This window comes from Vibrio sp. T13N, from assembly GCF_032970445.1.
Classification (GTDB): domain Bacteria; phylum Pseudomonadota; class Gammaproteobacteria; order Enterobacterales; family Vibrionaceae; genus Vibrio; species Vibrio diabolicus.
Genome location: NZ_JAWJYE010000009.1, coordinates 1 through 193,212, shown reverse-complemented (window position 1 = coordinate 193,212; position 193,212 = coordinate 1). Strand labels below are relative to the sequence as shown.

The 193,212-nt window shown below is 44.4% G+C and carries 176 protein-coding genes and 4 pseudogenes; 67 read left to right on the top strand and 113 right to left on the bottom strand.

Features of this window, described 5'->3' with window-relative positions; translation table 11 throughout:
• The 5 genes and pseudogenes from R2S67_RS16270 to ttcA form a co-directional block, all read left to right on the top strand.
• Nucleotides 1–115, top strand: a pseudogene (locus tag R2S67_RS16270) (cupin domain-containing protein); the annotation flags it as partial.
• Entirely contained in the window at nt 75–866 is a 792-nt protein-coding gene (locus R2S67_RS16265; RefSeq protein ID WP_317345724.1) for a hypothetical protein, read from the top strand. The pseudogene R2S67_RS16270 and the gene R2S67_RS16265, both read left to right, overlap by 41 nt.
• Nucleotides 859–1,695 carry a glucosaminidase domain-containing protein gene (locus tag R2S67_RS16260; RefSeq protein ID WP_317345723.1) on the top strand — a complete coding sequence of 279 codons (837 nt, stop codon included), beginning with the start codon at nt 859–861 and terminating at the stop codon, nt 1,693–1,695. Before R2S67_RS16265 ends, R2S67_RS16260 begins: the two co-directional genes overlap by 8 nt.
• Nucleotides 1,696–1,708: 13 nt before the next feature.
• Entirely contained in the window at nt 1,709–2,371 is a 663-nt protein-coding gene (locus tag R2S67_RS16255; protein WP_053807421.1) for a DUF2987 domain-containing protein, read from the top strand.
• 199 nt (nt 2,372–2,570) lie between these two features.
• Complete coding sequence (gene ttcA / locus R2S67_RS16250) at nt 2,571–3,464, top strand: tRNA 2-thiocytidine(32) synthetase TtcA (RefSeq protein WP_005377502.1); 894 nt, start codon at nt 2,571–2,573, stop codon at nt 3,462–3,464.
• 138 nt (nt 3,465–3,602) lie between these two features.
• On the opposite strand, the gene uspE is transcribed toward ttcA, so the two are convergent.
• From uspE to ccoN, 10 genes are all read right to left on the bottom strand, one after another.
• Nucleotides 3,603–4,550, bottom strand: a complete 948-nt coding sequence (gene uspE, locus R2S67_RS16245) for a universal stress protein UspE (RefSeq protein WP_053807422.1) — start codon at nt 4,548–4,550, stop codon at nt 3,603–3,605.
• Between the two features lie 180 nt (nt 4,551–4,730).
• Nucleotides 4,731–5,477 (bottom strand): FNR family transcription factor, encoded by a 747-nt coding sequence (locus R2S67_RS16240; protein ID WP_005377497.1) that lies wholly within the window; start codon nt 5,475–5,477, stop codon nt 4,731–4,733.
• A gap of 90 nt (nt 5,478–5,567) precedes the next feature.
• Nucleotides 5,568–6,245, bottom strand: a complete 678-nt coding sequence (locus R2S67_RS16235) for a sulfite exporter TauE/SafE family protein (RefSeq protein ID WP_317345721.1) — start codon at nt 6,243–6,245, stop codon at nt 5,568–5,570.
• A gap of 8 nt (nt 6,246–6,253) precedes the next feature.
• A complete protein-coding gene (gene ccoS, locus R2S67_RS16230; RefSeq protein ID WP_012841826.1) occupies nt 6,254–6,418 on the bottom strand; it encodes a cbb3-type cytochrome oxidase assembly protein CcoS in 165 nt (54 codons plus the stop codon).
• 15 nt (nt 6,419–6,433) lie between these two features.
• The gene (locus R2S67_RS16225) at nt 6,434–8,797 is read right to left on the bottom strand and encodes a heavy metal translocating P-type ATPase (protein WP_074190131.1); all 2,364 of its coding nucleotides are present in this window, start codon (nt 8,795–8,797) and stop codon (nt 6,434–6,436) included.
• 4 nt (nt 8,798–8,801) lie between these two features.
• Nucleotides 8,802–9,278, bottom strand: a complete 477-nt coding sequence (locus tag R2S67_RS16220; RefSeq protein WP_048626394.1) for a FixH family protein — start codon at nt 9,276–9,278, stop codon at nt 8,802–8,804.
• Between the two features lie 105 nt (nt 9,279–9,383).
• Nucleotides 9,384–10,358: a cytochrome-c oxidase, cbb3-type subunit III gene (gene ccoP, locus R2S67_RS16215; RefSeq protein WP_005396485.1), complete on the bottom strand. Its 975-nt coding sequence runs from the start codon at nt 10,356–10,358 to the stop codon at nt 9,384–9,386.
• A complete protein-coding gene (locus R2S67_RS16210) occupies nt 10,358–10,531 on the bottom strand; it encodes a cbb3-type cytochrome oxidase subunit 3 (RefSeq protein ID WP_005396487.1) in 174 nt (57 codons plus the stop codon). The genes ccoP and R2S67_RS16210 overlap by 1 nt, the downstream gene beginning before the upstream one ends.
• Before the next feature lie 9 nt (nt 10,532–10,540).
• Nucleotides 10,541–11,161: a cytochrome-c oxidase, cbb3-type subunit II gene (gene ccoO / locus R2S67_RS16205; RefSeq protein ID WP_005377475.1), complete on the bottom strand. Its 621-nt coding sequence runs from the start codon at nt 11,159–11,161 to the stop codon at nt 10,541–10,543.
• Between the two features lie 12 nt (nt 11,162–11,173).
• A complete protein-coding gene (gene ccoN, locus R2S67_RS16200) occupies nt 11,174–12,601 on the bottom strand; it encodes a cytochrome-c oxidase, cbb3-type subunit I (RefSeq protein ID WP_005396488.1) in 1,428 nt (475 codons plus the stop codon).
• Nucleotides 12,602–12,858: 257 nt separating this feature from the next.
• Here ccoN and R2S67_RS16195 point away from each other — a divergent pair, with 257 nt between their 5' ends.
• The 4 genes from R2S67_RS16195 to R2S67_RS16180 all read left to right on the top strand — a co-directional run bounded on the left by R2S67_RS16195 (nt 12,859) and on the right by R2S67_RS16180 (nt 17,097).
• On the top strand, nt 12,859–13,215 hold the full coding sequence (locus tag R2S67_RS16195) for a hypothetical protein (protein WP_203347223.1): 357 nt from the start codon (nt 12,859–12,861) through the stop codon (nt 13,213–13,215).
• 113 nt (nt 13,216–13,328) lie between these two features.
• Entirely contained in the window at nt 13,329–14,510 is a 1,182-nt protein-coding gene (locus R2S67_RS16190) for an FIST signal transduction protein (RefSeq protein WP_269043999.1), read from the top strand.
• Entirely contained in the window at nt 14,500–16,221 is a 1,722-nt protein-coding gene (locus R2S67_RS16185; protein ID WP_317345708.1) for an ATP-binding protein, read from the top strand. The genes R2S67_RS16190 and R2S67_RS16185 overlap by 11 nt, the downstream gene beginning before the upstream one ends.
• Before the next feature lie 447 nt (nt 16,222–16,668).
• Nucleotides 16,669–17,097 carry a phage protein gene (locus R2S67_RS16180; protein WP_140345341.1) on the top strand — a complete coding sequence of 143 codons (429 nt, stop codon included), beginning with the start codon at nt 16,669–16,671 and terminating at the stop codon, nt 17,095–17,097.
• Between the two features lie 5 nt (nt 17,098–17,102).
• On the opposite strand, the gene R2S67_RS16175 is transcribed toward R2S67_RS16180, so the two are convergent.
• The 21 genes from R2S67_RS16175 to R2S67_RS16075 all read right to left on the bottom strand — a co-directional run bounded on the left by R2S67_RS16175 (nt 17,103) and on the right by R2S67_RS16075 (nt 28,605).
• Entirely contained in the window at nt 17,103–18,575 is a 1,473-nt protein-coding gene (locus R2S67_RS16175) for a DUF4062 domain-containing protein (RefSeq protein WP_317345706.1), read from the bottom strand.
• Nucleotides 18,576–18,683: 108 nt separating this feature from the next.
• Nucleotides 18,684–18,869 (bottom strand): hypothetical protein, encoded by a 186-nt coding sequence (locus R2S67_RS16170; RefSeq protein ID WP_029823315.1) that lies wholly within the window; start codon nt 18,867–18,869, stop codon nt 18,684–18,686.
• On the bottom strand, nt 18,854–19,078 hold the full coding sequence (locus R2S67_RS16165) for a hypothetical protein (protein WP_062852322.1): 225 nt from the start codon (nt 19,076–19,078) through the stop codon (nt 18,854–18,856). The genes R2S67_RS16170 and R2S67_RS16165 overlap by 16 nt, the downstream gene beginning before the upstream one ends.
• A 13-nt stretch (nt 19,079–19,091) precedes the next feature.
• On the bottom strand, nt 19,092–19,562 hold the full coding sequence (locus R2S67_RS16160; RefSeq protein WP_140316135.1) for a structural protein: 471 nt from the start codon (nt 19,560–19,562) through the stop codon (nt 19,092–19,094).
• A 2-nt stretch (nt 19,563–19,564) separates the two neighbouring features.
• Entirely contained in the window at nt 19,565–20,689 is a 1,125-nt protein-coding gene (locus R2S67_RS16155) for a TasA family protein (protein ID WP_317345703.1), read from the bottom strand.
• A 3-nt stretch (nt 20,690–20,692) separates the two neighbouring features.
• Entirely contained in the window at nt 20,693–21,433 is a 741-nt protein-coding gene (locus R2S67_RS16150; protein ID WP_317345702.1) for a hypothetical protein, read from the bottom strand.
• The gene (locus R2S67_RS16145) at nt 21,430–21,945 is read right to left on the bottom strand and encodes a hypothetical protein (RefSeq protein ID WP_005457437.1); all 516 of its coding nucleotides are present in this window, start codon (nt 21,943–21,945) and stop codon (nt 21,430–21,432) included. Before R2S67_RS16145 ends, R2S67_RS16150 begins: the two co-directional genes overlap by 4 nt.
• Complete coding sequence (locus R2S67_RS16140; protein ID WP_317345699.1) at nt 21,946–22,332, bottom strand: DNAase; 387 nt, start codon at nt 22,330–22,332, stop codon at nt 21,946–21,948.
• Nucleotides 22,317–22,514 (bottom strand): hypothetical protein, encoded by a 198-nt coding sequence (locus R2S67_RS16135; RefSeq protein ID WP_005457419.1) that lies wholly within the window; start codon nt 22,512–22,514, stop codon nt 22,317–22,319. Before R2S67_RS16135 ends, R2S67_RS16140 begins: the two co-directional genes overlap by 16 nt.
• Nucleotides 22,511–22,654, bottom strand: a complete 144-nt coding sequence (locus tag R2S67_RS16130; RefSeq protein ID WP_017636141.1) for a hypothetical protein — start codon at nt 22,652–22,654, stop codon at nt 22,511–22,513. Before R2S67_RS16130 ends, R2S67_RS16135 begins: the two co-directional genes overlap by 4 nt.
• The gene (locus R2S67_RS16125; protein ID WP_005457431.1) at nt 22,654–22,962 is read right to left on the bottom strand and encodes a hypothetical protein; all 309 of its coding nucleotides are present in this window, start codon (nt 22,960–22,962) and stop codon (nt 22,654–22,656) included. The genes R2S67_RS16130 and R2S67_RS16125 overlap by 1 nt, the downstream gene beginning before the upstream one ends.
• 9 nt (nt 22,963–22,971) lie before the next feature.
• Nucleotides 22,972–23,799, bottom strand: coding sequence for a major capsid protein P2 (locus R2S67_RS16120; protein WP_152815293.1), 828 nt, complete (start codon nt 23,797–23,799; stop codon nt 22,972–22,974).
• On the bottom strand, nt 23,799–23,927 hold the full coding sequence (locus tag R2S67_RS16115; RefSeq protein WP_005457441.1) for a hypothetical protein: 129 nt from the start codon (nt 23,925–23,927) through the stop codon (nt 23,799–23,801). Before R2S67_RS16115 ends, R2S67_RS16120 begins: the two co-directional genes overlap by 1 nt.
• Before the next feature lie 123 nt (nt 23,928–24,050).
• A complete protein-coding gene (locus R2S67_RS16110; protein WP_317345693.1) occupies nt 24,051–24,809 on the bottom strand; it encodes a hypothetical protein in 759 nt (252 codons plus the stop codon).
• Nucleotides 24,781–25,236, bottom strand: a complete 456-nt coding sequence (locus R2S67_RS16105) for a hypothetical protein (protein ID WP_005457424.1) — start codon at nt 25,234–25,236, stop codon at nt 24,781–24,783. The genes R2S67_RS16110 and R2S67_RS16105 overlap by 29 nt, the downstream gene beginning before the upstream one ends.
• Nucleotides 25,226–25,771: a hypothetical protein gene (locus R2S67_RS16100; protein WP_317345691.1), complete on the bottom strand. Its 546-nt coding sequence runs from the start codon at nt 25,769–25,771 to the stop codon at nt 25,226–25,228. Before R2S67_RS16100 ends, R2S67_RS16105 begins: the two co-directional genes overlap by 11 nt.
• Complete coding sequence (locus tag R2S67_RS16095) at nt 25,764–26,075, bottom strand: hypothetical protein (RefSeq protein ID WP_017635787.1); 312 nt, start codon at nt 26,073–26,075, stop codon at nt 25,764–25,766. The genes R2S67_RS16100 and R2S67_RS16095 overlap by 8 nt, the downstream gene beginning before the upstream one ends.
• A 3-nt stretch (nt 26,076–26,078) precedes the next feature.
• Entirely contained in the window at nt 26,079–26,234 is a 156-nt protein-coding gene (locus R2S67_RS16090) for a hypothetical protein (RefSeq protein ID WP_171822206.1), read from the bottom strand.
• A gap of 56 nt (nt 26,235–26,290) precedes the next feature.
• Entirely contained in the window at nt 26,291–28,108 is a 1,818-nt protein-coding gene (locus tag R2S67_RS16085) for a replication endonuclease (RefSeq protein WP_317345689.1), read from the bottom strand.
• A gap of 12 nt (nt 28,109–28,120) precedes the next feature.
• Nucleotides 28,121–28,417: a hypothetical protein gene (locus tag R2S67_RS16080; RefSeq protein ID WP_017634764.1), complete on the bottom strand. Its 297-nt coding sequence runs from the start codon at nt 28,415–28,417 to the stop codon at nt 28,121–28,123.
• Entirely contained in the window at nt 28,414–28,605 is a 192-nt protein-coding gene (locus R2S67_RS16075) for a hypothetical protein (RefSeq protein ID WP_005455288.1), read from the bottom strand. The genes R2S67_RS16080 and R2S67_RS16075 overlap by 4 nt, the downstream gene beginning before the upstream one ends.
• 147 nt (nt 28,606–28,752) lie before the next feature.
• Here R2S67_RS16075 and R2S67_RS16070 point away from each other — a divergent pair, with 147 nt between their 5' ends.
• Nucleotides 28,753–29,016: a helix-turn-helix domain-containing protein gene (locus R2S67_RS16070; RefSeq protein WP_005390085.1), complete on the top strand. Its 264-nt coding sequence runs from the start codon at nt 28,753–28,755 to the stop codon at nt 29,014–29,016.
• Nucleotide 29,017: 1 nt separating this feature from the next.
• On the opposite strand, the pseudogene R2S67_RS16065 reads toward R2S67_RS16070, so the two are convergent.
• The 4 genes and pseudogenes from R2S67_RS16065 to matP form a co-directional block, all read right to left on the bottom strand.
• A pseudogene (locus tag R2S67_RS16065) lies at nt 29,018–29,191 on the bottom strand (DUF3693 domain-containing protein); the annotation flags it as partial.
• Nucleotides 29,192–29,319: 128 nt separating this feature from the next.
• On the bottom strand, nt 29,320–29,643 hold the full coding sequence (locus R2S67_RS16060) for a hypothetical protein (RefSeq protein WP_046876223.1): 324 nt from the start codon (nt 29,641–29,643) through the stop codon (nt 29,320–29,322).
• 114 nt (nt 29,644–29,757) lie between these two features.
• A complete protein-coding gene (locus tag R2S67_RS16055) occupies nt 29,758–30,069 on the bottom strand; it encodes a DUF3634 family protein (RefSeq protein ID WP_005396496.1) in 312 nt (103 codons plus the stop codon).
• A 15-nt stretch (nt 30,070–30,084) separates the two neighbouring features.
• Nucleotides 30,085–30,534 (bottom strand): macrodomain Ter protein MatP, encoded by a 450-nt coding sequence (matP, locus tag R2S67_RS16050; RefSeq protein ID WP_053807434.1) that lies wholly within the window; start codon nt 30,532–30,534, stop codon nt 30,085–30,087.
• A gap of 210 nt (nt 30,535–30,744) precedes the next feature.
• Here matP and R2S67_RS16045 point away from each other — a divergent pair, with 210 nt between their 5' ends.
• A complete protein-coding gene (locus R2S67_RS16045; RefSeq protein ID WP_012841810.1) occupies nt 30,745–32,385 on the top strand; it encodes a Lon protease family protein in 1,641 nt (546 codons plus the stop codon).
• 70 nt (nt 32,386–32,455) lie between these two features.
• Nucleotides 32,456–32,974 carry a bifunctional 3-hydroxydecanoyl-ACP dehydratase/trans-2-decenoyl-ACP isomerase gene (gene fabA / locus R2S67_RS16040; RefSeq protein WP_005396499.1) on the top strand — a complete coding sequence of 173 codons (519 nt, stop codon included), beginning with the start codon at nt 32,456–32,458 and terminating at the stop codon, nt 32,972–32,974.
• Between the two features lie 120 nt (nt 32,975–33,094).
• On the opposite strand, the gene rmf is transcribed toward fabA, so the two are convergent.
• From rmf to R2S67_RS15970, 14 genes are all read right to left on the bottom strand, one after another.
• Nucleotides 33,095–33,268 (bottom strand): ribosome modulation factor, encoded by a 174-nt coding sequence (gene rmf / locus R2S67_RS16035; RefSeq protein ID WP_005377453.1) that lies wholly within the window; start codon nt 33,266–33,268, stop codon nt 33,095–33,097.
• Between the two features lie 181 nt (nt 33,269–33,449).
• On the bottom strand, nt 33,450–35,183 hold the full coding sequence (locus R2S67_RS16030) for a DUF3466 family protein (protein ID WP_145532065.1): 1,734 nt from the start codon (nt 35,181–35,183) through the stop codon (nt 33,450–33,452).
• A 7-nt stretch (nt 35,184–35,190) separates the two neighbouring features.
• Nucleotides 35,191–37,110 (bottom strand): ABC transporter ATP-binding protein, encoded by a 1,920-nt coding sequence (locus R2S67_RS16025; RefSeq protein WP_317345676.1) that lies wholly within the window; start codon nt 37,108–37,110, stop codon nt 35,191–35,193.
• Nucleotides 37,088–37,330, bottom strand: a complete 243-nt coding sequence (locus R2S67_RS16020; RefSeq protein WP_074190119.1) for a glutaredoxin family protein — start codon at nt 37,328–37,330, stop codon at nt 37,088–37,090. Before R2S67_RS16020 ends, R2S67_RS16025 begins: the two co-directional genes overlap by 23 nt.
• A 21-nt stretch (nt 37,331–37,351) precedes the next feature.
• Nucleotides 37,352–39,472: a bifunctional 23S rRNA (guanine(2069)-N(7))-methyltransferase RlmK/23S rRNA (guanine(2445)-N(2))-methyltransferase RlmL gene (rlmKL, locus tag R2S67_RS16015; protein WP_048626409.1), complete on the bottom strand. Its 2,121-nt coding sequence runs from the start codon at nt 39,470–39,472 to the stop codon at nt 37,352–37,354.
• A 488-nt stretch (nt 39,473–39,960) separates the two neighbouring features.
• The gene (locus R2S67_RS16010) at nt 39,961–40,503 is read right to left on the bottom strand and encodes a cell division protein ZapC (protein ID WP_048626410.1); all 543 of its coding nucleotides are present in this window, start codon (nt 40,501–40,503) and stop codon (nt 39,961–39,963) included.
• A 168-nt stretch (nt 40,504–40,671) separates the two neighbouring features.
• A complete protein-coding gene (pyrD, locus tag R2S67_RS16005; protein WP_317345672.1) occupies nt 40,672–41,682 on the bottom strand; it encodes a quinone-dependent dihydroorotate dehydrogenase in 1,011 nt (336 codons plus the stop codon).
• Nucleotides 41,683–41,996: 314 nt separating this feature from the next.
• A complete protein-coding gene (locus tag R2S67_RS16000) occupies nt 41,997–46,838 on the bottom strand; it encodes an NAD-glutamate dehydrogenase (protein ID WP_065646471.1) in 4,842 nt (1,613 codons plus the stop codon).
• A gap of 201 nt (nt 46,839–47,039) precedes the next feature.
• Nucleotides 47,040–47,258 (bottom strand): DUF2835 domain-containing protein, encoded by a 219-nt coding sequence (locus R2S67_RS15995; protein ID WP_046876238.1) that lies wholly within the window; start codon nt 47,256–47,258, stop codon nt 47,040–47,042.
• Nucleotides 47,259–47,322: 64 nt separating this feature from the next.
• On the bottom strand, nt 47,323–49,929 hold the full coding sequence (gene pepN, locus R2S67_RS15990) for an aminopeptidase N (protein WP_317345670.1): 2,607 nt from the start codon (nt 49,927–49,929) through the stop codon (nt 47,323–47,325).
• Nucleotides 49,930–50,157: 228 nt separating this feature from the next.
• The gene (locus R2S67_RS15985) at nt 50,158–50,823 is read right to left on the bottom strand and encodes a hypothetical protein (RefSeq protein ID WP_005396553.1); all 666 of its coding nucleotides are present in this window, start codon (nt 50,821–50,823) and stop codon (nt 50,158–50,160) included.
• A gap of 195 nt (nt 50,824–51,018) precedes the next feature.
• Complete coding sequence (gene prc / locus R2S67_RS15980; RefSeq protein ID WP_317345668.1) at nt 51,019–53,025, bottom strand: carboxy terminal-processing peptidase; 2,007 nt, start codon at nt 53,023–53,025, stop codon at nt 51,019–51,021.
• Between the two features lie 17 nt (nt 53,026–53,042).
• On the bottom strand, nt 53,043–53,669 hold the full coding sequence (gene proQ, locus R2S67_RS15975) for an RNA chaperone ProQ (RefSeq protein ID WP_046876216.1): 627 nt from the start codon (nt 53,667–53,669) through the stop codon (nt 53,043–53,045).
• A 97-nt stretch (nt 53,670–53,766) separates the two neighbouring features.
• The gene (locus R2S67_RS15970; RefSeq protein WP_046876215.1) at nt 53,767–54,240 is read right to left on the bottom strand and encodes a GAF domain-containing protein; all 474 of its coding nucleotides are present in this window, start codon (nt 54,238–54,240) and stop codon (nt 53,767–53,769) included.
• 92 nt (nt 54,241–54,332) lie between these two features.
• Between R2S67_RS15970 and R2S67_RS15965 the strand changes: the two genes are divergently transcribed.
• The 4 genes from R2S67_RS15965 to rsmF all read left to right on the top strand — a co-directional run bounded on the left by R2S67_RS15965 (nt 54,333) and on the right by rsmF (nt 61,632).
• Complete coding sequence (locus R2S67_RS15965; RefSeq protein ID WP_006743267.1) at nt 54,333–56,129, top strand: ABC transporter ATP-binding protein; 1,797 nt, start codon at nt 54,333–54,335, stop codon at nt 56,127–56,129.
• A gap of 24 nt (nt 56,130–56,153) precedes the next feature.
• The gene (locus tag R2S67_RS15960) at nt 56,154–57,404 is read left to right on the top strand and encodes a paraquat-inducible protein A (protein WP_006743266.1); all 1,251 of its coding nucleotides are present in this window, start codon (nt 56,154–56,156) and stop codon (nt 57,402–57,404) included.
• Complete coding sequence (locus tag R2S67_RS15955; RefSeq protein ID WP_258615463.1) at nt 57,397–60,045, top strand: PqiB family protein; 2,649 nt, start codon at nt 57,397–57,399, stop codon at nt 60,043–60,045. The genes R2S67_RS15960 and R2S67_RS15955 overlap by 8 nt, the downstream gene beginning before the upstream one ends.
• Before the next feature lie 150 nt (nt 60,046–60,195).
• Complete coding sequence (gene rsmF, locus R2S67_RS15950; RefSeq protein ID WP_046876211.1) at nt 60,196–61,632, top strand: 16S rRNA (cytosine(1407)-C(5))-methyltransferase RsmF; 1,437 nt, start codon at nt 60,196–60,198, stop codon at nt 61,630–61,632.
• Nucleotides 61,633–61,913: 281 nt separating this feature from the next.
• Here the strand turns inward: rsmF and R2S67_RS15945 are convergent, their stop codons facing one another.
• Nucleotides 61,914–62,747, bottom strand: coding sequence for a S1 RNA-binding domain-containing protein (locus R2S67_RS15945; RefSeq protein WP_317345664.1), 834 nt, complete (start codon nt 62,745–62,747; stop codon nt 61,914–61,916).
• A gap of 192 nt (nt 62,748–62,939) precedes the next feature.
• Here R2S67_RS15945 and R2S67_RS15940 point away from each other — a divergent pair, with 192 nt between their 5' ends.
• Nucleotides 62,940–64,292 carry a hypothetical protein gene (locus R2S67_RS15940; RefSeq protein WP_006743263.1) on the top strand — a complete coding sequence of 451 codons (1,353 nt, stop codon included), beginning with the start codon at nt 62,940–62,942 and terminating at the stop codon, nt 64,290–64,292.
• A gap of 28 nt (nt 64,293–64,320) precedes the next feature.
• Here R2S67_RS15940 and R2S67_RS15935 read toward each other — a convergent pair whose 3' ends face one another.
• The gene (locus R2S67_RS15935; RefSeq protein WP_317345663.1) at nt 64,321–64,818 is read right to left on the bottom strand and encodes a DUF4442 domain-containing protein; all 498 of its coding nucleotides are present in this window, start codon (nt 64,816–64,818) and stop codon (nt 64,321–64,323) included.
• Nucleotides 64,819–65,192: 374 nt separating this feature from the next.
• Between R2S67_RS15935 and R2S67_RS15930 the strand changes: the two genes are divergently transcribed.
• Nucleotides 65,193–66,251: a 3-deoxy-7-phosphoheptulonate synthase gene (locus R2S67_RS15930; protein WP_006743262.1), complete on the top strand. Its 1,059-nt coding sequence runs from the start codon at nt 65,193–65,195 to the stop codon at nt 66,249–66,251.
• A 21-nt stretch (nt 66,252–66,272) separates the two neighbouring features.
• Nucleotides 66,273–66,755: a YajQ family cyclic di-GMP-binding protein gene (locus tag R2S67_RS15925; RefSeq protein WP_317345661.1), complete on the top strand. Its 483-nt coding sequence runs from the start codon at nt 66,273–66,275 to the stop codon at nt 66,753–66,755.
• A 103-nt stretch (nt 66,756–66,858) separates the two neighbouring features.
• Here R2S67_RS15925 and R2S67_RS15920 read toward each other — a convergent pair whose 3' ends face one another.
• Entirely contained in the window at nt 66,859–67,779 is a 921-nt protein-coding gene (locus R2S67_RS15920; protein WP_006743261.1) for a bifunctional precorrin-2 dehydrogenase/sirohydrochlorin ferrochelatase, read from the bottom strand.
• 460 nt (nt 67,780–68,239) lie between these two features.
• Here R2S67_RS15920 and R2S67_RS15915 point away from each other — a divergent pair, with 460 nt between their 5' ends.
• From R2S67_RS15915 to R2S67_RS15895, 5 genes are all read left to right on the top strand, one after another.
• Nucleotides 68,240–69,268, top strand: coding sequence for an amino acid ABC transporter substrate-binding protein (locus R2S67_RS15915; RefSeq protein ID WP_005396567.1), 1,029 nt, complete (start codon nt 68,240–68,242; stop codon nt 69,266–69,268).
• A gap of 218 nt (nt 69,269–69,486) precedes the next feature.
• Complete coding sequence (locus tag R2S67_RS15910; protein WP_006743259.1) at nt 69,487–70,692, top strand: amino acid ABC transporter permease; 1,206 nt, start codon at nt 69,487–69,489, stop codon at nt 70,690–70,692.
• Between the two features lies 1 nt (nt 70,693).
• Entirely contained in the window at nt 70,694–71,791 is a 1,098-nt protein-coding gene (locus tag R2S67_RS15905; RefSeq protein ID WP_012841798.1) for an amino acid ABC transporter permease, read from the top strand.
• A 23-nt stretch (nt 71,792–71,814) separates the two neighbouring features.
• Entirely contained in the window at nt 71,815–72,564 is a 750-nt protein-coding gene (locus tag R2S67_RS15900) for an amino acid ABC transporter ATP-binding protein (protein ID WP_005377400.1), read from the top strand.
• A gap of 250 nt (nt 72,565–72,814) precedes the next feature.
• The gene (locus R2S67_RS15895; protein WP_317345657.1) at nt 72,815–73,477 is read left to right on the top strand and encodes a Bax inhibitor-1/YccA family protein; all 663 of its coding nucleotides are present in this window, start codon (nt 72,815–72,817) and stop codon (nt 73,475–73,477) included.
• Between the two features lie 76 nt (nt 73,478–73,553).
• On the opposite strand, the gene R2S67_RS15890 is transcribed toward R2S67_RS15895, so the two are convergent.
• Nucleotides 73,554–73,928, bottom strand: coding sequence for a chromosome partitioning protein ParB (locus R2S67_RS15890; RefSeq protein ID WP_317345656.1), 375 nt, complete (start codon nt 73,926–73,928; stop codon nt 73,554–73,556).
• Between the two features lie 408 nt (nt 73,929–74,336).
• On the opposite strand from R2S67_RS15890, the gene R2S67_RS15885 reads away from it, so the two are divergent.
• Nucleotides 74,337–74,666, top strand: coding sequence for a TusE/DsrC/DsvC family sulfur relay protein (locus R2S67_RS15885; protein ID WP_005377396.1), 330 nt, complete (start codon nt 74,337–74,339; stop codon nt 74,664–74,666).
• A gap of 3 nt (nt 74,667–74,669) precedes the next feature.
• Here R2S67_RS15885 and yccX read toward each other — a convergent pair whose 3' ends face one another.
• Nucleotides 74,670–74,942, bottom strand: coding sequence for an acylphosphatase (gene yccX / locus R2S67_RS15880; RefSeq protein WP_005396574.1), 273 nt, complete (start codon nt 74,940–74,942; stop codon nt 74,670–74,672).
• 90 nt (nt 74,943–75,032) lie between these two features.
• On the opposite strand from yccX, the gene R2S67_RS15875 reads away from it, so the two are divergent.
• Entirely contained in the window at nt 75,033–76,436 is a 1,404-nt protein-coding gene (locus tag R2S67_RS15875) for a methyl-accepting chemotaxis protein (protein ID WP_104971746.1), read from the top strand.
• 162 nt (nt 76,437–76,598) lie between these two features.
• Entirely contained in the window at nt 76,599–77,792 is a 1,194-nt protein-coding gene (locus R2S67_RS15870) for a class I SAM-dependent methyltransferase (protein WP_167713295.1), read from the top strand.
• A 75-nt stretch (nt 77,793–77,867) separates the two neighbouring features.
• Here the strand turns inward: R2S67_RS15870 and R2S67_RS15865 are convergent, their stop codons facing one another.
• On the bottom strand, nt 77,868–84,023 hold the full coding sequence (locus R2S67_RS15865) for a Calx-beta domain-containing protein (protein ID WP_317345644.1): 6,156 nt from the start codon (nt 84,021–84,023) through the stop codon (nt 77,868–77,870).
• Nucleotides 84,024–84,424: 401 nt separating this feature from the next.
• Here R2S67_RS15865 and R2S67_RS15860 point away from each other — a divergent pair, with 401 nt between their 5' ends.
• Together R2S67_RS15860 and R2S67_RS15855 are read left to right on the top strand one after the other, a co-directional pair.
• A complete protein-coding gene (locus R2S67_RS15860) occupies nt 84,425–85,741 on the top strand; it encodes a TolC family outer membrane protein (RefSeq protein WP_048626423.1) in 1,317 nt (438 codons plus the stop codon).
• A 2-nt stretch (nt 85,742–85,743) separates the two neighbouring features.
• Complete coding sequence (locus R2S67_RS15855; protein ID WP_164666046.1) at nt 85,744–86,358, top strand: OmpA family protein; 615 nt, start codon at nt 85,744–85,746, stop codon at nt 86,356–86,358.
• An 87-nt stretch (nt 86,359–86,445) separates the two neighbouring features.
• Here the strand turns inward: R2S67_RS15855 and R2S67_RS22905 are convergent, their stop codons facing one another.
• The 3 genes and pseudogenes from R2S67_RS22905 to R2S67_RS22895 all read right to left on the bottom strand — a co-directional run.
• Nucleotides 86,446–88,749: a VWA domain-containing protein gene (locus R2S67_RS22905; protein ID WP_411057640.1), complete on the bottom strand. Its 2,304-nt coding sequence runs from the start codon at nt 88,747–88,749 to the stop codon at nt 86,446–86,448.
• 198 nt (nt 88,750–88,947) lie between these two features.
• Nucleotides 88,948–91,551 (bottom strand): annotated as a pseudogene (locus R2S67_RS22900) (Calx-beta domain-containing protein); the annotation flags it as partial.
• 390 nt (nt 91,552–91,941) lie between these two features.
• Nucleotides 91,942–99,213: pseudogene (locus tag R2S67_RS22895) on the bottom strand (tandem-95 repeat protein); the annotation flags it as partial.
• A 511-nt stretch (nt 99,214–99,724) separates the two neighbouring features.
• On the opposite strand from R2S67_RS22895, the gene R2S67_RS15845 reads away from it, so the two are divergent.
• From R2S67_RS15845 to R2S67_RS15830, 4 genes are all read left to right on the top strand, one after another.
• Nucleotides 99,725–101,035: a TolC family outer membrane protein gene (locus tag R2S67_RS15845; protein WP_005395046.1), complete on the top strand. Its 1,311-nt coding sequence runs from the start codon at nt 99,725–99,727 to the stop codon at nt 101,033–101,035.
• Nucleotides 101,036–101,037: 2 nt separating this feature from the next.
• Nucleotides 101,038–101,652 (top strand): OmpA family protein, encoded by a 615-nt coding sequence (locus tag R2S67_RS15840; RefSeq protein WP_046874949.1) that lies wholly within the window; start codon nt 101,038–101,040, stop codon nt 101,650–101,652.
• 167 nt (nt 101,653–101,819) lie between these two features.
• On the top strand, nt 101,820–102,173 hold the full coding sequence (locus tag R2S67_RS15835; RefSeq protein WP_005395049.1) for a DUF2750 domain-containing protein: 354 nt from the start codon (nt 101,820–101,822) through the stop codon (nt 102,171–102,173).
• A 187-nt stretch (nt 102,174–102,360) separates the two neighbouring features.
• On the top strand, nt 102,361–104,334 hold the full coding sequence (locus R2S67_RS15830; protein ID WP_317345638.1) for a tetratricopeptide repeat-containing diguanylate cyclase: 1,974 nt from the start codon (nt 102,361–102,363) through the stop codon (nt 104,332–104,334).
• A gap of 12 nt (nt 104,335–104,346) precedes the next feature.
• Here R2S67_RS15830 and queC read toward each other — a convergent pair whose 3' ends face one another.
• Together queC and queE are read right to left on the bottom strand one after the other, a co-directional pair.
• Nucleotides 104,347–105,042: a 7-cyano-7-deazaguanine synthase QueC gene (gene queC / locus R2S67_RS15825; RefSeq protein ID WP_048626429.1), complete on the bottom strand. Its 696-nt coding sequence runs from the start codon at nt 105,040–105,042 to the stop codon at nt 104,347–104,349.
• A 14-nt stretch (nt 105,043–105,056) separates the two neighbouring features.
• Entirely contained in the window at nt 105,057–105,707 is a 651-nt protein-coding gene (gene queE, locus R2S67_RS15820; protein ID WP_041852955.1) for a 7-carboxy-7-deazaguanine synthase QueE, read from the bottom strand.
• A 216-nt stretch (nt 105,708–105,923) separates the two neighbouring features.
• On the opposite strand from queE, the gene R2S67_RS15815 reads away from it, so the two are divergent.
• Nucleotides 105,924–106,733, top strand: coding sequence for a Cof-type HAD-IIB family hydrolase (locus R2S67_RS15815; RefSeq protein WP_317345728.1), 810 nt, complete (start codon nt 105,924–105,926; stop codon nt 106,731–106,733).
• A 130-nt stretch (nt 106,734–106,863) separates the two neighbouring features.
• Here the strand turns inward: R2S67_RS15815 and R2S67_RS15810 are convergent, their stop codons facing one another.
• From R2S67_RS15810 to R2S67_RS15765, 10 genes are all read right to left on the bottom strand, one after another.
• Nucleotides 106,864–108,309, bottom strand: coding sequence for a bifunctional NUDIX hydrolase/phosphatase PAP2 family protein (locus R2S67_RS15810; RefSeq protein WP_317345634.1), 1,446 nt, complete (start codon nt 108,307–108,309; stop codon nt 106,864–106,866).
• 388 nt (nt 108,310–108,697) lie between these two features.
• The gene (locus R2S67_RS15805) at nt 108,698–110,029 is read right to left on the bottom strand and encodes a trypsin-like serine protease (RefSeq protein ID WP_317345632.1); all 1,332 of its coding nucleotides are present in this window, start codon (nt 110,027–110,029) and stop codon (nt 108,698–108,700) included.
• Between the two features lie 194 nt (nt 110,030–110,223).
• Nucleotides 110,224–110,700: a GNAT family N-acetyltransferase gene (locus R2S67_RS15800; RefSeq protein ID WP_046874942.1), complete on the bottom strand. Its 477-nt coding sequence runs from the start codon at nt 110,698–110,700 to the stop codon at nt 110,224–110,226.
• Nucleotides 110,701–110,890: 190 nt separating this feature from the next.
• Nucleotides 110,891–112,768: a propionyl-CoA synthetase gene (locus R2S67_RS15795; RefSeq protein WP_317345630.1), complete on the bottom strand. Its 1,878-nt coding sequence runs from the start codon at nt 112,766–112,768 to the stop codon at nt 110,891–110,893.
• 57 nt (nt 112,769–112,825) lie between these two features.
• Nucleotides 112,826–114,022 carry a 2-methylaconitate cis-trans isomerase PrpF gene (gene prpF / locus R2S67_RS15790; RefSeq protein WP_317345628.1) on the bottom strand — a complete coding sequence of 399 codons (1,197 nt, stop codon included), beginning with the start codon at nt 114,020–114,022 and terminating at the stop codon, nt 112,826–112,828.
• 9 nt (nt 114,023–114,031) lie between these two features.
• A complete protein-coding gene (acnD, locus tag R2S67_RS15785; RefSeq protein WP_317345626.1) occupies nt 114,032–116,635 on the bottom strand; it encodes a Fe/S-dependent 2-methylisocitrate dehydratase AcnD in 2,604 nt (867 codons plus the stop codon).
• Between the two features lie 156 nt (nt 116,636–116,791).
• Nucleotides 116,792–117,934, bottom strand: a complete 1,143-nt coding sequence (gene prpC / locus R2S67_RS15780) for a 2-methylcitrate synthase (protein ID WP_012841784.1) — start codon at nt 117,932–117,934, stop codon at nt 116,792–116,794.
• A gap of 130 nt (nt 117,935–118,064) precedes the next feature.
• Nucleotides 118,065–118,961: a methylisocitrate lyase gene (gene prpB / locus R2S67_RS15775; RefSeq protein WP_005395068.1), complete on the bottom strand. Its 897-nt coding sequence runs from the start codon at nt 118,959–118,961 to the stop codon at nt 118,065–118,067.
• 12 nt (nt 118,962–118,973) lie between these two features.
• Nucleotides 118,974–119,687 (bottom strand): GntR family transcriptional regulator, encoded by a 714-nt coding sequence (locus R2S67_RS15770; RefSeq protein WP_005395069.1) that lies wholly within the window; start codon nt 119,685–119,687, stop codon nt 118,974–118,976.
• 265 nt (nt 119,688–119,952) lie between these two features.
• Nucleotides 119,953–120,351 carry a GFA family protein gene (locus tag R2S67_RS15765; protein WP_182035096.1) on the bottom strand — a complete coding sequence of 133 codons (399 nt, stop codon included), beginning with the start codon at nt 120,349–120,351 and terminating at the stop codon, nt 119,953–119,955.
• A gap of 260 nt (nt 120,352–120,611) precedes the next feature.
• Between R2S67_RS15765 and R2S67_RS15760 the strand changes: the two genes are divergently transcribed.
• The 5 genes from R2S67_RS15760 (at nt 120,612) to R2S67_RS15740 (ending at nt 125,504) form a co-directional block, all read left to right on the top strand.
• Entirely contained in the window at nt 120,612–121,583 is a 972-nt protein-coding gene (locus R2S67_RS15760; protein ID WP_005395072.1) for a tripartite tricarboxylate transporter substrate binding protein, read from the top strand.
• Nucleotides 121,584–121,822: 239 nt separating this feature from the next.
• The gene (locus tag R2S67_RS15755) at nt 121,823–122,317 is read left to right on the top strand and encodes a tripartite tricarboxylate transporter TctB family protein (protein WP_258687612.1); all 495 of its coding nucleotides are present in this window, start codon (nt 121,823–121,825) and stop codon (nt 122,315–122,317) included.
• 19 nt (nt 122,318–122,336) lie between these two features.
• On the top strand, nt 122,337–123,863 hold the full coding sequence (locus R2S67_RS15750) for a tripartite tricarboxylate transporter permease (protein WP_048626439.1): 1,527 nt from the start codon (nt 122,337–122,339) through the stop codon (nt 123,861–123,863).
• Between the two features lie 273 nt (nt 123,864–124,136).
• Entirely contained in the window at nt 124,137–124,652 is a 516-nt protein-coding gene (locus R2S67_RS15745; protein ID WP_182019351.1) for an adenylate kinase, read from the top strand.
• A gap of 81 nt (nt 124,653–124,733) precedes the next feature.
• Nucleotides 124,734–125,504 (top strand): sulfite exporter TauE/SafE family protein, encoded by a 771-nt coding sequence (locus R2S67_RS15740; protein WP_005395076.1) that lies wholly within the window; start codon nt 124,734–124,736, stop codon nt 125,502–125,504.
• A 306-nt stretch (nt 125,505–125,810) separates the two neighbouring features.
• Here the strand turns inward: R2S67_RS15740 and R2S67_RS15735 are convergent, their stop codons facing one another.
• The 13 genes from R2S67_RS15735 to sctW all read right to left on the bottom strand — a co-directional run bounded on the left by R2S67_RS15735 (nt 125,811) and on the right by sctW (nt 136,658).
• On the bottom strand, nt 125,811–126,782 hold the full coding sequence (locus R2S67_RS15735) for a TAXI family TRAP transporter solute-binding subunit (RefSeq protein ID WP_317345615.1): 972 nt from the start codon (nt 126,780–126,782) through the stop codon (nt 125,811–125,813).
• A gap of 205 nt (nt 126,783–126,987) precedes the next feature.
• Nucleotides 126,988–127,992 carry a type III secretion system translocon subunit VopD gene (vopD, locus tag R2S67_RS15730; protein ID WP_317345613.1) on the bottom strand — a complete coding sequence of 335 codons (1,005 nt, stop codon included), beginning with the start codon at nt 127,990–127,992 and terminating at the stop codon, nt 126,988–126,990.
• 10 nt (nt 127,993–128,002) lie between these two features.
• On the bottom strand, nt 128,003–129,202 hold the full coding sequence (gene vopB / locus R2S67_RS15725; RefSeq protein WP_046874932.1) for a type III secretion system translocon subunit VopB: 1,200 nt from the start codon (nt 129,200–129,202) through the stop codon (nt 128,003–128,005).
• Between the two features lie 7 nt (nt 129,203–129,209).
• Nucleotides 129,210–129,695: a SycD/LcrH family type III secretion system chaperone VcrH gene (gene vcrH / locus R2S67_RS15720; protein ID WP_005395089.1), complete on the bottom strand. Its 486-nt coding sequence runs from the start codon at nt 129,693–129,695 to the stop codon at nt 129,210–129,212.
• Nucleotides 129,696–129,706: 11 nt separating this feature from the next.
• Complete coding sequence (locus R2S67_RS15715; protein WP_317345610.1) at nt 129,707–131,530, bottom strand: virulence-associated V antigen; 1,824 nt, start codon at nt 131,528–131,530, stop codon at nt 129,707–129,709.
• Nucleotides 131,531–131,540: 10 nt separating this feature from the next.
• Complete coding sequence (locus tag R2S67_RS15710) at nt 131,541–131,825, bottom strand: LcrG family type III secretion system chaperone (RefSeq protein WP_005395092.1); 285 nt, start codon at nt 131,823–131,825, stop codon at nt 131,541–131,543.
• 60 nt (nt 131,826–131,885) lie between these two features.
• Nucleotides 131,886–132,308, bottom strand: a complete 423-nt coding sequence (locus tag R2S67_RS15705; RefSeq protein ID WP_317345609.1) for an LcrR family type III secretion system chaperone — start codon at nt 132,306–132,308, stop codon at nt 131,886–131,888.
• Entirely contained in the window at nt 132,308–134,434 is a 2,127-nt protein-coding gene (gene vcrD / locus R2S67_RS15700) for a SctV family type III secretion system export apparatus subunit VcrD (RefSeq protein WP_104969413.1), read from the bottom strand. The genes R2S67_RS15705 and vcrD overlap by 1 nt, the downstream gene beginning before the upstream one ends.
• The gene (gene vscY, locus R2S67_RS15695) at nt 134,418–134,759 is read right to left on the bottom strand and encodes a type III secretion system chaperone VscY (protein WP_005395110.1); all 342 of its coding nucleotides are present in this window, start codon (nt 134,757–134,759) and stop codon (nt 134,418–134,420) included. The genes vcrD and vscY overlap by 17 nt, the downstream gene beginning before the upstream one ends.
• A 5-nt stretch (nt 134,760–134,764) precedes the next feature.
• Nucleotides 134,765–135,142, bottom strand: a complete 378-nt coding sequence (gene vscX, locus R2S67_RS15690) for a type III secretion system protein VscX (RefSeq protein WP_005377246.1) — start codon at nt 135,140–135,142, stop codon at nt 134,765–134,767.
• Entirely contained in the window at nt 135,139–135,513 is a 375-nt protein-coding gene (gene sycN / locus R2S67_RS15685; protein WP_012841776.1) for a type III secretion chaperone SycN, read from the bottom strand. Before sycN ends, vscX begins: the two co-directional genes overlap by 4 nt.
• On the bottom strand, nt 135,500–135,784 hold the full coding sequence (locus tag R2S67_RS15680) for a TyeA family type III secretion system gatekeeper subunit (protein ID WP_012841775.1): 285 nt from the start codon (nt 135,782–135,784) through the stop codon (nt 135,500–135,502). The genes sycN and R2S67_RS15680 overlap by 14 nt, the downstream gene beginning before the upstream one ends.
• Nucleotides 135,765–136,658: a type III secretion system gatekeeper subunit SctW gene (gene sctW / locus R2S67_RS15675; RefSeq protein ID WP_006741538.1), complete on the bottom strand. Its 894-nt coding sequence runs from the start codon at nt 136,656–136,658 to the stop codon at nt 135,765–135,767. The genes R2S67_RS15680 and sctW overlap by 20 nt, the downstream gene beginning before the upstream one ends.
• A 185-nt stretch (nt 136,659–136,843) precedes the next feature.
• On the opposite strand from sctW, the gene vscN reads away from it, so the two are divergent.
• The 9 genes from vscN to R2S67_RS15630 all read left to right on the top strand — a co-directional run bounded on the left by vscN (nt 136,844) and on the right by R2S67_RS15630 (nt 144,413).
• Nucleotides 136,844–138,166 carry a SctN family type III secretion system ATPase VscN gene (vscN, locus tag R2S67_RS15670; protein ID WP_005395117.1) on the top strand — a complete coding sequence of 441 codons (1,323 nt, stop codon included), beginning with the start codon at nt 136,844–136,846 and terminating at the stop codon, nt 138,164–138,166.
• A complete protein-coding gene (locus R2S67_RS15665) occupies nt 138,163–138,624 on the top strand; it encodes a type III secretion protein (protein WP_048626446.1) in 462 nt (153 codons plus the stop codon). The genes vscN and R2S67_RS15665 overlap by 4 nt, the downstream gene beginning before the upstream one ends.
• A 9-nt stretch (nt 138,625–138,633) precedes the next feature.
• Nucleotides 138,634–139,782 (top strand): type III secretion system needle length determinant, encoded by a 1,149-nt coding sequence (locus R2S67_RS15660; RefSeq protein WP_317345606.1) that lies wholly within the window; start codon nt 138,634–138,636, stop codon nt 139,780–139,782.
• Nucleotides 139,779–140,747, top strand: a complete 969-nt coding sequence (gene sctQ, locus R2S67_RS15655; protein ID WP_317345605.1) for a type III secretion system cytoplasmic ring protein SctQ — start codon at nt 139,779–139,781, stop codon at nt 140,745–140,747. Before R2S67_RS15660 ends, sctQ begins: the two co-directional genes overlap by 4 nt.
• Nucleotides 140,744–141,394, top strand: a complete 651-nt coding sequence (gene vscR / locus R2S67_RS15650; protein WP_005377232.1) for a SctR family type III secretion system export apparatus subunit VscR — start codon at nt 140,744–140,746, stop codon at nt 141,392–141,394. Before sctQ ends, vscR begins: the two co-directional genes overlap by 4 nt.
• Before the next feature lie 13 nt (nt 141,395–141,407).
• The gene (gene vscS, locus R2S67_RS15645; RefSeq protein WP_005377227.1) at nt 141,408–141,674 is read left to right on the top strand and encodes a SctS family type III secretion system export apparatus subunit VscS; all 267 of its coding nucleotides are present in this window, start codon (nt 141,408–141,410) and stop codon (nt 141,672–141,674) included.
• Complete coding sequence (sctT, locus tag R2S67_RS15640; RefSeq protein WP_317345565.1) at nt 141,671–142,456, top strand: type III secretion system export apparatus subunit SctT; 786 nt, start codon at nt 141,671–141,673, stop codon at nt 142,454–142,456. Before vscS ends, sctT begins: the two co-directional genes overlap by 4 nt.
• 15 nt (nt 142,457–142,471) lie before the next feature.
• Nucleotides 142,472–143,527 (top strand): SctU family type III secretion system export apparatus subunit VscU, encoded by a 1,056-nt coding sequence (vscU, locus tag R2S67_RS15635; RefSeq protein ID WP_048626449.1) that lies wholly within the window; start codon nt 142,472–142,474, stop codon nt 143,525–143,527.
• Nucleotides 143,528–143,810: 283 nt separating this feature from the next.
• Nucleotides 143,811–144,413: a TetR/AcrR family transcriptional regulator gene (locus R2S67_RS15630; protein WP_041852950.1), complete on the top strand. Its 603-nt coding sequence runs from the start codon at nt 143,811–143,813 to the stop codon at nt 144,411–144,413.
• Between the two features lie 51 nt (nt 144,414–144,464).
• Here the strand turns inward: R2S67_RS15630 and R2S67_RS15625 are convergent, their stop codons facing one another.
• Complete coding sequence (locus R2S67_RS15625; RefSeq protein WP_317345563.1) at nt 144,465–145,997, bottom strand: MFS transporter; 1,533 nt, start codon at nt 145,995–145,997, stop codon at nt 144,465–144,467.
• Nucleotides 145,998–146,002: 5 nt separating this feature from the next.
• Nucleotides 146,003–147,016 (bottom strand): HlyD family secretion protein, encoded by a 1,014-nt coding sequence (locus R2S67_RS15620; RefSeq protein WP_317345561.1) that lies wholly within the window; start codon nt 147,014–147,016, stop codon nt 146,003–146,005.
• 446 nt (nt 147,017–147,462) lie between these two features.
• Between R2S67_RS15620 and R2S67_RS15615 the strand changes: the two genes are divergently transcribed.
• The 3 genes from R2S67_RS15615 (at nt 147,463) to R2S67_RS15605 (ending at nt 149,523) form a co-directional block, all read left to right on the top strand.
• Nucleotides 147,463–147,915: a MarR family winged helix-turn-helix transcriptional regulator gene (locus R2S67_RS15615; RefSeq protein WP_005395130.1), complete on the top strand. Its 453-nt coding sequence runs from the start codon at nt 147,463–147,465 to the stop codon at nt 147,913–147,915.
• 63 nt (nt 147,916–147,978) lie between these two features.
• Nucleotides 147,979–148,722 (top strand): SDR family NAD(P)-dependent oxidoreductase, encoded by a 744-nt coding sequence (locus R2S67_RS15610; RefSeq protein WP_048626454.1) that lies wholly within the window; start codon nt 147,979–147,981, stop codon nt 148,720–148,722.
• A 597-nt stretch (nt 148,723–149,319) separates the two neighbouring features.
• A complete protein-coding gene (locus R2S67_RS15605) occupies nt 149,320–149,523 on the top strand; it encodes a hypothetical protein (protein ID WP_005395134.1) in 204 nt (67 codons plus the stop codon).
• A gap of 75 nt (nt 149,524–149,598) precedes the next feature.
• On the opposite strand, the gene R2S67_RS15600 is transcribed toward R2S67_RS15605, so the two are convergent.
• The 20 genes from R2S67_RS15600 to R2S67_RS15505 all read right to left on the bottom strand — a co-directional run bounded on the left by R2S67_RS15600 (nt 149,599) and on the right by R2S67_RS15505 (nt 165,713).
• Nucleotides 149,599–151,077: a hypothetical protein gene (locus tag R2S67_RS15600; RefSeq protein ID WP_048626456.1), complete on the bottom strand. Its 1,479-nt coding sequence runs from the start codon at nt 151,075–151,077 to the stop codon at nt 149,599–149,601.
• Nucleotides 151,078–151,086: 9 nt separating this feature from the next.
• Nucleotides 151,087–151,545: a CesT family type III secretion system chaperone gene (locus R2S67_RS15595; protein WP_005395137.1), complete on the bottom strand. Its 459-nt coding sequence runs from the start codon at nt 151,543–151,545 to the stop codon at nt 151,087–151,089.
• Between the two features lie 230 nt (nt 151,546–151,775).
• Nucleotides 151,776–152,750: a type III secretion system effector VopR gene (gene vopR / locus R2S67_RS15590; protein ID WP_005395139.1), complete on the bottom strand. Its 975-nt coding sequence runs from the start codon at nt 152,748–152,750 to the stop codon at nt 151,776–151,778.
• Between the two features lie 10 nt (nt 152,751–152,760).
• Nucleotides 152,761–153,207, bottom strand: a complete 447-nt coding sequence (locus R2S67_RS15585; RefSeq protein ID WP_031780449.1) for a type III secretion system chaperone — start codon at nt 153,205–153,207, stop codon at nt 152,761–152,763.
• 264 nt (nt 153,208–153,471) lie between these two features.
• Complete coding sequence (locus R2S67_RS15580) at nt 153,472–154,635, bottom strand: VopS family T3SS effector adenosine monophosphate-protein transferase (RefSeq protein WP_053807485.1); 1,164 nt, start codon at nt 154,633–154,635, stop codon at nt 153,472–153,474.
• A gap of 3 nt (nt 154,636–154,638) precedes the next feature.
• On the bottom strand, nt 154,639–155,124 hold the full coding sequence (locus R2S67_RS15575; RefSeq protein WP_317345558.1) for a CesT family type III secretion system chaperone: 486 nt from the start codon (nt 155,122–155,124) through the stop codon (nt 154,639–154,641).
• A gap of 132 nt (nt 155,125–155,256) precedes the next feature.
• Nucleotides 155,257–155,895, bottom strand: coding sequence for an HrpE/YscL family type III secretion apparatus protein (locus R2S67_RS15570; RefSeq protein WP_006741524.1), 639 nt, complete (start codon nt 155,893–155,895; stop codon nt 155,257–155,259).
• Nucleotides 155,874–156,539, bottom strand: a complete 666-nt coding sequence (gene vscK / locus R2S67_RS15565; RefSeq protein WP_301612317.1) for a SctK family type III secretion system sorting platform protein VscK — start codon at nt 156,537–156,539, stop codon at nt 155,874–155,876. The genes R2S67_RS15570 and vscK overlap by 22 nt, the downstream gene beginning before the upstream one ends.
• Nucleotides 156,532–157,278 (bottom strand): type III secretion system inner membrane ring lipoprotein SctJ, encoded by a 747-nt coding sequence (gene sctJ, locus R2S67_RS15560; protein WP_086012989.1) that lies wholly within the window; start codon nt 157,276–157,278, stop codon nt 156,532–156,534. The genes vscK and sctJ overlap by 8 nt, the downstream gene beginning before the upstream one ends.
• Complete coding sequence (vscI, locus tag R2S67_RS15555) at nt 157,278–157,622, bottom strand: SctI family type III secretion system inner rod subunit VscI (protein ID WP_005377202.1); 345 nt, start codon at nt 157,620–157,622, stop codon at nt 157,278–157,280. Before vscI ends, sctJ begins: the two co-directional genes overlap by 1 nt.
• A gap of 8 nt (nt 157,623–157,630) precedes the next feature.
• Complete coding sequence (locus tag R2S67_RS15550; RefSeq protein WP_317345555.1) at nt 157,631–158,266, bottom strand: YopR family T3SS polymerization control protein; 636 nt, start codon at nt 158,264–158,266, stop codon at nt 157,631–157,633.
• The gene (locus R2S67_RS15545) at nt 158,263–158,622 is read right to left on the bottom strand and encodes a YscG family type III secretion system chaperone (protein ID WP_005395153.1); all 360 of its coding nucleotides are present in this window, start codon (nt 158,620–158,622) and stop codon (nt 158,263–158,265) included. The genes R2S67_RS15550 and R2S67_RS15545 overlap by 4 nt, the downstream gene beginning before the upstream one ends.
• 3 nt (nt 158,623–158,625) lie before the next feature.
• Nucleotides 158,626–158,874, bottom strand: a complete 249-nt coding sequence (gene sctF, locus R2S67_RS15540) for a type III secretion system needle filament subunit SctF (protein ID WP_047009831.1) — start codon at nt 158,872–158,874, stop codon at nt 158,626–158,628.
• A 17-nt stretch (nt 158,875–158,891) separates the two neighbouring features.
• Complete coding sequence (locus R2S67_RS15535) at nt 158,892–159,095, bottom strand: EscE/YscE/SsaE family type III secretion system needle protein co-chaperone (RefSeq protein WP_012841766.1); 204 nt, start codon at nt 159,093–159,095, stop codon at nt 158,892–158,894.
• The gene (sctD, locus tag R2S67_RS15530) at nt 159,082–160,383 is read right to left on the bottom strand and encodes a type III secretion system inner membrane ring subunit SctD (protein ID WP_012841765.1); all 1,302 of its coding nucleotides are present in this window, start codon (nt 160,381–160,383) and stop codon (nt 159,082–159,084) included. The genes R2S67_RS15535 and sctD overlap by 14 nt, the downstream gene beginning before the upstream one ends.
• A gap of 5 nt (nt 160,384–160,388) precedes the next feature.
• The gene (sctC, locus tag R2S67_RS15525) at nt 160,389–162,263 is read right to left on the bottom strand and encodes a type III secretion system outer membrane ring subunit SctC (RefSeq protein ID WP_074191270.1); all 1,875 of its coding nucleotides are present in this window, start codon (nt 162,261–162,263) and stop codon (nt 160,389–160,391) included.
• Complete coding sequence (locus tag R2S67_RS15520) at nt 162,260–162,688, bottom strand: YscB family type III secretion system chaperone (protein WP_074191269.1); 429 nt, start codon at nt 162,686–162,688, stop codon at nt 162,260–162,262. The genes sctC and R2S67_RS15520 overlap by 4 nt, the downstream gene beginning before the upstream one ends.
• A 12-nt stretch (nt 162,689–162,700) precedes the next feature.
• Nucleotides 162,701–163,681 carry a T3SS regulon anti-activator ExsD domain-containing protein gene (locus tag R2S67_RS15515; protein ID WP_317345554.1) on the bottom strand — a complete coding sequence of 327 codons (981 nt, stop codon included), beginning with the start codon at nt 163,679–163,681 and terminating at the stop codon, nt 162,701–162,703.
• Between the two features lie 148 nt (nt 163,682–163,829).
• Nucleotides 163,830–164,690: a helix-turn-helix transcriptional regulator gene (locus R2S67_RS15510; RefSeq protein ID WP_104969399.1), complete on the bottom strand. Its 861-nt coding sequence runs from the start codon at nt 164,688–164,690 to the stop codon at nt 163,830–163,832.
• 615 nt (nt 164,691–165,305) lie between these two features.
• Nucleotides 165,306–165,713, bottom strand: coding sequence for a YscW family type III secretion system pilotin (locus R2S67_RS15505; protein ID WP_258660867.1), 408 nt, complete (start codon nt 165,711–165,713; stop codon nt 165,306–165,308).
• A gap of 387 nt (nt 165,714–166,100) precedes the next feature.
• Here R2S67_RS15505 and exsC point away from each other — a divergent pair, with 387 nt between their 5' ends.
• Together exsC and exsE2 are read left to right on the top strand one after the other, a co-directional pair.
• Nucleotides 166,101–166,547 (top strand): type III secretion system regulatory chaperone ExsC, encoded by a 447-nt coding sequence (gene exsC / locus R2S67_RS15500; protein WP_005397386.1) that lies wholly within the window; start codon nt 166,101–166,103, stop codon nt 166,545–166,547.
• A gap of 8 nt (nt 166,548–166,555) precedes the next feature.
• Complete coding sequence (gene exsE2 / locus R2S67_RS15495) at nt 166,556–166,861, top strand: T3SS regulon translocated regulator ExsE2 (RefSeq protein WP_104969397.1); 306 nt, start codon at nt 166,556–166,558, stop codon at nt 166,859–166,861.
• Between the two features lie 133 nt (nt 166,862–166,994).
• On the opposite strand, the gene R2S67_RS15490 is transcribed toward exsE2, so the two are convergent.
• On the bottom strand, nt 166,995–168,515 hold the full coding sequence (locus R2S67_RS15490; protein ID WP_104969396.1) for an aldehyde dehydrogenase family protein: 1,521 nt from the start codon (nt 168,513–168,515) through the stop codon (nt 166,995–166,997).
• Between the two features lie 239 nt (nt 168,516–168,754).
• Between R2S67_RS15490 and R2S67_RS15485 the strand changes: the two genes are divergently transcribed.
• Nucleotides 168,755–170,515, top strand: a complete 1,761-nt coding sequence (locus tag R2S67_RS15485) for a sigma-54-dependent Fis family transcriptional regulator (RefSeq protein ID WP_317345551.1) — start codon at nt 168,755–168,757, stop codon at nt 170,513–170,515.
• 66 nt (nt 170,516–170,581) lie between these two features.
• On the opposite strand, the gene R2S67_RS15480 is transcribed toward R2S67_RS15485, so the two are convergent.
• A complete protein-coding gene (locus R2S67_RS15480) occupies nt 170,582–170,719 on the bottom strand; it encodes a hypothetical protein (protein ID WP_005464410.1) in 138 nt (45 codons plus the stop codon).
• Between the two features lie 575 nt (nt 170,720–171,294).
• Here R2S67_RS15480 and R2S67_RS15475 point away from each other — a divergent pair.
• On the top strand, nt 171,295–171,498 hold the full coding sequence (locus tag R2S67_RS15475; RefSeq protein WP_317345543.1) for a hypothetical protein: 204 nt from the start codon (nt 171,295–171,297) through the stop codon (nt 171,496–171,498).
• 82 nt (nt 171,499–171,580) lie between these two features.
• Here R2S67_RS15475 and gnd read toward each other — a convergent pair whose 3' ends face one another.
• Genes gnd through zwf form a run of 3 tightly spaced genes read right to left on the bottom strand, consistent with a single transcriptional unit; the run spans nt 171,581 to nt 175,282 of the window.
• Nucleotides 171,581–173,029 (bottom strand): decarboxylating NADP(+)-dependent phosphogluconate dehydrogenase, encoded by a 1,449-nt coding sequence (gene gnd / locus R2S67_RS15470; protein WP_005397369.1) that lies wholly within the window; start codon nt 173,027–173,029, stop codon nt 171,581–171,583.
• 37 nt (nt 173,030–173,066) lie between these two features.
• Nucleotides 173,067–173,783 (bottom strand): 6-phosphogluconolactonase, encoded by a 717-nt coding sequence (pgl, locus tag R2S67_RS15465; protein WP_182034539.1) that lies wholly within the window; start codon nt 173,781–173,783, stop codon nt 173,067–173,069.
• Complete coding sequence (gene zwf, locus R2S67_RS15460) at nt 173,780–175,282, bottom strand: glucose-6-phosphate dehydrogenase (RefSeq protein ID WP_317345726.1); 1,503 nt, start codon at nt 175,280–175,282, stop codon at nt 173,780–173,782. Before zwf ends, pgl begins: the two co-directional genes overlap by 4 nt.
• A gap of 539 nt (nt 175,283–175,821) precedes the next feature.
• Between zwf and R2S67_RS15455 the strand changes: the two genes are divergently transcribed.
• Nucleotides 175,822–176,754, top strand: a complete 933-nt coding sequence (locus tag R2S67_RS15455) for an AraC family transcriptional regulator (RefSeq protein WP_203347176.1) — start codon at nt 175,822–175,824, stop codon at nt 176,752–176,754.
• Between the two features lie 117 nt (nt 176,755–176,871).
• Nucleotides 176,872–179,007: a TonB-dependent siderophore receptor gene (locus R2S67_RS15450; protein WP_317345539.1), complete on the top strand. Its 2,136-nt coding sequence runs from the start codon at nt 176,872–176,874 to the stop codon at nt 179,005–179,007.
• A gap of 77 nt (nt 179,008–179,084) precedes the next feature.
• On the opposite strand, the gene R2S67_RS15445 is transcribed toward R2S67_RS15450, so the two are convergent.
• Nucleotides 179,085–179,771 (bottom strand): response regulator, encoded by a 687-nt coding sequence (locus tag R2S67_RS15445; RefSeq protein ID WP_317345537.1) that lies wholly within the window; start codon nt 179,769–179,771, stop codon nt 179,085–179,087.
• Complete coding sequence (locus R2S67_RS15440; protein ID WP_317345535.1) at nt 179,768–181,387, bottom strand: sensor histidine kinase; 1,620 nt, start codon at nt 181,385–181,387, stop codon at nt 179,768–179,770. Before R2S67_RS15440 ends, R2S67_RS15445 begins: the two co-directional genes overlap by 4 nt.
• 477 nt (nt 181,388–181,864) lie before the next feature.
• Here R2S67_RS15440 and R2S67_RS15435 point away from each other — a divergent pair, with 477 nt between their 5' ends.
• The 7 genes from R2S67_RS15435 (at nt 181,865) to R2S67_RS15405 (ending at nt 189,265) form a co-directional block, all read left to right on the top strand.
• Complete coding sequence (locus R2S67_RS15435) at nt 181,865–182,092, top strand: hypothetical protein (protein ID WP_005377125.1); 228 nt, start codon at nt 181,865–181,867, stop codon at nt 182,090–182,092.
• 130 nt (nt 182,093–182,222) lie between these two features.
• Nucleotides 182,223–183,638 carry a TolC family protein gene (locus tag R2S67_RS15430; protein WP_065646402.1) on the top strand — a complete coding sequence of 472 codons (1,416 nt, stop codon included), beginning with the start codon at nt 182,223–182,225 and terminating at the stop codon, nt 183,636–183,638.
• Between the two features lie 3 nt (nt 183,639–183,641).
• Nucleotides 183,642–184,622 carry an HlyD family secretion protein gene (locus tag R2S67_RS15425; RefSeq protein WP_164666839.1) on the top strand — a complete coding sequence of 327 codons (981 nt, stop codon included), beginning with the start codon at nt 183,642–183,644 and terminating at the stop codon, nt 184,620–184,622.
• 22 nt (nt 184,623–184,644) lie between these two features.
• Nucleotides 184,645–185,811 carry an ABC transporter permease gene (locus R2S67_RS15420; protein ID WP_268853776.1) on the top strand — a complete coding sequence of 389 codons (1,167 nt, stop codon included), beginning with the start codon at nt 184,645–184,647 and terminating at the stop codon, nt 185,809–185,811.
• Nucleotides 185,808–186,959: an ABC transporter permease gene (locus R2S67_RS15415; protein ID WP_317345520.1), complete on the top strand. Its 1,152-nt coding sequence runs from the start codon at nt 185,808–185,810 to the stop codon at nt 186,957–186,959. Before R2S67_RS15420 ends, R2S67_RS15415 begins: the two co-directional genes overlap by 4 nt.
• A 259-nt stretch (nt 186,960–187,218) precedes the next feature.
• A complete protein-coding gene (locus R2S67_RS15410; protein ID WP_046875202.1) occupies nt 187,219–188,283 on the top strand; it encodes an HlyD family secretion protein in 1,065 nt (354 codons plus the stop codon).
• The gene (locus R2S67_RS15405; RefSeq protein ID WP_317345519.1) at nt 188,273–189,265 is read left to right on the top strand and encodes a DUF2955 domain-containing protein; all 993 of its coding nucleotides are present in this window, start codon (nt 188,273–188,275) and stop codon (nt 189,263–189,265) included. Before R2S67_RS15410 ends, R2S67_RS15405 begins: the two co-directional genes overlap by 11 nt.
• A 221-nt stretch (nt 189,266–189,486) precedes the next feature.
• On the opposite strand, the gene R2S67_RS15400 is transcribed toward R2S67_RS15405, so the two are convergent.
• On the bottom strand, nt 189,487–190,404 hold the full coding sequence (locus R2S67_RS15400; protein WP_005397348.1) for a LysR family transcriptional regulator: 918 nt from the start codon (nt 190,402–190,404) through the stop codon (nt 189,487–189,489).
• A 302-nt stretch (nt 190,405–190,706) separates the two neighbouring features.
• Between R2S67_RS15400 and R2S67_RS15395 the strand changes: the two genes are divergently transcribed.
• The 3 genes from R2S67_RS15395 to R2S67_RS15385 are packed head-to-tail and all read left to right on the top strand — an operon-like array spanning nt 190,707 to nt 193,163.
• The gene (locus R2S67_RS15395) at nt 190,707–190,919 is read left to right on the top strand and encodes a DUF1656 domain-containing protein (RefSeq protein ID WP_012841753.1); all 213 of its coding nucleotides are present in this window, start codon (nt 190,707–190,709) and stop codon (nt 190,917–190,919) included.
• A gap of 10 nt (nt 190,920–190,929) precedes the next feature.
• Nucleotides 190,930–191,793, top strand: coding sequence for an HlyD family secretion protein (locus tag R2S67_RS15390; RefSeq protein ID WP_031780619.1), 864 nt, complete (start codon nt 190,930–190,932; stop codon nt 191,791–191,793).
• A gap of 14 nt (nt 191,794–191,807) precedes the next feature.
• On the top strand, nt 191,808–193,163 hold the full coding sequence (locus R2S67_RS15385) for an FUSC family protein (RefSeq protein ID WP_317345517.1): 1,356 nt from the start codon (nt 191,808–191,810) through the stop codon (nt 193,161–193,163).
• Nucleotides 193,164–193,212 lie beyond the last annotated feature (49 nt).

Genomic DNA, 193,212 nt, shown 5'->3' with positions numbered 1-193,212 from the left:
GCATGATTTTGAGCATGAACATGTCGCATTGGTTAAATGGCTGAAAGGCGAGAAGTTTCAAGCACACCGTCACTTTGGTGGTGAAGAAATTTTTGTGTTATCGGGGGAGTGTAGAGCGAGCTTTGTCTGGCAACTACGAGCTTAAAGCTGGGGCTGTTTTCAATGAAGCTTGGCGAGCAACCATCCAGCACTTTTTATCCTTTTCTCCCGCTATTATTGTATTGCTTTTTGTCCAGTTAGGTATTTTCTATATCGCGTTACAACTACAGCTGGGTGATCTGACCGTTATTCTTGATGCATTTGAGAATCCAGAATCATTCACTAACGATATTGTGTCTTCTATTTATGTCGCGAACTTTAGTTATGAGGTGATCAGTGCCCCAATTTATGCAGGGATCAGCTTGATGGCCATGAGCCATATCGCGGGCCTAAAGACTAAGTTGCGCCATGTAGGTAAAGGGCTGCAGTTTACGATTCCCGTGATCCTAGCAACGCTGATGAGCCTAATGCTGCAAGGCGTAGTTGGTATGATCTTCCCTCTACTGTCCCTGTATCTTTCTTTAGCGTTTAGTCACTCTATCTTGTTGATTTGTGAAAAAAGAGTGCCACCAATGCAGGCGCTATTGTTATCACTTCGCGCTATTAACAAGAAGATTTTTGTCGTCGCAGGGCTTTACTTAGGCGTGATGTTGATGTTTATTATCGCTGCGATGTTCTACGGTATTGGCTTGATTTTTGTGTTGCCATTCTTCTTTCATTTGAAAGGCATACTCTACCGCGAAATGTTTGGAATTAAGCTCAAGATCGTTGCAACACAGAAAAACGACAATGATCACGATGGTAACTCACAGGTGTTTGATGCCTAATTCTTTAAAATCAATAAGTTTACGAGTGGCGGCTACCTGTATAGCCGCCACTTTCATTTCTATTGGACCGTATTTACACTACGAGCAACAGTTTAAATATGTTGAGAATCCTGATGTGCTGTCCGGGACAATTAAGCATGTCGATTTGTCTCATTTGCCACACATTGGTGATWTCCCTGACTTCAACGCAATAAAAGACACCAAAGAGAAAAAAGCGGCGTTTTTTGATTTTTTAAGGCCTAAAATAGCACTTGAGAATCAACGAATTCGTCATGAACGAGCGTTTCTTACTTCTTTAAAGGTGGGACAAATCACTCAAGAGCAAGAAGAGTACGCTCAGCGACTAGCGGCTCTGTATTCTTTGCCTTTGAGCGACAACAAAGTCGATCACGCGTGGTTGGGTGAAATGCTTGTGCGAGTGAATGTCTTACCAGAAGCGCTGGTTCTAACTCAAGCAGCAAATGAATCTGCGTGGGGCACTTCTCGTTTTGCCACTCAAGCGAACAACTTGTTCGGCCAATGGTGTTATAAAAAGGGTTGTGGAATTGTTCCTGCGCAACGTGGCGCAGGCAAAGCTCATGAAGTTGAAAAATTCGATTCTGTACAGCAGTCGGTTCATGGCTACTTTATGAATGTTAATCGAAACCCAGCGTATGCTGAACTGCGTGAAATCAGAGCTTCTCTAGCCGAAAAGAACAAAGACCTGTTATCGGTCGCAACGGCGTCAGAGTTAACTCATGGATTGCTAGCATATTCTGAACGTGGCATTGCTTATGTACACGATCTTCGCGCTATGATTCGTCATAATAACGCCTACTGGACACAATAAAATAACGGATAAAATGAAAAAGTTAAGCCTAAGTCTATTGGGAAGTGCGGCGCTAATTCTTGTATCGCCAATAACCCAAGCTCAAGAGTACATGTTCACGTACTCAAAGTTATACACCCAACTCAAAAACAACAATAAAGAAGGGCATGACAACGTGAAAGTTGGCGTCTTCTTTGTGGACGCAAAAACTAAGCAAATTTGTACAATAGAAAAAGCTTGGATGGAAAAAGAAGAGCACTATGAAGAGTTTGTTATCCCTGCTTCACAAGAGTTGCCTCTGCCAGTCGATAAAAACTTAAAGTCAGCGAATCCGTTGGTTTTTGTCGATACTCCAAAAGATACTCGCTGCGATTACTCACTTGTCGTGATGACCAAAGAACCATTACAGGGTAACGTTTCTTACGAGCAACTTAAGCCTCTTCTACCTCAAATGCAGACGATGCTGGAAGATTTAGGCGGTATGTTTGCGGGTTGGTTTACACCTGAAGTTCAAGGTGTGACGATGGAGTTTGCAAATCAACTGAATGATAAAGTGATTTTCTCGAACGGAACCGAAAAGCCAATTGTCAATGGCAAGATTCAAGTCGCACTAAGTGAAATAGGGCAAGGTGGCACAATGACACTGCCAGAACCGACGATGCGAGTGCTACCTTATCTGCCTAACGCAAAGAAGTGAACACTGAGAGTTTAGAAAGGGCTGCAATTGCGGCTCTTTTTTCATTTGTGACGGTAACTAAGCTACCTTTCGTGTCCTTTTCTTAATGTCTCAATAAGACAAGCATTTAATCCTGCGTAAAAAGCTCGTATAATCCACGCCCCAAAGAAACCCATGTTAGGAAGTCCTAGTCGATTTATCGGCGATGTGAGAGCCCGCAATGAACCAAATAGATACAAGAAAAGAAACCCTAGAATTCAACAAGCTTCAGAAACGCCTGAGAAGACATGTTGGAAATGCCATTACTGATTACAACATGATCGAAGAAGGCGATGTTGTGATGGCATGTATTAGCGGTGGTAAAGATTCATTCGCGATGCTTGATATCCTGTTGAATCTTCAAAAAGCTGCACCAATCAAATTTGAAGTGGTTGCAGTAAACTTAGACCAAAAACAACCGGGCTTCCCTGAGCATATTCTGCCTGAGTATTTCGAAACACTGAATATCCCTTACTACATCGTAGATAAGGACACGTATTCAGTCGTAAAAGAGAAAGTGCCAGAAGGCAAAACCACTTGTGGTCTGTGTTCGCGCCTGCGACGTGGTACGCTGTATTCATTTGCAGAGAAGATTGGTGCAACTAAGCTTGCGCTAGGTCATCACATGGATGACATCGTCGAAACAATGTTCTTGAATATGTTCCACGGCTCTCGCCTTAAAGCGATGCCACCAAAACTACGCTCTGATGATGGTCGTAACGTGGTCATTCGTCCATTAACTTACTGTCGTGAAAAAGATCTGATCAAATACGCTGAGCACAAGGATTTCCCAATTATTCCGTGTAACCTTTGTGGCTCTCAAGAGAACCTTCAGCGTCAATCTATAAAAGCAATGTTGATTGAATGGGATAAGAAGACGCCAGGGCGTGTGGAAGCGATTTTTAAATCAATTCAAAACGTAAGCCCAAGCCAACTAGCAGACCGCGAATTGTTCGACTTTGTTAACTTACCGCTAGATCGTGAAGGTAACCGCGAAGAGTATGAATTTAATGAGGCTGTCGTTTCTTCGACGAATATTGATGAATCAATGTTCATCGATGTTACGAACATCTAACGCGTAAAAAAGGAGGTCAATTAGACCTCCTTTTTTGTATTCAACGCTTTAACTGTCCCCAAACAAAAATCCCCCTTTATTAGGGGGATTTATTAGCGTCTGTTTGAAAGCGCTCAATATAGCAATGCTACAAAGAGATTAGGTTGCTGTGTTTGGATCAAGAGGACTAATGTAGCCTTTTGGTTTTAGAGCCAATACATCGCAATTTATTTTATCGATCACGTGCTCAGCTGTATTACCAATAAAGACAGCAGAAAGCCCGGTTCGCCCTGTGGTGCCTAAAATAACCATTGCAGCATTCAAGCGCTCTGCTGCTGCTGGAATGACATCTTCAGGTAAGCCTTGCTCAACAATCGTTTGCTCTTCATCAAGGCCGTGTTTTTGGCGTAATGCTTTCATCGCAGTTAAGTGATGACCTCGAACGGCATCGGTATAAGTCGTTGGATCAAACTCAGGAAGTTCAATGGTAATGTTCGCCGGTGTAACGGGATACGCATTAACAAGGTATGGTTTGGCATCCAGTCGGGTGGTGACTTCTTTTAGTCGCTCGACCATGGCATCGTTGAGATCAATATGAGTTGGATTTTCAGAGCCTACGTGCACCGAGGCAAGAATGCTTGCTTGTTCTGGCCAATCTGCATTTTTAATCAGAAGTACTGGGATAGGGCATTTACGTAACAAGTGCCAATCGGTCGGAGTGAAAATCACAGATTCTAACACGTCGTGCTTACGTGTGCCTTTAATGACTAGGTCATGGCTGCCTGCATAGACCTCAGCGATAATTGCTTCGTAAGGACGGTTGTGCCAGACGACACATACATCAAAGTCGAAGCCATCGTTTAGATAAGGTTGAGCAATTTTACGCATCCACTGCTCACGTTGATGGATAACACCTCGACGCATAGCATCTCTTTCATCCACTGATAGCATTGACGTCATGTCATAAGAGAAATCGTAAATGGATAAAAAGAAAGTGATTCGGCTTCTAGATACACTTTTTTGAGCTAATTGAACAGCTCTTGCAAGTGCGGGCTGCTCATCATTATTGATGTCAGCTACAACAAGGATCTTACTGTATATACTCATAACTAAGCCCACTTCTATTGCAAAACCAGATACTGAATATAAATTAAATCAGTATTTTGGAGTACTCACCGTACATTTTTACTGTAGCTTAGTTTGGGTAACTTTTTGAGGACTTTCGAAAGGAATTTATGAGAAATATGATGTAGCTCATTTTCGAGCTACATCAATAATTGGGGTGTATTATTCTTTAGTTACACCAGCAAGTTCCATCAATGCATCGTGGTCTAAGATAGTGATATATTTACCTTTTACACTTAGGATCTCGGATTTCTGGAAACGACCCAACAAGCGACTGATTGTTTCCACTGTAAGACCAAGATAGTTACCAATATCACCACGAGTCATCGTTAAACGAAACTCTCTAGGGCTGAAGCCACGTTGAGAAAAACGAGTTGATAGGTTGTATAGGAAAGCCGCTAGACGTTCTTCTGCATTCTTTTTAGAAAGAAGCAAAATCATTTCCTGATCACCTTTAATTTCGTTACTCATCAAACGCATAATTTGCTGGCGAAGCTTAGGCATTTTACCTGATAGGTCGTCTAAAATTTCGTATGGGATTTCACATACCATCGACGTTTCAAGCGCTTGAGCAAAGCTAGGGTGGGAGTCACCTGTAATGGCATCGAAACCAACTAGGTCTCCGGCCAAGTGAAACGCTGTGATTTGCTCATCACCTTGCTCTGTGATCGTATAGCTCTTGATGGTACCAGAGCGGATAGCGTACAGAGATTTTAGCTCGTCACCAGCCTTAAAAAGCTCTTGTCCTTTTTGGATAGGCTTCTTACGTTCGATGATTTGGTCAAGCTGATCAAGTTCTGCCTCATTCAGAGTGAACGGGATACACAGCTGACTAATGCTACAATCTTGGCAATGAATGGCGCAACCGCCTGATTGGATACGCTTTGTTGCAGGTTTTTCAGAAATCATAACAACCTTTCACTATTTGATATACATCAATATTTTAGCATCGCTTAATCCTAAAGGGTAGCAAAAATGTCACCTCAATAGAGTTTAACGTTATATGAAACCGAGCAACTCCATGGCTCCTACAGCAGTGTACGAACCATACCCAATAAGGATTAATGCTGAAATATTTCTAAATATTAACGACTTTTGTAATTTCTGAAAATGGTTGGCACCATATCCAATAATAAGCATTGCCGGAAGTGTTCCGAGGCCAAACGCGAGCATAATAAGACCACCGTTTATTGCGCTGCCTGAAACCGCCGACCAAGTTAGCGCAGAATAAACCAAGCCGCATGGTAACCAGCCCCAAATGAAGCCAAATGGTAAAGCATGAAGAGGGTGCTTTAATGGCAACAAACGCTTACCAGCAGGTGAGATAAAGCGCCAAATGTGCTGTCCTAACTTTTCTATTAACAGTAAACCTTGCCACCATCTAGAAATATAAAGCGCAACCAGAATCATGAACAGTGCGGCAATCAGCCTTAACCAAGCAAGAGAATGCGTTAATCCACTTAGCTCAGATAAACCTGATATTGCTCCGCCTACTAATGCACCGATTACGGCATAGCTGCTCAATCGCCCTAGGTTGTAGAAGAGTGGAATAAGGGGGGAGCTTTTACTTGTAGAAGAGCCCATGGTAAGCAGAGACGCGATACCACCACACATTCCCATGCAATGACCGGCCCCGACGAGGCCGATCATCAAAGCACCAATAAAGTCAGGAGTCATAAAGGTTGCTATTTTTTATCACTATTAGATTTGTCTTCTTCATCAAGAAGAATGTTATGTCCTTGTCGTTCTAGATCTTCAAACTGATCACTTCTTACTGCCCAAAGAAAAACGGCAACAGCAACACAAACGAGAACGATAGCGATGGGAATCAATATATAAAGACTTTCCATGTTTGCTTTCTCTACTTATTTCTCTTTGAGCAGGCGCAAAGAGTTAGATACAACGATAATTGAGCTTGCAGACATGCCAACTACTGCAATGTAGGGAGCCACTAAACCAGCGACAGCTAAAGGCAAAATTAACAGGTTGTAACCCAAAGACCAAGCCAAGTTTTCTCGAATAATCTTTCTTGTACGCAGTGCAAGCAAACGTGCCTCTAGTAGCTTTTCGAGATTATCCCCAAGTAACGTCATATCTGCAGATGCTTTAGCGACATCCGTACCACCGCCCATTGCAACAGAAAGATGAGCTCCGGCGAGAGTAGGTGCGTCATTGATGCCATCGCCAACCATCATTGTGATACTGTCTTCATCAAGACTCTTAAGGTACGCGAGTTTGTCTTCTGGTTTTGCTGACGCAACGACGTGATCGATACCAATTTCATTCGCTACAGGTCGAGCGTTTGAGAGAGAGTCACCTGTTAGCAGCGTTGTCTTAATTCCAGCGTCAGCAAAACGTTGAACAAAGGCTTTGCTTTCTTTTCGGATAGGGTCGCGGTAGTAAAAGCTAGCGACATGCTCGCCATCAACTGAAAGATAGACCGCATGGCTTTCATCGCTTTCCTTGCCTTGAACAAAAACCGCACTGCCTATCTTAACGATTTTGCCATTCCAGATCCCCTCAATCCCTGAACCAATCACGTTTTGCACTTCATACACAACAAAGTCGTCATTGGCGTAACTTGCAAAAGAGCGAGCGATAGGATGGTTTGCATGAGCTTCTAATGCTGCGGCTAGAGAGAGACAATCTTCTTTTGGAAGATCACTCAACACTTTTGTATCGCAGATCTCAATATCGCCTTTCGTCAGAGTACCTGTTTTATCTACAACTAAGTGGTTGATCTTACATAGCGTCTCGAACACATGACCTTTACGAAGCAAAATGCCAAAGTTTCCCATACGAGAGGTAGCACAAGTTAGAGCAGTTGGAGTCGCAAGAGATAGGGCACATGGACAGGTGGCTACCAACACGGATAGCATGATCCAAAACGCATCATCTGGTTTTGTTTGATGCCAGTACAACCAAGTACCAGCAGAAATAATAAGAATCGCTCCAACAAAGTAACGAGCAACAACGTCTGCAATTTCTGCGATTTTAGGTTTGGAGTGTTGAGCTTCATCTTGTAAACGCACGATATTGGAAATCATTGAGTCAGCTTTGGAACTCATGACCTCTAGCTCAAATGACTCATCACCGTTTAATGTTCCTGCATAAACCGCATCGCCTTCTCGTTTCACCACGTGGACGGATTCACCCGTTAGCATGGATTCATCAATATGAATACGACCCGAAATAACTTTGCCGTCAGCTGGGATATGTTCGCCAGGAAGGACGCGAATACGATCTCCAACTTTAAGAGTTTTCACTGGTATTTGCTCGCCATCCAACGTTGTGGCGATCGCTGGGATTAACTTTAATAGGTTACCACTCGCCGCAGCAGCTTTGCGACGTGCTCGCATCTCTAAAAATCGTCCAACCAATAGGAAGAAAGTGAACATTGAAATCGATTCGAAGAAGACTTCGCCCTGTTCTGTAACGGTTGCTATTAAGCTGGCCACATAGGCAAAAATAAGTGCAATCGAGACAGGCACATCCATACCGAGGGTTCGGCCTTTGATGCTTCGCCACGCATTTAAGTAAAACGGAAGAGCAGAGTAGAGTAGGACTGGCGTAGCAAAGATCAAACTTACCCAACGAAAGTAATTTTTAAACTCCGGCTCTAGGTCACCAAAAACTTCTAGATACAATGCGACGGCTAGCATCATAACTTGCATGGTAGCTAAACCAGCAATACCTAATCTGTATAAGTATTGCTTCATCATTCGATGATAAGAGGCCTCTTGCTTATCAGCTTCAAATGGTGCGGCTTTATAACCCAGTTTATGAATGACAGATAGGAGTTCACTTAATCGCACCTGAGTTTTATCCCAGGCCAGTAACGCGCGGTTAGTGGTTGTATTCACGCGGATAGACACTAACCCAGCCGTATTAGAGACTTGCTTTTCGATTAACCACGCACAAGCTGCACATGACACGCCTTCTAAAGAAAGAGTTACTTCAGAGACATTTTCACGATTTCGCACAAATTCTGATTGTACATCTTCATTATCATAATGAATTAAAGCTTGGAGTTGCTCTGGTACTAAATCTGCTTTTTCCGCAGGCGCAGTTCTATATTGATAGTAAGATACTAAGCCGCTGTCTACGATGGTTTGAGCAACCGTCTCGCAGCCAGGACAACACATCTTGCGGGATTCACCGAGTATATCAACTTTAAAATCCGTGTTGGCTGGTACATCTTCACCACAGTGATAACAGGATTCACACATATGCTTACTTCATTAACGGTGTTGACGAGGCTGGAAATTCAACTTTACCTTGGATCATCCATTGTTGGTCATGTGGTTGTAGTTCGACAAACCAAGGGCCTTGAATAGATTCTTCTGCCGTTAGGCGGTAATTACCAGATGCATCCGCCGTAACGAGCTTTGTAAAGTCACGATCAGGAAGAGTACGATGAGTGAAAGTGGCCGTTAGAGCAGGGTAATGAGATAGCTTCCCTTTAGCGAAAACAATCACAACATTGTTATTTTTAGAGGAAATCTCAGCGTTAAGACCTAGGTCACGAGCGACATTCATTTTACTAATGTCTATGTTAATGCCTTTGCCTTTTTTATAGTAATCCTCGGCGACTAAAGAAACAGAGTTGTTCGAGAAAACGACCACAGTAATCACAGTCCAAACTACGACAGTAAGAGGAAGGATGATTAGGAACCACGGCCAAAATTGTTTATACCAAGGCTTTACCATAAAAAAGTTCTCAACAGCTAAATGAAAAAATGTAAGGCGTTAAATTTAAAGGAAAGACAGCCCCTATGAAAGGGGCTGTTATTGCTATGTTACTTAATATCTCAGTTACTTACTCTCTGAGTTACTTAAGCTCCAGACATAAGAGGCAACGAGCTGAACTTTATCTTCACCCAAAATGTCTTTCCACGCGGGCATTACACCTGAGCGGCCGTTCATTACGGTTTCGGTTACAGCTGCACGAGAGTCGCCAAATAGCCAATCTTGGTCTGTAAGATCAGGTGCACCGACTGCAGGGTTACCCTTACCATCAGTACCGTGACAAGCTGCACATACGACGAAACGTGCTTTACCTGCCGCTGCTTCACGAGCATTCACTTTACGACCAGATAGGCTAAGTGTGTAGCTTACAACTTCTTGCACACCTTGCTCACCAAGCGCATCTTTCCATGCTGGCATTTGACCAATACGGCCATGCATGATGGTTGTTACGATTGCAGCTGGTTCACCGCCGTATAGCCATGCATCATCAGTTAGGTTAGGAAAACCTTTCTGACCACGAGCATCAGAGCCGTGACATTGAGAACAGTTTTGCAAAAACAAACGTTGGCCAACTTTCAATGCTTCAGGATCTTGCGCAATTTCAGGTATTGGGCGCAAACCACTATCATTGTGCGCAAGTTTACGGAATGCTTCGCCGAAATATGCATCTGCGTCATCCAGTTCTTTTGCGTATTGGTTTAGTTGCTTGTTCTCTTGTGCTTTAGCGATGGCTTCTTTTGACTCTTCCAGTGAACGCACTGTTTGAGCAGAACTCTGCCAATTTAAAAAGCCCTTGAAGCTACCTAGACCTGGAAATAGGGCTAGATAAACTGCTGCAAACACAAATGTACTTACAAACAGATAAGTCCACCACTTTGGTAGAGGGTTGTTTAGCTCGCGAATACCATCGTACTCGTGGCCCATGTCTTCCCCTTCCTCGACGCCCATTTTATCTTTAGCGCACCAAGTTAGGAGAATCGCACAGCCTACCAGCGTACCGACAGTAATCACGATAATCCAGAGACTCCAGAATGTAGTCATTACTTCTTCACTCCTTGGTTATTTGGGGTCGTTTGTTCTTCGTCAGCAAACACCAAGTTGGCATCTTCTTCAAAGCGTGCTTTACGCTTTTTACTAAATGCCCACCATACGATGCCGATAAAACTAGCGAAGAGTACAACGGTATAAATACTATGAATTGTACCGAAATCCATATGATCCCCTTACTTCATTGCATGACCAAGAGACTGAAGGTAAGCGATGATTGCATCCATCTCTGTTTTACCTTCTACTTCTTTAGCCGAATTCGCGATCTCTTCATCAGTGTATGGAACACCGAACTGATCACGAAATAGCTCAAGTTTCTTCTGAGTTAGCTTACCGTCTAAAACGTTTTCAGCTAACCACGGGAAACCTGGCATGTTTGACTCAGGCACAAGCTCACGAGGATCTAGTAGGTGAACGCGGTGCCATTCATCAGAATAACGACCACCAACACGAGCTAAATCCGGACCTGTACGCTTAGAGCCCCAAAGGAATGGGTGTTCCCAAACACTCTCACCAGCAACAGAGTAGTGACCGTAACGTTCAGTCTCTGAGCGGAAAGGGCGAACCATCTGGCTGTGACAAACGTTACAACCTTCACGGATGTAGATGTCACGACCTTCCATCTCCAGAGGAGTGTAAGCACGCAGATTCTCTACAGGTTCAGTCGTTTGCTTTTGGAAAATCAGAGGAGTGATCTCTACAAGAGCACCCCAGCTGATAGCAAACACGATAAAAATAGCCAACAAACCGACATTACGTTCTAAGATTTCGTGGCGATTATTAGAATTATTACTCATTCTTAAATCTCCTTATGCCGGATGTGGGATAGCTTTTAGGCTTTCTTTTGGTGCACTTACCGTTTTGTACGTGTTGTATGCCATTAGGAACATACCAGATAGGAAGATAAATCCACCTAGGAAACGTACAAAGTAGAACGGGTAAGACGCTTCTACAGACTCAACAAAGCTGTAAGTTAGCGTACCGTCAGAGTTAACCGCGCGCCACATCAGACCTTGCATTACACCAGAGATCCACATCGCAACGATGTAAAGAACGGTACCGATTGTTGCTAGCCAGAAATGCACATTCACGAGACCGACCGAGTACATACGCTCTTGGCCAAATAGGCGGGGTACCAAGTGATATACAGAGCCGATAGAAACCATCGCAACCCAACCTAACGCACCAGAGTGAACGTGACCAATGGTCCAGTCTGTGTAGTGAGAAAGTGCGTTAACCGTCTTAATCGACATCATCGGGCCTTCAAAGGTAGACATACCGTAGAACGACAGTGAAACGATTAGGAAACGTAGGATAGGGTCATAACGAAGCTTATGCCATGCACCAGATAACGTCATAATACCGTTGATCATACCACCCCAAGAAGGAGCAAATAGAACCAGCGACATAACCATACCTAGAGACTGAGTCCAGTCTGGTAGCGCTGTATAATGAAGGTGGTGAGGGCCTGCCCAAATATATAGAGAAATAAGTGCCCAGAAGTGAACGATAGATAGACGGTAAGAATAAACAGGACGTTCAGCTTGTTTAGGAACGAAGTAGTACATCATACCTAGGAAACCAGCGGTCAGTAGGAAACCTACCGCATTGTGTCCATACCACCACTGAACCATCGCATCCACTGCGCCCGAGTAAATCGAGTAAGATTTACCGAGTGACACAGGAATAGCCATGCTGTTCACGATGTGAAGTACTGCTACTGTGATAATAAAGGCACCGAAGAACCAGTTTGCCACATATATGTGTGACGTGTTTCGTTTCACCAGTGTGCCGAAGAACACCACCGCATATGATACCCATACTAGCGCAATTGCGATATCAATAGGCCATTCTAGCTCAGCATACTCTTTACCCGATGTTAAACCGAGAGGCAAAGTAATGGCTGCTGCCAGGATGATTGCTTGCCAACCCCAAAAGGTGAAGGCAACGAGTGGGCCACCAAAAAGACGTGTTTGACATGTGCGCTGTACAACATAATAAGACGTTGCGAACAGAGCACTGGTACCAAACGCAAAAATTACCGCATTAGTATGCAGTGGACGTAAGCGACTGTACGTCAACCACGGCGTATCAAAGTTTAGCTGTGGCCAAACTAATTGAGCGGCAATCAAAACACCAACAGCCATACCAACTATGCCCCATAAAATGGTCACAAGGGTAAATTGGCGAACGACTGTATAGTTGTAGTTTTGTTCAAGCTGCTTTACTTGGCTCATTTGCATGCTTCCAATTTCTAATTAACTACACTTTTACTTCCAACACGACTTGCGTCGTAACACCACCCAAGTAAACTCTAGAATTCAAGTGTTATCATCACCTTATTTCCATTGCTGACTTTAATAAAAAGTGGCATTTTCAGCGTGACACTATACTTGAATTAACAATTCAATGACAGGGTAGTAACCTTACTGGCCCCCTGGAAATCATTTTTTATTTAAAAAGTTTGAAGTTTGTAACAAGGATATTAGTAATTATGCCTGCACAAAAGTTAACAAAGGCGCGACTTGCACAAATCTTAATCATGCTCAGTGTGTTAATAGCCGCATTTTTCTGGCGTACCTTTACACACGAGAGCGTTACTAGCATTGACTGTTCACAAAAAGAACGATGCGATGTAACAATTGAAGGTGAAATAATCACAATTAATCGTGACTCAACGGGAATTTCGCTCGAAACGATAAAAAGTAGCACTCTAAAAATTGATCCAAATCAATCTGGCGAATTTATCAATCTCGATCGAGAGCATAAGAAAATAGAATGGGACACAATGCCTGAATCAAAAAAAATCACCTTTAAAAAAGGCGAAAACATTGTTGTAGTTCAATTATAAATACGATCTGTCACGAGATAATCGCAACTTCTTAATGAAATTTTCACCTTCTTACCTAGAGAAAATTGGTTGGAATGGTATAACAGCAGAGTGATACCCAATTATAAAATCGTATGCATTGCCAATCAGTTTTTACTTATATTAAAGATGAAGACTCAGCGATAGAAACGCTTAGGTCCGAACTGACACAACAGAACTTGTCTTACGTGATGTGCTACTACACGGAAGAGTACGACTTCGAGTTAATTCGAGAAGCGTTTCTTGAGCATTTTCCCGGTGTGCCTTTTCATGGCGCCAGTTCATGCCAAGCAGTAATGACAGACCAGGGGTTTCATACGGGCCCAGTGATTGCGGCGCTCGCAATTTATGACTCAGGCCCTCATGCTTATGGCACTGGTATTTCTAACTATGATTCAGGTGACAGTGTAACTAGAGCCTTAGATATGGCTCTTGAGAACGCTAACCGCGTAGGAGAAGTGCCAAACTTAATACTGCTTCATGCAACTCCAGGGCAAGAGGAATCAATCATTGCATCTATAGATGAAAGGTTTGGTACGCTGATCCCAATTATTGGTGGTTCAGCCGCTGATAATCATATCGCGGGAAAATGGTCTGTTATTACCGCCCAAGGATCTCAAACTGCAGGTTTAAGTCTGACATTATTTTACTCCTCACAGCCTGTTGATATTGCTTTTAGTGCTGGGCACACTCCAACCAATATCAAAGGGGTTGCGACCAAAACTAACGATAGGTGCTTACTAGAAATTGATGACGAACCAGCCCTCAATGTTTATAGAAAGTGGACAAACCATCAAGATAACCAAGTAGGCAAAAACAACCTGCTATTTACAAACTCGAGCGCTTATCCACTAGGGCGTGTCGCTGGCCACCTCTATGAGCGTCCATATTACAAATTGTCCCATCCAATTCGTGAGACGCGAGATGGAGGAATTGAGCTATTTACACGAATAGAAGAGGGTGATGAACTCACTTTAATGAAAGGAAGCAGAGAACACCTCGTTGCACGCGCTGCTAAAGTTGTAAATGCAGCCTTTAATCAAAAATTAGAAGAATCTCGAAAAATTGGGGTGATAAACATCTTTTGCGCAGGTCCTATGTTGCACTTAATGCAAGACATGAATAGCGTTTGTGAACAAATTAACCAAGAACTAGAACAGTTACCTTTTATTTGCCCTTTTACTTTTGGTGAGCAAGGTAGATTTATTGGTGGTGAGAATGGACATGGAAACCTGATGATTTCATCAGCGATATTCCATAAACCTTATGAAAGATAAATACTTAGACATATACCAACAGGAAGCGCTGCAAGAAGCGTTAGTCGAACTAAAACAGGCTAGGCAAAGAGAACGACTGCTCGCCGATGAGAATAAAGCTATTCTTTCAGCGATATCCGCGATGAGTGAAGCAAAAAACCGGCACGAGATATTTACGGGATTAAATAATGTCCTTAAGAAGTACATCAACTTTGATGATTTTATCGTTCTAACTCGTGATGATGAGAGGTACCCCTTCAAAACGTTGATATCGACAAATAGTGTATTTGATAACATATCTTGGTTACACGGTAACGCATCTGAGAGGGCGCTGAATGGCGAATGTATTCTGCTGTTCGAACCAGATAGGCTTGCGGAGTTTATTAACCTGAACAGCTTTATAAAAAGCCATGTAAACTCTGTAGTCCTAACGGGCATACGTTCAGAAGTAACACAAACGGTCATCTTACTTATTGGTGCTAAGAAAGGGCACTTTAGCATAGAAAATAAGGAAACCTTAAGACGCTTTCGGCCTTTAATTGAGAGGGCTGTCATCGATATTGAGACCAAAGAGAAGTTACAACGTATTGTTGAAGTGCGGACAACTCAGCTTGCTAAAGCAAGAGAAGAAGCAGAGCTTGCAAATCGCTCAAAGTCAGAATTCTTAGCGATGATGAGTCATGAAATTAGAACCCCTCTAAATTCCGTCCTTGGAATGCTCGATATTCTGAAACAATCCACCTTATCAGAAGAGCAAATCGATGCCCTGAGCCAAATGGAATGCTCAGCGGAGTTACTTCTCGCGATTATCAGCGACATCCTTGACCTCTCAAAAATTGAATCAGGTCGCTTTCAACTCAATGAGCAGTGGGTTAATTTAAGAGACACTGTCACTTTTGTTATTTCTCAACAAAAACAAATAGCTAAGAAGAAGAGCCTTCAATTTAAACTCAATTGCATGGTAACTACCGACAAASAGTTTTGGATTGACTCTACGCGGTTATCTCAAATCCTGTTTAATCTTATTGGGAATGCAATAAAGTTTACTGATGAAGGAGAAGTAAAAGTTTCTGTATCAGAGCAAGACACTGAGCTTGTAATTTCAATATCAGACACCGGAATTGGTATATCTAAAGCCAAGCAAGAACATCTATTTACGGCATTTCATCAAGGTGACCGTTCCATCACGAGACGCTTTGGTGGCACAGGACTAGGGCTAGCAATAACCAAGCATTTAGTTGAAATGATGCGCGGCAAGATTATCGTTAAAAGTGACGAGCATGTCGGCTCAACATTTACTATTAAGATTCCCGTTTTAACTCGTTGCAATCAAAATCGTCCAGTTAAAATAGAAAACAACCAACCAACAAAAGCGATGGATCTTCTCGTAGTAGAAGATACCGAATCGAATCAGTTTGTAATAAAGCTCATTTTAAATAAGCTTGGTCATAATGTTCATATCGCAAGTCATGGAGCAGAAGCATTAACGTTCTTAGAGGAAAATGAGGATTTAATCGACCTGATTCTTATGGATGTCTCGATGCCAGTAATGGATGGGATTACTGCAACAAGGCTTATCCGAGATAAAGGCTTCAAGACTCCAATCATCGCATTAACCGCTCATGCGCTAGAAAGTGATAGAGATAAATGCCTTGACGCAGGTATGGATGGATTCATTTCCAAACCAGTTCGAAGACAAGATATCTTTGAAGCTATACAGCCATTTCTGTAAGTAGAAAAAGCATTAATATAGATCTTAACAATCGATAGATTATTAAGATCTATATTAAGTATTTTATGGTAAATAGCCATTATGTTTAATGGTTATGATGGAGACCTTAAATTTCAAATCCACAGGGGAATAGGAGTGCTCATTGGCAACATTTGGCGTACGAGCATACTCAATTTAACATAACACATATAATGCGCACCAAGGGGTATTTTGTTAACAAAGTCTAACTCTTTGATTAAGCCTTTCATAAGTGTCTGATAATCAAGCCGTAAATTTTAATTTTGTGAGTTTTAAACGTTTAAGTCGTTTGTACTATTACTGGCGATTGTTTCCCGCAATCTACAAAACTCGCCCAACACCCTTACCGCCACATTATGAGGCGTTCGGTTTAGGCGAAAAAACAAGAAAAAATAATTTTAGTCTGTTCATCAAATTGCGAGCGTTGTCATGTTTCACGAATCATTCTGCACTCTATTCTGGCGCGAATTTAAAACCCTTAAACAAGGCGCCGAGTTTTTTCACGTTACCAAACCAACGGTTGTTCGTTGGTTAGATGGCACCGTTCCGGTGAATCCGATGGCGGAAAAACTTCTACTCATTAAATCGCTTGGTTATTTGCCCAATGACATTCGTTGGTCTGGGTTTCGAGTTTGTGAGCAACGCGCTGTGTTAATCACACCATCAGGTCGTGAGTTCAGCCCTAAAGAATTGGAAAGTTTTGTGTTTTGGCGTGACGAACATCGTCAGTTTGTAGAAATGTACGGACATTTTGAATATCCCAAGGTTTATCCCGCTAAGGAAAATCTGTTGCCGTTTCGTGGCGGCCGTCGAATGAAAGCCGCCGAATGGATACCAAGTAAACTAAAATTTAAATAGCACCATCACTTCACATCTAAAGTAAAAGTACTAACAACTTCTTGGTTGTACTCTTCGCATATAACGTGGACTTCTACATTGTGTAAACCGGGTTTTAACGGCGCTACAGAATACTCATCATCGAAGGTAATTTGTCTAGTATGCAGCAAGTTATTAATTGTAATCGTTAATCTATTACCGTTTAAACTTGTCCACCATCGATCATTTACTGGTTTGATGCCTTTTGTGATCTCATCTATATTCGACAAGCCAAATGGTTGCCTACCAATACTACCAATAAAGCGATTAGGCCTTTGGAAGTTTTCATAGCGTTTCTCAGCCCCTTCTAACGGGCTAGCCGACATTGGCCTCTCGGGTTGTTCTGGGGCCTTATTGTTTTTATAAACAAAGATATCTTCAGGAAAAGTGATATCGACATAGATATTATTTGCCTTGCAAGTTCCTAGATTAGATACATCAATAACCAGTGGAGATGAAAAGTTTTGGGCTATGAAATACTTTTCTTTCTCTTCGTTGTATTGTTGCAGTTGAGCTTCGGTAGGCAGTGAGTTGTTAAACCTATTGATTTCTTCACTGTCTAGAAATGGCCTTAAGTAATCAGGAGCATCATCAGCGTGGAACTTCTTAGGCATGCTTAATGGTTTAAACCTGCTTATATCTAAACTCAAATTAGCTGGATATAGTTTTACGTCTATATTGGGCTCTTTCGATGAAGCTTTGGATTGTAACTCTGCAACTTGCTCCCTAAGAACTCTATTTTCCTTGCTTAAGTTGGCTAGCTCTTTAGACAGCTCCTCTTCTTTACCAATTTTGTCTCCTCGAACCCATCCTATTCCTGGCTTTTGCATAATTTGCTTCATGAGAGATATTGATACGTTTTTTATAAGCTGATCTTTCGACTCCCAAAATTGAGACATTTTTGAGTTTTTAAGTACCATACTTCTGAATCGGTTGATATCAGTTAAGTCATCATCTCTCTTATCTCGAGGTAATGCGGCACCCTCATCCATAACGAATGCCAGGATAGGTATTTTTTTTTCTAACGCATATTCATATTCTTTCTGTGTGAAGCTAATTCCTTCGGAGGTCTTCGAGCCATATCTCAAACCAAGAATTAGGATATAATAGTCACTAACTTCTATAGTGCGTCGGATAATTTCCCACTGCTCTTCATCTTCGGCACTAAACATCTCCATACCAATTGGTATGTGATACATCTCAAGAATTGCTTTTATTATACTCTCTCGTTCAATTTCTAAATCTTTGTATGTTGAACTAATAAAGACTTGATATTTTGTTGAGTCCACAACCGCTCCTGTGTTTATAGTGACGTCACAGGGATTATAATGATACATTTTGCATAAACAAACAACGAGTGCCAACCGACCCAATACAGCAGTTGTTGCGTTAGTGCATGTAAAAAAGCCGAACCCCATCGCTAAGGGTTCGGCTTTTTTAGGCTTCTGCTTTGGTGGCATTCGTTTGAAGCCTGTCGAGGTCAATCGACCCGCCAAAAGTATCGGCTCCCTACTCGCTGTGTAAATCGTCATTAATGACGTTTCGAACCAGTTCGCAGGGTTTAAGCCTTAGCTTTCATTGTTGCGCGTAGCCGTTAGAACCAAAACACTTTCTCGCACATCTTGCAGCCCTTGGGTAAGCTGCTTATTGATGGCGATTTGGTATTTGAGATTCATACCGATAAGCACAAACATGACCAGCGACTCAGACGAAAAGCCCAGACCTGATAAGGCGTTAATTAAGGCGTTTTCCATCCAAGCCCCCTACTTTTTTTGCTCGGTTTCCACTTGTCCGGCAGTGATTCATAGGCACCAATCACGGCAGGAATGGCCAAGCCAACCGCACCGCCGAAATTGACGCCCGTGTCGGTCATCTCCACGCTGAATAAATGGCCGTAGCCCGTTGCCGCAGCGATAACCGAACCAAGAAGCGTTAAGCCTTTTAATGTTGAACGTTCAAACATGTTGTGTTTCTCCTTAAACCAGATTGACGCCTTTCAGCACCGTGTGTTTGCTGTAGTGGCGACCCACTTCCATGATGCTCATGGCGTGAAGCACTTCGACCAACAGCGGTTTGTTGTTCACTAAATCAATGCGCTCATCCATACCGACGCCAACGCGACCCGCGACAAAGCGTGCATAGTTGGCCGTGTGGTTTTCGTTTGGTGGCGCAAAGCGGTGAATGATTTCGGTTAGCGTGTGCAGTTCATGGCGTAGTTGATAGTTACGCAGCAAAATCGCTCCGGCACGAAAGCCCCATTCGGGCGCTTTAAAGGTTTCAAAGGCTTTATCGCGTGACGGCGTCACCTTGCCTTTCCATGCATTGGCGGCAATGCGAATGTTAAGCGGGTTATGGATGCGGATCCCGCGAACGCTTGATGTGGTTGAGGTTGTCATAGTAAAGGCTCCAATCCCTAAGAGTATGATGACAAAGATAAACAGCGGCATAACTACACCGCTTGATAGTTGACTGAGTTGAAGTAATTCAAGTGCACGGGCGTTTTCGAGTAGTACGCCATGATGACGGTGGTTGCATCGGCAACCGCTCCACGCACACTGACTTGGTCATAGCGGGTTTTCACCACTTCGGCGGGCAAGTTCTGCACGGTGTAATATCCTGGTGTGCCTTTTAAGCTCGCAAAGATAAGATGCTTTTCCATGCCAAACGGCATCAGAAACTTACTCACGTTGAGATGAACGCCCGTCTCAACGTCTGCTTTACTGAATTCGCCAAACGACTCCGTCAGACGAAAGCGGCGCGTGGCGGTATCGCTCGGCGTCAGGTCTGGAATGGTGTCGAGTTCATCAGGGTTTAAAAACACGCCCGCACTGACTGGACTTGAAGTGAACTCGCCCAAGCTGGTATCTGACTCCACAAAGTAAGCGTACAAACCGCCCGCTTGGAGTTTGATGCCGTGCAACCATGCTTGTGAAAACTGGTTAAACCCTGCTTCGACGGGGATCTGCGCTTGTGCCACATACCCGACGAAATCGCCGTTTGCATCAAGTTCAAGCAAACCAAAACGCACGGCGGTGTTCTTTTCACCACGGAAAAACAAGCTATACGATTGGTTTTCTGGCACCCATGCAGTGCCCTCATCGTTGAGTGCTCGTAACTCTCGGTCAAAAGGCGCGCTGAACACACTGAAATGTAATACTCGACTGTTTGAGCCTGTCGCCAGTAGATAGGACGCTTTGGCCGTGTAGTCGAACTTCTCAATATCACCGCCAAGGCTTGAGTACGCCACGCTGTGATAATCGCTCACACCATCAATCGGCACGACTTCGACGCCCCAACCTACGGGAGCCGGACGGCCAAAGCTGCGCCCAAGGTGCATTTGGTTGGCGGCTTGGTCTTTGTAGGTGTAGGCATTGGTGAGCCAACGTAATTGATGCGGTGAACCCATCGCCAAATCAACACCGGAATGCGATAACTCAGGGTTTACCAATAGGTTTTGCGGTGCGTCGCTTGCGCTCTCTGCACTCGCAGCCTTGGCGTCGTCGATGCAATCGGCCAAGTATTCAATTTTGTTGCGTGGGTCGCCGTTGGGTAGGTTCTCTCGTACTTGTCCCATGCGTTAAATCTCCATAGTCGTGACGGTGTCACCCGCCGTGCCTGTTAAGGTCATGTCGGCCGTGCTTTCAATGGTGATGCGTTCGCCCGCTTCCAGTTCAAACGCATCAATAAACACCGAGGCGGTGTTAGCTTTTGTGGCCTTAATCGTGATGGCTTTGCGCGTGGCGTTGTGTGCAATGTTGTGCGGGAACACGCTCACCGCTTCGGTGATGAGGTTTCCACTGACTTGTTCATCGACTTTCACCACTTGCGCGGCTTCGAGCGTGACCGCGGGCAGTGCGGATACTTCCACAGATGGCAATGATTGAACATTCACGGGTTGCGGCGCTTTGAATTCAACAGGCGGTAAGGCTGTCACCCCCAACTGTTGATTGGCGGCCAACTCAACCGCGGGAAGCTGATTTACTGCCAGTTGTTGATTAGGCGCGATTTCTACCGCGGGTTGTTGTTCAATCACCACGTTCGGCAGTGCTTGAACCACGACGCTTTGACCCTCAACAGGCGGCGTAAACGTTCCAAAACCAAACTGGATTTCAATCTGGTTGTCGGTACGGCTTGAGATAAGCAAACGCCCAAGGTGTTTACCCTCGCCCACGTTAAACACTGACGACTTACCAAGCGTGACGCGCTCACCGGACGATTCACGATAGATTTCAATCTCAGCTTGCGCCGCTTTCAGATACAGCCAGTTACCATCAGGTGTCAGCGGGATGGCTTGCCCCGCGATTAGTTGCGTGTTCATCGTTTCTTCACCATTACGTAGCCAAGCACCAACACAAGTACAATCGCGAGAACGACCATCATCTTGCTTGTTTCGACTTGCCCGCCGTCCTGTTTGAATTTCGCCAAGTCCATCATGGCTTGCAGATTCTTCGAGTTTTGTGCCGCTTGGCTGCCCGCCAATCCCGCCAACATATCGAGGTTTTCACTGTTGGTTGAGGCGTACGTTGCCAAGGAATCGCCCGCGAAATCGGCCACTTCATCAATGGCGGTTTCGGCAATGTCGTGCGTGGTGTCCATCGCTTCAAGCGAAATGCGCTCATTGCTGTTGAGCATTTCCCCGCCAAACTCAAAGGCCTGTTCGCCAAGTTCCATGGCGGCATTCACTGCGCCGTGGTCGGTCATGGTGGTGTTGATGGTCGAGTTATTCACACCCGAAATCGCCACACCAAGGTTATCGCCACTAATGGCATTCTGACCGCTGACGTTAGTGGTGTTACTGGTATTACTCGATTTTGATTTAGAACTACCCATCTACTGCACTCCCAAATCCAAACGAATAAAGTCACCGTCTTGTTTGGCGGTCACACCAATTGAACGCACCAAACGGGCAACGCCATCAAAGGCGGTGTCGGCGGTCATGGATGACATGCCCGCCGCTTTCACCACTTTGCATAACTGGATAATCCCCGAACGCAGACCGCGACCCGCAACGCCCCACAAAAAGTAGTTATCCCCATCACGCTCACCCGCAATGATGAGATCATTTTCTGCACTGATAAGGCGATACAAACTCACGCGGCCATCCTTGACCGCTTTGCACAATTCGATATACGCATCAGGGCAAGCGCGAAACGCGGGCTTGAGTTCACCAAGCGCACGTTTCGATTGCGTCACGACTTCAATTACTTCTTTTTCCATAGCAACACCGCCGCAATCACAATCACCACAAGAATCATCAACGTGGTGGAATTGCCCCCGCCCATATTGATATTGCCTACCGAGAGGCTGCCACTTGATTCACCATCGGCACCGCTGACCGCGGGTCCACCGTTGGCGCTAATTGGCATCGAGCCGGAATTCCCTAAAAGCCCACCAATCATAATTTGAATCCTTTCTTGTACAGGACATAACACACCAGAAGCAGACCGAGCACCCATCCGATGCGGTCAAAACCGCCCGAGACTTTGATGCCCGCCCATACGCCCACCGCACCTGCAATCAGGTATGGAATAAACGGCATTACTTCTTCCCCTTAGCGACGTAGAACATCGCCAATAACAACAATACGAACAGCATCCCCATCATCAGGTGTGTGGTGGTCACCCCCGCAAACGCGGAGGTGTACACAGGCTCACCCGTGGGTTGTTGGTAGTCGTTATTGTGCTTTCGCTGTTCATCTGGGTTACTCGACTGGACGCGGTCGGCTTCGTTTTCAATCTTCACGCCAAGCCAGTCCTTGCCTAAGTCGGTAACGTCGGTCATCAGTTCGCCGCCCGTTTCTAAGACGCCGTCCCAAATGGAACCCCACATGCTTTGCTCTTGCGCCATAACGCCCCCTTACTGCGCGGTAGGCACCGCCACTTGTTCGATGGCTTCAATCAGAACCGGAATGCTACCCGGTGCCGTTTTTTCCACTTCAAACGCCAGTTGTTTCATGGCCGCCGTTGGTAAACGCGCTTCGCTGCCAAAACCGCAACGCGTAAAGTCCATCGAGAAGAAGCCCGCATTCTGCTCACGACCCGCCGCGGCTAAGTCGTAAGCGTTATCGGTCTTGTTGACGTTGAGCTCTTCACGTTCATCACGCAGGACGCGAACGCGTTCAATCGTGTTGTCTTTCAGATGCAAGCGCTTGATAGACAGCGCCGCGCTACGCTCGGCAAAATCAAACGGCGTGCGACCACTCGATGCGGCGTACCACGTTTGGGAATAGATGCGCGGCATGTAGATACGTTGGCTTTGCGCCGCCGTGGTATGAGCACGAGCACGAATCATTGGTGCCGCGGCACCCGCTTTGGCTTTTAGCTGGATGTACATAAACCAGATTTCGCCTTGCAGCGTGACTAGCTCGCCTGTACGGATACCCAGCTTGGTACGCATCGACATATCGGAGAAGTTCAGCACGTAGCGACCCGCTTGCACGTATTCTTTCTTGTGCTCTTGCAAGTCGATAAGGTCTTGACCCGTCACGTTGACGATTTCACGGCCGTTCACTTTCACCGTGATGCGCTCAATGTCTGCCGCATCGAGAATGTCCGTGACCAATTCAATGTTTTGGTAGGTTGGACCCGATACCAAGCGCAAGGTGGCTTGGTTGCCCCAGTTCACACCCTCAACAGGGTCAAGCTCACGTGGACGCGGGTTAAAAGGTTGTTTTAGTGCTTCCATTAGAACCACCCATTTTCGCCGTTAAGAGTTTCACGCACTGGGTTGAGCACGCTGATGTTGTTGATAGCGGCAATCACGATTAACGTGATAATCAGTGCCATCAATAGGTTTTTGTGTTGCTGTTTCATGTTGTCCCTTTCGGTTGTACACGGTTAAAAAGTGATTTCATGAAACAGGGATTTGAGAGGAAGCGAAAGCGGGCGCAACCTATAGGTTAAGTGGTTAACCTATAGGTTGAATGAGCGTTGAAATTAACGGTGAATGGTGCCCGTCAGACAGTTAAATGAGGACTTTTCCATATTGCCGATACCATCCCGAACCAATAGATATTCGGCAATCGGCTTACCAATTGCGGCTTTGTTGTTTTTGGCTGACTTCAAGCCCGCCAAGGTATCGACGCACAAGCCCTTTTTATCGGCGAGCCATCGTGCATCGGCCATCGAGTTGACCGCACCAATCCACCATACTGGCGATTGCTCGGTCACGGTCTTAGGCACTTCCTGCCCGCGTTGGAAAATCGAATGCAGCACAAGCCCATATTGACGCCCACCGCGCCACAATTCGCCCGCTTTGCCTTTGAGTTTGCCGGACGTCTCCACGCAGCTTGCGAGCTCTTCGATGATCACATGCAGTTGTTTGGCGTCGCCATTACCCACCGCCCACACCGCCGCACTGAAGAACTCTAATTCCTCCGAGCAAGCCCCATCTTTTGGGATATAAGCCAACTTGAACGACTTGCCGCGTTTACGTGCCATCACCAAGGCTTTGACGAACGCCACGCGAGAACTGGTTTCAAGGCATTGTTGGCCGCGGAACTTCGCCCCCGCATAGTTGCGGTAAGGGTCAAAAAAAACCGCTTGCGCGGCTTTTGGCACTAACCCCAAGTGTTTAACGGCAGAGGTTTTACCCCCGCCCGTGCCCGCCACGTAGATGACATGCTCGGCATCGTGTGACGGGTTAGAGTTGACCGGATTGGGGAATTTAAGCGGCGTCTTTTTCTTTTTGCTCACGCTGTTTTTCCTCCTCTATCGCTAACAGCTCTTTTTGATATGCCATGGTTTTCTTGGCACTGTAGACCAGCGACAACACCGCCAAACCGAGCACGGCTTCTTGCATGTAATCCCCAAACAGCGATGACACGCTATCACTGTGTTTTTCCAACACGGGCAACGCCGCATCAATCACCGCCGCTTTGCCTTTTTCGTCAAACTCAAAATCCACACCGGAAATAATCGACGTCGCTTGTTCGGCAATGGTGAACAGCACCGACAATGCCCCCTCGAACATTTCACCCGCGGGTTGGTGGTTGTCGTCGTTGGCCGCTTCGGTTGGTAAGTCGGTTAGTTCGCTGACTTCGGTTTGTTCCAGCCCACTGATAACCGCGGAAAAGTCGCCCCAATCATCTAATTCTGGTTGGTTTTCGATTTCATCCTGCATTGATTGGCTCTCCCTGTTCGGTGTCTGGTTCGGTTGGTTTCTTGGTTGGCATCAGTTGACGAATTGCCCAAATCAGCAAGGCGACAAAGGCTATCCCCGCTAAGACTTTTTTAACCGGAAACGGCGGTTTTTTAACGGGCGTTGGTGCGGGTTCCTGTTCGGTTGCGTGCTCGCTTTCAACGCTTGGCGCTTCCACTGGTTCATCAGCCGCAATGCTAGGCATATCAGTGTTTGCAACGGTTTCGACCACTGGCTCAACCGTTGGCAATTCGGCGTCAATTGTGACCGCGTCACTCATTTCCAGTTGTTCAACCGATTCAACCATGTTGGATTCCACAAAAGCGTTAATGCTCTTGCTCATTGGGCTGTTGCCACAGCTCGGACACTTGTAATACAGCAGTCCTAAGTTGCGCCCGTTTTTGGTTGGCTCGCCCTCAGCAATGAGCTTGCCCTCACCGACGCGATGCACGGTTGAGGGACTTTGGCAAACGGGGCACGATACGTGCCCGCGAATTGGGTTGGGATGTTTACTCATCAGCGGCCGCCTCGACTGTTTCCAATTGCTGCATGTTGCCTTTGACACAACCACGATACTTTTCACGCACCTTGTTATTGAGCTTGGTGAGCTGCTCGATTTGGTCGAACAACGTCGGATTCAAACCAAACGCTTCAAGCGAAAAATTACCCGTCATGAGCATCTTGCTTGCACGTTTGATAATCGCGTTGGTGTCCATTTCTTTAAATTGGCTCAACTCCTTTTCCACACTGGCGTTGAGTTTGTCGGCCGCATCGAGCGCGGCCATTGCTTGCTGACATTCTTTAAGAGATAGCATTTCCATTGTTTAAGCCTCGGCTAGTTCTTCATCGGTGTTCGGTTTTTTCTGAATCTGTTTGTTGACTTCTTTCATCCAGACCAGCAATAGACGCCAAAACACGCCGCCTTTGCTGCGCTTCACTTCGGCTTCCATTTCTTGGGTGATTTTGTCGATGGTGCTCATTGGGTTGTCCTTACCTAGTTGCTGAAATCGTTGTCGCAAGCAATATCCCAAACGGGTTAAATCAGTCGTAATGTGTTGTTTTGTAATTTGATTGAACAATATTGGTCGATGGAAACCGTCGCCCCATTCGCCAACGGCTCTAATAGGCATTTCACTCCCTCAAAGCTCCATCCGGTGAGCTTCTTCAACTCCGTAATGAGTGGGGAGTTACAGTTATTTTCAGTGCTCCAAGACGTCGCTCCGCGACTTTTTAAAAGACGCTTTACGTCTTTCGTTTGCACGAGTGAATAGCACTCGCTAGCGGTTTCGATGACTTGACCGCACCACTCAAAACCAATGATTTTTTTGATTGGTTCGCCGTAGTCGTTTTTGTTTTCTTTGTAAGCCAACTTCGCGCCCTTAGCTAACTGACAAAACAGCGCCCATTTTGATGAGTCTGCCGCTTGTCTCAGTTCTTCTAGCTGCTCATCTTTTTGGGTTTGTTCGGCTGTCGCTCGGCGTAAACTGCGCCACAAAGAAACAGGCTCACCACCAAATTGCTGAAACTGGCGAATGCGATGCACCGACGCCCAAGCGCGCACTTTAAATGCGCTTTCTTCAGCTTCGGTGTCTGGCATGTGTTTACCGTTGATGTTCTTCGAGACGTACTTGGCAATGTATGCCGTTGCGCCGCCCTTGCTTGGGTCGGCTTCTTTTACGTCAAAGCGTGGCGTGATGTCGTCGCCTAATTCCTCACGGTCTGGCGCAATCGCCTCACCGCGTAGAATACGAATGATGTTGGCTTTGTCTTTGTGAGAGCAAAACAAGAAATAGTGCGCGTGACTGGTTGCGTCTTTGTGTGGCTCGGCCACACGAAAGCCAAAGTATTCAATCTCTAACTTGGCCAACTTAGCGCGAGCAAGTGACCATTGGCGCATTAACTCGGCGTGTCCGTCTTTGACGCTTGAACCGTCCCACTTCGGTGAATTGCGGTGATAACGGCTCGGCAGTGTCCACGTAATGAAAAGCGCGGTGTATTCCAGTTCGTCGGCCAGTTCTTCAAAGCCTCGTGAGCGAACCATCATTTCAATGCGGCGGTTCTCAGGGTTAGCAATGGTGCGCTTTGCCACTTCCTCCAATGGAAAGTGCTCGCCTGTTTCCTCGTTGTACACGCTCATCGACTTCATGTATTTCTCGGATTCACGTTGCTTGCGCTTCCAGTTACTAAAGGAAATCTCTGACACGTATTTGCTTTGATGGCCTTTGTCACCCACACGGCTCATGGTGATTTGGGCGTACTCGATGTAGTCACCACGCAGACGCAGCAAACGACGTTCAACCCACTTTTCAGACTGCATTTTGAGTACCGCGGCTGTTAGCATTTGCTCTAACACTTCAACGTCTTTCACTTTGAAATTCACGTATGGCGGCTTGATGTGAATGGTCTTAAGTAGCAATTTTTGCTCAGAATAAACCGCGGCCAACGCCTCAACAAAAGAGGTGTAACCCTCGGCATTTAGGCTTGATAAAACCTCGGCGCATTGGTCGGCGTACTTCTCCGCGAACTTAGTCAGCGCGTCGTCACGCATCAAGATATTGTGCGTCAATGGCTCGCTATGCGCGCCCTTTCGACTGTCAACAAACGAGTAACGATTCTCGATATGGTGTGAGCATTTCAAGCCAAATTTCACCGCGTCATTGGCGGTTTTAATGACGTTTTCACGTGTGGCGTTTTTGCGCTGTGTGCGCGCCTCTACTTTACGGCGCACATCGTTGCGAACTATCGCGGGTAAGCGTGGGAAGAATCGGCGTGAAAAGGCACTTTGATGAATGGCATCATTGGCGAACGTCTTGCCCGCCATCTTGATTTCTATGGCTTTGGTGTCGAAATCCATGCATCCCCCTGATTAAAGGGAAGAATCCGCGCCCACTTGGGGCGCTTCATCTTGCTTGCGGATTTCGTGTAGTGGTTGGCCGTTGTTTTGCGCGCCAAGTGTCGCCATACGATGAGCGGTAGTCGTAATATCGGCTAAGGTGTCGTTTTGTGCTTTGATGCAAGCGACAAGCGTCATCCCTTGGTAAAGCCAAAGTGAGGCTTCAACGGCTTCAAGCTCAAAACTATCGAAGTAGATATGAGTTCCGTTGTCTTGTGATGCAACAAGTTGGCGCTGATTGCGGCGCGATTTCCAGATACTCAAATTCATGCTACAACCCCCTGACGAAAACGTGTAGGAATGTAGGTCTGTTTCTTCTTAGGGAATTGCTCGGCGAACTTCTCGCGTAATTCTGCGATTTTACGCAGTGATTTAGCCGTTTTAATTGGGTCTGGATTTGCACACCCTGCCATATCAGGGCAAGGTAAGTGAATTGGGTTTGAGATTATACGTTCCATGTTCATAGCCTCCGCAAGCTGTCTCTTTTTTGAACATGGCAACCGTAAACGAATTATTTTAAACGTACAAACGAGTTAAACTACTGAAATAGCACGTAAGATGCTCTACAATTTAACAATCTTGTTTCTTTTTTAAACAGTTACTAAATGAACTACACAAACATACTTTTAGACAGAGTAAAAGCTAAGTACGAACTGGGCTCAGACTACAAACTAGCTCAGAAACTTGGCGTTGGTCGTAGTCGCGTAGCCCACTGGCGCGCGGGTAGCTGTTCTATGGATTGGGAAATAGCCTTTAAAATCGCTGACTTACTGGAACTAGATGATCAAAATTTGGTGTTCGGTTTGATAGATGATAAGTACAATAACCCCCGCTTAATCAATGCCTTACAAGCAGGCGCACCCGTCTAACCTATATTAACCCTTTCACATATAATGCGCACTGTAATAGTGATTCCTGTGGACTTGCAATCACTAAAGCCAATCCGGCACAAACCATTGAAATGCTTGATAATCCAAGTCCGTTATACTTTTTTGCTATTCCTTCCCATACTGCTTTTATCTGCGGATTATTATTGCGAGATGATTGGTTTATGGCTCACCTGTAGCCTGCATTCCCAACCAATTACACGAGAGCCACTTCATTTTCATCTAGTTCATCGAGTCTGAAAGCTTTGCGCTCTTGCTGCCAGATGCTTCTAATTAACATTGCAATCACGAACCTGTGGCTATATGAAGCCGAATATACTTTTCTGGATATTTATAACGATAGCGTTTTCCTTTCCTCAAGTTGGATTTCACATACCGACAAACTTTTTTGTCACCACTACTGGTTACTCTTTTTATTACTGCTTTTTTACCTTTGTGTTCCATCTCTATCATGACATCACAATAACCTTGGTAGTCATCAAATTTATTGTCTGCTTTCCTTTGAATCTTAGTTTTAATCTTTTTAGCCAATGGATTCGTTTCCGAGTCGTCAGACAAAGCTGAAGCACTTACAAAGAGAAAGACCATTAAAGTTACAACGTATCGCATAGTTTAAGTCCGTTTATCTTATTGATTGATCAATGATAAATAATTTTTCTATAGATACGAAAATGGGACGCTATATTGCGTCCCATTTAACACGATTAAGTAACTGGTATGTAATTAAGCTCGCTTCTTGCCTTTGCTCGCTTTGAAACCTTGATGCGGAAAAACGTTGCGAATCCGCTGTTGGATTTTTTTGGGAACGTCCTTGGAAAAGCTCAAACGCATGCCAGTTCGTTGGCTATATACCTTCATTTCACCACTAAACGGATTATGTTCACTAATATCTTGTAAGTTATGTTTGAAAGAAGGTGGTAGATGCCCTTTTACGTTACTGATATGGCCGTTATCAAACTTTACTTTTAGCACTGGTCTATCAACTGCGATCAACCAAAAGATTACGATGGCAGCAATTAAGATTACATATAACATTTGGCACTCCCTATCCTAGCTAGATAGCAATTTACTCAAATCCTCTTTGATCGAGGTAACTTTTTGACTCGCTTTTTCACTTCTCGATGCTTCAGAAAGTAGATATTCAATTGCGTCAGATAATGTACAACCGAGCTCGGTTGCTCTGCTAGAAAGCTTTTCCCAAACTCGATAATCTAAGTCAATGGACTTTTTCTTTGTATGGACTTGCTCTGCATTGAAATGACGCTTCCTTTTCGCTCGGATAGCCTGCTTGAGTTTGTTGTCCAACTCTTCTGACATGTGGTTTTCTATCCAAGCTAATACAAGCGTAGGTTCGTGTTCAAGGCGTTTTAGCTCTGCAACCGCGGCATCTGCTTCACTTGTATCAATATGTCGGGTAATCGCTTCACCATCTTTCCATTTCTTGATGAGATACTTCCATTTCCACCCACACTCTAGATTCTCAAGCTGCTGATATTTCATTTATTCCGACCCATAAACATAACCTAGTGACAGCGTAACCCAGATAATTTACTTGGGCAAATAAAACTCTTAGAAGTATCGATGTTGATCACTCATTTGTCTAAGTATTGTTCATTGAGTGTTGAATGCCGTGAGCGAACCAAATTGGTGCTAGGGTGTTATAGTCCATTTCGTTATAATGTCGGCAAGATTGAATTACGATGAATTTTAATGAACCAACTTAATTGGCAAGACGTAACACCTTCACTTGAGCAGTACGAAGCACTTTTAAAGTCTGCACCTTCGTTACCAAAGAAGTCTTTTACTGATCTTCAACCGAGGATGTCGGCAACGATATCTCGCTTTTCCAAAATGTCGGGATTGACACGCGTGCTACTCATTAACTGCGTCGATAATTCTGTCTATAGAGAGTTCATCAGTAAAGCTCTTCAGAGTCATTCTAACGCTGCGATTGTTTTGTCGGAATCACTTGATGCCAAACGTTTATTTGACCGTTACAGTGTTGATGTAAGTGGTGATATTGCCTTCCAACCTGGCTTGATTTCACAAGCTGACGACGGTTATTTGATTGTACCTGCTAATCTCATTCTGGCTAACCCGGGACTTTGGCCGAATATAAAGTCTGCAATTCAACAAAACCTTATCGAGCCACTGAACCTAAGCCCTACTCGCTTACCTACTTCAGTACCGCCATCTAAAGCTTATGATGTAAAACTGATTGTAACTGGGGAAAGAAGTCAGTTAGCAGAGCTAGAATATATCGACGAGGACTTTTGTTCAGGCTTTGCCATGTATACCGAAGTTGAAGAAGATATTCATTTGTCAGAGCAGAATTTGACAGATTACTTTGGTTTGGTGAACTGGATATGTTCTCAATATCAGCTGCCTCACTTAACGGAATGTGGCTTTAGAAGACTGTTGCTAGCTGGTATGAGATTTACTGAAGATCAACATTATTTGCCGTTAGGTGTAATGTGGCATTCTCAACTTCTAACACTTGCCAGCCAGTTCAGTGATGGCCAAACATTAGATTACGAGTCATTAGATAAAGCGATTGACGACAAGTATTATCGCGAATCCTATCTTCCTCAGCGTGCCGTGTACGATATTTTAGATGGACAAGTCATTATTGAGACAACTGGGGAACAAGTTGGTCAAATCAATGGCCTAACCGTCATCGATATGGCTGGACACCCTGTCAGCTATGGTGAGCCTGCTAGAATATCGTGTGTAATTCACTTTGGTGATGGCGATGTTTCCGATGTTGAGCGCAAAGCTGAACTTGGCGGCAATCTACATGCGAAAGGCATGATGATTATGCAAGCTTTCTTAAGCTCTGCTCTAAAACTGGATGAACCTCTGCCTTACTCTGCCTCGATCGTATTTGAACAGTCTTATAGCGAAGTTGACGGTGACAGCGCATCTCTCGCAGAACTTTGTTGCTTGGTGAGTGCGTTATCTGAATCTCCAATTAATCAACAAGTTGCGGTTACAGGAGCCGTCGATCAGTTTGGTCGAGTGCAAGCAGTCGGTGGCTTGAACGAGAAAATTGAAGGTTTTTATCAGGTTTGTAAACATCAGGGTTTTACGGGAAATCAAGGCGTTGTCATGCCGAAATCAAACCTTAAACACCTTGCATTACATAAAGATGTAATAGAAAGCATTAAAAATGGTGAGTTCCATATTTGGTCCGTCTCTACGGTAGATGAAGCTATTCCGATTGTTATGAATAAACCTTTTAGAGGCGAAGACGATAGCATTATTGGCAAAATAGCGGAACGTATTGAAAACTTTGAAAGACATGAGCATCCAGAAGGAATTGTGCAGCGCATCAAAAACTGGTTTGTCTAGTACTGATCGGAGTTGTTTAGCGTACACGTGTTCACTAAGATGCAGCTATCAAAAATTGGAGTAATTGATAATGCAAAACAAACGTGATTCTTATAACCGTGACGATCTACTTGCTTCTAGCCAAGGGGAACTGTTTGGGCCTGGTTACCCTCAGCTTCCTGCGCCAAACATGCTAATGATGGATCGTATTACTAAAATGTCTGAGACAGAGGGCGATTTTGGTAAAGGTTTGATCTTGGCAGAATTGGATATTACTCCAGATTTGTGGTTCTTTGACTGCCACTTCCCTGGTGACCCGGTAATGCCTGGCTGTCTTGGCCTTGACGCGATGTGGCAACTTGTTGGCTTCTTCCTTGGCTGGGTTGGCGGTAAAGGTAAAGGTCGCGCTCTAGGTGTTGGTGAAGTGAAGTTTACAGGCCAAATCCTACCGACGGCGAAAAAAGTAACCTACGAAATCCACATGAAACGCGTCGTAAACCGTAAACTGGTAATGGGTTTGGCTGACGGTCGTGTATGCGTAGATGGCAAAGAAATCTACGTTGCGAAAGATTTGAAAGTTGGTTTGTTCCAAGACACTTCAAACTTCTAATCACGACTTTAATCGATTTATAAAGGCTCCTATTTAGGGGCCTTTTTGTTTGCCTAGTCTATAAATGTAGAAAAGGCTCCGTAGAGCCCTTTCGAATCCTTCTTTTTGTATGTGGAGAGTTTATTTGTAGAGACCAGATTGTCTTTCATCTCTGGCATCACGCCAACCACCTAACCAATACGACCGAGCATCAACTTGTTGATATGGGCAAGCCTCTTGAGACCTTCCATTCAACCCAGCTTTATAGCCTTGAGATTGAGCTCGTTCTAGGCGATCACGCTTTTGTCTCTTCATAGTTAATTCCTCATACAGGTCCATTTACTAACGTACAGCTGTTATTGTGAAACTTTGATGGAGTTTTTATGACTCCACTTATAAGAATCGATCAAGTTGAGTGATTTCTCAAGGCATAAAAAAAGCAGAGGCTCAAATGTGTGAGCCTCTGCTTGATTTAAAAATTACTGACGATTTTTGACTATTTTCTACGGAACCCAAACAATCCAAGCATGGTCAAAGCTAACCAACCAAGGCCTGCACCTTGACGCTCTGTTGTCGTTGAGTCAACGCTTCGAGACACAATGTCCTTCTCAGTCGCACCTGCAATAGGCACCAATTTTACAGCTACGATTTGTTCATCAGAACTACATGTCGCATTGTTTGCTGTTGTACTGTAACCGCCAGCACATTTCATCGCGGTACCAGAAATCACACCTGCATCGTTGATATCGGTTGCATCGATAATACGGAACTGGTTGTTTTGTTCAGTGTAGTCACCGCCATTAGTCAAACTATCTAGGAACCAAGCTTTTCCATTAAATAGTGTTGAAGCACGTTCACTAGTCTCACCACCTACACTATATGGGTAGATAAAACCGCGCTTACGACGTGGCTTGCCATCGTCTTCACGAGTCGTTTCCGCATCAAGTTGTCCGACAATTTCATTGTAAGAGTTGATCCCGCCCATCTTACCGCCCGCACCGCTGAAGAAAATTCCGGTACTTGGGTAAAAAGCGTTAATAGAATCCTTACGAACATCATCTACGATAAAGAGACGATTCGGAGCAGAGCCCGTTGGCATTAAGTATCCGCCTGAACGTTTTGCTTCACCAATAGCAACAAAATTTGAGTTAACATCGGTTAATCGTGAGTTTGTATGAACCGTATCATCGCCCTCACGCTGTCTCGCTCCTACAACAACTTTGTTTTTCCAAGTTGCGTTTTCAACGCTACCTTCTGCCTCTAGGGTTCCGACAAAAACAGTAGCATTCAGATAGTTATCATCACTGTATGTGTTGTAACCCACGCCGTAAACCGTTGTTCCATCTGTGACAAGGTCACGCATGCTTCCTTGAGCCAGTCTTTCTCCATCTTTAGATGTGCCACTTGGCCAAGCCAACTCACTGACGGTTCCACTTTGATCCCAAATAGCTGCTTTCGATGTGTGGTGAGCGCCATTGGTATTGCTTGCCGTTCGAGATACACTACCAACGGTAAAAGTGCCATCGGTTTTCCAAGCGTGGCTTTGCACAACGCTTGCGTCGTTATCACCTGTAACAAAATTTGGTTCAATAGGTGCTACGACTGTATTTCTTGTTTCCAGTGTCGACTGGTTTTCACTGCTGACTTTACTTTGATTACCGACAGCGGCACCATCTTCGGTAAGCTGATTGATAACATTGTTATATTCATTTTTATAAGCAGCAGAATCGCCTTCTACAAATGCTAACGCATTAGAAGTAAAGTCTTTACTACGCTCTTTGTTCCATGGGGTCCAGTTTACAGAAGCCCAAGAGTCACAAGTGGAATAGCGAAGCTGGTTATAACAGTAACGTTCAAAATCTTTGAGTTCTTGGATGTAATAAAAGCCCGCGTCCAATCCAAATGGAATTTCCTCACGATAGCTGTTCCCATCCACGGCTTGTGTCGCTGAAATCGGTGTTGTGCGAGTTTCCATCGCAAGCTTAAATTGGTCTAGTGTACAGTTTGCTGCTGCATCAAAACAGCCCAAAGCGAAAGGGGAACCTGTTGAAGGATCTGTACCCGCATCACCTTGCTGAATTGCAACGCCGTAAGCCGTTTGGTAGTCACCGTTTGAACCATGATCCTGAGGTGAAACCTCAACCACTTGATACAATGCCGCCTGTGCGTTCATTGTGGTACCAACCATCATCGCAATGGCGGTCAATTTGAATTTATTACTACAATTCATTGAATTCTTAACTATCCTGTTGCATTGCTTCGAGTTCTTCCCATCTCTCGAATGCGATTTCCAACTCCTGCTCTAGTGCAGCAAGCTGTTCCAATACCGGCTGAGTTTGCTCTACAGGTTTAGCAAAGAACTCTGGATCGTTCACTTGCTCCTGAAGGCCCTCGATATCCGACTCTAATTGTTCTAGTTTAGCTGGTAGAGCTTCTAATTCTCTTTGCAGCTTATACGATAACTTCTTCGAGTTGTTCTTAGGTTGAGTTGTTTTGGGAGTTTCCTCAACCACTTTTTCTTTTTTCGGTGGCTTTTCAACCGCTTGACGAACCGCCAATACCTGTTCACGCTGCTGTCTTGCATCGTGATAACCACCAACAAACTCTTCAATCACTCCGTTTCCTTCGAAGATCCAGCTTGTGGTAACGGTATTATCAACAAACTCTCGGTCGTGGCTAACTAAAAGCAACGTGCCCTGATAGTTGGCAAGCATTTCTTCTAAAAGTTCCAACGTTTCGATATCCAAATCGTTGGTTGGTTCATCAAGAATAAGTAAGTTGTTTGGTTTCAACAAGATACGAGCTAGCAGTAATCGGTTTTTCTCACCACCAGAGAGCGCCTTAACCGGAGTTCTTGCGCGCTTAGGTGCAAATAAGAAGTCTTGAAGATAACTCAGCGCATGACGCTGACGTCCCCCAACCATTACTTCTTGTTTCCCATCCGCTAAGTTATCGATCACTGTCTTTTCTGGATCCAAAATCTCTCGGTACTGATCAAAGTACGCGACTTCTAATTTTGTTCCGCAGTGTAAACGACCAGACTGCGATTCCAATTGCCCTAATAGCAATTTAAGTACCGTACTCTTACCGCAGCCATTTGGTCCGATAAGTGCAATACGGTCACCGCGCATAATGTTAAAGCTAAAGTTGTCGACGATTGTCTTGCCTTCGTAAGCAAAAGATATGTTTTCTGCTTCAAATACAATTTTCCCTGAACGTGAAGCATCATCGATATTAAGGTTAACTTTGCCTTGGACATCCCGGCGATCGCGACGCTCTTCACGCAGTTTCTTCAATGCGCGTACACGACCTTCATTTCGAGTTCGGCGTGCTTTAATGCCCTGCCGAATCCAAACTTCCTCTTGAGCAAGTTTTTTGTCGAATTCAGCATTCTGCATTTCTTCAACGCGGAGCATCTCTTCTTTTTCTTCTAGGTAGTTGTCGTAATCACCAGGGAAAGAAGCTAATTGCCCGCGATCTAAATCAACAATGCGTGTTGCCATTGATTTGATGAACGCACGGTCGTGAGAAATAAAGATGATCGAGCCTTTGAAGTCTTTTAAGAAGTTCTCTAACCATTCGATAGTTGTTACATCAAGATGGTTTGTTGGCTCATCAAGAAGTAATACATCAGGGTCACAAACCAGCGCGCGAGCTAAAGCGGCTTTACGTTGCCAACCACCGGATAAATCGGTCAGTTTAGTTTCTGGACTTAGTTTTAAAGCACCAAGTACGTTCTTAACACGGTCATCAAAACGCCAAGCATTAGAATGGTCAAGCTGCTCTTGAACCTTGGCTAAACGGTTGATGTTTTTCTCACTCGGGTCTTGAGCAACAAGATCGAGAAGATCGTGATAGATCTTCAGTTGTTCGCCGATTTCAGCCAAACCGCCAGATACGTATTCGTAAACCGTACCCTCTTGATTACGCGGTGGATCTTGTTCAAGTCGAGAAACAACGACGTCTTGAGTGATTTGAATCTTGCCGTCGTCCAACAAAATGTCGCCGGCAAGCACTTTCATTAACGTGGACTTACCTGCTCCGTTGCGACCCACTAAACATACGCGTTCGTTTTCTTGAAGAGCGAACTCCGCTTTGTCCAGTAATGGGTGGTCACCAAATGCAAGTTGTGCGTTATGAATGGTAAGTAATGCCATTATTATCCAACCAATGTGTGAGTTGTTCTAAGTCAAACGGCCAGTTCAACTCAGAATCTTGATACTTTAATACGGGTATTGTGACGCCGTAACGAGAAAACAGTGCATCATCGAACGCAATATCAATGATATCTGTTTGCTCGGCCAAACCAATTTGGTCTACTAGAGCAAATGCCATCTCACAAAGATGGCATCCCTCCGTGCTATACAATATCAGCACGTATTAATCCTTTTGTTTATACTACGCGTGCGTTACTAGCCAACAGTTATGAATCTGTTTATTACGCGCAAAATCTAATGGTAACGTTTGAGAAGAAATATTCTGAGCCTTCAAACCAAGTTCAGCCAGCGACTCTTCATCCATCTTGAAGTGGCGCTTGTTATTCGAGAATACGATAGTGCCTTCACTTCTTAGTAAACGTTTAAGATTCTTCATCAGTTTAATGTGATCACGTTGTACATCGAATGATGTTTCCATACGCTTAGAGTTAGAGAACGTAGGTGGATCAATAAAGATCAAGTCGTACTCACCTTTCGCGTTTTCTAGCCATTGCAAGCAGTCTGCTTGTTCATAGCGATGCTGACGTCCTACACAGCCGTTAAGCTGCATATTGTCTTTCGCCCAGTTCAAGTAGGTATTTGACATATCAATAGTCGTTGTGGAACGAGCGCCACCAACCGCTGCGTGAACCGTCGCACTCCCAGTATATGCAAACAAGTTTAAGAAATCTTTACCTTGCGCCATTTCACCTAAGCGACGACGAGTGATCTTATGATCCAAGAACAAGCCAGTGTCTAGGTAGTCATGAAGGTTTACGATCAGCTTCACGCCGTACTCGTTTACTTCAAGCGTCTCTGATACCTGACCTAATTTTTGGTATTGGCTGCGACCCTTCTGCTTTTCACGAACTTTAAGTACAACTTTGTTCGCCTCTACACCTGTCACCTGAATCGTTGCACGAATAATATCCGTTAGGCGACGTTTTGCTTTTTCTTCTGGAATGTTTTTTGGCGCAGCATACTCTTGAATTACGATTTGATCGCCGTATACGTCTATCGCCACATTGTATTCAGGAAGGTCAGCGTCATAGATTCGGTAGCAATCAAGTTTCTCTTTACGAGCCCACTTGCCAATCTTGCCAATGTTTTTCTTTAAACGATTTGAAAAGTCTGGTGCGATTTGAACATTTGTATCAGAACCCTTCACTTCATCAGCACTGCGCTCTGCAATACTGTAGTTCTTTTGGTGACAAGGTAACGCACCATTATTCAATTTAAATTGTTTATCAGCACGCATACGAAGACAGCTCAGCAGCTCGTCTGAACTCGAGAAGATAGAGGCTTTGCATCCACCAAACTCAGATTTTAGCTGTCCACCAAATGCGGTGTAGAGAGCAATTAGCCCCGGCTCAGTTCCTAGACGTTCACCGTAAGGTGGGTTTGAAACGATAACACCGTGTTCGAATCCTGCAGGACGAGTAATGGTTGCAGCATCACCTTGTGCGAACTCAATCAATTCTTCAACGCCTGCTCTGCGCGCGTTTTCTTGAGCAACTTTTAATACTTTAGGGTCGTTATCGAAGCCAAAAAACTTAGCGTCAACTTTCTTGACACCTCGTCTAGCTCGAACATTAGCCTCTGATTTAATCTCTGCCCAAGTCTCTGGTTCAAAGTCTTCCAACACTTCGAAACCCCATTGCTTTCGCTTAACGCCAGGGGCCATGTTGGCAGCCATCATCGCAGCTTCAATAAGCAAAGTACCAGAACCGCACATTGGATCGAGTAATGGTTGATGCCCATCCCAGCCACAACGCATGATAATCGCAGAAGCAAGCGTTTCACGTAACGGGGCACGACCCGATTCTGGTCGGTAGCCACGTTGATGCAAACCACTGCCTACCATATCGATCCCAAGCAACGCTTTATCTTTATGCAAACGAACGTGGATACGAACATCTGGGCGTTCTTTACTGATGTTGGGACGCGGCAATCCTTTATTTTCAAAGCAATCTACGATGCCATCTTTGACTTTCATCGCACCGTACTGGCTATTTCTGATCTCACGGTTTGTGCCGTTAAAGTCCACAACAAAACGTTTAGAGCTATGAAATTGGTTAACCCAGTTAATAGCAGATGTAGATAAATACAAGTCCATGTCGTTGTTACACGTGAACTCAGATAAAACACGTACAAATCGAGACGCTAAACGGCTCCACAAACAACAGCGATAAACCTGTTCGTTTGTCGCTTTAAATTTTACGCCTGCCTGTACTGGTTTCGCATTTTCAATGCCTAGTTTAGTCAGTTCTTCAACAAGCAAATTTTCCATGCCATTTGAAGTTACCGCGAGATATTGATTCATAGTGTTCTTTCGCTGATAAAAAATGGCTTCAATTATACCTGACTTTACGATCAATGCCTCGTTTTTAAAGGAATTTCCCCACCTGTTAGTTCAAATCATCACCAACAAAATGATCTGAAACTTTCAACATCTTTAATTTGAGTGTTTTTTATTCACGAACGAAATTTTGTTCCCTTGGCAAGAAGTGAATACTTATTTACATTAATCTTGGTATATACCAGGGCGCGGTTATTGATGTAAGTTACTTACATTTTTTCCTTATAGGGGAATAAATGGGGTCATTTTAAGCGCTAGGTTGCCTAGTTAAGGGAGTCATCAGATTGAAATAAGTAAAATAAAAGTGACCAGCTTCATGTTTGCATGCATAGAAAACATACAGTTTCATGGCTGATGGGGCTCCAGTATCAAAGGAAAGGACAAAAAAAATCGACCTAACGAGGTCGACTAATGCAAACAAAGGAACGAAATAAAGAAAAAATTAAACAGGTTTACCCCACCATTGCCATAGGAGTTATTGCAAAGAGGTGATTTGCACAAGCCATGCGGTCATGCATTACTTTAATCGGCTGCCCAAACTGAAGCGCCTTATTGCCATCAAGCACAAACGCTTCTTGGTTAACATAAGCACATAAGCTCGACGTCTCGCCTGGTTCTAACACGATGAACATACCATCAGAATATTGATTTGTTAGAAAGACCATGTCCCCTTCTTCAGGCTCGTAACCAGAGGACTGTGCGTCAAAGAACCAACTTTTAGGCTGTACAGGTTTATGAAAGCGCTTTGCCGCAACACAATACAGTGTTAACTCAGCTTGGCGGTATTCACTGATGTCGAGGCATCGAATACGTTCATTAAACGTTTGGAATGCACTGGCGTCATCAACGGTAAATTCATTGCTTGAGAAGGCACAGTTAACCAACAATTTTCGGGATAAATTGGTTTGGAAAATCATTTCCTCCCCCAGATCCAGCATTAAGCAAGCTTTTTGCTCGTCAAAATACCAATTCCATTTGTCGCTGGGTTTAAGCATTATTCCGTTCTCTCTTGACTAGTTAAATCAGTGGTAAAGAGGTAAGACGCTTAATTACCTACTCGTGATTTTTAAATTTTACAAACGAACGGATAAAAAAAAAGAGGAAACAAAGTCCTCTTTTTTATGTAATAGCTACTGATTTTTCAGTGGTTTTTGATGTATATGTTAAAGATTCTTAACAATATCACGTACTAGGCTTGGGCCGTGGTAAATAAAGCCAGTGTAGACTTGAACAAGTTTAGCGCCTGCCATCAGCTTTTCTTTGGCTGCAACATAGGAATCCACACCACCAACACCGATAATTGGAAGTTTGTCTCCTAGCTCTTCATGAAGCTTACGTACGACTTCCGTAGAGCGTGATTGCACAGGGCGACCACTTAAACCACCTGCCTCATTGGCGTGTTTCATTCCTTCTACGATCGTGCGATCCAGAGTTGTATTAGTCGCGATCACACCATCTATATTGTTTTTCAATAAAGAATCGCAGATTTGGCAGATTTCTTCGTCACTCAAATCAGGAGCAATTTTTAATGCTAGCGGGACGTATTTGTTGTACTTCTCTGACAGTTCTGCTTRTTTCGCTTTTAATTCAGAAAGTAGTTCATCAAGCGCTTCACCATATTGAAGTGAACGAAGACCCGGAGTGTTTGGTGATGAGATATTAACCGCAATGTAGCCTGCGTACTCATACACTTTCTCCATACAAATCAGGTAGTCCTCTGCCCCTTTCTCAATTGGTGTGTCTTTGTTTTTACCAATATTAATTCCGAGAACACAGTTGAATTTTGCTTGCTTTACATTCTCGACCAAATTATCAACGCCTAGGTTGTTAAAGCCCATGCGATTGATGATCCCTTCAGCTTCGACTAAGCGAAATAAGCGTGGTTTATCATTCCCTGGTTGCGGACGAGGTGTTACTGTGCCAACTTCGACAAAGCCAAAGCCCATGGCATCAAATGCTTCAATGCATTCACCGTTTTTATCTAAGCCAGCCGCAAGACCTACTGGGTTACGGAATGTTAGTCCCATACACTCAACTGGACGAGTTGGTAATTGTTGGCGGTAAAAGAGATCAAGTGGTGTGCCGTTAAAGCGTTGGAAGTTCTTGATTGCAAGATCGTGTGCCTTCTCGGCATCGAGTTGGAAAAAGCCAGTTCTGGCTAGACGGTAAAGCATTGTGCCTCCGAAAGAAAAAAGCCCCGTATAAACGGGACAATATTATTTACTGTTTTTCATCGTAATTCAATGAAAATGAATGTATTAAGTAAAAACCTATATCTTTCTAATATTTTCAAATATAAAACAAACAATTAGAGTAAGATTTCAACAATAAAATTTATAACTAACCACCCTAAAGCAATCGATTTCAGCCTATTTTAACTTCCCCGCACCGTTACGCTGTAACTCACTCGGCGCTATAATAGAAACGATGAGCAACAAAAAAGCCTCGCTAAATAACGAGGCTTTTACTTACAATTTGACTAACTCATCTACTCTTTCGACGAACAGTTGAGATTCAAGAGTACTAATTCTCGAAGTGCTACAGAAAACTTAGCAAATTCGTGGACAGAGCCAACTTTGAACTCATTCAAGATGCTTTCCCAACGGTGCAGTGATTGCTCGTTAGTTTCCATCCAATCTTCTAACGCTTTCATCACGTCTAGCTCTTCCGTTGCACAGCCGCAATTTAATACCTGAGCCGTAAGTTGACGTTGTTGCCAGTCCAGATCTTCTCGGAATGCAGCTCTTGCCAGTGCCTGCCAGTTATTATCAACGGCTTGGCTGTTAATTTGCTTCAAGAACCAGTGTAACGACAAACGGTCACCCAAGTTAAAGTAGAGCTTCGATGCTTGCTCAACCGTTTTACCTGTTTCACTCGCCACTGATGAGATATCCAGTGCAGATTGTAGGCTGGATAAACGAGCGACTTGATGTGCAAGTTTCTCTTCTACCCCTTTCTCAATCCACCCTTGAGCAAGTTCATTGTGTTCTTCTACTTCAGACTCAACCAGCATAGTGTCTAAGGTTTCAGTGATAACATTGACATCTTGCTTGTAGATAGCAATCAGCTCACCAACTGTGCATTTACCACTGCGGTTGCGAAGCAACCAACGTGCAATTCGACGTAGTGCTCGACGAACATAAAACATGATTTCGTACTGAGCTTGAGCAGTGGCTATATTATCGAGTTCACGAGTCTGCTTAAGAATTGCTTCTAGATCGAAAATTTCACGAGCCGCACTGTATGCGTTAGCAATATCGACAACACTTGCACCGGTTTCTTCTTGCAAACGAGTGACGAAGTTACAGCCCATTTCATTAACCATCTGGTTAGCCAATGCTGTAGCGATAATTTCAGCTCGCAGTGGGTGATTCACCATTTGATCTTTATAGTTACGTCGTAACGCACTTGGGAAATATTCAACAAGCTGTTTCGCATGGAATTCATCATTCGCGATTTCATCCGTAACAAGTTGCTGTTTAAGTACCATTTTACCGTAGGCAACTAACACTGATAGCTCAGGGCGAGTCAGACCTAGCCCCTGTTTCTCACGCTCGATTAGCGTTTCATCATCAGGGATGTATTCGAGAGCACGATCCAAGTACCCTGCTTTTTCCATGGTATGGATGAATCGAATTTGTTCCTTAACAATGCCAACACCTTGCTGTTCAGTCACGGAGATCGACTCCGACTGACGGTAAGCATCATCCAAGACAATTTCACCCACTTCGTCTTCCATAGACTCTAGAATTTGGTTACGTTGCTTAACCGTAAGATCGCCATTTGAAACCAGTCCATTAAGGAAGATCTTGATGTTGACTTCATTATCCGAACAGTCAACGCCACCCACGTTATCAACGAAGTCTGTGTTCACTCGGCCGCCAGTCAGTGCGTATTCAATACGACCAAGCTGAGTCATACCTAAGTTACCGCCTTCGCCAACCACTTTTGCTCTCAAGTCACGGCCGTCAATGCGTAGCATGTCGTTAGCACGGTCACCAACATCCGTATGAGTTTCTGTCGAGGCTTTAACGTAAGTGCCGATACCACCATTCCAAAGCAGATCGACTTTCATTTTCAAGATCATCTTAATCAGATCGTTAGGCGCTAAAGATGCTTTCTTTGTCCCTAACATTTTCTGAATTTCTGGCGTTAGCTGGATCGATTTTGATCGACGAGAGAAGATACCACCACCTTGAGAGATCAAATCTTTATTGTAATCTTCCCAGCTTGATCTTGGCAGATTAAACAAGCGGTTACGCTCTTCCCAGCTGGTGGCTGAATCTGGATTTGGATCAATAAAGATGTGCATGTGGTTAAAGGCAGCTTGCAATCGAATATGCTTCGATAACAGCATACCGTTACCGAACACGTCACCTGCCATATCACCTACGCCGATTGCGGTAAAATCAGTAGTCTGGCAGTTGATGCCCATTTCACGGAAGTGACGCTTAACAGATTCCCAACCACCTTTTGCAGTGATACCCATCGCTTTGTGGTCGTAACCATTAGAACCACCTGAAGCGAATGCGTCACCTAACCAGAAGTTGTACTCTGCAGAAACAGAGTTCGCTAGGTCTGAGAATGTTGCTGTGCCTTTATCTGCCGCCACTACTAGGTATGGGTCATCTTCGTCATGGCGCACAACGTTCTGTGGTGGCACAACTTCACCTTCAATGATGTTATCCGATACATCAAGTAGCGCACGAATAAATCGTTTGTAACAACGTTGGCCTTCAGCAAAGATCTCATCACGGGTTGTGAGAGATGGCTGGCGTTTACAAACAAAGCCGCCTTTTGCACCCACAGGTACGATAACGGTGTTCTTAACTTGCTGAGCTTTTACGAGACCAAGAATCTCTGTACGGAAATCTTCTTGACGGTCTGACCAACGTAAACCACCACGAGCCACTTTTCCGCCACGAAGGTGAACACCCTCAATATCTGGTGCGTACACAAAGATCTCGAACGCGGGTACAGGCTGCGGAATCTCTGGAATATCGCTCGGTTTCATTTTCAAAGATAACCAAGGCTTAGGTTGCTTGCTTTCGTCTAATTGATAGTAGTTAGTACGAAGTGTCGCCATGATCATGTCGATGTAACGACGAATAATACGATCATCATCCAAGCTCTCTACACGATCCAACTGCTCTGTTAGCTTTTTAATCAGATCGTTTTGGCCTTTTTCACTGCCTTTGTGTTTCGGATCGAATCGCTTGGTGAACAGCTTGACTAGACCTGTTGCTAAGTCTGGGTAGTGGCTTAGCGTGTCTTCGATGTATTGTTGACTGAATGGGAAACCGACTTGGCGCATGTATCGAGCATAAGCACGAAGAATGGAAATCTCACGCCCAGATAGCGACGCACCTAGTACCAATCGGTTAAAACCATCACTTTCAAGGTTGCCCGCCCAAATTGCGGCAAATGCTTGTTGGAAACGATCACGAGCCTCACGAAGATCAACCGTTTTCTCGCTCTTATGCAGCATAGAGAAATCAAGGATCCAGAATGTCTGTCCGTTGTTTTTCTCGATCTCATACGGTGATTCACCGATCACTCGTAAGCCAAGGTTTTCAAGCATTGGCATTACGTCAGAAAGATGGATTGGCTCATCGCGATGGTATAACTTCAAGCGAACAGCTTTTGAATCCGCCCCCTCTTCTTGAGGTCGGTAGAACAACATGCCAAGTTTATTATCATCACTTAACGCTTCTAAGCGTTCAATATCTGCAACCGCAGAACCTGGCATCATGTCCTCTTTGTATGAGCGAGGGAACGCACTCATATATTCTTTTGAAAGAGGAAGGCCTTTGCTTTCACCAAAGTTAGCAATGATGGATTCTTTTAGTCTGTCATCCCAAGAGGTAGAAACTTCCATTAGGTTTTGCTCGATCTTTTTCACGTCTACGTCAATGTTGTTATTGTCTACACGAACAATGTAATGTGTTCTCGCTAGTGGGCTTTCTGAGAAGAACGTTGTAAATTCAACCTCTTGCTCGCAACCAAAGTACTGCTTAAGAATGCGTTGAGTTTGACGACGTAACTCTGTGTTGTAACGATCTTTAGTGACATAAACCATGCAGCTAAAGAAACGACCAAATGGGTCCTTACGAACAAATAAACGCAGTAGGTCACGATCTTGCATTTGTACAACACCCATACCCACCTCAAGCAGCTCTTCTTCATTTGCTTGAAGTAGTTCATCGCGTGGGTAGTTTTCTAAGATATTGTGCAATGCTTTGTATGAATACGATCCGTGACGATATCCGCTCGCTTCAAGGATACGGTCCACTTTTTCACGGATCAGAGGGATGCTTTGTACCGCTTGGTTATACACGGCAGAGGTATATAGACCAGTAAAGCGATGCTCACCTATTACTTTACCGTTTTCATCAAACTTCTTAATACCGATGTAATCAGTATAAGCTGGACGGTGAATACGAGATGCTTTGTTACCTTTTGTGATGATCAGAGCGTATGGCTTTTTCGCTTCTAACCGCGCTGAATCTGAAAGCTCAGATAGCTTGACGCTACGCACACGCTTGTCATCAGCAAATAGACCAAGTCCTTTTTCTTTAGCAGGAACAAGCTCGGTATCACCATTGACTTCTTCTAAGTCATAATCTTTGTAACCCATAAAGGTAAAATTATGATCTTCTAGCCAACGAAGAAATGCGATCGTTTCGTCCATACGATCCGTTTGGATAGAAACACGATCTTTATTTTTCTCAAGTTCATCAGTCACAAGCTTAAGCTTATCAACCATTTGCTTCCAGTCATCAACGACTAAACGAGTGTCAGATAGAATTTTTAACAGCTCTTCTTTAAGCGCTTGCATCTCTTCTTTACTAGTAAGGCGGTCTACCTCGATATGGAACAGTGATTGAAGAACACCACCCTCACCGTTTACGTCGGTAACTTGGCCTTTTTTATCACGCTGTATCTGTGTTGGGTTGTTTAACATTAGGTGGCAAACAAGGTCCAAACGCGCTAAAGCCATTTTGACTGAGTCCACTAAGAATGGACTATCTGGAACAACAATTTCTACGATTGTGTGTGTGGATTGCCAGCCTTGACGACTTACGGTCGGGTTAAATACTCGTACCGAAATCTCTTCTGGTTTTTTTTCATTGATATGGTGCCAAAGGCTGACGACAGCACCATAAAGATCGGATTCGTTTCGCTGAATCAGGTCATCATCAGCAATGTTACTGAATAAGTGTTGAGCAAGTTTAGTTACAAGCGTTTGGTGAGAAAGCTCGAGTTTGTCTTGAATCAGTTGGTAAACTTTTTCAAGCAGAACCGGCACTACATTTTCACGCGCGGTCATATTCACACTCCACATTAGAATTGTTGTTTTGTAGGGGGACTTAGTAGCTAGGTTGTTACCTTAGAAACTAAGCATAGGTAATGCATGTGCCCATTGTAAAAGCATAATTACAAATGTTTAACAACYAATCGTGGTGGTAAGAGGTGAAATGTCCGATTCTGTGACTAAGATTCCTATTTAACTCTCTGCAAATACAATACATCACAGAGTTTCTAACTTAAGAAACTTATTATTTTGGTCAGTTGTTAGTCTAAACTGGCCTTTAATGCCTAATTGACTAAGAAATGGTCTGAATCGTGCGGCGGGTAACTGCAAACGTAAACCGTTATGTGTGACGACTTGAACAACACTTGCCGCGCCAGAATAATGGGATAAAAACGTTTGATATGAAATGTTGAGGTTGAAGTAGTAATAGTTCATGAAGTAAAAACTAAGTGACATAAACAATAAGGTGGCCTTAATGACCACCCTATTGTGTTGTTTACTATTCGTCTAGTGCTTTAGTAACTTTTTCGAATAAGTCTTTAGCAAGATTATCCATTGCTTTGAGCTTTTCAAGTTCTGCTTTGATCAAAGCTTGGCGACCTTCATCGTATTTACGGAACTTAAGCAAAGGATCAATCATTCTAGATGCAACTTGTGGGTTCGAATCATTAAGTTGGCGAAGGATTTCTCCTGCAAATTGGTAACCTGCACCGGATTTATCATGAAAACGCACAGGGTTGGCACTTAAGAACGAACCAATCAAACTGCGCGTACGGTTCGGGTTCTTCAAACTAAATGCTTCGTGGTTCATGGTAGCTTTCACTTTTTCAAGTGCATCCTCTGCAGGATTGCTACCTTGAAGTGCAAACCACTTGTCCATAACCAAACCATCGTGCTTCCATTTATCGCTATAATCTGCCATTAGAACTTCACGACACTCAAGCTGTGCACTATTTGCCGCACTCATCGCTGCAATCGTATCTGTCATGTTATTTGCAGATGCGTATTGTGCTTTCACTAAATCATTACCTTTTTCCGTATGTGCTAGGTATTGCAGACAACGGTTACGTAATGCACGCTTGCCAATCGCAGCATGATCGATCGTGTACTCTGTTTGCTTCAGTGTATGATAAGTTGCACTTAGCTCATCTTCTAACTCTTGAGAAAGTGACACTGTAATGCTGTTTAGCACTTTGTCTACGGCATCGATGTCAATTTGCTGGTACCAGCCAGTAATCTCATTAATTGAAGGCAAAGAGAAAACTTGAGCAATGAAAGCTGGCTCAAGCGTCTCATCCAATAGCACACCACGGAACGCATCTATCACGCCTTCAGAAAGCGATACTTCTTGTCCGGCTTGAACGTTTTTCACGTTCTGACGAATGTACTTAGCCAATAGCATTTGGCTTGCATCCCAACGAGCAAAGTCATTCGTCGCGTGTTTCATCAAGAAGACTAATTCATCATCACTGTAGTCGTATTCTAGTTTTACTGGTGCCGAAAATTCACGCAACAAAGATGGCACAGGTTGTTCTTCGACATTTTCGAATACGAACGTTTGCTTATCTTGTTTAATATCTAATACGTTATGAACAGATTCACCGTTAATCAGCAATGGGATAACTTGACCTTTCGAATCGTACAGCTCGATATCAAACGGAATGTGCAACGCTTGCTTTTCAGCCTGGTCTTGCGTTGGCTCCGTAAATTGCTCTACCGTTAGCGCGTAAGTTTTTGCATTGGCATTGTATTCGCTATTTACGCGCAGCGTCGGTGTACCAGATTGGCTGTACCATAGACGGAATTGTTTTAAATCGACACCGGTGGCATCTTCCATTGCAGAAACAAAGTCTTCGCATGTCGCAGCAGTACCATCGTGACGTTCAAAGTAAAGTTTCATCCCTTTTTGGAAGCCCTCTTCGCCAAGGAGTGTATGGTACATGCGAATAACTTCGCTGCCCTTTTCATACACTGTTAGCGTGTAGAAGTTGTTCATCTCAATGACTTTGTCAGGACGAATTGGATGTGACATTGGACTTGCATCTTCTGCAAACTGAGGTCCACGGATGATACGTACGTTATCGATACGGTTATCTGCGCGAGAGCCTAAGTCAGAAGAGAATTCTTGGTCACGGAACACGGTTAAGCCTTCTTTTAGACTTAATTGGAACCAGTCACGACAAGTGACACGGTTGCCAGTCCAGTTGTGGAAGTACTCATGACCGATTACAGCTTCGATACCTAAGTAGTCACGATCGGTCGCCGTTTGGTCATTCGCCAGAACATACTTTGAGTTAAAGATGTTTAGGCCTTTGTTTTCCATTGCGCCCATATTGAAGAAATCAACGGCAACGATCATGTAAATATCCAGATCGTATTCAAGGCCAAAGCGTTCTTCATCCCACTTCATCGAGTTGATCAGCGATGTCATCGCATGGCCTGCACGATCTAAGTTACCTTTATCAACAAAGATTTCTAAATCAACACTGCGACCTGACATCGTTGTGTATTTGTCACGCAGTACGTCAAAGTCCCCTGCGACAAGAGCAAACAAGTAAGCTGGCTTTGGATGCGGGTCCTGCCATTGAACCCAATGACGACCGTTCTCTGCCTCGCCTTCTGCAATTCGGTTACCATTGCTCAGCAAATATGGATAAGCGGCTTTATCTGCGATCACTTTTGTCGTGTATTTTGCCAGAACATCAGGACGATCTAAGTAATAAGTAATACGACGGAAGCCCTCGGCCTCACACTGAGTACAAAATGCGCCGCCTGATTTGTACAAACCTTCGAGTGCTGTATTCGCTTCAGGATCAATTTTGGTGACGATTTCAAGTTCAAACTCGGATGGAAGATCGGTCAGTACAAGCGATGATTCTTTCACTTCGTGATGAGCCCAATCCTCACCGTTTACTTTTACAGCGCGCAGCTCAAGCCCCTCGCCATCGAGTTCTAGCGTTGTTGTATCGCCTTTTTGAGCAACCTTTGATATCGCCGTAACGATGGTGTCATTGTCATAAAGATCAAACGTAAGATCGATATCGGTAATCGCGTGAGATGGCTCTTGATAATCTTTACGATATTTGGCCTGGGGAGCTTGGGACATGAGCATAAATCCTTGTATGTCGAACAACAAAAATACCAGACTGCATGATCAAAAATGCAGTTCTGGTATCACTATATAAGCTATTTGTAGGGGTTGTGGTATCAGAATACAAGTCTTTCCATCAAAAAACGGAGCTTTTAGTGCTCTAGCTCCGTTTTTTGATTAACATTTAAACAACATTGACAATTTACCGTATGCTCGCGTAATTTGTCGTAGCAAGATAAGCTATCAAGGCGTTACCCGATTAAGTACCGCGTACATATCGCCATTTGAATCTTCAATCGTTAATTCATTTTTGTTGAGCTTATAGGTGGTCCCGTGCTCGCCATTTTCATAGAGCAAGACTAAATATTCATCTTCTGTGTAGAAAACACCTTGCTTGATTGACTCATCCCCTTCTTCGTTGGATACCCGAAACATAAACACGAAGTCAGGTTGAAGTATCAAATCCATATGGTTGATGTTGTTTGCCACAAGGCCATCTCCGGATACATAAGAGCTAGACCATATGCCCGCTAGCGAGTTAGACAACCCTTTAGTAAAAGTCACACCATTAAGATCAAGTGTATTGTGATTATTGCGATAGGCATAAATTTGCGGCTCATCTGTGTTTAAGCCAAGAACGATGGTGTCTTCATTGGCGTTATACAATCCTTCCCAATGATCGACAGAATAATCTTTCTTTTGAATATCAATAGAAAAGCTGTAGTCGGAACCCAGTGACAGTTTTATCGCACGAAAATTTTCAGCCGACTCTTCGGGGTTTGGGTTCATTAAATACCAGTCTCCGATGAGAAACGGCGTGTCAAAGTGACTTAATTCATCTTCTCTGGTGTTTTCTCCGCTAAACACACTAAAGCAGCAAAAGCTAAGTAAAATAAAGAACCATTTCATATCGGCATCCTTATCGTTTTCTTTTAGCTTAGGCAGTAGTCCTCACTTTCGCGAAATTTTAGATGTAGATCACGTAAATTATTGGGAAAAAATAAGCGAATATCTTACTTGATACTCAATACAAACAAAGATGAAAAGACATAAAAAAAGAGTGAGCCTGAAAGACTCACTCTTTTTACTTTGAATTGCCAGTTATTATGACTGATTTGTCTGCTTAAGCAGATCAACCATAATCGCAACAGACTCATCTAAATAAACATCAGGCGCTTCATAATCTTTAGGTATATCATCCAATGTTTTGAATGCTTCCTTACCTAAAGCAGCTTGACGCTCATTGATGCGTTGCAATCGAAGGGCTTCCGCTTTATCCGATTCTGCCTTACGAACTTTCTCGTTCAAAGACAACATATTATCGTCTTTTTCTTTACGATACTTCTCTATGTCTTCATTGATGAAACGGAATTCCATCTCATCAGAAATACGCTTGTTATGAAGAGCGGTGAGTTTTTCAACTAGTGCTTCGTTGCTTGGGAAGGTTTGATATTTTGCTTTATCAATCTGATCCCAAGGTAGTGCATTGTCTTCTACACTTTCACCCGTTTCAGAAGCTTCAATTGGTGTTGGGTACGAAATATCGGGTGCAACACCACGATTTTGCGTACTTCCACCGTCAATACGGTAGAACTTCTGAATCGTGTACTGAACGTAGCCTAGCTCTTTATCGAAAAGATCGTAGATATGATTCAGTGAACGATGCTGTTGAACTGTACCTTTGCCGAAAGAATTTTCACCTAAAATAATGGCACGATTATAATCTTGCATTGCTGCGGCGAAAATTTCAGACGCTGAAGCACTGTAGCGGTTAATCAACACCGTCAGCGGACCATCGTAGCTCACTTTTCCGTCAGTATCAGAGTTCACCTTAATACGACCATAGCTGTCACGAACTTGAACAACAGGACCTTCTTTAATGAATAACCCTGTTAATGCTGTCGCTTCCGTTAATGCACCACCACCGTTGTTACGTAGATCAACGATTACGCCGTCAACGTTTTTGGTTTTTAACTCAGCAAGCAGTTTATCGGTATCTTTCGACAAACCGACGTAGAAACTTGGCACTTCTAAAATACCAATCTTCTTACCATCTTTTTCGATGATCTCCGACTTAACTGCGCGATCTTCTAGGCGAACTTTGTCACGAACAATTGTGACAATGTAACTCTTCGCATCGTTACCTTCTGGCAAGATCTGTAGATTAACCTTTGTGCCTTTTGGGCCTTTGATTAATTGAACTACATCATCCAGACGCCAACCGATCACGTCGACAATCTCTTCACCGTCTTGTCCAACACCGATGATTCGATCCCCTTCGCCAAGTTGCTTGCTCTTCGACGCTGGGCCGCCAACAACAAGTGAACGAATTACTGTGTAATCGTCTGTCATTTGCAGAACAGCACCAATGCCTTCCAGAGATAGGTTCATTTCCGATTGGAATTGCTCAGCATTACGTGGAGAAAGGTAGCTAGTATGAGGGTCGACTTGTCGGGCGAAGGCATTCATATATAACTGGAATGCATCTTCGTTATTAGTCTGTGTGATCCGCTTCATCGCGTTGTTATAACGCTTCTCTAAAACCTCTTTAATCTCTGGCCATTCTTTGCCAGTCAGCTTCAGATTTAACGCGTCATATTTCACGCGCTTACGCCATAACTCGTTGAGCTCCGCTTCGTCTTTTGGCCATGCAGCTTCAGAACGGTCTAACTCTATCTCGTCATCAGTATCAAACTTGATCTCTTCGTCGAGTAGCGTTAACGCATAAGCAAAACGCTCGAAACGCTTTTGCATTGAGAGGTTATAAACATCAAAAGCAATTTGGTTGTTACCAGCTTTTAGCTGATCATCAAGCTCAATTGACCAGTCTTTAAAAGAGTCGATGTCCGCTTGAGTAAAAATATTTCTATTATAATCAAGCAATTCTACATAGCGTTCAAAGATCGCTTTGGAGAAATCATCATTGAGGCTGAAATGCTTATAATGAGAGCGGGTAAATCGAGAGGTGACTCGTTTGCTAGCTGTTTCGTGCTGAACTTCAGGAGCGAGAACCGGCAAGTCATCTTTATGTAGTTTGGCTTCGAGAGCCTGAGCTGATGCTGCTAGCCATAAGCTAGCAGCAATCAGTGTCACTTTTGAACGGCAATTCATGCGTAGGAGTATCTCCTTTATGCGCGCAAGTGCTCCGCTTTCACAACCATTTGTAGGCCGTTAGCAAGTTGAACACGTACATCATCCTTATTGATCTCAACAATGGTCGCTGCCATGTTTCCTTTGCCCATGTTCACGTTAACTGCGTTACCTACTGTGATTTCGTCAGCATTTAGAGCGCGCGTTTCTACAGGCTTAGTTGTTTTTTGTACTTTTGGTTTGTTAGTACGACGAGGCTGTTGAGGCTTTTTAGCCGCTGGTTTCGCTTTCGCCTTACCCTCTTCACGAGCTTTTTGTGCTTGTTCTTTACGACGAGCTTGAACTTTTGCCTTGCTTTCTGCAAGTGTCGCTTTCGCGTGTTCAACGTGCTCTTCTTCTAGCTCACCACAAGGGTTGCCGTCTAGGTCTACACGTACTGCACCTGGTTTTACGCCATGTAGGTAACGCCATGATGAAGTGTACTGTCTTAACGCTGCACGAAGCTGTGTTTTGCTTACTTTTTCGTCTTCACTTAGACGTTCCGCAAGATCTTGAAAAATACCAATTTTCAGAGGTTTTGCTTCACCTTCTAAAGTAAAGCACTTAGGGAAACATTCAGCAATATATGCAATAACTTCTTTGCTGTTTTTTAACTTTTCAGTCATGAGGGGTCCTGATTTGAGCGGATTTCCGCGAGCATTAAGAAAAAATATTCTCGTATTATAGTGACATGCCAAGGAAAAACCACACTCGAAGGCTAATTTATGCGTCGTTCGCGTGTGAATTAAGCAGCTTTTCTACTTCAGCCATGAAATGAGTGAGACCTTCTTCGTCTGTTTCATTGAATCGACCAATACTTGGGCTGTCAATATCAAGGACACCAACCACCTTTCCATTAATAGAAAATGGAATCACAATTTCTGAATTGCTCGCTGCATCGCACGCTATATGTCCCTCAAATTCATGAACGTCGTATACTCTTTGTATGGTGTTAGTTTTTGCAGCAGTACCACAGACACCGCGCCCCATAGGAATGCGGACACAAGCTGGTTTTCCTTGGAACGGACCAAGAACGAGCTCTTCACCTTTTGCTAGGTAAAAGCCAGCCCAGTTAAGATCGTCCAATTCCATGAAAAGCAGTGAGCTCAAGTTTGCTAGGTTAGCAATAAAGTCTGGCTCAGACTCAATTAGAGCAACGGCTTGTTTGGTTAGTCTATGGTATTGTTCTATGTTCATATTAACTTCCTACTTACTATAAAAGCTTCCATTCTCACTGTATGGCGCTAAAATGCAGCCCTACTTTATAATAGGACTTATTCTCAATTACAATGCTTCTGAAAAATGACACTATTAGCCGTTCTTGGTTGATAACACAAGTAAAAAAGCACAAGTCCAAGCTGATCATAGCGAACTTGATAGCGGTGCTTGCAACCTTGATTAGTGTTCCAATCCCCCTTCTCATGCCGTTGATGGTTGATGAGGTTTTATTGGACCAACCAGCAAAAGGCTTAGCTGCTATGAATGCCATTCTCCCTGAAGCGTGGCACACTCCGACGGGTTATATATTTTTCACCCTTTTCTTGGTCGTCCTGATGCGAGCTGCAAGTCAGGGGTTAAATATCCTTCAAAGCCGACAATTTACACTTGTTTCTAAAACGATCACGTTTGAGATGCGCAGTAAAATGATCGACAAGCTTGGTCGTATCAGCATCCGCCAATACGAAACCAAAGGCAGCGGAGGCATCAACGCCCACCTTATCACTGACATTGAGACCATTGATAAATTTATTGGTTCTACGTTAGCAAAATTCGTTATCAGTTTTTTAACGGTCATTGGTACTGCCATCGTTCTGCTTTGGCTCGACTGGCGACTTGGTCTATTTATTCTGCTAGTTAACCCTATTGTCATTTACTTCTCACGTAAACTAGGAAGTATGGTTAAACATCTGAAACGGAAGGAAAATCATTCTTTTGAAATTTTCCAAAATCGTTTAGTTGAAACATTAGATGGCATTTACCAGCTGCGCGCAGCCAATAAAGAGCGAGAATTTCTCCAGCAACTCAAAGACAGTGCGAACCAAGTTCGTGTGGATGCAGACAAGTATGCGTGGCAATCAGAGGCAGCAGGTCGCGTCTCTTTCCTACTCTTCTTAATCGGTTTTGAGTTATTCAGAGCCGTCGCCATGCTGATGGTTATGTTTAGTGACCTCACTATTGGTCAAATCTTTGCTGTTTTTGGTTACCTATGGTTTATGTTGTCTCCTGTTCAAGAGCTGCTCGGCATTCAGTTTTCTTGGTACAGCGCGAAAGCTGCGTTAAAACGCATCAACGACTTATTAGTATTAGAAGAAGAACAAAGACCAGTACCTAAGGTAAATCCTTTCAAAGAAGACAGAGAAGTCGATGTTAAAGTAGAAAACGTAGACTTCTCTTATAATAATGAAAACAAAGTTCTAGATAACCTTTCTTTACATATACCGGCAGGAAAGAAAGTGGCGCTAGTTGGTGCGAGCGGAGGCGGTAAGTCGACCTTAATACAACTACTTATTGGGGTTTATCGTCAAAACTCCGGTAGCATTCGCTTTAATGATGAATTAACAGAAGATATTGGTTTTGAAGTAATTCGCGACAAAATTGCCGTGGTATTACAGCAACCTATACTATTTAACGACACCTTGAGGCATAATCTAACACTCGGTGGGAATTTTGACGAAATGTCACTTTGGCGAGCTCTTGAAGTAGCCCAGCTGCAAGATGTTATTTCTCAACTGAACCACGGTTTGGATACTCAAGTCGGCCGTAACGGCATTCGTTTGTCAGGTGGTCAACGACAACGCCTTGCCATCGCAAGAATGGTGCTGAGTAATCCTCAATTTGTTATTTTAGACGAAGCCACGTCTGCGCTTGATACCGCTACTGAAGCGGCATTGCACAAAGCATTGACTGAATTCTTACGTGGTAGAACAACATTAATCGTTGCGCACCGTCTATCAGCCGTAAAACAAGCCGATTTGATCTACGTGCTTGAAGATGGAAAAGTGACGCAAACAGGTACTCATGGTGAGTTAGTTGAGCAAGAAGGCTTATATCAAACCTTATATGGGGGCATACAGTCCCACGCTTAAATCGTTCAAGTTAGAGAGGTCGTTATGACCTCTCTGTCTAAGCACGCCATGCAGCCAAATAATGTGCGCTTGTGCCAAGGTTGCGAATTGCCTGTCGATATCGTCGACTTACCCAATGGAAAAAATGCACACTGTCCTCGTTGTGGCACACAGTTGTATCGAGGCGGTAGCCCTAGCCTCTCAGGTAATCTAGCCGTCGCGATAACCTGTATTCTGCTATTTATTCCATCACACTTTTTTAACTTTATTAGTATCCGACTCTTTGGTGTGATGATTCCGGCAACCCTACCTTCAGGGATGATCACATTGATGGAAGAAGGCTTTGTTCTTCTCTCACTGCTTATTCTATTTTGTAGCTCTCTAGCGCCGCTGACGGTTTGTGTTTCAGTGGTTACGGCACATATCTCGCTGCATCAACGGTGGTTTCGAGGGCTTCGTGTTTCACTGTGGCTAATTCAACATTTGAAACATTGGGTAATGCTGGATGTGTTCTTAGTTAGCATCGCCATTTCCTGCTTCAAACTCCAAGATTATTCCGACATTTTTGTAGGCCCAGGGTTAATTGGTCTGGTTCTTTTGCAGATATTTACCGTTTTGTTAGTTTCTCGAATCAGTGTGCGTCGTTACTGGGAAGCCTGGAAGCCAGAACGTCTATATTCCTTTGAACACAAAGACGTGCATTGCCATGAGTGCCACTTGTCTCAACCTGAAGGTGACCATTGTCGGCGTTGTCACCACGAGTTATATCATCGCAAGCCCAACTCCATTCAGAAGACATGGGCTTACCTCATTGCGGCAACGATAGCGATTTTCCCAGCCAACTTGATTCCTATTTCCATCTTGCTGACCAATGGCAAACGTTTGGAAGATACCATTTTCTCAGGCGTAGCTGGGTTGGTAAAAAGCGGTATGTATGGCATCGCAGTGATCATTTTTGTGGCCAGTATTGTTGTGCCAGTTGTAAAAATACTTGGCCTTGCCTACATCATGCTTTGCATTCAATTCAAACGTTCGGTGTTTAAGAGACAACGAATGATGGTTTACTTTGTTGTTAAATGGATCGGTAAATGGTCTGTGATGGACTTGTTTGTTATTTCTATCATGATGACCTTAGTCGATCGTGGTCAGATACTTGATTTCACACCAGGATATGGCGCCGTGGCCTTTGGTGTTGTCGTGGTATTGACCATGCTTGCAGCGGAAAGTATTGATCCAAGGCTAATCTGGGACCAAACAGGCCCAACACAATCAGAAAAAGAGTCAATGAATGAGTGATCAGAACAGTTCTCAAACGTCATACGTACCAGATGTAAAGCGGAGCAAAGGCATATCTCCTCTTTGGCTTTTGCCAATTTTGACTATGGTCTTAGCTGGCTGGCTTGTGGTGAAGTCGATACACGATGCCGGACAACGGGTGCAAATCTATTTTTCTGACGCTGCTGGCTTGGTCGCCGGGCGAACCACTATCCGTTACCAAGGGCTAGAAGTCGGTATGGTGAGAGACATTAACCTCACTGAAGATCTCGGCAGTATTTATGTTGATGCCGATATCTACCCTGAAGCGGCAAAATTGCTGAACGATAAAACTCGCTTTTGGCTGGTAAAACCAACAGCAAGCCTAACGGGAGTTTCTGGGCTCGATGCGCTCGTGTCGGGTAATTACATATCGATTCAACCTGGAGATGGTCAAGAGTTTGAAACAACGTTCCATGCGTTAGACTCTGCACCAACAGATTTGCGCGTTTCACAAGGTTTGAACATTAAACTCAAAAGCCGCGATTTAGGTGGTGTGTCGATTGGATCTCAAATTGTTTATAAGAAAATTCCAATCGGTGAAGTCTACAGCTACCAGCTGGATGAAGACGCAAAATCTATCACGATTCAAGCCAACATCCAGGATCAATACCGACATATCATTAACAACCGCAGTCGGTTCTGGAACGTAAGTGGAATCGGTGCCAGCATCGGTTTTGAAGGCGTCGATGTAAGGCTAGAAAGTATGAGTGCTCTACTCGGAGGCGCGATCGCCGTCGACTCTCCGGATGACGGTGAGCCTGTAGAAGAGAACACTGAATTCCGTCTGTATAAAGATTTGAAAACCGCAGGTCGAGGTATCGCTGTTAAAATCGTCCTCCCTGATGACAGTAAAATCAGTGGCGAAGGCGCACCCATTATGTATCGCGGAATCGAGATTGGCCAAGTTACAGACTTAAGCCTATCCGAAGGGCGAGAAGTGATATTAGCGTCAGCGGCAATTCAACCAGCTTTCAGTGACATGCTGACGACAGGTACCCGATTCGTCTTAGAAGAAGCAAAAGTGTCCCTCTCTGGTGTTGAAAACATTGCCAATCTCGTGAGAGGAAACTTCTTAACCATTGTGCCAGGTGCCGGTGATCGCTCTCGCCGCTTTACTGCCATTCGTAAAAACGTTTTTAACCAACAGCAAGAAAAGTCCATCGCTATTCGTTTAGTGTCTGACAACTCGTTTGGCCTAGATAGCGGTGCCAACGTGCTTTACAAAGGCATCGTTGTCGGTTCAATTATCAACGTAGGCTTAGTTGAAGAAGGTAAAAAATCGCAACATGAAGTATTTATGGATGTATTGATTGATCATGAATACAAACACCTGATCAAATCAAACAACCGTTTTTATGTAACCGGAAGTGCCTCTGCAGAGTTAACGGAATCGGGCCTCAGCGTTACCGTTCCTCCGGCAAAACAGTTGTTAACTGGGTCCATTAGCTTTGTAAGCGAAGGCAAGCAAGATATTCAAAAGGAGTATCAACTGTTCCAAAACGAATCATTGGCAGAACTAGCACAGTACAACCAAAGTGGCTCTAGAGCACTCACACTGTTTGCTTCTGAATTGCCGCCGATTTCCAAAGGCAGCCCTCTACTCTATCGTAATCTTCCTGTTGGTAACGTCTCCGATTTCCAATTGGTTGATGGCGGTGTGTTAATTAAAGCAACCATCGAAAACCGCTTTGCTTACCTCGTAACACCGCAAACCGTCTTTTGGAACCGTTCAGGGATAGAGATAGATGCATCGCTAGCCGGTGTGAGTGTAAAAGCTCACCCTTTAAAATCGTTAATCGAAGGTGGCATCGCTTTTGACTCTGTTCCTGGCGTTGAAAACAAAATTGGAGACAACTGGAAGTTATATACAGATCAAAAAACCGCTCGCAAGTTTGGACGCGTCATTGCTTTAGAAACCGACGGCTCGCAAGAGATTGCTAAAGGAATGCCGATTGAGTATCAAGGCGTCAAAGTTGGTGAAGTCACACTGGTTGTACCGAATTTTCGTCGCAATATGGTTGAAATTACCGCAAGAATTCTACCTGAATACGTAGAAAACATTGCGGTTGAAGGCTCACATTTTTGGCTAACTGAGCCAGAGATTGGCTTAGGGGGCGTGAAAAACCTTGGCGCATTGGTGTCGAAATCCATCAGTGTTGAGCCAGGTAAAGGTAAAGCTAAATTTGATTTTCAGTTGGAAAACGGTTCAGAACGTGTTCAGGGCATGATGTTTACTTTACAAAGTGAACAACGAGGCTCAGTACAAGTCGGAACGCCTATTCTTTACCGCCAGATGGAAGTCGGCCAAGTAACCGACGTGAGCCTAGGAGAATTTGCCGATCGCGTCGTCACGACCATCAAGATACAGCCTGAATATGCTTACCTCGTTCGTCAAAACAGTGTGTTTTGGAATGTTTCAGGAGTCGATGTCTCCATCGGGCTTACCGGCGCGAACATCAAAGCGGGCACATTTGATAGTTTAGTTCGCGGAGGAATTGCGTTTTCAACGCCAGAGCAATCGACTATTCCACCAGCGGCAAAAAGTGGGCAATCTTTCTTTTTATATCCACAAGCTGAAGAAGGCTGGACTCAATGGCGTACTGCAATTCCTAAGCCGTAGAATAAAGCTCAATTCACATACAATTGAAGTTTGATTACCTTAAAAGAGCAGCAATCGCTGCTCTTTTTTATTGCTCGGCCCTTGTCACTATTCGTTTCTGCTTCGCTTTCGTATATTATTTGCCACAAATTCTGCAAACGAGATCCCACATTGCATCCTAATGTTTACATCCCAGACGCGTTTCTGGAAAAAATCCAAACTATCCTTCCTGCTCACCTCAACATGGAAGACTTTATCGCATCGTGCCAAAAGCCACTGCGCAAAAGTATTCGTGTTAATACGTTGAAGATCAGTGTTGAAGCGTTTCTAGAACGTGCAGACGCAAAAGGCTGGAAGCTTTCTCCTGTGCCTTGGTGTGACACAGGGTTTTGGATTGAAGCGGACGAGTCAGTTGTACCATTAGGCAACACTGCAGAGCACATGTCAGGCTTATTCTACATTCAAGAAGCCAGTTCAATGATGCCAGTATCTGCGCTGTTTATGAATGACGAATCTTACGATGCCGTGTTAGATACAGCAGCTGCACCAGGATCAAAGACCACTCAAATCGCGGCTTTAATGAACAATGAAGGCGTTCTCGTGGCTAATGAATACGCCGCAAGTCGTGTAAAAGTGCTGCATGCCAACGTGGAACGTTGTGGTGTACGTAACGCCGCACTAAGTAACTTCGATGGGCGCGTTTTTGGCGGTTGGCTACCAGAACAATTTGATGCGGTTCTGCTCGACGCGCCCTGCTCCGGAGAAGGCACCGTTCGCAAAGACGAAGATGCAATGAAAAACTGGACGCAAGCTTCCGTGCTCGACATCGCTGACACACAGAAAGATCTTATTGAAAGCGCCTTCCATGCACTAAAGCCCGGTGGTGTGATGGTTTACTCAACGTGCACACTCAGTACCGAAGAAAACCAACAAGTTTGTCATCACTTGAAAGAAACCTTTGGTGATGCCGTTGAGTTTGAAAGCCTTGAGACCTTGTTTGAAAACGCAAATGCTGCTCTAACTGAAGAAGGTTTTTTGCATATCTTTCCACAGGTCTACGACTGCGAAGGGTTCTTTGTTGCAAGAATTCGTAAACTGGCTGCTGTTGAACCACCAAAGGTCAAAAAGCGCATGGGCAAGTTCCCGTTTACCAAAGCATCGAAAAAAGAATCGGTTGAAATTGCCCAACAGCTGCAAAGTGCGTTAGGTATTGAACTTCCGAATGACAGTTCTGTATGGCTTCGCGATAAAGATGTCTGGTTGTTCCCTAATTCTTTAGAGCCAATGATCGGCGAATTACGCTTCTCCCGTATGGGTATCAAGATCGCGGAAGCCCATAAAAATGGCTACCGTTGGCAGCATCAGGTGGCAACGGCATTAGCGACAGGCTCTGAGGCAAACGCCATTGAACTCAGTATTGAAGAAGCGCGCGAATGGTACATGGGACGTGATGTTCGCCCACAAACGATTCCTGAGGGAATGAAAACAGGTAAAGGCGAAGTGCTTGTCACCTATCAAGGCGCAGTCATTGGCCTTGGGAAATGGGTAAGCAACAGAATAAAGAATGGTCTTCCTCGCGAATTAGTACGAGATAAGAACTTATTTTAAAGAAGTAGCAAATCATAAATAAATGAAAAGCCATCGTATTTGCGATGGCTTTTTAATTCGTAAGTATGAAAGCAACTGGCTCGCTAGCGATCCGGATACGCTGTACTAAACTAGTTGTATCAAAGTAATGCTTTGATATGGCATTTCTCTCTATGTTCACCAACAAAATTATTGTTGGAAAAGTTTAGCGCAGGCTCTGCGGAGCCGTTTCCCCTAGGCCCAAAAAAAGGAAAAGTTTGGGCCGTTTTTTTGGCTGCAGATCCGCTATACGTGAGCTTGGGCTACGCCAGACGAATGCCGTCTTTCTCGATAACAATCTTGCCCTGCTTGTACAATCCACCAATGGTCTTTTTGTAAGTACCTTTACTTGTACGGAAAGCGTCAAAAATCGCTTCAGGAGAAGACTTATCGTTCAAAGGTAAAAAGCCTCCTTTCTTCTCTAACAAATCAAGAATCTTGCTAGAAAGATCGTCCATTTTTGCCACGCCGACTTTTTGTAGCGCGAGATCGATTTTACCATCTTCACGAATTTGCTTAATAAAGCCTTTCAGTTTCTTACCGATGTAAAGCTTACCAAAGACATCTGATGGGAAAATCATGCCCCAATGCTTACCGTTAACGATAGCTTTATAACCAAGTTGACTACGCTCTGCGATGATCAAATCAACTTGTTCGTTAACTTCATAATTCGCCGGAGTTTTGTCTAACCATTTGTTGAACTTAGTCGTGCCAACAATGCGGCCTGACGCTTTGTCAGTGTAAACATAGACAAGAATAGTTTGTCCCGCAGAGAAGCGAGTGCGTTGCTCACTAAAAGGAATAAGCAAATCCTTCTCTTTGATGCCCCAATTTGCAAAAGCACCTGTCGCGTTGACGCCCTCAATCTTCATTAAGCCCCATTCATCCACTTGGGCAATAGGTCTTTCAATGGTCGCAGCAAGCTGGCTTTCTGAATCGAAGTACAAAAATACGTCTACATGATCACCAATTTCAGTACCCTCTGGTACATACTTATTAGGCAGTAGAACAGAACCGTAATCATCACCATCCAGAAATACGCCAAAATCAGCCTTTTTAATGACTTCTAAGCTGTTAATTTGACCAATTTTAATCATTGATTTTGTCTCTTTTTAAATTTACGTGGAATTATACCTAAACTAACAAGAAAATCAGAGAGAAAAGCATAGTGCTCTGTTATGCTGTTGTCGTTCAGCTATATGCCCCAGTCACTCTTTTAGCACTTTTATGCTTACCTGCTCAACAGTACGCATAAGTTAAGAATGCTTTAACAAAGTCAGGAGCTTTCTTTGGTCACCGTCGATAAACAAGACTCAATAACATTAAAAATCAGTCATGCACTCGCAAAGAGCAAAAGTGTCGACCTAGATATTTACTTTTTTATACCTGGTGAGCTTGGTTTAAACGCCGATATCATCAGTGAATCCGAATTTTATTACACTTCAATCACACAGCAACGCTCTTATTACAGTACTGAAATCCTTCTACCGCTAGTACACAGTCGACTTGCCAAGCGTGGACGCCTGTCGAATCAGCAATACCGAGTAAGTTTGAGCTTGTTCGCTTACCAATACGTTATCGCGCTAGACAAAGCGGTGGCAAGTTTAAACAAGCATCAGAACAACTCCGTAACGGAAGATGAAGTTGACGAAGTTATCGAGCTCACACTTGAGATCTTAAAGCGCTTGCGACGTTCTATTCCTTATGAAGAGAACTTAAAACGGTACTACGTTAACATCGATAACTACCTGTCTTGGTATACCGAGCAAAAGTTTTTATCTCTAGTGGCTCATCTCCCACGTGAAGGTGATTATGGCACGATTAAGAAACGCTTGATCACGCTCTGTGAAAAAGAGCAAGCCCATCGAAAACTCAACAAGTACAACTCTCCAAGAGTCGTTGAAGACGTAACTCGCCTATCTAACAAAATGCGCTTGCTAAGACGCTTGATTGAACACCCTATCGTGCTTCGTGAAGAAACCATATCAATGGGTAATAACATCAAGCGTGCTATCAAAGGTATTGCTACTGGCTTGGTGATGGTTGTCGTGACCTCAACCGTGATTCTCGCTCGCGATTATCTTGGGGAAATTTCCGCGTCCTTCATTATCGCGATGTCATTTATTTATGCTCTACGAGAAATCTTTAAAGATGATTTGCGCGATGCAATGTGGCGATGGATCCGTAAAGGTAAGCCAAAGTGGCGTAAGAAGTATGTTGATCCAACAACGAAAAAAGTGGTCGGCAGAAAATTAGAGTGGCTCGATTATCGTACGTTAAGTAGCTTGCCAGATAAGATTCAAAGAATACGTAAGAAGCGCGTCGTGCAGCGCGAAGAGCAGATACTTCATTATCACGAGAAAACCGAAATGGCGACCTCTCTATTCTTGAGTGGTTATGAGCAAACAAGAGAAACACTGAACATCAGTTTGCGCCCTATCATCCGCTTGATGGATAAAAGCTCAAACCGAGTTTACCGTTTAAATGAAGGGCAAGTGACCAAAGAGTCGGTAGAGAAACGTCATTTGCTCAATGTGATTGTCAAAGAGGACAACCACACCGATGAGCCTGTTTATTACCGTTGGAAAGTGGTCTTAAACCGCTCCAAAATCGTCTCGATTGAGCAGATTGAACTCAATTAAAGCGATATTTTTTAAAAACAGCAAATCACTAAGCAGCCTCTTTTCTTTGTTGGGCTGCTTTTTTTATCGAAAGAGTCAACGAGAATTCTGCCATAGGTTCGTCACCATGTAAGCTAGGGCACAACGCGACGATTTTTACATCGCGATTCACTCGTTCACCCGTTGCCAACGTATGATCGAGCATCTCATCAATGACATGACCACCGTTACACACAAAGTGTACATCCGCTTCCGGACGTTTTAAAAACTCGGCTTTGACGCCTTTAAATGCTAAAGAGATCGCTTCTCCTTTTTCTTGCGCCTTGCTCATAGCAAGAAAACCACCAGCTACATCCGCCCCAACAGCCAAAGCGCCGAAATACATGCTATTCAAATGGTTCTTTGTTCTTCTCCGCAAAGGAATTCGAACCTCAACGTGCTCGCTATCTATCGAAATGATCTTAGGATGACAAAGCCAAATCAGAGGCACTTTAGAAAAGCCAAATAGATTTAGGTACAAATTTGCACGACGTACAGCTGATAACATTTTGGTCTCCTTACCAATCTAGTCAGACCAGTTAATCAACGAAAGAAATAGATGTCAAAGAAATGTTAACAAAAGCTCGATCTCACGAGTTATTTAGCCACTAATTTAGTGACATTGTCACACAGATAAACATGAGGTTTGCCGCAGTTATCTTTATTGCCTAACGGTGAGTTAGATGAAATGGTTATAAATTCAAATGTATATATATTGATTTAATGATCAAGTTTTGTCATTTATACATAAGTCATTTAAATGAATACCTACACCTTTGTATACAATTCGGTATTTCCTGGCGAAGATTCCCGTGAAACGGTTTATTCCTGCCTGTAATTCCGTTATCTTTACCCCTTCGCAATAGAGAATAAAGCTATAACATGCCTATAAAAACAGATGAATTGAGAACCCAACCTTTGGGTCCAATGCCTACCCCAGCAGAGCTAGGTAGTGTACATCCTATTACGGATGATGTTGCAGACCGTATCGCTCAATCTCGTCGTCAGATTGAAAACATTTTATCGGGTGAAGACGATCGCCTTCTTGCGATTGTAGGTCCGTGTTCTGTTCACGACACTGAAGCTGCCATTGATTACGCCACTCGCCTGAGTGAAATACAAGACAAGTACAAAGACGAACTGTTTATCGTGATGCGTACTTACTTTGAAAAGCCTCGCACAGTAGTTGGTTGGAAAGGTTTAATTACCGACCCTAACCTAGATGGCTCTTACGCGCTTGAAGCTGGCCTCCATAAAGCACGTAAACTACTACTGGATATCAACAAGCTTGGTCTTGCGACTGCTACTGAGTTTCTTGATATGATTACTGGTCAATACATCGCGGATTTGATCACGTGGGGCGCGATCGGTGCTCGTACAACAGAATCGCAAATTCACCGTGAAATGGCATCGGCGCTGTCTTGCCCAGTTGGTTTCAAAAATGGCACAAATGGCAACGTAAAAATTGCAATTGATGCAATTCGCGCATCGAAAGCCTCTCATTACTTCTACTCTCCAGATAAGAATGGCCGCATGACGGTTTACCGTACAAGTGGTAACCCATATGGTCATATTATTTTACGCGGCGGAGAGAAAGGCCCTAACTTTGATGAAGCGTCAGTAAAACAAGCGTGTGATGCTCTAGCCGAGTTTGGCTTGCCACAACGTTTGGTTGTGGATTTCAGCCACGCAAACTGTCAGAAGCAGCACAGAAAACAAATCGACGTTGCTCAAGACATTTGTAACCAAATTAAGTCAGGCAGTACTCGTATTGCGGGTATCATGGCTGAAAGCTTTATTCTTGAAGGCAATCAGCCAATGACTGACATCAACAACCTAACGTATGGTCAATCTATTACAGACCCATGCCTAGGCTGGGAAGATACTGCTACAATGCTAGATATGCTGGCAAACGCCGTTAAATCCCGAAAGTCCCTATAACAAAATAATCAAGGAATCTTCATGCCATCGTTTGATATTGTTTCTGAAATCGATACGGTTGAACTACGTAACGCCGTTGATAATGCTAACCGTGAATTGTCTACTCGTTTCGATTTCCGCAACGTTAATGCGAGCTTTGAGCTAGTAGAAGAAAACGTAAAAATGTCTGCGGAAGGTGACTTCCAACTTAAGCAAATGCGCGATATTTTACGTGGCCACTTGGCAAAGCGTAATATTGATGCAAACGCAATGGATGCACAGGACCCAGATGTAACTGGTAAGAACTGGAACCAAACTCTGCTTTTCCGCCAAGGTATCGATACACCAACAGCCAAAAAAGTAGTGAAACTTATCAAAGACGCAAAGCTAAAAGTACAAGCCTCTATTCAAGGCGACAAGGTACGTGTTACTGGTAAGAAACGTGATGACCTGCAAGCGACAATGGCAGCGATTCGTGAAGCAGAGATGGGCATACCATTCCAGTTTAACAACTTCCGTGATTAATCTGTCTGAGAAGTAACTTAGTTTAAAAACGCCAGCGCATAGTTCGCTGGCGTTTTTGTTGGCCTTTTAATCGAGCAAGCCAAGTGCCCACTTTTTAACGTGGTTATATCACCAAGTCCTGCCCTTGCAGCAATAAGAACTCGCTCGTCCCTTTAGGGATAAACACGCAAACTCGAAGCTTTTCAGATTTAGCCTTGGTCAACATATCAGAGAGTTCAGCTGCGCTCGAGAAAGCTTCTCGCTCTGCATCTCTTCGTATTAGCTCTAACACGTTCGCTTCGCATCGAGTTGAGTAAAGTGCTAGCTCGGCTTGTTGCATGTAGCGCACGGCCTTAATTGGCAACATCTCAACGTCTTTCCCTACCTGTATCCAAGTACAACTTCCTTTTTCATCCAAAGGTGTTGCCATGGTCGCTTGGTAAATCGTTTCTAACTCTCTATTATCTCGCGCGTTTTCAACCTCAGGATTCGAGAAGAATTGCTCCCAAAACTTACGACGTAAATCGACGCTAGGTAGTGCTTCTTTAATCGAATTACGCTTTGAGTTAGCAAAGTCCGCCATCAACCCCATGTTTTGTGGCAGTATCGATTCAAGCTTTTCACGGATGTTTCGAATTAAAACTGGTGAGGCGCCGCCACTAGAAATAGCAATTTGTATGCGGCCACGATTGATCATAGAGGGCGTAATGAAGTCACAATAAGGCTTATCATCCACAACGTTCACTAGGATGCCTAATTCTTTCGCATCTTTATACACTTGGTGATTTAGCTCAGGATTATCTGTCGTGGCCCACACTTGAACAAAGCTTTTAGTGACAATGTCACTTGAATAGAAACGTTGCACCCAACGCACTTGATGCTCTGCAGCAAGCTTAGACAGAAAATCGACCAACGTTGGAGAAACGATAGTGACATCCGCTCCTGCTTTTAGCAAAGCTTCCACCTTTCTGCTTGCCACTTCACCGCCGCCCACGACAAGAACGGGTTTATTGATTAAATCTAAGAACAGAGGAAAATATCGCATTTCAATCCATGATTACTCTAATTAGCTGTTGCAGACCATGCTACCAAAAATGGGGCAAGCTCATCACCCTGTTTCGGTATCACAAATAATTTTTGTTCGAATTTTTACTGAACTTCACCAAGCTCAGCTAATGACAGTTTTAATAACAACTTTTTATTCTCTTGTATTGTTCACTCTTCTATTGATTGTTCTGATGCACCAAATTGTCCATGATTTGCACTATTTACAAACAATTAACATTTCGTCATTCTAAATCTCAAGGCGCTTTGTAAGTTCTCTCAAAACTTCATTTAAATTATATATTTGAGAATTAACAGATCCTTTCCTACGCTTATAACTGGTTGATCTATCGAATACCGTTTCTTCGAAAATCAATCACGTAGGACGATAACTCTAACGAATTGGACACGTTATTTCAGGTCACTCCTGATTAAACATGGATCATACAGGAAGGATACAAATGGCAAATAAACTCACAGTTCTTGCTTCCGTCGTAGCGGCTTCTACTGCGATGATGGCAACATCAGCTCAAGCAGCAGACACTACTCTGGACAAAGTCACAAAACAAGGTTTTCTTACTTGTGGCGTAAGTACCGGTCTACCTGGTTTCTCTAACCCTAACTCAAAAGGTGAATGGGAAGGTATCGACGTAGAATATTGCCAAGCACTGGCTGCAGCCGTTCTTGGGGATAAAACGAAAGTTAAATATGTACCCCTAACCGCGAAAGAACGTTTCACTGCGCTTCAATCAGGTGAGATTGATGTGCTTTCTCGTAACACCACCTGGACACTGCATCGTGATACTGCACTTGGCCTCAACTTCGTAGGGGTAAACTACTACGATGGCCAGGGCTTCATGGTGAAGAAAGATCTTGGCATCTCAAGCGCAAAAGAGCTTGATGGTGCATCAGTTTGCGTACAGTCCGGTACAACAACTGAGCTGAACCTTGCTGACTACTTCCGTAACAGCGGTATGTCATATAAGCCAGTCGTATTTGATACAGCAGCCCAAACGTCAAAAGGTTTCGATGCAGGACGTTGTGATGTGTTAACGACTGACCAATCTGGTCTTTATGCATTGCGTCTAAACCTGAAAGATCCCTCTTCTGCAGCCGTTCTTCCGGAAATCATTTCCAAAGAACCACTAGGTCCCGTCGTTCGTCAAGGTGATGACCAATGGTTCAACATTGCGAAGTGGACATTATCAGCAATGATTAACGCCGAAGAGTATGGTATTAGTTCGAAAAATGCGGATGAAATGCTGAAATCGAAAGATCCAAACATCAAACGTATTCTTGGTGTTGACGGTCCGAAAGGCAAAGGTTTGGGTATTCGTGATGATTGGGGCTACCAAGTTATCAAGCAAGTCGGTAACTATGGTGAAAGCTTCGAACGCACAGTCGGTACTGGTTCGCCGTTAGAAATTTCTCGTGGCGTTAATGCGCTATGGAATGCAGGCGGCTTTATGTACGCGCCACCAATCCGATAGAACGAGTTAATCAGGGCGGTTCATGCCGCCCTTTTTCTTGATTTTATCCATCTGTATGAGTAAGGACCGCTCATTGAATGGCAAGAAGTATTCGCTTAGATAGGCTATTTCAACTCGAATATCGCCGTTTAGCTCTGGTGAAAACATGCTTCGACCAGCAAGGACGTGACTATTTATACAGGCAGATATCTATAACTAAGGTTTGAGGTTATCGCTGTATGAAACCGACAAAAGATGCATCGCCAAGTACGATGTCCAAACCGAGCGGAAGCAAGAGCTTGATTTATAATCCCGCCTTTCGTTCTGCTATTTTCCAGATCATTGCCATAGCTGCACTGGTATTTTTCTTTTACACGATTATAAATAACGCACTGAACAACTTAGATGCTCGTGGGATCGCTACGGGTTTCGGTTTTTTAAATCAAGAAGCCGGGTTTGGTATCGGGCTGACGCTAATTGAATACGATGAAACGTACTCTTACGGCAGAACGTTTATTATTGGCCTTCTTAATACAGCGCTGGTCTCCGTATTAGGTATTATTCTGGCTACCGTGATTGGTTTTACCATGGGGGTCGCTCGCCTTTCTTCTAACTGGTTAGTGAGTCGCTTGGCTGCTGTTTATATCGAAACGTTCCGAAATATCCCACTTCTTCTACAAATATTTTTCTGGTATTTCGCTGTTCTTCAAGCATTACCCTCACCGCGTCAAAGCTTGAGCCTTGGCGAAGCCATCTTCTTGAATGTTCGTGGTTTATATTTTCCAGCACCAGAAATGGAGCCAGGCAGTGGCTTTGTTATTGCTGCATTAATCTTCGGGGTGATCGCCAGCTTGTTGATTAATGTATGGGCGAATAACAAGCAACGCCTAACTGGGCAACAAACGCCAATGGGAAGAATAGCTTTAGGCTTAGTCGTTGGCCTTCCGCTGATTGTCTACTTCCTTGCTGGTATGCCAATTTCACTAAATTATCCTGAACTGAAAGGGTTTAACTTCCAAGGTGGTATTAGCATTATTCCTGAACTTGCCGCACTACTTTTGGCATTGAGCGTTTATACCGCCTCCTTCATTGCCGAAATTGTACGTTCTGGTATTAATGCGGTTAGCCATGGTCAAACGGAAGCGGCGATGTCGCTGGGCTTACCACGCGCGAAAACTTTAAAGCTTGTTGTCATTCCGCAGGCGTTACGAATTATTATTCCACCTTTAACCAGTCAATATCTCAACCTCACCAAAAACTCATCGTTAGCGATGGCGATTGGTTATCCAGATCTTGTCTCTGTCTTTGCTGGTACTACCCTGAACCAAACTGGGCAAGCGATTGAGATCATTGCGATGACGATGGGCGTGTACTTAACCTTAAGTTTGATTACGTCTGCATTAATGAACTTGTATAACCGTAAAGTCGCACTGGTGGAGAGATAATATGAGTACTCATCAATTTCAACCGGATCTCCCACCACCAGCCAATACCGTCGGCTTTGTTGGTTGGATGCGGAAAAACCTATTTAATGGACCTGTCAATTCCATTGTTACCGTAATTCTTGCTTATCTTGTCTTTAGTGCAATTTGGCATATCGTTGATTGGGCGTTTATCAACGCGGACTGGATTGGTTCGACGCGTGACGATTGCAGCCGAGAAGGTGCTTGCTGGGTATTTATCAGCGTGCGCTGGGAGCAGTTCATGTACGGTTTCTATCCTGAGTCTGAACTGTGGCGCCCTCGCCTTTTCTATATCACATTGGCTATATTTACTGTGTTGCTAGCGTATGAAAAGACACCGAAACGGATTTGGATTTGGCTTTTCTTCGTAAACATCTACCCATTCATTATCGCTGGGCTGTTATACGGTGGGATATTTGGGCTAGAAGTGGTCGATACACACAAATGGGGTGGATTACTCGTTACGCTCATTATTGCGCTAGTGGGTATTGTCGTTTCATTACCTATTGGTGTGGTACTCGCGCTCGGTAGACGTTCAGAGATGCCCATCATTCGCAGTATTTGTACCGTCTATATTGAAGTTTGGCGTGGTGTGCCACTGATTACCGTTCTGTTCATGGCTTCCGTTATGTTGCCTTTGTTTATGTCCGAAGGGTCAGAGACAGACAAACTTATTCGCGCGCTTATTGGTGTGGTGATGTTTGCCTCGGCGTACATGGCCGAAGTGGTACGGGGCGGCTTACAAGCGATTCCAAAAGGCCAATATGAGGCTGCCGACGCACTTGGGTTAAGTTACTGGAAAAAAACAGGGCTTATTATCTTGCCACAAGCGCTGAAGATTACGATCCCTTCTATCGTGAACACGTTTATCGGATTGTTTAAAGACACCAGTTTGGTTCTTATCATTGGTATGTTTGACGTACTAGGTATAGGACAAGCAGCAAACACCGACCCTGACTGGCTAGGCTTTGCTACTGAAAGTTATGTATTTGTCGCGTTAGTGTTTTGGGTATTTTGTTTTGGCATGTCGCGTTATTCGATATGGCTTGAAAACAAACTTCATACCGGTCACAAACGATAACTCATCAAGCTCAAGGACGTATTATGACGCAACAACAAGACTATATGATCCAATTGAAGGATATGAATAAATGGTATGGTGAGTTTCACGTACTAAAGAATATTAACCTCGATGTTAAGCGCGGGGAAAAAATCGTAATCTGTGGCCCATCAGGGTCAGGAAAATCAACGATGATTCGCTGTATTAACCGCCTCGAAGAGCACCAAGCTGGTAGCATCTATGTTTCCGGTACGGAGTTAACTGAAGATTTGAAAAATATTGAAGCTGTGCGCCGTGAAGTGGGCATGTGCTTTCAGCACTTTAATCTCTTCCCTCATTTAACCGTACTGGAAAACTGTACGCTCGCGCCTATTTGGGTGAAGAAGATGCCTAAAGATGAGGCAGAAGCGGTCGCGATGAAATATCTGGAACGCGTTAAAATTCCGGACCAAGCAGAGAAATATCCTGGCCAGTTGTCTGGTGGTCAGCAACAACGCGTGGCGATTGCCCGTTCATTGTGTATGAACCCTAAAGTTATGCTTTTTGATGAACCAACATCAGCGCTTGATCCGGAGATGGTTCGCGAAGTGTTGGATGTAATGGTCGAGCTCGCCGAGGAAGGCATGACCATGCTCTGTGTGACACATGAAATGGGGTTTGCGAAAGAGGTTGCCGATCGTGTGATATTTATGGACGCAGGAGAGATCATCGAAGAGAACAACCCCGTTGATTTCTTTGAAAACCCTCAATCAGATCGAACTCAAAATTTCCTAGCGCAAATCTTACATCACTAAGATCTTTTGCAATTGGCATAATAAAAGCACTGATTTCAWTGAARTCAGTGCTTTTTGTTACTAAATTCAAAATTCTGTGTGACAATTGCTATGACTTTGCTCTGCAGTAATATTGTGTTACAAGTTGTCAAATACATAACATCTTATTTCTATTATTATTTTATCTAAGTTACGCATGGTTAGGGCTTGATTTTTTGAACTTTCAATCCCATAAATGTACTTAAAAGAAAGTCTCTTATCGAGGAAGATTATGAACAGTCCAATGTTTACCCGCACTTCAACACAAGAAAGTGCTCTACAAACAAACAAAGTGTTGCGTAATACTTACGCACTACTTTCAATGACGCTTTTATGGTCGGCAGCCGTTGCTGGCGTAGCAATGGCATTTAACCTGCCACATCCAGGAATCATCCTAATGTTGGTTGGTTTCTACGGCCTGTTATTCTTAACAGAGAAAAACCGTAACAACAGCCTTGGCCTTGTGTTTACGTTCTTATTCACTGGTTTCTTAGGCTACACTATTGGTCCAATCTTAAACATGTACATCGGTGCTGGGATGGGCGATATCGTATTAACCGCTCTAGGTGGTACGGCGCTATCTTTCATGGCGGCATCAGCTTATGCACTAACAACAAAACGTGACCTATCTATGATGGGCGGCTTGATGCTATCGCTGTTTGTTGTGCTTGTTGTGGGTATGATTGCAAGCTTCTTTATTCAATCAACCATTTTACACTTGGCGTTGAGCAGCTTGTTTATCATTTTCTCTACGATGGCGATCCTGATGACAACACAAAGCATTATTCGTGGCGGTGAAACAAACTACATCTCTGCGACAGTGACTTTGTATGTATCAATCTACAACATCTTCATCAGCCTACTAAGCATTCTAGGTATTATGAACGACGATTAATCGTTCGCTCTAAGGTGAATACTAAAAGCCCGAAGGTAATTCCTTCGGGCTTTTTCTTTGTCAGTGGTTAAGTACATTACGCCTGTTCGACTGCTAACTCGATAACTTCATCAGCCTCAGGGTTTTCTCTAAAACGTCTCACTTTAATCGTATCTTCACCCAACATGATTTGCTTGGCGATTCGATGCATACCATCAAAAACGCGGTAATCATTGGTTAAAATTACGGGATACGACAAATCGGCATTGTTGATGCGTTGGCAATGCTTCGCGATCTCACGACAGGTTGGCTGTGGTCCATCATCACTAAACCAGGTCACTTCATTAGGGCCTTTGATATCATCAATAGCAATTTCTTCTACAGGTAGGGGCTCCGCGAGCTCCCAAATACGCTCAATAGACCAAATGGATTTTACGTTGTCATTTATTTCAATGTAACGTTGTTTCGACATGACTAACTCCTTGTCATCGTTATTGTTTACAACCAGAATGTAGGTTGCTTATCAACCAAGAGAATATCGGTCTATAAGAGCAAACACAACGTCGTAAGCTATTCATTCACAGATAAAATTCCATATTCAGACAAGTAGCCAAGAAAAAAACAAAACAAAAATGAATAAGCCTGGATATCCATGCAATTTTATTGGTACTAACCCCTAAAAATTTCTAACAAACTGAATAGTTTCCTATTTATTTGAATAAAAGAGCATTTATATCAAAGCACCTCGCTTAGTCAAAAAGCACTCACCATTTTGTACGCTTTTGCTTCGCTCGGCACTACTTCGAGATTCTTTTGTTGAGAACATCCTCACCTGTCGCTAATCTATAAACATCCATGTTCACTTAGCGGATAAAACGTTATGTTCGTTTACAACGGCAAAGAAATTGAAACTGATGCTCAAGGCTACTTACTGGATCATACTCAATGGGAAGAAGGTATGATTGAGCTTTTAGCAAAAGAAGAAGACATCGAGCTTACGGATGCTCATTTGGAAGTTGTGCACTTTGTGCGAGATTTTTATGAAGAGTTTAATACTTCCCCTGCTGTGCGTATGCTTGTCAAAGCAATGGAAAAAGCGCACGGCCCAGAAAAAGGTAACAGTAAGTATCTATTCAAGCTGTTTAAAAAGGGGCCAGCCAAACAAGCGACTAAATTAGCCGGCCTACCAAAGCCAGCTAAATGCTTGTAGAATTTACAAAATCTTAAAACCGCGCAACGGCTTATATGACGCAGACTCCTGTATCACACTCTCTACTGTTGCCGTTCGCGGGCCTTCTTTCAACCACTCGGAAAACGCAGCTATTTGTGCATCTGTTCCACACGCCATCACTTCAACATCACCATCGTTTAGGTTCTTCGCGTAACCCGTCAAACCCAGTTTCAATCCTTGATGGGAAGTATGGTAACGAAAGCCGACGCCTTGAACGTGACCTTTTACTATAAATCTCTCACACTTTACGTTCATCTTTGTACCGCTTCTTTTTACTGAGTGATATATTCTTTTCGTCTATTCACCCCACTAAGGATAGTGGGTTTTTGCACGGTTATTATAATTATGAAAGAAATTCCATTCCGCTGGATTGATAAGTATCTCATTCACTTAAAGATTCAAGAAAAGTTCTATTTGCTCTTCGTTCTCCCTCTTCTTGCTTTAGTCATTCTCACTCTCGTCCTTAATAGCGCGGCTAATACGTTGATCTCAAGTATGTACCAAGAAGAGCTCATGCTTATGAAAGGTCTGATAGAGGCAGGCAACCTTTCTCAATCTCAAGTGGCAAGCCTCATAGCTGGTTCAGAAACCGTTTCTATTGGCTCAGGGCCGCAATCCGTGTCAGTTTTAAATGGTGCGTACAGCTTGGTTGCAAACCATGAACTTTCTTTATGGTCTGCCCTATCAACGACTCAAGTGAGCATCATCTGTGTGAGCTTGTTTATTCTCGCGCTTGGCGTTTACTACATCATGACGTTTATCGGCGGCGCAATGTTCACGATGAATAAAGCATTAAACACCCTAGCGGATGGTGACCTAACCGCGAGAATGAACTTCTTCCCAGTTCGCGACGAGTTTAGTGAAATTGCTATTACGATAGACAAAGTTGCAGAACGAGAGCAACAAATGGTGCTGTCGATTCAAGAGTCTGTGGCGTTAATGCAACAAATTAGCTCAGACCTGAATCAATCAATTCATCACAGTTCAGATATTTCTGCGACGCAACAAGAGCACCTCAACTCTCTTGCGAGTGCAACGGAACAGATGGCATCAACGATTCGAGAAGTCGCGACATTAGCTCACGATTCAAGCGCACAAACCGATGATGCGCGCAGCGTGGCTCAGTCTGGACAAGTAAAAGTAGAGAATACGCTTCACTCGATTTCGAACCTCTCTAATGAGATTCAATCTGCGTCTCAGGCAGTAGCGGAGTTAGATGCCAATGCCGCACAAATTGATGAAGTCGTGACAACCATTAATGGGATTTCCGAGCAAACTAACCTACTTGCATTGAACGCAGCCATTGAAGCAGCACGCGCTGGTGAGCAAGGTCGTGGATTTGCGGTCGTTGCGGATGAGGTTCGCGCTCTTGCGGGACGCACTCAGCAAGCGACGGTTGAAATCCAAGCGATGATCGAATCATTACAGCGTAACAGTCAATCACTTACTAAACTGATGGAAGTGACTGTCAACAATGCAAATGAGGGACAAAACCTCATGACGGAAGTGAATCACGAAATCGGCTCTTTGGCAGATAAAAATCAAACTATATCCGACAGTAGCATTCAAATTGCAACAGCGGCTGAAGAACAAGGTGTAGTCGCGGACAATATCGCCTCAAGCGTTGAAGAGATTCGAGTTCAAGCAGATAACGTGTGCAATATGATCAGCACGACTTCACAAAACGTGGATCAACTGCGTAAGCAAAGCGACACCATGGAGTCGCTCCTTACTGGACTTAAAGCGTAGCAACGTAATCTGTTACGACCAGTTCAAATAAAAGGGTTACTTTAGTGACCCTTTTTTGTATTTAAAAGTCACTACAATGTACTGGATTGCCGAGGGATATTGCTTTTACCATTCACATCCCGGACAATACGCCCCTTTCAAAATTCAACAAGAGCTAATGAAATGACAGCTGCTATCTATTTGGTAAAAGGTCGTGAGAAATCGGTCAAGCGCAAGCACCCTTGGATCTTCTCTCGAGGCATCAACAAAGTTGAGGGCGAACCCGCTCTTGGCGAAACGGTTGATGTATTCACTCACGACGGTAAATGGCTAGCTAAAGCGGCATATTCGCCGGCTTCACAAATTCGTGCTCGTATTTGGAGTTTTGATAAAGAAGAAATCGACACAGCGTTTTTCGTAAAACGATTAAAAGACGCACAACTTCTTCGTGAAGACATTATCGAACGTGATGGCCTTACGGGTTACCGCCTTATCGCGGCAGAGTCTGATGGTATGCCAGGCGTTACGATTGACCGTTACCAAAACTTCTTTGTGTGTCAACTTCTCAGTGCTGGCGCAGAACACAATAAACAGGCCATTGTTGATGCTCTAGTTGAGTGCTTCCCTGATTGTAATGTGTACGAGCGTTCTGACGTCGCGGTACGTAAGAAAGAGGGTTTGAAAGAAGCCACTGGTGTACTGCACGGCGAAGAGCCACCTAAATCGGTCGTCATCGAAGAAAATGGCGTAAAGATTAGTGTAGATATCGTTGGCGGGCACAAAACAGGTTTCTACCTAGATCAACGTGATAGCCGCCAGCAAGCGATGAAATATGTGAAAGGCAAGGAAGTTCTTAACTGCTTCTCTTACACAGGTGGCTTCGGACTTTACGCTCTGAAAGGTGATGCAAAGCGTGTGATAAACGCTGACGTATCACAACCTGCTCTAGACACTGCGAAGTTCAACGCAGAACTGAATGAATTTGATATCTCGAAGAAGCGCGCCGTGTTCCTAAACGCAGACGTGTTTAAACTGCTTCGCGAGTATCGTGACCAAGGAACTCAGTTCGATGTGGTTATCATGGATCCACCTAAGTTTGCAGACAGCAAAGCCCAACTAAACGGCGCATGTCGTGGTTACAAAGACATCAACATGCTAGCAATGCAAATCCTAAAACCTGGAGGTACGCTACTGACCTACTCGTGCTCTGGCTTGATGGATCAAGTTTTGTTCCAGAAAATCATTGCTGACGCAGCCTTAGATGCTAACCGCCAAGTAAAGTTTGTGGAGCGCTTTGAACAAGCTGCTGACCACCCAACCGATACAGCATACCCGGAAGGTTTCTACCTGAAAGGTTTTGCATGTAAAGTTCTGTAATCACAGTGTTAGTTTACCGTATTATTAAATAAAAAACGGAGCGAAAAAACGCTCCGTTTTTTTATTTTTGGCCATCTATTCTCGTAATTGATCGAGATTAGAAATCAGACTATTGGCAATATCGGCTGCAGAGGCACCATCAAAGTTAACCTCTAGCTGTTGTCCATCTTTGTTGATGGTCAACGTCGAGTTACCTCCACTTTCAGTCACTTCAACGGAAATGTCATCCACACTGCCGCGATAGTCACCCGAACCAAGATCATCAAGCAAGGCGGAGATATCCGTACCACTCATATCGTCAAATACATCGGTAAAATCAAGCTGATCCCCGTCACTGAAATCTGTCACGGTATCAGTTGCGGATTGCATTTCTGTCCATTTGAATACGTCATCACCTTCACCGCCAGTCAAGATATCATTACCTAAACCACCGATGATCAGGTCATTGCCTTCAGTACCAACCAGAATATCATCGCCATCTGTCCCCATAACCAGATTCAGATCCGAATTTAAGGCCATGGTTTGATAACCAAGCGCCGTGACAGCGTCTACCGTGACGTTCTCGAAATCAACCGCTACCGTAGCTTCGTTACTTACCGCACCATCAGTGTCAATAGCTTGGTAGGTAAAGTCATCGTTCACGTCAGTAAAACTGGTGATTTCAGTTCCCACCAAGGTAAAGCCCGCTTTATCACTCGCGCTATCGGTTTCTGGAGTAAGTCGAATTTCATCAAAGCTGCCATTTGCTAACGCAACGGTAATAGAACCTTCGTGGTTGCTGGTATAAGTAATATCCGTTGAGTAAAACTGCTGAACATCAACAAGTGCACCATTTAGGAAGATGTATGCCGTTAACCATGCACCACTACTGTTGAAGCGGTCATTCAGACTGGCTAAGTTCAGTTTCGCTTCGTTAGCTGATAAATCCTCATCCAGTTCTAACGTAATATATTCACCAGTACTGATTTCATCACCCTGACCCGTTTCATTTGGCGAAACGACAACCAACCCGACCTGTTGATTCGCAAAATCGACTGAAATCTGAGCGTCGGAATCAAAGATGATGCTGTTGCCAATGGTGATGATCTGGCCTCCAGTGAACGTTAAGTTCGAGTTAGGAGGAGTGTAAGAACCAACCAAGATATCTTTCCCTTGATCTTCAAGAAGATCGGCTGAGTCAAAGCTCTGCTCCTCAAAGAAATCTTCAGTCAGACGATACTTAACCTCTGTATTTTCAGGGAACTGTGTAGTTTCGTCTATAATGACTTCCTGTCCATTTCCATCCACATAATACAGTTCACCGTGTTCAGGAAGGCTAACGACCTGAATTAAAATATCATCATCATTTGCAGTAACTGCGTCATCTTCGAGATCTTCAACACGCTGTTCCCCAGACGTCGTTAATCCATCAAACTCAACATCCTGAACCGGGAAAATACCATTTTGAACATCGAGCGAAATGATGAAATCACGGGCTGTAGGTGGTGAGTTATCCACGATGGTCGCCAGACCAGTATCGCTGCCCTGAACTGCTCCCAAGCCAGTTGCTGTAACGCTGAAATCTTCAGGGCCTTCGTACACACCGTCATCAATTGATTTGATGCGTAGATCAAATTCCGTCATACCTGCCGGCACCGTCACGATGCCACTTACAGGTACACTTACCCAACCTGAACCGGTGTTGTACTCTAGAGTGCCAAGGTCACCTACTTCTGTTTCATCCAGATTCAGCGTTAACTGAACCTGGAGCGCTGCTTCTGAGGCATTACTCAATGACACGGTAAATGTAGCGAAACTACCTTCATCAATGGTACCCGCGTCCGAGATAGACACAGTTGGTCGATCGTCGTCCGTTTTAGTGCCATCATCCACAATGGTCGCCAAACCAGTATCGGTGCCCTGAACTGCGCCCAAACCAGTCACGGTCACGCTGAAGTCTTCCGGACCTTCATAAACTTCATCATCAATGGTCGCAATGCGCACATCAAATTCGGTAAGCATTGCTGGCACTGTTACGATGCCATCGACAGGCACAGCAACCCAACCTGCTCCGGTGTTATATTCTAGCGAGCCAAGATCATCCACTTCTGTTTCGTCTGGGTTTAAGGTCAACTGCACCTGGACTGTACCTTCCGAAGCATTACTCAATGACACGGTAAACGTCGCGATATCACCCTCATCTACGATACCCGCATCTGAGATAGATACGGTCGGGCGATCATCATCCGGGTCAGGACCAGGGCCGTTACCGCCGTCGTAAATAATGCCCAACGCAGTGTCAGTACCAAGTACTCCAGTTGCACCTTGCACTGCAACCGTGAAGGTTTCATCTCCTTCATACACATCGTCGTCCGTAGTTGGGACAAACAGTTTGAGATCGGTTTCACCTGCTGGGATAGTATACGTGCCATCACTGTTGGCGGTCACCACAGTTACTCCATCAGATAATGTCAGCTTAATAGCACCAATGTCGCCAGGCTCTGCCGTATTATTTCCTCCTGTTGATGTGCTCAACCTTACCGTCACGTCAATATCGGCAGCCTCCGACAACCGGACGGTATACACAGCCTCAGTACCTTCATTCACGCCCACGCTATCTTCGACAATATAGACACTTGGACGGTCATCGTCTGGATCGGGACCAGGGCCGTTACCACCGTCGTAAATAATGCCCAGCGCACTGTCACTGCCTAGGACGCCCGTGTCACCTTGTACCGCCACAGTGAAGGTTTCATCCCCTTCGTAGACGCCATCACCTGTGGTTGGCACAGTGACTTTCAGCTCGTTCTCACCGGCGGGAATGGTATACGTACCGTCACTGTTGGCATTCACCACTGTCACACCATCAGCAAGGGTCACCACAAAGCTACCTATATCGTCCGCTTCCGCCGTGTTGCTGCCGTCGGTTGAGGTGTTCAACCTGACGGTCACATCGATATCGGCCGCCGCCGACAATCTAACGGTATACACAGCATCGGTACCTTCGTTAACACCCACGCTATCTTCAACGATGTAGACATTCGGACGGTCATCATCTGGATCGGGACCTGGACCACTGCCGTCATCCACAATCGTCGCCGTGCCCGTATCACTGCCTTGTACTGCGCCAATGCCCGTTACCGTAACACTGAAATCTTCCGGACCTTCGTACACCGCATCATCAATGGAAGCGATACGCACATCAAACTCAGTCTGCCCGGCAGGCACCGTCACCACGCCATCGTTTGGCACCGCAACCCAACCGGAGCCCGTGTTGTATTCTAAGGTACCTAAGTCTCCGACTTCGGTGTCACCTAAGTTGAGGCCGAGTTCAACTTGAACACTCGACTCTGAGGCATTCGATAATGTGACTTTAAAGTTCGCCGTATCACCTTCATTAATGGTGCCAGCGTCGGTAATAGTCACACTTGGACGGTCGTCGTCTGGATCAGGGCCCGGGCCACTGCCGTCATCCACAATCGTTGCTGTACCCGTATCACTGCCTTGCACTGCCCCAATGCCGGTTACCGTGACACTGAAATCTTCAGGGCCTTCATAAACGGCGTCATCAACAGAAGCAATACGCACATCAAATTCGGTTTGCCCGGCTGGCACCGTCACCACGCCATCATTTGGCACTGCAACCCAACCACTTCCCGTGTTGTATTCTAAAGTGCCCAAGTCACCGACTTCGGTATCGCCCAAGTTGAGGCCTAGCTCGACTTGAACAGTGGACTCGGAGGCATTCGACAGCGTCACTTTGAAGTTCGCCGTATCACCTTCATTAATGGTGCCAGCGTCGGTAATAGTCACACTTGGGCGGTCATCATCGGGATCAGGCCCCGGGCCACTGCCGTCGTCCACAATCGTTGCTGTACCCGTATCGCTGCCTTGCACCGCCCCGATGCCAGTCACCGTCACACTGAAATCTTCTGGACCTTCATAAACGGCATCGTCAATAGAAGCAATGCGCACATCAAACTCAGTTTGCCCGGCAGACACCGTCACCACGCCATCGTTTGGCACCGCAACCCAACCGGAGCCCGTGTTGTATTCTAAGGTGCCTAAGTCACCCGCTTCGGTATCGCCTAAGTTGAGGCCAAGTTCAACTTGAACACTCGATTCGGAGGCATTCGATAAGGTGACTTTGAAGTTCGCAGTCTCACCCTCATTAATGGTGCCAGCGTCGGTAATAGCCACGCTTGGACGGTCATCGTCTGGATCGGGACCTGGGCCACTGCTGTCATCCACAATCGTTGCCGTGCCCGTATCACTGCCTTGTACCGCACCAACGCCCGTTACCGTTACACTGAAATCTTCTGGACCTTCGTACACCGCATCGTCAATAGAAGCAATGCGCACATCAAACTCAGTTTGCCCGGCAGGCACCGTCACCACACCATCGTTTGGCACCGTGACCCAACCACTTCCCGTGTTGTATTCCAAGGTGCCTAAGTCACCGACTTCGGTATCACTCAAGTTGAGGCCTAGCTCGACTTGAACAGTGGACTCGGAGGCATTCGACAGCGTCACTTTGAAGTTCGCCGTATCACCTTCATTAATAATGCCAGCATCGGTAATAGTCACACTTGGGCGGTCATCATCGGGATCAGGTCCAGGGCCACTGCCGTCATCCACAATCGTTGCTGTACCCGTATCGCTGCCTTGCACCGCACCAATGCCGGTTACCGTGACACTGAAATCTTCAGGGCCCTCATAAACGGCGTCATCAATGGAAGCAATACGAACATCAAATTCGGTTTGCCCGGCAGGCACCGTCACCACGCCATCGTTTGGTACCGTAACCCAACCACTTCCCGTGTTGTATTCTAAGATACCTAAGTCACCGGCTTCGGTGTCGCCGAGATTAAGACCCAACTCTACTTGCGTTTCCGCTTCAGAGGCATTCGATAACGTAACTTTGAAGTTAGCTGTTTCACCTTCATTAATGGTGCCAGCGTCGGTAATAGTCACACTTGGGCGGTCATCATCGGGATCAGGTCCGGGGCCACGGCCGTCATCCATTATCGTCGCCGTGCCCGTATCACTGCCTTGTACTGCGCCAATACCAGTCACCGTCACACTGAAATCTTCTGGACCTTCGTACACCGCGTCATCAATAGAAGCAATGCGTACATCAAACTCAGTTTGCCCAGCTGGCACGGTCACCACACCATCGTTTGGCACCGTGACCCAACCACTTCCCGTGTTGTATTCCAAGGTGCCTAAGTCACCCGCTTCGGTATCACCGAGGTTGAGACTTAGTTCGACCTCAACATCTGTAGCTGATGGATTAGATAACGACACTTTAAAACTAGCTAACTCACCTTCATTAATCGTCCCTGCATCACTCATCGTTACCGTTGGGCGATCATCATCAGGACTTAAACCTGGCCCACTACCATCATCAACAATGGTTGCCACCCCGGTTTCAGGTGTATTTTGTTCTTCTGTTGTGCCAGAAAGTGTAAACGTTTCTGGGCCTTCGAATATAGAGTCATCTATAGAGTCGAGAGAAACCGTAAACCCACTTTCACCTAATGGGACCGAGACTGTAAAAGTACCATTATCATCAACTGAGATTTCTTCTGTTGTGCCATCGGAAAATGTTATGAGAACACTCTCGTTGACGTAGTCACTTCCGCTCTTGTCAGTAGATCCACCAGTCGCAGTCTGATCGAACAGAGAAAAAGTGATATTGATATTGTCTTCTGTTGGTTGGTTAAGTGTGACGTCGAAGGAAACCAGATCGCCCTCATTGACAGTTGGGCTAGAAATCTCTTGAACAATTACTGTTGCAGGAACTGATATTGCTGTTGGTTCTGGTGGTTGTATTTGGAAAATATCGAGTAGCGTCTCTACCTGAGTACTTGAAAATCCTGTTCCGTCAGTTCCCACTGTCTCAAAATTGGTACTAGCGAGTAATTCAGCACCTGTGCGATCTATAGCTCCCGTATTCTGTGGGCTAGACCCGTTTCCTTCACCTGCAGCAGGCTCAAACTCTTCACCCAGCTCAGTCGGGTCTTCCCCACTAGCAATTGCTTCAATTAACGCTGTGATATCATCAGTTACATTTATCGAACTTCCTTGTGGTGTCACCTGCTCGATCACAAGCTCAGAAGTATCTGATACCTCATCAATTATTAACTCTCCTGGTTGAGGTAGTTGTCCCTCTTCTAGGGTCCTAATTTCCCCATCCAGCCCGATAACCACGATGTTGCCCATCAATGAGCTCAAAGTTACTCGATCCATATCTACCTCGCCCCACTTCAAACCAAGTCAAAAGTTTGTCACCTCTACATTTACGTCTATAGTTTAGTCAAAATCATCATATTTTCGTTGTATGTGTAGCTTGTAGGACGTTTGATAACTCTAGGGGCAGAGTTACAAAAAAGCGCAGAGTGACACAGGCCGTGAAACGCTATGATATTAAGAATTCAAGCTTTTCTCCGAGCTAAACTTGCTATGTTGCTAAGCAACATTCGACATATGTGCTAAGGTTTTAAAAGGCGAAATCTTGGGTTTTTGAAACAAAAGCTTTGTTTTAACAGTAGGTTGATAAATCCCTTACTCAAGCACTGTTATTTATGATGTTTCGTCTCAGTTATGAGATGAAATAGCAAAAAGCAACACGAATTTTTAGGAGAAATACCGTGAAATGGAACCGACTAAATATTGCTTGCTGCTGTAGTTTAATAGTGTCTTTACCCGTTTTCGGTCAAACTTTAGAGCAAGCCGTGGCATTGACGTTAAAAAACAATCCTGACATTAAGAGCGCATTTAACGAGTTCACCAGTCGAAAATACGTAAATGAAGCCTCTTCGGGCGCCTACTTACCTTCTATTGATTTAGATGCGGGCATTGGTTACGAGGGATTAGACCCTTCTGACGAGGTGGGACGTGGGGATACAGATTACACTCGAAAGGAAGCTTCGGTAACACTAACTCAGCTCATATGGGATGGCAGTGCAACCTTAAATGATATCGATCGTACCGCAGCCGATGCAGAGTCAGTTAGATTTCAACTTTTGGCCGATGCATCAGATAAAGCGCTTGAAGTCACCAAAGTGTATTTAGACGCAGTAAAAGCTTACGAAATACTCAAGCTTTCTGAAAATAACTTGGCGGTTCACAAAGATATTTACGAAGACATTAAAAAACGAGTCAACTCAGGTATCGGCTCTACCGCTGACTTAACACAGGTAGAAGCACGTTTGGCAAAAGCACACGGTAATTTGGCAGCTGCTCAAAATAATTTGTACGACTCTCACACTATGTTCACTCGTTTAGTGGGTCAAACCCCGCAAGGGTTGATCTTTCCAAGAGCGGATCAGAATTTCATTCCATACACCATTGATGAAGCGGTAGGTTTGGCATTTGAGCTGCACCCTGTCATTCAAGTCGCGCTCGCAGATGTGGACTCTGCTAAGTTTCAATACAAACAATCTAAAGGTGTTAATTACCCAACCATTTCCATTGAAGCTTCACAAACATGGCGTGACGACGCTGATGGCTTAAAAGGCCGCAGTGATGAAACACTTGCCATGCTGCGTCTACGCTACAACCTATTTAATGGCGGCAGTGACGCTGCAAACTCAGAAAACTTCGCCTATCAGTTAAACAAAGCGAAAGACTTACGTGAAGGTGCTTATCGCAATGTTGAAGAAGGGTTAAGGCTTTCATGGAGCGCACTGGATTTGACCCTACAGCAAAAAGAGTTCCTGTCAGATCATGTAGACTCAGCATCTGAAACCGTTATTGCGTATGAAAAACAATATCGCATTGGTAAGCGAACGCTGCTTGATCTATTGAATACTGAAAACGAACTCTTTGAGGCACGTAAAGACTACTTAGATTCTAAATACGCAGAGCAGTACGCCAAATATCGAGTGATGAACGCAACAGGTCAACTGTTGAGTGCATTAAGGGTTGAAATGCCTAAAGAATGGCTAGAAGAAGTGGAGTATTAATTATGAAATACATAACTATTATTGCACTCTCATTGATGATTTCGGCATGCAGTTCATCCGATAAAGGCGATGAATATGATTATATTGATACGCCAATTGCCGATCAGTGGGCAGATCATCTTGATGATGATTCTGATGGAGTCATTAATGAGCGCGATTTATGTCCGGGTACTCCTTTAGGTGCCGAGATAGATAACGATGGCTGCGGTTCGTATGTCGACTCCTCGCAAGAAATGCAAATTCGAGTTCTGTTCGCGAATGATTCCGATGTGATCAATCCTATCTTTACGGAGCAAATTCGAGAACTATCCGACTTCTTGAAGGAGTATCCAAATACATCGATAGAGATTCAGGGCTATGCCAGTCGTACTGGTACTGCAGAACACAATCTTGACTTATCTAAACGCCGCGCTGAGAACGTTAGAAAAGAACTCATGATGAATGGTATTAGTGGAGATAGAGTCACCATTGTCGGTTATGGAGACACAGTGCTTGCAACTCAAGGCACCGACCAAGTGAGTCACGCGCTAAACCGTCGAGTAACCGCAACAGTGATTGGCCACAAAGGTGAAGTGAAGAAAGAGTGGACCGTTTTCACGACACTTCCTAAGAGCTAACGTCGCAATGAACGGAGTTTAAAAGTAAAAGGTCTAGCAAAATGCTAGACCTTTTTTGATTTTCAATTTCACCTGTGGCTAGACATGCTACATGTCTTTGTATTGCGCTTCTAAACTTGCAATCAGACTTTGAGTCACATCATCGACACTTGCACCATCAAAATGGATGTCCAATGTCGAGCCACCTTTCGTAATACTCAAGTTCGCTTCCGAGCCGCCATCTGGTGCCACTTCTACGTGATACTCTCCGACATCACCAGTATGATCACCGGACTGAAGATCAGTAAGAAGCTCACCAACTTCATCTTTTGATAAGTCATCAAACAGATCGGAGAAGTCTAAAGTATCCTCATCTTTGTTGAAATCAGTAACCGTATCAACCTCGTTGGTCACTTCACTCCACTTAAAGATGTCAGAGCCCTCATCTCCCGTTAAGATATCATTACCTAAACCACCAATCAGAATGTCATCACCTTCACCGCCAACGAGTATGTCGTTACCACCCTGACCAAACAGTAAATCGTTGCCAGCACCACCAGATAAGTTATCCGACTTATCACCTTGGTGAGATTGGTTGAATTCTTCTAAGTTATTTTTAACGTATTCATGGATGTCTTCACCATCAATGGTAGAAACATCTTGACCCGTTTGCTGTGCCACATGTGATTGAATCGCACTCAAACCTTGCTCATTACCGCCAAATTCAATTAAATCACCCAGCAAGATATCGTCACCTTCTCCACCCTGAATAGTGTCTGAGCCTTGTTTTAGGGGCACATCTTGACCCAATATCGTTTCAGCAAGTTTAGTAACATCGATATCTGACTCTACCACACCATCAGTGTCATACTGCTTAAGTGTTTGTTCATCAACACCACTACCAAGACCTATCGACTCTACTGAAGACAATGCTGCTAACACTTGATACATATGTTGAGCTTGTGTTGAGCTGCCACCTTCATCGTAGTAACGGATAGAGCCATTATATCTGTCGATATCACCAAGGGTTCTGCCTGTTAGCGGTGAATATACTTGACCGTAACTATCTATAACGACATCACCTTTGTAGGTAACCGTCTGTCCGTATGAATAATTATTGCTACTAACTATATCTTGCAGGGTAACAAGCTTGCCAGAATCATCGACATCCAAAATCACTTTCGAGAATTCATTCTGCGCTAAATGGTAGAGATGCGTTGCTCTATTTGGTTGACCATCAGTAACAAAGTACGTGATATTTTGGCCATTAGGGTTAGGTTGACTGCTAAACCATTCAACAGCTGACTGTAAACCCGCCTCATAGTTTGTGCCGCCGTCACCCTCATCACCTATAGCACTATTCAGTTCTTTTACAAACTCATCTCTTGCTGTTGGAGAACTCAAGTCAACGGAAATAACTGCTGACGCACTTGAAGCAAACTCACTGAGGTGAATATTCACTGTTCCAGGCTTCTCACCCTGATTTGCAGCACTTAACAGTTCATCAAACACATCTAGCACTTCTTGCTTCGCAGTTCCTACCCAGTTACCCATGCTCCCCGAAGTATCCAAAACAAAGGCGATGTTGTAGTCCTGACCCGCAATAATCTCCAATCCTTGGACATCGCCAACAATAATATCGTGATCGTCACTGCCCGTTATCTGATCGTTCCCATGTGAACCCGACTCTAGAACATAGTCACGAGCTGTAAGCGCAACAGACTCTGTTGTTGAAGCGGCATCATTATTTGCTTCTTCAACCGACGTCGCGGTAACGCTTAGTGGGAACTCTAGACTACCTTCATAATCAAACGGCACTCTGATATCTAAAGAGACCTTACCGTTAGCATCCAGGGTGACAAGATAACTACCGTTTGCGTCCTGATTAACGGCATGTCCATCGATATACAGCTCTACACCATCCGGCAAACCTTCCACAAAAACAGTTTGCGCCAAGCTTTCACTTCCATCGACATCAACCAAATCAACATTAATATCAACGGGAATCCAACGCTCTTGAAGCACTTCATAGGTGCCGTCGGGCTTCAATTCAACGACTTTGTCTGCAAAAACAATTCGTTCAATTTCATATAAGTGATCACCACGATCATCACTACCTGTGTGGTCGTTTACCGAATCGATAGAACGATTATCTAGCAAAATCCAATATGGAACTTGACCTCCATGATCGTCTTTGAAGGTCATTTTGTAGTCACTGAAGTTTCCAGTTAAGTAAACCGTATCTTGGCCATCATAATCTGTAATAGTGGACGCATCATCACCATAGAAAGAGTCGTTATTACCACCGCCAATAAATACGTCATCACCGCCGCCACCATAGAAAGTGTCATTGTAATCAGTCCCAACGAATAAGCTATCGGTATCACTTCTATCGTTGTTGTCACCTAGCATCACTCCGGCGTATGAGTGATTTTTTTGCACGACATCATCCAAACCAAGATCAGCAGCGACGAGTTCATTCTCTGTAGGCGTTTTATCTATCGCAGAAGTGGCTAAGTTGTGATTAGGATCAACAGCATCTCTTTTTACTAACTCTCCAACATTAATCGTGATCGCAGGGGCATCTGCAACTGCGACAACGTTGATATCAAGCGTATTTGTTGCGCCAGTATTTGTGGTGTAATTAATTAATGGAACATCACCTGACCAGTGCTCGGTAGGTTCAAATACGTAACTACCATCTTGGTTTACTAATAAAGTGCCACTGGTCAAAGATACGTTTTCACCTACCGCATAGTCAGTGCCATTAATAGTAATGTGATCAACCATCAGAAGGTTGTCGTCATCAGAGTCATTACGCAATACGTTACCCTGTAGCGAATTATCTTCGTTGGTCTTCCCAATATCACTTTCCGTTTCCGTCGGTAAGTTCTCATGTACTACAACATTGATCGCCAAGTTAGATTCTGCTGAATCACCATTCGCGCGTTCTGTACTCGTTGCCTTCAAATTGATTGTGAAGTCATCATGGGAGCCAGCTGGTGGAGTCACAGTAAGTGTATCTAATGCCCAACTTGTCACGTCCAGTTCTTCATCAATGGTTGCTACAGTAATAGAACTGTTTCCATCTGAAAGGATCGCACCTACAGGTAAGCCAGTTAGCGTGACTTTAAGTGATTCAGAGCCATCTTTATCATTTAAGCTTGTTTTAATTTCAGAGAGCGGTATCGCTGTATCTTGTAACCCTTCGTTCAGCTGATATGTTTCGTAAAACGCAACACCATTAACTTCTTGTAGTTCAGACGTTCTGATATCAGTTGCTTCTAGTGCACTTTCATCACTAACTACGTAAAGACTGCTGTTGCTCAGATTGACAGGTGCTTGTCCATTAATGGATACATCCACATTAAAGTTACCCGGACCACTTTGGTTATGGTGATAAATTTCAATTGGATAAAAGCCAGATACCGAAGGGGTAAAGATAGCACCCTTAATATCACCACTGTCGCTACCCCAACGAGCTTGATCAAGTAACGTACCACCCAACTTGATTGCAAGGCTATCATCGGCTTGACCGACAAAGTCGTAACTCGCTCCAGCTTCGAGATAAACAAGAGATGTGACTAGAACGGCCTCATTTGCCAAGGTTGCATGAGTCCCTAAATCTTCCACATTTGACCAACTCAATTGAGTTCCATCTGCTGCATCAAGAGCGTTGATCGCTGCAATTAGAGTCTCGCCGTTGACCCCCATGCCATTACTAGAACCAACTTGAACATTGCTCCATGTTGTAACGTTAAACTCTTGTTGGGGTAATGAGTTCTCGTGCGTCACTGCGATTAAGTTCGGTTTATCAGCGATAGGATTTACGTCTATTGTCAGTGTTGACTCTTGACCGGTACTCTGTCCATCTGTTGGTTTAAAGCCAATTTGAGCGTAACTAGACTCCTGATCTCCGACTTGATTTCCGCCGAAACTGTCACTGCCAGACTCATTTAATTCAGGTACAAAACGAACACTGTTTTCATCAAAGAGCGATTTATCAAGCACTTGATCGATTTGGACAGACTGCCAATCGCCCTGCGAATCTTTATACTCTAATGACCCATCGCTAGGAAGCGTTGTGATTTGGACGGAGAGCTCTGATACGTTAGAGTCCACATCGCTAATACCGAATGATGACCAATCAAGTATCACTTGGGTATCTTCACTCATCTCAACCGCGGAAGGCGAAGATTCAGGTGCATCATTCACATTTACCAGAGAAACATTGACCTCGGCAGTATCAATCCCGCCAGTTCCATCGATAACCTCAACCTGAAGCGTATAATCGCCCAAGTCAACATCATCGATTGTCTTGTTCAATGAAATCTCTCCGCTTGTCGGGTCGATATCAAAAATACCATTAGTGGTCGAGCCATCTGCAAAGCGGTATACAAGCACGTCATTATCGTGATCTTCAGCAACGACCGTACCAATAATGGACCCACTCACCGTGTTTTCGTTAACTGACCCGAAGTCGTAAACATCATCATTTGGTTTGTCACCAGCACTATCGCCGCCAGAAATAAACTCTGGAGCGTGCTGAGCATCTATAATAGAGACTGTTGCTTCATTCGAGTCACTTGCAAGCGTCGAATCTGCACCAACCGTACCAATTAGAGTCACAGTTAGGTTTTCAAGATCTTCGTAAATACCATCATCGAGAGTTTTTATATCAATCGGTGCCGACGTTTTACCCGCTGGAATCGTGACTGTGTACGTACTTGGAGCAATATAATCTTTGTCATCAACATTCCCGCCGATTGTGAATGTTACCAGCACATCTTCATCTGCTTTTTGGTCAATGTTGACGATAAATTTTGCATCACTACCTTCATCAACTGAGGATTGATCTGAGCTAATAGTCACTTTCGGTGCACTTTGGGCATCAACGATCACAACACTTGCGCTGTTATTTGAAGCAATGCTCGCATCAGCGCCATCCACCTCTTTAATGGTTACTGTGAAAGATTCTGCGCCCTCATAAATACCATCGGTGAGCGTCAGTAAGTCAAGAGCAGCTGAAGATTGACCCGCAGGAACTTCAACACTAAGAACGCCAACAAAATCTTTTCCATCTTGGGCCACGCCACTATATTCGACATGAACCGTAACGCTCTCATCTGCAACTTTATCAAGTGTCAGCGTAAAGCCTGCCGTTTCACCTTCATTTACGCTGTTTTGATCGGCACTAATACTAACTAAAGGTGCAGGATCAGAATCCACAATATTTGCGTTACCAGTTGCAATACCATTACTGGTGACACTACCGATTTCCGTAACCGTCAGACCAAAGCTCTCATCACCTTCATGGACATTATCTAGTTTGGTCGAGACTGCGACTTTAATTTCAGCGACACCTGGAGGTATAGTAACGTCTCCATTAGGCGCTATATCTAATGTTTGAGTTTGACCATGAGTATCCACATAGGTCACTACCATAGTGCCTAGATCAACATCTTCCGCAGTATAGCTATCATTTGTTGTTGACTTCAGATTGACGACAACGGCCTCTTGAACAGGGTTAGAGAGTAAAACGGTAAATATTGCGTCAGTTCCTTCAATGACATCGCCGGCATCTACTACGCTAAGTTCTGAACTATCATTATCAAGAACTGTTGCCGTCCCCGTTTCACCGCCGAGCTCAAGAACGATCGTTTCGCTGCTTTCCACAACCAAGTCATCAATAGTCGGAATCGATATTTCGAAGCTACTTATACCTGCAGGAACAATCAAGTAACCACCTAAGAAAACAACACCATTTGTGTAGGTTGCATTTGATAGATTTACGTCATTCTTATCAACTGAAGAACCTTGAGCAAGCATATCAACTTGGTACTTAACAGCAGTACTGGTGACTTCATCTAGAACAACCGAAAAAGTGACATTGTCACCCTCAGTCACGCTATCACCGACCACAGACAGACTTGGCCCATTTTCAGCAACATTACCATCTAGCATTTCATTAACGATATTGACTGTAGATGGATCGCTAACGCCACTTTCAGAGTCGACGGCCACATATCCAAAGCTGTCCTCTGCAGGAACACCTTCTACATAACGTAACTCCCAGTTACCTTCATTTTTCGTAGAAAAATCTAACTGAGTAATGACCGAACCTTCAGGAAGAGCTAGATCTTTCCCATAACCAACGCTTGTTTCTTGGAATAGCATGAAGTTGCCTTCAGGCTTCAAAAACTCGAACGTTTGAGTCTGTTGGACATTATTTGAATCTAAGTATGTAACCGTAATAAGCGCTGCGTTGTCATCACCGTAATCAAACAATCCACCTAGTCCATCTAGTCCAAGGTTTACGCTGCCCACAGGGTTATTAGACAAATCGATCGTAATTGTTTCACCCTTCTCAATACCCTGCCCATCATTGTCAGCAATACCATTGCCGATATGTGACACCTGGCGGTTGTATTGAGCAAGCTCATCACTATCAGAAGATATAGTGATGGAGGAACCATTTACTAAATGCTCAGTACGGGAATGTGATGAACCACCATCCTCACTTAATCCCCAGTTATTGAAATCTGTTGTAGATTCCGAGCTATTAGGCGTATTAGGACGATCTTTGATACCTAATAAGAAGCCAACATTATCAGCTTCATAGTAAAGGCTGTCTTTGTCATAAAGCGTATCGCTTACTTCTTTAATTTCGTGCAACTCACCATCACTATCTTTAAAGAACAACGTACCTGAGGTTGGCAGTTCAGTAATTCGGACATGTAGATCGTTGCCTTTTAAGTCGTCTTCAGAATCCGCGATATGATCTTGAGAATCACCGCTACCCAGAGGTTTCGTATCGGTATCAAACACAACGTGCGTAAGCTGATCATCGGCCACATGCGTAAAGTCTTCACTGTCAGGTTTGTCGTTTACTGGCGTGACATCGACGTTAACAATGGTGGATTCACTGACACCACCGGAGGTGACGATATAGGTGAAACTGTCTGCCCCGTGGTAGTTGTCGTTCGGCGTGTAGGTCACGGTGCCATCAGGGTTGACCGAGACAGTACCGTTAGCTGGGCCTTTATTGGTATCAAGCGACACTACTTTATCGTCGCCGTCAAACGTGTCGTTACCTAAGACCTTAATGATGGTTGGCGTGTCTTCCACGACTGTCGCGCGGTCAGATTCAATATCCGCCACAGGTGCAACCGTGAAGCTCACCGTTTGGCTAACGCTTTCACCACTTGAGTCTTTAGCTGTGAACGTAATTGTCTCTTTGCCATTCCAATCCGCAGTCGGAGTAATGGTAGCAACGCCATTCACAATAGAGACTTGGATGTTGTTATTGCCAGAGACGGAGAATTCTAGCGAGGAATCGGAATCTTTAAATACTTCATTCAAGTCGATCGTGTATGCATCGAAATCTTCCGATAACACTTGATCTGCAATGGCATTTTCAACAATCGGTGCATCATTAACACGATTCACAACCAAGCTATCACTGTCGCTAGCCGTTGGATTAACACCATCCGACACTGACGCGCTGATAGTAAGGTCTTTAAGGTTGAGTTCATCGTTGTTAACCGCGTCAACACCCGCTTGAGTTAGCTTGACTTCATTGCCAACCAACACGAAGTAGCCGTTTGAGTTGTTTTCTAGAGAAATGGTTAATTGGTCTTCTGGCGTATCAGTATCACGAACCGTTAAGGTTGCGACTACCGTATCAGTGCTCACTGCATCTTCAGTGATGCTTTCTACGGCATCAACTTTGATAGTTGGCGCATCGTTTACTGGGTTAACGTTAACTACCACTTTCGCTTCGTCGGTCAATTGACCATCCGTTACGATGTAGGTAATTTCAGCGTCGCCATTGAAGTTTTCTGCAGGAGTGAAAACGAGTTTTCCATCCACCACTTCAACCGTACCCTGCTCTTTAGGTACAGAGGCTGATTCAATACTCAGCTTATCGTCATCCACATCAGTGTCGTTTGGCAGAACATCAATAGTAACTGCGGTGTCTTCTTGTGTCGTAGCGATGTCATCTTTCGCCACTGGCGCGTCGTTGACCGGCGTCACATTGACTTCAACGGTAGTGAATTCGGATACACCGCCTGATGTCACGACATAAGTGAACGTATCTTTGCCGACGTAGTTGTCATCTGGTGTGTAGGTCACCGTGCCGTTGTTATTCACAATGACGGTGCCATTTTTAGGACCATTATCGGCGTCCAAAGACACCACTTTATCAGTGCCTTCGAACGTGTCGTTACCTAAGACGTTAATGATGGTTGGTGTGTCTTCGACTACATCCGCACTATCAGCCTCAATGTCAGCTACTGGTGCTACCGTAAAGTTCACCGTTTGACTTACGCTTTCACCGCTTGGGTCTTTAGCTGTGAACGTAATTGTCTCTTTGCCATTCCAATCCGCAGTCGGAGTGATGGTAGCAACACCATTCACAATAGAAATTTGGATGTTGTTATTGCCAGAGACTGAGAATTCTAGCGAGGAATCGGAATCTTTGAATACTTCATTCAAGTCGATCGTGTATGCATCGAAATCTTCCGATAACACTTGATCTGTAATGACATTATCAACTGTTGGCGCATCGTTAACACGATTCACAACCAAACTATCACTGTCGTTAGCCGTTGGATTAACACCATCCGATACTGACGCGCTTATAGTCAGATCTTTAAGATTAAGTTCATCGTTGTTAACTGCATCGACGCCCGCTTGAGTTAGCTTGACTTCATTGCCAACCAACACGAAGTAACCGTTTGAGTTGTTTTCTAAAGAAACGGTTAATTGGTCTTCTGGCGTGTCAGTATCACGAACCGTTAAGGTTGCCACTACCGTATCAGTGCTCACTGCGTCTTCAGTGATGCTTTCTACGGCATCAACTTTGATAGTTGGCGCATCGTTTACTGGATTTACTGTAACGGTTACCTTCGCTTCGTCGGTCAATTCACCGTCCGTAACGATGTAGGTGATTTCAGCGTCGCCATTGAAGTTTTCTGCCGGTGTGAACACCAGTTTGCCATCAATAATTTCGACTGTACCTTGAACACTCGGCACAGACGCCGATTGAATAGACAGCTCATGGCCATCCACATCAGTGTCGTTTGGCAGGACATCAATCGTCACTGGCGTGTCTTCGTCAGTAACATCGGTATCATCTTTTGCCACTGGCGCATCGTTGACTGGCGTCACATCGACGTTCACCGTGGTGGATTCCGATACCCCACCGGACGTAACGATGTAGGTAAAGCTGTCTGCCCCGTGGTAGTTGTCGTTTGGCGTGTAGGTTACGCTGCCGTCCGGGTTGACCGAGACCGTGCCGTTGGCTGGACCGTGATTGGTATCGAGCGACACCACTTTGTCGTCGCCTTCAAACGTATCGTTACCTAAGACCTTAATGATGGTTGGCGTGTCTTCCACAACCGTCGCGCGGTCAGATTCAATATCTGCCACAGGCGCAACTGTGAAGTTCACCGTTTGGCTAACGCTTTCACCGCTTGGATCGGTTGCAGTAAAGGTTAGGATTTCTGAGCCGTTCCAGTCTGCCGTTGGTGAGATGGTCGCGATGCCGTTCTCTATTGAGACATTGACATTGCTATTACCAGAGACGCTAAACGTTAACTCGCCATCCACGTTATCCACATCGCTGAAGGCGGTATTTAGATCGATGGTGTATGGCGTAAAGTCTTCTGCCAAGGTTTGGTCTGCGAGGTTGCTTTCAACCGCAGGCGTGTCGTTCACCGCATTCACCGTGACATTGACCGTCGCTTGGTCAGTCAGTGCACCATCAGTGATGGTGTAAGTGATTTCGGTGTCGCCATTGAAGTTCTCAGCCGGTGTGAAGACCAGTTTTCCGTCAACAATTTCAACCTTACCTTGTGCTTCAGGTACAGACGCAGATTGGATCGACAACTTATCGCCATCCACATCAGTATCGTTTGGCAGGACATCGATCGTCACTGGTGTGTCTTCGTCAGTAATCGCCGTGTCATCTTTTGCCACTGGCGCGTCGTTGACCGGCGTCACATTGACTTCAACGGTAGTGGATTCAGACACACCGCCTGATGTCACGACATAAGTGAACGTATCTTTGCCGACGTAGTTATCATCTGGTATGTAGGTCACGGCGCCATCAGGGTTGACCGAGACCGTGCCGTTAGCTGGGCCTTTATTGGTATCAAGCGACACTACTTTATCGTCGCCGTCAAACGTGTCGTTACCTAAGACGTTAATGACGGTTGGCGTGTCTTCGACTACATCCGTGCTGTCTGCCTCAATGTCAGCTACCGGTGCAACCGTAAAGTTCACCGCTTGGCTGACGATTTCACCACTTGGATCGGTAGCAGTAAACGTTAGGGTTTCTGAACCGTTCCAGTCTGCTGTTGGTGAAATGGTCGCGATGCCGTTTTCAATCGAAACCAACACGTTGCTGTTACCGGACACTGAGACGTTAAGTGTGGAGTCACTGTCTTTAAATGCGTTGTTTAAATCAATCGTGTAGGTCGCGAAGTCTTCCGATAGCACTTGATCTGAGATGACATTATCAACAGTCGGCGCATCGTTAACACGATTCACAATCAAACTATCACTGTCGTTAGCCGTTGGATTAACACCATCCGATACTGACGCGCTGATAGTCAGGTCTTTTAGGTTAAGTTCATCGTTGTTAACCGCATCGACGCCTGCTTGAGTCAGCTTGACTTCATCGCCAACTAACACAAAGTAACCGTTTGAGTTGTTTTCTAAAGAAACGGTTAATTGGTCTTCTGGCGTATCAGTATCACGAACCGTTAAGGTTGCGACTACCGTATCCGTGTTCACTGCATCTTCAGTGATGCTTTCTACGGCATCAACTTTGATAGTTGGTGCATCGTTTACTGGATTTACTGTAACGGTCACCTTCGCTTCGTCGGTCAATTCACCGTCCGTAACGATGTAGGTGATTTCAGCGTCACCATTGAAGTTTTCTGCCGGAGTGAAGACGAGTTTTCCATCCACCACTTCAACCGTGCCCTGCTCTTTAGGTATAGAGGCTGATTCAATACTCAGCTTCTCGCCATCAATATCGGTGTCGTTTGGCAGGACATCAATCGTCACTGGCGTGTCTTCGTCAGTAATCGCCGTGTCATCTTTTGCCACTGGTGCATCATTCACTGGCGTCACATCAACGCTCACCGTGGTGGATTCCGATACCCCGCCTGACGTGACAATGTAGGTGAAGCTGTCTGTACCGTGGTAGTTGTCGTTTGGCGTGTAAGTTACGCTGCCATCAGGATTGACCGAGACCGTGCCGTTAGCTGGACCGTTATTGGTATCAAGCGACACCACTTTGTCGTCGCCTTCGAACGTGTCGTTATCTAAGACCTTGATGATGGTCGCCGTGTCTTCCACAACCGTCGCTTTGTCTGCCACGATGTCCGCCACAGGCGCAACCGTGAAGTTCACCGTTTGGCTAACGCTTTCACCGCTTGGATCAGTGGCAGTAAACGTTAGGATTTCTGAGCCGTTCCAGTCCGCGGTTGGAGTGAACGTAGCAATGCCATTGACGATCGCCACTTGAATGTTGCTGTTGCCAGAGACGCTAAACGTTAACTCGCCATCGGCGTTATCCACATCGCTGAAAGCGGTATTTAGATCGATGGTGTATGGCGTGAAATCTTCCGCCAAGGTTTGGTCTGCGATGTTGCTTTCAACCACAGGTGTGTCGTTCACCGCATTCACGGTGACGGTGACCGTCGCTTGGTCAGTCAGCGAACCATCGGTGACGGTGTAAGTGATCTCAGCGTCGCCATTGAAGTTCTCAGTTGGCGTAAATACAAGCTTGCCGTCAATAATCTCGACTTGACCTTGGTCACTCGGCACAGACGCCGATTCAATGCTTAACGCATCGCCATCGATGTCAGTGTCGTTTGGCAGTACATCAATCGTTACTGAGGTATCTTCCTCTGTAATTGTTGCGTCATTAAGGGCAATAGGCGCATCGTTAACTGAGTTTACTGTTACCGAGACTTGAGCTTCATCCTCTAGCTCACCATCTGAGATGGTGTAGCTAATAGTTGCATTACCATTGAAGTTTTCAGCCGGAGTGAAAACAAGCTTACCATCGACAATCTCAACGATACCTTGCTTTTCTGATACAGAAGCAGAAGTAATGGATAAATCGTCACCTTCAATGTCACTGTCGTTAGCGAGCACATCAATTACAACCTGGGAATCTTCGTCAGTTTGAATCGCATCGTTAGTCGCTATTGGCGCGTCATTAACAGGCTTAATATCTAAATTAGCATTGCCATTAATAACACCCCCATCGTCATCAATGATGTCATAGGAGAATGACACTTCAGTATCATCATCAGCTTCTGGGATATAAGTCCAAGATCCATCGTTGTTATCAATTAAAGTGCCATTCCCACTCTCAATAGTGACGTTTGTAACGATAAGAGTATCAGCATCGTCAATATCGACATTCGATAGTAATTCTTCGGTAGTTATCGTGATGGGATCGCTATCTTCTTCAATAGCGCTTAATGTCACTGGAGAATTAGTAAGTGGTTTATTTGAGCCATCTCCACTGGTTTCTATATTTGTTGCGAAAAAGTCATTTAAGGTCAACGCTTGTGTTTCAGATAAACCGAGGGATTCCAAGCCAATAGTTTCAAAATTTGTTGAGGCCAGTACTTCAGTGCCATCCCGTGCAATCGTGGCACTATTTTGTAAACTTGAACCACTGTTTTCACCCGCAGCTGGCGCGAGTTCTTCATCAACTATAGAAGGGTCTTGACCTTGCTCAATAGCACCAATAATTCGTGCCACATCATCAGAAATATCTTTTGAGCCTTGCTCTTCAGTTAGTTGAATGTTCAAATTTAGAGGTGCAGCATCTGTCGTTGCCACTACCACTTCACCTGGTAGGGGCTGTTGTCCTTCTGTTAGGACTCTCAGCTCCCCATCTAAACCTATTACGACGACTTGATTACCGAGTGACACTAACGCTGTACGATCCATATAAATCTTAACCCTAAATAACTGTCAAGTTTTTGACTAACAATACTAATTTGCTATATATTGCCTGATTATATAGTGCAATAACAGCAATTTGATGCTCAATTAAGTAATTATGTGTCATACATCAATAGGAACCTATACGCATATTTGTCTTGTTTTAATAAAAGCCACTCAACTCTTGTTAAACATCAATTTCACTTTAAAATCGGGATCCTTATTCAAAATTTAGACCCACCAAATGAATTGATTTATCAAGAATGAAACAAATGAACAATGAATCAACAGGTTACTTCATCGTGTATTAATGTTATTGTGCGCTAAATTATTGACGCCCTTATAGGTATCCCACTTATAAGCCCTCTCACCTCGAGAAATTTTATTATTATCTAGGAGAATCACAGTGAAGTGGACTCGTGCCAACGCCTTTTGCATTGGTGTGTTCGCAGCTAGTCATGCTTTTGGGCAAACACTAGAGCAAGCGGTTGAAAACACATTAAAAACCAATCCTGACATCAAAAGTGCGTTCAATGAATTCGTTAGCAAGCAGTATGTGAATGAAGCATCTGGCGGTGCTTACCTCCCATCCGTAGATTTAGACGCCGGTATCGGTTATGAAGGCATTAACCCAGCAGAAGCAGGGCGAGATTCAACGGATCTGACAAGAAAAGAAGCGACCGTGACACTAACCCAGTTGATATGGGACGGTTCTGCGACACTTAACGATATGGATCGAACAGCAGCTGACGCAGAATCAGTTCGTTATCAACTGCTCGCTGATGCTCAAGACACGGCACTCGAAGTGGCAAAGGTTTACTTAGATTCAGTAAAAGCTTATGAAATTCTTACACTTTCAGAAAACAACTTGAAGGTTCATAAGAAGATCTACGAAGACATTAAAAAGCGAGTTAACTCAGGACTTGGGTCTACCGCTGACCTAACTCAAGTAGAAGCTCGTTTAGCAAAAGCTCACGGTAACTTGGTGGCGGCTCAGAACAACTTATATGACAGCCACACCACGTTTACACGCCTTGTCGGACAGTCCCCACAAGGATTGATTTTTCCGCGAGCGGACCAGAACTTTATTCCCTACACCATAGATGAAGCAATTGACTTGGCATTTGAATCGCATCCAGTAATCAAAATTTCGATGGCAGATGTAGACTCAGCGAAGTTCCAATATAAGCAATCTAAGGGAACTTACTATCCAACGATATCTGTAGAAGCGGCTCAAACGTGGCGTGATGATGCAAGCGGTATCGAAGGAAGCAGTGATGAAACGACAGCGATGCTGCGTATGCGTTACAACCTCTTTAATGGTGGTAGTGATGTCGCCAATGCTGAAAACTTTGCCTATCAACTAAACAAAGCCAAAGATTTACGAGAACGCGCATACCGCAGCGTTGAAGAAGGACTTCGTCTATCATGGAGCGCGCTAGATTTAACGCTTCAGCAAAAAGAGTTTCTGGCGGATCACGTAGATTCGGCATCTGAAACTGTTATCGCCTACGAGAAACAGTATCGCATCGGTAAACGAACCCTTTTGGATTTGTTAAATACTGAAAACGAGTTATTTGAAGCGAGAAAAAACTACTTGGATGCTCGATATTCAGAGCAATACGCGAAATACCGTGTAATGAATGCGACCGGCCAATTGTTAAATGCCTTGCGAGTCGATGTGCCTACGGAATGGAATGAAAAGGTGGAGTACTAATCATGAAACCAATGAAAATTCTATTTGCATTAAGCCTTCTCGCCGTTACTCAACAGGTTGTTGCTGAAGACGAGTATGACTATCGACCTGTACCAAGTGCAGAGCAAATCGCTGACCTTCAAGATGAAGATAACGATGGCGTCATCAACGCTCGAGATATGTGCCCTGGAACACCGGAAGGCTCAGAAGTCGACAATGACGGTTGCGGCGAATACATTAAAGCATCAGATAACATGCAAGTAAGAATACTTTTTGCCAATGATTCTGATGAAATCAATCCCGTGTTCAGAAGACAAGTACGTGAACTGTCCGATTTTTTAAAAGAATACCCTACTACGTCGATCGAACTGCACGGCTACGCGAGTAAAGTTGGTGGCTCTCAACACAACCAAGATCTATCAGAGAGACGAGCACGCAATGTCCGTGAGGCGCTATTGAGCTACAACATCGAACCGAGCAGAGTTCGTATTGTTGGCTTTGGAGATACTCACCTAGCGCAACAAGGTACCGATGAAGTCAGCCACGCTTTAAACCGCCGAGTAACTGCTTCTGTCGTTGGTTATAAAGGCGAGATTAAAAAAGAGTGGACAATATTCACTACCCTCCCTGAAAGGTAAAAATATCTGTATTAATGTTTGTTCAAACAAGCATTAATAAACCTAGAATGACATAAGAAAAGGAGCTTCGGCTCCTTTATTTTTACTCATTGCAATAACCGTATTATGCTTTAGGAATCGGCACTTTAGTGTTACCCTAGCGGCGTCATAACAACGAGAGTTTTGAAATGAGCAAACTTACATCAGATATCCAAGCAAACCTTGACCTTTTTGTTGCAGAAACAAAAGAAAACCAACTGGTTTGGGGTTTACGCAATGAAGAAGGTTGGCTATCTTGCGATTCAACTGAATTCGAAAACAGTGAAGTCATGCCTTTCTGGTCTTCTAAAGAAGATGCAGAAGCGCACAATGTTGAAGAATGGGCTGACTTCACTGTACTAGAAATCCCACTAGATATCTTTGTTGAAGATTGGCTTTTAACTCTTGCAGAAGATGGTGTTCTTGTTGGTACTAACTGGAACGATCAGCTAGAAGGCAAAGAAATGGAGCCTCAAGATCTAGCAAAGCTTTACATTGCATAACGACTCCTAGACCTCAACTTTATGTTGGGGTCTTTCTTTTGATGCTCTTTTTTTGATATATCGACCAAGTGCATAGTTTTCCTATTCTTTTTCTTCGTACACCCAACTCAATCACAACGCTGATCAATTAATAGCGCTATGATTCTCCAATTCCAAAGCAACAAAAGAACATAAGGCACGTTTAAATATGCGCACGCTCTATCCTTTGCTTGCGTCACTCTTACTCGCCCCGGTATATGCTAGTGACACTCAAGATATTGAGCCAGAACAAAATATCACGCAGTGGCACGCCGTTTATCAAACCACATTGAGAAGTAATCCTGACTCAGCATTAAGCATGCTTCAAGATCGATACCACACAGCGAAATCGCACAGCGAAAAACTCTACGTCAGCGGGCTGATTTATGAATACATGTCGAACATAAAACAGCCGTACTATGGTAGCAGCCAAGTTCTCAACAATAACTTTGCTCAGTTAGAGTCAGAGTACATTCTTGCCTTAAATGAACGTAAGCATGGTAGTTATGACGCCTCAGTAAATAGCTTTTCTTCGTTGCGAAAAAAAATGAAGCAGACTTCAGATTCTGAAGGCAAAGCTTTGATGAACTATCAGCTCTGTTATACCTTGAATCAACAAGGTCGTTATCACAAAGCAAACTTTTATTGCTCGTCGTTAGAAAGCCATCTAAGTCAACAACATCAAGAACACTTCCCTATTGATCTCGCGTTACGTGTGGTAGCGAATAACTATAACTATCGTGGCGACTATGAAAAAGCGCTGAGTCTTTATAGAAAGCTGCTGGCGAACATGTCTGCTCAAAGCGATCCTTCTGGCATTTACAATGACGTCGGAAATTTACTTGCAGAGCTTGGGCAGTTTGAACAATCAGAACAATATCTCATCCAAGCCCTACTCGCTCGTCAAGATGAAGGGACACCACTCAAAGTCGCCCAAGTCGAACATAGCCTTGGGGCAATGTATAAGAAATCCAAAGAATTCGATAAAGCCATCAATCATTATCAAAATGCATTAACAATACTCAACCAGCTCCACTACCCATATGGTCAAGGGTTAAGCTACTTAGGGCTGTCTGCGGTTTTAGCCGAAAGTGGGCAACTGGATACCGCAGTAGATTACATTAGAAAAGCTTTAGACATTGCTGAAACGTATGAAAATACGCACCTCGAAACGGAAGGACATTTAGCTGCTGGGTTCGCGTATTTGAAAAACCATGCTACTGAAAAATCGATTGCACATGGCAAAGTCGCGTTAACACTAGCGATCAATAACTCTAGGCCATTATTACAGGCACAAGCTCAATTACTCCTTTCCAAAGCGTACCAAGCCCAAGGTGATTATAAACTGGCATTAGAGCACCACGAAGCCTATTCAAACATTGAATTGGCCAACCGAGACGCTAGCAATATTAAAGCATTAGAGGCATTAGACCTCACAAAGAAAGAGTACGAATATGATCTTCAAGTCGCTCGGTTGAATAATGAAAAAAGCTTAAATCAGCATCAATTTGAGAAGCTTACCGATCAAAAGCGCACTTATAATTTTGTGGTTTCCTGTTTGTTGGTCTTGTTCATTCTGGCATTGATACTTCAGCGACAAACACGACAAAAAGCCAAAATAGATAGTCTAACATGTGCGTTGAATAGAGCGGCAATTATAGAGACCATCAAAGGTCAAACCTCCAAAGCGGACGAAGACTTCCGCTATGTTTTAGCATTAATCGACCTTGATGACTTTAAGACGATAAATGATCAATACGGTCATCCGACTGGCGACTTGGTGTTACAGCAAGTTTGCCAAGTGCTTAAAGCTAAGCTCAATAAGGGAGAGTATATCGGCCGTTTGGGTGGAGAAGAGTTTATCTTATTATTGAAAAACGTCGATGAAATTGACGTTCCTTTCCGGGTGCAAAGCCTACACAAAACGATTTCAGAGAAGTGCGTACGCACGGTAAATAATAGTGATTTGAGTGTAACTGCTAGCTTGGCCTATCTATCAACATCAATGCCGCTTACCAACTTTGATGAACTTTATTCGATACTAGACCAAGCTTTATACCAGGCTAAAAAGCAGGGAAAAAACATCATTATAGACGCATACGATGAGCCAATTAGCCTAAGTTCTGACTATGTTAGCCAGTAAAGCAAGGCACGACTAAACGTCAGCAGCCTGCTTGTTCACAAGAGACTGCATTACGGTCTCTTTATTGTTTAGGTAATCATCTAAGCCAGCTTTGCGCAAATCGCACGATGGGCAATCACCGCAACCATCACCAATGACCCCGTTGTAGCAGGTCAACGTATTTTCACGAACCAGTTGCAACGCGTCATATTGATCAGCTAACGCCCACGTTTCTGCTTTATTTAGCCACATTAACGGTGTTTTGATCGTCAGGTTACGGTCCATCCCTTTCACCAAAGCCGTGTTCATTGCTTTCACAAAATCGTCACGACAATCTGGATAACCACTAAAGTCAGTTTCACACACGCCAGTAATTACGGTTTCAGCCCCAATTTGGTAGGCGTAAATTCCTGCGAGCGTTAAAAATAGAATGTTACGGCCAGGAACAAAAGAGTTTGGTAGGCCGTTTTCTTGCAATTCGTGTGAGACAGGGATGTCATCACGCGTGAGAGAGCTAATCGCAAGTTCGTTTAAAAGGCCAACATCCATCACTTTATGCGCTTTGACGCCAAGATCCTTTGCGATCTTTTGTGCCACTTCTATCTCTAACTTGTGGCGCTGACCATAATCAAAAGTAATGGCATGAACTTCATCAAACTCTTTAAGTGCTTGAACCAGACAAGTCGTGGAATCCTGACCACCACTAAAAACAACAACGGCTTTTTTCATTTCTCTCTCCGCTCTTAAGCAATACTTAGATATTTATGAGTTTGAACAGACAAGCGCCAATTGCGAGCAATGCACGTTTCAATACACAATTGCGTTGCACGAGGCTTTTGGCTAATAGGCTGCAATGCAATGACAGTCTCAACCGCGACATTCGCATTTGCCAATAGCTCATCAAGGTGGTCGATGTCTTTTTGTGTACCAACAGGGTGCTTAATCTCATTCGCACGCTCTAACGCGCTATTGAGAACTGGAAGTTTACCCTTCATCGCCACTTTTGGTGACACGGTCACCCATGTATTTTCTGACGTGATGACTTCTGATGTGCCACTCGTTTCAATTTGGCATTGGCAACCCATATCCTCAAACGCTTTTGTTAAAGGGCGGAGGTCATAAATACAAGGCTCCCCACCAGTAATCACGATATGTTTAGCATTAAAGCCTTGCAGTTGATATTGCTCTACGATGTTCTCGGCAGATGCGACGCACCATGTCGGAGAATCTTCCGTCTTCACCAAAATATCACCAATTTGACGTTGGTCATTCTCATCTGCATACCACGTTTGTTTGGTATCGCACCATGAGCAACCAACCGGACACTCTTGAAGGCGAACAAAAACAGCAGGTACTCCAGTGAAAACCCCTTCCCCTTGGATGGTTTCAAACATCTCATTTAGCTTATACAACGTAGAACTCACTCAACTCATAATACTTCGAGGCGAAGACCTTAATGGACACACGTGTCTAGGTCAATTTAAACCAAAAATTAATTGTTAAAATAGACCATTTTGTAGTTTCATAGTCGCGGTGAGCGTAGGTTTCTGGTTAGCGTTATACCAAACCTTATTCACTTACAGTTCCCAAAAACTTTAAGGTAAGAAATGATGTATAAACTGATCGCATTAGATATGGATGGCACACTGCTCAATAGTGATAAAGCAATCTCTGAAGAAAACAAACAAGCGATCGCAAAGGCTCGAGAAGCAGGCGTTACTGTCGTTCTCGCTTCTGGTCGCCCATTAGAAGGAATGCAAGGCAAGCTAGACGAACTGAATATCCATTCCGATAAAGATTTTGTCCTTTTCTACAATGGCTCTATGGTTAAGAACGTAGGAACAAATGAAATCATCCACCAGCAAATCATTGATGGTAAGGCAGCTAAATTAGTCGCTCGTAAAGCGAAAGAATTAGGCGCTTATGTGCACGCATTCAGCCAAGTACATGGCTTGATCACCAATGAGAAAAACCCATACACTGACATCGAAGCCAACATTAATGGCTTAAATGTAACAGAGATTAATTTTGAATCGCTAGAAGATGATCATCCAATCATCAAAGCAATGATGGTTGCCGAGCCAAGTAAGTTAACTGAGGTCATCGCTGCGCTTCCGTCTGAAATACGTGAAGAGTTTACGGTGGTTCAAAGCGCCCCGTTTTTCCTGGAATTTCTTAACCCAGCGAGCAACAAAGGTATTGGTGTTGCTGCAATTGCTGAGTATCTAGGTATTCAACCGGAAGAAGTGATCTGTATGGGTGATGCTGAAAATGACCACCACATGCTGAAGTACGCTGGCCTTGGTATCGCGATGGGAAATGCGATGGAAGAGACCAAACAAATCGCTGATTACATTACGGCAAGTAATGATGAACACGGTGTAGCTAAAGCGATTGAAAAATTCGTCCTTAACGCTTAATTCCTCCGCCGCAATGGCGTCAGAGATACGCAAAGCCACATTGTTGAGCTACTCAACGTACAAAAAAGCCTTGCTKTAMAGCAAGGCTTTTTTTTTTACTCGTATGCCTGAGAAAGAAAGCATACAACCATCAATCTAGCACTGTTTCTCTCTGTTGTTTTTCATGAATCAGCTTTCTTGCAAGCAAGATAAACAGCAACATCAACAATGGATAATGCAACGTCGACAATACCAATGACCACAAACCACTAAACGAGACAACAGAGCTTGAGTATAAATAAAGTTGCTCAACGAATACCAACGCAAGCGTTACAAAAATCATCTGACGAGAATCCAAATGCACTTTTGACTCTCTAAACGTCATAACCAATGCTGATGCCGTAATTAAAATAGCCAACCAACGACCAAACACAGGTAATGGCCAGATAACAGAGATGACCGCCGTTACCGCAGTCATAATGAACCAGACGCCTTTTGAGCTCAGCACTTGATCAACATTCACGTCTTGATTTGTTTCCAATCGCAGAACATGCCAGGCCACCAAGCTTCCTAACAGCGCACCAAACAACATATCTAAGAAAAAGGCGCTACCAAGGAAAAACTTACATAACATAATAGTAAGCGTGATGAGCATCATGACAGCGGTCGTACCATTCAAACCGAAATAGTGTGTTCTCTGAAATAAAAAGGTTAAMACACAAAACCAAACGGCAATAGGCAAACTTGGAAAACTAAATCCAAAGCTGTGTGTTAACTCCATCATTGGTATATAGACATGCGGGCGAGGAAGCGCAAAGCCCTGTTGAGCTACAAGTACCATCAGGGACGTCGCGCTAATAGCGAAAAAGAGTCGGAATACAAATCGACTGCCAAAACGCATCATTACTAACGGAAATAGAAAAAGCAGTATCGTAGGTTCTGTCAGTTCTATAACAAGATTTGAGATCTGATTCGCTACCTCGAAACTCGTTTCTGATAAAGCTCCTACCCAGCTTTGTAAGTCTTTCATCCACCTCAATTCAATCTGACGAAATGAAGGCGCGGATTCGATCAGCTGAGTCACATAAGATGCGGACTGCTGAGTAGCTTGTTCAAAAAACTGAATGGCTTGTGGCCATTGAGCGGGATAGCGGTACAAAAATGATGGCAGCGCGGATGGTCCAAGTAACATTGCAGATGCGATTTCTACTCCGTAGTGAGGAGCAAACCAAATAGGTAACTCATTCCCACCTAAGGAATTGTTCATCGAAAAAGCAATAATCTCAGAGTCTGATATGCAATCGTAATAAACCGCGGTGTCTGTTCTGCCAAGTTCCTCCCCAACCGTGACCACTAAACCCGTTTCTTCCCACGTTTCTCTTTGCGCAGCAACTTTGGGGGATTCTCCATCAATAATTGTCCCACCAGGTAGAGAAATCTTATCCGTCAATATTTCATGAACTAGCACTAACTTGTCGTCAGCACGAACAACACAGAGCGCCCCTTTTACTTCGCTCGCGGCAGCTTTAGCCGTAGAGATTGGTGAAACAGGTAACAAAATAAAACAAAGGATGAGTAATAACAGCTGTCTCAACACAAAATATGACCTTAAGTAAACATTATGATAGCCAATGAATAATGGCAGTTAATCTTATCTTTTTCGATAAAAATTAAGTAACGAGTTATGCCAAACAACGTTGATCGAATAAAGCATGATCTTGAAGCTCATTGGAGAGTAATTTAATGCAAACCTGACAAAAATCAGACAAAACATGAAATGTTGATCGCAATTCTGCCAGTTATATGAAGGTAGCGTCAGGATAAAGTCATACACATTTTATGGGTTCTCAAAGTTGGAACAATAAAAAAGGGCTTATTATTCGAAAACAATAAACCCTGCTTATGATAACTATGCGCTGTTCGTTGAAACCAAGAATGAATTCTACCTCAAGTCACCAACGAATCAGCTTTTGAATGCTTGATGGTTAGTTAGACTTGCAATGTGCGTCGCGAACTTCTTGCCAAACACCCCAAGGTCCAGAGTCTGCGGGGTTATCGCCTTGAGTCCACCACTGCGCCTGCCACACTTTGCCATTCCAAGTAACGTTATCTCCTTTGAGATACACCGTACTCGCTCGCCATTCTGCTGCGCAGTGATCTGTTGGAGGCGTTGTCACTGTTTTCGCTTGAGCCGACACTAGCGCCTGATATTGTGTGCTGGTCTTATCAATGTTGAAGTTCAAAGCAACTCTTGCTTCTCCCGCCTGAGCTGCTCCAAATTCGACATCGACACGACAACTTGCATTCATTGCTAACGTCGCCTGAGAACACTGATCATTTGCAATAACGGCAGCATCAGCAACGCCAGAAGCAAACGCGCGAACGTTTTCTACAGTGAACGTCGTGTTACCTGAATTTTTGATAACAAAACTATGTTGCTGCAACTCGCCAACATTAAATGATGCCAATGTCTGTTCGGTGGTATACCCAACAGAAACATTCTCTTTCGGAGGTGTAGTCGTGCCAATGACACCATTAACAAAATTACGCATGGCGGCGATATCGCTATAAACACCATACATACCCGGACGAGCACAACCTATCCCCCAACTGACCACACCAAGTTGAGTAATTACGCCACCACGATTAATAACGATTGGGCCACCGCTATCTCCCTGACAGGAATCTATCCCACCTTGAGGAATTCCCGCGCAGAAAGACACCTCTCCAACGGTTGTGTAATTACCACCGGCTTGACGACAAGTCGTGTCCGACACGAGCGGAACGTCAACCTCTTGCAATCGATATGGAGAGCTTCCTCCTTCAGAGGTTCTCCCTAAACCTGCGACTGTAAGCCAATCTCCGATGCTGGCGTATTGCGTTAGACTGCCATCGGCAATTTCAACCGCGGCAACACCTTGAGGTACAGAGTCCAACTTTAATACTGCGAGATCATGAGAAAGCGTTGCTCGGCGATATGCCGGGTGCATGTGGATTTCACTCACGTTAGATCGAACACCGTCAGTGCCATTGTAAACGACGCCACCAATTTTAACCGCAATCTGATTCGGTGAATCACCCTCGACACAGTGTGCCGCAGTCAGGACGTAGCCATTCCCAATATAACTGGCACCACAATATGATCGGTTACCATAACGGCTAACAATTTGGGTGTAGAATCTCCACTCACTAGGATCAGCAGTGATGCCGCCTACGATCTGGGGTTGTATAGTGTGATTTTGTGTCTGTGACAAATCATCAGCACTTGCGAACATTGGCAAAACAGCCAACGCAAGTAACGATTTTGTTAGTTTCAAAATATTGTCCTCTTGTTTTTGTAAGCACGATCCTCGTGCTACTAATAAACAAGCAGACAAAAACGCCAATACCAATGTGGGCGCATATTAATTTACTAACATTGCGAGCAACTTATAGAGAAAAGTCTATTGACGAACTGAATGATTTCAATTCGCTAGAATGTGTATCACAATATTAAAATTAAGCATGGCCATTAGCTCAACGGCTTTCTTAGATAGTGAATATGGTGTGCAAACCCTTGTTTTTCATACAAAGAGATTGCACCCTGGTTAAAGTGCCATACTTCAACAAACATCTGTTTTGCACCGTAATCAGAGAACGTTGACTCAATTTTGTTAATCAATGCCTGAGCCGTGCCTTGTTTCCGAAACTCAGGTAACACATAGAGCTCATCCACACTTCCCATCATAACCGGCTGACTGACGGTAGAAACAAGTTCACAGAAATGACCAGAGATAAAACCAATAATTTCATCTCCTTGTTTTGCTACATAAACAAGACATTCAGGATCATCAATGTATCGAGCAATACTTTTTTCTTGCTCTATCTCCTCTGCAGTTTTGAACAGCTCAGGAGATTGAAGATGATGCTCATCATGCAGCTCAAACATAAGGTCGTTGAGCGACTCAAGGTCGCTAAAACACGCAGATTTAATTACAAACGTGGTCATACAAAGGGTCACTAAAAATTGAATGGCTGTAGTTTGTGAGGAAAATGCCGTATTGGCAAGTCACAAAATTGCCTGCACGAGACGTTTACGCGATCTACAAACAAAAAAGCCCCTGCACTTAATAAGCGTACAGAGGCAGAACCAACCTACAGAGTTCGAGGATCAGGGGTTAGTTAGAATTGAGTTTTGATTAGCGTCTTAACACTCGTTCAATTTCGTTCAAGCTACTTGGGTCATCAATCGTTGACGGAACGGTGTATTTTTCACCATCGGCTATTTGACGTATGGTTCGGCGCAGAATTTTACCCGAACGTGTTTTCGGTAAGCGATCCACAACCAATGCATGCTTAAAGCAGGCAACTGCACCGATCTCACTACGTACCTTGCCAACAAGCTCACCTTCAAGATCAAGCTCGTCCACTTTGACACCATCTTTAAGTACCACAAAGCCAAGTGGGAGTTGCCCTTTCAGATCATCGTGAATACCCACCACTGCACATTCCGCAATCGCCGGATGACCACCGACAATTTCTTCCATTTCGCCTGTCGATAAACGATGCCCCGCGACATTAATCACGTCATCAATACGTCCCATAATGAACAGGTAACCGTCTTCATCCAAATAGCCACCATCACCTGACACATAGTAGCCAGGGAATTGGCTGAGGTAACCGGTTTCAAAACGGTCATGGTTACGCCAAACCGTTGGCAGACAACTCGGTGGCAGCGGACGTTTTAATGCGACAAAGCCTTGTTGGTTAGGCCCGACCGACTCTCCAAGTTCATTCAGAATCTCGACCTGATAACCCGGAATTGGCTTCGTCGAAGAACCCGCTTTAACTGGCATCATTTCAACACCTGTTGGGTTGCCCGCGATAGCCCAACCCGTTTCCGTTTGCCACCAGTGGTCAATAACGGGTTTGTCTGCTTTGCTCTGAACCCATTCCAGTGTTGGAGGGTCAAGGCGTTCTCCTGCCATAAAGATGGTTTTCAATTTAGAGAGATCATACTGTTTTAAAAACTCACCTTCTGGATCTTCTTTCTTGATCGCACGGAACGCTGTCGGGGCAGAGAACAACGCATCTACTTTGTATTCGTCACACACTCGCCAGAATACACCAGGATCCGGTGTTCGGACGGGCTTGCCTTCGAATAAGATTGTTGTGCAACCGTGAATCAGTGGCGCGTAAACAATGTAAGAGTGCCCTACTACCCAGCCAACATCAGATGCCGCCCAAAATACGCCATCTTGAGGAATGTTGTAGATTGCGCTCATAGAGTACTTCATCGCGACGGCATGGCCACCGTTATCACGCACAACGCCTTTTGGCTTACCTGTCGTACCCGAAGTATAAAGAATGTAGAGTGGATCGGTTGCTAACACCGGAACACAACCGTGTGGCAACGCTTGGTTGTACTCTTGCTGCCAATCCAGATCTCTTTCTTGGTTTAGATCGGCTTCGCACTCAGGACGCTGGAATATAAATACTTTTTCAGGCTTCCATCGGCTGTCCATAATGGCCTTGTCTACCATTGGCTTATATGGAATAACTTTGTTGATCTCAATACCACATGACGCCGTCATGATGACTTTCGGCTCTGCATCTTCAATTCGTACAGCAAGTTCATTAGGTGCAAAACCACCGAATACAACGGAGTGAATCGCCCCCAAACGCGCACAGGCTAGCATCGCCATTGCGGCTTCTGGAATCATCGGCATGTAAATAACGACTCGGTCGCCTTTTTCAACGCCTTGGGCAGACAGCATGCCGGCAATTTTTGCCACTTGGTCACGCAGGTTACTATAGGTATACGTGGTTTTATTGCCGGTTACTGGCGAGTCATAAATGAGTGCCGTATTATCACCGCGTCCTTGCTCGCAATGGTAATCCAATGCTAACCAGCACGTATTCATTACACCATCTGGAAACCAACGTTCTATGCCGTTTTCATCAGATTTCAAGATAGTTTTAGGAGATTCGAACCAATCGATATTCTCCGCTTGAGCGTGCCAAAAACTCTCCGGTTCGTTTTTCGCCCATAAATATTCTTTTTCGTATGAAGACATATTGCTTCCTCCAGTATGTCCTGACATTGCTCTCGTTCTATTCAAAGACCGTTCTTTTCACTCAAAGACATCAGAGGGTACACGCACAAATCCCTCCATTAGTATTCTCGCACTTCGGCTCATGATGGCTTTTTGCACCACCCAGCCCTGCTCAGTTTGCTTCGCTTGTGCTCCAACTTTTAACGTTCCTGAGGGGTGGCCAAAAGTCACTGACTCTTTTTCACCGCCACCAGCAGCCAAGTTAACCAACGTACCCGGTACACACGCCGCTGAAGCGATAGCAACAGCTGCTGTTCCCATCATTGCATGGTGAAGTTTGCCCATCGACAACGCACGAACCAACACGTCTATGTCCGTATCATTTACCGCTTTGCCACTTGAAGACAGGTAACTTTTCGGTTTAGAAACAAACGCAATTTTCGGTGTGTGCTGGCGTGTTTGAGCTTCTTCTAAATCAGAAATCAGGCCCACTTTTAATGCGCCATGTGCACGGATGGATTCGAACATCGCTAATGCTGTGTCATCGTTGTTGATATCGTCTTGCAGCTCGGTGCCCTGATATCCAATCGATTCAGCATCAATAAAAATGGTTGGTATGCCCGCGTTAATAAAGGTCGCGTTGAACGTACCCACATCCGGCACCACTAAATCATCAACTAAGTTGCCTGTTGGGAACATGCTGCCCTCGCCATCAGAAGGGTCAACGAAATCGACTTGAATCTCAGCGGCTGGAAACGTCACGCCATCAAGCTCAAACTCGCCGGTTTCTTGGACGAAACCATTAACAATTGGAACGTGAATCAAGATGGTTTTGCTGATGTTCACCTGCCAAACACGCACCGTCACAATGCCATTTTCTGGAATGCGATCTTGTGGAATCAGCCCAGCATGAATGGCGAAGGGACCAACTGCCGCAGACAAGTTGCCGCAGTTACCACTCCAATCGACGAATGGTTTGTCGATCGACACTTGTCCAAACAAGTAGTCAACATCGTGATCTGCTCGGCTACTGCGAGAAACAATCACTGTTTTACTGGTGCTGGAGGTCGCACCACCCATGCCATCAATTTGCTTCGCGTAAGGATCCGGGCTGCCGATAACACGTAACAACAGCTTGTCACGCGCGGCTCCAGCCACTTGCGTTTCTTGAGGCAAATCCTCTAGGTTGAAAAAGACACCTTTACTCGTGCCGCCACGCATGTACGTCGCGGGCACTTTTATTTGGCTTGTTTGATTCGGAGTATTATTTGACATACGCACTCCTTATTGCGCCAAGAAATCTTGCGCAAAACGCTGCAGAACACCGCCCGCGTTGTACACATGAACTTCGTCAGCGGTATCTAGGCGACACGTAACAGGAACGTCGACTTTCTCACCGTTGCTACGTGTAATAACCAAGGCTAAATCTGCACCCGGCTTGATTTCTCCAACCACGTCGTAAAGCTCAGTACCATCCAGCTCTAGCGTATTGCGGTTAACGCCTGGCTTAAATTGCAGTGGTAGTACACCCATGCCAACCAAGTTAGTACGGTGAATACGCTCAAAGCCTTCAGCAACAATGGCTTCTACGCCTGCCAAACGAACACCTTTTGCTGCCCAGTCACGAGATGAACCCTGACCGTAATCAGCACCAGCGACTACAATCAGTGGCTGTTTACGGTTCATGTAGGTCTCAATCGCTTCCCACATGCGTACAACCTGACCTTCTGGTTCGATTCGCGCCAGAGAACCCTGAACCACTTCACCGTTCTCTTTCACCATTTCGTTAAATAGTTTCGGGTTAGCAAAGGTCGCACGTTGCGCCGTTAAGTGATCGCCACGGTGAGTCGCGTAAGAGTTGAAGTCTTCTTCCGGTACGCCCATTTTGGCAAGGTATTCACCCGCCGCGCTGCTCGCCATGATCGCGTTGGATGGTGACAGGTGGTCAGTCGTGATGTTGTCGCCCAGAATCGCTAATGGACGCATTCCAGAAAGTGTTCTTTCACCCGCTAACGCACCTTCCCCTTCTTTTTGCCAATAGGGAGGACGGCGAATGTAGGTACTCATCGGGCGCCAGTCGTAAAGCGGACTAGAGCTTTTCTCTGCGTCATCCAGCTTAAACATCTGGATATAAACTTGGTTAAACTGCTCTGGCTTAACGTGTTTGCCGACAACTGCATCGATCTCTTCATCGCTTGGCCACAAATCATTTAAGTAAATTGGTTTACCGTTTTGGTCGGTACCCAGAGCATCGCGCTCAATATCAAAACGAATGGTACCTGCTAACGCATAAGCGACAACCAATGGTGGTGATGCAAGGAAAGCTTGTTTCGCGTAAGGATGGATTCGTCCATCAAAGTTACGGTTACCAGACAGTACGGCTGTCGCGTACAAATCACGGTCGATGATCTCTTGTTGGATTTTTGGATCCAACGCACCACTCATACCATTACATGTGGTACATGCGTAACCGACGATACCAAAACCAAGTTTCTCTAACTCTGGTAATAAGCCCGCTTCTTCCAGATACAGGCGCGCTACCTTAGAACCCGGAGCAAAAGACGACTTCACCCAAGGTTTACGTACAAGGCCGAGCTCGTTGGCTTTCTTCGCCACAAGGCCAGCAGCAACCACGTTTCTTGGGTTACTGGTATTTGTACATGAGGTAATAGCAGCGATGATCACTGCACCATCTGGCAACTCGCCTTCTTTCTCTTCCCACGCACCAGAAATGCCACGCTGCGCCAACTCAGATGTTGGTAAACGGCGGTGAGGGTTTGACGGGCCGGCCATGTTACGACTTACTGATGATAAATCGAACTCAAGTACGCGCTCATAAACGGCAGTATCTAGATCGTCAGCCCAAAGACCGGTTTGTTTTGCGTATTTTTCTACTAGAGCAACTTGCTCTTCATCTCGACCAGTTAGTTTCAAGTAATTGATGGTCTGCTCATCAATATAAAACATGCCAGCTGTCGCGCCGTATTCTGGTGTCATATTTGAAATAGTTGCGCGGTCTCCGATCGTTAGATCGCGTGCACCTTCACCAAAGAATTCAAGATATGAAGAGACGACACGCTCGTTGCGTAGGAATTCAGTAATCGCGAGGACAATATCCGTTGCGGTAATGCCCGGTTGACGTTTACCCGTTAGTTTTACACCAACAATATCAGGTAAACGCATCATTGATGGTCGGCCAAGCATTACGGTTTCAGCTTCCAGACCACCAACACCGATCGCGATAACGCCCAATGCATCAACGTGCGGCGTGTGACTGTCCGTACCCACACAGGTATCTGGGTAGGCAATACCCTGCTTCGCTTGCACCACAGGAGACATTTTCTCCAAGTTGATTTGGTGCATAATGCCGTTACCCGCAGGAATCACGCTTACGTTCTCAAACGCTGTTTTACACCACTCGATAAAGTGGAATCGGTCTTCATTACGGCGCTCTTCAATCGCGCGGTTTTTGTCGAAGGCATCAGGTTCAAAGCCCGCATGCTCAACCGCTAAAGAGTGGTCGACGATCAGCTGAGTCTCAACCACAGGGTTCACTTTTGCAGGGTCGCCGCCCTGATCCGAAATGGCATCGCGCAGACCCGCTAAATCGACTAGAGCGGTCTGACCAAGAATGTCATGACAAACAACGCGTGCTGGATACCAAGGAAAATCAAGATCACGTTTACGTTCAATTAACTGTTTCAGGCTATCCGTCAATGTGTTCGGTTCACAGCGACGGACCAGTTGCTCAGCTAGCACGCGGGAGGTATAAGGGAGTTTTTCATAGGCTCCAGGAGAAATGGCATTGACGGCTTCGCGTGCATCAAAGTAATCCAGTTGAGTTCCCGGAAGCGGCTTACGATATTGGGTATTAATATTTGTGTTCATGGTTTGCTTCCATTCAGTCTGTACATCTTGCCTTCATCAACGTTTTTCCATTGCTCCAGAAACATCGTGATGAGAGGGACTCCTTCCTCTGTCAGAGAGAGGTACAAAGGAAGGAGGTGGTCAATCAAAGCATATGTGCCCTGATTGACCTTCGCGCTAGCGATTCTCGATAGGTACCCATTCTTGATGGTCTGGGCCCGTGTAATCAGCACTTGGGCGAATGATACGGTTATTGGCACGTTGCTCATAAACGTGTGCCGCCCAGCCCGTTAAACGACTCATCACAAAAATTGGTGTGAACAGCTTGGTTGGAATGTCCATGAAGTGGTAAGCCGATGCATGGAAGAAGTCCGCATTACAGAACAGACCTTTCTCTCGCTTCATCACTGATTCCACACGCTCAGAAACAGCATATAGATGTGTATCACCGACTTGCTGTGACAGCTCTTTAGACCAGCGCTTAATCAACGCGTTACGAGGATCACTTTCGCGATAGATGGCATGGCCAAAGCCCATGATCTTGTCTTTGTTGGCCAGCATTTTCATGATGTTCGCTTCCGCCTCGTCTGGCGTTTGCCAATCTTCAATCATTTCCATCGCCGCTTCGTTTGCGCCGCCGTGAAGTGGCCCACGAAGTGTACCGATTGCTGCCGTGATACAAGAATGAATGTCTGACAACGTTGATGCACAAACACGCGCTGCAAAAGTTGATGCGTTGAATTCATGCTCAGCGTAAAGGATTAAGGAACAGTGCATCACTTGCTTATGTAGCGCTGATGGCTCTTTATCTGTAAGCAATCGCAAGAAGTAACCGCCGATGCAGTCTTCGGTTTGATCTTCTGTATCGATACGAACGCCATCGTGACTAAAACGATACCAGTAACAGATGATAGCTGGGAAAAGCGCTAGCATACGTTCCGTCGAATGCAATTGCTCATCGAAGCTCATTTCTTGCTCTAGGTTTCCTAACACAGAACAACCAGTGCGCATCACATCCATTGGATGAGCAGTAGCAGGAATAAGCTCTAACGCTTGCTTAAGCTCAGTTGGTAAGCCGCGAAGGTTTAAGAGATGTGTCTTGTACGCATCCAGTTCTTTCTGAGTTGGTAAGTGACCGCGTAACAGAAGATGTGCAACTTCTTCAAATTGAGCATTATTGGCAAGGTCAGTAATATCGTAACCTCGATAAGTCAGACCGGTCCCCGTTTTTCCGACAGTACATAAAGCTGTGCTTCCGGCGCTTTGACCGCGTAGGCCTGCACCACCTAACTCTGCTTTCTTTTCTGCAGTTTGAGACATTGTTTGAACTCCTTTTCTGTCTGGCTTTGCCCTCTTTGGAGCGTTTTTTAGCCAGACGAATTTCACGTTATTGAATTAGATAAATTCCGATTATCTTTTCTTGGGCTTCCGTCTATCTTTTCTTTTCCCGCTATTTTCCTTCAGAGAATAGCTGGTCAAGTTTGTCTTCGTAATCGTGGTAGTTCAGGTGCTGATACAACTCTTTGCGTGTTTGCATTGAATCAACCAAAGCTTCCTGATTGCCCACTTCTAGCAAATGCTTATAAACCGTTTCAGCGGCTTTGTTCATGGCTCGGAACGCACTTAACGGGTAAAGCACCATATCGACTTTCGCTTTTGCAAGCTCGTCGCAGCCGTACAGTGGCGTTGCGCCGAACTCGGTAATGTTGGCCAGAATAGGAACGTGCTTTCCAGTTGCTTGCTCAAGTGCGTTTGAGAACTGAAGGTACTGATCCAGCTTGGTCATCGCTTCTGGGAAGATCATGTCTGCGCCTGCTTCCACACACGCAATCGCACGCTCAATTGCACTGTCCATGCCTTCAACAGCTAGCGCGTCTGTACGAGCCATAATCACGAAGCTTTCATCATTGCGTGCGTCAACCGCGGCTTTTACGCGATCAACCATCTCTTGCTGGCTCACAATTGCTTTGTTCGGACGGTGCCCACAACGTTTCTGTGCGACTTGATCTTCCATATGAACCGCAGCAGCACCCGCCTTTTCCATTGCTTTGATCGTGCGAGCAATATTAAATGCGCCTCCAAAACCGGTGTCGATGTCGACCAATAGCGGTAAATCACACGCGTTAGTGATGCGATCAACATCGACCAGTACGTCGTTCAATGTTGTAATACCGAGATCCGGCAATCCGTATGACGCGTTTGCAATACCGCCGCCAGACAAATAAATCGCTTGATGCCCCAAGTTTTTCGCCATCATGGCGCAGTAAGGGTTAATGGTGCCGACAATTTGCAGCGGATTGTTTTGTTCAATGGCGAGTCTGAACTTCGCTCCCGGTGTTAAGCTCATGACGAATTCCTTCTAGTCTTTGTCTAAACTTTCTGTATGTATAATTTGCGATTGGATGAGCTTTCGACTTCCTGAGATGTGTCTTCTCATCAGCATTTCTGCAAGCTCTTCATCGCGATTACGGATGGCTTCCAGAATGAATTTGTGTTCAGTCAACGCTTCATTTGGACGAGATTGCGCGCGCGGTGACTGATAGCGGTACATGCGTAACAAGTGGTAAAGCTCGTCGCACAGCAGAGAAATCAGCTTGCTGTTTCGGCTTGCTTGGATGATGCGATAGTGAAAATCAAAATCTCCATGCTGATGGAAGTAAGAGGCTCCTTCCACTTGATCAATGTGCTTAGAATGTGTCGACAATAGCATTTCCAAGCTCAAGAGCTCTTCTTGCGTAATATGTCGCGCTGCTAACCTTGCCGCCATACCTTCTAGCGCTTCGCGAACCGCATAGAGTTCTATCAGCTTTTCTGGAGAAAAAGTGGTCACTCTAGCCCCGACATGAGGAATACGTTCAATGAGCCCTAGCCCCTCTAAACGCATTAATGCTTCACGCAAAGGACCCCGGCTGACTTGATATTTCTTCGCCAGTTCAGGCTCCGAGATTTTATGACCAGGCTTAACATCGCCATTCACAATTACTTCAATCAGTGTTTCTGTCAGTGTTTCTGACTTGGTGTGTTCTTTCTCAGAACCCAGTACTTTATAACGAGTTTTCAACTCAGAGTTCATACTCAGATACTCACGTTACCGACATCAAAATGTCTACAATTTCTTAACCTGAATATAAAGTAGTCGATCAAAGTGTCGACAATCAAGTAAATTGTCGACAATTTAGACTAAGGTCGTAATTTAAATCGATGAAAATCATCTATTACGAGCTAAATTGAGGGGTAATTGCGAAGGAAAAAGCAAATTGTCGACAACTAAACACCTCTTAACATCATGATATAAAAGAAAAACAATTAAGCTGTCGAACAATTAAGGATACAAAAAGTTATTCTTTAGATGAAAATTGCTCAAAAACTTGCTGCGATGTCATCTTTTGTGAGGTGGGATTGAGGTCATAATACGCGGGCTTTTCATCGGTAAAGATCTCTAATGTGAGTTTGAAATCTGGATTGTCGAACAAACCAGCGGAGAGAATGTACTCGCCTGTCGGTAACAAATGATAGAAAAGGTTTGTACCGCATTCGCCACAAAAACCTCTCACCGCCCAGTCAGACGATTGATAGCGCTTTGGCTCGGCCCCCTTAAACGTTACGTTAGAACCACAATGCACAGCATGGAGTGCTCCACTCGACCATTTTCGACACATCGAGCAGTGGCATAGACTCACTTCATTCTTAGCATCTGCGATCACTTCAATAGCACCGCACAAACATGTCCCTTTCATTCTCTGTTTCCTTATTCGTTTGATGTCATTCCATTATGACGCAATTGTTAGCACGCACGCGTGATGTGCAACCAATTTTTCAGCGTAAACTTTATGAACAAAATATCCGTTATGCTCAATATTCTCTTTATCGACGTTTTAAAGACATCAATTTAACACTTGATTAACCTTTGACACATCAGCATCCAGTTCGAGTTAAAAGCTGAAACAAAAATAAGACTCATTAAAAAAATAGAGTCACCAACATAAGGAACGTGAACATGTTAAAGGTAATCAAACCAACGCTCGCCGCATCTATCATCGCAGCTTCATTTTCATTTAACGCTTTTGCTGCTGATGTAGAAAAAATGCATTTCTTGATCCCTGGAGGTGCCGGTGGCGGCTGGGACATGACCGCACGAGGTACAGGTGATGTGCTACTCAAATCAGACATCGTTGAGACGGTATCTTTTCAGAACCTTTCTGGTGGCGGCGGCGGTAAAGCCATTGCGCACTTGATTGAAACGGCAGATCGCCAAGAAGATACGCTGATGGTGAATTCAACACCGATCGTCGTTCGCTCTCTAACAGGTATTTTCCCTCAATCCTTTAGAGATCTCACTCCCGTTGCAGCCACCATTGCGGATTACGGTGCCATCGTAGCCTCTGTTGATTCGCCATACAATTCTTGGGAAGACGTAGTAAAAGCATTTGAATCTAACCCTCGCAAAGTGAAAATTGCGGGTGGCTCTGCTCGTGGCTCGATGGACCACCTCGTCGTTGCCGCCGCATTTAAAGGCGAAGGATTTGATGCGCGTAAAGTTCGTTACATCGCTTACGATGCGGGCGGTAAAGCCATGGCAGCCCTTCTTTCAGGCGAAACTCAACTGCTCTCTACGGGCCTAGGTGAAGTACTGGAGATGTCAAAATCTGGTCAAGTCAAAGTGCTAGCGGTAACTGCACCAAAACGCCTAGAAGCCGCACCAAACATCCCTACGCTAACAGAATATGGTAACGAAACGGTCTTCGCTAACTGGCGTGGATTCTTTGCTGCACCAGGTACTAGCCAAGAAAAGCTGGATGAATGGAATGCAGCATTTACCAAAATGTACAACACTGACGAATGGCAAGTCGTCCGTGACCGCAATGGTTGGATAGACAACTACAAGGCGGACAAAGCGTTCTTCGCGTTCCTTGAAGAGCAAGAGCAGCAAATGGGTGACTTAATGCGCGAGTTAGGCTTCCTAAAGTAACAGTCGAACTGGGTCCCTCAGATTCCAACCTCACCCAATAACGTGGGGTTGGTATTTCCCCAACTGTATTTGCACTCTAAGTTTCACCGTATATGGATATTGTCGACAATCGGCATGCACACTCCTTTGTTTATATACCCAAAGCAGCTCGACTAGCAGCGAAATGCTTAATTGTTAATGGTTTAGTTTATTCATTAACGTCCATATGCGGTCTTTTTTATTTTTGTTAGGAGTTGAATATGTCTCGTTCAACCAACTTTTTCACCAAAGAATATTTGCTCTGTCGTGACCGTGTCGGCGCAATGATCTTTCTACTCTTCTGTCTTTGCTACGGTTATCAAACCTCGCAAATTCCATTGTTCCCTGGTGATGAATACGAACCGTTCACCGCACGTACTTTGCCAACCATCCTGACTTACGTTGGTGCAGGCCTTTCTTTGTTATTACTGGTAACAGGACAACCAGATAAACAAAGTGGCGCGGTGCTGACCTTTAATTGGAAGTTACTGATCGCTTTCTTGATTTTGATGGCGCTGTACGGCGTGGGCCTGACTTACCTCGGCTTTGTTATAGCTACTGGCTTCTTTTTATTGGCTGGCTTTTATCTGCTGGGGGAAAGACGTAAACCCGTTCTGTTCGGCGCGTCGTTTCCATTCGTGATCGCGTTCTATTTATTACTCACTCAAGGTTTGGACATCTACCTCGAACCGGGTTTGATTTTCACCATCTGGTAGTCAAAGAAAGGACTGAATTATGTTAGATGGAATTCTACAAGGTTTATCCACTGCAGTAATGCCAATGAACATCATGATGGTGATCGTTGGTTGTTTCGTCGGTACATTTATCGGCATGTTACCTGGGCTTGGGCCGATCTCAGCCATTGCTTTGATGATCCCAATTACTTATGGCCTAGAGCCCTCTTCTGGCCTTATTTTGATGGCGGGTGTTTATTACGGTGCGGTATTTGGTGGTTCTACGTCGTCGATTTTAATTAACGCGCCGGGTTGTTCTTCAACCGTAGTGACAGCATTCGACGGATACCCAATGGCTCAAAAAGGCCAAGCAGGTAAAGCATTAGCTTTGGCAGCTTATTCTTCTTTCACTGGCGGTACACTATCTGCCATTATGTTGCTTGTTGCCGCACCAGCATTGGCTAGCGTTTCACTTAGCTTCCAATCGTCAGACTATTTTGCGTTGATGCTACTTGGGTTATCAGCAGTTGCGGCTTTTGCGGGGAAAGGTCAGGTCATCAAAGCATGGATGATGACCATTCTTGGTTTGATGCTATCTACAGTTGGTATCGATAAAGGCGTAGGCGTTGAACGCTTTACCTTCGGTTTGACGGATTTAATGGATGGCTTTAGCTTCTTGTTGCTTGCAATGGCGACATTCGCACTGGGTGAAACATTGATGGGCATTCTTAAACCATCAAAAGACACCAGCGATGAAGAACAGGAAAAGCTGAGTAACATTGGCTCAATGAAAGTGACCAAGGAAGAAATCAAAGATGTTGCGCCTGTTTCAATTCGCTCTTCAATATTAGGTTTCTTCACTGGCGTTCTTCCTGGCGCAGGAGCAACCATTGCTGCTTTTTTAAGCTATGGTATGGAGCGCAACCTCGCACCTAAAGAGAAAAAGGAAGAGTTCGGTAAAGGCAGTATCCGTGGTTTGGTCGCGCCAGAGTCAGCAAACAACGCAGCGTCTAGTGGTTCATTTGTTCCACTGCTAACGCTTGGCATTCCAGGTTCTGGTACGACAGCTATTATGCTCGGCGCGCTGATCGCTTACGGTATTCAGCCTGGCCCTCGCCTGTTTGTTGAGCACCCAGACGTGTTCTGGTCGGTGATCATTTCCATGTACTTCGGCAACATCGTACTCGTGATCCTGAACTTACCGTTGATTCCGTACATCTCAAAGCTTTTGGCGGTGCCTAGAACGGTACTTCTGCCGATGATTTTATTCTTCTCAATCACCGGAGTTTATTTGGTCTCATTCAATACCATGGATGTGTTCGTGATGCTGATTGTCGCTATGGCTGCCATTGCACTTCGACTCGCTAACTTCCCACTTGCGCCTTTATTGCTGGGTTTCATCCTTGGGGGATTAATGGAAGAGAACTTACGCCGCGCATTAATGATTTCAGACGGCGAATTAAGTTTCCTATGGGAGCGCCCTATTACCCTTACCTTTACTGTTTTAGCCGTATTGGTACTGGCAAGTCCACTAATCGTAAAGCTGATTCAAAAGTTTAAAGCACAGCCAGTGAGCGTTGAGCAGTAATAGCTGTCTCTTTCAACCTAGACAAAGCCATCGCGATGGCTTTTCTTTCTCCTATCAAATCGTTCACTTATTAAGCAAAATAATATTGACAAGTCATCGCCTATATATAAGAGTAGTTGCATGAATACACACTTAGCGCAACTTAACCAACGAATTATCATCATTCCATAGGAATGGTGGGATATTTGATGCGCTCAATATTTATCGAACCCACCCATAGCGGTGGGTTTTCTGTCTCTACCGTATGGGAAATACTCTCTTGGAGGCGGTCACATGCAAAAAGTAGCGGTTTTTGGTAAGCCCGGCAGCGGAAAATCGACGATAAGTAAAGCAATCGCGTCTGCTACCGATCTCCCTCTTCATCAATTAGATTCCATAGTCTATAAACCAAACGGTGAGCCCGTTGAGCGTAACGTTTTTGATGAGGCACATAGCAATATACTTCACTCAGATCGTTGGATTATAGATGGTCTGGGGCCTATCAGCTCCTTTAATGCTCGTTTAGATGCAGCCGATACTCTCGTTTATATTGATCTACCATACTCCGTAAGCTATTGGTTTGTGACGAAACGTCTCCTTAAAGGACTATTTATTAAACCCGAAGGGTGGCCTGATGGCAGTTCGGTATTTAAAGGGACATTACAAAGCTACAAAGTTCTTCAGCAATGCCCTGCATTCTGGAATGATGACTTCATGTCTCGTCTCGAAGGGTACTCTCAAAGTAAAACCGTTCATGTCATCAAAAACGTCACAGAACTGAACAATTTTGTTTTAGAGCGGGTAAAGTAAACTTCATATCAGAACACTAGAGCATGTGGGATGGGTCATCTAAAGCTCTAACAATGAAAAAGAACATAACAAGGATTGTTTATGCTTTTAGAACTAGCGCTTTTATTCGTTGCCGGCGTAGTTGGTGGGATCATTAACTCCATTGCGGGAGGCGGAAGCTTTATTACTTTTCCGGCCCTATTGGCGGTTGGTGTGCCTCCTATTATGGCCAATGCAACAAACACTTATGCTTCATGTGCGGGGTACATTAGCGGAGCCGTTGGCTTCAGAGAAGAGATCATGAAGAACAAGCAAGAACTGTTGTTCACAGTCTCATTCAGTTTAGTAGGTGGCGCTGTCGGAGCATATCTGCTGCTCAACACACCAGAATCGCTATTTTTGGAAGCCATTCCTTGGCTACTCTTGTTTGCCACCGTGCTTTTCCTGACTGGTTCTCGTTTAACAATGCTTATCAAAACTGTCGCGAAAGAGCACAAACACGCAGGAATACTCGGAGCAATCGCTTTGGGTCTATTACTTGTTGGTGTCTCTGCTTACGGTGGTTTTTTCAACGCAGGTTTAGGGGTTATTGTTCTGAGTTATCTGGTAGTAGCGGGTCACCAAGACATTAATTTAATGAACGGTTTGAAATTGCTGGTATCTACGTGTGTTTCACTCATTGCTATCGTGATTTTTGTTGCGAATGGTTCCATTGACTGGCGCACAGGTAGCGTTGTTTTGGTCGGTACGTTGGTGGGTGGTTATCTTGCAGCTCGTGTATCTCGTCAACTTAATCCCAATCATGTTAAAGGGTTTGTTGCTCTTTCTTCTATTCTGATCACTATCTACTTTTTCATTGATGTTTATGCTTAAACAAAGCTTGCACAAGTAGATAACACCCCAACAAAAAAACGCCATCGCGAAAGATTAATGCTGATCGCTTAACGATGTTTTTGTGTCATTCCAGCGAGCCTTGGCGAGACTAGGAATCTAATAGCAGTACGCTGAGCGGCTAATGAAACAATTTTGACCATAAAGTGCTCGGATAGAAGATCCTGTATAACGCTCCTCCGTCGCTGTACAGGATGACGAGAGACATAAATATGCCACTCGCTGTTAAACGAGTGGCATTAGTCGCGAAAGATAGGGTTCTACATCAATAATAAGAGAAAGTAACGGTTACTTAATCAGCCCTACTTCTTTGTAGTATTTAAGCGCACCTGGGTGAAGAGGCGCAGATAAACCGTCTTTTACCATTTCCTCTTTCTTCAAGTTCGCAAACGCTGGGTGGAGACGGCGGAAATCATCGAAGTTTTCAAATACCGCTTTGACCACGTTATAAACCACATCTTCTGGTACCGCAGTAGAGGAAACAAACGTCGCACCAACACCAAAGGTTTGAACATCACTATCTGTGCCACGATACATACCACCCGGTACATTTGCGACACGATAGAAGCTATTGTCTGCAACCAATTTTTCTACATTAGGTCCAGCTACCGTTACGATATTACTATCACACGACGTAGTAGCTTCTTTAATCGCTCCACTTGGGTGACCAACGGTATAAATCATCGCATCAACTTTGTTATCACAAAGTGCTTTTGATTGCTCTGCTGCTTTTAACTCAGACACAAGCTTAAAGTCATCGTTACTCCAACCATACTGGCTCATTAACACTTCCATGGTGCCTCGTTGACCAGAGCCAGGGTTACCAATGTTGACGCGCTTACCTTTCAAATCATCAAAAGTTTTGATGTTCGCGTCTTTACGTGCAACGACAGTGAACGGTTCTGGATGAACGGAGAATACGGCGCGTAGTTCTTTAAAAGGCCCGCTTTCTTTAAACTTACTGGTTCCTTTATAAGCATGATACTGCCAGTCTGATTGAGCAATTCCGAGATCCAATTCACCAGCACGAATAGTGTTGATGTTATAAATCGATCCCCCGGTACTTTCTACCGAACAACGAATACCGTGCTCTTCTCGCGATTTGTTGACCAAGCGACAAATAGCGCCACCAGTCGGATAATAAACCCCTGTTACGCCACCAGTACCAATCGTGACAAACGTTTCTTCCGCAGACGCAGAAAAGCCAGTTGTGAGTGCCGCTAAAGAAGCAGCAAGTGCGATTTGCTTAAACTTAAACATTGAACATCCTTTTTACCTGTGTTGATGACCGTTTAAGTATAGCAACCGTTAACAATTTGATAACGTTTGAGTTCTCATCTTTGAAGGTTGAATTATAGATATGTACTTTTTCATCAACGTAACCTACTGATAAATAATATCTATACTTGAATTGCACAAAAAAAGCGTTGTATAAACAACGCTTTGTAGTTAATGAGATGGACGGTTACACCGTTGGGACTGACGCTCGCCACGCTTGGTTCTGACTATCTGAGATAGAACGGAACAAGTCACGTAGCTCTTTCAATAAACCTTCTTGGAAACCAATGTTTTCATCGGCTTTCTGTTTGGCTGCTTGTGCGCGAGTCGCTTGTACTTCATCATCTTTGCTGCGCGCTTGCGCTTTGGTTTGCTCTACATTCGATGCTGAGTTTGCCATCTGGCCCAAAGCTTGAAGAATAGCGTTCTTCGCTTGGTTTGAGCTCATCAACTTATCGAACTTACGGCCACCACTTGTCAGCTGCGCTGTCGTGTCTGCGATATTGTCTTTCGCTAGTGAGTGCGCACGCTTAACCTGATCTTGCTGAGTTTTAGACAAGCTATTGTTATTCAATAACTCTTCTGCTTGATCGAAGCCAGCTTTTTGCGTTTTCAGTACATTATTGCTCGCCATTTCATTCTTGATTTCTTTCCCTGCTTTGAAAGAACCAAGGGCACCAATAATTGCGGTAGCACCCGCTAATACACCCGAAACGACTGCCATCGCGATCATCGCACTTGCCGAGTTGTTTAGTTCTGCCGCTTGGCTTTCTAAACTCGCGACGTTTGCTTCAACAGCAATTTCACGTTGTAGCACTTGCTGCTCACGGCTCAGCTTTGATACTTGATACAACAATGTTAATAGCGTCAACGATTGTGATACCGCATCTGATGGTGACTTGATCACCTCCTCACCGTTAAGCGCTTTCATCGTTGTGCTCATTAATGAGCTCACCGTCGGTGCAAGAGCGCTCATTAGGTTTGCAACAACTTGAGCTTGGTTACTCACTGTAGGAGCTTTAGGCGTCTCTAACTGGTAGCGTGCTGCACCAGAAACACCTGACTCACTTTGGCTTTTAACGGCGCCTGCTTCAAGCTTTGTTTCTGGTGTTTTTTCTGCTTTGGTTGTTTTGATAGTGTCGCCTAAACCATACAGTTCGCCGCGTCCCGTTCCGCCTACTTTATCTAGCATAATAAACTCCTTATACCGTTGCAGGACGGCTTAGCACCGTTTGCATGGTTTCACTTTTCGCTTGGATCATTTGCATGATGACGCTCATCAGCTCTTGGAAATCTTCCATCAACTTGCCAATTTCTTCTTTAAGCTTGTCGATGACTGCCTGGCTTAAGGTCATTTTGGCGCGAAGGTCCGTGATATCTGCCTGAATCTCAGTTACGTGAGCATTGTTAGCGGCATGAACACTGTCCGTAGCGCCTTTACCTACGTTGACGGCAATATCGACAGTTTCTGCTCCGTAACGAATCGCTTTTGCGGTCGTTGTCGCGGCTTTTGAGCCCATGTCCGCCACTTTCGCCATATTTGCAGCTGTTTTCGTAGCGATTTCTGTGACCTTTTGAGCTATCTTGCCAGCACCTTTTGCTGCAAGTTTCGCGATACCGCCAGCTGCTGCACCACCAAACGTCACAACAGCTCCGATAACCGCGACTGCGATTTCTAATGCCATTACGACTTTGTTTAGCACATCGACATTTACGCCCGCTTCTTTTAGAGCATCTTGAACGGCTGGCTCTTGCAGCGCCATGCTCACTGCTCCCATGACGCCACCAGCGATCATAAGAGCACCAGCTGCTGCACCAACACCCGTTGCCACCATTACGGCACCAACAACAATAGAAACCACCGCACTGATCCAACCAAAGATCTTCGCTGCTAAGCCTGATTTTTGGGCTTCTTTTGCAGCGGCTTCCGATTCTTTGATTTTGTCTTGGTTTTCCACCATCTCTTTTTCGTGCTTAGCTTTTGCGACCTTCACTTCCTGAATTTTCAGCTCGTTTTGAGCACTTTTCAGTTTATCCGTGATAGCAGCAAGCTCTACTTCAAAATCATCAGCAGAACCTGCGATGATTTTGACTGCAATCGAACCTGTTTGATCTGCAACTGCATGGAGAGATTTTGCAATGGTATCGACGATCTTTTGCAGCTGTGCCATGGCTTTTAGCGTCAAATCATTCACTTTGTCGCTAACAGCTGCGTTAGGTGCATCTAACTGAACTTTTACTTTTCCGGTGTTCAGTACATCTGCATCTTTACTCTTCACGTTTTCTACCGTCACAGAAGGCGTCGCTGTAGACGCCGTTTTCTGCACGTTATCTAACGTGGCTTGGCCAGATTCAGGGCTATAAACCTGTGTCTGGATGCGGTCAAGTGCAATAGAACTCATAGTCTAATTACTCCTTTTTATTTCTCACCGCTTCTAACATGATGCCTGCACGCTCATGCAAATCTGCATATTGTGATTTTCCGGCAGACATCTCCTTCGCGCTGTAAAACCCACTCTCTGCTTCTGTCAGTTGTTCCAGTTTCAGGTGACATTCAGCAGAGTGAAAAGGTGGACGTGGATCATTTACGTCCACTAGCGCTGCGTAGCTGTAGGCGTCTATTGCCTGCAGATACTCACCCAACTCCTGACGAGCCGCGCCAAGGCCAATGAAAAATCGCGCCTGATAATGATCAAGCATGCTGAGTAATTGAAATACTTTCGCTGCTTGCTCAATCTTTCCCGATTGGAAAAAGTTGTAACCTACGGCATAAATATGTTCGATGGTGTCCTGAGACACATCGTGCAACATTTTTAGCGTGCCTCCCTCTTCCAAAAAAGACAGCAGTTCTTCTGCTTGCATTTGAGATGGATCGGTCGCGTTTTGTTTAGTCATGGTTGTTATCCTTAAATGGCTCGTAGGATTTCTTGTAAAATACTGTGGTACTTCTGAACAAATTTGTTCATTGCTTCAACGGTCGAGTTGTATTGGGAACTGGTGTCGTTCAGCTCAGTGGTTTTGATTTGCACTTCATCGTTAAGCAACTTGGATTTAGCACTGACAGAACTAGAAAAATTAGACAGTTTTTTCGACTTCTCTTCGTCTTGGTACGACGCACCATCACCGATAGTAATACCTTGTTTTTGAAGGAAGTCTCGATGGTTTGTTATCTTATTATCCGTCAAATACTTGTACTCAGGTGAAGCTTCGAAATCCGTTTGATTGCTGTAGTTAAAGTCACTCGCTTTGAAGTTACTTTCTGGATCTCCCGGTTTATAAACTCCATCAACACTTTGCGTAGAGTGAATTTTCGACTGAACAACACCAAAGATTTTTAGTTGCACGGTTAAATCTTGCAGTGCTTCCTTTTGCTCGTTACGTTTTTCTAAGCGATTTACGCGACGCTCGTTTAAGGCAAACAGCACGCGCTCATCAAAGCGATCACCAATACTAGATTCAACGACAGCCAGCAAATCACGAGCCGTCAAAGAGTGCTCTGCTCTCACCTCGCGATCCGCTTTCTCTTTATCGGTGATATTGAGTAGACGCTCTTTCAATGCCCCTAAGTTCTTGCGCAATGCCTCATACCGCTCGGTAAACGAAGCCCCGGTAGATTCACCTTTTACTATTTTTTCAAACTGTAATCGGATGTCTCGTTCGGTGTTTTCTTTGATTAAATTAACTTGAGCTGCCGTTATTTGTGTCTTTTGGACATCGGCTATCGCGCTATCTTGGTAAAAGTTGTCGATTTCTATCTTTGTTAAACTCACGGCGAAGTTGGCGAACAAGCCAGAAAGCGTCAAAGGTTCGGTTCCACCAATGACAGTGTTAAGTGCCGCTTTAAGATTTTTCGTTCCAGCCGCATCCCCATAAGCTGCGCTATATTGGCCTTTCACTTGAACGGCCATTTCATCTAACGCTTCTTTAAGCTGCTGTTTAGAAATACCAGGAGTCCAGGTAATTCTGTTAGCTAGCGCACTTGCGTCATCGGTGCTTAAAGTAATACCGATGCCTTGAAAACTACTTTTTAATTGAGCTGAGACTTGAAGAGCGAAACTCTCTTTAGTCAACAGGAAATCCGAGCTCTTCAGTTGCGCGAGATTAACGGAACCTAAGCTACTAAAGGCATTGCGAAGAAAAGAAATAGAAGCATCTCTCACTTCACGGGAGCCCATTTGATTAGCAAGCTCTGCAACAAAAAGAGAAATTTCTTTGGTGGCATTAGCCAGTTTTGTCTCGGATAGGTTGGCGATCTGCTCCGCTTGGTTACTCTGAGTCCCCAAATTAAATTGACTAACAAACTCAGTAGATAACGAGCTATCTACGTTTTCCGTCAGTAACTTACTAAACCAAGCTTGAAACTGATTTGATAGTGTTTGGTTTGTTTGAGCATTGAACTCGGCTGCGGTTAATTCGCCATCTGAGTTAGCACTTTGTAGCGACTTTATCCAAACAGATGCGGTGTCGGTCAATGATATACCAGCAAACGCGTTATTTTTCGCTTTTAGGTTTTCAAGTGTATCAACATAAAGCGCGATGCTTTGTGATTCCGTTTGTCCCGAGATAGTTGGCAATGAAGAGATTAGAGAGGCAAGTTGCTGAGTCTCTGCTTCACCCAGTACAGGGGTAAATGCCTCTATCAAGTTTTGTTGGAAAGTGGGTAATGGTGCACTACTCGCAGCTGTGTCTGTTGCTCCTGTCGTAGAGCCAGTCGTTTTCATATTCGTCATTTCCAAACCTCTAAATCATCATGCCGCGCATCACTGTGGGACGCTTTCTCCGTTTACCTGACGTACCTTGTAGCTGATTTTGTTGTTGCCGGCGGCGCTGGACTTCGTCTATTAGCTCTTGCTCTGCACGTTTCATGGTATCTACTGGCGCTTTTATGCCGCCAAGTAAAACATCACCCGCAACAGGACCAACACCTAAGCCTTCCAATAGCTCGTTAAAAATATCGGTTCTGTCTTCAGCTTTTCTAATGGCAAGCTCAGCGTTCTCAATCGCATCGGTAAACGGTTGCTTCATCTTGATTCCTATCTTAAAGCGGGTCATCTCATCGGTGCTGTCAGTAACAGTCGTGAGTTTTTACTTTTTCAACTTTTTCAACTTTTTCAAACGTCTATAATCTGCCAGGCGTAAACAGTACCAGTCTTCTAGCTCATCATGGCTTGCACCGCATGCTTTTAGATAGAACTGTGCCAATCGCTGGCTGCTCATGTTGCTACCACGTAACACATCGACGTTGCCGCGAATGACCCAATCGGAGGGATAAAGTTGAATGGCATGTTCAGCCAAGAGAAATAAGCCGGCAAAGGGGTTACTCAACCCCAATTTTGGACGAACGCGTTTCAGAAGAACGATGATGATTTCACCGTCCTCCACCCGAAAAACGAGCTCTAAGCCCTCAACTTCAATTCGATAACCAAGTTGAATTTCACTTTGTTGCCAAAAGTATGGCGTCACTTCGATCCCCGCTTGCGCCAGCGAGAGTATTAGTTTTGTTTTCATTACATCCCCACCCTTCCAAGTGGCTGAATATTGATTTGCTGAGTTAATTCTTGAAATGACAAAACGGGCAGATCGTAGTATTCCGATTCAATAAGCTTTCGCACATATCGGCGTACATCCATAGACACAACTAACACAGGCTTATTCGGCATGCGGCTTAAATCACCAATGGTCTGTTTCACATCACTCACAAATTGTTGAGTTACTGACGGGTCTAACGCCAAGTAGCTCCCTGCAGAGGTTTGACGAATACCGCTGCGTATTGTGTCTTCGAGACTTTGATCCAATAAGTAAGCGGGCAACATGTTTTGTCCACTCGCGTATTTGTAGCAAATGTAACGTTTTAAGCTGGAACGAATGTACTCCGTCAGTTGTACAACATCTTTCTCTTTTTGGCCCCACTCAACCATGGCTTCCAAGATCACGCGAAGGTTTCGGATGGAAATATCCTCAGAAACCAAGCGTTGCAAGATTTCCGTCATTTTTTGTAACGGGACAATGCGCTGGGCCTCTTTAACTAGCTCCGAATAACTGCCTTCCATCTGCTCCAACAGATAACGCGTCTCCTGAATACCAATAAAGTCTTGTGCGTACTCCTTGAGAACATGAGACAAGTGGTACGTTAAAATTCTGTCGGGTGTGAGAAAGCCGACATGGCTAGTCGTGAGTTTTTGCTCGTAACTTTGTGCCACCCAAATGCTAGAAATACCGGGTAGAAAATCTTCATCTTGCTCATAAGGCACGCCTAATAAGTCGATCTGCTCATTCCCTTCTGTCACCAAGAGTTGGTCTTTTACAATTCGTCCTCGTGCAACCGGAACTTCTTGTAACTGAATTAAATATTCGCCATTTTGCATCCCCTCGTTAAAACGCAGGTGGATACCCGGGAAAGGCACGCCGAGGTCGAGATATAGTGCGCGCCTAACCCTTGCTAGCTCTTCATTCAATGCGACCGCTTCCAAGCTTTCCTGAAGGCTCGCGTCAAGATCAATCAAGAGTGGGACCGTCATAGCGAACTCTTCTTGCTCACCTAATTTGCCTTTACTGTTTCTAGATGGGGTTGGTTTGCTTGGCTTCGCTGCTGGTGAACCCGCCCCTTGCGAAACAAAGCTTGATAAGTCGGTAGTATCTGATTCAGCCTGTTTTTTCTGTTGATAGAAAAGGAAGAAACCACCACCACCAACCACTGTGGCCAAGACCAGAAAAGTAATTTTTGGAAAACCAGGAATCAGTGCGAAGAGCACCAAAAGCACACCGCCAATAAGAAGCGCACGTGGCTGAGCAATGACCTGCCCACCAATGTCCGAACCAAGATCAGAAGAGTCTTCATGAGAAACACGCGTCACGATAATACCGGCCGTAATCGCGATAAACAGAGCCGGAATTTGCGACACCAAACCATCGCCAACGGTCAAAATCGCAAACAACTCAAGCGCTTCAGAAGCACTCATGCCTTTTTGCGTTACCCCGATCGTGACGCCACCTAAGATGTTGACCACAATGATGACCAAACCAGCAATGGAGTCGCCTTTAACGAACTTCATCGCGCCATCCATCGAGCCATACATTTGGCTTTCTTTTTCAATCAGTGATCGTCGGTGCCGTGCTTCGTGTACGTCAATCACGCCAGCGCGCATGTCACCGTCAATACTCATCTGCTTACCAGGCATCGCATCAAGTGAGAATCGCGCACTAACTTCTGCAACCCTCTCCGAGCCTTTGGTGATCACCATAAACTGAACAATGGTAATGATCAGGAACACAACGATACCGACCACTAAGTTACCGCCCACAACGAAGTTACCGAATGTATAAACGATTTGACCAGCATCGCCTTGCAGCAAGATCAACCGGGTTGTCGTAATGGATAAAGACAAACGAAACAATGTCGTGATCAGTAGCACCGCGGGAAACGCAGAGAACTCAAGCGGCGTGGTGATGTAAATCGCTAACATAAGCAGCACCACCGCAATGCTCATGTTGGTGCCAATCAGCACATCCACCAGCGCGGTAGGCAGTGGCAATATCATCATAAAGACGATCGCGAGCAACATCACAGCAAGCATGATGTCTTTACGTTGCCCTACCTTGTTTAAAATATCGATCAACTTATTCATGTGATTCACTATTTAAAGATTGCAGATAGCGTCGGTGCGCTTGGCGTGCCCCATCGACGTCATTTTGTTTCCAACGCGCTTGGCTTAAGCAAAACCAGAGTCCTGCCGAATCAGGTTTAAGGTCGGATTTTAATAAGTGCTCACATACCTCAACCGCACGGGCATATCGACCACTTTGTAAACACGCCACTGCGAGCGTTTGCATCGCCTCTTTGTGTTGCGGGTCTATCTCTAAAACCGCATCGAGAATAGAGATAGCATGCTCTGGCTTTTGGTATTGAACTTGTAGTGCAGCGTGAACAAGCAACAGTTCAATGTCTTTGGATCTCAACATGTTGGTTAGACCTGGATAAGGAGATTGAGCGCCATGGTGAGGTAGCGCTGATCCAGTTGCGTGCTTTGTAACGTTTCGGATGCTTTGATAAAAGAAGCGGAGCCTGAATCCTGTGCAAGAACTTGCAACTGAGCTAACGTTTCATCGAACTGTTGGCGGTACTTTTCTGGACGCAACAATTCTGAGTGCAACAATTTTGGCTTGGTTAACGCGATTAGGTATTGGTCTGAAGGCCTGAGGTCATAGAGCTTCTCTAAATGCGTAGCGACCGCCTGTCCATCAGGAAGTAATTGAAACCGTTCAGGGAAATCGGCCTTAACCTCACTATGAGTAACATGCGTGAAGGCTTCTATGCCTACGTTTAAAGTGCTTACTCGAGTCATGAGGTTGCCACATCGTTATGTAGACGAACCAAAAGCGTAAACGCTTGTTCTAAAGTCGGAAGCGTGACCTCTTCTCCGTTTAACCTCGCGGAAAAAACCAAAGTTTGCTCATCTAACAAACCAGTTTTAATTTCGAAAGGCCAGCCTTGATCGGCATGACACAAACTGAGTGCGCTTTGAATGATGTCACTGGTTTGATGCCAAGATAACGCTTGAGACAACATCAAGAATAGCTGCTCCCCGTGTCGCTCAATATGTAGTGTACCGCTTTGCTCAAAATCCAGCTGCACCCGTCCAGCTGATGAGAAATCGACGGCATCGAGCCCCATTCCTCGGCAAAATTCATTGACGGATGCATCAATCCAACTCATCTTCCCACGCTTCCTCTTCTTCTATATCAATGGCTTCGTCTAGCGCCTTTTGTACCGCTTGTATTAAATTCTGTCGTTGTTCTTCATCGGCGAATACGTCAATAGGGATCGCGCGAACTAACTTGTGGAACTCTCGAAAAAAATCGATTTTTTGTTGTACCGCCGTCAATTCCATTGCGTTGGCGACTTTCCAAATCTCATCACTGCTTACCCATCGCTGCTCTACCAACGCAATCACATCAGCCATCAAATTAGAAACTTGATAAGCCATAACTCGTCCTTTCCGGTTTAAACATTTGGAACAGCTGACTCACGCGATCTTGCAACGTATTCAGAGTTTTGAGTTTTTGCATATCGGACATCAACCACTGCAACTTAACCGAGTCGATACTGCTGCCTTGAACACTAAGATCTGCACTCATGCCTTGCAGCATAAAGTCAACAGCGGTCGATACCTCCTGTTCACCAAAGCGCGCCACTACGTCTTGATAAGCGGCGCCGAGCCCTTGATAGCTATGAACGGTATCGCGATAGAAACCGCGCAGCTGATGTAATGAGCTAAACTCTTGCTCTTGGCTGTACTCATCAGCAAAGTTTGAGACGCGAATTTCCGTATCAATTTGAGCCCAAGAATCTGGGTTTTGCTCGATTCTCAGAATCGCTTGGTCAATCAGCGCTAGTAGATGTTTACTTTCTGGGCTCGAACTCAAAAACTTTTTAACGGCTTTTAACGCAAGGTATTGATGGCTTTTCTCCTCTGAAAATCCATTCAAATAAGCTTGCAATTGAGCGATGGTCGAGATATTTCCTCCCGCCATTTTTGCAGCCAGATCTTTGATCTTTTGGTTCTTTTCAAGATCAGGGACTTTTCGCAGATAGTCAGAAACGAGTTCGTGCGCTTCATTAACTCGAACGCCACTATCTTTCACTTTGCGCTTGGTCAAATCTTTTTCTGCTTTTTCGGAACCGAGTGAAGTGAGCTCTTCCATCGCATCAAAAAGTGATTGTGTGGCATTGTGAACACGGACCGTTTCACCGCGGTAATTGCCTTTTCGTGAAGCGTCGGTACGAGACGATTCCAACCCGTTTTGGATAGACGCATCAAACTTTGGGTTTGTTGCGATATGATTGTTGATAATACTCATTCACTTGCACTCCTTCCGTACAATACAGGCGAATTATAGGAAGTGCGCTTTCTCGAAGCTGTCAAAATCAGACGTGTTTTTTTAGTGCGTTTTCAGTTTTCTAAAAACTCCCGACTGATATTCACTATAAATACCCCCTCATCCTTTCTATCCTCCCAACATCAATCATTGCGCATATTTTTACCTTGAACGATTTCTCATACATCACTGATATCCAACAATCTGCGATCAGGCAAACTCGTCTGATCCAAATTCGCGGGCGCGTTACGCAAGTAACCGGCACCATCATCAAGGCCGTTGTCCCCGGCGTTCGTGTTGGTGAGCTGTGTGAGTTGCGTAATCCTGATCAAACTCTGTCTTTATTAGCGGAAGTCGTTGGCTTTCAACAGCATCACGCTCTGCTCACACCGTTAGGAAACATGTTTGGGATTTCCTCAAATACAGAAGTTAGCCCAATGGGAAAAATGCATGAAGTCGGTGTTGGCGATCACCTGTTAGGTACAACGCTTGATGGGCTTGGGCGTCCTTTCGATGGTACGCAAAGCCAGGAACCAAGTGCTTGGTATCCGGTTTATCGCGATGCGCCACCACCAATGCAACGTAAACTGATTGAAAAGCCAATCTCTCTTGGGGTTCGATCCATTGATGGACTACTGACCTGTGGTGAAGGTCAGCGCATGGGCATTTTTGCAGCGGCGGGCGGTGGTAAAAGTACCCTACTGGCAAAACTGATTCGATCCGCAGACGTCGACGTGACCGTTCTCGCCTTGATTGGTGAACGCGGACGCGAAGTACGAGAGTTTATTGAGCATGACTTGGGCGAAGAAGGAATGGCCAAATCGGTTTTAGTGGTCGCGACATCCGATCGCCCGGCCATGGAACGTGCCAAAGCCGCTTTTGTTGCCACTTCTATTGCTGAATATTTTCGTGACCAAGGTAAACGCGTGTTACTGCTGATGGATTCTGTAACGCGTTTCGCCCGCGCACAGAGAGAAATTGGACTAGCCGCAGGCGAGCCACCAACACGACGTGGCTATCCGCCTTCCGTTTTTGCCGCTTTGCCAAAGCTGATGGAACGAGCCGGTCAATCTGACAAAGGGTCAATTACAGCGCTGTACACCGTGTTGGTTGAAGGCGACGACATGACAGAACCTGTCGCCGATGAAACTCGCTCCATTTTAGATGGGCACATCATTCTCTCGCGCAAACTTGCGGCAATGAACCATTATCCCGCCATTGATGTACTCCGATCAGCAAGCCGCGTGATGAATCAAATCGTTGAACCTGATCATCAGGCGTCTGCTGCTCACCTTCGCGAAATGTTAGCCAAGTACGAAGAAGTTGAGCTACTGATAAAAATTGGCGAGTACCAGCATGGGGCAGATAGCCGAGCAGATATGGCGATTGCACAAAGTGATGATATACGCGCCTTTTTACGTCAAGGAACGCATGAGCCAAGTGATCTTGATGGTGCTATCGCTCAACTAAAAGGGATGGCGAACCAATGATCGAACGGTTATTAGAAATCAAACAAATTCGAGCTGAACGTGCGGATAAAGCCGTTAAGCGCCAAGAATACCGAGTATCAAATTCGGCAGCACAGGTTCAAAAGGCCGAACGTTCCGTAGCGGACTATCACGTTTGGCGTCAGGAAGAAGAAGAACGACGTTTTGCCAAAGCAAAGCAACACACACTCGTTCTCAAAGAGTTGGAAACATTGAGACAAGAAATCGCGTTGTTGAGAGAGCGAGAAGCCGAGCTTAAACAGCGCGTTGCCGAAGCAAAAAAAGCGCTTGAGTACGAACGTTCGGTACTTAAAGAAAAACAAAAAGAGGCACGGCAAGCCCATAAAACCAAAGAAAAATTCGTTCAGTTGCAACAACAAGAACTCGCGGAACAGTCGCGAGAAAGACAATACCAAGAAGAACTCGAACAAGAAGAGTTTCGCACTGTCGATATTATCTAAAGGTTCATTATGCGCATTACTCCAACAGAAGAAACACCGAATACGCTGTACAAATCAACGCCAGAAAAAAAGCCCCTGGAACGAGAGGTTGAGCTTCAATCACAGTTCGAGCGTGCAATGACGGAGAAACCTAGCAAGGAAGAAGAATCTACCGTTGCGAGCAAAAAAGACACTCAGAGCAGAGACGAGAGCCTTCCGTTAAGACATGAAGCATCTCAAAGCCTAGACAAACAACCGAAACTTTCTAACCAAGAAGCCAGCACTTATAGAAATACCGCTACATTAAAAGACAAAAGTGACACTGTAACCAAAAATAATGTAGAGAAGCACGAAAGCTCTTCACTAAATCGCGAAGAAAGCCTGATTGAAAACAGTAAATTGCATGAGAAAGATAAGAAACTTGAGAGCGATCAGGCTCCAAGCTCATCCTCGATTGAGCGCGTTGGCCCCCATTCTCAAGCACAAGCTTCTCTCGACGGTTCTCTACCTAAAAAGGCCGTAGGGAAATCGCTCGCTCAAGATGCAATTAACCATGCTAACTTCACGACGAAACAAACCGAAACGACACACAATAAGCGTGCAACTCAGCGACTACAAGACACAGGCAAACTAACAGACAAAACCGATAGTCGTTCTGAAACTAAATCGCTTGAGAAAATCGAGACGAAAAGCGCAACACTGTCCGGTAAAGCGGATGACGAAAAAGCAGATCCTCAACACCTTGCGAGCGCGGCAACGCAAGGCGATGTCATTTTAAAGAGTGTCGCTTCACAGGCTCAGCCGGCCCCTGCTCGAGACGTAAACACGTTACTCCAACAATTGGTGGACAAAATCTATGTTTCGCTGCCAACCGCATCGGACAACAAAGAGGTTCGGCTGTTTCTGAGTGAAGGACAATTAAAAGGTGGCGAAATCCACATCAAGTTGGACGCACAAGGTTATAGCGTGACGATTCGACAAGAGCATGCCCTTTCCATTATTAGCCAGCAAGCTAGACAAGATCTTGCCGAACGCCTAAACCGATTTGGCGGTGAGCAGCCACTTCGTCTAGCGATCAGCGAACAGACTCAGCAGTTCGATCAACAACAGAATGAACAACAACACTCACGCCAGAAACGTAGCGTGTATGAAGAATGGCAAGCGGAGAATGACCTATGACGCCGTTAACGATACCCAAAGTCGATTCAGACAGTATTGCGCTCAGTAATCAACTTTGTGCAAAGCAATGCCATTTCCAAGGGGCTGATGGCCAGAGCGTATCGATTACTGTTTCTCAAATCCCTTCATTTGAAGGATTCCGTTTAACCACGTTGATTGGAGGGCAAACGATCCAAGTGGATTTTTGTCGTGCGCAACTCCAGAAATGGCTTGAGTCTACTCTGAATGCCACTGCATTCGAGTCACTGCCCAACTCGCTCCAGTTAGCACTTTTGAGTTCTCAGATTGAACCGCATAGTGAGGCATTCAAAGCACTATTTGGTCAGTTGCCCATTCTTAGCCAGTTACAACCGTTAGAGTCGAGCCAAGTTCAAGAACATACCTTGATGTTAACCCTCAATAAACCTAACGACTCTCTTTGTTTGTGGGTTAGCGAAGGAGCAAACGTGCTGTTGGATGCGCTACCAAACAGCGCTTCTCTTCAGGCGCGACATCTCGCTTTACCTGTGTGGTTAAGTCTTGGAAGGACCCATTTGACGTTAAGCGAATTTAATTCGCTCGAACTGGGAGATGTGATCTTTTTTGACGATTGTTATATCGCCCAACAACAAGCCATTTTTCAAGTATCTAACCAGAATCTCTGGCGCTGCCAACTGGATGACCAAATTCTTCACATTATTGAAAAAGAAACCAATATGAATGACGTAAACACTTCAGAAATGTTAACCGACCACCAGCAACTGCCCGTGGAACTCACGTTTGATATCGGCCATCAAACCATCACTCTAGAACAGCTTAATCAGCTTCAACCTGGGTACGTATTCGAGCTAAACCAACCTGTATCTAAGCCGGTAACATTGCGTGCCAACGGAAAAATCATTGGTGAGTGTGAACTGGTTAATGTTAATGAGCATTTAGGTGTGCGTGTACTGGAACTGTTTGGTGGCACCCAGGAGCCAGCATGATCCAGTTACCTGACGAGCTCAATCTCATTGTCAGTTTAGCACTGCTGGCACTGATTCCATTTATCGCGATGATGGCGACGTCGTTTGTGAAACTTGCCGTTGTATTCTCACTGCTGCGTAACGCTCTCGGTGTACAGCAAATTCCACCGAACATGGCGCTGTACGGATTGGCGATCATTTTGTCTATTTTCATCATGGCTCCCGTCGGTTTTGAAACCTACGACTACGTAAAGCAGCATGATATCTCCCTCGAAGATTCTGCAAGTGTAGAAGGCCTCATTGAAAGCGGTTTACAGCCTTATCGAGAGTTTTTGAAAAAACATATTCGGGAAACCGAAGCCATATTCTTTACCGATGCTGCGCGCACATTATGGCCTCAAAAGTACGTGGACCGTTTAGAGTCAGATAGCTTGTTGCTGTTGCTGCCAGCGTTTACGGTCAGTGAGCTTACCCGTGCTTTTGAAATTGGCTTTCTATTGTACTTACCGTTCATCGCTATCGACCTAATTGTATCGAATATCTTGCTCGCCATGGGCATGATGATGGTATCGCCAATGACGATTTCCCTCCCCTTCAAATTGTTACTCTTTGTCTTGCTTGACGGCTGGACGAAACTCACTCACGGCTTAGTGCTGAGTTACGGTTAATCACGGAGAAAGTATGCATTCTGCAGAAATCATTCATTTCACGACTCAAGCATTAACCCTAGTTTTGTACTTGTCGTTACCGCCGATTTTAGTCGCAGCGTTGGTTGGTACATTGGTGTCGCTTATTCAGGCGTTAACTCAGGTCCAAGAACAAACGTTAGGCTTTGTGGTCAAGCTTATCGCGGTCATTATTACGCTGTTCGTCACAACGCAGTGGCTAGGGGCAGAGCTCCACGCCTTCGCCTCGCTTGCCATGGATAAAATTCCTCAAATACGATGAGTTATCACGACTTACACCAGGCTTTATTTTTGTATAGCCTGACGTTACCTCGGTTAATGGCATGCTTCATCTTTTTGCCTATTTTGAGCAAGCAAATGCTAGGCGGCACCATGGTGAGAAATGGTGTGCTTTGCTCACTCGCACTGTTTATATTTCCGATGATTAATCAGCAAAGCTTGCCCGCAGAAACCGACGGTATTTGGCTGATAGTGATTTTGGGTAAAGAGGTATTAATTGGGCTATTGATCGGGTTTGTTGCTGCTATCCCCTTTTGGGCAATAGAAGCGGCCGGTTTTCTGGTCGACAACCAACGTGGTGCTGCCATGGCAAGTATGTTTAATCCAACGCTAGGCTCGCAATCGACGCCAACCGCAGTGTTGCTGACCCAAACGTTGATTACCCTGTTCTTCTCTGGCGGGGGCTTTGTCACTTTTATCTATGCGTTATTCAAAAGCTACACATCTTGGCCGATCGTGGACTTTTTCCCAACCGTTAGTGATGCATGGGTGAGCTTCTTCTACGAACAATTTGAACAGCTTATGTGGCTTGGTGTGCTGATGTCTGCCCCATTAGTGTTGGCAATGTTTCTTGCTGAGTTTGGTCTGGCTCTTATAAGTCGTTTTGCACCGCAATTGAATGTTTTTTTCCTTGCCATGCCAATAAAAAGTGCCATCGCGAGTGTTTTACTGATCGTGTATCTCGGAATAATGATGGATCACTTTGAAGTACAGTTTTACGGCATTACCCGATTCGCAGAACAACTCAATACCATTTGGCAATAACGCTTAGGATTCTTTATGAGCGCAGAAAAAACAGAGCAACCCACCGCAAAAAAGTTACGCGATGCCAGGCAGAAAGGTCAGGTAGCCAAAAGCCAAGAAATCGTATCGTCTGCATTAATTTTGGCGCTCATAATTGTACTGTTTGCGTTCGCCGATTATTACATGTCGCACATCTCAGCGCTTATTCTCCTACCAAGTAAGCTTGCTTATCAGGGCTTCCAAGATGCGCTAGTCGATGTCGCTATTGCCATCGCAAAAGAAATTGCCTATCTACTCGCCCCGATTATTCTGGTTGCTGCACTCGTCGCCATCTTTTCCAATATGGGGCAGTTCGGCTTTCTATTTAGTGGTGAATCCGTTAAACCCGACATCAAAAAGATCAATCCCGTCGAAGGTGCCAAACGCATTTTTTCGCTTAAGAGTGTGATTGAGTTTATCAAGTCGATCCTTAAAGTCTCTCTTCTTTCCTGCATTATCTGGGTGACCTTACGCGGTAACATCAACGCTTTGATGCAAATTCCAACTTGCGGGCTAGAATGTGTCCCGACCATTACTGGCGTCATGATTAAACAATTAATGATTATCTCTTCGGTAGGTTTCATCGTCATCGCTGCAGCTGATTTTGCGTACCAAAAATTTGACCACACGAAGAAACTCAAAATGAGCAAGGACGAAGTGAAACGCGAATACAAAGAAATGGAAGGCAGCCCTGAAATCAAAAGTAAACGTCGTCAGTTGCACCAAGAGCTACAAGCCTCCAATCAACGCGAAAACGTTAAACGTTCTAATGTATTGGTTACAAACCCAACACATATAGCAGTTGGTCTTTATTACAAGAAAGGCGAAACGCCCCTGCCCGTCATTACCTTGATGGAAACCGATGCGGTAGCCAAACGTATGATCGCAATCGCCAAAGAGGAAGGTGTGCCTGTGATGCAAAAAGTCCCTCTTGCTCGCGCACTATACGCGGACGGCAACGTCGACCAGTACATCCCAAGTGATCTTATTGAAGCAACCGCCGAAGTGCTTCGTTGGTTGGCATCATTGGAGTCCGATAAGACGCTGAACTAACACGATTTCGAGAGTAAAAGCTATCGTACGAAGAACGGTTATCACTTTCTATACGTAATGATATTTTTAAATGTGTCATCCTTCGCTATAGGTTTCAGCATATCGAATTCGCCTACTTTTGCTTGTCTCAATGAAGCACTTGGTTCATGAAAAGTCGTGTTTACTAACGTCAATAGTGGTACTGTACTGGACAGTTTTACTTTCATCTCTAAACCACCTAGAGCTCGGTAAGAAACCACGCCAGCCACAACAAAGGTGGATTTTTGCTTAGGTTGATTTATTTATGCGCATATCTACCGAAAAGAAACGAACTCGAATCATCAAAGTTGCCACTGACCTTTTTATAAAGCAAGGTTACAAAGACACATCACTCGATCAAATCGTCGCGATTTGTGGAGGCTCAAAGCAGACGTTATATCGCTATTTTTCGAACAAAGAAGGGTTATTTGTTGAAGTTTTAGCATACAATACCAAAACCAGCTTAGAGTCCGTCTTCCAGCTTGCCGACAAGCAATCGGAGCCTTTACAAGAAACATTGAATGACTTCGCCAAGAAGTACCTAAAAGGTGTATGCTCCAATCCTATGCTATCACTTTATCGGATCGTTTCGGCTGACTTCAACAAACATGATTCCGTACCAAATCAATTCTGGCAGACAGGGCCACATCGCATTCATCAATACCTCATCGACTTTTTAAAGAGTGAAACTGTCAGCTCACAACTCGATGTTGAAAATGCCGACCTCGCTTGTGAGCAACTACTTGCATTGATTAAGCTTGATTACCAGAACATGGCACTAATTGGCTTCGACTTTCCGACAGATGAAGAGTTAGATGAACATACGAAAAAAGCGGTCACCGCCTTCCTAAATCTATACCAAAGGTAAACTCACTGAATATAAAAGGGAGCATCAGCGCTCCCTTCTTGTTTCTATGGCTTAGTGAATCTCTCGCTTCGCCGCCAGTTTTTTACCGATTATTAAGATTGGCGCGAGAGCAAAGACCGAGATAATAAACATCAATAATGAATTACTCAGTGCGAGAGTGGTCGCCTGTTCTTTGACAACAGAACTAATTTGGCTCATTCCTAATGCCGAATTTGGCAAGTGTCCATGAGTCAGAATCGTACTGCTCAACGCATTTTTATAAGCACCAAAAGCATGATTCACATCATCTATCGTTCGGCCAATCTCTCCAGCAGCTTGTGCACTATGGCTTTGCATTACCCGTGAGAACACGGCACCAGCGATCACACCACCAATGGTACGAAAGAGGTAGAAATTGGCGATGCCTTCTAAACGCTGCCCGACCTGGAAGTACATCAAGACTGCAATGGTCACAGACACATTCAATAAGCCGACACCAAACCCACGCAACATCATCGGAACGGACAAAGATTCCGTACCAGCAAAGCTAGGTAACTGACTAAACTTATGTACCGAAAGTATAATCATCACCACACCAAACGGGACGACTGCATCCGCTAATGGCCGGCGGAAGTAATACACCAGCACACTGACTAGCATACCACCTAGCATGGCATAAAATGCCGGCAATTGGGCATATCCAGCATTAAGGTTGTTGTACTGCAACGCCATTTTCAAAAAGCTAGTAAACAACACATTGCTCGCCATAACAGCAAAACCTGCCAAAAAAGCGTTGTACATAAAAACATTAGTTTTCAACTTACTATGCAGCTGTATTGATGCTGTATTCAAAGGACTGGTTTTCACAAAGTAATACACCATTAATAAAGTCAGAGCCGCGGCAATCGAAGAGGCTTTACCAAACCTTTCCGAGTCAAACCAGTTGTAATAACTGCCTCTCATCAATAGAAATACAACGATACTTATTGTCAGGGCAAAAACTAAATAAAACCAACAGCCCGACTTGGCTTCGGCCTCGATTTGAATCGACTTAGGATTGTAGATGCATGCAATTACCAAGGCAGAGAAGTACAGCCAAGCCGACACGACACACAACAGTGACCAATCAAAGATTTCGACAATATTGGCCACTACCCAAGGGTAAGCGCCGATCGGTAGCAAGGTTGAAAATACTAGCGTTAAAGCAATAATGGCAGGTAGCCAACGCTGTTCAAAGAAGTGGAGCAAGTAAAGGTTTAATACCACCATTAACATGCTCATAAAAAAGCCACTCAAGAGCCAAGTCAGAGTGAACACCAGCTCTTGCTGTCCGCCCCAGTAAAGTACAAGATTGCTCGCTAGACCTACCAATAAAATGGCATGTAAGAGAATTAACGTACCCAATCTACGCACCAATATTGGTGTGAATATAAAACCTAATACCTGGGTAATCATAAAGCCGACTTTAACCAGAGCAACTTCATCGACAGATAAGCCTGACGTTGCCGCCATCTCATACGATAACTCGGTAAACATCACGGAGTTAATACCAAAAGCAGCAATCGCAAAAAGCGTCAAAATCAGCAGCAGTGAACGTTTTTCCATTGCAGTTAACCTTGTGCCGCGGTCTCGATCGTTACTTCTGCAGACAACCCCGGATAGACTCGTTGACTCAACTCTTGAGGGATCTCTAGCTCAATACGTACTGGTACACGTTGTACTACTTTTACGAAATTGCCTGTCGCATTTTGAGGTGGCAATAAACTAAACTGTGCACCAGTCGCCGGGGTTATCGAAGAAACACGGCCATGCAATGGATGGTTTGGAAACATATCCAATACTACTTCAACCTCTTGCCCAGGCACAACGTTCTCAAGTTGTGTTTCTTTAAAGTTTGCCTCTATCCAAACATAATCTGGCACCATCACGATGAGCCCCATTCCTGGTTGTACAAACTTGCCGACTTGCACTTGTCTATCTGCCACATAGCCATCGAGTGGTGCACGCACCGTGGTTCTTTCCAGTGAAATATTAGCTAGTCGTAAGTTTGCTTCTGCTTTTTTACGCTGTGCTGTCAGTTGCAACTTCTCAGTCATCAATGTGTCGAGCTGTTTTTGCTCAGCAGCTAAGCCCAATTTAGCGGTTTCAAGATTACTGCTTGCTTCAATAGATCGCGTTTTTTGTGCTTCAAACTGATTTTTGCTCACAGATTGCTTTTGTACCAAACGAGAAAGACGTTGAAACTCCGCCGCTTGGTGTTCGGCATTTGCACTCGCGCGGCGAATACCTTGCTTCGCCTGCTCAATTTTCATTAACTGCATATCCGTTTTGATTTGATTTGCAGTAAGCTCAGATTTCGCAACATCTAGTGCTGCTCGAGCAATTTCTTGGTTGGCAATAAAGTCTTCATCATCAATGACAAACAAAGGAGTTCCTTCTCTTACCCACTGGTTATCTTTGACAAAGATTTCGCTTACTTGCCCCCCAACCTCAGGTGAAATGGCCGTAACGTCTGAATGAACATATGCGTTATCCGTCATTACAGTATTCGGCTGGTATAAGGCACAGCCAGCAGCAAATAACGAACCAACAACAAGCGACAAGGCGATAACTTTCTTCTTCATGTTTGAAACCCATTTTATGATTTTCACAAACTGTACTGTACCGTACAGTTTTAGTAAAGACACATTTGATCATTGCCAATCAAAAAGATCAATCTCATTGATTTATCATGAACTTCTTGAGAAAAGTGTTTCGAATGAAAAGAATTAAAATCTAACCATTTGTAATGTAAACAAAAAACACATTTAAACTGAATAAGTAAAGAGAGGACTGCAACTCCCCTACCTTTAATGAAGCTTGCTCCCCAACTCGGTGCATCAGGCGCAAACATTTGACTGGCCGAAGTTTTCGAAGCTACCTCACCAATTTTCATTAGCACCTCAATCTGACACATCAACCCAACGATAAGCACAAGCTAGTAGCATTTTCTTCAAACGAATTTGACATCGCCCAATATAGTTGTGTATACAACCATATTGTTTGTTCATGTTATTTGGTGAAATTTTCCATGTCCCAATACAACCATCATCAGTCTCTCGGTCACCTTACGGGGCTTGCTAGTCGTCTGTTTAACCGATTACTCACTACCCGTTTCAAAGATGCTGGTATTGATATGACAGCAGAACAATGGGGTGTCGTGTTGCTGTTACGAAACAACGGTGCCCTTTCTCAAAGTCAGATTTGTGAACTGTTGTACTTAGAAAAATCGAGCGTCAGTCGATCAATTGATGGGCTTGAAAAGCGCGGTTGGACAGAGAGGAAACCTTCGCCAACGGATAGTCGAAGTAAGTTAGTCGTGCTAACAGAAAAATCTTTAGACACCGTTGATACATGTGCAAATATCGCTTCGCTAGTACTGCAAGAAGCCCAACAGAACCTTGCTGATGCCGACCTAGATAACAGCAAACAGCAACTTTCTAGCGTGGTAGCGAACTTACGCAAGCTTAACGGACAAATTTAACTTATCAGCGTACGTTGCGACAGAAGCTGGTTTAACAGTCAGGCTCAACCTTGGAGAAATACGATGACAAAACGCAATGCTTTAATTACAGGTGGCGCTCGCGGAATTGGTGCAGCAACAGCAAAAGCACTCGCTGCAGATGGTTACCGAGTTTTTATCAACTACGTAAATAGTGCTGCGGTCGCGGAAGCGTTAGCTCAGGAAATTCAAAACGCCGGTGGTGAGGCGTACACTTTAAAAGCTGACGTTCGTGATGACGCACAAATACAAGGGATGTTCGACAGCATAGCAAATGAACATGGTGGCGTTGATGTTCTTGTCTCAAACGCAAACATGAGCTTTACCGCTAAACCTTTCACTGAGCAGTCGTGGGAAGAGTTTTCACAAAAGCTAAATGACGAAATGCACGCTGCATATCAAACGGCAAAATTGGCGGTAGAAAACATGAAAGCCAGCCAGTTTGGTCGCTTAATTTTTATCTCTAGCACCTTATCAGAAGCTCCTGCACCAAGCTTTATTGCTCATGGTAGTGCAAAAGGTGCACTTGATAGCTTTAGTAAATACCTCGCTCAAGAACTTGGTCCTTTCGGGATTACGTCTAATGTCGTTGCTCCGGGCCTTGTAGAAACAGACGCAACAAAAGGTGCTCCCGAAGAGTTTAAAGAAACCATTCGAATGTTCACACCAACGCAGAAAATTGCCACACCTGAAGACGTAGCAAACACCGTGAGCTACTTGGCAAGTGAAAAAAGCGGACATATCACGGGCACATACAATCCAGTATGTGGCGGCGCCTACCTACCATAGTGCCATTTGTGCCTCGCACACATACAAAGGCATGTACGCATGCCTTTGTATCTTTAGGTATTGCTTTGCAACGCGCAAGCTTCCTTCATGGACGGTTTTGTCTGAAGAAAAATAGAAAGTCCTATCTATTTCTTATAATCGGTGTATAGTGAGCTCAGCTCCTAACCGTGAGCTATTGATGAAATATTTAGTTCGAGTCTCTTCTTAGTTTTCTTTCGAGTCATTTCGTTACTCAACTCCTGTAGCAACTTATTCTTTATCTTCCATTAAATAGCCTCAGTTTTGATTTAAATACGAACGAGAGTTAGCTCTCTTAGCATGGTTATCACAACGCGCTGTCTTTACATCGATAGGTTTATAAGGAATTTAACCTTATAAAAACAATCAGTAAGCGTCAAAATAAGACATAAGGCTGCATAGCCACTTCGTGTATATATCATCACTATTTAGGAATAGTCATTAGCGGTGAAATATATTAATCATCGCGATGACAATGGAATATTTAGACTTAATTTAAACCATTTTGACTTCGTTATTCCTATAAAAGTATAGGTTAATTAGATTGACCTTTAATAAACACGATCGAGAGGAATAAAAATGAGAAAAAAACGAGATAGCTTTCAAAAAAAGAATAAAAAAAGCAATTATGAAGATAAATTTGAGTTGATGGTAAAAGAATACCACAGCGCAAAAGAAGTATTAGACGCAATGCCAGAAGGTTCGGCTGACTACGACAAGCAGAAAAAGCACTGTGAATCTCTATTTGCTAATGCCGAGCGCTTTTTTAAGCGAAATCAGTAGGCCAATTTAACGCCTAGATAAACATCTGGCAAAACACCATATACGGTAAGGGAGCATCTGCTCCCTTACTTTCAATTAAACCCAACCTTCCGCTAAGTACATCAGTCGCAATTGACTTGGTGAGCCCAATTTATCTAATGCATCCAACTGAGCGTCACTCAGGTTTGGGCATTTATCAAGGTATACTCGTCCATTTTCGGCATCAAGTGGCAGTTTGTAAGTCAACTTTTCATTGATTTGACTCGCCTCACCTTTATCGATCGCTCGAACTGCAGGCATCAGCCAATCCCAATCTTCGCCCAACAGCTTTTTAAACGCACTATGAGCAGTTGCCTCAGTTTTACTTGGCGCATCTTCTGGACTTAGCTTCAAGATAGAATCAACGTCAGGGACTAAGTGTTCACCTGGCTCTGAGCCCAACATCTTTTTCAACGTTAAGCGAGCAGCTTCCATCTCTTGTGCTTCTTTAGGCGCTTGAGGTGATGTCATCGCAGTGTTCTCTTTAGGTCCAAGGTACGCCATCAATGCGCGTACAGAAGCCGGATCTTGCATGCTGAAGGTAAAGTCTCCTTTGGCATTAGAAACTTCAAGCCTTGGTAAAACACCAGACATCTCACCTTGCATGAGTTGTTCTTTTACTTCCGTATTTAATCCGTATGCTCCAGCTTGGTTCGCAACAAAACCACCTCCACTGATAATGCCAGTCGTGGCAGCCGAACCAATGGCTTCTTTTGCTATCGGCGTAACACCCGCTGTCGCTACGGAGCTCACACCAAAAGTACCCAAGCTCCCTGTCGCCATGCCCAATGTTGCTCCAACTGCACCTTCAGCTGATAACATTGCATGACCTTGAGCCAATGTTTGTTGCATCGGCATAGAGAGACGTTGGTCTCGCCCTGGAAGCTGCGAAATTTGCTCCAGCTGATGGTGGTAAGCTTCAGCATCGCCATTGACTGCCGCTTTGTGCAGCTCACGTCCTGTTGAAATTAATAGCCCTACGCCAGGCAAAGCTAGGTTGATGACTGCATTAACGCCAGAACCTTTCAGTTTTTCTTTGCCCATCTGTAACAGTTCGGCACCAAAACCATCCATTTTCCCCGGGTACTGAGCCTCTAAACTCACCTGCATACGCGGATCTTTGCTGATCGCGTCAAACGTATTTTTAAGCTGCTGGTACGTATCGCTACTCACCTTGACTTCATCCAACAAGCTGACAACTTCTAAGATTTTGCGCTCAGTAAGCGGCTCACCGCGATAACCAGAAGGGCTAACTAATGAGTAAGCTAGCAAGGCAACCTCAGGCTTTTCTTGTTTAAGTAGCGCCTGTTTCAAATCAAGGTGAGTTTTGATGTTTTCTTGGAAAAACTTAGTGTATTTACTTCTCAACACGCCTTCGTGGATAGAAGCAAACTTGTGACCTTTATGGAACGTTGAAGGTTCTTTTACCTCACCTCTTTTACTGATCACTCGGTCATCTTTTTGCGCAGCGACTGCACGAAACTGTTCTAGATCAGGTACTGGACTTTGGCTGATTTTTTGCGTTGTATTGACCATTTTTCTCTCCTACACACGAAGTGATTGAACATGAGCTTGTTCATGATTAGGGGTGGTTGGAATCGCTTGATCCAACATTGCAAAACGCGCTTGCCACAATTCAGTCTGTTCAATAACCTCATGAAACCAAGCAGTAAGATTCGTCGTGTTTAGGTGCTCAACGGGTTTACGTCCCGCTAAGACAAGCTGTCGACCATTTGGGGCTAAAGCAAGTGCAAGGCTGCCACTACCGATGCCCTGATAATTAGCATGAGCAAGAAGCTCTAAACCTTTTAGTCTTTGTTCGCCCGATTTTTCTAATCCTCCGAACGTCACGGACAACATTAAGTCATCCGTATCTGTCGCGATGAAATACAGCATGTAGCGGTCGTCGACCAGTAGCTGACAACGTTCATTGTCTTCAAAATTCAGTTCGGGTAACTCATTGAGTTGGCAAAACTCCAAGAGCAGTTGTTGAATCGTGTTCATAACTTTTTCCTTTTGTTTCAATAACTCTATTGAACAACGATTGCAGATTGAACGATGTCGGTAATGGCTTTATTTTTGTCACTTTTTCGCCTTCATTGTGAGGTTTTCCGCAGAAATCTCGCTCTAAAAACGAGTTGCCAGAGTAATCAAAAAGAGCAGCTCAGGGCTGCTCTTTTAATCAAGGTTAGATGATTAGCATTATGTGGTTTCTCACTTCTTTTGCAGAGTGACTAACCCAGTTTATGGCTATCAAAAATGACTTCTGTTGGCGGGAACATATTCGAAACAGGTGGTCGTTGCGCATCTCCAAACATTGGTGCACCGAATGCGGATGTGGCCCAAGGGTCAACAATTTTCACATCCTTACTCCATGTTGAGGGATCTTTGATATCACTCCCCTCTTGTCGACCAACCAGTACATAAAGGTGTGTACCTGAATGACCCTTTTTAAACGCAACCACTTCGACTTTAGGCTCACCTTCAGGTGTGCCTGACATGCCTTGAATCATCTCAGCAGCGGCAGCAAAGGCAAATGTAGTACAGCAGCCGGCTTTCGCGTTTTGTACTGCCTTAGCAATGTTCTGTAGAGTGCTTAATTGCGGTGCGGTTCCTCTTTGTGCTGCAGCTTGAACTCCGTTTGCAGACATAGTCGCTCGTTGATCTTGCATGATTCGCGCTTGATTCGCGTGAAGCGCTTCTAATCTAGGCTTTCCTTTGGTTTCATAAAACTGCGAACCTTTTACACCAAATGTATTTAAGTCTGTACAGGCAAAATCACCAAGCTTTTGAAGGTTAGTTTTATGTTCGTTGATCAGCGCTACACTCGATGAGGTTTTATTCGCTTTAGAAGAAGAGGCCGTTTGTGCGGCTGGCCAATGTGAGCTAGGACCAGACGACAATCTCTCAAGATTTTTCAGACTACCGAGCGTTAACTTGTTTTCACCGTTCAACACATTTTGTAGCATCAGCTTCGCAACGTCTTTAGGAATGCCCTGCTTCGTGAGCAGATTCACCACAATGTCTTTCGCTTTATTCTGGTGGCTAATACGCGCGCTGACGCTTTTGTTTTTAGGCGCCCCTTCTTTAACAAAAATATCTTTGCCATTATGCGCTCGAACCTCTTTATCGTCAGCTTGATTTTGTGTCGCCAAATGGGACGTTAACTGACTCAACGAATGCATGTGTGATGTATTAATATTGACCATGTTTGATGCCTTAAACCTGAATAAATGCGTGTACGTCTGTTTGGCTAAAATCTACGACCGTATTGTTCTGAAATAGCTGAGCCCAAGTATCCACTAGCTCATTCAGTTGAATCATTAAGTTAGCAATATTGGTGAGTTCACTCTCGGCCGCGATGGCAACCTGAAGAACCACATCTTTAGTGGTTGGATTAACGCAAAACTGCACACCGCCGGTTTCTCGATATAAGAAGTTGTATTCAAGTAAAACTTGAAGTTTGTCTAACGTAATATCCTCTTGTTCTATGTGCAGGTTTTTAGAAATCAACAACTCGCCTTTTTCCTCCACAAGCAGAACATCGACACTGTTATTTTCAGCAAAATGCAGTGACCACATTTGATCGTCATACGCTGTCACGCGCTCAAGGTTCAGCACTTCTCCCAATTCAGAGAGAAGCATATTAATCTTTCCTGTATCCATGTTGTGTCCTGTCTAATTTAATATACCTAAGTAGCCTCGAAATATCTGATGCAGCGAGACGACTTGGGTATAACGGCTTATTTAAATAAGCTCATAAGGATAAGAGCGATTTTATGGCGTGATAGACACAGGAGCTTTATTTAAACGTCTCAATTTTATTGCTATTAGCCGTTTTAGCGAGGTAGAAAAATGAAGAGTAAGTTGGATAAAGAAATAAGAAAAGAGCGGCAATCGCCGCTCTAAAATTTGAATAGAAGAGAAAGATTACTTGATACCGTGAAGGCTGTTCTCTGCGTTCATAGCTAAAGGATTGAATGAGTCGTTACGAAGTTCTGCTATCGCGTATAGCATGCGTCCCATGCGACCGTTTCCATCGGTGAACCCGTGATACCCAATGACTCCTGCAAACAAGTGTTTACCCAGATCTTTATCCGCCACTGGTTTTTCTTTCAAAAATCCTTCAATGTGCTGCTTTAGCATCCCCTCACCGCCAATACTTGAAGGCAAAGTACCACCCGAAATATTTGGCCCTCGGTAGTCACGTTCAACATCAGGTACCAATCGAGCGTGTAGCTCTTTTAAGTTGTCCATATTCAATAAGTCTTTACCATTAGACGCGTACTCTTTAAGTAAAGACGTAATGTTTTCGGCATCGTTTCCTTTAGAGTTAGAAGCATTAATGATCCACGCCGCAGCTCGTTCGACATTATCGGTGACGCCACTTTTGTTAAACGCGTCCTCTGCCAGTCCTTCAGCGTATACACCTTGGCTTAGATCGGTGCTTGCTAGACCTTCGATATGGCGTTGCGCCGATTTAAGATGCATCACCTCCATATCAAACACCGCTTGCATTTGAGTGATGCTACCTGCTGGATTTTTTTGCGCTGCAGACACACCACCGCCATAGTCTTTTACTACACGTCCAGCAAGCGACTTCGCTGCACTTTCGCCAATCAGTGATGTGAGGTTTTTACCAGAATCGGTTTCTAGCATTGATTCTGTCATTGCTCGCTCCGCTAACTGGTTTAGCTCAGCAGAGTGCGATTGGACCGTTTTGCTATCCAATTTTGCGAATGCATTTAATACATCTGATGCGGTTTTTATGTTTCCATCTTTGAAGAACATTTGTCCATGCTCAACAGAAGAAGCAGCTCGTAAACGCTGAGCTTGGCCTTGCTCATTATCAAATACGGCTTTTGTAAGGGCTTTCGCAACCGATTGTGAGCTGCCTTCGCGAAACAATTTTCCTGTCGCTTCAAAAAATCGCGCTACCGCACCATTAGTAGGATTGGTACGAGTAAATTCTTGGGTCGCTGCGTTGATTTGGTATTCTTTGCCACCAATACTCAGCTTGCCTTCGTTTAGTATCTCGTTGCGAGCTTGCGGCATGGCAGCCTGCAATGCGCTAACACTTCCAAAACTGATCATGTTTTAAACCCTTAATGTGGAAAAATGAGTAGTACTCGTTACCGGGACTTCGGTTGTTTTATTGGTTACTTTTTGCGTGTTCGCACTTTTTAGCCATTCGATGAAATTCGCTAATGATTCATCAAGAAAAGAAGCAGTTAACAGTTGCTGGTGCAGGTGTATGAAACCGATGTATCCCGTTTCTGCCTCCCAGAATACCGCTGGAGAGCCTTGCGTTAAGGCATCTTTCATATGTTGATGCAAAGTATCATCACTCGGCTTATCGCCTGAAATCAGCCCAATAAGTGTCAGGCGATCTTCTTGTGCGCGAATTGTGATTGCTGTGTTTTGGTCAATGAGTAGATGACAACAATCATCCTCATCAAAAACCAGCGACTCCAGTTGGCAGCGGCTGGCAAAATCTGTCAGTAAAGAAGTTATAAATCCATTAGCCATTCGACTAAATAATCCTATTTTTGTTGTTTTAGAGGCGCTGCTTGGTTGCAACACTTATCACCTAAGCAGCTTTCTTAGGTGTATTCTTAAGGATTTATGGCAGTGAATATTTTAGAAATGGTCGGATTTTTTTTGTTTAAAGGCATTAAAATGAAAAAACTCAGCAAGTACTGAGTTTTTTAAGATTTATTCATGAATCGTAATTTTACGCTCGCTGAGTTGCTTCACCATCGCTTGCTTTAATGCATGCAGCTGTCCATCAATACTGGCGTCGATGATCCCGACTTCAGTTTCCAGAATGCAGCCTCCATTTTTCAAGCGAGCGTCTGCTACCACGTCAACGTAACCGACTTCAGGGTAATCACTCAATACACCAGCCACCTTTTCCCTCACATCAACAACCTGCTCTGGATGGACATGTAAAATGACCTGCTTTTGGTTGCTCACCAATTGCAACGCTTCTCGAACTACACTCACCGTGGTATCGACATCATCGAAGGTATCGATGATCTTACGCACCGCTTCTAACACCACACCTGTCATTTTTTCTTCGACTTGCTGATAGTAATCATTACAACGTGCTAAGGTTTCAACCATCGTTTGCGCATTTTCAATCTTAGCTTGTGCAAGGCCATCTTGATAACCACGTTGTTTTTCAGTTTCGTAGGCTTGTTGGGCATTAGCAATTATGCTTTCAGCTTTGGAGTTCGCGGCTTCAACTAAGTGTTGCGAATCAAGATAACTGGCATAATCTTTCGCTTTCAGCACCTTTAAGCCAGGTGCCAGCTGCAAGTTGTCTGTTTTTATTTCAACAAATGAAACCATTGGGGAATAACCTGTTTTGCGATTTTTTTTGTGAGTCGATACGCCAGATCTCGCTGATCTTTTGCCAACCAGCTAGCCATTTCCGTACTCTCGCTGAGCTGCTGTTCTAGTTTGAATTGCCAACGCAGGACAATGTCTTCTGGCGAGTTAACTAAAACAAACCTTATCCAGGAGTACCCAAGCGCTTGCATTTTTGCTTCAACAGACCGCTCATCCAATGATTCTGGCAACGGATGTTGCCAACCTTGCGGCCAACTGGATAACAACATCGGCCCGTTTTGAATCAAGAACCGAGCGCCTTCCAATCCAAAGACGTTGTTCAGAACCTGTTTCGGATGTTTTAAAACAACGCCTCGCATTGCCACACAATGTAAAGCTCCGCCCACCATCAATACGAGTTGATTCAACGCATCCGCTGGGAGCAACGCCAAGCTATGGCAAGGTTTGTTAAAAGCCGTCTCTGGAACTGGAGATAACGCCCACTCATTTATGCACCATTGGTTAAACATGGGGTTATCTCTCCAACCTTCAATATTTAATAACCAAGGCTGTTTCTGTTCTATCCAACTTTTATGGATGTATTGGCAAGGCGCGTAGTTAAATTGATGTAGTACCTGCGCGAGTGGTGTTTCTGGTTTAACCACGCTTTGTGTTCCTGCGGCACCAAGTAAAAGTAGCGATATTTGAACCGATTAGTGCCGCTACCAAGAACACCAAAATGGCGATAAGATTATTCGCCGTCTCTTTGGTGACCTGAACCGACAAAATGCTTTTAAATTGATTGTTTTGAGTAGCAACTCGTACCTCTGATGAGGGTACCATCACTACGCTGATTCGATCGTAATTCAACCCCTCAATACTATTGTTCACCAATAATTTGATCTGAGGAACATACGAATCAAGCGCAATATCCGCCGCGTGTTTAATAAACACAGAGGCAGACGCAGGAGTTGGACGCTCTCCTGGACGTAGATCTTGATCTTCCAAAACAACATGAACACGTGCCACCAGCACGCCATCAATCTGAGATAAGGTTGAAGAAAGTTCTTGAGATTTCGCGTACACCAAACGTGCTCGTTCTGCTAATGGCGACGAGATCAAATCATCTTTGGGAAACACCTCTTTCAATGTAGAAAACTGCTCTCTTGGATACCCTTTTCGCTTCAGCGCGTCTACCGCGAAGGCGATTTGAGAACTGTCTACCATTAACTTGACGGTGTTGTCTTTGTCAGGTTCTTTTGTTGCAACGACACCTTCGGATAATAAGATCGACAACATCTCATTCCCCTCTTTCTGAGTTACGTTGGTGTACAGCTCGGTCTGACACCCCACCAGAAACAACGTGAGCATGATGAAAACCGCTCTCATTTTATTCATCATCACTATTGTGCCTTCAATAAGGTTTCTACATTTTGTGTGGTTTTACCCACGGTTTTCGCGATCAGCTCTTCTTGAAAAGTAATGCGCGTCAGTGCCCATTGCATTTGCAGTAATTGCGCCGGATCATCACCCACCATCTTCATGTTGTCTTGCAGGTTACTTTTCGCGTTATCGATAGTATTTTTTAACTCGCTGATGTTTTCGAGCAAACCGCCCTCCAAGCCATTATTCGCCTCGGGAACCGACATAGCTTGTTCGAAACGTTCACTTAAACCGTCCTCGACTTGTGCATCCTGCAACTTATCAATGTTGGTTTGCATCACCTCGGTGTACTGCGTGTTTATCATATGTACTCCTAAGACAAATCTAACTTGTGACTATGAGTCACGATGTTTTTCACCATCGCATTTTTTTGAATCATGAAGCTAAGCTCATCACGAACCATGTCCAGTGTTGATGCCATACCAGGTAACGACTTCAACTCAGCCCAGCAGTGCCACAAGGCTTGTTCTTTCTGGGCACCAAGTGGAAAATGCTGCGCCAACATTTCTTTAAGTGCTGCTTTATCGACAGGTGGCTCGGCAATAAGCTGGCCCGAAAAATCCCCTAGCAACTCCTGCTTCAACACCTGTAATAAATCGGCTTGCGGGTGTTCGGTGCCCTTTGCACTCTTCGCCTCATAAAAGGCGTACCACATTGCCTCTCGTTTAACTTGAGGATCGGAGAACGCTTCATTCAACGATGATAAGACGCTTTGTTTACTGACAACATCTGCGTCTTTTAGTGATTCATACCACGCTTTGATGTCCGCCAGTTTCGCTTCTGTTTTCTCTAACGTCTCTTTTGGAGAGGCGTGTGAGGCTTCCGCTTGCTTGGCATTACGCTCCATGAGCACATTCATCTTATCTTCATCGCTCCGCTCATAATGGCGCGACTCCGATTGGCGCAGAGGTTGAGGCTGAAGAGTTAGATTACTTGAATCAACGATCATCCAAGGTTCCTAATGTCCTGAGAAAAGCTTGCAGCAAATGCTTGGCTTTCTTCGCTTCCCTGTGATGCGAGTTCTACCCAACTTTCCGCTTTGCTCAATAAACCAGCTTTGGCGGAAGCAAGGGCCGCTAAACTGATCAGATCTGGATAGGCGTTGCAAAGTGGTTCGAGCAATTGATGAGCCTCTTCGTACAAGCCTTTATTCATAAGGCTCATTGTACGAATCATCACCACGGTCTCTTCAGAACCAGAGCTTGCTTCAAGGCCGTCCGCAATCGTGTTAGCTTCTTGATGACGATGCATACCGGTTGCCATCAGCGCGATTTCAGCCAGCAATTGGCGCATTTCTCGTTCCATGCTTTATACCTTCTGGAGAATCGACTGCATCACATCTTTAATCGCACGAGTGGTGGTCGCATTGATGTTGTAAACAACAGACCATTTGTTGATCGCGTGCTGAAGTTCAGCCAGCTTAGATGGATCATCGGCGTTTGTTTCTAGGTTCTTGATGGCAGTCGTCACTTCTGTGTTGGCATCTTTCGCTTGTTTTTCCAACTTAGTTTTAACATCATCAAGGTTTACACTGTTACTAGCATCGTAAAATGACATAAGACTTCCTCGTATTTTTAGTTCGCTTCGTATGATTCAACGACCGCATGTGCGGCGGTGTAAGCTTCATACTGTTTGAGTAGCAATTGGTACTGCTGTGGTGAGCACCCTAAATCCAACTGACGTTTCACCACCGCTTGTGCTTCTAAGAGCTTGCTCTTAATCTTGTGCACTTCCGCACCGTTTTTGTCGTTATTTAAAATTTGTTCAAGATTTGTCATTGTTCGTCTCGCCCTCGTATCCGAGTTCTATTGTTATCACCCGCCCGCCTTTGACCAACTCAATGCCAGCTGGCGTAACACTGGATATGCGGTAGCCTTGAGGCGTTCTTGCACCAACCATGTAACGAACGTTATCAGTCAGAATCACATATGGAACCTGACCAAAGTTAACGCTACGAAACGGGAAATCGATGTTAGTGCCTTTACTCACCTTAGGTATGGATTTCAAAACTAAATATGGTTTTTCACCATATTGTTCTCGGAAGTCTCGAGTCACACCGTAAAATCGAGTCGTTTCGATATCATCAAGTTCCCCGCGTACTTCGATGCGATCACCGCTGGTAACCAACTGGACTTTTTTCAGTAGCTCCGCATCCGTCAATAAGGCTTTTAGCGTATCCATGTAGGCACCCGCTCTTTGCAGTTCGACCTTCCACGCTACTAGGCCCGGTACGTCTCGCTCTAAAATTTGCTCAACTTGGTTCCAGCGGCTGGCATCATCGATATAACCCGTCAGTAACAGTGTGCCCGTCTCATCCCCATTTTCGACTTTCACCTGGTGATAGCCGAGGTTTCGTAAAATAAATCGAACCCCGCGACGGATTTCTTCCATCGTTCTTAAGTCACTTTTGTAATTGATACCTAATACATCAATTCGACCAAGCAGATCGAGTTTCTGAGTTCGATCTTCAACATAGCCTTCCAAAACCGCTTGGCGTGCGGCGGCATTCCATTCCACACGAACGTCGCTAAGTTTGAGCTCGCCTAAGATGTTGCGCACTAAAACAATGGGTTCTGCTTCTGTGACAGTTTCATTATTGTTTCCGTTAGCTTGGCTGTACCACATACCAGCAAAAATGACACTCGGGACAAAACTACAAAGCAAGGCGATGAGCGTTGTTTTTTTCCAGCTAGAGCGTTGTACAGCAACAACAGGTGTATCCTGTTCGCTAGATTCGTCGCTGACGTTACTCACGATTAACGCATCTTCTGCGTACCCCAGTGCGAACTTCACAACGCCTACAGAGACAACGGCATGGCGTGACAACTCGATCCCATCATCTTCAACAGAGATGTTTTCACCGTTAATATTTGCCTCTTTGCAGCCTCGTAAAATGACCGAGTCTTGCTGGCAAACCAACGTGAAATGGTTAGCTTCGACCCCAGCATCAGACAGCACGAGATCTGCGATAAAGTCGTCACTGCCAAGCACAAGAGCGCCCTCAGGTAAGGTGACTTCAACTCCGGAATGCACGCCTGATAAAATACGAATTTTCCATTGCTGCATCGCGGTTAAGGCTCCTCTGATGGATGCACACACTCACTTTGTGAGTCATCACATTCCAATACTTTTACACGCCACCCCTTTTGCCCTGTCGGCAATTGGCACTGCGTCAATTGAGACGACTGTTGCTGTGACAATAAGTCTTGCTGATAGCGCTCTGCTTGAGTCTTTGATGTGCAGCTATACACTTCGACGACCGATTTAAATTCAGCACTGTTGTTGGAAATGTTGTTGAGCTTGCCAATGCTTGGTCGCAGATCGTACTCATTACCAATCAACACACTATCGCCAATACCATCCACAACGATTCGCGGTTCTAGAATAAACATGCGCACCGTGCGGCGTTTAGTGTTGGTATTACTTCTAAACAACGCACCTAAATATGGGATGTCTCCCAACAGTGGTACTTTACGTAACTGATGACTCACTTCATCTCGATAAACACCACCGATGAGCAAGCTCTGTCCTTGCTTCACCGTCGCCAACGTACTGATTTCAGTTTTACGAACGGAAGGAAGGTCGTCGACACCACCATCGGTAATCTTTGCCCCGTCTTCGAGATGAAGGCTCAGATTGATTTCTGGTCGGGCAGCAAACCTGTCACCAACGATACGCGGGACAATTCTCAGTAACGTGCCATACGTGACCTCTTCCAGTGCTGCGGTCTCTTTACCAACCAGCTTGACGTAAAACGTGCTGCTGTTGTTCAGTACAGCTTCGACATTTTCTTGGGTTAGCAGTGTTGGTCTTGAAACCACTTGAGCACTGCCTTGAGATTCCAATAAACGGATTTGAGCCAACAGGTAATTCAGATTGGTTGAATCAAGCAAAGACTTAAAATTTTGTCCGCTGCCGAGAGTCACATCACCCGAACTCACATCCCCTGTTGTTTTGATATCAACAATTCGATTATTTCCGACTGATACTCCCGCTCGCCAATCCACGCCTAACTGACTTAAATCGTTGGCACTGATGTCGACAATCGATAATGCAACTTCAATTCTTGATTGCGGTTGGTCCAATTGAGCGACCAGTTTGCGATAGAGCGGTAATCGCGCTTGAGTGTCACGAACAATAATCGCATTAAGGCCCGGCTCTGCTTCAACCGTTGCTCCGCCATGAACTGAGGCGGTTTTATTGCTTTTTACAGGCTTATCTGAACTGGTAACTTCTTTGTTCGACGCACTCGTCACTTGAGTTTGAACACCAGACACGACTCGCTTTAAAACCGATGCGATACCCGGAACCGTAATGGTCTGATCTCGATATGCAATTTCTCTATCCGTTGCAGAAGCGTACTTCAAAGGAATTATTTCAACGAATAACTCGTCGGTTGAATTCGATTTCTGCAGCAGGCGCGTTTCTAATGCTTCGGCCGTTTGTACAACTAAGTCGACATAACGTGGAGGACCTGCAAGATAAACCAACCCTTTACTTTCAGCGGCTCTCCACCCATAGCGCGAATCCCACACTCCAGTGGAAATTAACGTGCTTCGTAGTTCTCTGGCGGTCAATAATTCTAATTGGAGTAAACGTGAGCGCGTTTCTGTCGCCTTATAGACATGTAAGACGGCACCATCGAAATACCACATCAAGTTATAGACTTGCGATAAGTAGTCGAGGAACTCAGCCGGATCATCAGGAGTAAAACGTCCACTCACTCGATCATTAACTTTGTCACTCACAGAAACCGAAACGCGATAGTTTGCGCCAAAGTTATTCAACAACTCTTTTAATGAGTCGTTATCTGCATAGTATCGGAATGGTTGTTCGGGCCAGTGTAAGTCTGTTGCTTGTGCGAATCCCAACGGAGCAAAGCTCACAGCACACAACAGTATCTTAGTGGCAGCACGTCTGATGTTCGGAAAGACTTTTCGCATCATGGCAACCACACATTATGATTAATCGTGTGGTTCACGCGCTCTTGCTCCAATAATGCCATATAACGCTCACATAGATTAACGTGCTTGGAAAGCAAAGAAGAGAACAGCTCAATCGAACAGTCCTCGATCCTCACTTTGCTTTGTAAAATCAGCTGCTGATCATCATTCGCTGTTAGTACGCAGCCATCTTCACGGATTGTTTTTAATGAGAGCTGCATGCAACGTTGTAACGCTTGTTCTTGTTGATAATCTAGATGCTCTTTAAACTGGAAGGGTAAAGCCGCTTCCCATAAAAACCATGATGCGTGTTGTTTGATGGTCAGTGACAACTGATCAACCTCGATGTTGTAAGAGCCATTTTCTGAGGCAATAAAATCCCCTACCTTTAGCGTTTCCGCTAAAGACTTCATCATCTTATCTAACATTTAACGCCCTATTTAAATCTGGCTGAGGTGATTGCAAGCCTGGCCGCACTGGCCGCTTTGAGTGTCAAAATAGTAGTGATCGATGTCGCCAACAATTTGCATGCTCTTGAACCACTGCCATACTTTCGCAACCGCATTTTGGTCGTTGTAAACCACATCGCATGCATCCCAGACTTCGTTCAGCTCAGGAGCCTCAAGTCGAACTTCCGAACACCACTTTTTCCACTCAGAGATAAACTGAGCAGTCGTAGAAGTGTACTCTGCGAACCCTTTAAGCTCGTCTAAGGACGGTTGCCACTTCTCAATTAACGAACGATGACATTCAATCACTTGCATCTGTTGTTCGCTCAACGTCCCGAGTTGATCTTTCAACTGGTGTTGTTGGCGCTCAATTAAATCGAGTTGCTGTTGTACAAACACCGCACTGGTGTCCTCTCCCGATAGTTTCAACCAATATTCCTTTTGAATATCGAGCTGATTGATAAGCTGTTCCACTTTAATGGAGGCATGCAAAGCGCTTTGATCAACTTGACGGTTAATCCACTCGTTTAGAGATAAATGAAAACAAAGCATCAACGTTTTTGGTACCGCTAAATTGAAGCGAAAACCAAGACGCGCGTTGATGTATTCCAATCTTTGTTCAAAGGTCACGAGTGTGCGGCTATCACTGAGCTGCGACCCAATTTCCAAAAATAAACGCATGGCGAATCGGTCAAGCGACGCACCGAGCTTTTGATAAGTTTTCACCAACTGGCTTGCGCACAGGCTATCGACGACGCTTCTATCCAACAAGCGCTGAAGTAAAGATAACTGTTCATAATTAATGACGCCTTCACTCAACAATTGTCGGTGATTGACGTGCACAACATTGAAATCCTGCGTTGATTTAAAAGCACTTTCATATCGAGCTCCTCTTTGCAAAACAGTCACTTTCCGTTGTGTCACAATGCTGTCTGGAAAAAGCGAACGGCGTCGCCAATGCTGCTTTTTCATTTATGTTCGTCTCCGCACCCCTCTCGAACGATCCAGAAAGAAAGAGGTGTAATAATTTTTAATCGTTCGTTGTTACATGACGCATAATAGAATTTACGCTGATGAGTGACTTTCAAAATTAGTCAGAAAATTTTAGTCTCAAGTCATTTCATTTCGCGATAGCTACTTGATCGTCTCCCGAACGTACACGGCTTGGCGTCGTTCCAAAACGACGGCGGTAACTCTGCGTAAAGTAAGACTGACTAGAAAACCCAGCCTCCATCGCCACATCCACGATGCTCATCTTGCTCGTCAACAGGAGTTTATGAGCGTGCAACAATCGGCGCTCACTGATCCAAGCTCTTGGAGAAATGCCATAGTGCTCATTAAATAGCTCTTTAAAAGTCGTTAAGCTAGCACCAAACTCTTGCGCATAGTCAGTCAACTTCCACTCTTTGAGATAGTGTTGTTCCATAAATCGACGTAACCGTTCCGATGTTCGGTTCGTTTGTTGTGACAGCAACGCATAGAGTGATTCGCCCCCTTTGCCGTGCAGCAAAAGAATGAGTAACTCTTCATATTTTAGGCACATGATTGCATCTGGATACGCCTGTTGCTCAAGCGTCTGCATGCTGGAAAGCACTTGCTCTACGAGTATGTTCAAACCAAAAGTAAACAAGCCAGAACAAACTTTATCTACCTTGGGCAGCATCATCAAAAGATCACTGTGCTTTTGTAATAGCTGGCTAACGAGTTCGTTGTCGTAGGTTATAATCGACGCTTTGTATACCCCGTCTAAGGGCGAGTACTCGAATAAGTAATCCCCTTGGGATAGAAACACCCCGTTTTCTGCCGCAACATCGATTGTGCAATCACCTGTTTGAACTCGAAGCTGACCATTGTGAACGACAACAATGTGAGATTGGTCTGAGTGAAATACTTCGTCAGATTTTTCATAGCGGGAAAAACTACGAATTTTTCGCGAGCTCGAGCCGACCTTTTCTGTGTTTAGTTGGCCTGACACATCCATTTTCTACCCTTCATTATTTTGAGTTTCTCAGTACGAGTGTTGAGAAACTTTCAAAGCAATACTTTGATTGTTGTTATTTCTAAGTACTGCTATATCAATTAAAGAAGCAAAGAAAAGAGCATAGAAGTTCATATCACTTACCATACCCCCCGAATAATTAGCGAATATCCTAAGCATTACCCTTACCTAAAGGTAAAAGTTTATCTTAGTAAACTCTGCTGTCCGTCTTTATTATTTTTATCAGATAGCGTTTATTATTAGCCAAAACTTAAATATCATTTCGTTATTAAAGTTTAGGATTTTTGTTATACATTAGAATAAAATTAAATAGATTATGGTATCGTTTATCGAACAAACTGAAATTTCCAAAATCTTAAAATTGTATGTTTTATAGCCTAAAACGCCAAGCCAACGTGTTCAAGGAGCGAGATATAATCATAAAGAATGCTATTTTTGCAACAAGTATAAGTCTAAAAAACAACTGACCCGATGACTTAAACCATGTGATTAATGTTTGTAAAAAACAACAAAACTTTCACAACAGGAAAGAGCAAATCTTTATTTTTAATAATTTAGTAAGGTCTAATTAAATGTAACCGATTACTTTTCATCTGGTTATTTTTTTGGCACRAGTATCAAGTTTTCCTGTTTTCCCTCCACTGAAAATAAATAGTTCTTTTCTTTTTCCGCTACAAGTTCCCCATTCGAGTATAGCTTTCCAATTATCTTCATGTTTCCGTCACCAGCTTGAATCGGTGCAATTAAAAATGAATACTGTACGGGTAATTGAACGCCTTGGTAGTGCTGCAATGCAGACTTAAAGCACTGATTTTCAATCACTTTACATATTTCCACATCAAGAGACGTAATCGAAGGTGGAAAGTATCCATCGACAGAAACCCAACCATAGAGTGTCGCCTGACTCTTTGTGTCAAAGCTACCTTCCCTTACAATCGGCACAGATTGACTACACCCACTTAGTAGGAATAGTCCGACAAAACCAGCCCACATAGAATTGTTCATTATGACACCATAAACTTATTTTATAGACTTAGTTCATTTTAATTTCACACAATTCTTTATGTAAAAATATAAAAGATCAACTTATATTTATACTACAAGCGGACAATAAATCGCATTCTTCAACAACACAGATTTAACATTAGATTTAATTTAACWCATAGTGACTGCGCCCTAATACACTTTCAATTAGGTGGGTATATTAGAGAACAAAGATATTTAAATATCTAAGAACAACCACAATATGCATCAGAGCACATTTGTTATCGCTGTTCTATTTATCTCACCGAAATTAAAAACCAAAATATAATAACAACCGACCAATATTGATAAACACGAAGAGATACATCTAATATTTTCCTTGATAAAATTTCAAAAGGGACTATTCCTATGTCAGCACGCCAAACTATCGATGAGATTTTGCTAAAGTTTGCTCATCAAATAGGCTTGCCTGCACTGCATCTAACGGAAAATGAAGTAAGCTTAGCGTTTGATGATAATCTAAGAGTGCATATCATCTTTCATCCTGAATCGACAACCCTCCAGCTCGAAGCTGAGATTGTTGGTCTTCAAATCGTTAATTCCGATCTCTATCGTTCTTTCCTAGCCTTTAATTATCACTGGCCTGAGCATCAATTATTCTTTAGTTTAGATAATCATCGACATGTACTCTGTTTAAACCGACTCATTAACATTAAGCGACTGGATTATGAGTATTTTGAAACTGCTTTGGCGGAATTGTTGACGCAAAGTGAGTCGTGGGAGTCGTTATTGTCTGCTCATGTCGCCACTGCTGAGGTAGCTCCGATGCCACAAACTTTAGACTTAAGAGTTTAGGTGTCTCTATGTCCAACGACATCCAATCTAAATACACTAACTTACCGGTTCATGAAGTAAAGCAAGCACAGCAAAGTGATGCTCTGCCACAAGGAACGTTTCATGGCCGCAAAGTGACGCTACTCTCTTCATCAGAAAGCAGTTTGGCTCGAATGAGCTCTAAAAGAGAACTTAGCGAATGTTTAAACCAGTTTGCGAGTCTTGAGTCTTGTAATCGCGTCTTGGATTTTGATCAGCAGTTTAGTCTTGAAAAGCAAAACGCCACGGTCGAAAAACTACTTGAACGAAAAGTGACCGTAATTCAACGTTCCTGAGCACGCAATATAGATGGGTTCAAAATATAAATTTCACGTATATACACCCTCCCACCCGCAAGCCCATGCAATAAAAAACCCCGAAGGCTCGGGGTTTTGGTTAGTACTGCTTTTTCTTTGTTAACTACTTCATTTAGAAGAAGCCTAGTGGATCAACACTGTAGCTAATCAATAGGTTTTTCGTATTTTGGTAGTGATCCAGCATCATCTTATGTGTTTCACGTCCAATACCTGACTTTTTATAGCCACCGAACGCAGCGTGTGCAGGGTAAGCGTGGTAACAGTTAATCCAGATTCGACCAGCTTCGATATTACGGCCCATACGATATGCGACGTTCGCATCACGCGTCCAAACGCCTGCGCCTAAGCCATATTCGGTGTCGTTCGCGATTTCTAATGCTTCCGCTTCATCTTTAAACTTAGTGATAGCAATCACTGGGCCAAAGATCTCTTCTTGGAAAATACGCATCTTATTGTGGCCTTCCAACATCGTTGGCTGAATGTAGTAACCCTGATTGATTGACTCTGGCTGTTCAGATACGCCACCACCAAAGACCACTTTTGCGCCTTCTTCACGGCCGATTTCGAGGTAACTTAAAATCTTATCAAACTGTTCTTGAGAAGCCTGAGCACCAACTTGAGTATCGGTATCGAGCGGGTTACCTTGCTTGATTAACTGCGCACGTTCCGTCAATTTCTCTACAAACTTATCGTAAATCGCTTCATGAACTAATACGCGAGATGGACAGGTACAAACTTCGCCTTGGTTGAAGAAGCCAAGTAGCGTACCTTCGATACACTTGTCGAGGTACTCATCTTCGTAATCGAAAACATCTGAGAAGTAGATGTTTGGAGATTTACCACCCAACTCAACAGTCGAAGGGATCAAGTTGTCCGCCGCACATTTTAGAATGTGATTGCCAACTTGTGTTGAGCCCGTAAATGCGAGTTTCGCAATGCGGTTGCTGGTTGCTAACGCTTGGCCTGCTTCTGAACCAAAACCATTAACAACGTTGATGACGCCCGGTGGCAGTAGATCACCGATCTTTTCCATAAGAACCAGAATCGACGTTGGCGTTTGTTCTGCTGGCTTCAATACCACGCAACAACCTGCTGCAAGTGCCGGTGCCAGTTTCCAAGCCGCCATCAACATAGGGAAGTTCCAAGGGATGATTTGACCAACTACGCCAATCGGCTCTGGGAAGTGATAGCTTGCGGTGTGCTCATCCAGCTCCGCCGCACTGCCTTCTTGTGCGCGAATACAGCCAGCAAAGTAACGGAAATGATCTACCACTAAAGGTAAATCTGCCGCCAAGGTTTCGCGAACTGGTTTGCCGTTTTCCCAAGTTTCGGCAACTGCCAACTCTTCTAAATGCTGCTCAATACGATCAGCGATTTTCAGCAAGATGTTAGAGCGTTCAGTCACACTGGTTTTCGCCCATTCTGCTTTGATGTTGTGTGCCGCATCCAATGCTAAGTTGATATCCGCCTCGCCAGAACGAGCAACTTTACAATACGCTTGTCCGTTGATTGGTGAGATATTATCAAAGTACTCACCGCCCGTTGGTTTTACCCATTCCCCACCGATAAAGTTATCGTAATGCGATTTAAAGTTAACAATGGCATTTTCACTACCTGGCTGTGCATAGATCATAACTCTTCCTTTTGTTTCTCGTTCAATGTGTTATTGCAGTGTCGTATCGCACTGTTCACAAAGAGCATTACGCAAGTCACACGCCAACTACACCACACTTGTTGTTAATTAAATGTAAAACTATGATTACCAAGCGATAACAAACCAAGTGAGCGATGTTTGAGCGGATGTATGGTGTGAACACCAATGTTCAAGTGTTCCAAAATGGCACACCCTCACTGTGACAAAATGGTACAGTCATGGAACTTCAACACATTAGCGATAACAATTGGCTTTCAACTTCATGGATCCGAAGTGAACAGGCGGGTTTAAAACAGCGTCGACGCCCTGAAGATATTCGAGTGACACCAGCGACACTTCAAGATAGGCGTCAACAACTCAACTTCTTATTGGAAACCGTCACCCAGTTTGCTCTCCCGCTGTTTAATCAGCTTTTTGCTCATAGTGACAGCCGCTTAATTCTGACGGATGCCGACGGCGTCATCATCGGCAGTTGGGGACAACCTAAGTTCCGCGAGAAGTTGACCGAAATTGCGCTAAGCTCTGGTGCATGCTGGCAAGAAAAGGTCAAAGGCACCAACGCGATTGGGACTGCGATAGTTGAAGCAAAACCGGTCTCAGTCATCGGCGATCAACACTTCATCCAACATCATCGTTTTATTAGCTGCTCGGCCAATCCTATTTTCGATCATCTTGGTCATTTGATTGGTGTGCTAGATATCACCAGCGAACAAAAGAAACATGATTTCTCAACGCAAGTGCTGGTACAGAACATGGTTCAGCAAGTTGAAAATCAATTGCTTAACTTGATTCCACAAGGGCATATTCGTGTGGATTTGGCGTGTGAAAAAGGCTTACTAAACAGTGGATGGCAAGGCATTATCATCGCTAATGAAGATGGACAGATTCTTGCGCACAACCAAGTTGCTTCTCAGCTCCTCGCGCAACAAAACGTCATCGGGCAATCGCTCGACGACATTCTTTCTATCCAAAGTGCCGACCATCCTTTCGTGTTCAAAACAAAGCCGTTGACCGACAAAAAAGTGAAGTCTCGTTCCGTTACCGCTTCCAATGATCTGCATTACGGCGATTCTACTGTCGAACATTGCTGGCAACAAGCCAATCGCGTTATCGATAAAGACATCAGCTTACTGATTCTCGGAGAAACTGGGGTTGGTAAAAATGAGTTTGTGAAAGCGCTACATAAAAACAGCCAGAGAAAAACGGGGCCGTTGGTTTCCGTCAACTGTGGCGCACTACCGAAAGATTTGGTTGAGTCCGAATTGTTTGGCTACGTAGCTGGTGCATTTACTGGCGCAAACAGCAAAGGCTATCAGGGAAAAATTCGCCAAGCGCACAAGGGGATTTTGTTTCTGGATGAAATCGCAGATTTACCCTTGGAAGCTCAAAGCCGCTTGCTGCATGTATTGCAAGATAAAACCGTGCTTCCCGTTGGTTCAAACCAAAGTGTTCAAGTCGATACGCAAATCATCGCGGCCACGCATAAAGATCTCGAGAACTTGGTTAGCGAAGGATTGTTCCGTCAAGACTTATACTATCGCCTCAATGGTTTGATCATCGAATTGCCTCGCTTTGAAGAACGAGATGATAAGCAACAACTGATCGCAAATATCCACCGACGTCATGCTGAATCTGAACAACAACTTTGCCCTCACCTACTTTCTCTGCTGCTTTCTTACTCTTGGCCAGGAAACTTGCGTGAACTCGATAGTTTAATCAAAGTATCCGCATTAATGGCGCAAGGTGAAGAAACGTTGGAGCTCGCTCACGTACCGACTCACTTGAGTAAGAAACTCAGCCAGGCTCAAGACGTAACAACCACTGCAGAGCCAACATTAAAACTGCGTGCAACCGTCGAAGACAAACTACTTAAAACATATCAAGCCAATCAGGGGAACATCAGCAAAACATCTCGTATGCTTGGCGTCAGTCGAAATACGATTTATAGAAAGCTGAAAAACCTTGGCATATTGGGTTAAGCCTATTGCCGTTCACCAGATACAAAAAGAGCACCTTGGCGGTGCTCTTTCTATTTGAAACCTAGCTTACAGGCCGCCTTGTTGTTGCGCCTGTTTTACTAATGCCTGACGTTGAGTTTCCTTCTCAGAGATCACTTGGTTGTCCTTGTGTATTTCCTGATCCAATTCTGCCGGAATGAAAACAAAGTACTTGTTAAGAGTCATCTTAGAACCTCAATTTGTTGTGTTAATCACCTTCTTGGTCAACGTAAACAACACCAGAAAAATACGTTTTACTGGATCCTTGTTGCTGGTTTCAAAAAATAGAGGATGTTCATTTATTAAACATCCTCCATGTGGGCGCTAATTATAGGCGTAGTTCAAAGGCTTACCTAGCACTCTTTTTCGCCTTTCTTACAACCTTAGTTTCATTCTCAAAACTGATGCAATTACACATATTCAATAAAGTATTGTTAAGCAAAGAAAAGTGATTTTCATCGTGACTGATAATGAGGATGAGCTTCCCGGAATTATTGACTTGAAATTACGCCTAGTAAACTCGAAGGCTGCAATAATAGCGTTAAAAGGTCTTAATCTGCACAGCAAAAACTTTGAAGTGATAGACAAATGCATTCATATATTTGTAAATCCGTTTATGGATTTGTCTACCAGTTCAATATTTCACCTTTTTTGAGAAATCTTTAGCCGCTTTTTTGTGTGAAACGCCCAAAAAGAACAGACAATCAAAGTGTGGTATATGACCACACTTGTCTATCCCCACTCAGCTTTGGGAGGCGTTTATGAAAAGTAGCAAACTTGGCCATGTGATGTCTTTCAGCAGAATGTTTTCCTTCATTGCGTTTTTGACGGCTACATTCGCATGGATTCTTAGCATGTATGCCCTATTTACTGTTTCTGTAGTGGCTCTTGTGGTCAGCGCAATTCTCTACCTCAAAGAAAGGTTTTATCAAAACAAGAAAACGACCACTGAAAAGAGCGCCTAGGCGCTCTTTGAGTTTCATAAAGCCAGACACAAAAAAGGATGCTTAGGCACCCTTTTATACTTAGTCGATTTACTTAAAACGATTACACGTCGTAAGTTGTAGACGCTGTGTCGCCGCCTGTACCAGTCCAGTTCGTATGGAAGAATTCACCACGCTCACGGTCGATACGCTCGTAAGTGTGAGCACCGAAGTAGTCACGTTGAGCTTGCAGTAGGTTCGCAGGTAGACGAGCTGTTGTGTAACCGTCTAGGAACGTTAGTGCAGAAGTCGTACATGGCATTGGGATGCCTGCTTCTAGAGACTTAGCCGCCACTTTACGCCATGCTACTAGGCTGTTTTGTAGGATGCCTTTGAAGTAATCATCAGAGCCTAGGAATGCTAGTTCTGGATTCGCTTCGTATGCATCACGGATGTTGCCTAGGAACGCAGAACGGATGATACAACCACCACGCCACATAAGAGCAACGTTACCGTAGTTTAGATCCCAGCCATTTTCGTTCGACGCTTCGCGCATTAGCATAAAGCCTTGAGCGTAAGAGATGATCTTAGACGCTAGAAGCGCTTGACGTAGTGCGTCAACCCACTCTTGCTTATCACCTTCAACTGGTGTGATTGTCTTACCGAACAGTTTCTCAGCTTCAACACGTTGATCTTTCAATGCAGATAGACAGCGAGAGAATACAGACTCAGAGATTAGCGTTAGAGGAATACCTAGGTCTAGAGCGTTGATACCCGTCCATTTACCTGTACCTTTTTGGCCAGCAGTGTCTAGGATTTTCTCAACTAGAGGCTCACCGTCTTCATCTTTGTAGCCAAGGATGTCAGCCGTAATTTCAACAAGGTAGCTGTTTAGCTCAGTGTTGTTCCACTCAGCGAATACCGCTTGCATCTCGTCTGCAGACATACCAAGACCGTCTTTCATGAACTGGTAAGCTTCTGTGATCAGCTGCATGTCGCCGTATTCGATGCCGTTGTGAACCATCTTAACGAAGTGACCTGCACCATCGTTACCAACCCAATCACAACAAGGCTCGCCTGCATCAGTTTTCGCAGAAATACCTTGGAAGATTGGCTTAACCGCTTCCCAAGCTTCTGGAGCGCCGCCAGGCATGATAGATGGGCCAAAACGTGCACCTTCTTCACCACCAGATACGCCAGTACCGATGAAGTGGATGCCTTTTTCGCGTAGTGCAGCAACACGACGGTTTGTATCTGGGTAGTTTGTGTTACCACCGTCGATGATGATGTCGCCCTTATCCAGTAGAGGGACTAGCGCGTCGATGAATTTGTCTACCACATCACCTGCGCGAACCATTAGCATCACTTTACGTGGCGTTTCTAGCTTCTCTACTAGTTCTTCTAGAGAGTATGCACCGATGATGTTCGTGCCTTTCGCTGGACCTTCCAGGAACTCGTCTACTTTAGCAGCAGTACGGTTGTGAGCGACCACTTTGAAGCCGTGATCGTTCATGTTTAGGATAAGGTTTTGACCCATTACCGCTAGGCCAATTACACCGATATCACCTTTCATTGTTTCTCTCCAATTTTGTTTCATTGACGAGCAGCGTTTAAGCAATTTTTGCTGCTGCGTCCAAATCTAAATACCATTCCGTCAGGCCAGATTTCGCTTGAATCTTAGCCGCTGGGTATGGCAGTGCGTGTGCAGGTGAACTGTTGATCTCTTCAACGATGTCCGCTTTTCCTGCACCAAGCACTAAGTAACTGATGCGTTTTGCTGCTTCTAATACGCGTGCTGTTTTCGACACACGAAGTTGGCCCGACTCAGGATGAGACGCCACAAGAGATAGATTCGCATCATCATAATTCGTTTGGCCAGGGAACAGAGAAGCTGTGTGACCATCTGCACCAACACCTAATAAGATCCAGTCAAACACAGGGGTTCCGTTTTCAGTCGGAATCACCTCTGACATCTCTTTCGCAAAGCGTTCCGCTTCCACTTTAGGGTCATCTTCACCGCGAATACGGTGGATGTTTTCTGTTGGAATGTTTACTTGGCTAAACAGTAGCGCGTTCGCTTCTCCGTAGTTGCTTTCCGCATCGTCAGGTGCGACACAACGTTCGTCACCCCACCAGAAGTGGAGATTTTGCCACTGAATAGAGGTTGCGTAAGTCTCTGAAGCCAACAGTTTGAACAGCATTTTAGGAGTGCTGCCGCCAGAAAGAGAGATGTGAACAGGTCGGCCCATTTCGCTGAACGCTTTCATGTCGTTAGCTAGGCTTTCAACTACCTGCTCTGCTGTTTGGTAGATCTTATGGTTGATCATAGTTCACAGTAATCCGTATCTGTTAAGTTTTTACATGGGAAGCGCCAAGCGCGACCATCACGCTGTAGCAGGTCGTCTGACTCTTTAGGACCCCATGTGCCGCATGCGTACCCGAAGAGGGATTGTGGATCTTGTTTAAAGTCTAAAATTGGCTGTACGTACTGCCAACACGCTTCCACCGCATCACTACGTGCAAATAGCGTAGCATCACCATTCAAAGCATCAAGTAGAAGACGCTCATACGCAGTTAGCATTTGCGTTTCTTGTAGGTCAGCGTAATGGAAGTTCATTTTCACTTCTTTCGCTTCAAAACCTGCGCCTGGCTCTTTCAAGCCAAAGCTCATTTGAATGCCTTCGTCTGGCTGAATGCGAATGATCAGCTTGTTTTCTGGTGCGTTTTGACCAAACACTGGGTGCGGTGTTTGTTTAAAGTGGATAACCACTTCAGTAACGCGTGTTGGAAGACGCTTACCAGTACGCACGTAGAATGGCACGCCATTCCAACGCCAGTTGTTAATGTATGCTTTCAAACCGATGTAAGTTTCGGTACGAGAATCATCTGCAACCCCCGGCTCTTCACGGTAGCCACGTAGACTTTGTCCACGAACTTCAGAAGCGGTGTATTGACCTAATACTAGATCGTTACGCAGAGCGTTTTCGTCCAAAGGTTTTAGACACTGGAGTACTTTAACGACTTCATCACGCATCGAATCTGCATTGATCTGTGCAGGTGGCTCCATACCCACCATCGCCAATACTTGTAGCAGGTGGTTTTGGAACATATCGCGCACGGCACCCGAGTTGTCGTAGTAACCACCACGCTCCTCTACGCCGAGGAATTCTGCTCCCGTGATTTCAACATAATCAATGAAGTTACGGTTCCAAAGCGGCTCAAACATCGCGTTTGAGAAACGAAGTACAAGAAGGTTTTGTACCGTCTCTTTACCTAAGTAATGGTCAATTCGGTAGATTTGATGCTCTTGGAAGTGCTCGTGAATTTCTTTATCCAGAATACGCGCTGATTCAAGGTCATAACCGAATGGTTTCTCAATAATCAGGCGTTTCCAACCATCTTTTTCTTTGTTTAGGCCGTGTGCTGCAAGACTTGCAGGAATCACACTGTATAAACTTGGTGGGGTTGCTAAGTAGAAAAGCGTATTGCGCTGATCGAAACGATATTCGTCAGCAAGTTGGTCTAAACGAGAAGATAGCTTACTGTAATCTTGTGTGTCAGAAGTATTGATAGCTTGGTAGTGCAGATGGTTAATAAATGCATCAAGCGTTTCTGGCTCAGTCTTTTCCATTTCCTGAAGCGATTTTTTCAGCTTCGCGCGGTAAGACTCATCACTGTATTCAGTGCGACTTACACCCAGAATGGCAAAATTTTCTGGAAGCTGCTTGTTCGCATAGAGGTGGTATAAAGCAGGAATGAGCTTACGGTATGTAAGGTCACCTGAAGCACCAAAAATAACGATGCTGCTGTTTTCTGGTATTACCATCATCTTTCCCTTAAAAACGAGGTACTTATTGTGTGCCCGGATACGGCTAAAGGATGAGCCAACCCTATCAATGGCACCTCAAAATAGAAAATTGGTCTTACCTATTACGTTGATAGGTAAAGTCTATAGGCCCAAAGAACCTCAAGAAGTAGCACTCCCAAATCTGTTGGAAACACGACGTATTAAGGTCATTTAGGTCACTTATGTCTCAAAAGTACACACTGTACTCGCTGGAGGAGAGTCCGACACGGTGCAGTATTGTCTACGACTATTTGATTTACATCAACACTTGCCAGTGCAAACGTTTAAATAAGTTGCACAAAACATCATAAATATTTGTATTTTATGGATAAAAAAAGTTGCACTAACGTAAGACAAAAATTAAGCAAAAACTCTAATATGGACAATCCTTATCCATCCTTGCAATCCATTACAATTTTATTGTGATCTATGTGGCCTGAATTTTATCCTCTCACTCTATTGATAATGATACTCAATTAAAGATAATGAGGATACTATTAATGCGAAAGTAGAATGTCATGAAACCAAGCACAAAGAATCTGCACCCGATAAACCGAATACACTCTGTGCTTGATTACATTCACAACAATCTAGATATCGCACTTAGCGTGGATGAAATCTCGAAAGCAAGCTGCTGGTCACGTTGGCAACTGCAACGCGTTTTCCAGCAACACACTGGCGTGTCCGTCGCTCACTATATTAGAGAGCTTAAACTAAGCCTTGCGGCTGAACGCTTAATCCATACATCAGATCGCTCGTTAGATATTGCGATAGAAATGGGGTTTGCTTCTGAACATGCATTCAGTCGAGCGTTCAAAAATATGTTTTCAAAGAGCCCTCGAGATTATCGTAAAGCTCAGCAACTAACGGGCTTGAGGCAACCTTTAACATTGCGCGATACACCAGAAGACGAAAATAGACATAAGTGCTTTATCGAAGTTCGAATAGAAACAAAACCTGCTTTTGTGCTTGCTGGTTATCATGAACCTATTTATGGATTGTTTTCCGCAACGCCCAACTTCCAATCCAAAGTGCCCTCATTATGGTCACAGCTCTATTCATCTGAAAACCATACTCATCTGGAAAGAAACTATCTTGGTGTGATTGACGTAACAAAAGCGTATTCAAACAACCAGCAACTCGAGTATTGGGCTGGTTATGAGTACAACTCAGCGTCAAGAACTTCAATATCCAAAGGCTCTACGCAAGAACCAGATCTGCTGGTTGTTCCTAAGCAAACCTACGCAGTGATTACGCACATAGGTAAAGCATCAAATCTAGCGGCGACGCTTGAGTGGTTCATTTTGCACTGGCTCCCCTATTCCAATTATCACGGTATTGATGGATACGAGTTAGAAGTTTATCCAGAAGACTATGAGGTTGAGAGCGAGAATGCCCAAATGCATTACTGGATACCTGTCAAACCGAACGAAGCCACGCCTATTAGATAGAAGCCTAAGCACTTAGGTTCTGGCTTTGCACCAAATTGTTAACTTTTCCTATTTCTTTCGCTATAGAATGCAAACAACAATCATTATCAACAAATAAAAGTAGTGGAATTAATAAATATGGAAAGTCCGAATCGATTTCATCGTTCTGCGGTTGCAGTCGTGGTATCCGCGCTTATTGCTGGTCACGCCAGTGCCACTGAGAGCACTTCTCAGCACGAAACTATCACAGTACTTGGCGAAACATACCGAAACACCGCAACTAAAACCGTTTTAGAACCGGAAGAAACGCCGCAAGCGATCACGGTAATCACTAAAGATGACATGGACCTGCGCGGCGTAAACTCGGTGAGCGAAGCATTGCGTTACGCGCCTGGCGTAAATACAGAGCTGCGTGGCGGTGCCGTTTCCCGACTTGACCTATTCAATATTCGTGGTTTTATTAACTACACCAACTTTTATGATGGTCTGCCTTTGCTGTACAACGGCTGGAATCTTCAACCTCAGGTCGATTCCGTTGCCCTTGAACAAATCGAGGTTTTTAAAGGGCCAACGTCTGTTCTTTACGGTAATATTCCACCAGGAGGTATGGTCAACATTATCGCCAAGGCGCCTCAGTCAACACCTTCGCACTCTGTCTCGATTAGTACTGGGACTAACAGCCTAAAAGAACTGACGTTCGACACCACAGGACAAATTGGTGACTCTAATGTTGATTACCGTATTATCGGCCTAGCAAAACAGCGAGATGGTCAAGCCGATACGTCTGAAGACGAACGTTATGTCCTCGCTCCATCTTTCAATTGGCAAGCGACAGAAAGAACCTTAGTCAACGTGAATGTTTACTATCAAAATGATCCATCAGCAGGTATCTACACGACCGTGCCAGCGTCTGGCTCAGTGATTGACAACCCACTTGGCTCGATGTCACCAAGCACTTATTTGGGGGATGAGGACTGGAACACTTACGAACGCGAAGTTCTGATGATGGGTTACAAAGTCCAACACGACTTTAACAACGATTGGCAATTTCTACAGAATGCCCGCTACATGACCGCCGATGCCTATCAGGAAAACACATATAACGGTGCACTTGAAGCGGATAACCGTACCGTTGGTCGAAATGCCTATTTAACCGATGAAAAGTCCAAATCCTTTGTGATTGACAACCAACTATCTGGCTACGTTAAAACGGGAGACTTTGAACATAACTTATTGTTCGGACTTGATTATCAGTATCTAGATTCGGATGTAAAATACAAAGATACGCTTGGGTATTCGCTAACTCAGGACATCTTTAATCCTGACCACAACAGCATTGACCGTAATGCACTGAATTTCCAATACAAACAAAACTTAGATATCAAAACGAAGCAAATTGGCGTTTATTTGCAAGATCAAGTTCGTTACGACCAACTTGTAATGATTGCGGGTCTTCGTTGGGATAAATACGATTCAAATACAGACGCCGTGAGCGATTACCTAGGAGCAATATCCAACAGCAAGGAAGAGTTAGACGACACCAATGTATCTTTCCGAGTCGGCGGTTTGTATGAACTCGACTTCGGCCTATCCCCATACCTTACTTACTCCGAGAGTTTTGAGCCGATTGCAGGTGCAGATGCCACAGGCAAAGCGTTTGAACCATCAACCGGGCATCAGTGGGAACTCGGTTTTAAATACGCGCCATTGTCTGGCGATATTTCGGGTAATTTAGCGTTCTTCCATATTACGAAGAAAAACGCGATCTTGACCGATCCGAATAATCCTTATGCACCGAACTATCAAGCGGGCGAAGTGGTATCACAAGGTATTGAACTTGAGGCAAAATGGCAAGCCACAGCACAAGCTGATTTCACTCTAGGCTACACGTATACCGATATGGAGATTACCGAGGACAGTTATTACAACCAAGAAGGTAAAACGCCGGTTTGGGTACCTGAGCAAACGGCCTCTCTATGGGCCAACTACTTCTTTGAAGGAAATCTTTCAGGCCTTCGTACCAGTGCTGGTGTTCGCTATGTCGGAGAAGCACAAATTGATGCTCAAAACAGCGAAAAAGTGCCTGACTACACCTTGTTTGATTTAGCAGCAAGTTACGATTTCTCAACAGTATCTGAATCAATGAAAGGGGCTAGCGTCACCCTTTCAGCAAGCAATCTATTCGATAAAGAATACTATTCTTGTTACGACAAAAATAACTGTTGGTTTGGCGCTGAGCGCTCTATTGAAGCGAAATTAGAATATAATTTCTAACTCCTCAGCGCGAAAAAGCGATGGTTTGTTTAAAACAAGCCATCGCTTTCATTTCGTATTTAGCATCAAAATATACGTTACCGTATCACTTTCTTATAGCACCTTTCCGGCCTACCTACCGACCCATAGTTTAAATCAGCCTCTAGTTCACCAGTGCTGATCAAATACTCCAAATAGCGCCTTGCCGTTGTTCGGCTCGCACCAATCTTTTCGCCTGCCTCATCAGCGGTCAGCACACTACCATTTGGGAACAACTCTCTAATCTTATCTAAGGTTACACCATCAATCCCTTTCGGTAATCGGTTCGGCAAGTTGTCTTGATTGGCGTGAGACTGCAGCATTTTATCAACGAGGTTCTGATCCAAACTCTCTGCGATGTCTAGTTGTTGGCGTTGGGACACATACTTTTTCAGTGCGGCATCTAAGCGTGGAAACATCACTGGTTTGAGTAGGTAATCAACGACCCCCCCTCTCATTGCCTGTTGTAGCGTATCGACATCCCTTGCCGCGGTAATCAAAATGACATCACAAGTTTGGTTGTTCACACGCAATGTATTGAGTATCTCAAGCCCTGTTCCATCAGGAAGGTATACATCCATCAACAACAGGTCTGGCTTAAGAATATCGAGTTGCATTTCCGCTTCCATTTTCGTGGTCGCAATGCCGACCACTTCCAAGCCTGCCAATTGGCTTAAGTATTTGTGATGCAGCTCAGCAATAGCCAGATCATCTTCAATGATCATTACGCGAGTCGCCATACTCATAATTGTTCTTCCTTGGGTAAATACACCGTTATTCTTGTTCCATAATTTGTGTTGGGCATCATCTCAACATGGCCGTGATATCGAGTAGCCAGCTGGTTGACTAGATGCAATCCTACCCCCCGATTTTGACGAGATTTCGTCGACACCCCTTTTTTAAATAGCACCTGCGGCTCTATATCGCTTGGTAAACCACAGCCTTGATCTATCACCTCAAGTATCACTTCATTTCCGTAATCGCTCACTGACACGTCGATATTTCTGCGCTCCGATGCAACATTCGACTCATCACGAATTGAAGTTAACGTGGCATCGAAAGCGTTATCAATTAAGTTGCCCAGAATGGTGACAAGGTCTTCAGAATTTAGCCACTCAGACAGAGGCTCCAAACGGCTGCCTTCTTCAACCACCAGCTGTAAGCCTAACTCGCGAGCACGTTCAGTTTTTCCAAGCAACATACCAGCAATTAACGGGTCTTTAACGGTGTCTCTTAAAAATTCGATCATCGCTTGATAGTGTGCGGTTTCTTGCCCAATTAACTTTTGTACGGCATCCAGCTCACCCATCTGAACTAACCCGCTAATGGTGTTGAGCTTATTTCGATGCTCATGGGTTTGCGAACGTAATAAATCTGCATATTCTTTGGTTTGTGATAACTGCTCGGTTAGGTCATTGATTTCATCCCTTAAACGGAAACTCGATACTGCCCCCACTATTTTTCCATCCACATAAATTGGCGAACGGTTTGCGATCAGACGTTTATGATTAAGGAATATCTCAATATCATGATCTTCCTGTCCGGTTTCTAGCACCGTATATAAGTCACTATCGCGTAACGTCTCAGTCAACGGTTTATTAAGAGCTGCCTCTCTATCAATACCGAGAATCTGACAGGCGCTACGATTGATCGAGCGAAGTATCCCTTGGGCATCAATACTTAACACGCCCTCTTTAATGGTACTCATCGTCACTTCTAATTCGCCGTACAACCGCCCTATCTCTTCAGGCTCGAACCCCAAAATGGCGCGCTGAAACTTTCTCGACGCATAATTGGATACAATGGCATTAGCGACGACAACTACGATGACCATTAAAATCAAAAAGGCCAAAAATGGCTCGATGCGGTCTTGCAGCCGGTCGAGCAAATAGCCAACCGATACCACACCAATGATGTTCCCTTGCTCGTCAAAAATCGCAGCTTTACCACGAACTGAATAACCTAACGAGCCCTGTGCCGTCGAAACATAAGACAATCCCTGCTCTAGCGCTCGACGATTGTCGCCACCTCTCATTGGTTTACCCAATCGCTCATCAACGGGGTGAATTAATCGCACTCCCTCATGGTCGCCAATAACGATGAATGCAGCACCGATGGCTTCGGTTAATTCTCGGAAACGAAGTTGGTATGGCTGAGGATTTTGGGCAGCGACCATTTCGCGAACAACGGCGGAGTCTGCTAAAAAACGGGCAACACCCAGTGCTTTTTCTCCCATTTCTTGCTCTTGATTGATTTTGAGATAAGTGAATCCTGCAGCGACAAGCAATAGAAGCTCTATCAACCCCGACAGCGTCATAATAATGAGCATTCGCTTACGAAAGCTGATCGTTTTCCAACTCATTGATACATCCTTATGATTCACTCCCAAGCGATTACGTTAACACTCAGTTAACAGCATGGCTTTGTTGCGGTGATAAATCTGTGAGGAAGGCAAGCAAACCGCAGAGTTTACGGTTAATTAATCGACGAGCTGAAACATAAAATTACAACCATTCACCAAATTCAGCATTCCTCTCTGATACTCAATTCCATACATAAATTGCCCTTTAAAACATGATCGTGATCACATCGATTTTAGCGGTTTTTGAGGCGTTTTTAGACTTTCCAACGTATAATTTTTAATCAACGAAACCATTGAGAGTTTCGGTTAGAAAGCAGTGAAGCTGGAAGTCTATTAAAAGCTCAACATTGATGTCAGTGATTTGGACACAAATAAAACAAAACACAAATACTGACTATATGACAAACACTTAGACACCATCTGAAAACTGGAAAACTATAAACAGAGGTGCATTTATAGTTAGAAGGAACACCAAACATGGAACGCGATACCTTTGGAATATGCCTGAATAAGGCGATGCTGTCAGAGAATATGTATTCAACGTTTACACACGTCAGGGCTTATGAAAAAAACGGAGGCGGTACTTCTGATCTCAAGGTCCTGTTATCGTTCCCTCAAATGAGTGGAAAAGACCTATTGAATACGATGCGAGGTTCTCGTCAGCTTGAGTGGAGAGCAGAGTTTCACTGTCCATATACGAAGTAAACTTGTAACATCTCCCGCGCCCAGCACAAACATAACTGGGCGCATACTACTACCCAATTTCCCCTCCTACTTAACACCAAGTTACGAATCCTTTATATTAGAGCTTATACTCTACGACAAAGCAGCCATTATGAAAAAAACAGGAAAGTTTTGGATACTGGGCTTACTTAGCAGCTCGATTTCCCTTGCCTGTCATGCAGCACCGATCACTTTTGATACCGCATGGCAGTTATTGCTAGAAAACAACTATTCTCTTAAAGCTCAACGCTCAAACGTCGAGAATTACCAATACCAAGAGAGTGCCACCAGCAATCTCAACTTACCTCAGGTTACCATTGGCGCGAATTACACGCGTTTAGATACCGATATCACGCTGTCGGGAAAACAGATCCTAGACAGCACAGGAACACACATTAACGTACCTCCTGCTTTTCAACCTATTTTTGGTGCCTTAGCTAATACCACTTCGACCATAACCGAACGCGATATTTTCTCTTCGTCTATTCGTGCCATTTGGCCAATTTTTACTGGTGGTCGTATTTCTGCTGCTCAATCAGCAGCAGAAGGCAAAACAGATGAGGCTAAAAGCCAGCTTCTAATGGAACAACAAGCGCGCTTTGAAGATTTGTCGAAGTACTACTTTTCTGTCGTGCTGGCAAAGGAAGTACTCGCAACGCGGCAAGCGGTTGAAGCTGGACTAAAAAAGCATCGAGATTTTGCCATTAAGCTTGAAGAGCAAGGACAAATCGCACACGTTGAGCGCCTGCAAGCCGAGGCTTCTTTAGATAAAGCATCTGTAGAAACACGTAAAGCCGCTAGCGATTTGAGTATCGCTCAGGCCGCATTAGGTAAATTACTCGCACAAGATGACGCCGTAGAGCCCGCTGAATCTTTGTTTATCAACGACAGTCTTCCTCCTCTTACCGCTTTTGTCGATCAAACGTTGCTTACCTATCCGGGGTTAGACCTTCTGAGCGCTAAACACAAACAAGCCTCTAGCTTAATCAAAGCAGAAAAAGGGAAATACTATCCTGAAGTTTACCTTTACGGCGACTACAGCTTGTATGAAGACGACTCTCTCGCAAGCCAAATGAAGCCTGACTGGTTAGTTGGTGTCGGTGTGAGCATTCCACTGATTGAATCAACAGGGCGAAGCGAAAAAGTCAAAGCCGCTCAAAGCGTCGTCTCGCAGGTCGACTCATTAAAGTCCCAAGCCAAACAAGACTTATCGCTGTTAGTCCAAAAGACATACTTGGAGGCTCAGCAAGCCATTGATGAAGTACAAGGGCTCGCATCTAGCATTGAACTCGCTAACGAAAACCTGCGCTTGCGTGAAAAAGCATTTACTCAGGGTCTGTCGTCTTCTCTGGATGTTGTGGATGCACAACTTTATGTCGCGAGTATAGAAACACAACGTTCAGCGGCACGTTTCCGCTATTTAATATCTTTAACCAAACTACTCGCATTGAGCAGTGAAATGAACAGCTTCGAACAATATCAAAATACCGCTTATATCCCTGCTTCAACATCCAAAGAGGTGAAATAAATCATGGCAGCTAAATCACTAAAACCCGTTTTACTCTCACTTTGTGCTTTGGGTGTTGTCTCTTGGGTTGGCTATCAATTTTACCAAGCCTATCAACCTGAACCGATCCGCTTACAGGGATTAATTGAAGCCCAGCAATACAGCATTTCCTCAAAAGTTCCAGGGCGTATTGATGAGGTCATGGTCCGTAAAGGCGACGATGTAGAGAAAGGTCAGCTTATTTTTACCCTTCATAGTCCTGAAATTGAAGCGAAGTTAGAACAAGCAAAAGCAGGTGAAAAAGCGGCGGACGCCTTAGCTCAAGAAGCTGAGAAAGGCGCACGTGAGCAACAAATCCAAGCAGCAAAAGATCAGTGGATGAAAGCCAAAGCCGCTGCGAATTTAATGGAAAAAACCTACAATCGCGTGAATAACCTCTATAAAGATGGCGTGGTTGCAGAACAAAAGCGCGATGAAGCTTTAACTCAATGGCAAGCAGCGAAATACACAGAAAGTGCCGCGTTTCAAATGTACGAAATGGCAAAAGAAGGCGCGAGAAGTGAAACCAAAGTAGCTGCGGCGGAAAAAGCGCGCATGGCATCGGGTGCGGTAGCCGAAGTAGAAGCGTATGCGAAAGATACTCAGATCTACAGCTGGTTTGACGGCGAAGTCTCTCAAGTTCTACTTCAAAGTGGTGAATTAGCACCTCAGGGCTTCCCGGTTGTTACTGTGATAGATACAGAAGATGCCTGGGCGACAATTAATGTGCGTGAAGATTACCTTCAACACTTTAAAAAAGGAGCAACCTTTGATGCCTATTTGCCTGCCTTAAATAAAAATGTTGAGTTCAAAGTAACGCATGTTGCCGTTATGGGTGACTTTGCAACGTGGAGAGCAACCGATGCTTCTCAAGGTTTTGATCTTCGTACCTTTGAAGTAGAAGCTCGTCCAGCTCAACCCGAACCTGAACTGCGTATGGGAATGAGTGTTGTCGTTGAACTTTAATCACAACCACTAGGTTAATGCTATGACGATTAAGATTTCACAGCGGCATATCTTACGACGAGATAAGTGGTTGCTTTCGTGCCTTACTTGGATACCGATTTTGCTCGCGATGATGATTTGGGGAGTGTTCTCTGCGGGCATTGCCCGGGATCTGCCAATCGGTGTGGTTGATCTGCAACATTCCCAACTTTCTCGAAAGCTCATTCAATCTTTGGATGCGTCGTCGAGTCTGGCTGTTAATTATCACTACACCAGTGCAAGCGAAGCAAAAAATGCGATGATTGAAGGCGATATCTACGCTTACGCGGTCATCCCATCTAAGTTCGATCAAGATATTCTCCAGCACCGCCAACCTCAACTCTCTGTCTTTTACAACAGTCAGTACATTTTGGTAGCGAAATTGATCAACTCTGCCGTTGCGCAAGCACAAGGCTATTTCGATGCTCAGGTTGAAGTAATTAGCAACTTGGCTAAAGGTAACACCACAACGTTAGCGGCGGCTGGACAGGCTGTACCCGTGTCGACACAAATAACCGCATTATTTAACCGTAACAATAACTACGCACAATTTTTGGTAACAGCTATCGTGCCAGCCATTTGGCAAATATGTATTGTAGTAAGCACTATTTTGATTCTTACCGCGCACTTTCGCATTTATGGTGGAAAGAATGGCTTTGCGTTTTTGGGCAAAAAGCCATACGCCAAGCTCACTTCCCTATTAAGTCAGTACATTCCGGTCTTTATGGCGCAAGGTGCGTTGTTCTTGTATTGGTTTTATTCCGTGCTTGATTGGCCAATGGAAGGCAGTTTTGTGGTTATGCTACTAGCACAATTGGTGACGGTTATCGCCTGTATCATTATGGGAGCGTTGTTCTTCTTCTTGTCGATGGATCCTGCACGTGCGATGAGTTTTGCTGGCGCGTTTACGGCTCCAAGTTTCGCGTTCATGGGAATTACATTCCCAGTTTCTGACATGAACACGCTCGCTTATGCATGGCGTTCATTATTGCCGATTACCCATTACATTGAAGTACAAGTGAGTCAAGCAAGCTATGGAGCATCGGCCGCACAATCTTTAAGCTCGCTATGGCCTATGATTGGCTACGTTGTGCCCCTGCTCATTACCGCAGCCTTGATGGGTAAACATCGAACAGCTTCATCAACACGCCAAGCTAAGGAGGCGGTATGACATTGTGGCAACTGATTAAAGCGGAATTTAAGGCCGTTCTAACCAATCCAGTCGTTACGTTGACCGTGTTTGGTGGTGTCGTATTTTACTCGTTTTTATACCCTTTGCCTTATGCACAACAAACGCCTCGTGAACAACCAATCGCGATTGTTAATCTAGATGGTAGTCAGACGAGTTTAAAGCTGGAACGTATGGTTGATGCCACCCCACAAGTCAACGTAGTCACTCGACTTCATACGATTGCCGATGCAAAGCAAGCATTTTTACAACAAGAGATCACCGGTTTTTTAGTCATACCAGAACACTTTTACAAAGACCTAATGCTAGGTAAAAGCCCGACTCTGGCCTACGCTGCGGACGCCTCGTATTTTCTCGTGTACGGAACCGTGGTAGAAGGATTGGCCCAAGCGGGAGGCACATTAGGGGCCCAAGTGAAAGTCAGTAAAATGGTGATAGATGGTGTGCCCATGAGTATGGCTAGCCATAATTACTCTGCTATTAAGCTTAATATGAAACCGACGTTCAACCCAACCATGGGTTACATCGAATACGTAGTGCCAGCAGTATTTGTTCTGATTTTACAACAAACGTTGATCATGGCGGTTGGATTACAAACGGGAACACAGCGTCATGGTCGTGGCTACTGGTCACAAGTATCAACGGGATCGCTGCTGCTTGTGAGAACGTTAGTATTTGTGGCAATTTATTATTTACTCGGCGCCTATTATTTTGGTTTTAGCTTCGAACGCTTAAACGTAAACCATATCGCCAACGCGGGCGAATTGCTAGCTATGTTGTTCCCGTTCTTTTTAGGTTGTTGCGGACTAGGCTTCTGGCTAGGCTACTTATTACCTCGGCGTGAACTTGTCACCTTAGTCGTCTTAGTGAGCTCTATGCCGCTCATTTTCTTGGCGGGTTTTATTTGGCCGATTGAAGCCATTCCTGCTCCCCTACTATGGATTGCAGATTTAAGTCCAAGTACATGGGCGATCAAAGCTTTCTTAGCGCTAAACCAAATGGGGGCAACCTGGCAACAAGTCGCTCCACATTGGACGGCACTTTGGGCACTCACCGTGCTTTGGGGTAGCGTTGCGTACTGGATTGCTAAGCGCAATAACAAGCCAGTTGTAACAGAAAGTCTAAGTTGATTTCTCTCTACAGCTCAAAGATATAATCACAAATCAAAAACCTGATGGACGATCTGAGGGGCGAAGTATCGCCCCTTTTTTATTGGCGACGTTAGCCAACGTGATTGGAAAGTTCGTTTAGCATGCTTCAGCCTCTCTAAATGGCACCTTCGGAACGATCCCATGACCTTATCGACAAATAGTTGATTTTTTGGAAGCATTGTTTATGTCACATGTTGTAACATTGCTTACCTAACGTATTGTAACAAGAGAGAATTGGATGTCTAAAGCGGAATCATCTTCCAGAAAGTTAAGCTTTATTATTATTGGCCTCGTTTTTGTGGTTTGGCTATATAGCTTGTGGGCTGATCGAGTAACACCAATCACTGGCACCGCTCGGATTCATTCTTATCTTGTCCGTATTACTCCAGAGGTTTCGGGGAACCTAACTGAAATCCATGTTCGTAATAATCAAGTCGTTAATGCTGGTGATGTGCTTTTCGAAATTGATCCAAGAGATTATCAAATTAATCTGCGTTCAGCCGAAGCAAACTTAGCCATTGCTGGCCAAAACATTGGAGCCAACACAGCGGCTGTTGAAGTGGCACAAGCTAAGGTCATTGAATCACTCGCAGCTCGTGACAACGCAAGAGAACAAGCAGCTCGCGTAACCGAGCTCGCCGCAAAAGGGGTATTGAGTAAATCTGAGCTAGACAACGCCATCGAAGCCAAAGCACGAGCTCAAGCCACATTAGAGGCAGCAGAAGCGTCCTTAGCTCAAGCCAAGCATAATCTTGGTCCCGAAGGGCAAGATAATCCCCAGATTCTCGCAGCTATAGCAAATCTAGAAAAAGCGCAACTCGACTTACAACGAACGAAAGTGATTGCTCCATCAAAGGGGATCGTTTCTAACTTACAACTCACTGTTGGGCAAAAAGCGACGACTGGCTCACCTCTTGTCACTTTCATTGATCCGAGAGGCGTGTGGGTATCAGCGCTTGTTCGCGAAAACTCACTCGAGCATGTTCGTGCGGGACAAAAAACAAAGATTGTGTTGGATGCTTTACCTGGCAGAGTGTTTGAAGGGCGAGTAGAAAGCATTGGTTGGGGTACTGGTGGCAGTAACGACGTCGATCCGACAACTGGCTTTTTGGTTGCAGACAATAATTCCTTAAACGCACAGCGCTATCCTGTAAATATTGTTTTTGAAGGCGGAGATATTCCCGAAAACGTACGTTATGGTTCGAAAGCAACGGTCGCTTTTTTAACTGAGCAAAGCACCTTTGGAGAGTGGCTGGCCTCTTTCTGGATGAGAGTGTTGAGTATCTGGACTTATGTTTCATAGTTCAGCAAACCCAATCATTAGATTGGTTTTCACTCCGATTCTTTTACTGTTTTACTTACAGTATTCAGGTGCACCTACTCCCTTTATCGCGCCAATATTCGTTGTGATTTTTCTAACACTGATGCCATCTAAACCCCCGTTCAACATGATGTTGAAATTGCTGGTAATACTCTCACTTCTCAGCTTTGGCATCGTAACTTTAGCAGGAGCGCTCATGAGCTCTCCTAGTGGCTTCTTACTGTTTACTTGGTCACTTCTCTGTTGGAGTTATTACCGAAGTCATCGCGATCCCAAAGACATCGTTTCGACACTCACTTTGATTGTTGTATTGATTATCGTGGTCACAAGCCAACAAATGGGGTTGTCGCTTGAGGGGTTGCCATGGGTCTTATTTACTAGTTTCATCGTTGCGTTGGTTGCCACATACATTAGCTTTTGGCTATTCCCTGGGGACGAAAAAGATATACAACCAGACCAAACCACTCTTGATGGTGCAAACGAACATATCGGGCTTATCGTCTTTAAAGCAACCGCATTGTGTGTTGTTTTGTACGCGCTAATATCATCTGGAAGCTCTCAAACGATATTGATCGCAATAACATTTGGCAGCATGATTAAGCACCCAATTAATCAAGACAGTCATTCCTTTGGGCGGTATCGAATTATCACTACAAGCCTAGGGATCTTGTTTACTATTCCATGCATGCTTGCAGTAGCCACAGGTGCACCTACTTACGTTGTACTTGGCGTTACCATCTTTTGTGGCCTGCAACTAGCGTGTTTTGCAATACGTCGACAGACACACTTAACCATCTATCAATTGCTTTTTACTAACTTCACTGTGCTGACTTACCAGATTATTAACAATACGGGCATCGAATCATTTTCTGCTCAAATGACTCGATTCGTCTCTATTTCTATCGCTATAGTTCTAGGGGTACTGGTTCTCAATTTATTTAGATCAGAGCAAGAGGTGAAATAACTGCAGCCTCTCTTTCTTAAACTAACAGCGGCTGAGCGATATGAGCTTTCTCATTGAACGAAGCTTGAATAAATAAAAAAAGCATCGATCTTATACTCACATACAGAGGATTACTCCCTCCCAATAACCATTAACGTCCAATCAGAAGAAAAGAATTTTTCAAGTAAAAAAACAAGACTCGAATTGAGTCTTGTTTATAAATGTGGTCTGGATGAATACGGTTATGGCGTCGCTTTAAAATCGCGGATTAGCTTCTCCCTATACGCCGTAACAACCCTCATGATAGAGTCTTTTACATCCCCTATTTGCTTAGAGGGTTGACACCAAAGGCCAAAACCAAACTTAAAGCCTTCTAGTAATTCACAGACTTCAACGGGCTCTATATCATTATTAGAAAATTCGGAATGAGCCAGCGTTCTAGGAAGAATCGCCCACCCTAGCCCTGCTTCAACCATTTTTACAACAAGAGCCAACTGATCGACTTCTTCATGATTCGAACTGACGATAACTTTTTCACCCATTCCTTCTTCAACGAAAGATCGCAACACAAATTGCTTGCTATTCCTCAACGCAGTTAACACTCGGTCGGGTGCCATAGAAGCCAGTTCACCACCTTTCTGGACAAAGGGAACAAATTCAAAGTGACCTAAAAACGTCGAGTCTAGACTGTGTATTGCACGGCTATCATGCACATTGACAATACCGAACTGGTACTCACCAGTCGCTAAACCTTCTTTGATCTCGTTACGGTTACGAACAAAAAAGTTAACTCGCATCATCGGAAAATCTGCCGCTAATTGAACACGAAGTAACACCAGCAAACGATGTGGGATAGCACTAGAATAGGCAATACTGACACTCTCTAAGCCACCATGAGCAAGGCTCAATGCGACTTTGTCGAACGTACGGGCTTGTTCAATTGTTTGCTTTGCATAGTGGTAAAGAAGGCGAGCATCTTCAGTGGGTTCTACGGAACGGCCAACCCGAGTAAACAAGCTCACAGCAAGTAAATCTTCTAAGTTCGTAACAACCTGCCCGATGGTTGTTCTGTGCTTATTCAATTTTACAGCGGCTTTGCTAAACGAAAGCTCCTCGTAAACAGCAACGAATGCCAATAGTTGTTCAAAACTAAAATTCATAGGTTTTCTTATATCTTAGGGCTACATGGCTAAACTATCACAAGTTATTGAGAATGCTAGCTCGAAAGAGCGACGGTTAACCCGAGGCTTTTATCGTCATCACTAGATACGTAGTTATTCCGCACGTAAATGCGAAAACTTATCGCACTCACACTCCCCTTAAAGCACGTTCGACATCAGACGTAACTCATTACGAACTCTCTAAAAAAATACATTGATGGATTTGATCCTACAAAAGCGATTATTACATTTGTAGGATTTCTCTTATCTTTGCATTCATCAAATAAATAGAGAAAAGCACTATGAACTCAATGCCACATGAGCTTGTGTGGGGTGAAGTTTACTTCCCACCCTTGTTGCTGGTTATTGCATTGGCTTACATTCTCACCATTTTGGTTGGAACCGTTGCAACAAAATTAGGGGTACACAAATACGTTGCGTTTCCAGCACTTGCTGAGCTGAGCCTAATTGTGATTTTTACTGGCGTTATTGGTCGATTCATAACCATCTTTTGAGGCAAATTCCGTGATAAAACGTTATCTAATCACATTTTTATTACTGTGTTCCGCTGGCACTGTGATTTTCAGTTACTACCAATCATACTCAAACAATCCTTGGACTAGAGATGGTCATGTCAGCGCGTACATTGTGTCTATAACGCCCCGTGTAACCGGGCAAGTCATCAAGGTATATGTTGAAGACAACTCCCAAGTTAATGCGGGCGACTTACTGTTTGAGATTGACCCAAGCATTTATAAAGCGTCTTACCACAAAGCCCAGGCGGCTCAAAAGCAAGCCATTGCGTTGTTAGCGAAAGCCAAAAATGAAGAACAACGTGCACTGGAACTAGAAAAGCGTACACCTGGCGCGGTATCTGTGCTGACGTTGAACAATTTGAACAACGCCGTAGAGACAGCAATCGCAAACGTGGAGTTGGCGAAAGCAAACGTCGAAGAAGCAAAACTGAACCTTGATTACACCAAGGTGTACGCTCCAACAAATGGTTACATCACTAATTTTAATCTGCGCACCGGCTCCCAAGTTGTCGCAAACTCACCAGTTGTAGCATTAATTGATGAAGACAGCTTTTGGATCGAAGGCTATTTCAAAGAAACGGATTTAGTTGGTGTTGATCCACAAGATAAAGCATACGTGACCTTAATGATGCACGACGAAATGGTGCTGGAAGGTAAAATCAAGAGCATTGGTTACGGCATCGCGAAGCAAGACGGTAGTACAGGTAACGACCTTCTGCCTAATGTGAACCCTAACTTTCAGTGGATACGCTTAGCTCAACGCATTCCAATTAAAGTGAAATTAGACAACTTACCAAAAGATTTTCAACTACGCGTCGGTATGACGGCATCCATCAAAATCATCAAACAATAAATGCGGTGAAATGTATGTTCAATGCCTCAACCAAAGAAGCAATTAAAGCTGCACTGTCTATCGTTATCGCAATCTGCCTCGCCTTATGGTTTCAATGGGAGAAACCCTATTGGGCAGCGATCGCCGTCGCGGTAATGGCATTAAATGAAAGCTTCGCTCACTCGATAAACAAAGGTCATAATCGCCTAGTGGGAACCCTACTGGGCATTGGCTATGCCTTTTTCCTCATCACGGCATTTTCTCAAGATCGCTTTTTGTTCCTGACTTTTTTTACCCTATTTTTAGGTGTATGCATTTTCATGTCGAGCGACGAAAAGTACGGTTATGTGTTCTCCATAGGCTTTGCTGTGTGCTCTATCATCGCTTGTATGGGAGGGTTTGATAGTCAAGTGACGTTCCATTTCGCAGTACTTCGAATGCAGGAAACTATTCTTGGCATCATTACCTTCTCCGTTGTTTATCGTTTGGTTTGGCCAGTGAATACTGAAGAGAATTTCATTCAACGCTTTGAGAGCAGCCGTGAGGTGTTGCTTAAAGCTTTAGACAAACCAAATGACATTGATATTGATGCCCTTGAAACCAACACAGCAAACATTGAGAAGATGTGCCAACTACTGGGATTACCGCTCACGGGCAGTTACCACCTCAAAGAACATCGAAAGCTGTGGCATCTGCGCCTCGAAGAGATGAAACGTATTCAAGAACGATTACTTGAACAAGTGGAAAAGCCCCACTGTGATGATATTGACTGGAAACCTGTGGCTCAAAACCTGACGCTATTTAATATCGCTCAGCCAACCACGCATCTAATTGGTCGTACCTTATTGACAGAACAAGTGAAACAGAAAACATCTTGGCATCGTGAACACCGGACTTTCATACAGCACTTGAAAGAAGACCGCAGAAAGGTTTTGCAAGGCCTATCGATGTTTATCACCTCGTTATTGGTTTGGATTTATCTCCCTGTACCAGGTGGGTTTATCTTCCCTATGTTGGCCGGTGTCTTTTCATCAATAGTACCTACAATGCCTCCTAGCGTTGTTAAAGATGCCTTCTTTGGCGTTTTGGGAACAGGTTCAGTGATACTGCTGCAATACATCTTCTTGATGCCCATGATGACTGAGCTATGGCAACTAGGGTTATTTTATTTCATCAATATTATTTTGATTTGGGAGGTATTTTCTACACCACAGCTGATGATCCATAGAGTCTTAGGCGTCAATTTATTGGTGGTATTAACCTCAGGCGCACTTAACTTGACCCCGGAGTATCGTATCGAAACACCTTTACTCATGCTGGTAAACATCATGCTCATTTTGATGATCGCCAAGTTATTTAATGACCTGTTTCATCCCCGCGTAACCGCTTAAACAAGTAATTAAACTTAATAAGGAAATGCTTTGAACAATGGAACAATGG

What these genes read in the sequence shown, in the direction of transcription:
- R2S67_RS16055 (WP_005396496.1), bottom strand. Translation starts at nt 30,069, where the DNA reads ATGTTATATGTAATCTTAATTGCTGCCATCGTAATCTTTTGGTTGATC.
- R2S67_RS15835 (WP_005395049.1), top strand. Translation starts at nt 101,820, where the DNA reads ATGAGCAAACTTACATCAGATATCCAAGCAAACCTTGACCTTTTTGTT.
- R2S67_RS16090 (WP_171822206.1), bottom strand. Translation starts at nt 26,234, where the DNA reads ATGAGCACCATCGACAAAATCACCCAAGAAATGGAAGCCGAAGTGAAG.
- R2S67_RS15740 (WP_005395076.1), top strand. Translation starts at nt 124,734, where the DNA reads ATGCTTTTAGAACTAGCGCTTTTATTCGTTGCCGGCGTAGTTGGTGGG.
- R2S67_RS15615 (WP_005395130.1), top strand. Translation starts at nt 147,463, where the DNA reads ATGTCCCAATACAACCATCATCAGTCTCTCGGTCACCTTACGGGGCTT.
- R2S67_RS15920 (WP_006743261.1), bottom strand. Translation starts at nt 67,779, where the DNA reads ATGCGATATTTTCCTCTGTTCTTAGATTTAATCAATAAACCCGTTCTT.
- R2S67_RS15870 (WP_167713295.1), top strand. Translation starts at nt 76,599, where the DNA reads ATGACAGCTGCTATCTATTTGGTAAAAGGTCGTGAGAAATCGGTCAAG.
- R2S67_RS15680 (WP_012841775.1), bottom strand. Translation starts at nt 135,784, where the DNA reads ATGGCTTATCAAGTTTCTAATTTGATGGCTGATGTGATTGCGTTGGTA.
- R2S67_RS16210 (WP_005396487.1), bottom strand. Translation starts at nt 10,531, where the DNA reads ATGGATTTCGGTACAATTCATAGTATTTATACCGTTGTACTCTTCGCT.
- R2S67_RS16045 (WP_012841810.1), top strand. Translation starts at nt 30,745, where the DNA reads ATGAACCAACTTAATTGGCAAGACGTAACACCTTCACTTGAGCAGTAC.
- R2S67_RS15410 (WP_046875202.1), top strand. Translation starts at nt 187,219, where the DNA reads ATGTCTAAAGCGGAATCATCTTCCAGAAAGTTAAGCTTTATTATTATT.
- R2S67_RS15755 (WP_258687612.1), top strand. Translation starts at nt 121,823, where the DNA reads ATGTCTCGTTCAACCAACTTTTTCACCAAAGAATATTTGCTCTGTCGT.
- R2S67_RS15400 (WP_005397348.1), bottom strand. Translation starts at nt 190,404, where the DNA reads ATGAATTTTAGTTTTGAACAACTATTGGCATTCGTTGCTGTTTACGAG.
- ccoN (WP_005396488.1), bottom strand. Translation starts at nt 12,601, where the DNA reads ATGAGCCAAGTAAAGCAGCTTGAACAAAACTACAACTATACAGTCGTT.
- vscR (WP_005377232.1), top strand. Translation starts at nt 140,744, where the DNA reads ATGATCCAGTTACCTGACGAGCTCAATCTCATTGTCAGTTTAGCACTG.
- R2S67_RS15795 (WP_317345630.1), bottom strand. Translation starts at nt 112,768, where the DNA reads ATGTCTTCATACGAAAAAGAATATTTATGGGCGAAAAACGAACCGGAG.
- R2S67_RS15900 (WP_005377400.1), top strand. Translation starts at nt 71,815, where the DNA reads ATGACGCAACAACAAGACTATATGATCCAATTGAAGGATATGAATAAA.
- gnd (WP_005397369.1), bottom strand. Translation starts at nt 173,029, where the DNA reads ATGAAAGGTGATATCGGTGTAATTGGCCTAGCGGTAATGGGTCAAAAC.
- prc (WP_317345668.1), bottom strand. Translation starts at nt 53,025, where the DNA reads ATGAATTGCCGTTCAAAAGTGACACTGATTGCTGCTAGCTTATGGCTA.
- R2S67_RS15865 (WP_317345644.1), bottom strand. Translation starts at nt 84,023, where the DNA reads ATGGATCGAGTAACTTTGAGCTCATTGATGGGCAACATCGTGGTTATC.
- R2S67_RS16115 (WP_005457441.1), bottom strand. Translation starts at nt 23,927, where the DNA reads ATGAAACAGCAACACAAAAACCTATTGATGGCACTGATTATCACGTTA.
- R2S67_RS15855 (WP_164666046.1), top strand. Translation starts at nt 85,744, where the DNA reads ATGAAATACATAACTATTATTGCACTCTCATTGATGATTTCGGCATGC.
- R2S67_RS15450 (WP_317345539.1), top strand. Translation starts at nt 176,872, where the DNA reads ATGGAAAGTCCGAATCGATTTCATCGTTCTGCGGTTGCAGTCGTGGTA.
- vscI (WP_005377202.1), bottom strand. Translation starts at nt 157,622, where the DNA reads ATGATAAACACGCAGTACACCGAGGTGATGCAAACCAACATTGATAAG.
- R2S67_RS15905 (WP_012841798.1), top strand. Translation starts at nt 70,694, where the DNA reads ATGAGTACTCATCAATTTCAACCGGATCTCCCACCACCAGCCAATACC.
- R2S67_RS15890 (WP_317345656.1), bottom strand. Translation starts at nt 73,928, where the DNA reads ATGTCGAAACAACGTTACATTGAAATAAATGACAACGTAAAATCCATT.
- R2S67_RS16100 (WP_317345691.1), bottom strand. Translation starts at nt 25,771, where the DNA reads ATGAGTAAACATCCCAACCCAATTCGCGGGCACGTATCGTGCCCCGTT.
- R2S67_RS15405 (WP_317345519.1), top strand. Translation starts at nt 188,273, where the DNA reads ATGTTTCATAGTTCAGCAAACCCAATCATTAGATTGGTTTTCACTCCG.
- R2S67_RS15430 (WP_065646402.1), top strand. Translation starts at nt 182,223, where the DNA reads ATGAAAAAAACAGGAAAGTTTTGGATACTGGGCTTACTTAGCAGCTCG.
- R2S67_RS16135 (WP_005457419.1), bottom strand. Translation starts at nt 22,514, where the DNA reads ATGATTGGTGGGCTTTTAGGGAATTCCGGCTCGATGCCAATTAGCGCC.
- R2S67_RS15765 (WP_182035096.1), bottom strand. Translation starts at nt 120,351, where the DNA reads ATGAAAGGGACATGTTTGTGCGGTGCTATTGAAGTGATCGCAGATGCT.
- R2S67_RS15745 (WP_182019351.1), top strand. Translation starts at nt 124,137, where the DNA reads ATGCAAAAAGTAGCGGTTTTTGGTAAGCCCGGCAGCGGAAAATCGACG.
- R2S67_RS15705 (WP_317345609.1), bottom strand. Translation starts at nt 132,308, where the DNA reads ATGAAAACAAAACTAATACTCTCGCTGGCGCAAGCGGGGATCGAAGTG.
- R2S67_RS15885 (WP_005377396.1), top strand. Translation starts at nt 74,337, where the DNA reads ATGTTCGTTTACAACGGCAAAGAAATTGAAACTGATGCTCAAGGCTAC.
- vcrH (WP_005395089.1), bottom strand. Translation starts at nt 129,695, where the DNA reads ATGACTAAACAAAACGCGACCGATCCATCTCAAATGCAAGCAGAAGAA.
- R2S67_RS15660 (WP_317345606.1), top strand. Translation starts at nt 138,634, where the DNA reads ATGCGCATTACTCCAACAGAAGAAACACCGAATACGCTGTACAAATCA.
- prpF (WP_317345628.1), bottom strand. Translation starts at nt 114,022, where the DNA reads ATGTCAAATAATACTCCGAATCAAACAAGCCAAATAAAAGTGCCCGCG.
- R2S67_RS16160 (WP_140316135.1), bottom strand. Translation starts at nt 19,562, where the DNA reads ATGCCGCTGTTTATCTTTGTCATCATACTCTTAGGGATTGGAGCCTTT.
- rlmKL (WP_048626409.1), bottom strand. Translation starts at nt 39,472, where the DNA reads ATGAATCAATATCTCGCGGTAACTTCAAATGGCATGGAAAATTTGCTT.
- queE (WP_041852955.1), bottom strand. Translation starts at nt 105,707, where the DNA reads ATGTTTGAAACCATCCAAGGGGAAGGGGTTTTCACTGGAGTACCTGCT.
- R2S67_RS16155 (WP_317345703.1), bottom strand. Translation starts at nt 20,689, where the DNA reads ATGGGACAAGTACGAGAGAACCTACCCAACGGCGACCCACGCAACAAA.
- sctW (WP_006741538.1), bottom strand. Translation starts at nt 136,658, where the DNA reads ATGAGTATTATCAACAATCATATCGCAACAAACCCAAAGTTTGATGCG.
- R2S67_RS16240 (WP_005377497.1), bottom strand. Translation starts at nt 5,477, where the DNA reads ATGATTTCTGAAAAACCTGCAACAAAGCGTATCCAATCAGGCGGTTGC.
- vopR (WP_005395139.1), bottom strand. Translation starts at nt 152,750, where the DNA reads ATGGTCAATATTAATACATCACACATGCATTCGTTGAGTCAGTTAACG.
- vopB (WP_046874932.1), bottom strand. Translation starts at nt 129,202, where the DNA reads ATGAGTTCTATTGCACTTGACCGCATCCAGACACAGGTTTATAGCCCT.
- sctF (WP_047009831.1), bottom strand. Translation starts at nt 158,874, where the DNA reads ATGTCATTTTACGATGCTAGTAACAGTGTAAACCTTGATGATGTTAAA.
- R2S67_RS15995 (WP_046876238.1), bottom strand. Translation starts at nt 47,258, where the DNA reads ATGAACTATTACTACTTCAACCTCAACATTTCATATCAAACGTTTTTA.
- R2S67_RS15480 (WP_005464410.1), bottom strand. Translation starts at nt 170,719, where the DNA reads ATGACTCTTAACAAGTACTTTGTTTTCATTCCGGCAGAATTGGATCAG.
- R2S67_RS15925 (WP_317345661.1), top strand. Translation starts at nt 66,273, where the DNA reads ATGCCATCGTTTGATATTGTTTCTGAAATCGATACGGTTGAACTACGT.
- R2S67_RS15570 (WP_006741524.1), bottom strand. Translation starts at nt 155,895, where the DNA reads ATGGTTTCATTTGTTGAAATAAAAACAGACAACTTGCAGCTGGCACCT.
- ccoP (WP_005396485.1), bottom strand. Translation starts at nt 10,358, where the DNA reads ATGACTACATTCTGGAGTCTCTGGATTATCGTGATTACTGTCGGTACG.
- R2S67_RS22905 (WP_411057640.1), bottom strand. Translation starts at nt 88,749, where the DNA reads ATGCTAGGTGACAACAACGATAGAAGTGATACCGATAGCTTATTCGTT.
- R2S67_RS15955 (WP_258615463.1), top strand. Translation starts at nt 57,397, where the DNA reads ATGAGTGATCAGAACAGTTCTCAAACGTCATACGTACCAGATGTAAAG.
- R2S67_RS16000 (WP_065646471.1), bottom strand. Translation starts at nt 46,838, where the DNA reads ATGACCGCGCGTGAAAATGTAGTGCCGGTTCTGCTTGAAAAAGTTTAC.
- R2S67_RS16175 (WP_317345706.1), bottom strand. Translation starts at nt 18,575, where the DNA reads ATGCCACCAAAGCAGAAGCCTAAAAAAGCCGAACCCTTAGCGATGGGG.
- R2S67_RS15915 (WP_005396567.1), top strand. Translation starts at nt 68,240, where the DNA reads ATGGCAAATAAACTCACAGTTCTTGCTTCCGTCGTAGCGGCTTCTACT.
- sctC (WP_074191270.1), bottom strand. Translation starts at nt 162,263, where the DNA reads ATGATGCGAAAAGTCTTTCCGAACATCAGACGTGCTGCCACTAAGATA.
- prpB (WP_005395068.1), bottom strand. Translation starts at nt 118,961, where the DNA reads ATGAGCTTAACACCGGGAGCGAAGTTCAGACTCGCCATTGAACAAAAC.
- R2S67_RS15760 (WP_005395072.1), top strand. Translation starts at nt 120,612, where the DNA reads ATGTTAAAGGTAATCAAACCAACGCTCGCCGCATCTATCATCGCAGCT.
- R2S67_RS15930 (WP_006743262.1), top strand. Translation starts at nt 65,193, where the DNA reads ATGCCTATAAAAACAGATGAATTGAGAACCCAACCTTTGGGTCCAATG.
- R2S67_RS16105 (WP_005457424.1), bottom strand. Translation starts at nt 25,236, where the DNA reads ATGCAGGATGAAATCGAAAACCAACCAGAATTAGATGATTGGGGCGAC.
- R2S67_RS16235 (WP_317345721.1), bottom strand. Translation starts at nt 6,245, where the DNA reads ATGACTCCTGACTTTATTGGTGCTTTGATGATCGGCCTCGTCGGGGCC.
- R2S67_RS15515 (WP_317345554.1), bottom strand. Translation starts at nt 163,681, where the DNA reads ATGAAAAAGCAGCATTGGCGACGCCGTTCGCTTTTTCCAGACAGCATT.
- R2S67_RS15945 (WP_317345664.1), bottom strand. Translation starts at nt 62,747, where the DNA reads ATGATTAAAATTGGTCAAATTAACAGCTTAGAAGTCATTAAAAAGGCT.
- R2S67_RS15735 (WP_317345615.1), bottom strand. Translation starts at nt 126,782, where the DNA reads ATGTTTAAGTTTAAGCAAATCGCACTTGCTGCTTCTTTAGCGGCACTC.
- R2S67_RS15600 (WP_048626456.1), bottom strand. Translation starts at nt 151,077, where the DNA reads ATGGTCAATACAACGCAAAAAATCAGCCAAAGTCCAGTACCTGATCTA.
- R2S67_RS15440 (WP_317345535.1), bottom strand. Translation starts at nt 181,387, where the DNA reads ATGAGTTGGAAAACGATCAGCTTTCGTAAGCGAATGCTCATTATTATG.
- R2S67_RS15715 (WP_317345610.1), bottom strand. Translation starts at nt 131,530, where the DNA reads ATGACGAATATGAAAACGACTGGCTCTACGACAGGAGCAACAGACACA.
- R2S67_RS15550 (WP_317345555.1), bottom strand. Translation starts at nt 158,266, where the DNA reads ATGATCGTTGATTCAAGTAATCTAACTCTTCAGCCTCAACCTCTGCGC.
- R2S67_RS15625 (WP_317345563.1), bottom strand. Translation starts at nt 145,997, where the DNA reads ATGGAAAAACGTTCACTGCTGCTGATTTTGACGCTTTTTGCGATTGCT.
- R2S67_RS15910 (WP_006743259.1), top strand. Translation starts at nt 69,487, where the DNA reads ATGAAACCGACAAAAGATGCATCGCCAAGTACGATGTCCAAACCGAGC.
- R2S67_RS15965 (WP_006743267.1), top strand. Translation starts at nt 54,333, where the DNA reads ATGCTTCTGAAAAATGACACTATTAGCCGTTCTTGGTTGATAACACAA.
- queC (WP_048626429.1), bottom strand. Translation starts at nt 105,042, where the DNA reads ATGAAAAAAGCCGTTGTTGTTTTTAGTGGTGGTCAGGATTCCACGACT.
- R2S67_RS15985 (WP_005396553.1), bottom strand. Translation starts at nt 50,823, where the DNA reads ATGAAATGGTTCTTTATTTTACTTAGCTTTTGCTGCTTTAGTGTGTTT.
- R2S67_RS16125 (WP_005457431.1), bottom strand. Translation starts at nt 22,962, where the DNA reads ATGGCGCAAGAGCAAAGCATGTGGGGTTCCATTTGGGACGGCGTCTTA.
- R2S67_RS15475 (WP_317345543.1), top strand. Translation starts at nt 171,295, where the DNA reads ATGAAAAGTAGCAAACTTGGCCATGTGATGTCTTTCAGCAGAATGTTT.
- R2S67_RS15605 (WP_005395134.1), top strand. Translation starts at nt 149,320, where the DNA reads ATGAGAAAAAAACGAGATAGCTTTCAAAAAAAGAATAAAAAAAGCAAT.
- R2S67_RS16170 (WP_029823315.1), bottom strand. Translation starts at nt 18,869, where the DNA reads ATGGAAAACGCCTTAATTAACGCCTTATCAGGTCTGGGCTTTTCGTCT.
- ccoS (WP_012841826.1), bottom strand. Translation starts at nt 6,418, where the DNA reads ATGGAAAGTCTTTATATATTGATTCCCATCGCTATCGTTCTCGTTTGT.
- R2S67_RS15545 (WP_005395153.1), bottom strand. Translation starts at nt 158,622, where the DNA reads ATGGAACGAGAAATGCGCCAATTGCTGGCTGAAATCGCGCTGATGGCA.
- R2S67_RS15510 (WP_104969399.1), bottom strand. Translation starts at nt 164,690, where the DNA reads ATGGATGTGTCAGGCCAACTAAACACAGAAAAGGTCGGCTCGAGCTCG.
- R2S67_RS15445 (WP_317345537.1), bottom strand. Translation starts at nt 179,771, where the DNA reads ATGAGTATGGCGACTCGCGTAATGATCATTGAAGATGATCTGGCTATT.
- R2S67_RS16165 (WP_062852322.1), bottom strand. Translation starts at nt 19,078, where the DNA reads ATGTTTGAACGTTCAACATTAAAAGGCTTAACGCTTCTTGGTTCGGTT.
- R2S67_RS15960 (WP_006743266.1), top strand. Translation starts at nt 56,154, where the DNA reads ATGACCTCTCTGTCTAAGCACGCCATGCAGCCAAATAATGTGCGCTTG.
- ttcA (WP_005377502.1), top strand. Translation starts at nt 2,571, where the DNA reads ATGAACCAAATAGATACAAGAAAAGAAACCCTAGAATTCAACAAGCTT.
- R2S67_RS15490 (WP_104969396.1), bottom strand. Translation starts at nt 168,515, where the DNA reads ATGATCTATGCACAGCCAGGTAGTGAAAATGCCATTGTTAACTTTAAA.
- R2S67_RS15610 (WP_048626454.1), top strand. Translation starts at nt 147,979, where the DNA reads ATGACAAAACGCAATGCTTTAATTACAGGTGGCGCTCGCGGAATTGGT.
- R2S67_RS16085 (WP_317345689.1), bottom strand. Translation starts at nt 28,108, where the DNA reads ATGGATTTCGACACCAAAGCCATAGAAATCAAGATGGCGGGCAAGACG.
- R2S67_RS16150 (WP_317345702.1), bottom strand. Translation starts at nt 21,433, where the DNA reads ATGAACACGCAACTAATCGCGGGGCAAGCCATCCCGCTGACACCTGAT.
- R2S67_RS16130 (WP_017636141.1), bottom strand. Translation starts at nt 22,654, where the DNA reads ATGCCGTTTATTCCATACCTGATTGCAGGTGCGGTGGGCGTATGGGCG.
- R2S67_RS15420 (WP_268853776.1), top strand. Translation starts at nt 184,645, where the DNA reads ATGACGATTAAGATTTCACAGCGGCATATCTTACGACGAGATAAGTGG.
- vscY (WP_005395110.1), bottom strand. Translation starts at nt 134,759, where the DNA reads ATGTTGAGATCCAAAGACATTGAACTGTTGCTTGTTCACGCTGCACTA.
- pepN (WP_317345670.1), bottom strand. Translation starts at nt 49,929, where the DNA reads ATGTCCCAAGCTCCCCAGGCCAAATATCGTAAAGATTATCAAGAGCCA.
- R2S67_RS15750 (WP_048626439.1), top strand. Translation starts at nt 122,337, where the DNA reads ATGTTAGATGGAATTCTACAAGGTTTATCCACTGCAGTAATGCCAATG.
- exsC (WP_005397386.1), top strand. Translation starts at nt 166,101, where the DNA reads ATGTCAGCACGCCAAACTATCGATGAGATTTTGCTAAAGTTTGCTCAT.
- R2S67_RS16080 (WP_017634764.1), bottom strand. Translation starts at nt 28,417, where the DNA reads ATGAATTTGAGTATCTGGAAATCGCGCCGCAATCAGCGCCAACTTGTT.
- sycN (WP_012841776.1), bottom strand. Translation starts at nt 135,513, where the DNA reads ATGAGTTGGATTGATGCATCCGTCAATGAATTTTGCCGAGGAATGGGG.
- R2S67_RS15520 (WP_074191269.1), bottom strand. Translation starts at nt 162,688, where the DNA reads ATGTTAGATAAGATGATGAAGTCTTTAGCGGAAACGCTAAAGGTAGGG.
- R2S67_RS15620 (WP_317345561.1), bottom strand. Translation starts at nt 147,016, where the DNA reads ATGAAGAAGAAAGTTATCGCCTTGTCGCTTGTTGTTGGTTCGTTATTT.
- uspE (WP_053807422.1), bottom strand. Translation starts at nt 4,550, where the DNA reads ATGAGTATATACAGTAAGATCCTTGTTGTAGCTGACATCAATAATGAT.
- R2S67_RS15455 (WP_203347176.1), top strand. Translation starts at nt 175,822, where the DNA reads ATGAAACCAAGCACAAAGAATCTGCACCCGATAAACCGAATACACTCT.
- R2S67_RS16140 (WP_317345699.1), bottom strand. Translation starts at nt 22,332, where the DNA reads ATGGAAAAAGAAGTAATTGAAGTCGTGACGCAATCGAAACGTGCGCTT.
- zwf (WP_317345726.1), bottom strand. Translation starts at nt 175,282, where the DNA reads ATGGTAATACCAGAAAACAGCAGCATCGTTATTTTTGGTGCTTCAGGT.
- R2S67_RS16220 (WP_048626394.1), bottom strand. Translation starts at nt 9,278, where the DNA reads ATGGTAAAGCCTTGGTATAAACAATTTTGGCCGTGGTTCCTAATCATC.
- vscU (WP_048626449.1), top strand. Translation starts at nt 142,472, where the DNA reads ATGAGCGCAGAAAAAACAGAGCAACCCACCGCAAAAAAGTTACGCGAT.
- matP (WP_053807434.1), bottom strand. Translation starts at nt 30,534, where the DNA reads ATGAAATATCAGCAGCTTGAGAATCTAGAGTGTGGGTGGAAATGGAAG.
- R2S67_RS16060 (WP_046876223.1), bottom strand. Translation starts at nt 29,643, where the DNA reads ATGCGATACGTTGTAACTTTAATGGTCTTTCTCTTTGTAAGTGCTTCA.
- R2S67_RS15840 (WP_046874949.1), top strand. Translation starts at nt 101,038, where the DNA reads ATGAAACCAATGAAAATTCTATTTGCATTAAGCCTTCTCGCCGTTACT.
- R2S67_RS16075 (WP_005455288.1), bottom strand. Translation starts at nt 28,605, where the DNA reads ATGGAACGTATAATCTCAAACCCAATTCACTTACCTTGCCCTGATATG.
- R2S67_RS16145 (WP_005457437.1), bottom strand. Translation starts at nt 21,945, where the DNA reads ATGGGTAGTTCTAAATCAAAATCGAGTAATACCAGTAACACCACTAAC.
- R2S67_RS15830 (WP_317345638.1), top strand. Translation starts at nt 102,361, where the DNA reads ATGCGCACGCTCTATCCTTTGCTTGCGTCACTCTTACTCGCCCCGGTA.
- R2S67_RS15385 (WP_317345517.1), top strand. Translation starts at nt 191,808, where the DNA reads ATGTTCAATGCCTCAACCAAAGAAGCAATTAAAGCTGCACTGTCTATC.
- R2S67_RS15815 (WP_317345728.1), top strand. Translation starts at nt 105,924, where the DNA reads ATGTATAAACTGATCGCATTAGATATGGATGGCACACTGCTCAATAGT.
- R2S67_RS16010 (WP_048626410.1), bottom strand. Translation starts at nt 40,503, where the DNA reads ATGCTTAAACCCAGCGACAAATGGAATTGGTATTTTGACGAGCAAAAA.
- R2S67_RS15665 (WP_048626446.1), top strand. Translation starts at nt 138,163, where the DNA reads ATGATCGAACGGTTATTAGAAATCAAACAAATTCGAGCTGAACGTGCG.
- fabA (WP_005396499.1), top strand. Translation starts at nt 32,456, where the DNA reads ATGCAAAACAAACGTGATTCTTATAACCGTGACGATCTACTTGCTTCT.
- R2S67_RS16070 (WP_005390085.1), top strand. Translation starts at nt 28,753, where the DNA reads ATGAACTACACAAACATACTTTTAGACAGAGTAAAAGCTAAGTACGAA.
- R2S67_RS15935 (WP_317345663.1), bottom strand. Translation starts at nt 64,818, where the DNA reads ATGTTATCAGCTGTACGTCGTGCAAATTTGTACCTAAATCTATTTGGC.
- R2S67_RS16095 (WP_017635787.1), bottom strand. Translation starts at nt 26,075, where the DNA reads ATGGAAATGCTATCTCTTAAAGAATGTCAGCAAGCAATGGCCGCGCTC.
- yccX (WP_005396574.1), bottom strand. Translation starts at nt 74,942, where the DNA reads ATGAACGTAAAGTGTGAGAGATTTATAGTAAAAGGTCACGTTCAAGGC.
- vscS (WP_005377227.1), top strand. Translation starts at nt 141,408, where the DNA reads ATGCATTCTGCAGAAATCATTCATTTCACGACTCAAGCATTAACCCTA.
- R2S67_RS15970 (WP_046876215.1), bottom strand. Translation starts at nt 54,240, where the DNA reads ATGAACATAGAACAATACCATAGACTAACCAAACAAGCCGTTGCTCTA.
- R2S67_RS15580 (WP_053807485.1), bottom strand. Translation starts at nt 154,635, where the DNA reads ATGATCAGTTTTGGAAGTGTTAGCGCATTGCAGGCTGCCATGCCGCAA.
- proQ (WP_046876216.1), bottom strand. Translation starts at nt 53,669, where the DNA reads ATGACTGAAAAGTTAAAAAACAGCAAAGAAGTTATTGCATATATTGCT.
- R2S67_RS15585 (WP_031780449.1), bottom strand. Translation starts at nt 153,207, where the DNA reads ATGGATACAGGAAAGATTAATATGCTTCTCTCTGAATTGGGAGAAGTG.
- R2S67_RS15535 (WP_012841766.1), bottom strand. Translation starts at nt 159,095, where the DNA reads ATGACAAATCTTGAACAAATTTTAAATAACGACAAAAACGGTGCGGAA.
- R2S67_RS15485 (WP_317345551.1), top strand. Translation starts at nt 168,755, where the DNA reads ATGGAACTTCAACACATTAGCGATAACAATTGGCTTTCAACTTCATGG.
- R2S67_RS16030 (WP_145532065.1), bottom strand. Translation starts at nt 35,183, where the DNA reads ATGAATTGTAGTAATAAATTCAAATTGACCGCCATTGCGATGATGGTT.
- sctT (WP_317345565.1), top strand. Translation starts at nt 141,671, where the DNA reads ATGAGTTATCACGACTTACACCAGGCTTTATTTTTGTATAGCCTGACG.
- R2S67_RS15875 (WP_104971746.1), top strand. Translation starts at nt 75,033, where the DNA reads ATGAAAGAAATTCCATTCCGCTGGATTGATAAGTATCTCATTCACTTA.
- R2S67_RS15395 (WP_012841753.1), top strand. Translation starts at nt 190,707, where the DNA reads ATGAACTCAATGCCACATGAGCTTGTGTGGGGTGAAGTTTACTTCCCA.
- R2S67_RS16120 (WP_152815293.1), bottom strand. Translation starts at nt 23,799, where the DNA reads ATGGAAGCACTAAAACAACCTTTTAACCCGCGTCCACGTGAGCTTGAC.
- R2S67_RS16195 (WP_203347223.1), top strand. Translation starts at nt 12,859, where the DNA reads ATGCCTGCACAAAAGTTAACAAAGGCGCGACTTGCACAAATCTTAATC.
- vscX (WP_005377246.1), bottom strand. Translation starts at nt 135,142, where the DNA reads ATGACTCGAGTAAGCACTTTAAACGTAGGCATAGAAGCCTTCACGCAT.
- R2S67_RS15895 (WP_317345657.1), top strand. Translation starts at nt 72,815, where the DNA reads ATGAACAGTCCAATGTTTACCCGCACTTCAACACAAGAAAGTGCTCTA.
- R2S67_RS16255 (WP_053807421.1), top strand. Translation starts at nt 1,709, where the DNA reads ATGAAAAAGTTAAGCCTAAGTCTATTGGGAAGTGCGGCGCTAATTCTT.
- prpC (WP_012841784.1), bottom strand. Translation starts at nt 117,934, where the DNA reads ATGTCTCAAACTGCAGAAAAGAAAGCAGAGTTAGGTGGTGCAGGCCTA.
- acnD (WP_317345626.1), bottom strand. Translation starts at nt 116,635, where the DNA reads ATGAACACAAATATTAATACCCAATATCGTAAGCCGCTTCCGGGAACT.
- R2S67_RS15800 (WP_046874942.1), bottom strand. Translation starts at nt 110,700, where the DNA reads ATGACCACGTTTGTAATTAAATCTGCGTGTTTTAGCGACCTTGAGTCG.
- ccoO (WP_005377475.1), bottom strand. Translation starts at nt 11,161, where the DNA reads ATGAGTAATAATTCTAATAATCGCCACGAAATCTTAGAACGTAATGTC.
- R2S67_RS15415 (WP_317345520.1), top strand. Translation starts at nt 185,808, where the DNA reads ATGACATTGTGGCAACTGATTAAAGCGGAATTTAAGGCCGTTCTAACC.
- R2S67_RS16025 (WP_317345676.1), bottom strand. Translation starts at nt 37,110, where the DNA reads ATGGCATTACTTACCATTCATAACGCACAACTTGCATTTGGTGACCAC.
- R2S67_RS16180 (WP_140345341.1), top strand. Translation starts at nt 16,669, where the DNA reads ATGTTTCACGAATCATTCTGCACTCTATTCTGGCGCGAATTTAAAACC.
- R2S67_RS15435 (WP_005377125.1), top strand. Translation starts at nt 181,865, where the DNA reads ATGGAACGCGATACCTTTGGAATATGCCTGAATAAGGCGATGCTGTCA.
- R2S67_RS15425 (WP_164666839.1), top strand. Translation starts at nt 183,642, where the DNA reads ATGGCAGCTAAATCACTAAAACCCGTTTTACTCTCACTTTGTGCTTTG.
- rmf (WP_005377453.1), bottom strand. Translation starts at nt 33,268, where the DNA reads ATGAAGAGACAAAAGCGTGATCGCCTAGAACGAGCTCAATCTCAAGGC.
- R2S67_RS16190 (WP_269043999.1), top strand. Translation starts at nt 13,329, where the DNA reads ATGCATTGCCAATCAGTTTTTACTTATATTAAAGATGAAGACTCAGCG.
- sctQ (WP_317345605.1), top strand. Translation starts at nt 139,779, where the DNA reads ATGACGCCGTTAACGATACCCAAAGTCGATTCAGACAGTATTGCGCTC.
- R2S67_RS15770 (WP_005395069.1), bottom strand. Translation starts at nt 119,687, where the DNA reads ATGAACTCTGAGTTGAAAACTCGTTATAAAGTACTGGGTTCTGAGAAA.
- pgl (WP_182034539.1), bottom strand. Translation starts at nt 173,783, where the DNA reads ATGATCAACCATAAGATCTACCAAACAGCAGAGCAGGTAGTTGAAAGC.
- vopD (WP_317345613.1), bottom strand. Translation starts at nt 127,992, where the DNA reads ATGCTAGATAAAGTAGGCGGAACGGGACGCGGCGAACTGTATGGTTTA.
- R2S67_RS15595 (WP_005395137.1), bottom strand. Translation starts at nt 151,545, where the DNA reads ATGAACACGATTCAACAACTGCTCTTGGAGTTTTGCCAACTCAATGAG.
- R2S67_RS16225 (WP_074190131.1), bottom strand. Translation starts at nt 8,797, where the DNA reads ATGTGTGAATCCTGTTATCACTGTGGTGAAGATGTACCAGCCAACACG.
- R2S67_RS15630 (WP_041852950.1), top strand. Translation starts at nt 143,811, where the DNA reads ATGCGCATATCTACCGAAAAGAAACGAACTCGAATCATCAAAGTTGCC.
- sctD (WP_012841765.1), bottom strand. Translation starts at nt 160,383, where the DNA reads ATGCAGCAATGGAAAATTCGTATTTTATCAGGCGTGCATTCCGGAGTT.
- R2S67_RS15710 (WP_005395092.1), bottom strand. Translation starts at nt 131,825, where the DNA reads ATGAAGCAACCGTTTACCGATGCGATTGAGAACGCTGAGCTTGCCATT.
- exsE2 (WP_104969397.1), top strand. Translation starts at nt 166,556, where the DNA reads ATGTCCAACGACATCCAATCTAAATACACTAACTTACCGGTTCATGAA.